144 protein-coding genes, 4 tRNA genes and 2 riboswitches (1 of these 150 running past the window's edge) are annotated in these 165,864 nt (G+C 38.1%); of the genes, 77 read left to right on the forward strand and 71 right to left on the reverse strand.

The genetic code is table 11. From position 1 onward, the window contains the following. Both DSM03_RS05320 and DSM03_RS05325 read left to right on the forward strand, forming a co-directional pair. Positions 1 to 377: the final stretch of a S41 family peptidase gene (locus DSM03_RS05320; protein WP_128759953.1), read on the forward strand. The gene continues 1,825 nt to the left of window position 1, outside the view; 377 of the gene's 2,202 nt are visible here — the last part of the coding sequence; its start codon lies beyond the left edge, outside the window; it ends in the stop codon at positions 375 to 377. 727 nt (positions 378 to 1,104) lie between these two features. Next, a complete protein-coding gene (locus DSM03_RS05325; protein ID WP_128759954.1) occupies positions 1,105 to 1,665 on the forward strand; it encodes a hypothetical protein in 561 nt (186 codons plus the stop codon). A gap of 871 nt (positions 1,666 to 2,536) precedes the next feature. On the opposite strand, the gene DSM03_RS05330 is transcribed toward DSM03_RS05325, so the two are convergent. The 14 genes from DSM03_RS05330 to mutS form a co-directional block, all read right to left on the reverse strand. After that, positions 2,537 to 3,775, reverse strand: coding sequence for a site-specific integrase (locus DSM03_RS05330; protein ID WP_128760114.1), 1,239 nt, complete (start codon positions 3,773 to 3,775; stop codon positions 2,537 to 2,539). A 253-nt stretch (positions 3,776 to 4,028) separates the two neighbouring features. Then, positions 4,029 to 4,102 (reverse strand) — tRNA-Asp (locus DSM03_RS05335). Between the two features lie 113 nt (positions 4,103 to 4,215). Continuing rightward, entirely contained in the window at positions 4,216 to 5,145 is a 930-nt protein-coding gene (locus tag DSM03_RS05340) for a DUF58 domain-containing protein (RefSeq protein ID WP_128759955.1), read from the reverse strand. 219 nt (positions 5,146 to 5,364) lie between these two features. Further along, positions 5,365 to 5,910, reverse strand: a complete 546-nt coding sequence (locus DSM03_RS05345) for a ClpP family protease (RefSeq protein WP_128759956.1) — start codon at positions 5,908 to 5,910, stop codon at positions 5,365 to 5,367. Between the two features lie 392 nt (positions 5,911 to 6,302). After that, positions 6,303 to 6,620 carry a thioredoxin gene (gene trxA, locus DSM03_RS05350; RefSeq protein WP_073098480.1) on the reverse strand — a complete coding sequence of 106 codons (318 nt, stop codon included), beginning with the start codon at positions 6,618 to 6,620 and terminating at the stop codon, positions 6,303 to 6,305. Between the two features lie 242 nt (positions 6,621 to 6,862). Continuing rightward, positions 6,863 to 8,659 carry an alpha-amylase family glycosyl hydrolase gene (locus DSM03_RS05355; protein ID WP_128759957.1) on the reverse strand — a complete coding sequence of 599 codons (1,797 nt, stop codon included), beginning with the start codon at positions 8,657 to 8,659 and terminating at the stop codon, positions 6,863 to 6,865. A 246-nt stretch (positions 8,660 to 8,905) separates the two neighbouring features. Next, positions 8,906 to 13,288 carry a DNA polymerase III subunit alpha gene (gene dnaE, locus DSM03_RS05360; protein WP_128759958.1) on the reverse strand — a complete coding sequence of 1,461 codons (4,383 nt, stop codon included), beginning with the start codon at positions 13,286 to 13,288 and terminating at the stop codon, positions 8,906 to 8,908. Between the two features lie 199 nt (positions 13,289 to 13,487). Continuing rightward, positions 13,488 to 13,934, reverse strand: coding sequence for a ferritin-like domain-containing protein (locus DSM03_RS05365; protein ID WP_128759959.1), 447 nt, complete (start codon positions 13,932 to 13,934; stop codon positions 13,488 to 13,490). Positions 13,935 to 14,092: 158 nt separating this feature from the next. Further along, a complete protein-coding gene (locus DSM03_RS05370) occupies positions 14,093 to 14,539 on the reverse strand; it encodes a ferritin-like domain-containing protein (RefSeq protein WP_128759960.1) in 447 nt (148 codons plus the stop codon). Between the two features lie 235 nt (positions 14,540 to 14,774). Further along, positions 14,775 to 17,213 (reverse strand): zinc-dependent metalloprotease, encoded by a 2,439-nt coding sequence (locus DSM03_RS05375; RefSeq protein WP_128759961.1) that lies wholly within the window; start codon positions 17,211 to 17,213, stop codon positions 14,775 to 14,777. Positions 17,214 to 17,307: 94 nt separating this feature from the next. Then, on the reverse strand, positions 17,308 to 17,919 hold the full coding sequence (locus DSM03_RS05380) for a hypothetical protein (RefSeq protein WP_128759962.1): 612 nt from the start codon (positions 17,917 to 17,919) through the stop codon (positions 17,308 to 17,310). Positions 17,920 to 18,223: 304 nt separating this feature from the next. After that, positions 18,224 to 18,307: transfer RNA gene (locus tag DSM03_RS05385), tRNA-Leu, on the reverse strand. A gap of 47 nt (positions 18,308 to 18,354) precedes the next feature. After that, positions 18,355 to 18,426: transfer RNA gene (locus DSM03_RS05390), tRNA-Gly, on the reverse strand. A gap of 91 nt (positions 18,427 to 18,517) precedes the next feature. Then, positions 18,518 to 21,145 (reverse strand): DNA mismatch repair protein MutS, encoded by a 2,628-nt coding sequence (mutS, locus tag DSM03_RS05395; protein ID WP_128759963.1) that lies wholly within the window; start codon positions 21,143 to 21,145, stop codon positions 18,518 to 18,520. Positions 21,146 to 21,323: 178 nt separating this feature from the next. Between mutS and DSM03_RS05400 the strand changes: the two genes are divergently transcribed. Then, on the forward strand, positions 21,324 to 21,878 hold the full coding sequence (locus tag DSM03_RS05400; protein ID WP_128759964.1) for an RNA methyltransferase: 555 nt from the start codon (positions 21,324 to 21,326) through the stop codon (positions 21,876 to 21,878). Between the two features lie 119 nt (positions 21,879 to 21,997). After that, a complete protein-coding gene (locus DSM03_RS19195) occupies positions 21,998 to 22,132 on the forward strand; it encodes a hypothetical protein (RefSeq protein ID WP_262707723.1) in 135 nt (44 codons plus the stop codon). On the opposite strand, the gene folK is transcribed toward DSM03_RS19195, so the two are convergent. Further along, positions 22,125 to 23,252, reverse strand: coding sequence for a 2-amino-4-hydroxy-6-hydroxymethyldihydropteridine diphosphokinase (gene folK, locus DSM03_RS05405; RefSeq protein WP_128759965.1), 1,128 nt, complete (start codon positions 23,250 to 23,252; stop codon positions 22,125 to 22,127). The two genes, DSM03_RS19195 and folK, sit on opposite strands and share 8 nt — an antisense overlap. A 109-nt stretch (positions 23,253 to 23,361) precedes the next feature. On the opposite strand from folK, the gene DSM03_RS05410 reads away from it, so the two are divergent. Next, on the forward strand, positions 23,362 to 24,081 hold the full coding sequence (locus DSM03_RS05410; protein WP_128760115.1) for a queuosine precursor transporter: 720 nt from the start codon (positions 23,362 to 23,364) through the stop codon (positions 24,079 to 24,081). Between the two features lie 8 nt (positions 24,082 to 24,089). Then, a complete protein-coding gene (locus DSM03_RS05415) occupies positions 24,090 to 26,765 on the forward strand; it encodes an AsmA-like C-terminal region-containing protein (RefSeq protein ID WP_128759966.1) in 2,676 nt (891 codons plus the stop codon). Between the two features lie 78 nt (positions 26,766 to 26,843). Here DSM03_RS05415 and DSM03_RS05420 read toward each other — a convergent pair whose 3' ends face one another. After that, complete coding sequence (locus tag DSM03_RS05420) at positions 26,844 to 28,805, reverse strand: OmpA family protein (protein ID WP_128759967.1); 1,962 nt, start codon at positions 28,803 to 28,805, stop codon at positions 26,844 to 26,846. Positions 28,806 to 29,049: 244 nt separating this feature from the next. Between DSM03_RS05420 and DSM03_RS05425 the strand changes: the two genes are divergently transcribed. Continuing rightward, positions 29,050 to 29,607, forward strand: a complete 558-nt coding sequence (locus DSM03_RS05425; protein ID WP_128759968.1) for a nitroreductase family protein — start codon at positions 29,050 to 29,052, stop codon at positions 29,605 to 29,607. 2 nt (positions 29,608 to 29,609) lie between these two features. On the opposite strand, the gene DSM03_RS05430 is transcribed toward DSM03_RS05425, so the two are convergent. Both DSM03_RS05430 and DSM03_RS05435 read right to left on the reverse strand, forming a co-directional pair. Then, positions 29,610 to 30,878, reverse strand: coding sequence for a metal-dependent hydrolase family protein (locus DSM03_RS05430; RefSeq protein ID WP_128759969.1), 1,269 nt, complete (start codon positions 30,876 to 30,878; stop codon positions 29,610 to 29,612). Between the two features lie 12 nt (positions 30,879 to 30,890). Next, positions 30,891 to 32,021: a DegT/DnrJ/EryC1/StrS family aminotransferase gene (locus DSM03_RS05435; RefSeq protein WP_128759970.1), complete on the reverse strand. Its 1,131-nt coding sequence runs from the start codon at positions 32,019 to 32,021 to the stop codon at positions 30,891 to 30,893. Positions 32,022 to 32,173: 152 nt separating this feature from the next. Here DSM03_RS05435 and DSM03_RS05440 point away from each other — a divergent pair, with 152 nt between their 5' ends. Further along, positions 32,174 to 33,418 (forward strand): 3-deoxy-D-manno-octulosonic acid transferase, encoded by a 1,245-nt coding sequence (locus tag DSM03_RS05440; protein ID WP_128759971.1) that lies wholly within the window; start codon positions 32,174 to 32,176, stop codon positions 33,416 to 33,418. On the opposite strand, the gene DSM03_RS05445 is transcribed toward DSM03_RS05440, so the two are convergent. Further along, positions 33,400 to 34,056, reverse strand: a complete 657-nt coding sequence (locus DSM03_RS05445; protein ID WP_128759972.1) for a DUF2461 domain-containing protein — start codon at positions 34,054 to 34,056, stop codon at positions 33,400 to 33,402. The two genes, DSM03_RS05440 and DSM03_RS05445, sit on opposite strands and share 19 nt — an antisense overlap. A gap of 155 nt (positions 34,057 to 34,211) precedes the next feature. On the opposite strand from DSM03_RS05445, the gene DSM03_RS05450 reads away from it, so the two are divergent. Both DSM03_RS05450 and DSM03_RS05455 read left to right on the forward strand, forming a co-directional pair. Then, positions 34,212 to 34,424 carry a hypothetical protein gene (locus DSM03_RS05450; protein WP_128759973.1) on the forward strand — a complete coding sequence of 71 codons (213 nt, stop codon included), beginning with the start codon at positions 34,212 to 34,214 and terminating at the stop codon, positions 34,422 to 34,424. Positions 34,425 to 34,434: 10 nt separating this feature from the next. After that, entirely contained in the window at positions 34,435 to 34,671 is a 237-nt protein-coding gene (locus DSM03_RS05455; RefSeq protein WP_128759974.1) for a hypothetical protein, read from the forward strand. Between the two features lie 75 nt (positions 34,672 to 34,746). Here the strand turns inward: DSM03_RS05455 and DSM03_RS05460 are convergent, their stop codons facing one another. Beyond that, on the reverse strand, positions 34,747 to 35,514 hold the full coding sequence (locus DSM03_RS05460) for a LexA family transcriptional regulator (protein WP_128759975.1): 768 nt from the start codon (positions 35,512 to 35,514) through the stop codon (positions 34,747 to 34,749). Positions 35,515 to 35,612: 98 nt separating this feature from the next. Here DSM03_RS05460 and DSM03_RS05465 point away from each other — a divergent pair, with 98 nt between their 5' ends. The 4 genes from DSM03_RS05465 to DSM03_RS05480 all read left to right on the forward strand — a co-directional run bounded on the left by DSM03_RS05465 (position 35,613) and on the right by DSM03_RS05480 (position 38,368). After that, entirely contained in the window at positions 35,613 to 36,875 is a 1,263-nt protein-coding gene (locus DSM03_RS05465) for a putative DNA modification/repair radical SAM protein (RefSeq protein ID WP_128759976.1), read from the forward strand. Next, the gene (locus DSM03_RS05470; protein WP_128759977.1) at positions 36,875 to 37,621 is read left to right on the forward strand and encodes a TIGR03915 family putative DNA repair protein; all 747 of its coding nucleotides are present in this window, start codon (positions 36,875 to 36,877) and stop codon (positions 37,619 to 37,621) included. The genes DSM03_RS05465 and DSM03_RS05470 overlap by 1 nt, the downstream gene beginning before the upstream one ends. A 44-nt stretch (positions 37,622 to 37,665) precedes the next feature. After that, positions 37,666 to 37,884 carry a hypothetical protein gene (locus DSM03_RS05475; protein ID WP_128759978.1) on the forward strand — a complete coding sequence of 73 codons (219 nt, stop codon included), beginning with the start codon at positions 37,666 to 37,668 and terminating at the stop codon, positions 37,882 to 37,884. A gap of 247 nt (positions 37,885 to 38,131) precedes the next feature. Next, complete coding sequence (locus DSM03_RS05480) at positions 38,132 to 38,368, forward strand: hypothetical protein (RefSeq protein WP_128759979.1); 237 nt, start codon at positions 38,132 to 38,134, stop codon at positions 38,366 to 38,368. Positions 38,369 to 38,441: 73 nt separating this feature from the next. Here DSM03_RS05480 and fabD read toward each other — a convergent pair whose 3' ends face one another. Continuing rightward, positions 38,442 to 39,323 carry an ACP S-malonyltransferase gene (gene fabD / locus DSM03_RS05485; protein WP_128759980.1) on the reverse strand — a complete coding sequence of 294 codons (882 nt, stop codon included), beginning with the start codon at positions 39,321 to 39,323 and terminating at the stop codon, positions 38,442 to 38,444. A 183-nt stretch (positions 39,324 to 39,506) separates the two neighbouring features. On the opposite strand from fabD, the gene DSM03_RS05490 reads away from it, so the two are divergent. Next, on the forward strand, positions 39,507 to 39,842 hold the full coding sequence (locus DSM03_RS05490; RefSeq protein ID WP_128759981.1) for a hypothetical protein: 336 nt from the start codon (positions 39,507 to 39,509) through the stop codon (positions 39,840 to 39,842). Positions 39,843 to 39,860: 18 nt separating this feature from the next. Here the strand turns inward: DSM03_RS05490 and DSM03_RS05495 are convergent, their stop codons facing one another. The 4 genes from DSM03_RS05495 to DSM03_RS05510 all read right to left on the reverse strand — a co-directional run bounded on the left by DSM03_RS05495 (position 39,861) and on the right by DSM03_RS05510 (position 42,212). Next, complete coding sequence (locus DSM03_RS05495; RefSeq protein WP_128759982.1) at positions 39,861 to 40,361, reverse strand: pyridoxamine 5'-phosphate oxidase family protein; 501 nt, start codon at positions 40,359 to 40,361, stop codon at positions 39,861 to 39,863. A 96-nt stretch (positions 40,362 to 40,457) separates the two neighbouring features. After that, a complete protein-coding gene (locus DSM03_RS05500) occupies positions 40,458 to 41,306 on the reverse strand; it encodes a fructosamine kinase family protein (protein WP_128759983.1) in 849 nt (282 codons plus the stop codon). Next, positions 41,287 to 41,784, reverse strand: coding sequence for a dihydrofolate reductase (locus tag DSM03_RS05505; protein WP_128759984.1), 498 nt, complete (start codon positions 41,782 to 41,784; stop codon positions 41,287 to 41,289). Before DSM03_RS05505 ends, DSM03_RS05500 begins: the two co-directional genes overlap by 20 nt. A gap of 2 nt (positions 41,785 to 41,786) precedes the next feature. Beyond that, positions 41,787 to 42,212 (reverse strand): 2TM domain-containing protein, encoded by a 426-nt coding sequence (locus tag DSM03_RS05510; protein ID WP_128759985.1) that lies wholly within the window; start codon positions 42,210 to 42,212, stop codon positions 41,787 to 41,789. Between the two features lie 58 nt (positions 42,213 to 42,270). On the opposite strand from DSM03_RS05510, the gene DSM03_RS05515 reads away from it, so the two are divergent. Both DSM03_RS05515 and DSM03_RS05520 read left to right on the forward strand, forming a co-directional pair. Next, the gene (locus DSM03_RS05515; protein ID WP_128759986.1) at positions 42,271 to 43,341 is read left to right on the forward strand and encodes an aminotransferase class V-fold PLP-dependent enzyme; all 1,071 of its coding nucleotides are present in this window, start codon (positions 42,271 to 42,273) and stop codon (positions 43,339 to 43,341) included. Between the two features lie 189 nt (positions 43,342 to 43,530). Beyond that, positions 43,531 to 43,821, forward strand: coding sequence for an isoamylase early set domain-containing protein (locus DSM03_RS05520; protein ID WP_128759987.1), 291 nt, complete (start codon positions 43,531 to 43,533; stop codon positions 43,819 to 43,821). Positions 43,822 to 43,855: 34 nt separating this feature from the next. On the opposite strand, the gene egtD is transcribed toward DSM03_RS05520, so the two are convergent. From egtD to DSM03_RS05540, 4 genes are all read right to left on the reverse strand, one after another. Further along, the gene (egtD, locus tag DSM03_RS05525; protein ID WP_128759988.1) at positions 43,856 to 44,827 is read right to left on the reverse strand and encodes an L-histidine N(alpha)-methyltransferase; all 972 of its coding nucleotides are present in this window, start codon (positions 44,825 to 44,827) and stop codon (positions 43,856 to 43,858) included. A 9-nt stretch (positions 44,828 to 44,836) separates the two neighbouring features. After that, positions 44,837 to 46,000 (reverse strand): ergothioneine biosynthesis protein EgtB, encoded by a 1,164-nt coding sequence (gene egtB, locus DSM03_RS05530; RefSeq protein ID WP_420813119.1) that lies wholly within the window; start codon positions 45,998 to 46,000, stop codon positions 44,837 to 44,839. An 84-nt stretch (positions 46,001 to 46,084) separates the two neighbouring features. Next, the gene (locus DSM03_RS05535; protein ID WP_128759990.1) at positions 46,085 to 46,498 is read right to left on the reverse strand and encodes an energy transducer TonB; all 414 of its coding nucleotides are present in this window, start codon (positions 46,496 to 46,498) and stop codon (positions 46,085 to 46,087) included. Positions 46,499 to 46,516: 18 nt separating this feature from the next. Then, the gene (locus DSM03_RS05540) at positions 46,517 to 47,368 is read right to left on the reverse strand and encodes a thymidylate synthase (protein ID WP_128759991.1); all 852 of its coding nucleotides are present in this window, start codon (positions 47,366 to 47,368) and stop codon (positions 46,517 to 46,519) included. 142 nt (positions 47,369 to 47,510) lie between these two features. Here DSM03_RS05540 and DSM03_RS05545 point away from each other — a divergent pair, with 142 nt between their 5' ends. Further along, positions 47,511 to 47,879, forward strand: coding sequence for a hypothetical protein (locus tag DSM03_RS05545; RefSeq protein ID WP_128759992.1), 369 nt, complete (start codon positions 47,511 to 47,513; stop codon positions 47,877 to 47,879). Between the two features lie 4 nt (positions 47,880 to 47,883). On the opposite strand, the gene DSM03_RS05550 is transcribed toward DSM03_RS05545, so the two are convergent. The 4 genes from DSM03_RS05550 to DSM03_RS05565 form a co-directional block, all read right to left on the reverse strand. After that, a complete protein-coding gene (locus DSM03_RS05550; RefSeq protein ID WP_128759993.1) occupies positions 47,884 to 49,299 on the reverse strand; it encodes a NupC/NupG family nucleoside CNT transporter in 1,416 nt (471 codons plus the stop codon). Positions 49,300 to 49,304: 5 nt separating this feature from the next. Beyond that, positions 49,305 to 49,928 (reverse strand): bifunctional nuclease family protein, encoded by a 624-nt coding sequence (locus tag DSM03_RS05555; RefSeq protein WP_128759994.1) that lies wholly within the window; start codon positions 49,926 to 49,928, stop codon positions 49,305 to 49,307. Positions 49,929 to 50,013: 85 nt separating this feature from the next. Further along, positions 50,014 to 50,982 carry an electron transfer flavoprotein subunit alpha/FixB family protein gene (locus DSM03_RS05560; RefSeq protein ID WP_128759995.1) on the reverse strand — a complete coding sequence of 323 codons (969 nt, stop codon included), beginning with the start codon at positions 50,980 to 50,982 and terminating at the stop codon, positions 50,014 to 50,016. A 65-nt stretch (positions 50,983 to 51,047) separates the two neighbouring features. Then, positions 51,048 to 51,794, reverse strand: coding sequence for an electron transfer flavoprotein subunit beta/FixA family protein (locus DSM03_RS05565; RefSeq protein WP_128759996.1), 747 nt, complete (start codon positions 51,792 to 51,794; stop codon positions 51,048 to 51,050). Between the two features lie 284 nt (positions 51,795 to 52,078). Here DSM03_RS05565 and DSM03_RS05570 point away from each other — a divergent pair, with 284 nt between their 5' ends. The 5 genes from DSM03_RS05570 to DSM03_RS05590 all read left to right on the forward strand — a co-directional run bounded on the left by DSM03_RS05570 (position 52,079) and on the right by DSM03_RS05590 (position 60,051). Beyond that, the gene (locus tag DSM03_RS05570) at positions 52,079 to 53,056 is read left to right on the forward strand and encodes a pyruvate dehydrogenase complex E1 component subunit beta (RefSeq protein WP_128759997.1); all 978 of its coding nucleotides are present in this window, start codon (positions 52,079 to 52,081) and stop codon (positions 53,054 to 53,056) included. A 170-nt stretch (positions 53,057 to 53,226) separates the two neighbouring features. After that, complete coding sequence (locus tag DSM03_RS05575) at positions 53,227 to 55,719, forward strand: DUF5686 and carboxypeptidase-like regulatory domain-containing protein (RefSeq protein WP_128759998.1); 2,493 nt, start codon at positions 53,227 to 53,229, stop codon at positions 55,717 to 55,719. A gap of 171 nt (positions 55,720 to 55,890) precedes the next feature. Beyond that, complete coding sequence (locus DSM03_RS05580) at positions 55,891 to 56,418, forward strand: inorganic diphosphatase (RefSeq protein WP_128759999.1); 528 nt, start codon at positions 55,891 to 55,893, stop codon at positions 56,416 to 56,418. 140 nt (positions 56,419 to 56,558) lie between these two features. Further along, positions 56,559 to 58,955, forward strand: coding sequence for a sodium-translocating pyrophosphatase (locus tag DSM03_RS05585; RefSeq protein WP_128760000.1), 2,397 nt, complete (start codon positions 56,559 to 56,561; stop codon positions 58,953 to 58,955). Between the two features lie 67 nt (positions 58,956 to 59,022). Beyond that, complete coding sequence (locus DSM03_RS05590) at positions 59,023 to 60,051, forward strand: App1 family protein (RefSeq protein WP_128760001.1); 1,029 nt, start codon at positions 59,023 to 59,025, stop codon at positions 60,049 to 60,051. Positions 60,052 to 60,058: 7 nt separating this feature from the next. Here the strand turns inward: DSM03_RS05590 and DSM03_RS05595 are convergent, their stop codons facing one another. The 3 genes from DSM03_RS05595 to DSM03_RS05605 are packed head-to-tail and all read right to left on the reverse strand — an operon-like array spanning position 60,059 to position 63,866. After that, positions 60,059 to 60,967 carry a M14 family metallopeptidase gene (locus DSM03_RS05595; RefSeq protein ID WP_128760002.1) on the reverse strand — a complete coding sequence of 303 codons (909 nt, stop codon included), beginning with the start codon at positions 60,965 to 60,967 and terminating at the stop codon, positions 60,059 to 60,061. 11 nt (positions 60,968 to 60,978) lie between these two features. Beyond that, on the reverse strand, positions 60,979 to 62,031 hold the full coding sequence (locus tag DSM03_RS05600; RefSeq protein ID WP_128760003.1) for an ATP-grasp domain-containing protein: 1,053 nt from the start codon (positions 62,029 to 62,031) through the stop codon (positions 60,979 to 60,981). Between the two features lie 2 nt (positions 62,032 to 62,033). Continuing rightward, on the reverse strand, positions 62,034 to 63,866 hold the full coding sequence (locus DSM03_RS05605) for a peptidase MATCAP family protein (protein ID WP_236638718.1): 1,833 nt from the start codon (positions 63,864 to 63,866) through the stop codon (positions 62,034 to 62,036). A gap of 193 nt (positions 63,867 to 64,059) precedes the next feature. Between DSM03_RS05605 and DSM03_RS05610 the strand changes: the two genes are divergently transcribed. Further along, on the forward strand, positions 64,060 to 64,380 hold the full coding sequence (locus DSM03_RS05610) for a thioredoxin family protein (RefSeq protein ID WP_128760004.1): 321 nt from the start codon (positions 64,060 to 64,062) through the stop codon (positions 64,378 to 64,380). Positions 64,381 to 64,520: 140 nt separating this feature from the next. Here DSM03_RS05610 and DSM03_RS05615 read toward each other — a convergent pair whose 3' ends face one another. From DSM03_RS05615 to DSM03_RS05630, 4 genes are all read right to left on the reverse strand, one after another. Further along, the gene (locus tag DSM03_RS05615) at positions 64,521 to 65,135 is read right to left on the reverse strand and encodes a deoxynucleoside kinase (RefSeq protein ID WP_128760005.1); all 615 of its coding nucleotides are present in this window, start codon (positions 65,133 to 65,135) and stop codon (positions 64,521 to 64,523) included. Positions 65,136 to 65,139: 4 nt separating this feature from the next. Next, complete coding sequence (locus DSM03_RS05620) at positions 65,140 to 65,913, reverse strand: hypothetical protein (protein WP_128760006.1); 774 nt, start codon at positions 65,911 to 65,913, stop codon at positions 65,140 to 65,142. Between the two features lie 107 nt (positions 65,914 to 66,020). Then, positions 66,021 to 66,704 (reverse strand): response regulator transcription factor, encoded by a 684-nt coding sequence (locus tag DSM03_RS05625; protein ID WP_128760007.1) that lies wholly within the window; start codon positions 66,702 to 66,704, stop codon positions 66,021 to 66,023. Further along, on the reverse strand, positions 66,697 to 68,283 hold the full coding sequence (locus DSM03_RS05630; protein WP_128760008.1) for a sensor histidine kinase: 1,587 nt from the start codon (positions 68,281 to 68,283) through the stop codon (positions 66,697 to 66,699). The genes DSM03_RS05625 and DSM03_RS05630 overlap by 8 nt, the downstream gene beginning before the upstream one ends. A 125-nt stretch (positions 68,284 to 68,408) precedes the next feature. Between DSM03_RS05630 and DSM03_RS05635 the strand changes: the two genes are divergently transcribed. The 3 genes from DSM03_RS05635 to DSM03_RS05645 all read left to right on the forward strand — a co-directional run bounded on the left by DSM03_RS05635 (position 68,409) and on the right by DSM03_RS05645 (position 72,868). Beyond that, on the forward strand, positions 68,409 to 69,230 hold the full coding sequence (locus DSM03_RS05635) for a GLPGLI family protein (protein ID WP_128760009.1): 822 nt from the start codon (positions 68,409 to 68,411) through the stop codon (positions 69,228 to 69,230). A 62-nt stretch (positions 69,231 to 69,292) separates the two neighbouring features. Beyond that, positions 69,293 to 70,126 (forward strand): GLPGLI family protein, encoded by an 834-nt coding sequence (locus tag DSM03_RS05640; RefSeq protein WP_128760010.1) that lies wholly within the window; start codon positions 69,293 to 69,295, stop codon positions 70,124 to 70,126. A gap of 36 nt (positions 70,127 to 70,162) precedes the next feature. After that, entirely contained in the window at positions 70,163 to 72,868 is a 2,706-nt protein-coding gene (locus DSM03_RS05645) for a carboxypeptidase-like regulatory domain-containing protein (RefSeq protein WP_128760011.1), read from the forward strand. Positions 72,869 to 72,928: 60 nt separating this feature from the next. Here DSM03_RS05645 and DSM03_RS05650 read toward each other — a convergent pair whose 3' ends face one another. Beyond that, positions 72,929 to 73,855: a 2-hydroxyacid dehydrogenase gene (locus tag DSM03_RS05650; RefSeq protein WP_128760012.1), complete on the reverse strand. Its 927-nt coding sequence runs from the start codon at positions 73,853 to 73,855 to the stop codon at positions 72,929 to 72,931. A gap of 82 nt (positions 73,856 to 73,937) precedes the next feature. After that, a complete protein-coding gene (gene metK, locus DSM03_RS05655; RefSeq protein ID WP_128760013.1) occupies positions 73,938 to 75,191 on the reverse strand; it encodes a methionine adenosyltransferase in 1,254 nt (417 codons plus the stop codon). Positions 75,192 to 75,495: 304 nt separating this feature from the next. Then, positions 75,496 to 75,603: riboswitch (SAM riboswitch) on the forward strand. Between the two features lie 120 nt (positions 75,604 to 75,723). On the opposite strand from metK, the gene DSM03_RS05660 reads away from it, so the two are divergent. The 13 genes from DSM03_RS05660 (at position 75,724) to DSM03_RS05720 (ending at position 90,755) form a co-directional block, all read left to right on the forward strand. Further along, positions 75,724 to 77,016, forward strand: a complete 1,293-nt coding sequence (locus DSM03_RS05660) for an O-acetylhomoserine aminocarboxypropyltransferase/cysteine synthase family protein (RefSeq protein ID WP_128760014.1) — start codon at positions 75,724 to 75,726, stop codon at positions 77,014 to 77,016. A 131-nt stretch (positions 77,017 to 77,147) separates the two neighbouring features. Continuing rightward, entirely contained in the window at positions 77,148 to 80,531 is a 3,384-nt protein-coding gene (gene thrA / locus DSM03_RS05665) for a bifunctional aspartate kinase/homoserine dehydrogenase I (protein ID WP_128760015.1), read from the forward strand. A 77-nt stretch (positions 80,532 to 80,608) separates the two neighbouring features. Beyond that, positions 80,609 to 81,031, forward strand: a complete 423-nt coding sequence (locus tag DSM03_RS05670; protein ID WP_128760016.1) for an OsmC family protein — start codon at positions 80,609 to 80,611, stop codon at positions 81,029 to 81,031. 216 nt (positions 81,032 to 81,247) lie between these two features. Beyond that, entirely contained in the window at positions 81,248 to 82,414 is a 1,167-nt protein-coding gene (locus DSM03_RS05675) for a trans-sulfuration enzyme family protein (RefSeq protein WP_128760017.1), read from the forward strand. Positions 82,415 to 82,443: 29 nt separating this feature from the next. Then, positions 82,444 to 82,857 (forward strand): RrF2 family transcriptional regulator, encoded by a 414-nt coding sequence (locus DSM03_RS05680; RefSeq protein ID WP_128760018.1) that lies wholly within the window; start codon positions 82,444 to 82,446, stop codon positions 82,855 to 82,857. Between the two features lie 154 nt (positions 82,858 to 83,011). Continuing rightward, on the forward strand, positions 83,012 to 83,284 hold the full coding sequence (locus DSM03_RS05685) for a DUF2061 domain-containing protein (protein ID WP_128760019.1): 273 nt from the start codon (positions 83,012 to 83,014) through the stop codon (positions 83,282 to 83,284). Continuing rightward, on the forward strand, positions 83,284 to 83,907 hold the full coding sequence (locus DSM03_RS05690) for a phosphoadenosine phosphosulfate reductase domain-containing protein (RefSeq protein ID WP_128760020.1): 624 nt from the start codon (positions 83,284 to 83,286) through the stop codon (positions 83,905 to 83,907). Before DSM03_RS05685 ends, DSM03_RS05690 begins: the two co-directional genes overlap by 1 nt. 12 nt (positions 83,908 to 83,919) lie before the next feature. After that, a complete protein-coding gene (cysD, locus tag DSM03_RS05695) occupies positions 83,920 to 84,819 on the forward strand; it encodes a sulfate adenylyltransferase subunit CysD (RefSeq protein ID WP_128760021.1) in 900 nt (299 codons plus the stop codon). A 54-nt stretch (positions 84,820 to 84,873) separates the two neighbouring features. Continuing rightward, positions 84,874 to 86,118, forward strand: coding sequence for a sulfate adenylyltransferase subunit 1 (locus DSM03_RS05700; protein WP_128760022.1), 1,245 nt, complete (start codon positions 84,874 to 84,876; stop codon positions 86,116 to 86,118). A 104-nt stretch (positions 86,119 to 86,222) separates the two neighbouring features. Further along, positions 86,223 to 88,319 (forward strand): nitrite/sulfite reductase, encoded by a 2,097-nt coding sequence (locus DSM03_RS05705; protein ID WP_128760023.1) that lies wholly within the window; start codon positions 86,223 to 86,225, stop codon positions 88,317 to 88,319. Then, positions 88,309 to 89,073 carry a uroporphyrinogen-III C-methyltransferase gene (cobA, locus tag DSM03_RS05710; protein WP_128760024.1) on the forward strand — a complete coding sequence of 255 codons (765 nt, stop codon included), beginning with the start codon at positions 88,309 to 88,311 and terminating at the stop codon, positions 89,071 to 89,073. Before DSM03_RS05705 ends, cobA begins: the two co-directional genes overlap by 11 nt. After that, positions 89,073 to 89,657 (forward strand): precorrin-2 dehydrogenase/sirohydrochlorin ferrochelatase family protein, encoded by a 585-nt coding sequence (locus tag DSM03_RS05715; protein ID WP_128760025.1) that lies wholly within the window; start codon positions 89,073 to 89,075, stop codon positions 89,655 to 89,657. The genes cobA and DSM03_RS05715 overlap by 1 nt, the downstream gene beginning before the upstream one ends. Positions 89,658 to 89,702: 45 nt before the next feature. Next, positions 89,703 to 90,755, forward strand: coding sequence for an NAD(P)/FAD-dependent oxidoreductase (locus DSM03_RS05720; RefSeq protein WP_128760026.1), 1,053 nt, complete (start codon positions 89,703 to 89,705; stop codon positions 90,753 to 90,755). Here DSM03_RS05720 and DSM03_RS05725 read toward each other — a convergent pair. Genes DSM03_RS05725 through DSM03_RS19340 form a run of 3 tightly spaced genes read right to left on the reverse strand, consistent with a single transcriptional unit; the run spans position 90,752 to position 92,584 of the window. Further along, a complete protein-coding gene (locus DSM03_RS05725; RefSeq protein WP_128760027.1) occupies positions 90,752 to 91,132 on the reverse strand; it encodes a response regulator in 381 nt (126 codons plus the stop codon). The genes DSM03_RS05720 and DSM03_RS05725 overlap by 4 nt on opposite strands. Continuing rightward, positions 91,125 to 91,985, reverse strand: coding sequence for a HAMP domain-containing histidine kinase (locus DSM03_RS05730; RefSeq protein WP_128760028.1), 861 nt, complete (start codon positions 91,983 to 91,985; stop codon positions 91,125 to 91,127). Before DSM03_RS05730 ends, DSM03_RS05725 begins: the two co-directional genes overlap by 8 nt. An 11-nt stretch (positions 91,986 to 91,996) precedes the next feature. Beyond that, a complete protein-coding gene (locus tag DSM03_RS19340) occupies positions 91,997 to 92,584 on the reverse strand; it encodes a carboxymuconolactone decarboxylase family protein (protein WP_128760029.1) in 588 nt (195 codons plus the stop codon). 254 nt (positions 92,585 to 92,838) lie between these two features. After that, positions 92,839 to 92,939: riboswitch (SAM riboswitch) on the forward strand. A 116-nt stretch (positions 92,940 to 93,055) separates the two neighbouring features. On the opposite strand from DSM03_RS19340, the gene DSM03_RS05740 reads away from it, so the two are divergent. The 4 genes from DSM03_RS05740 (at position 93,056) to DSM03_RS05755 (ending at position 98,985) form a co-directional block, all read left to right on the forward strand. Continuing rightward, positions 93,056 to 94,081 carry a homocysteine S-methyltransferase family protein gene (locus tag DSM03_RS05740; RefSeq protein WP_201740406.1) on the forward strand — a complete coding sequence of 342 codons (1,026 nt, stop codon included), beginning with the start codon at positions 93,056 to 93,058 and terminating at the stop codon, positions 94,079 to 94,081. Positions 94,082 to 94,090: 9 nt separating this feature from the next. Next, the gene (metH, locus tag DSM03_RS05745; protein ID WP_128760031.1) at positions 94,091 to 96,817 is read left to right on the forward strand and encodes a methionine synthase; all 2,727 of its coding nucleotides are present in this window, start codon (positions 94,091 to 94,093) and stop codon (positions 96,815 to 96,817) included. A 68-nt stretch (positions 96,818 to 96,885) separates the two neighbouring features. After that, positions 96,886 to 97,839 (forward strand): methylenetetrahydrofolate reductase [NAD(P)H], encoded by a 954-nt coding sequence (gene metF / locus DSM03_RS05750; protein ID WP_128760032.1) that lies wholly within the window; start codon positions 96,886 to 96,888, stop codon positions 97,837 to 97,839. A 51-nt stretch (positions 97,840 to 97,890) separates the two neighbouring features. Further along, on the forward strand, positions 97,891 to 98,985 hold the full coding sequence (locus DSM03_RS05755) for an acyloxyacyl hydrolase (RefSeq protein ID WP_128760033.1): 1,095 nt from the start codon (positions 97,891 to 97,893) through the stop codon (positions 98,983 to 98,985). Here DSM03_RS05755 and DSM03_RS05760 read toward each other — a convergent pair. Then, positions 98,982 to 100,604, reverse strand: coding sequence for an ArnT family glycosyltransferase (locus DSM03_RS05760; protein WP_128760034.1), 1,623 nt, complete (start codon positions 100,602 to 100,604; stop codon positions 98,982 to 98,984). The genes DSM03_RS05755 and DSM03_RS05760 overlap by 4 nt on opposite strands. A gap of 149 nt (positions 100,605 to 100,753) precedes the next feature. On the opposite strand from DSM03_RS05760, the gene DSM03_RS05765 reads away from it, so the two are divergent. From DSM03_RS05765 to DSM03_RS05775, 3 genes are all read left to right on the forward strand, one after another. Further along, positions 100,754 to 101,506: a head GIN domain-containing protein gene (locus DSM03_RS05765; protein WP_128760035.1), complete on the forward strand. Its 753-nt coding sequence runs from the start codon at positions 100,754 to 100,756 to the stop codon at positions 101,504 to 101,506. Between the two features lie 8 nt (positions 101,507 to 101,514). Next, on the forward strand, positions 101,515 to 102,624 hold the full coding sequence (locus DSM03_RS05770; protein ID WP_128760036.1) for an acyloxyacyl hydrolase: 1,110 nt from the start codon (positions 101,515 to 101,517) through the stop codon (positions 102,622 to 102,624). Between the two features lie 126 nt (positions 102,625 to 102,750). Further along, positions 102,751 to 103,209 carry a hypothetical protein gene (locus DSM03_RS05775; RefSeq protein WP_128760037.1) on the forward strand — a complete coding sequence of 153 codons (459 nt, stop codon included), beginning with the start codon at positions 102,751 to 102,753 and terminating at the stop codon, positions 103,207 to 103,209. On the opposite strand, the gene DSM03_RS05780 is transcribed toward DSM03_RS05775, so the two are convergent. Next, positions 103,210 to 104,238 carry a glycosyltransferase family 2 protein gene (locus DSM03_RS05780; protein WP_236638720.1) on the reverse strand — a complete coding sequence of 343 codons (1,029 nt, stop codon included), beginning with the start codon at positions 104,236 to 104,238 and terminating at the stop codon, positions 103,210 to 103,212. A 124-nt stretch (positions 104,239 to 104,362) separates the two neighbouring features. Between DSM03_RS05780 and ruvC the strand changes: the two genes are divergently transcribed. From ruvC to DSM03_RS05835, 11 genes are all read left to right on the forward strand, one after another. Then, a complete protein-coding gene (gene ruvC / locus DSM03_RS05785) occupies positions 104,363 to 104,917 on the forward strand; it encodes a crossover junction endodeoxyribonuclease RuvC (protein WP_128760039.1) in 555 nt (184 codons plus the stop codon). Between the two features lie 19 nt (positions 104,918 to 104,936). Further along, on the forward strand, positions 104,937 to 106,067 hold the full coding sequence (gene hemW, locus DSM03_RS05790; protein WP_128760040.1) for a radical SAM family heme chaperone HemW: 1,131 nt from the start codon (positions 104,937 to 104,939) through the stop codon (positions 106,065 to 106,067). Positions 106,068 to 106,135: 68 nt separating this feature from the next. Further along, a complete protein-coding gene (locus tag DSM03_RS05795) occupies positions 106,136 to 106,885 on the forward strand; it encodes a cyclase family protein (RefSeq protein ID WP_128760041.1) in 750 nt (249 codons plus the stop codon). Positions 106,886 to 106,887: 2 nt separating this feature from the next. Beyond that, on the forward strand, positions 106,888 to 107,238 hold the full coding sequence (locus DSM03_RS05800; protein WP_128760042.1) for a DUF4260 domain-containing protein: 351 nt from the start codon (positions 106,888 to 106,890) through the stop codon (positions 107,236 to 107,238). A 15-nt stretch (positions 107,239 to 107,253) separates the two neighbouring features. Continuing rightward, entirely contained in the window at positions 107,254 to 107,886 is a 633-nt protein-coding gene (locus tag DSM03_RS05805) for a DUF4230 domain-containing protein (protein WP_128760043.1), read from the forward strand. Next, positions 107,867 to 108,400: a GNAT family N-acetyltransferase gene (locus tag DSM03_RS05810; protein ID WP_128760044.1), complete on the forward strand. Its 534-nt coding sequence runs from the start codon at positions 107,867 to 107,869 to the stop codon at positions 108,398 to 108,400. Before DSM03_RS05805 ends, DSM03_RS05810 begins: the two co-directional genes overlap by 20 nt. Positions 108,401 to 108,440: 40 nt before the next feature. After that, positions 108,441 to 108,812, forward strand: a complete 372-nt coding sequence (locus DSM03_RS05815; protein WP_128760045.1) for an MmcQ/YjbR family DNA-binding protein — start codon at positions 108,441 to 108,443, stop codon at positions 108,810 to 108,812. A gap of 45 nt (positions 108,813 to 108,857) precedes the next feature. Beyond that, complete coding sequence (locus DSM03_RS05820; RefSeq protein ID WP_128760046.1) at positions 108,858 to 110,633, forward strand: MutS-related protein; 1,776 nt, start codon at positions 108,858 to 108,860, stop codon at positions 110,631 to 110,633. Beyond that, positions 110,634 to 111,638, forward strand: coding sequence for a metal-dependent hydrolase (locus tag DSM03_RS05825; RefSeq protein ID WP_128760047.1), 1,005 nt, complete (start codon positions 110,634 to 110,636; stop codon positions 111,636 to 111,638). It begins immediately after the preceding gene. 40 nt (positions 111,639 to 111,678) lie between these two features. Next, a complete protein-coding gene (locus DSM03_RS05830; RefSeq protein WP_128760048.1) occupies positions 111,679 to 111,996 on the forward strand; it encodes a cupin domain-containing protein in 318 nt (105 codons plus the stop codon). Positions 111,997 to 112,109: 113 nt separating this feature from the next. Further along, positions 112,110 to 112,895: an SDR family oxidoreductase gene (locus DSM03_RS05835; RefSeq protein ID WP_128760117.1), complete on the forward strand. Its 786-nt coding sequence runs from the start codon at positions 112,110 to 112,112 to the stop codon at positions 112,893 to 112,895. A gap of 229 nt (positions 112,896 to 113,124) precedes the next feature. Here DSM03_RS05835 and DSM03_RS05840 read toward each other — a convergent pair whose 3' ends face one another. Further along, on the reverse strand, positions 113,125 to 113,976 hold the full coding sequence (locus tag DSM03_RS05840; protein ID WP_128760049.1) for an AraC family transcriptional regulator: 852 nt from the start codon (positions 113,974 to 113,976) through the stop codon (positions 113,125 to 113,127). 134 nt (positions 113,977 to 114,110) lie between these two features. Between DSM03_RS05840 and DSM03_RS05845 the strand changes: the two genes are divergently transcribed. The 6 genes from DSM03_RS05845 (at position 114,111) to DSM03_RS05870 (ending at position 123,340) form a co-directional block, all read left to right on the forward strand. Then, a complete protein-coding gene (locus DSM03_RS05845; protein WP_128760050.1) occupies positions 114,111 to 115,040 on the forward strand; it encodes a dihydrodipicolinate synthase family protein in 930 nt (309 codons plus the stop codon). A 334-nt stretch (positions 115,041 to 115,374) separates the two neighbouring features. Then, positions 115,375 to 116,952, forward strand: coding sequence for an aldehyde dehydrogenase (NADP(+)) (locus DSM03_RS05850; protein ID WP_128760051.1), 1,578 nt, complete (start codon positions 115,375 to 115,377; stop codon positions 116,950 to 116,952). 86 nt (positions 116,953 to 117,038) lie between these two features. Then, positions 117,039 to 118,763, forward strand: a complete 1,725-nt coding sequence (locus tag DSM03_RS05855; RefSeq protein ID WP_128760052.1) for a DUF885 domain-containing protein — start codon at positions 117,039 to 117,041, stop codon at positions 118,761 to 118,763. A 24-nt stretch (positions 118,764 to 118,787) separates the two neighbouring features. Next, positions 118,788 to 119,795 carry a 4-hydroxyproline epimerase gene (locus tag DSM03_RS05860; protein WP_128760053.1) on the forward strand — a complete coding sequence of 336 codons (1,008 nt, stop codon included), beginning with the start codon at positions 118,788 to 118,790 and terminating at the stop codon, positions 119,793 to 119,795. A 13-nt stretch (positions 119,796 to 119,808) separates the two neighbouring features. Beyond that, a complete protein-coding gene (locus DSM03_RS05865; RefSeq protein WP_128760054.1) occupies positions 119,809 to 122,088 on the forward strand; it encodes a S9 family peptidase in 2,280 nt (759 codons plus the stop codon). Position 122,089: 1 nt separating this feature from the next. Next, complete coding sequence (locus DSM03_RS05870) at positions 122,090 to 123,340, forward strand: NAD(P)/FAD-dependent oxidoreductase (RefSeq protein ID WP_128760055.1); 1,251 nt, start codon at positions 122,090 to 122,092, stop codon at positions 123,338 to 123,340. Between the two features lie 112 nt (positions 123,341 to 123,452). Here DSM03_RS05870 and DSM03_RS05875 read toward each other — a convergent pair whose 3' ends face one another. From DSM03_RS05875 to DSM03_RS05890, 4 genes are all read right to left on the reverse strand, one after another. Next, positions 123,453 to 124,553, reverse strand: a complete 1,101-nt coding sequence (locus DSM03_RS05875; protein WP_128760056.1) for a DUF4407 domain-containing protein — start codon at positions 124,551 to 124,553, stop codon at positions 123,453 to 123,455. A 161-nt stretch (positions 124,554 to 124,714) separates the two neighbouring features. Continuing rightward, complete coding sequence (locus DSM03_RS05880) at positions 124,715 to 127,198, reverse strand: M56 family metallopeptidase (RefSeq protein ID WP_128760057.1); 2,484 nt, start codon at positions 127,196 to 127,198, stop codon at positions 124,715 to 124,717. A 44-nt stretch (positions 127,199 to 127,242) separates the two neighbouring features. Next, a complete protein-coding gene (locus tag DSM03_RS05885) occupies positions 127,243 to 129,330 on the reverse strand; it encodes a M56 family metallopeptidase (protein WP_128760058.1) in 2,088 nt (695 codons plus the stop codon). Next, positions 129,330 to 129,698, reverse strand: coding sequence for a BlaI/MecI/CopY family transcriptional regulator (locus DSM03_RS05890; RefSeq protein WP_128760059.1), 369 nt, complete (start codon positions 129,696 to 129,698; stop codon positions 129,330 to 129,332). Before DSM03_RS05890 ends, DSM03_RS05885 begins: the two co-directional genes overlap by 1 nt. A 292-nt stretch (positions 129,699 to 129,990) precedes the next feature. On the opposite strand from DSM03_RS05890, the gene DSM03_RS05895 reads away from it, so the two are divergent. Together DSM03_RS05895 and DSM03_RS05900 are read left to right on the forward strand one after the other, a co-directional pair. Continuing rightward, a complete protein-coding gene (locus tag DSM03_RS05895) occupies positions 129,991 to 130,572 on the forward strand; it encodes a PhnA domain-containing protein (RefSeq protein WP_128760060.1) in 582 nt (193 codons plus the stop codon). Positions 130,573 to 130,730: 158 nt separating this feature from the next. Beyond that, positions 130,731 to 131,507, forward strand: coding sequence for a DUF1206 domain-containing protein (locus DSM03_RS05900; RefSeq protein WP_128760061.1), 777 nt, complete (start codon positions 130,731 to 130,733; stop codon positions 131,505 to 131,507). A 351-nt stretch (positions 131,508 to 131,858) separates the two neighbouring features. On the opposite strand, the gene DSM03_RS05905 is transcribed toward DSM03_RS05900, so the two are convergent. Further along, a complete protein-coding gene (locus tag DSM03_RS05905) occupies positions 131,859 to 133,256 on the reverse strand; it encodes a dipeptidase (RefSeq protein WP_128760062.1) in 1,398 nt (465 codons plus the stop codon). A gap of 295 nt (positions 133,257 to 133,551) precedes the next feature. Between DSM03_RS05905 and DSM03_RS05910 the strand changes: the two genes are divergently transcribed. Both DSM03_RS05910 and DSM03_RS05915 read left to right on the forward strand, forming a co-directional pair. After that, a tRNA-Leu gene (locus DSM03_RS05910) sits at positions 133,552 to 133,633 on the forward strand. A gap of 527 nt (positions 133,634 to 134,160) precedes the next feature. Further along, on the forward strand, positions 134,161 to 135,234 hold the full coding sequence (locus DSM03_RS05915; protein ID WP_128760063.1) for a Fic family protein: 1,074 nt from the start codon (positions 134,161 to 134,163) through the stop codon (positions 135,232 to 135,234). A 1,071-nt stretch (positions 135,235 to 136,305) separates the two neighbouring features. On the opposite strand, the gene DSM03_RS05920 is transcribed toward DSM03_RS05915, so the two are convergent. The 10 genes from DSM03_RS05920 to DSM03_RS05965 all read right to left on the reverse strand — a co-directional run bounded on the left by DSM03_RS05920 (position 136,306) and on the right by DSM03_RS05965 (position 142,431). Next, a complete protein-coding gene (locus DSM03_RS05920; RefSeq protein WP_128760064.1) occupies positions 136,306 to 136,806 on the reverse strand; it encodes a hypothetical protein in 501 nt (166 codons plus the stop codon). A 10-nt stretch (positions 136,807 to 136,816) separates the two neighbouring features. Then, positions 136,817 to 137,236, reverse strand: coding sequence for a hypothetical protein (locus DSM03_RS05925; RefSeq protein WP_161567055.1), 420 nt, complete (start codon positions 137,234 to 137,236; stop codon positions 136,817 to 136,819). Further along, positions 137,202 to 137,480 carry a hypothetical protein gene (locus DSM03_RS05930; RefSeq protein WP_128760066.1) on the reverse strand — a complete coding sequence of 93 codons (279 nt, stop codon included), beginning with the start codon at positions 137,478 to 137,480 and terminating at the stop codon, positions 137,202 to 137,204. Before DSM03_RS05930 ends, DSM03_RS05925 begins: the two co-directional genes overlap by 35 nt. 183 nt (positions 137,481 to 137,663) lie before the next feature. Further along, complete coding sequence (locus DSM03_RS05935) at positions 137,664 to 138,299, reverse strand: hypothetical protein (protein WP_128760067.1); 636 nt, start codon at positions 138,297 to 138,299, stop codon at positions 137,664 to 137,666. Positions 138,300 to 138,307: 8 nt separating this feature from the next. Then, positions 138,308 to 138,742: a hypothetical protein gene (locus DSM03_RS05940; protein WP_128760068.1), complete on the reverse strand. Its 435-nt coding sequence runs from the start codon at positions 138,740 to 138,742 to the stop codon at positions 138,308 to 138,310. A gap of 152 nt (positions 138,743 to 138,894) precedes the next feature. Further along, on the reverse strand, positions 138,895 to 139,530 hold the full coding sequence (locus DSM03_RS05945) for a hypothetical protein (protein ID WP_128760069.1): 636 nt from the start codon (positions 139,528 to 139,530) through the stop codon (positions 138,895 to 138,897). Beyond that, positions 139,463 to 140,266: a hypothetical protein gene (locus DSM03_RS05950; RefSeq protein ID WP_128760070.1), complete on the reverse strand. Its 804-nt coding sequence runs from the start codon at positions 140,264 to 140,266 to the stop codon at positions 139,463 to 139,465. The genes DSM03_RS05945 and DSM03_RS05950 overlap by 68 nt, the downstream gene beginning before the upstream one ends. 259 nt (positions 140,267 to 140,525) lie before the next feature. Next, the gene (locus DSM03_RS05955; RefSeq protein WP_128760071.1) at positions 140,526 to 140,852 is read right to left on the reverse strand and encodes a hypothetical protein; all 327 of its coding nucleotides are present in this window, start codon (positions 140,850 to 140,852) and stop codon (positions 140,526 to 140,528) included. 64 nt (positions 140,853 to 140,916) lie between these two features. Then, positions 140,917 to 142,029, reverse strand: coding sequence for a hypothetical protein (locus DSM03_RS05960; protein ID WP_128763065.1), 1,113 nt, complete (start codon positions 142,027 to 142,029; stop codon positions 140,917 to 140,919). Between the two features lie 132 nt (positions 142,030 to 142,161). Continuing rightward, complete coding sequence (locus DSM03_RS05965; protein ID WP_128760073.1) at positions 142,162 to 142,431, reverse strand: hypothetical protein; 270 nt, start codon at positions 142,429 to 142,431, stop codon at positions 142,162 to 142,164. Between the two features lie 160 nt (positions 142,432 to 142,591). Here DSM03_RS05965 and DSM03_RS05970 point away from each other — a divergent pair, with 160 nt between their 5' ends. Continuing rightward, on the forward strand, positions 142,592 to 142,897 hold the full coding sequence (locus DSM03_RS05970; protein WP_128760074.1) for a hypothetical protein: 306 nt from the start codon (positions 142,592 to 142,594) through the stop codon (positions 142,895 to 142,897). A 198-nt stretch (positions 142,898 to 143,095) separates the two neighbouring features. Here the strand turns inward: DSM03_RS05970 and DSM03_RS05975 are convergent, their stop codons facing one another. The 8 genes from DSM03_RS05975 to DSM03_RS06005 all read right to left on the reverse strand — a co-directional run bounded on the left by DSM03_RS05975 (position 143,096) and on the right by DSM03_RS06005 (position 152,511). Next, complete coding sequence (locus DSM03_RS05975; RefSeq protein WP_128760075.1) at positions 143,096 to 144,310, reverse strand: site-specific integrase; 1,215 nt, start codon at positions 144,308 to 144,310, stop codon at positions 143,096 to 143,098. Between the two features lie 274 nt (positions 144,311 to 144,584). After that, complete coding sequence (locus DSM03_RS05980) at positions 144,585 to 145,247, reverse strand: aldo/keto reductase (protein ID WP_262707724.1); 663 nt, start codon at positions 145,245 to 145,247, stop codon at positions 144,585 to 144,587. A 17-nt stretch (positions 145,248 to 145,264) separates the two neighbouring features. Beyond that, the gene (locus tag DSM03_RS19200; protein ID WP_201740407.1) at positions 145,265 to 145,606 is read right to left on the reverse strand and encodes an aldo/keto reductase; all 342 of its coding nucleotides are present in this window, start codon (positions 145,604 to 145,606) and stop codon (positions 145,265 to 145,267) included. 123 nt (positions 145,607 to 145,729) lie between these two features. Then, positions 145,730 to 148,366 (reverse strand): glycoside hydrolase family 2 protein, encoded by a 2,637-nt coding sequence (locus DSM03_RS05985; RefSeq protein WP_128760076.1) that lies wholly within the window; start codon positions 148,364 to 148,366, stop codon positions 145,730 to 145,732. A 159-nt stretch (positions 148,367 to 148,525) separates the two neighbouring features. Next, on the reverse strand, positions 148,526 to 149,410 hold the full coding sequence (locus DSM03_RS05990; protein ID WP_128760077.1) for a dienelactone hydrolase family protein: 885 nt from the start codon (positions 149,408 to 149,410) through the stop codon (positions 148,526 to 148,528). Between the two features lie 17 nt (positions 149,411 to 149,427). After that, positions 149,428 to 150,609: a hypothetical protein gene (locus DSM03_RS05995; protein WP_128760078.1), complete on the reverse strand. Its 1,182-nt coding sequence runs from the start codon at positions 150,607 to 150,609 to the stop codon at positions 149,428 to 149,430. A 112-nt stretch (positions 150,610 to 150,721) separates the two neighbouring features. Beyond that, positions 150,722 to 151,429: a LytR/AlgR family response regulator transcription factor gene (locus DSM03_RS06000; RefSeq protein ID WP_128760079.1), complete on the reverse strand. Its 708-nt coding sequence runs from the start codon at positions 151,427 to 151,429 to the stop codon at positions 150,722 to 150,724. Then, positions 151,426 to 152,511, reverse strand: coding sequence for a sensor histidine kinase (locus DSM03_RS06005; protein ID WP_128760080.1), 1,086 nt, complete (start codon positions 152,509 to 152,511; stop codon positions 151,426 to 151,428). The genes DSM03_RS06000 and DSM03_RS06005 overlap by 4 nt, the downstream gene beginning before the upstream one ends. A 141-nt stretch (positions 152,512 to 152,652) precedes the next feature. Here DSM03_RS06005 and DSM03_RS06010 point away from each other — a divergent pair, with 141 nt between their 5' ends. From DSM03_RS06010 to nagB, 8 genes are all read left to right on the forward strand, one after another. Then, the gene (locus DSM03_RS06010) at positions 152,653 to 154,908 is read left to right on the forward strand and encodes a GH92 family glycosyl hydrolase (protein ID WP_128760081.1); all 2,256 of its coding nucleotides are present in this window, start codon (positions 152,653 to 152,655) and stop codon (positions 154,906 to 154,908) included. Position 154,909: 1 nt separating this feature from the next. Then, the gene (locus tag DSM03_RS06015) at positions 154,910 to 156,784 is read left to right on the forward strand and encodes a sodium:solute symporter family protein (RefSeq protein WP_128760082.1); all 1,875 of its coding nucleotides are present in this window, start codon (positions 154,910 to 154,912) and stop codon (positions 156,782 to 156,784) included. A gap of 49 nt (positions 156,785 to 156,833) precedes the next feature. Continuing rightward, complete coding sequence (locus DSM03_RS06020) at positions 156,834 to 157,805, forward strand: glycoside hydrolase family 130 protein (RefSeq protein ID WP_128760083.1); 972 nt, start codon at positions 156,834 to 156,836, stop codon at positions 157,803 to 157,805. Between the two features lie 3 nt (positions 157,806 to 157,808). Next, positions 157,809 to 158,867: a carbohydrate-binding family 9-like protein gene (locus DSM03_RS06025; protein WP_201740408.1), complete on the forward strand. Its 1,059-nt coding sequence runs from the start codon at positions 157,809 to 157,811 to the stop codon at positions 158,865 to 158,867. Between the two features lie 4 nt (positions 158,868 to 158,871). Next, positions 158,872 to 159,981, forward strand: coding sequence for a glycoside hydrolase family protein (locus tag DSM03_RS06030; RefSeq protein ID WP_128760085.1), 1,110 nt, complete (start codon positions 158,872 to 158,874; stop codon positions 159,979 to 159,981). Positions 159,982 to 160,092: 111 nt separating this feature from the next. Further along, positions 160,093 to 162,417 carry a glycoside hydrolase family 20 protein gene (locus tag DSM03_RS06035; RefSeq protein ID WP_128760086.1) on the forward strand — a complete coding sequence of 775 codons (2,325 nt, stop codon included), beginning with the start codon at positions 160,093 to 160,095 and terminating at the stop codon, positions 162,415 to 162,417. A gap of 15 nt (positions 162,418 to 162,432) precedes the next feature. After that, complete coding sequence (locus DSM03_RS06040) at positions 162,433 to 164,667, forward strand: GH92 family glycosyl hydrolase (protein WP_128760087.1); 2,235 nt, start codon at positions 162,433 to 162,435, stop codon at positions 164,665 to 164,667. Positions 164,668 to 164,858: 191 nt separating this feature from the next. Then, a partial coding sequence (gene nagB, locus DSM03_RS06045) for a glucosamine-6-phosphate deaminase (RefSeq protein WP_128760088.1) occupies positions 164,859 to 165,864 on the forward strand: 1,006 nt, incomplete at its 3' end.

Genomic DNA, 165,864 nt, shown 5'->3' on the forward strand with positions numbered 1-165,864 from the left:
ATAATCCGGGGGAATTCAATTTTACAGCCCCTTTAGAAATACCAAAAGACGCAGAAACCTATAGAGGTAAACTGGTAGTTCTGGTAAACGAAGACACACAAAGTCAGGCAGAGTATACCGCGATGGCGTTTAGAGCGGGAGCCAATACCACTATAGTAGGCAGTACAACTGCAGGAGCAGACGGCAATGTTTCTTCAATCTATTTACCCGGTGGTTTATTGACCAATATTTCAGGTAATGGAGTTTATTATCCTGATGGCACACAAACGCAACGTGTTGGAATTATCCCTGATGTTGAAGTCACACCCACCATAGAAGGTCTAAAGAAGGGAAGAGATGAGGTATTAGAAAAAGCTATTGAAGTTATAAATGAATAGAAATCAACCCTTTTGATTCCTTTATTTATTACAGATCTTTTTGAGTTTGCACATACTTGATGAAAATAAAAATATTAAGATGCGCAGCTTCTCCAAAAAGTAGTAGTTCGGCTTTTATAAGTTTATCTAAGCATTTAATTGTATGAGCTGGTTATACTCATCTAAAATATTATTAGGCAGATCCTTTAAATAAATTTTAGTCGTACTAAACTTGCTATGTGGCTATTTCGGAGTAATGGTGCCAGCTGTTTCTGGAGACATAAAGAAGTTAAACGGGTTTCAATGCCACACAGCTCGACTAATTCTTTTAGATCGTTATTGTAGCGTAAACGCTCCTGTAGTTTTTCCATTTTTTGACCTCAGACTTTAAAATTTTAAGGTTTTTTATGGGTAGTAATCACTTTTTTAAGGGAATGAGTTTCAAATGCTACCAGGGTTTTTGAGTGGGCTTTGCCTGGGGGATGATATGCTGATATGGTGAGCGATATTTTGACTAAAAAAAGCACTTCATTCGTGTATAGCAATACATTTTGGTTTCTTAATCCTGAAAGGGGTATGCACTTAAATTTGGATAAGGAATTCCGTAAGCTGGTACGTTTTGGAAAGAGTAACCTAGTCTACCAATTGATAAACAGGAATTGAAGTTCCGGTTATTCCGGAGATTTTAGGGGGATAATGGGTATATTTATCGGGAATATAACGAGTTGAGCACAATATGAGAAATGAAATGAGAAGAATATTAATTGGGCTTATTTTACTGTCGACAAGTTCTGGTATTGGACAAAACAATAGTATGGAAAATTGGACTAAAAATGATAAAGATCAATATTCCAAGCTTAAAAAATTAGCTAATTACATCTACAAAAAAGAAAAATCTGAAATTTCAAAAGATAGTTTATTTGAAAATTACATCTATTTTGACAATGTCTTAAATGATACCGTAACTAAAAGAAGAGAGAAAAGAGTTGCTGCTTTCGATACTCTTTTCTATTATTTTCGAAAAACAGTTGATAGTATTGGTGTTGCAAATATGGACGCAAAACCAGTAAGATTTTATAAAAATCATAAAATTTATGAACCTTTTGATAAAGAGAAATCTAAACATAAAACTGTTGGTGGAGAAAAAATGTATGCAAAAGATGATAATGTTTTTGCATATTATCGAAAAGAAGAACCTGAAAACCCATTAGGTGTTCTATTGTTTGAACCTAAATCTGACAAATTAGGAGCTTGGATAATGATAAACCAAGGCGGATATAAGTATTTCTTAACATTTAGTCTATTATAAAAATACTTTGCACAATAACTAGCGTTCGTGCGGCCGGTACAGCCTGTCCCGTTGCAGAACCGGAATTCAGCTTGAACGCCGTGTTTACGGAATCGGTTGAATATCGGTTAGCTCTCTGAGTTTGGCTTATATTAGTATGAGAGATTTAGGGTATTTTTTTGAGCTAGTAGATGCTCTTGCGGTCTTAATTTTCTGGCTAGTATATATGTTAGTTTAGGAGATTTTTTATTTGATATCGCATCCACCCCAGCTACTTTTAAAGCATACACAGTTGGTTTTGAGAAAAACTGCCGTTATTCACAATTATTATAGACAAGCGTGCAAATAATTTGCTGTATCCTTTAGACCAAGATATCTAAACCTATCTGAAATTTCGAATTCATCTAAGTCCGGAATTGGGTTCTATTCATATTCTTTTTCAGGATTTAAATCAATTATATTAGTTAAGAAACCATCACTAGATTTAGCGCTTAATCCAAATGAAGCCTAATACTCTTTCGGAAAATTTTTCAAATCCATTTACAAACGGAATTTTAAAGCTGATTTGGGAAACTTTTTTTTATTTCATAAGCAAGTTATGCTTTTTTCATAGATCGTCAATTCTAAGGCTTTAAAACACTGTTATTTTGGAAGAGAGACTTTTGTTTGAAATTGTTAGGACGCTGAAAATAAAAAAGTTATATTTAAAATGCCATGGCATGTTTATTTATGTTTTATACTGTTTATACATGTTTTATATAACGATTCACTACTTAGTGCGCTTGTTGGTGCAGTAGTAGGTCACTTCTAGATGCAGTACTTGGTGCATTTTGGTACATCTTCAATAATTTTCAAATACTATCAACTCGGATCAAATTTATTAGGAGCTCGACTAATTGATTTTTTCGCCTTTAGGATTGATTAATGTTCCTTGCTGTTTTAATAGTTCCATATCTGAACTGATTTTAGAATCCAAAACTTTGGCATAAAGCTGAGTGGTTTTAAGCGATGTATGTCCCAGCATTTTGCTCACGGTTTCCATTGGTACTCCACGAGATAAGGTGACGGTTGTGGCAAATGTATGTCGCGCTAAGTGCGTGGTTAAACTTTTGTTGATTCCACAAACATCTGCGATTTCTTTTAAATACGCATTTGACTTTTGATTGGTAAGTACGGGGAGTAATTTTCCCTGCTCCGTTCTACAGGAGTGCTCTTTGTATTTTTCTAAAATTTCGAATGCTGTTGGTAGTAGGGGAATGCTACTTAAAGTATTGGTCTTTTGCCGTTTTGTTTTTATCCATTGTTGACCATTAATTCCCAGAATGATATCATTTGGACTTAGCTTATTTACATCGGCGTATGCAAGACCGGTAAAGCAACAAAAGAGAAAAATATCGCGTACCTGTTCTAGACGTGTAATTGTAAATTCTTTGTGAGCGAGTTTATTCAATTCATCACTAGTTAGAAATTCCCGTTCCTTGGTTTTCCAGTTGGACTTCCAGTGAAAGAAAGGGTCTTTGTCAATATATTGATTAGCTAGCGCTATACGCATGATTTTTTTAAAGTTGACGATGTATTTTGTCGCTGTATTGTGTGCACAATTCTTTTCAGATTTTAAATAATGTTCGAAACCTGATATAAATTGGTAATCAATTTCTCTTAGCGGAATATCACCAGCTCTTTTCAGAAATAACAGATAATTTTCTAAATGCGTTCTAGCAGCCTTATAGCGTTGTAATGTGCCCTGGGAATATCCTTTGCCAACAAGGCTCTCAATGCGGTCATTGTGTTCTTGAAATAACTCAAGGAGGGATCGTTGCTCATCATCTTTGCCTTGATAAATATCTCTTATAATTTGCGCAGAAATTGGTTTGTCTTCGCGGATTAACCTGTCGTAGATCTCATAAATTTTAGTTCGTACATCGTCTAAGTGCCGGTTCACCATACGAGCTTCTGCACTGGTGCCTGTCATCTTTCCAAGTTTGGGATCCCACTTGTCTGTTGCCTTATGTTGGGTTGAAAACTCGCTGCGCTTGGAATCTACTGTGATTCTGGCATAAATAGTAGCTGCCTTTAATGATTTTTTAGCTGAAGTTTTTGGATAGAAAAGGATTGAAATAGAACTTGCCATCATTTTTGTCTTTTAAATGAGGGATTTAAAGTACAAAAGTCCTAATTAAAAAGTGTTAAAGAAATCGCGTAAGCTCTTTTATTTTAACACTTTAGGAGGCTTCGAGGTGAGTCTTTTTCGAGTTTAAAAAGACTCACCGAATCGCGCACCTTTTGGATGGAATTATTTGATATCAAACGACATTAAATAAAATAAAAAAGCCTGTAAATCATATGATTTACAGGCTTTTAGAGGAATTTGGAATAACTCCTAGCGGTCTGGACGGGACTCGAACCCGCGACCCCATGCGTGACAGGCATGTATTCTAACCAACTGAACTACCAGACCAATATTTTAAGAACTTTTCAAGATTAGAAGTGTTGACCATTTCCTTTCTTGCGGGTGCAAATATACACTCATTTTTTAAGTGTGCAAACAATTTTTTAAACTTTTTTTAAATCCTATAAAAACTGTCTGCGTTCTACTAAAAAAGTACTCAGAATAGGAGCGAAACCACGCTGTATATCTGCGCTTACATAATTAATTTTATACTGCGCACAGCGCAATTTCAAAGCGCTAAAGTATTTGTTTACAGATTGGTAATAGGCGTCTTTTAGATTTTCAGAAAAAACGTCTATACTTTTTCCGGTTTCTATATCTTCAAAACGCTTAGGTGTGCTGTCAAAATCAAAATTTAATTCCGTAGCACTATCATAAGTGTGAAACAGGACAACCTCATGTTTATTGTACTTTAAATGCTGTAACGCTTCAAAGGTTCTTTCCTGCTGAATCTCATTTTGAAACAAATCGCTAAATAAAAATACCAAAGATCTGCGCTTTAATTTTTCAGCTATAAAATGCAGATTTGCGTAGGTATCTGTTTTGTTATTTTTGTTCGGTTTGATTAAAATCTGGTTGAGCTGATCAAGTAACATATGGTGATGCCGCTCGCTTCCTTTTTCAGAAGCATAAAACTCAAAGTTTTCTGCATAGACACTCAAGCCCACTGCATCGCGTTGTTTTTTCATCAGCTGCATAATTGCAGCCGATGCCAAAACCGAAAATGCAATTTTATTGGGCTTGTTTAAAATGCTGCTTTTTAAAGCAGGATAGTGCATACTGCTGCTGTTATCTACAATAAGGTGACAACGTAGGTTTGTTTCTTCCTCATAGCGTTTGGTATACAGCTTATCGGTGCGGGCGTAGAGTCTCCAATCTATGTGTTTAGTGCTTTCGCCTGCATTATAAACCTTGTGCTCTGCAAACTCTGCAGAAAACCCGTGAAACGGACTCTTATGCATTCCGCTGATAAATCCTTCAACGATCTGACCTGCGAGGAGCTCCAGATTATTAAAACCGGTTATTGTATTAAGATGCGCTTGAAGATCCATATGTTTAGCAGGCAGTATGTAGTATCAGTTTTCAGTCTCAGTCAGCAGTGATTTTGTATTTCTAATTTTCGATTTCGTATTTCAAACCGTTCCCTTTGGTACATCGCTGCTTTGGTAGCGGTACTTAGTGATCGGTTTTCAGTTACAGTCTCTAAATCAAGAATACTAAATAACAAACAATAAATTCTGCCAACTACAAACTGAGACTGCGTACTGTTATTAAACGATCCCGTCAACTATACCATAAGCGACAGACTCATCTGCACCCATCCAATGATCACGGTTAAAATCTTTCATTACTTTATCATAATCCTGACCGCAATTTTCAGCAAGAATTTTTGCACTCAATTCTTTTGTTTTTAAGATTTCCTGAGCGGTAATTTCAATATCACTAGCTTGTCCGCGCGCACCACCGCTAGGTTGGTGAATCATCACACGCGCGTGTGGTTGAATGAAGCGACGTCCTTTTTCGCCTACAGAAAGTAAAATACTTCCCATACTAGCCGCAAGACCGGTACATATAGTAGAAACCGGGCTCTTTATTGACTTGATCGTGTCGTAAATAGAGAAGCCGGAAGTCACATAACCACCCGGGCTGTTGATGTAAAATTGAATTTCGTCATTGCTTAGCGCATCAAGATATAATAAGCGGTCCACAACGTGTTTCGCACTTTTATCATCTACTTGCCCCCATAAGAACACTTTGCGTTCTTCAAGTAATTTTGCATCTATGCTATCTTGAGGTTTTCCTTTTTTAGTTTCCATAATTTAATTTTAAATAGTTTTAATCGGTATTGAGCCTTCAGCATACTCCAACTGAAAAAGAGCACAAACCGAATAAAATTTCCTTTTTTATTGGCACCGCCAAAGGGTTTAATACCCCGAGGCTTGCCTCGAAATTGAAAATTTGTTTTTAAAGCATCCGCCATGAGCTAGCCCTTAGGAAGTTTACTTTAGGATGAGCCAAAATTTCACGTCTTGACTATCCCGTAAATTTCGGTACAATTTTTAAATCTCCCTAACAAGTATAAACAATAAACTTGTGAAATGCTTATAAAACAGTAAAGCCTTGTGAAGGGTTGTGCTCAACAGCATCCAATAAAAAAGGTCTGACGCTAAGCCAAACCTTTTTTATTTTTAAGAAACATAATATAAGACTATAATAATCCGTCTATCGCTTCTGTATATACATTTTTAGGAGCAACACCTACCTGGCGTCCTACAACTTCTCCGCCTTTAAACATTAAAACAGTAGGTATATTACGCACACCGTATTTTGCAGCAAACTCTTGATTAGCATCTACATCCAGTTTACCTATCACGGCTTTCCCTTCGTACTCTTTGCTGATCTCTTCAATTACGGGACCTACCATTCTACAAGGTCCGCACCAAGCAGCCCAAAAGTCTACTAAGACCGGTTTTTCTGATTGTAATACCGCTTCTTCAAAGTTTGCGTCTGTTATTTCTAGTGCCATTTTAATTCTGTTATTTAGGTTATTAATGCAAAATTAGTCAATTATTCTTCTAAAGCTTACAAGGAGCGAATTAGATTTGATTATGTTTTGATCAGTTTAATTGATTTTAAATATACAATCTGTCAAGTTTTGGTGTGTCCACAAGGTTCAGGCTTTCTGTTGCAAGTCCGCGCCCCTGATCCCGATTACCATCGGGGCGGGGCTGTGGGCTTTTCACGGCAATCCTTCACGCGGGTTATCAATTAATTTTTTACAGCCGTATACACGAGCGCGCCATATCCCGGGATATTGAATTTTCCTGTAAATGGACGACCATCCGTTTCTTGTTCTTCAAGTTTTAGATCGTTTACTTCAAGATCAGAAAAATCTGCGTCATAACCCTTCCAGTCAGCATTGATGCGCAATTTCCAATCATGGTTGTTATCCATGCCGATCCCATAATCTAAATATTCCTGATTTCTGAAATTCAGAATAATCAATGCCTCCTCCTCTTCACTGCCACCGCGTTTAAAAGCCAGAATTTTAGTTTCAGGATTAAAATGAATAACATCCAGATGTTGTCCATTGAGACCGTTAGCACCTCCGCTGGTACCGGTACGCAATTTAATCACATCACTCACCAGTTGTCTGATTCCGGAGAAGCGTTCTTCTTTATTCCAATCTAATTGCTCGGTATCTTGAAAGTACTCATCTTCTATAAATTCCTGCCCTTGAAAAAGCATGGGAATTCCCGGAGCGGTTAGCGTAAGTACAATTCCCAGTACCGCGCGTCTTTTTGCAAATTCACTTTCGGCATCTCCCGGCTGAATTTCTTCAGGCACACGGGCTTTACCATTAGCAACTTCGTCATGTGATTCGGTATATACTACTCGTTTGAATACATTTCCACTATAGGTATATTCCAGCGCATCTACAATTTTTTGAAGGTCCCGGCTGTCATCGTGAGTATCCTGAAGTACCTCACGTACCGGATGCACAAAGTGAGAATCCCATTGTGCACCGTAACCTACGCCACCATAGGCAATGCCGTTAGTGACGAACTCATCACCTTTTAAATCCTCAGCAATGGTGAGCACTTTGGGGTATTTAGTTTGTAATTCGAGATTGATCTCACGCATCATTTGATTGCCTTCATCTATAGCTTTGTCTTCTCCCAAACCACCACCTTCATAACGTATATATGAAGTAGCATCCAGACGCAAACCGTCACAATGGTATTTTTCTATCCACATCAAGGCGTTGTCGCGTAAATATTGACGCACTTCCTGTCTGCCGTAATCCGGTCGCGTATCTCCCCAAGGGGTTGTGCTGCGGTGATCGTTGTAGAAATAAATTCCGCCTTTGTCATTTTCACTCCAGCCGTCAAACCGCCAGAGATCTACATCAGAGGGGCCAAAATGATTGTACACCACATCCATGATGATCGCAATTCCTGCTTTGTGAGCTTCTTTAACCAGTTTGGCAAGACCTTCAGGCCCGCCGTAATCCTGCTCAATGGCAAAGGGATGTGCAGGATTATAGCCCCACGATATACCCCCGGCAAACTCAGCAACCGGTAAAAGTTCAATACAGTTAATGCCTAAATCTCTCAGGTAAGGTAATTTTTCAATCACATCTTCAAACGTACCCACCTGGTCTGCTTCTTTACGGTTAAACGTACCTACATGCAACTCATAAATAACCAGCTTGTTCCAGTCGTGCATCTCAAAAGCATCACCTTCCCAGTCAAAATCTAATGAGCGGATAATCGTATTCCCATTGCTGTTTGTCAATTCAAAAGCATAAGGATCATTGCGGAAAAATTTATGCGCTCCGTTATGAATGAGGTATTTGTATTCATGGCCTTCCTGCGCATCGCTGGTAACTCCGGACCAGTATCCGTTTTGTTCCGATTCTAGCGGAAAGTTGGTTTCGTTCCAGTCGTTAAAATCCCCGGTTACAAAAATTTTGTCAGCATTGGGAGCCCAGACTCTAAAGGTGGTAATACCGTCATTTATAACAGCACCCATCCCGGCTGATTTTTCTATTGTGGTTTGCATAGCGATTCTTGGTTTTTAAAGTGAAATTACCTCAAAACCGATATCTAATGCGCTTTTTATGAATTGCTTAACTGTGAAATAAAGTATAAAAATTAATTTGGAATTTCAGCGGGTTTAGAACGGTTTACAGAATAGTTGTCACACGACCCTGATTTAGCTCAGGGTCGAATATTGTGATTAAAAAACGGAATAGGAAGACCTTAAATCCTATTATGCTAATTTATTTTGGCTGTGGCACCTCGCCACTTAATTGAGTTTAAAGCTAAACCGTTGCGCTTTTAATTCATTCAACAACGCACTACTGATCTTGACCTTTTTCTTTCTGCTTGGCATCTGGAGTGCGATTTTTTGTTCAGATTCAAACACATAAAAATGCAGATTGTGATCTCCGCGGTGGTTGAATAAGGTTTCGCGAAGTTCTTCAATGCGATTGCTTTGCACTTCTTTTAGGTCCAGATTGATGGTGAGCTTTTTACTAAAGGTTTCCATCACGTCCTGCAGCTGCATAAAGTTGTTGAACTGTATCCGTGGGTCGCCTTTTTTGCCGGTCTCGCGATTCGTCCATCCTTCGCGTACAAACGCCCGCATATGAACAAAGGAGTTGGGAATTAAAAAATGCCTGAACTTGAGGTACTCTTCACCAAACATTCTAAACTCAAACGACTCTTCAAAATCTTCAACAGTAAATGCCGCCCAGCCTTTTCCATTTTTAGAAACCCGGTGCTGCACATCAGAAATCACCCCGCCAATGGTGAGTTCGCGGTTGAGGTGCTGATCCAAATTGTTGAAATCTTTGATTTTTCCGTTGCAGAAATTGTCCATTTCCAGTTTAAAATCATCCAGCGGGTGACCACTGATGTAAATACCTACCACTTCTTTTTCACGACGTAGTTTTTCCATCGTTCCCCATTCTTCACAAGGAGGAACTACAGGCTCCGGAATTTGTACTTCACTGGCTTCACCGAATAAACTCACCTGAGCAGAATTTTCATTTTCCTGAAACTTTGCTCCGTATTTTACGGCTTTTTCCAAGAAGGTAATGCCGTCGCCTTCATCTTTAAAATACTGTGCGCGATGTGAAGTAGGGAAGCTGTCAAAGCCACCGGCAAGCGCCAGACTTTCAAAAGCTTTTTTATTGGCTGCGCGCAGATCTATGCGTTTTGCCAGGTCAAAAACTGAGCGGTACGGAGCGTCTTTTCGGTTTTCTACAATGGTTTTTACGGCATTTGCACCAACACCTTTTACGGCTCCCATACCAAAACGTACAGCGCCTTGATCGTTTACGGTAAACTTTCTAAAGGATTCATTGACATCAGGACCCAATACTTCCAGCCCCATACGCTTACATTCTTCCATAAAAAATGTCACCTGCTTGATGTCGTTCATATTGTTAGAAAGCACAGCAGCCATGTATTCGGCAGGGTAGTGGGCCTTACAATATGCGGTTTGGTAGGCAATCCATGCGTAGCAGGTAGAGTGCGACTTGTTAAAGGCATAGGCCGCAAAAGCTTCCCAGTCTTTCCAGATCTTTTCGAGGATTTTTCGGTCGTGGCCGTTTTTTTCCCCACCGTCCAGGAACTGTGGTTTTAGTTTTTCCAGCAGGGCAAAGATCTTTTTACCCATCGCTTTTCGCAAGACATCGGCATCACCTTTACTGAAGCCTGCCAGACTCTGCGACAAGAGCATCACCTGCTCCTGATAAACCGTAATTCCGTAGGTTTCTTCCAGATACTCCTCCATCGCCGGAAGGTCATACTGAATTTCTTCATCCCCGTGTTTACGTGCGATAAAGCTCGGAATATACTCCATAGGTCCCGGGCGATAAAGGGCGTTCATCGCAATAAGGTCTTCAAAAACAGTTGGTTTTAACGCCTGCATGTGTTTTTGCATCCCCGGCGATTCATACTGAAAAATACCTACCGTATCTCCACGCTGGAACAACTCGTATGTTTTTTCATCATCTAACGGAAAACTATCCGGATCGAGATCAACACCGTGTTTATGCTTAACCAGTTTTACCGTGTCTTTAATCAGCGTCAGGGTCTTCAGACCCAGGAAGTCCATTTTTAAGAGTCCAGCTTCCTCAACCACCGAGTTGTCAAACTGGGTGACGTAGAGGTCTGAATCTTTTGCTGTGGAAACCGGAACGAAGTTGGTAATATCATCGGGTGTGATGATCACCCCACAGGCGTGAATCCCGGTATTACGCACCGAGCCCTCTAGCTGACGTGCACGACGTAGCGTTTGCCCCTCTAAATCATCGCCTTCCGCAAGATTGAGTAGTTCGTTAACCTTGACCAGATCATCAGAACGAAATTTCTTCTTGAGATCGGCTTCACTTTGCCCAAATATTTTAGCCAGCTTTGACATATTGGGGATCAGCTTGGCAATACGATCCGCATCTCCTAACGGAAGATCCAAAACCCTTGCTGTATCTCGAATGGATGATTTTGCGGCCATCGTACCGTAGGTGATAATCTGTGCTACCTGATTAGCCCCATATTTATTGATTACATAATCCATAACCCGGCTTCGGCCCTCGTCATCAAAATCGATATCAATATCGGGCATACTCACCCGATCCGGATTGAGGAAACGCTCAAAAAGCAGATCGTACTTAATCGGGTCTATATTCGTAATTCCCAAACAATACGCCACCGCACTACCGGCAGCAGAACCCCGGCCGGGACCTACCGATACATCCATATTTCGGGCTTCGCGGATGAAATCTTCCACAATGAGGAAATACCCGGGATATCCCGTGTTTTCAATAACGCTCAGCTCAAAGTTGAGGCGTTCTTCAATATCGGGTGTGATTTCCGGATAGCGTTTTTTAGCACCTTCAAAGGTGATGTGTTTCAGGTATTTGTTTTCCCCGCGTTTGCCACCATCCAGTTTATCTTCTTCAAACTGAAATTCTTCAGGAATGGTAAATGCCGGTAAGAGCACATCCCGGGCCAAAACAAACGCTTCAATTTTATCTACAACCTCGGTTACATTGCTTATTGCTTCCGGCAGGTCTGTAAACAGGGCTTTCATCTCATCTGCAGACTTGAAGTAGTATTCTTCGTTATCCAGGCCAAAGCGATAGCCGCGGCCGCGGCCCTTAGGGGTTGCTACTTTTTCACCGTCTTTTACACAGAGTAAAATATCGTGAGCCGTCGCATCTTCTTTATCAATGTAAAAGGTATTATTAGTCGCAACCAGTTTTACATCGTGTGTTTTAGAAAACTCGACCAGCGTTTGATTCACACGGTCTTCATCTTCCTGCCCGTGACGCATGATCTCGATGTACAGATCGTCTCCAAACGTTTCTTTCCACCACAATAAAGCTTCTTCGGCTTGTTTTTCACCCACATTGAGCACCTTACTGGGTACTTCCCCATACAGGTTACCGGTAAGAACGATGAGGTCTTCTTTATAGCGCTCTACAATTTTACGATCTATACGCGGCACATAATAAAAACCGTCTGTGTAGGCGAGCGATGCCATTTTTGCCAGATTGTGATAGCCTTTTTTGTTTTTGGCAATGAATACAATCTGATAGCCGTTATCTTTTTGGCTTTTGTTGGTGTGATCCTGGCAGACGTTGAGCTCTATTCCTACGATGGGTTTTATAACCGTTTCTGTGGGCTCTTCACCGGCTTCTTCAAGAGCTGTATTTTTAGCAAGAGCTGCTTTGTTATGTGCGGTTAAAGCTTTTACAAAGTGAAAAGCAGCCATCATATTCCCCATGTCACTAATGCCAACTGCGGGCATTTTGTGCTTCTTTGCGGCATTAACAATATCGTGTACACTTGAAGTAGACTGAAGGATGGAGAACTGAGAATGGTTGTGCAAATGAACAAAATCTACTTTCGCGAGTTGCTCTTTATTCTCTTTGATTTCTTCTTTAGAAATATCTGCCTGATCTGCTTTTTGCAGGGTTTTGCGTATTTCTTCAGAAGCAGCTTTAAGGTTGATGTGTTTGAGCCCTATGAATTCAATAGGCTGCGGATTGGCTTCCTGAAAATCTTCAAAATAGCCTGCAGGTACATCTAGTTCTTCCTGCGTAAAAATGCGGCGACGCACCAATTCAAAAAAGCAACGCGTAGTTGCTTCCACATCGGCAGTTGCATTGTGGGCTTCTCCAAAGGGTTTTCCGAATAAATACTGATGCAACTCAGTAAGAGTAGGCAGTTTGAATTTACCTCCACGTCCCCCGGGAATCTGACATAGTTGCGCAGTCCTCTCAGTACAGGTATCTAATACCGGAAGTTCCTGAAGCTGGTTTGTGACATCAAGGCGGTGAAATTCTGCACCCATGATGTTCACGTCAAAACCTACGTTTTGTCCCACGACAAATTTGGTTTTATCCAAAGCCGCTTTAAATTTTCCTAAAACCTCTCCCAGAGGCAGACCGTCCCGCTGGGCAAGCTCTGTAGAAATACCGTGAATACGCTCAGCATCAAACGGAATGTCAAATCCGTCAGGGCGAATTAGATAATCCTGATGTTCAATACAGTTCCCCATATCGTCATGCAGCTGCCAGGCAATTTGTATCGCTCTGGGCCAGTTGTCAGAATCGGTGATGGGAGCGTTCCAGTTCTTGGGTAAGCCGGTAGTTTCAGTATCAAATATCAGGTACATTGCTGGTTCTCTTTAGGTTGCTTTTTTCAGGGCAGGAGATGGGGAAAAGTTTAAAATTAAAGAAAAAGACAGGCTTTAAAAAGTTAAGTTTTGGAGAGTTATTAACGGTATGTACACCCATAAAAAAAGCAGTCCTAAAAGTAAAATTAGGACTGCTTTTTGACACCCAATGGTGTCGGCTAATTCAAATAGAATGGTTCTATGCCATTATTTCAAATGCTTTAACTTCCTCTAAAGCACTTTTAATAGTATCGCGTTGAACCTTTAGAATAGACTCTGTTGTTGGTGGTATATTAGGCTCTTTAAGAATATTGTTATATTCTTCGAGTGCATTTTTTTCACCACGAATCGTTTCTTCTAAAATTGATTCTTCATTATCGTTAGATAGTGTCGATTTTACATTCATCCAAAGTCTGTGGGCATCTCCAGCAAGGCTTGTGCCTTTGTCTGGGGTTTCACCATATACTTTGATCTCATTTTTAATCTGATGTCCAAAGTCGTAACGTTCTTTGGCTCTGCGATTAAAATACTCTTTGAGGGTATTATCCTTTACGTTTTCAGAAGCGAGTTTGTAACCGGCTTCAGCATCGTAATTTTTAGTTAATAATTCATTTAGCTTGTTCGAAATTTTTTCACTGTACTTCATCTTCTATCTTCTTTTTTTAATTATCGAAACAATTTTTGGCTAGTAAGACGGATGTTTCGTTAACGTCCATAAATAATATATAAGTTAAAGTGTCTGAAAACAAATCATTTAAGACTGTTTAACGTTGCTCGTGTCACTTTAACAGTATCTCTTAAATTTTAAGCTAGTACTTCTAGTCCTTTAGCGTCTTCTAAAGCATTTTTAAGACTGTTTTGCTGTTTACTAATTATAGCTTTTGTTGAGGTCGGTAATGTGCTGTTGTTTAAAATCTCCTCATACTCTTCTAAAGCAGCATGCTCGCCTCTTATGGTCTCTTCTAAAACCGCCTCATCTTTATCTGAAGAAATCGCTGTTTTTAAATCCATCCATAAACGGTGCGCGTCTCCGGCAAGGCTCGTTCCCTTTTCAGGATCCTGGCCAAAGGTTTTTAGTTCTGCTTTTAATTCGTGACCAAAATCATAACGATCCTGCGCCCGACTTAATAAGTAATTTTTGAGAGAAGCGTTTGCTACTTTTTCTGCAGCATTTTTATACCCTGCTTCAGCATCGTAATTCTTTTCTAATAAATCGTTGAGCTTTTTGCCCATTTCTTCTGAATAACTCATAGTTGTATTTTTTTTTTTTTTTTTTTGTGTCTCAATTACTAATGAAACTACTACCAAGTTATCACAGATAAGTTTTCAGTACATGTAATTAACAAGGTTTAACCTCTTTTAGGTCAAATTAACAGCCTGATTAAGAGTTTTTCTGTTAAAAAAATAACGCTCCTTCCGTTAGGAAGGAGCGTTTACTAAAAATATTTCTCACTCGGTAAATACTTTAAAAGTATGTTGAAATTATTTATTCGGTTTTAAAAGCAGCGTCTATACGAGCAATTAAATCTGAATAGTGATACCGAGTTAATGTGTCTGAAGAATTGTTCTTACGTGCCTTGATATCTCGGAGCAAGCGGCTCAATTCACCACGCATAAGGGGTAAGACATCAGAGATCAAAACCTCTTGATTTTCTCCTGCTTCCAGATTCTTGAGATAGTTTGTTGCTATATCAACATAGGTACGTTGCAAGTTTCTACGGTATGCATCAGTTTTTTGACCACGGTATAATTCACTAAAAATACCGGTTCTTAAATCGTTCATCAATGCAACTGGAGAATAAGCCCCAGCGCCATTAGTTTGAACATTTTCAATCATTCTGCTGATGCGAGAGTCGTCTAACAGGCTATTGAGAGCATAGCTCTGAATGCTTTTAACCTGATCAATAGCTCCGCTAGCTTCAATTCGGTTTAAAATCTCTGTGTCTAAAAGCCATTCTGGAGTATTGAACGCGTTCTGGTTTAAAAAGTCAACCGCTTCCTTCTGAATTTCTTTAGGGACCGGTTCATAAACAGTACCGTCTTGATCAGCAGTTTTAAGGGTTTCGTAAACTCCACCAACATTTGTGATTACATGATTCACATAACCTCTCCATAAATAATTGAGTTCGCGATAAACCTCCTGTAAATCGTCATAGCCGTAACCGTCTTTTGTGGTCCAGTCAATCAAATTAGGGATAACCTTTTTAAGGTTAGCCAAGCCGTATGTGCTTGCTTTAATATTGTCATCACCTAAGCTTTCAGTTTGAGAATGCGGGTCTATTCCTCTAGAGCTTCCAAACTCATACCAGGGATTTCCGGCTTTTTCTAAAATCCATTTATCTAGAGTTTTCTTTTCAGCTTCTGGGTTGTTAGCTTCTGGTAAGTAGCGATAACCCCAGTTTACAGCATACATATCATAAGGTCCCATCATACGAATGTAGCGAACGCCTTTATCTTCGGGTTGCGCCACATAATTAACACGAGCATAATCCATAATAGAAGGAGTGAGGCCGTATTTTTGCGTAAAAGAAGCCACGCGTAGCGAGTCTGTAGGATAGGCAGAACTAGCCTTCATATTGTGTGGTAATCCTATCGCGTGTCCCACTTCGTGAGCAATAACCATACGCATCATTTCGCCTATTTCTTCTTCAGGAGTCTCTAGTGTGCGGGCAGCAGGATTTTGAGCTCCGGCCTCAATCATAAACCGGTTTCGATACGAACGCAGGTGATTGTGATACCAAATCACATCAGACTCAAGAATTTCACCCGTTCGCGGATCAGATACTGAAGGTCCAATAGCATTACGGGTGGTGCTGGCAACATATCTAATCACAGAATAACGTACATCTTCGGGGCTGAATTCAGGGTCTTCTTCTTGAGTTGGTGGATCTTTAGCGATAATAGCATTCTTAAAACCGGCGCCTTCAAAAGCTTTATTCCAGTCTTCGATACCTTTTTTGAAGTAAGGCCGCCACTTTAAAGGAGTTGCGGGATCTAGGTAATAAACGATTGGTTTAACAGGTTCTACCAGCTCACCGCGTTTATACGCTTCCATATCTTTAGGCTCTAATCTCCAACGGCGGAGTATTCTGTAATCATCAGATTTTAAAGCTTCAGAATCATAATCGTATTTTTTGATGGTAAACCAGCCCACCCGAGCGTCTGCAATACGAGGTTGCATTTTATCTTCGGGCAGTAAAATCATCGATTGATTCATAAGAAAGGTAAGTGTTTCAGCCTGATCTCTTTCTGGTGGTTCTTCGGCATCGTAAGTCATTATATGCTTGATCTCTACATTTTGTGGATAGGCATGTGCAGATTCGATATATGTTCTGCTTCCGTCAAGACGTTTGATTTTATATTCTTTTCTTAAGCGGGGAGAAACAGCATTTATGGCTCCAATATCCTGAGTGAATAAATCAGTAGCATCTATTACAGCTGCTGTAGAATCTTTGCTGAAAGTCTTGATTTCTGCACTGAAAAGGATAGGGTAGAAGTTGTTAGCTTCTACCGATTTATGAATGGGACTTTCTTCGTCACTTTTATTTTCAAAACTGATTACTTTTACATCAATTTTATTACCGCGTCTTATCCAGCGAACTACTTGCTCATTAACTTTTGACCCTGCATTCACATAGCCTCCGCCATAGCCGGCAGGAACTTTAGCAATTCGACTTACTAACAGCATATCTTTTCCTAGAAGAGAATCGGGGATTTCAAGATATAATTTATCGTCTATACGGTGTGTTGTAAAAAGACCTGGATCGCTTTCTGCATCATCAGTTATGATCTCATTGTAAGATTTAAACTTTGATTTTTTAGCCTCGCTTTTTTCAGAATTTTTAGAAGATAAGGTGTTTTTTTGAGTTTTGCAGCCATATAGGGTAAGTGAGACTGCTAGGATTAGGGAAAATCGTTTTAGCATTTTAAAAAGTTTTAAGGGAGAATTTACTCATTAAAAATAAAAAAGGACCTCTTTAAGAAGTCCTTTTTGTGATATAATAGGATTGTAGTTTGGCTTATTTCGTTTTGTAATATCCTTCTAAACAGAAAGTATAAGATTGTGCAACTTCTCTAAACTTGCGGCTAAACTCTTTATCAAAGTCTTTTTTAATAGTAGTGTCTAATGAGCTTGAAGTAAATTGATACGATTGAATCAATTTGGTTTTAAATAATTGTAATTGATCATGAGATAATTTTGCGCGCAAATTACAAGAATAGTTCTTATTCTTTTCAGGTAATTTAGGACTGGCTTCGAGGGTGAAAGTTAGCTTATCGTCATTCTTAAAAGTGATTTCTAACGTATCACCAATTTTAAACTTAGTAAGCTCTTGGCGAGTTCCAAGTATAAGATAATTAATATCATCTATAGTGTGAAAACCTAAATGTAATTGATGCTTAGGGTCAAGATCTAGCTTGTTAGACTTGGATGTTCGTGTACGGTTAAAATACAAACCTTTGTGGCTACCGTTAATTTGTTCGATAGTAATGATGGAATGACCACCAAAAACAAACTGTTTGTTTTCGCCAGCTTTAACCTCTCTAATTAAATAATTAGGGGAGAAAAGTAGATTGCGTTCTAAGTCTTTATCTAGGTTATTGGAGTTTTTAAAAAATTTGGATAAAATCATATATTGAATTCAGGGCGCAGGGCAATTACTACAAAATTAAATTTCAAAAACCGCACTGAGTGTTAAAAACATCAATGAAGGTCTTTATATAATACAAATAATATGCCCTTATAGTCAAGATGAACATAAAATTTATATTTATTTGTAGGGGGTGTGTTTTTAAAACAAAGCTAATTTTAAATTAACACGTTAAAAACATATACAAAGATACGGAAGTAAAATGAGGAAATCATTTTAAAACAGGTAATATATTGTCAATTTCACTAAAAAACCCTTATAAACACTACGCTTATAAGGGTTTTAGTACTCGGGACGGGACTTGAACCCGTACGAACTAATGTTCATTGGATTTTAAGTCCAACGTGTCTACCAATTCCACCACCCGAGCTTGGGCTTTCAATAAAAAACCCCATTGTATAATGGAGCAATTCTTAGAGCGAAAGACGGGATTTGAACCCGCGACCCTCACCTTGGCAAGGTGATGCTCTACCCCTGAGCTACTTTCGCAATTTGCATTAGAACGTCTTGTCTAATGCGGATGCAAATTTACAAGATTTCTTTAATCTGCAAAGCAATTTCTTTAAAAAAATAAAAACAATTAAGAAACCTGATTTTTCTTACTGCGTACAAGCATTCTTTTGATCTCGTTGAGTTTCATTAATGCTTCTACTGGAGTGAGGGTATCTATGTCAGTATGAAGGATTTCGTCTTTAATTTCTTCCAGTAAAGGGTCGTCAAGATTAAAAAAGCTCAGTTGCATTTCATCATCCTGAGCTGCTTTTAAAGAATCTTTATGTTCTTCTTTTCTGTTGGATTTTTCTAATTGAGCGAGCATTTTATTAGCTCTGTGCAGAACTTGCTGGGGCATTCCGGCCATTTTAGCCACGTGTATCCCAAAACTGTGGGCGCTACCTCCCGGAATTAATTTCCGAAGAAATAAAACATTGTCTTTTAATTCTTTTACTGAAACGTTGAAGTTCTTAATTCGATTGAATGTTTCTCCCATATCATTCAATTCGTGATAATGGGTAGCAAAGAGGGTTTTAGGACGTGAGGGATGTTCATGCAAGTATTCGCTAATAGCCCATGCAATCGAAATCCCATCGTAAGTACTGGTCCCGCGGCCAATTTCATCAAGAAGGACTAAGCTTCTGTTTGAAATATTGTTTAATATGCTTGCAGTTTCATTCATCTCTACCATAAAAGTAGATTCGCCCATAGAGATATTGTCGCTTGCTCCGACGCGGGTAAAAATTCGATCAACGAGGCCAATGCGTGCAGCTTTAGCAGGGACAAAGCTACCCATCTGTGCAAGTAATACAATAAGAGCGGTTTGTCTTAATATCGCCGATTTACCAGACATGTTAGGTCCGGTGATCATGATCATTTGTTGGGTGTCACGATCTAAGAACGTATCGTTTGCAATATAAGGCTCACTGATAGGTAGCTGCTTTTCGATTACCGGATGGCGGCCTTCTGTTATTTCAAGCTCGTAGGATTCGTCAAGCTCAGGTCTACTGTAATTATTTTCGTTAGCGAGACCTGCATAGCTGCGCAAACAATCTAATTGAGCAATAATATTAGCATTGATTTGAACCGGCTCAATAAACTGCGTGATCCAGCTTACTAATTGATTAAACAATTGCTGTTCAATAGCGAGAATACGCTCTTCTGCACCTAGAATTTTAGCCTCATATTCTTTTAATTCTTCTGTTATATAGCGTTCAGCATTCACCAGTGTTTGTTTCCTGATCCATTCTGGAGGGACTTTATCCTTATGCGTATTGCGTACTTCTATGTAATACCCAAAAACATTATTTGAGGCTATTTTAAGCGAAGTGATTCCGGTACGCTCTGTTTCTCTTTCAAGCATTTTGTCTAAATAAGCTTTCCCGGAAGTAGCTAGGTTTCTGAGTTCGTCTAACTCTTCGTGAAAATCAGGAGCGATGGTGCTTCCTTTTAAGATATTTACTGGAGCATCTTCATTAAGGGTCTCTTTGATCTTAGATCGTAAATGCTCCAGATTATTCAGCTTCTCAGAAAGAATTTGCAAAGCCTGATTGTCTGCTTGCTCGCCTAAAATTTTGATAGGTACCATAGCTTCTAATGAATTTTTTAGAAGAATGATTTCACGTGGAGAAACCTTGCCGGTAGCCACTTTAGAGATGAGACGCTCTACATCACCTATTTTTTTAATATCTGCAGAAAGCCGGTTGTAAAATTCAGGATTATTGAGAATATATTCTACGATCTCGTGTCGCTCTGCGATAGTGTCAAGTGTCTTCAGTGGCAATGCGAGCCATCGTTTAAGTAGCCTGCCGCCCATTGGTGATATGGTTTTGTCAATCACGTCCAATAGGGTTATGGCTTTGGTTGAAGTGCCTTGATACAACTCCAGGTTGCGTATCGTAAAACGATCCATCCAGACATAAGCGTCTTCGGCAATACGAGCTATTCTTGAAATGTGTTGTAATTTATGATGCTGGGTTTCGCTTAGGTAATGCAGTGCGGCTCCGGCAGCAATAATGCCTTCCTCTAAATGCTCAATACCGAAACCTTTTAGAGATTTTGTATTGAAATGTTTGTTGAGGCTTTCGTGAGCAAAATCGGTTTTAAAAACCCAATCTTCCTGATAAAAAATATGAAAGTCCGTCCCGAAAGTTTCTTTAAAATCAGCTTTATTCTTTTTGCTGATGAGCAATTCACTTGGACTGAAATTTTGCAGTAATTTGTCAATATAAGCCGCATCTCCCTGAGTTGTTAAGAATTCTCCCGTAGAAACATCTAGAAAAGAAAGGCCAATGAGCCGGTTTCCAAAATGAATCGCACCTAAAAAATTATTGCTTTTAGATTGAAGTACTTCGTCATTTAGAGCTACACCTGGCGTAACCAATTCTGTCACGCCGCGTTTTACAATATTCTTAGTTTGTTTAGGGTCTTCTAACTGATCGCAAATCGCTACACGACAACCTGCTTTAACCAGTTTTGGTAAGTAGGTGTTTAATGAATGATGTGGAAAGCCAGCTAGTTCTGTACGTTCACTACCGTTGTTTCTGTTTGTTAAGATTATACCTAAAATTCCGGCAGCCTTGACAGCATCTTCACCGAAAGTCTCATAAAAGTCTCCCACTCTAAATAACAACAGCGCATCTGGGTATTTGTTTTTAATACCATTATACTGCTTCATTAAAGGTGTTATGCTTTTCTTTTTCAGTTTTTTTGCCATAATTCTTAGAGGGATGCGAGATTAAATTGGTGTCGAAACTACTGGGGATAAATTTAAAAAATCTATGCTGTAATTATCGAAATGTGTTGAGGAGTTATTTATATTTTTCAACAATAATTAAGGATTAGAAGCGACTTTTTGTTCGTTATATAGCCTGCTGAATGTGTATTTTTGCGGTATGAATAGAAAGTTGAAAAATAGCGAACTTGACCGCAAAACAGTTGAAGAATTCAAGGAGGCAAAAAAGACTCCTATAATAGTTGTTTTAGATAATATTAGAAGTCTTAATAATATAGGCTCGGTATTTAGAACGGCAGATGCGTTTCTCATAGAAGCTGTTTATTTATGCGGGATCTGTGCGCAGCCTCCTCATAAAGATATTACTAAAACAGCATTAGGAGCTACCGAAACAGTCACGTGGCGCTATTTTGAATCTACTTTAGAAGCTGTTGAAGACCTCAAACAAAAAGGTTTTAAAATTGCTGCAATTGAGCAGGCAGAAGATGCAATTATGCTGAATGACTTTGAAATAGAAACTGATCAAAAATTAGCTATTATTTTTGGTAATGAAGTAAAGGGGGTGAAGCAGCACGTAATAGATGTATCAGATTGTGTACTTGAGATACCGCAGATTGGCTCAAAACACTCGTTCAATATAGCGGTGAGTGCGGGTATCGTAATGTGGGATTGTTATTTAAAAATTGTTAAAAATAATCAACAGAAGTCTCAATGAGGGTGTATGATTATTATGAATCATAAATTTGTATTAAAGTTTTCGTAATTTCTGAGGTAATAGCAATTAAATTATGAAGTTTTACGTTGTACAAGTATAAAATAACAAAACCCAACACCATGAAACTAAATAATTTTGACTACGCTTCTTACGAGCGCGGTTCTAAAGACGGGCGTAAGTTTGGCCTGGCGATAGGAATCGTGATAGGCCTCGCGATAATGATTGTAATGTTAAGCCTTTTATATTTTAAGTAATAATCTGCTTTAGCAAATTCGAATAATCAACTCTATTATCAACAAAGTCCATTTCAGAAATGTCAAGTATTTTGATATTTTCTTGTCTTCTGTTTTTTATCATATTTAAATATCCCTGGTTGATATCTACTAGATAATTTTCAGATATGTCTTTCTCGTATGCTCTGCCGCGTTTCTTTATATTTTCTAAAAGACGCTCTGTGTTTTGATACAAATAAATATAAAGATCCGGCTTTGCAATTTCTTTATACATAATACTGTGCAGCTTTTTATACAAACTGTACTCGTCTTCACTTAAGGTTACTTTCGCAAAAATCAATGACTTTTGACTGTCATAATCTGCAATCATAAAATCTTTAAACAAATCATATTGACCAATATCATCTAATAATTGTTGATATCGATCGGCTAAAAAAGACATTTCAAGTGGAAACGCATAGCGGGATTGATCTTCGTAGAATTTTGGTAAAAATGGATTGTCTTTAAAACGTTCCAGAATGAGTTTAGCATTAAAGTCCTCACTAATCATGGTGGCTAGGGTAGTTTTACCAGCACCTATGTTTCCTTCAATAGCGATATAATTGTAGCGGCTCAAATTCAATTCTTGCTGTGGGTTTTTTAACCAGCGTTGAATTTTCTCGGGAATACCTTCATCCAGACTTTCGGCTAGAAGAGTCGAAATGGTTTTTTTAAGAATAGGATGCTCTACTGCCGAAGCAATATCATGTAATGGGTGTAATACAAAATTACGATCTTGTAAATGAGGGTGCGGAACTGTGAGATTTAACTCATTAATAACTTCGGCGTCAAAGAATAAAATATCTATATCAATAGGACGATCGCTATACCCTTTTTTATTAGAACGTGCTCTTCCTAGTTTTTTTTCAATAGATAAACAAGTAGCAAGTAGCTTTTGACAATCTAAGTGCGTATTTACAGAAACAGCACAATTGAGAAAATCTGCTCCGTCAAAACCCCAGGATTTTGTCTTGTACACCGGAGAGATCTGTTTTATAGCTCCAACTTCTTCAAAAATTGCATCAATCGCATTTTGCAGGTTTTCAAAAGGGTCACCTTGATTACTCCCTAAGGATAAGAGTATGTTTTTTAGTAGTTTAATGAGTGTATTTTGTTAAATATTTTAAGAGCAATTTAAGTAAAAGCCCTTTACATTCTTCTAATTTTGACAAGAAGAAAACAATAAGCATTCTAGTTTGACGCAAGCCACAATGAGCCAGAGAGATGCGCTGGCAGCGTATCGAATTTACTTTATTTTAGGAGCGCTTTTTATATGCTCTTTGGTTGTTTCTAACCTCATTTTCCAAAAATTCTTTTATTGGGATTTCTTCGGGTTGTATCGTTTTGAGATTTCAGTTGGGATTTTACCGTATCCCGTCACCTTTTTGATCACCGACTTAATCAGTGAGATTTATGGTAAAAAGAAGGCAAATCAGATTGTGACTGCCGGTATTTTTGCCAGTATTTTCTCATTATTAATCGTTTATACTTCGGCAGCTGTTCCAGCTACAGACTGGTCACCGGTTGATGATGTATTGTTTGATAAAGTGTTTGGAGCTACAGTCGTAGCTGTTTTAGCTTCGATGATGGCTTATTTATTTGCGCAATATATAGACATACAGCTTTTTCATTTTTGGAAAAAAATAACAAAAGGTAAGCACCTCTGGATTCGGAATAATTTCTCGACATTTTTCAGCCAATTTGTAGATACCGCAACCGTGCTTTTGTTGCTGTGTTTTTTTAATAAAATAGAGTGGAGTCTATTTGGAACCCTGCTTTTAAGCGGCTTTTTATTTAAAGTTTTAATTGCGGTTTGTGATACTCCGTTTCTCTATCTGGGTGTTTATTTGTTTAGAAAGCGCTTCAAACTTGCTCCGGGAGAAGAAATAGGAGCAGAACTTAATGCCTTCCAAAAGGAAGAGAAACTATAAAATACATTATGAAGAGGATATTTAAAATTTTTGGAATTGTACTTCTGGTACTTGTTATAGGGCTTATCGCTGCTCCGTTTTTATTTAAGGGGCATTTAGAAGATTTGCTGAAACGTTCTATTAATGAAAACCTAAATGCTACTGTTGCCTGGGAAAATTTTGACCTTACGCTGTTTAGCAGTTTCCCAGATGCAAGTGTTAAGGTCAAAAATTTTAGCGTGATCAATAATGCACCCTTTGCTGGAGATACGCTTGCCAGTGGGAGCGAATTACAGCTCGATATGGGGGTTATGCAACTCTTTAAAACCTCTTCTGGTAAACCCATCGCAGTTGATGCGATTAGTCTGGATGAGGCGTTTATAAATATAAAAGTAGACAGTCTGGGAAATGCCAATTATGATATTGCAAAAAAAACACCTGCAGCCAGTACTGCTACAGATACACTTGCCGATAATTCTGGAGGATTTCAGTTTGATGTGCAGCATTATGAGATATCTAATTCACGCATTAATTATTTAGATGAAAGCACACAGACCTTTATGCGCTTATCTGAAGTAAATCATGAAGGTGACGGTGACTTTTCTGCTGATATTTCAAATCTAAATACTACCACAGAAGCATTGGCCTCATTTGATTTTGACGGAGTCAATTATTTAAATAAAAATAAAATTTCGTTAGATGCGGTAATTGAGATGAATCTTGATGATCAGCGTTATACATTCAAAGAAAATGAAGCATTGATCAATCAATTGCCACTGGTGTTCTCAGGGTTTGTTCAGGTGAATGAAAGTAATAACGAACTGGATTTATCTTTTAAGACACCATCTAGTGATTTTAAAAACTTCTTAGGAGTGATCCCTGAAGTTTATGCTAAAAATCTTGATGGCGTAACAACTACGGGGGATTTTAGCGTAAACGGGAGAATAAATGGAGTAGTAGATGAAGAGCATATCCCGCTGATGAATATTGAAATATTGTCTAATAATGCCTCTTTTAAATATCCTGATTTGCCAAAATCGGTTCAGGATATTATAATAGATGCTAGTATTGTGAATGAAACCGGAAATCTGGATGATACCTATTTACGTTTAGGTAATCTGAATTTTAGAATTGATCAGGATGTTTTTAACGCAAAAGGTAGAATAGATCGTTTGACTACAAATCCGGTGGTTGACATGGCCTTAAAAGGAAAGCTCAATTTAGCAAATCTGGAACAAGCTTATCCGTTGGAGTTGGATCAGGATCTTAATGGAATGCTTACGGTGGATATGACTGCTAATTTTGATATGAATAGTGTAGAAAAAGAGCAGTATCAAAATATAAAAAGCTCAGGTACGGCGAGCCTGAAAGATTTTAAATATGTTTCTCCTGAACTTCCCAATCCGTTGACGATGACGCAAACGAATGTTACGTTTAATCCCGGAACTATTACATTGAATAATCTAGATGCACAAACAGGTAAAACAGATATTTCAGCAAGAGGAAGTATTGAGAATCTGATTCCTTTTGTGCTTTCTAAAGAAGATTTAAAAGGAAGATTTACTGTAACTTCAAAAGTGATTGATCTGGCAGATTTTAGCGTTGTTGAGACTACAACTCAAAAAAATACGTCAACCACTGAAAAAACAGTTGCGCAACCAACTGGAGAAACAGCTATTAAAATACCTTCTTTCTTAGATGCTGCGATAGATTTTACAGCCGGAAAAGTTATTTATGATAACATCACACTTACTAATGTGAGTGGGAACCTGAGTGTAAAAGATGAGACTGCTAGTCTTAATAATATTAAGTCTAATATTTTTGGAGGGGCAATAGGGCTTAACGGAAATGTGAGTACTAAGACGACTACGCCTACCTTTAAAATGGATCTGGATTTAAAAAGTGTTGACATCAGCCAGTCTTTTGAAGGACTTGAGATGCTTCAGCAGTTTGCGCCAATCGCCAGAGCTTTACAAGGTGCTTTAAATACAACTATTCAATTGAATGGTAATCTTTCTGATGATCTAACGCCTGTACTATCCTCTTTGGCGGGTAGCGCTTTGGCACAATTATTAACCGTTGAGGTAGATCCTGAAAAAATGAAGTTGCTCAGTGCACTAGATGCTAAACTCGACTTTATTAATCTGGATAAGTTAGACTTCAGTAATTTAAAGACACAATTGAGCTTTGATCAGGGTTTAGTGACTGTAAAGCCATTTGACTTTAATGTTAAAGGGATCAACGTAGGAGTGAGCGGTACGCACAGCTTAGAAAATACGATGAATTATACACTTAATCTTAAAATGCCTGGTTCGTATTTGGGCTCAAAACTGGGTAGCACATTAGCGGGATTAAGCAATACAGATTTAGAAAAGTACACGGTTGATTTACCGGTAACGCTTACCGGTAATTTTACAAGTCCGCAGGTTTCTTTAAATACAAAGCAAGCTGTAAATAGTTTAACACAACAGATAGTAGCCACCCAGAAAGATAAGCTCAAACAACAAGGAGAAGATAAGATTAAAGATGTTTTAGATGGAATTCTTGGGGGTAATAAAACAGCAGATACTTCAGCTGTAAAAACAACAAAAGATACAACTTCGACTTCAACTCAAAGCAACACGGCAAAAGCAGTTAAAGATGTTTTAGGAGGTCTGTTTGGAAAGAAAAAAACAGCAACTGATACTACTAAAACTAACAACTAGTTGATTTTAGAATTGTGATAAATGAAAAAGAGCGCTAATTGGCGCTCTTTTTATTTGCTATAAAATTTTATTTAAATATTAGAAACTAATCACGATAAACTCAGATCTTCTGTTTAATTGGTGTTGCTCTTCTGTGCAATCAGAACCATTCCCACAGTCATTTATAAGCTCAGTTTCTCCAAAACCTTTACCTGAAATTCGACTAGGTTCTATGCCTCTGCTTACGATCCAATCTGCAGTTGAGCGTGCTCTTTTATCAGAAAGGCTTAAGTTGTAAGCATCATTACCGCGACTGTCTGTATGTGATCTAATCTCAACGACTAAAGTTGGATTAGATTCCATTACAGCTAAAACTTTAGTGAGCTCTTCTTCTGCATCAGGTCTGATATTGAAGCGGTCAAAATCAAAGTAAATAGGTTTCAGATCAAGAAGCTTTGCAAGGTCATCACCTTCATTAATTCTTGTAATTCTTGGTTCTAAATAAAGATCAACAACCATAGAATCTCCATCTGTCGGGGCAGTAACGAGTTCTTCTGCAGAATAATACTCAGGCTCATCTGCACGTATTAAAATCTCTTCGCCACAAATAGGGTTCAAGGTATATTCACCCTTTTCATTAACTTCAGTTTTTTGCAATAAATTCCCTTCAATGTCAAGGATGCTTACTGTTGCTGTAGGTATAGGTAACTTTGTTTCCTTATCTCTAACGGTACCCGTTATTAATGACTCGCAAACAGGGATTTCTTTGGGTGTTCTTGTGAATCTGAAAATATCATCACTTCCCATCCCAAAATAACGATTAGTTGAAAAATAACCTGTATTTGTATATTCATCAACGATAAAGGCAAAATCATCCTGTGGACTGTTAATAGGTTCCCCAAGATTGATTACATAGGCTACATCTCCATTCTTTTTAGTGGCAACAACATAAATGTCAAGACCACCTAGACCAGGTCTACCATCAGATGAAAAATACAGGTTTCCCTTTTTACTTACATAAGGAAAGTTTTCTCGACCTTCGGTATTTATTATTGGCCCTAAATTTTTAGGAGTGCTATACTCATTATCACCTAATATGTCAACAACCCAAATATCTGAAAATCCAGTTGTACCCGGCATATCTGATGAAAAATACAGCTGTTTATTGTCAACACTTAAAGCAGGGTGCGAGACAGAATAGTCATCATCATTAAAAGGTAATTCAATAGGGGTACTCCAGGAATCTCCTTTCTTTGTAGATTTAAATATTTTAAGCCGTACTGTTCCGTTTTTATCTGTGCGTTTTACTCCTTGGCTAAAGTTATTACGCGTAAAGTACATAGTATTTCCATCTGCAGTAAAACTAGGTGAGGATTCGTGGTATTTTGAATTAATGCTGCCTCCAAATTTCTCTACTTTCCCTAACTCTCCGGTTTCGATATCTATAGGGGCTTGATAGAAATCTAAAAAAGGTTCATTGTTCCAGGTATGAATATATTTTTTTGTAGTCCCTGTATCTCTTGCTGAGGAGAATATGATTCGATCTTTATAGAACATGGGGCCAAAGTCTGATAATCGAGAGTTGGTTCTTCTCAGATTTTCTACTTCATACTCACTATCTGAATAGCTGATTTCTTCAAGATAATCTGGCTCTTCTGCAAAAAGCTCTGCTCTAGAATCCCCTCCTTTAAGCTTTCTAAATTCAGACATGATCTTATCTGACTTTTCATATTCTTTAATTCCTTTTAAAGACTGAGCGTATCTAAAAAGATATTCTGGAGTTAGCGTTTCAGGGTATTTTTCAACAAGTTTTTCAAACCATTGAGCGCTATCTTCATATTTTCCATTGAAATAATAAGAATCTCCCAGTTTTTGAAAAAGCTCTGCTGATTCATATCCACCTTTTGCAAGACGTAAATAGATTTTTTGAGCATCTATAAATGCATAGCTTTCAAATTTTTTGTCTGCTTTACTAAGTTCTTTTTCTTGAGCAAATGAGAAAGTAATGCATACTATAAATAATACTTTAAATAAAAGTATGCTTTTATTGACCTGCTGCATAAGTTAAAATATGTGTTTGAAATTAGGATTTAGGGGAGAGCAAATATAAATAAATAAAAACCTAAAACTTATTTATAACTTACGTAGAAGCTAAAAATATCAGGGGATTTTTCCTGTTTTTCAGAGAGTTGATGTGTTTTTTACAGGTTTTGATTAAAAATTTGACAAGAATAATTAGTAATCCGCATTGATTTTATGAATTGCTTTGTCTAAAACTCATTAAATTTGAGTAAACATAAAATTTATGCTGAAAGATGCTATTTTAAATAGGAGATCTATTTTTCCTAATCAATTTTCAGACAAGAGGATTACAAAAGATCAAATCAACGAGCTGCTTGAAGTTGCAAACTGGGCACCCACTCATCGAAAAACACAGCCCTGGAGATTTAAAGTTTTTAAGGACGATGCATTATCACTTCTTGCTGATTTTGTAACTAAAGCATATACAAAAGATACTCCTGCTGATAAATTTTCAGATTTTAAACTGAAGAAAAGTATTCAAAAAATTGAAACAAGCGGTGCTGTTATTGCAATTTGTATGCAACGTGATCTTAAATCAAGTATCCCAGAATGGGAAGAAGTTGCCGCTACCGCTATGGCAGTGCAAAACCTATGGTTAATGGCTGGAGAGCTGGGGTTTGGAGGATACTGGAGTTCTCCGGGGTATATTAAAGAAATGAATATTGATCTTAAGCTGGAAGAAGGAGAGCGTTGTCTCGGTTTTTTCTATCTGGGTGTGTATGAGGGTGAGCAGCTCATAGGAGAGCGGGATACTATAGCATCAAAAACGACGTGGTTTTAGAACTATTCTTTAATTACCACACCGTCTTTCATTACAAATAACACTTCGTTTAAGGTATTTATATTTTCAATTGGATTGTCAGAGACAGCAATAATATCTGCTTTAAATCCCGGTGCTATTTGTCCTAAATCACGTTCTGATTTTAATACCATAGCGCTTGTAATTGTAGCGCTTTGTATGGCTTGCATAGGTTTCATTCCTGCTTCGACCATATAGCCAAATTCTTTAGCGTTATCTCCATGAGGAAACACTCCTGCGTCAGTACCAAAAGCGATTTTAACTCCCTTTTTATAAGCCATTGCAAAAGTCTGTTGTAATTGTGGACCTATTTCTAATGCTTTAGGAACGATTACAGCAGGGTAGTAATCTTCTATTTTTGCTTTTTCTGCTACATATTTTCCGGCACTTAAGGTTGGAACATAATAAGCGTCATGCTCAATCATTAGTGTTGCGGTTTTTTCACTCATTAAGGTGCCATGCTCTATAGTTTTAACCCCAGCTCGAATGGCACGTTGCATCCCTTCATCTCCATGTGCGTGCGCCGCCACCTGCAAATCGTAGTCTTTGCCGGTTGTAACAATAGCATTGATTTCTTCTTCTGTAAATTGTGGATTTTGACCATTTTTCGCAACACTAAGAACACCTCCCGTAGCAGTTATTTTAATCCAGTCGGCACCATTTTTATAACGCTGTCTCACAGCTTTGCGGGCATCATCTATACTGTTGATGACTCCTTCTTTAGGTCCGGGATCTCCTATTAATTCTTTACTATTTCCATTAGTGGGATCTGCATGACCACCTGTAGTTCCAATAGCTTTTTCTGCAGTAAAAATGCGGGGACCTATTACTTTGCCTGAGTTTATAGCATTTCGCAGTGAAACATTTACACCACTTCCTCCTAAATCGCGTACCGTTGTAAAACCGGCTTTTATGGTGCGTAGTGCAATTTCCTGAGCTTTGTAAGCAACATCTGCCTCATTTAGGGTGAATTTCTCTAGATATTTATTAGGACTGGTTTCACTTTCGATATGTACGTGCATATCAATAAACCCGGGCAATACGGTTTTAGATTTCAAGTCAATGATTTCACCATTTCCACTCTGAAAACCATCAAGAATTTCCTGAATAGAATCAGCCTCAACTACTATGGTTTTTTCTTCGAGAACTCTCCCGTTTTTGGTGTCAATTAACTTACCTACTTGCAAATAGGTTTTTTGAGAAAAGGCATTTATACTGAAAACACAAACAGCCAGAAGAAGAAAGTTACGCATAGTGGTTAGTATTTAATCAATAAATTCTATGATTTTAGAAGTAATATACTCAATTTGCTCATCATCAAGCTCTGTATGCATTGGTAAAGAAATCACCTCTTTTACTAATTGATTGGTCACGGGAAAATCTTTTTCGTCATAACGCTCGTCTGCATAAGCTTTCTGTTTATGCAACGGAATAGGATAATAAACACCGCAAGGGATGTCGTGAGCATTAAGGTGCTTAACCAATGCATCACGGTCAACGTCTTTTAAGCGCAAAGTATATTGATGAAAAACGTGACAATCACAAACCTCACAGATCATAGGGGTTGTAATCTTAGGATGATTGTTTAGTTTTTCAGAATATTTTCGGGCAGAAGCTCTACGTTTTGCATTGTAATCATCAAGATGCGGAAGCTTAGCACGCAAAACAGCAGCTTGTATAGAATCTAATCTTGAGTTTACACCTACAACATCGTGATGGTATCGCTCGTACATGCCGTGGTTTACAATTCCTCTAATTGTATGAGCTAAAGCATCATCATTTGTAAAAATAGCACCGCCATCTCCATAGCAGCCTAGATTTTTAGAAGGAAAAAAAGAAGTACTCCCCACGTGTCCAATGGCACCAGTCTTTATCTTGCTTCCATCTTTACGGGTATAATTTGTACCAATTCCTTGCGCATTATCTTCAATTACAAAAAGGTTATGCTCTTCAGCAATCTCCATAATTGCATCCATTTCTGCGACTTGACCAAAAAGGTGTACAGGAACAATAGCTTTAGTTTTTGGCGTAATAGCCCGTTTTATCGCTTCAACATCTATGTTAAAACTATGTGGATTCACATCGACTAAAACAGGTGTAAGTTGCAATAAAGCAATAACTTCTACCGTTGCGGCAAAGGTGAAGTCTGCAGTAATCACTTCATCACCAGGTTTTAAACCCAGCCCCATCATTGCGATTTGTAAAGCGTCTGTGCCGTTAGCACAAGGGATGACATGTTCTACACCTAAATATTCTTCAAGTTCTTTTTGAAAACCGTGAACTTCAGGACCGTTTATGAATGCTGTGTTGTCAATTACTTCTTGAATAGAGCGATTTACCTGCTCCTTTATAGGCTCGTATTGACCTTTAAGGTCAACCATTTGTATTTTTTTCATAGGTGTTTTTTATGCCGAAAATTTAAAAAATCAAAAGTTGAGAAGTGATTTTCCTAATGAAAATCCGGTCATTTTCTGGTAAGACGAAAGTACGAAATCTAGCCGCTTCAACCAATGTCTTTTTTTACGGAAAAGGCTACTTTTGTGAGGTTATGAGGCATATCTATTCCTTTTTTATTGCACTTTTTCAGGCCTTACTTCCGGTATTGGGACTATTCAGCTCTAAACTGAAAGAATTCAGGAGTGTACGTAAACCAGTATTTTCTTATTTAGAGAGTAAAATTAATGGTTCAGATCGGTTGATCTGGGTACATGCCGCTTCTTTAGGTGAATATGAGCAAGCAGTACCCGTTCTTGAAGCTTTGAGGGTTGAATACCCAAAGCATAAAATACTACTTACTTTTTTTTCGCCTTCAGGCTATACCATAAAAAAAGACACGCCACTAGCAGATATTGTTACCTATTTGCCGCTTGACACCAAGTCTAATGCAAACACTTTTATAAACTGTTTAAGTCCTGAATTGGTGCTTTTTGTGAAGTATGAATTTTGGCCTAATTATTTAGAAAAATTAAAACGCAATAACATTCACACTATATTGATATCTGGAGTTTTTAGAGAAAGTCAACCTTTTTTTAAGTTTTACGGAAGTTGGATGAAGAAGTCCTTAAAAGCTTTTAATTACTTCTTTTTACAAAATGAATCTTCTTTGAAAAATCTCAAAAAATTAGGGTTTGCAAATGGAGAAGTTAGCGGAGATACACGTTTTGACCGTGTGAGCAGACAACTTGATTATAATAATACCTTAGAGTTTATTGCTGAATTTAAACAAGACAAGCTTTTGCTGGTTTGTGGGAGTACTTGGCCAGAAGATGAAGCAAACTTACTGGATTTTATCAATAGTAAAGCAGATGTTAAGATCGTTCTTGCACCACATAAAATAAATGCAGAAAAGATTGAAGATTTCCGCAGTAGGCTGAATAAGAAGGTGATCTTATATTCTGAATTGCAATCAAAAAACCTACAAAAAGCTGATGTTTTGATCATTGATGCCATTGGTTTTTTGACTAAAATTTATGCTTATGCAGACCTAGCATATGTGGGCGGTGCTGCTGGTAATACTGGGTTGCATAATGTATTAGAGCCGGCAACCTTTGGGCTTCCTATTTTAACCGGAACGCATATAGAGAAATTCCCAGAGGCTGGTCAACTCAATAGGTTAGCAGCATTATTTACTGTAAAGACCCCCGAAGAAACTTCAGCGGTTTTAGAAAAATTGATTTCAGATAAAAATTTTAGAGAAAAGACAGGTATAATTTCGGGTCAGTTTGTTTCTCAAAACACGGGAGCAACACGCTCAATTATAAATTATTTGAAAAATCAAACACTTACCGCCTGATTGAGGTAGTTTCTAAAAGGCAGCATTTCTTTGTAAACTTGGATTACGTGATTCTCAAAATCGTCACTAGTAACTAGCTTTTGAGTAAGATCTGTTTGTACAGCAAAACTCTTTTTACGCAATAATTCTATGTATTTATGGTCTTGAGGAAATCCTTTAGGTGCAGTTTTAAGACTATCGCCATCCTCTATCAGCCAGCCAAACATCTTTTTAAATCCGGGTTTGTTTAAAATCTCCAGTAGTTCTTCCCCGTTATAATCAATGGCTTGCCTGATACTTTTAAGTAAAGAAGATTTTGGTTTGTAAAAGCCTCCGGCAATAAAACTTTCTGAAGTGCCTAAATGTATATAAAAATCTCCCTGCTTAGGTTCTTGATCAAGACCTGCACCAACATGATCTTTATAAATAGGCTTGTTTGGGTGATAAAGTAGATTATTGTTGATGCGATTTATGGCTTTTTTACCTGGTGTATGGGTATAATCAGGGTCAATCTCAGCGAGTTTTATGTCCATTTTATTCAGCCAATCAATGTAGAAATCTCTAACCTCGTAATATCTATTTCGATTTTCGTCCATCCATTCTTTAGAATTGTTTTGCTGAAGCTCGCGTAGAAAATCATAAAGTTTATAAAAGCTCATGTTTTTAGGTTAAAGGTAATGACCGGAGATTTCAAGAGTAGTAAATAGTTGCTTTTTAACGCATTCTTTAGAATTTTTAGCAATCATTTACCAAATTAAAAATAAAAGCAGTCATTATTCTGTATAGATTTGCCCTTCAACCAAATTATGAAATTATGAAAAAAGTAATTGGAATTTTTGTTTTAAGTCTTTTAGCTTTCAACACGTTTTCTTGTAGAGAAACTAAAGAAAAGGAAACAGTGATTGTAAAAGAAGTTGAAGTAGAAGATGACCGCGAAGGTATTCTAGAGCGTACAGCAAAAAAAGTTGATAATGAAGTGAATAAAGAAATCGATCAGGAAATTGAAAATATCGGAGACGATAATTAATATTGAAATTATGAAAAAGATAAGCATATTAGCGAGTCTACTAGTAATGGTTACACTTTCTGTTACTTCTTGTCGTGAGAAGAGTGAGAAAGAAAAACTAGTAGAAGAGATGAAAGAAGAAGGTGCTGAGATCGAAACAAAAACAGACGATGACGGCAACTATAAGATGAAAATGGAATCTGACGATAAAGAAGTCAAGATCAAAGAAGATGCAGACGGCGATACTAAGATCAAAGTAGATCACTAAGCCTAAGTATCATTAGAAAACAAAAACCACTTCTTTGAGGTGGTTTTTTATTTTTTATACAATTTATAATGCTACTTATTTAAAATTGCGCATTTGATTTTTTAATTCTTCCATGCCTTGTTGTAGTTCGCGTAAAAGATTACTTTCTGACGGAGAATCTAAGTGAAAAGTAAGTTTACTATTTACTTGCCACAATTCTTGAATATCACTTACCTGAACTTCAAAGGGTAAATATTCTTGATTCAGAGAAATTAATAGAACTTTAGAAGGGTCAGGTAATTTTTGTAATTTTTTGATCACAACTGCATCTGGCATAACAACTACATAAACCCGGTTAGTTATGGCTTCGTCCATATTTGAAATGGCTTTACCTAAAACCCAGTCTTCGGGCATAAAATTAGGTAGCATGCTATCTCCTTCTATTTGAAAACCACGGTATGTAGCGTTACGATATTGTGGTAACGGGAGATCAAAAGCAGGGAGTTGTTGATACCATTCAACATCTTGTACATTATGTGGATATCCTGCAGCGGCTTTCTGATTAACCATAACCAGATTTTCATTATCATCAACATCGACGGTAACCACTTTTGGACTTACATCTCCTTTTCCAGCGTGTATAAGCTTCTGATTGCTGTAACCAAAAAGCCATAACGGGTTCACATTATAGAGGCGTAAGAGTTCGGTTACTACTTGACCAGAAAGTTTGGTCCTTCCGCGTTCAATATCTGCTGTAGAATTTTTAATTCCCAAAGCTTGAGCAAACTCAGTTTGCGTTAAACTCTGTTCCTCGCGTATTTGCTTAAATCGACGTACGTCGCCGGTTACATCATTGATTCCCATATGGTAAATATACTTTAATTCGGAATAAATCCAATTTAAATATAGGAAAAAATCCTTCAATAGGGAAAAATGCTTTAATTTCGTAAAAATTCCAGGCTATGAATTTTGAGAGAATTAGAGAAAAATTAAATATTCTTGCTGATGCAGCCAAGTATGATGTGTCGTGTTCCAGTAGTGGAAGCAAGCGTAAAAACACGACAAAGGGTCTGGGGGATAGCTCGGGTATGGGTATTTGCCATAGTTATACTGAAGATGGGCGGTGTATCTCTTTGTTGAAAATTCTATTGACCAATCATTGTATTTTTGACTGTGCCTATTGTGTCAGCCGAAAGAGTAATGACATCAAGCGCGCGGGATTTAAGATCCAGGAGGTAGTAGACCTCACTATTAATTTTTACCGTCGTAATTATATTGAAGGTTTATTTCTAAGTAGCGGAATTTTCTCAAGTCCAGATTACACGATGGAACGATTGATAGCTGTTGCTAAGAAGCTTCGGCTTGAGGAGAATTTTAATGGGTATATTCATTTGAAATCTATTCCCGGTTGTAGTGATGAGTTGATGCGGGAAGCCGGTTTGTATGCAGATCGACTTTCAATTAATATAGAGATTCCTACAGTTTCTGGTCTCAAATTACTTGCACCTGAAAAAGATCATAAAGATTTTATTAAGCCTATAGAAAAGGTTAAGAATGAAATCATACAATACCAGGCAGATAAAAAGCTTATTAAAAATACCCCGGTCTATGCACCGGCGGGCCAGAGTACTCAGATGATCGTAGGCGCTACGGGAGAGAGCGATAAAGATATTATGTATTCTGCAGTACATTATTATAGCACTTATAAGATGAAACGGGTGTATTACTCAGGTTACGTACCGGTTTTGCATGATGAGCGTTTACCGGCATTAGGAACCGAAGTGCCTATGCTTCGTGAGAACAGACTCTATCAGACAGACTGGCTGTTGCGCTTTTATGGTTTTGATGTACGTGAGCTTTTGAATAATCAGCATCCTAATCTTGATATTGATATTGATCCAAAATTGAGTTGGGCATTGCGTAATATGAATTTGTTCCCAGTTGATGTGAATAAAGCAGACAAGCGAATGCTGGCTAGAATCCCCGGGTTGGGAATGCTTTCAGTTAACAAGATTTTAAATGCCAGAAAGTATAGGAGACTCAATTGGGAAAATCTAAAGGCTATTGGTATTGCGATGAACCGTGCTAAATATTTTATAGTTTGTGATTCTAAAGACTGGGAACACAAAGATCTAGAGCCGGCTCATATAAAGAGTATGATTTTACAAAGTTCTCAAAGTAAATATCAGAAAATGTACAACAAGCAGTTGAGATTATTTAATTGATGAAAACTCAAAAGCTTAAATACGACGGTACTTTTGAAGGATTGCTTACTGCGATTTTTACCGTTTATGAAGAGCGTTTATCTTCTGCTCACATAATTGAAGAGCGCTTTTTTGAACCTGACTTTTTCTCAGAATTGATTACGGTTTTTACAGATGAGAATAAGGCTTCGCGAGTTTGGGAAGGATTGAAAAGTTTTCAGCAGTTTAGGACTTCGGTTTATCGCTCATTCCTAAGCGGACTGCCTGATAAAGAAGTACACATTCTGGATGCGATTCAATATGTATTGAAAACAAAAAATGATAAAGATTATGGGCATCCTTCGGTTTTGAAAATGGCTCAAATCACTAAACAGATCGGTCGTGAAAAACACAGAATGGAAGCTTTTGTCAGGTTTAAGCGAACAAAAGATGATATATATGTGGCGATTATAGAACCTGATTTTAATGTACTTCCTCTTATAGCAAAGCACTTTAAAAACAGGTATGCAGATCAGCAATTTGTAATTTATGACAGGTCACGCAGTTATGGTATTTTTTATGATCTAAATTCCGTTCAATTTATTGAGCTCGATTTTAACGATACTGTCTTGAAAGAAGCTCTTCACGATGAGGAAAAGCATTATGATGAGATGTGGCAAGACTATTTTATAAGTACCGGCATTAAAAGCAGAATCAATAAAAAATTGCATTTACGCAACGTTCCCAAACGGTATTGGAAGTATTTAAATGAAAAAAAACCACTTTAAAAAGAATTAGCTATTTTTAGTTTCTTAACCAAAAAATCCAAATTATGAAAAGAATTTTTTTAAGTGTATTGATGATTGCTTTTACAATATCTGTTTACTCATGTAGAGAAACCACTCAAGAAAAAACAGAGGAGGCAGTTGAAGCTATGGGAGAAGATATTGAAAATGCAGCAGAAGAAGCAGGTGATGCAATACAAGAAGGTGCAGATGAACTAAACGATGAAATTCAAGGAAATGATGATGTGATGGACGACGATGCATAAGTATCATATTTGAAGAATAAAAAAGCATTTTAAAAGTAATTTTAAGATGCTTTTTGTTTTTATATTCAGAATAGTTGTATTGAAAAATTAAAAAAATGTTTACTCTCTGTTAATCAAATTGTTGTGAAGATTGCGATATTTTTATCAAATATGTAAATCGATGAAAAATTTAATAAAATTTAAGAATAAGCGATGTTAATTTATATACATTTGACACTGATTAACGCTAATTAAAATTACATCAATTATGAAAAAATTTATGTTCAGTGCATTTGCACTATTACTAATGGTTTCTGTTTCTGCTTGTCGCGAAACTACTGAAGAAAAAACTGAAGACGCTATGGAAAGCGCTGCTGATGATATGGGTGATGCTATGGATGATGCAGGAGATGCTGTAGAAGAAGCTGCTGAAGACACAGGTGACGCTATCGAAGATGGTGCTCAGGAAGTAGAAGACGAAGTTGAAGGAAACGACGACATGTAATATTCTCTTTTGAGATAAAATAGAAAAGCCCCGAAGTGATTCGGGGCTTTTTTTATGAGTATTTTTTTACTTTTTAAATAGCAGCAATACTTGTTTGTGCTTGTCTGTCTATTTTTTTCACAAGACCTTGTAAAACTTTACCCGGACCTACTTCAATAAATTCAGTAGCTCCGTCTGCCAGCATATTTTGAACGCTTTGTGTCCATTTTACAGGGGCAGTTAATTGAAACAATAAGTTCTTCTTAATTTCCGCAGGATCTGTTACTGCAGTAGTGCTTACATTCTGATAAATAGGACATTTAGGTTCGCTAAATGTCGTTTTTTCTATAGCTGCTGCAAGTTCTTCACGAGCAGGCTCCATAAGTGGTGAGTGAAAAGCACCCCCTACCGGTAGTACAAGAGCACGTTTTGCTCCACGTTCTTTAAGTCTTTCGCAAGCTTCGTTAACAGCTTCAACAGCACCAGAAATTATAAGTTGTCCCGGGCAGTTGTAATTTGCAGCTACTACTACACCATCAACATCTGCACAGACAGCTTCAACCAGTTCGTCTTCTAGGCCTAAAATAGCAGCCATTGTAGAAGGTTTTGAATCGCAAGCTTTTTGCATCGCCTCAGCACGTTGTGACACCAGTCTTAAACCATCTTCAAAACTTAAAGCACCATTAGCCACAAGAGCTGATATTTCTCCTAATGAGTGACCGGCAACCATTTGCGGTATTGCTTCTTCACCTAAAGCTTTAAACAGCGCTACCGAGTGCAAAAAGATCGCAGGCTGAGTAACATTAGTCTCTTTAAGTTCTTCGGCGGTGCCTTCAAACATAATTTTGGTAATGTCAAAACCTAAGATTTCATTTGCTTTTTCAAATAATTCTCGAGCGGTTTCTGATGCTTCGTAAACATCTTTACCCATTCCGGTAAATTGAGCTCCCTGTCCGGGGAAGATATATGCTTTCATAATTAAATTTTTCTAAATAGTGTTGCAAAAATACACATACACAAATGGATTTAGAAATTATAAATACACGAGGGGTATTTATTCTTATAAAGTTTCTAATTTTGAGTGATATAGGAAACGATCTTAATGATGAACAACAATCAATATTTTAAAATAGTTGCTCTATTACTATGTACTTTTTCAATGACTGGTATGTTTGCGCAATACGATGCAATAAGCAATATCCCTCTCAAGCAAGATCATAGATATCAATGGTCTGATGAAAGCAAAAGAGCATTTCTAAAAGAGTCTAAAATGCAGGTTGAATATTTTTTAGAACAAAAAAATTCTGACCAGTATATTTACATCGTAGATGGCCAAGTATTAGATACTAAAGTTCTTCAAGAGTTTAAAGCCAGCATACTTAAACAGGCAAAAGCTATTCATTTTGTACGCTCAGTAGATAGTATTATGGGATATCCTTCTAAACGGAAACGTATGTTAGTCTTGATTACTACAAATATTGTTAGTGATAAATAATCTTTCTGACTAATCTATTTATACTTTTAATGAGCCGGTTTCGCCAAGATCGGTTTTATCTCCTGTAACTGCTGAATATGCCATTTTTAAAAGGCTTACAAACTTATTAGACTTGGAGTCCCAATATTGAGCTGTTTTAGGAACAAATTTTATAGCGGTAAGATTAGGGTCGTCAATTCCCTCAAACCAGGCATCATCGCTTTTGCCATATAGATCTTCAAGAATAGCGCTCTCTTTTGTGATACTAGCAGAGCCATAAACGCTCAAAAATTCCATATCAGATGGTTTTGCATAGAATAATTGCGCTTCAGGATCTTTCTGAATATTGGCATTGTGATCACTATCTGCACCACTTAAGAACCAGATGTTCCCGGCATCATCAACTTTTTTTGTTGACATTGGGATGGCATCAATTGGAGAGTGTTTTAAATCTGTAGCCAGCATTGCAAAATCTATAGAAGTGGCGAGCTCTTTTAATTTTTTAAGGGCTTCTTTATTGAAAAGGTTTCCGGTACTCATAGCTATATTTTTTATTTAAAGTTAAACCGAAAAGAATCGTTGAATTATCAAGACTTCGCCAAAATTTAGTCAGAAAGGATTAAAGTCTGTTAATAATCAGCGGTATTCTGCAAGTATCGCTTTTGCGGAAGCGTAATAGTTTCCGCCAAAAAGATTTACGTGAACTAATATATAATAGAGTTGCCAGAGCCGCATGCGCTCTTCCCATCCTTGTTGAAGTGGGAAAACGTCATTATAATGGTTGAAAATATCAGAATCAAACCCACCAAAAAGATGCATTAAAGCGATATCCATCTCACGTGGTGCGTAGCAGGTAGCAGGGTCAATAAGTATAGGCTCTCCGTTTTTACCTACCATAAAATTACCAGACCACAGGTCGCCGTGAACTAAGGCTGCCGGTTCATCTGGAATTAATTTTGAAATTTTTGTGTAGAAATCTTCAATGTTTGAAAATGAATAGCCGCGTTGATTAGCCATTTTAAACTGAGGTTGTAAGCGCTGATTGATATAAAAATCGACGGCATTCTCTTCTCTTGCATTGTATTGTGGTAAGCTGCCGATATAGTTGTCTTTTTCAAAGCCAAATGCATCAGTATTTTGATGCATTGCAGCTAACTGATGTCCGAAACTTTCTAAAAAGCTAGCAGTTTTAGTGCCAGACTCTAGATATTCAAGTAGCAAAAAACTTTGATCTTTACAGATTCCTGCTTGAATAACCTTGGGAGTTAAAAAACTATTAGAATCTGCAATATGCTTAAGCCCTAACGCTTCAAGCTCAAACATATTAGGAAATTTACTTGCTCTATTTACTTTAATGACCAGATTTTTAGCTCTGGTTGTAATTTTATAGACCTCATTAATATCTCCGCCAGAAAGCGGACTGATTTTTTCAATCTGAGTGTTGAGTATCTGAGATAAATGAGTTTTAAAGGTCTCGTTTAGCATAGGTTAAATAAGTAAATGCATAATCGTGGCGTTCATCTTTTTGATGTTCTTCAGAATTGATTAACTCCCACTTATCCTCATCAATTTTAGGGAAAAAAGCATCTGCTTCAAAAGTCTCATGAACACGTGTGAGCTCTATATGTGTAGCTTGATCTAGGGCAAGTTTGTAAATCTCTCCCCCACCAATAATAAATAGTGTTTCATCTTCTTTTTTACTGCTGTTAATGGCATCTTCAAGGCTGTTTACGACAACAATTTCGTCTGGAGCCTCATAATTTTTTTTACGGGTAATTACAATATGTTTACGATTAGGAAGCGGTTTAGGAAAGGTCTCAAATGTTTTACGCCCCATTATTATAGGATGATGCGAAGTGAGTTTTTTAAAGCGTTTAAAATCATCAGGTAGATGCCAAACCAGATCGTTGTCTTTACCCAGTGCATTATTTTCTGCGGCAGCAGCTATTAAAATAATTTTCATGATTAGGAATTTAAAGGCTTATCAGGTCTGGATATAAATGTGTTTTGTTTTGGGAGTGGGTGCTCTCTATCAACCTGCTCCTGCAGTTTTGCGATTTTAGCTTTTTGCTTATTAACCAGTTTATCAATTTGATCGTGTTCCCATTTTTTATTCATAAAACTGCCTAGTAAAAAGACATTGAGAAAATGAATTAGAAATAAGAAAAACCAAATTAAGATCGCCCATACAAACCAATCAACCTGACCCGGTCTAAAATCTGAACCGAAGTCTAAAAATTTATTCAGAATAATTAATAAAACTGCCCCGGCAAGAAACACAACAAAATGTCTAAAAAGATTCTTTTTTTGCTTGACCCGGTATTGTGCATATTCAATAAGTTCTCGCTGCTCGCGATCTATTTTTCTAGTTTCTTGCTTTTTTGAGAACATAAGAAAAGGTAAATTGTGTGAGAATCAAATTTACAAGTTTTAATCACGTTACTACCTTATGAAAAACTTAAAAAAGGAATTTCCGGTCACGGCAAATTATACGCATCTTAATACGGCTGGGACGGGATTACTTTCAGAAACCTTATTGGATTTTAGGCAAAATCATGATTTAGATTATCTCGTGATGGGAAGCCTGATGAAAGACAATCAGGATAAATTCACCACAAAAGTACGAGAAGAGGTCGGCAAGTTTTTTAACTGTAAAGCTCAGAATGTTGCCCTTGTCACAAGTTTTTCTACCGGCTTTAATGTATTCCTAGAAGCTTTGCCTGCTAAATCTAAGGTGTTGCTTCTTCAGGAAGATTATCCTTCTATAAACTGGCCTGTTGAAGCCCGTGACTTCGATATTAGTTATGCGAAGATAGATGTAAATCTTGAAGACAATATTCTTAAGGCGGTTGAAAAGGAAAAGCCAGAAGTTTTATGTATTAGTCTTGTGCAATACATCAGCGGAGTGCAAATAAATTTAGAATTTTTAAAGTCGCTCAAAGCGGAATACCCTGATCTTTTGATTTGCGCAGATGGAACTCAATATTGTGGCGTTGCTCCGTTTGATTTTGAAAACAGCGGAATAGATGTTTTAGGAGCAAGTACTTATAAATGGCTTAATGCAGGGTATGGTAATGGTTTTTTTCTATTTAAAGACGCGGTTAAAGATCGCTTAAAGCCTAAAGCTGTAGGTTTTGCATCTATTCGAGGAAAGTATAAAGAGGCAGGTGATACTTTGATAGGAAAATTTGAGCCGGGACATTTAGACACGTTAAACTCAGGAAGCTTACAAGCAGCGATACAACTTGTAAATAAGATAGGATATAGCGCGATCACGACTCAGATCGAACTTCTTAAAGAGAAAGCTCTGAATGCATTTGCTGAGCGCAATTTATTAGATGACGTTGTTATAAATAGAAAACAGCATTCTTCCATATTTAATATAAAAGGAGATCAGCAACTTTTTGAAAAATTAAAACAAAACGATATAATCTGTTCACAACGAGGAGATGGAATACGGGTAAGCTTCCATTATTTTAATACAGAAGACGATTTAGAGAAGCTTTTGAAGTTAATTTAGCATTAAAAGTGTATTTCTCTCTGTTAAATTAATAGATAATAAAAATTAGGTAACGTTTTCGTATTTCGGTATTCATTTTGAAAAGTTTTGTAACGTGATTTTTTCAAAAAAATAAGTCTAAAAACCTGATTTTTTGAGGATTGTCAATTTACAATTATAAATTTGTAAAGAACTTAAAAAGAATTTGTTATGCCTATTACTAAACAATTTTTAAAATCAAAACCAGAGTGTAAAGTTACATTCACTGTGCTAGACACTGAAGCTAATTCTATTGCTGTTGCAGGAGATTTTAATGACTGGGAAAAAGCAGAATTAAAAAAACTAAAAAATGGTTCTTTTAAAGGGGCTATGAATATACCTGTAGACTCTACGTATGAATTTAAATATTCGGTAGATGGAGAATGGGTAAACGAGCCAGAAGCTGATGGCTTTAAATGGAATGAGTTTGCAGGCGCAGAAAATAGTGTTTTAAGTCTATAATAATTAAAAGGGCAAGTTTTAAACTTGCCTTTTTTTATTTCACTTTAAAAACATAATCTGTAAAGCGATTGCGGTTGTCACTATATTGAGTTAGTGTTTCAAGCCCGGCTTCATTTGCAAGCCACTCAACGATATCGTCGTCATATTTCTGTGAAATTTCGGTATGAATACTTTCCCAAGCGGTAAAGTTGATTTCAAGATTTAGCTTTTTAATAGTTACTTTTTGATCTTGTGTGCTAACTAAAAAACTCTTTGCAGTCCCTGTTTCTGGGTCGTAGACAGGCCAATGCTTAAATTTATCTGTATTAAAATCGCTTTCTAACTCTTCATTAATGCGATGCAGTAAGTTTTTATTAAAGGCTTCTGTAATTCCCTGGCTGTCATTATAAGCACTCAAAATTAATTCTGGGTCTTTCTTTTGATCAAGCCCCATAAATAAAAGATCACCATTTCGCATTGACTTTCTGATATTGATTAAAAAATCTACGGCCTGAGGATGCGTGAGGTTTCCTATATTAGAGCCTAGAACCATAATCACCATTTTACGGTCTGTGTCTCGGTTTCCTAAGTTTTTTAAGACTTCAAAATACGTTCCCTGCTCAGGTTTGATGTCTATTTTAGGCCATTTTTGATTGATGGCATCTTTGAGTTCATCAAGCATATTCTGGCTGATGTCAATAGGCTTATATGTGAAGTTGATTTTTTTAGTAGCAAATTCTTCGAGTAGAATTTTTGTTTTTTTTCCGTCACCAGCACCTAATTCTACCAAATTGAAACCTGCTTGTTCCTGAAATAAATTTGTAATTTCTTCTTTGTGAGTGTCAATTATATCGTACTCACAGCCTGTAAGGTAATATTCAGGGAGTGCCATGATTTGTTGAAAAAGTTTGTCTCCCCTCTTATCATAGAACCATTTTGAAGAAATTTTTTTAGGAAAAGCGGTTAGGCCCTCGTAAACTTCTTGTTCAAAGGCTGTTTTAAATTGTGTTTGCTGCTCTGTTTTCATAAAACCTAATTACCTGGCCAGACGTAAACCGGTGAATTGCCATCTTAGTTGAGGATGAAAAAAATTGCGATAAGTTGCTCTTGTGTGATTTTCTGAAGTAGCTATAGAGCCACCTCTAAGTGTTTTTTGACTTACCATAAATTTGCCGTTGTACTCTCCAAGTGCTCCAGGAGCTTTTGTGTAATTGGGGTAGGGCAGGTACGCACTTTCTGTCCATTCCCAGCGTTGCCCCCAATCAAATTTACTCTGAGCGATTTCCCATTCAAATTCTGAGGGTAGTCTTAGACCTTTCCATTGCGCGTAAGCGAAAGCCTCGTAGTATGAAATATGTGTTACGGGTGCTTGTAGATCAAGTTTTTGAACTCCATTGAGGTGATAGCAAAACCATTTGCCATCTTGTTTTTGCCAGTATTGTGGTGCAGAAATATTATTGTTTTTTACCCAATCCCAACCTTCACTATGCCAAAGCAAAACTTGATCATAGCCACCATCTTCAATAAATTGAAGGTAGTCTGCATTAGTAACAAGTTCGCTTAAAATCTGGAATTCCTGTAGAAAAATTTTATGCCTTCCTAATTCATTATCATAACAAAAGCCAGAGTCATTATGACCTATTTCATAAACCCCTTCCTCGATAGAGAGCCATTCCGCATCCTTACTTATAGTTTTATATTCATTAAAATTGGGTGAATATACCGGCTGGAGAGGATTGTTTCCTAAAATATATTTAATGTCAGTAAGTAAAAGCTCTTGGTGTTGTTTTTCGTGATGTATCCCTATTTCTATAAGTTCTTCAAGTTCTTTTGAAATATCATTTTCCTGAAGTAAATTTTCTAGAGCAGAAGTCACATACTTGCGATATGCATAAACCTCTTTAACAGTTGGTCTTGATAGATTACCCCGATCTGTACGCACTACGCGAGCTCCCATGCTTTCATAATAACTATTGAATACAAAGGCAAATTGCTTATCAAACTCTTTATAATCAGATTTGTGCTTTTTGAGAATGAAATCCTCAAAAAACCAAGTCGTATGTCCTAAATGCCATTTTGGAGGGGAGACATCAACTATAGGTTGTACCACATAGTCCTCTATCTGCAAGGGTTTGCAAATGGTTTCTGTATGTGTTCTTGTTTTTAATAAAAAGTCTAAAAGAGCAGATGTGCTAACAATCATAGCAATAAATATAACTTTGAGTTATTCTCAAAGTTAAACATTTAATGCTTTGAGCCTTTTGCGTATAACGTTAAGCCCTAGTTAAAAGGTGAATGGCATTGAGTATTTTATCGCTCTTGGTTTTCCGCCTGCTTGCCCAGGAGTCATTTTAGGAATTGCTAAAATGTTGCGTTTTGCTTCTTCTTGAAGAACTTTAGTGCCGCCTTTTACGCCAAGAATTTGTGGTTTTCCTTCTTCGTTGATTACAAAATCAACCACCACCTTTTCTTTAACACTGCCTCTTTTGTAGCCTTCAGGGAATTTAAAGTTAGAAATAACGTGTTGTACCAGTTGCTTTTTAAAACAAGCTTTTTTTTCTGCAATAGAACCTTCACAACCCGGCCAAACCGGAGGGATTTCTTTGATTGAAATTGCATTACCAGATACGGTGATGCCTTCTTGTGCATACGTGATACCAGCTAAAAGAAAAGCTGCGACAAAAATAATAGGCCTCATGATGTTGAAGATTTGGGTTTAAACTGCGACAGCACCTTTAATATGTGGATGCGGATCGTAATTTTCTAATTTAAAATCATCAAACGTAAAACTGAAGATGTCTTTTACTTCAGGATTAAGTGTGATTGTCGGTAAGGTGCGTATTTCTCGGCTCAATTGCAAATTTAATTGCTCTATATGATTGTTGTAAATATGCGCATCGCCAAAAGTATGTATAAAATCTCCCGGAGCATAGTCGCATACTTGTGCCATCATAATTGTGAACAATGCATATGAAGCTATATTAAAAGGTACGCCCAAAAATACATCTGCACTGCGCTGGTAAAGCTGGCAAGAAAGCTTAGGTCTTTTGTCTTCTGCATCGGGATTTCCCGGGGCAACATAAAACTGAAAGAAAGCGTGGCAGGGAGGCAGTGCAGCTTTTCCGTTTGCGACGTTATCTGCAAAAGATTTTGAGGTGTCTGGCATAACGCTTGGATTCCAGGCGCTTACAAGCATTCTTCTGCTGTTTGGGTTATTTTTTAAAGTTTCAACAACCTCTTTGATCTGGTCAATTTCTTCGCTATTCCAGTTGCGCCATTGATGCCCGTATACCGGCCCTAAATTGCCATTTTCATCAGCCCATTCATTCCATATGCGTACACCATTCTCTTTAAGGTAATCAATATTTGTATCACCTTTTAAGAACCATAAAAGTTCATATATGATAGACTTTAAATGCAATTTCTTTGTCGTAACCATCGGGAATCCTTCACTAAGATCAAAACGCATTTGATAACCAAATACACTTAATGTTCCTGTACCTGTTCGGTCTCCTTTTTGTACTCCTTCCTCTAAAATATGTTTTACAAGGTCGTGATATTGCTTCATGATAATAGGCTTCTAAAGAATAGAATTCAAAAGTAAGGAATTACTTAATTTTAATTTGATTGTGATTTTTTTTTAACGAGATACTTATTAACTAATAATAATGATTATTTTCGCTTTCTTAAAAAAACCTTAATTTAGTTAAATGGTCTTAAAAACTATCGCTTACCCTTTCGGAGAAGTTAAGTACTACGAAGGTTTCATTCACGTGAAATTTAATGAAGATCTTGACGAGGTTAAAATTGAATATTCTAAGAAGTTATTCGAGGATATTGAAGGTTTTTATGGGTCAGAAAAATATATTCTAATTTCAGAACGTAATCTCAAAACAAGCTTTAACGCAGATTTGATGAAAAATTTGAATCTTTCTAAAATGAGAGGTTTGGCTGTCGTATCTGAAGAAGGAGTGAGTCGTCGTGAGGAACTTATAAAAGAACAAAGCTTATTTAAAGGCTCCTTTGCATATTTTACAAACTATAAAGCAGCTGAAGAGTGGGCTAGAACTTTTGATTAAGAGTTTAACCTATAATCATCCCCGCTATAGTTGCAGAGAGTAAGGAGGCTAATGTACCTCCTAAAACAGCTTTAAGGCCAAATTCTGAAAGCGTTTTTCGTTGTCCTGGAGCTAAAGATCCAATACCACCTATTTGTATACCTATCGAAGCGAAATTGGCAAAACCGCAAAGCAAATAAGTAGCCATAATAACCGATTTTTCATAAGTAAAGCTTAGCGCATTTACCGGGTTTTTTAATTCTGCTAGTTGAATGTACCCTACAAATTCACTTGCGGCTAGTTTTATTCCTAACAGTTGTCCCATTAACATCACATCTTCAGAAGCGACACCTATAAGCCACATCAGAGGAGCAAAAATGGATCCTAATACAGATTCTAAAGAGAAATTACTGTATGGTGTATTCGCGGCAAGAAAATCATTAAGCATTGTGACTTCGCCTATTTTATTAAAGCCATAATTTATCATTGCTATAAAGGCAACAAAAACAAGAAGCATTGCGCCAACATTGGCAGCGAGCTTTAAGCCTTCGGTAGTACCTGTGGCAATAGCATCTAATATATTGGAGCCTATTTTATCTGCCGAAACTTCAACTCGAGGATCTATTTTTTCTTGTTGAGGATATAATAGTTTAGAGATCACAATAGCGCCGGGAGCAGCCATTACTGAAGCAGCAAGTAAGTGTCTTGCGAATTCTAATCTTAAAGTAGCATCATCCCCACCTAAAAAACCAATATAGGCTGCGAGTACTCCACCTGCTACGGTTGCCATACCACCAATCATAACTAGCAAGATTTCTGAACGGGTCATACGCTCCAAATAAGCTTTGATCATTAAAGGAGCTTCAGTTTGACCTAAAAATATGTTGCCAGCTACAGATAAGCTTTCGGCACCAGAAATGCCCAATAACTTTGTAAGTATCCAAGCCATCCCTTTTACAATAATCTGAACTACACCTAAATAGAATAAGACTGAAGTTAGAGCAGAGAAGAATATTATTGTAGGTAATACTTGAAATATAAAAATGAAGCCGTAACTTTCTGTATCCATCATTCCACCGAGAAGAAATTCACTACCCGCTGCAGTAAAATCTAGAATCTTGACAAATATTTTTCCTACGAATTCAAAAGCTTTTTGAACAAAAGGAACTTTTAACACTCCAATGGCTAGCAATAACTGAGCGGCAAGACCAACCCCTATTGTTTTCCAGTTTATTGCTTTTCTGTTATTGCTAAATAGGTAAGCGATAAGTAACAGACAGATCATCCCCAAAACTCCTCTCCATAAACTATCAAAAGAAAAACCTGCGTTAGGTATGAGTTTTTTTGTTTCGTTTATAGGCAATACTTCCTGAACGCTTTGAGCAAATGAGGAAACTGTTGTGATTGAAGAAATGAGTAGGAAAAGAAGTAGTTTTCGCATCTATATTAATTGCGTTTAGAAATTTCGTCACGAATTTTTGCCGCAGCTTCATAATCTTCGGCAACAACAGCTTGTTCTAAAAGAGAATTGAGTTCGCTAAGTGATAGCTTTTTGTAATCTGTAGATCCAGAATTTTGTTCTTCCTCATCAACTACAAGTTGATCAACAAGAATATCATCATCTTCGTCGTCTTCACTCATTTTATCCTGCTCAGAACCTTTAAGGTAAATCCCTGCTTTATCAAGAATGTTCTTATATGTAAATATAGGGGCATCAAATCGTAAGGCTAGTGATATAGCGTCACTGGTTCGTGCATCTATAATTTCTTCAATATTATCTCTTTCACAGATAATACTGCTATAAAACACACCATCTACTAATTTATGTATGATGACCTGTTTAATAAGAATGTCAAAACGATCTGCAAAATTCTTGAAAAGGTCGTGTGTAAGCGGGCGAGGAGGTTTTATTTCTTTCTCAAGAGCAATAGCAATAGATTGCGCTTCAAAAGCACCTATAACAATAGGTAATTTACGATCACCTTCTACTTCACTTAGTATTAAAGCGTATGCACCATTCTGTGTCTGGCTGTACGATATTCCCTTGATATTCAAACGCACTAAACTCATAAGTTGCAAAAATATAAAAAGGCTGTTTAAAAGAGGACAAATATCCAAATTTAAACAGCCCTTTGAACGGTTGAAAATACTAAAATTAAGAGTTACTTGCTTTAAACTCTTTTAATTTTTCATTTAATTTAGGTACAACCTCAAAAGCATCGCCTACAATACCGTAATCTGCGGCTTTAAAAAAAGGAGCTTCCGGGTCTGTATTAATAACAACTTTTGTTTTTGAAGCGTTGATTCCTGCGAGGTGTTGTATCGCTCCAGAAATACCTATCGCGATATATAAGTTAGAAGCAACCGGCTTACCAGTTTGTCCTACGTGTTCGCTATGGGGTCTCCATCCCATATCAGAGACTGGTTTGGAGCAAGCCGTCGCTGCGCCTAGAATATCTGCCATCTCTTCGATCATACCCCAATTCTCAGGGCCTTTAAGTCCGCGACCACCACTAACAACGATTTCTGCATCTGCGATAGTAACTTTATCTTTTACTTTATCTACTGATTGTACCTCAATATTGAAATGCGAATCGTCAAGACTTGGCTCAAAATTTTCTTCAGAAGCGTCTTTCTGAACTTCTTTAAGACCGAAACTATTTTTAGAAAGTCCGATAACTTTCACATCGGTTTTGATTTCGGTGTGATTGAACGCTTTGTTGGTAAACGCGGTGCGCTTAACAGTAAACGGAGATTCGCTTTCAGGTAATGCAACAACATTAGATGCGTAACCTGCGTTGAGATCAACAGCTAAAATAGGAGCAAGGTATTTTGCATTGGCACTACTGCTCAATACAATTACTTTTGATCCTTCTTTCTGAGCAGCTTGAGTTAGTGCGCTGGCATATGCGTTTGCAGTAAATTTAGCAAGTTTGTCATTTTTTATGTGAACAACTTTGTCTGCGCCGTAAGCGCCTAGTGAAGTGGTTTCGTCTGCATTAATTGTGAGTGCAGTAACAGTGGTGTTCATCATATCTGCAATGCCACGGGCATAGCTTACTACTTCATAAGCCGTTTTTTTAAATCTTCCTTCTTCTGATTCTGTAAATACTAAAACTGACATATTTTATATTTTTTGTTTTCTGCCTAAACAGAAATAGGATTCATAAATAAATTAGATGATACGTGCTAGATAGCTTTAGCCTCGTTATGCAATAAGTTTATTAGCTCATCTAAATTGTCTGGTGAAACTAACTTTACCTCACCTTTAGGTGCTGGTTTTTCAAAAGAAACAGCTTTAGTTTCTGTTTCTGCACCTTGTGGTTCTTTTACCTCAAGAGGTTTTTTACGTGCCATCATAATGCCTCTCATATTAGGAATTCTCAAATCGCTTTCTTCAACCAAGCCTTTTTGACCACCTATTACTAATGGAAGTTTTGCACTTACAGTTTCTTTACCGCCATCTATTTCACGAATTGCAGTTGCCGTTTCACCATCAATATCAAGACTGATGCATGTGTTTACAAAACTAGCACCAATAAGGTTTGCAAGCATTCCCGGTACCATTCCTCCATTATAATCTATAGATTCACGACCAGCGATTATAAGGTCGTAATTACCTTCTTTAGCAACTGCGCTCAACTCTTTAGCAACTTGAAAACCATCTAAAGCTTCGGTGTTGATTCGTATTGCAGAATCTGCTCCTATTGCTAAGGCTTTGCGCAGAGTAGGTTCAGTTTCAGGGCCACCTACATTAATAATGTCTACAGTTGCGCCTTGTTTCTCCTTAAACCACATTGCGCGGGTAAGGCCAAACTCGTCATTAGGGTTGATTACAAACTGAACCCCATTAGTATCAAACTTAGTGTCGTTGTCTGTAAAATTGATTTTTGAAGTCGTATCAGGTACGTGACTGATGCACACTAATATTTTCATATATAAATTTTTATGTGTAACTATTTCGTTTTCGTTACGAAAATAAGCATTAAAATCGGAAATTTGCTATGCGTGCATAACAAAATTTAGTTAAAACCGATTCTTTAGGGAAGATTTAATTCCTATTTTTGCTGTCCCTGCAAAATTGGTGATTTTGCTGACTATGCGGGGTATAAAAATCAAAAATAACTAGCTTGATTTTTAAGTTTTTTTTGACAGATTATGTGGCATAGTTCACAAATTATAGATTTTGATTAATAGTATTCTTACATCCATTTTTATTTATGAAAACAATACAATTTAGGGAAGCCGTTTGTGAGGCCATGAGTGAAGAAATGCGCCGGGATGAGGCCATTTATCTTATGGGTGAAGAGGTAGCAGAATATAACGGTGCATACAAAGCATCTAAAGGTATGTTAGATGAGTTTGGTGCAGACCGTGTTATAGACACTCCAATCTCAGAACTTGGGTTTGCCGGTATCGCTATTGGGAGTGCGATGAATGGTAACCGCCCTATTGTAGAATATATGACATTCAACTTCTCACTTGTGGGAATTGACCAAATTATAAATAACGCAGCAAAAATACGCCAGATGTCTGGTGGTCAGTTTAACTGTCCTATTGTTTTTAGAGGCCCTACAGCTTCTGCCGGTCAGTTAGGTGCAACACACTCTCAGGCTTTTGAGAGCTGGTTTGCAAATACACCGGGACTTAAAGTTATCGTACCATCTAACCCTGCTGATGCAAAAGGTTTATTGAAATCTGCTATACGAGATGATGACCCGGTTATCTTTATGGAAAGTGAGCAGATGTATGGTGATAAAGGTGAGGTTCCAGAGGGAGAGTATCTGATTCCTATTGGAGTTGCAGATATTAAGCGCGAAGGTACAGATGTAACTATTGTTTCCTTTGGTAAGATTATAAAGGAAGCTTATACCGCTGCAGACGAATTAGAGAAAGAAGGTATTTCTTGCGAAATTATAGACCTACGTACGGTAAGACCTCTTGATATAGATGCAGTTATTGCATCGGTTAAAAAAACAAACCGTTTGATCATTCTAGAGGAAGCTTGGCCTTTTGGAAACGTTTCTACTGAAATTACCTATCAGGTTCAGGAAAAAGCATTTGACTACTTAGATGCTCCTATCGTAAAAATAAATACAGCAGACACACCAGCTCCATATTCACCAGTTCTTTTGAAGGAATGGATACCTAATAGCAATGATGTTGTTAAAGCTGTTAAAAAAGTACTTTACAGATAATTAGATACTACTATCTTTGAAGCTTCATTGGCCTATGGTTAATGAAGCTTTTTTTGTTAATAAAGGTTTCTTTTTGCGACAAACAGAACTTGGCAGATTAAAGAATCGTAGATAGCAATACTATTTTAGATTAATCTAAGTTCAAAAACATTCATCAGTTCAAATTTTATATGAAGCAACTTTTTATACCTCTTCTATTTCTACTGCTACCTCTTTTAACTCTGGCTCAAACTAAAGCAGGTGGACTTGTGTTTGATGAAGGCGGTAATCCGGTACCTTTTGCAAATGTGGTTTTTGCTGGTTCTACTGAAGGTACTATCACAAATGAAGACGGAAGGTTTTATTTACAGTCAGATAATACGTATGATGGCCTTAAGGTAACTTTTGTAGGCTTCCAGCCTAAAGAAATAAGTCTTCCGCAGAAAGTGAACTACAATCTTGAAATCACACTGCAAGAAGAGACCGAAAGTTTGAATGAAGTTGTAATCTATACGGGTAAACAGCCTAAAAAAAATAACCCTGCGATTGACATTTTGAGAAAAATATGGGCAAACAAGCGATCTAACGGTTTAAGCCTGGTTGATCAATATCAATATGATAAATATGAGAAGGTAGAATTTGATTTGAATACAATAGATAGTGCTTTAATAAATAGTAAGATTTTTAATAAAATGGAATTCATCTTTGATCAGATGGATACTTCTAGAATTACAGGTAAAACATACTTGCCAATTTTTATTAATGAACGCAGCAGTCAGGTTTTTGGAGATAATATATTAGGTAAGGAAAAAGAAGAGTTAGAAGGAAACCGCAACAGTGGGTTCAGTACAAATCAAACATTAATTGCATTTATTCAGGAACTATACAATGACTTTAATGTATACGATAATTACCTGAAATTTTTTGACAAAAGTTTTGTGAGTCCGTTATCTACGACAGGGATTGACACCTATAATTATGTGTTGTCAGACAGCGCATATATTGAGAATAAGTGGTGCTATAATATTATTTACTATCCCAGACGCTCTAATGAGTTGACTTTTAAAGGAGATTTTTGGGTAAATGATACCACTTGGGCAATTAAAGACATCAATCTTCAGGTTAATAAAAGTGCTAACATAAACTGGGTTAAGGAGATTTACATCGAACAGGAATTTGATGTGCTCAATGATTCATTATTCTTAATTACCCGTGATTATTTTCTTTCAGATTTCGCTCTGCGGAAAAAAGAAGGAAGCCGTGGTGTTTATGGGAAACGCACAACCTTGTACGATGATTACAAGTTTGATAAACCCATGAAGGAGAGTTTTTATGACGAGCGTGTTACGCGTTATGAAGAAGATGTGTACACCAAGCCCGATGAATTCTGGGAAGAAAAGCGTCTAGAGCCTCTGAGTAAAGACGAAAAGGGCGTTTATGTAATGCTTGATTCACTTAAAAAAGTACCGAAATTTCAGCGGTTTTACGATGTAGGTTCGGTTTTGGTGAGTGGTTATTATGAGTGGGACGATGCCAACCTAGATATAGGTCCGGTATTTTCTGCATTTGGTTTTAATGACGTAGAAGGTTTGCGCATTAGAGGAGGTGCCCGTACGTATTTTGACCAAAATGATCCCCGGCGTATAGAAGGTTTTGGAGCATATGGTTTTAGGGATAAGAAATTTAAATTCGGGTTATCTGGTAAAGCATTACTAGATCACAAAGCCCGACTGATTTTATCTGGGGGCTACCGCCAAGATGTAGAACAAATTGCGGCCAGTCTGACCACATCTACAGATGTATTAGGACGTAATCTGGCTTCATCATCATTAGTGACTGTGGGCAATAACGATCAGCTTACCAGCATTAAGTTGGCTAATTTTGCTATTGAAGCAGAATTTTTAAAGAACCTAGTGGTACGATCTGATATGTCATACCGTACACTTAAATCAGCTTCGCCTACTTTCAATTTAGATTACTATACAGATTTTACGCAAAGCGAAATTAAGTCTGAAGTTAAACAGGCAGAATTTGTATTGAGTGCAATTTATGAGCCGGGTAAACGCACTTCAGGTTATGGCGTAGAAAGAACGGTGACTAACGAGTGGTTTCCCACTATATATTTTGGCTATACAAAAGGTGTAGAGGGACTTTTAGATAGTGATTTTGATTATGAAAAGTTACAAATGTCTTACCGTCAACCCTGGCGCATGGGAGGTCTTGGGACTTTCAGTTCTACTATAGAAGCTGGTAAAACTTTTGGTGAAGTGCCTTTAGGGCTGTTGAGTGTAGTTCCGGGTAATCAGAATCTGTTTTCTATTTACGGTACATTTCCGCAGTTAAACTATTATGAGTTTATTACAGACACCTATGCGACGCTGCACTTAGAACATAACTTTGGGGGGCGTATTTTTGGTAGGATTCCATTTTTGAAAAAATTAAATCTGCGTGAAATCATAGGTTTTAGAGGAGCTTGGGGTTCTATTTCAGATGAAAACCAACTTATAAATGCGACAAATATTGAGTATATCGCACCCAATAAAAAACCATATTATGAGTATAGTGTAGGTATAGGTAATATTTTAAAAGTGCTGCGTATAGACTTTAATTTTAGAGGTAATTATTTAGATACTGCGGATGCACGCAAATTTGGTGTAACCGGAGCCTTAGAGTTTTCATTCTAAAAAACTGATAGTCAGATATCTGATTATTTTTATATTTCATAAACGAAAACGTTATAACGTCAGCTAGTTGTTTTCTTTTCAGGGTTTTTCTTGTAGTAGCTTGACTTTTAGACTATTTTTGCCTCCCTATTTTAGGTTAATAAACAATAGAAAATTAAAGCCAAAATAAATATGACAGCAGATAGTATTTCAACTTTTGATGTTCTGATCGAAATACCAAAAGGAAGCCGTAACAAATATGAATATGATTTTAAGTTGAAAAAAATACGTTACGATCGTATGATTTTCTCTTCAATGATGTATCCAGCAGACTATGGTTTCATTCCAGAAACTTTAGCATTAGACGGTGACCCTCTTGATGTTTTAGTTTTGGTTACAGAGCCTACTTTTCCAGGTTGTGTGATGGAAGTTAAGCCTATTGGAGTTTTTCATATGACTGATGAAAAAGGTCCTGATGAAAAAATCATTTGCGTACCGGTAAGTGATCCTAATGCAAGCCGTTTAGAAGATTTAAGCGATTTAAATCCACATTTAATTAAAGAGATCGGGCATTTCTTTCAGGTTTATAAAGATCTTGAAAAGAAAAAGGTTGATGTAGGTGGTTTTGGTGATGTAAATGAAGCAAAAGAAATCATCAAACAATGTATAGATCGTTATGCTGATAGCGATGTGCCTAAAGAAGAAGTAAGTATCGACTAAGTATTAAATACATTCTTGCATACACAAAAAAGACCGCTGTTTAGCGGTCTTTTTTTGTAAATTATTTTCTGTAATTTGAGTGAGAAATGATATTAACCTCAATTTTACTACATTAGTATTACTTAATCAATTCTCTTTTTATGGAATCAAATATTATTTATGTGCCAATTGCATTGGCTGTTTTAGGCCTGCTTTTTATGTTTTTCAAAATGGCTTGGGTAAAAAAACAAGCAGCAGGAAACGACAAAATGCAGAGTATTTCCAAAAGTATTAAAGAAGGAGCTTTAGCTTTTTTAGCTGCAGAATATAGGCTCTTACTTATATTCGTCATTATCGCATCTGTTCTTTTATTTATTATATCAAACGTTGTAGTTACGACAAGTTGGTTAATTGTTCCCGCTTTTATAATTGGTGCATTCTTCTCTGCACTTGCAGGAAACATAGGTATGCGTATCGCTACAGATGCAAATGCACGCACTGCTGAAGCTGCAAAAACAAGTTTACCACAAGCTTTAAAAGTAAGTTTTGGTGGCGGTACCGTGATGGGATTGGGTGTTGCTGGTCTTGCTGTTCTGGGATTGAGTTTGATCTTTTTATTCTTGATGGGAAGTTTTCTAACGGAGGGCGGAGATTTTTATAACGAGATGACTGTGGTTTTAGAAACACTCGCTGGTTTTTCTTTGGGAGCTGAATCTATCGCATTATTTGCTCGCGTAGGTGGAGGTATTTATACTAAGGCGGCAGATGTAGGTGCTGACCTTGTAGGTAAAGTAGAAGCCGGGATACCAGAAGATGATCCGCGTAACCCAGCAACTATTGCAGATAATGTAGGGGATAATGTAGGGGATGTTGCCGGGATGGGTGCAGATCTTTTTGGTAGTTATGTAGCAACGGTTTTAGCGGCAATGGTTTTGGGGAATTACCTCATACAAGATATGTCTCAAGGTGGTCAGTTTACAGATGTTTTCAATAATATGGGGCCCATCTTACTTCCTATTGTGATTGCGGGTGTAGGCATTTTAGCATCCATTATTGGAACTTTTTTAGTAAGCATTAAAAATAATGAGGCTAAAGAAACTCAAGTGCAACGTGCACTAGATATGGGAAATTGGGTTGCAATCATACTTACTTTAATCGCAAGTTATTTCTTGATAGACTGGATGTTGCCAGAGGTGATGTCGATGCAATTTTTTGGGGAAGGTTATAAAGATATTGCTTCAATAAATGTGTTTTGGTCTGCATGTATAGGTCTTGCTGTTGGTGCATTAATTTCTGTAGTTACAGCGCATTATACAAGTTTAGGTAAAGGCCCTGTTCTAGATATTGTAAAGAATTCTTCAACAGGCGCGGCTACTAATATTATCGCTGGTCTTGCGGTGGGTATGAAGTCAACGTTTCTTTCTGTTTTGCTATTTGCAGCGGCAATATACGGTTCGTACGAACTTGCAGGATTTTATGGTGTTGCTCTTGCAGCTTCAGCGATGATGGCAACTACGGCGATGCAGCTGGCCATAGATGCTTTTGGTCCCATTGCAGACAACGCAGGTGGCGTTGCAGAGATGAGCGAGCTTGAAGATCACGTACGCGAGCGTACCGATATTCTGGATTCTGTGGGGAACACCACTGCAGCTGTTGGTAAAGGTTTTGCGATTGCTTCAGCGGCCTTAACAGCTCTGGCACTTTTTGCAGCTTATGTAACTTTTACAGGTATTGACGGGATTAATATTTTTAAAGCTGATGTGCTTGCAGCGCTTTTTGTAGGAGGGATGATCCCGGTTATATTTTCGGCATTAGCAATGCAATCAGTAGGCAAGGCAGCGATGCAAATGGTACAAGAAGTGCGCCGCCAGTTTAGAGAGATTCCGGGTATTTTAGAAGGAACAGGAAAGCCAGAATACGGCAAGTGTGTTGAAATTTCAACAAAGGCTGCATTACGCGAAATGATTCTTCCCGGATTGATCACCATAATAACACCTGTCCTTATGGGGTTGATTTTTGGAGCTGAACCTTTGGGAGGTTATATGGCAGGAGTTTGTGTGTCAGGAGTTATGTGGGCGATCTTTCAGAATAATGCAGGTGGAGCTTGGGATAATGCTAAAAAGTCTTTTGAAGCCGGCGTAGAGATTGATGGTAAAATGGAATATAAAGGTAGCGAAGCACATAAAGCTGCAGTAACTGGTGACACTGTGGGTGATCCGTTTAAAGATACTTCTGGGCCTTCTATGAATATTTTGATAAAACTTACCTGTTTGGTTGGCCTAGTTATTGCTCCGATTTTGGGTAATCATTCTGATGGAATGGCTGAAAATTCTCAAGAGATGCAGGTTGAGGTGAAAATTAAAAAGGAGTCTGGAGAGCTGATGAGTGCTTTAATAACGGAAACAAAAACCATAAATGGAAAGGTTCAGATTACTGAAAAAAGAGTTACAGGCACTGAAGCTGAGATTGATAAAAAATTACGAGCTTATAACAGTAAATCAGGTGCTAGTGACGGGAAAGTATTAGGAAAAGAAGTTGAAATTCAACAAAAACAATAACGTATTCTTAAGACAACTTTACCATAAAAATCCCGGTTTCTCAATCGGGATTTTCTAATTTAAAGATATGCTGAAAGATGTTTTACAAAAATTACGATTGCATCCTCAAGATCCCTTGCAAATACATGGGTATCAGACTTATGGTACTGATGATCATTTATATTTGATAGGAAGGGCTTTAGAGGATGAGGGAGTTAACTTGGATAAAACGGGATTCGCTAATGCGTTTAAAAATGCTTATAAACAATTCCGTAGTGATGAATTGCCTAATGCAAAATTGAAAATAAGGCTTTCGGATGATCGTGTTTTTTATACTAAAACCGACCTCGAAGGCTATTTTAAAGTGGATCAGGAAGTGGATGGGTTACGAGAGTTAACAAATGATCAGGGCTGGTTGCAATTGGAGTTGGGGTATGATGATGAGAATCAAAAGCGATTGATTCAGAATGATAACCGTTTTCCCGGACAAATGCTTATTCCATCTAAAAAAGCAGAGTATGGTGTAATCAGTGATATAGACGATACCATTTTAAGAACGGGGGTTACTTCTTTATTAAAATGGCGCGTAATATTTAATACACTTTTTACAGATGTAGGAAACAGAACACCATTTAAAGGAGCTGCCTCTTTTTATAATAAATTGCATTTAGGAAAGTCTGGCGAGGCTTCAAATCCTATGTTCTATGTGAGTAACAGTCCGTGGAATTTATACCACTATCTGCAGGCATTTATCAAGAATAATAATTTTCCGAAAGGAGCGATATTGTTACGTGATTTTAGAACGCCTTTTGATCGCACTCCCAAACCGGAAAAACCACATAAACAGCACGAAATACGTAATATCTTGAATACTTATCCTGAGATGCAATTTGTGTTAATAGGGGATAGCGGTGAGCACGACGCAGATATTTATATAGAAATTGCAGAGGAATTCCCTGAGCAAATAAAAGCTATTTACTTACGCAGCGTAAATCACGAAAAGCGAGTTTTTCGCGTACGCGGTTTACTAGAACGTTTTGAAGTCACCCCTGCATTATTAGTTAAAGAGAGCGTGATGGCAGAAGATCACGCTCGAGAATTGGATTTAATTCAGTAATCAGAGTTTATTCTACTTCCCGAACTACAAAAAAACCGTCATTACCTTGGGCTTGATAAAGCGGCATAAAAATATATGCATCCCAGGTACTAATTATTTTTTTACCATTGTGAATTGCTAGCTGTTCTCCTTTTTTTATGGGTTGAAAATTTTCATAACCGGGCTCCATTTTAAACGTATCACCATTTTTAATTTCGTGACGGTGTTCTATCTCAAAAGTTTTTTGATCTGCTTTCATAGCTTCAATATAAGCAGCGGCTTCAGGATATGTTCTAAGTTCATTTAGATCTAGATTACAGGCTTTAGCCAAAGCTAGCCAGATCATTCCTTCATGATGTTTTACAGCATCAGGACTTTCGTGCTGACCGCCTTCAAAAACAAAACCAGTGACCCCAATGCGACTTAGATAATGATCTATACAACCGTAAACAATGTCAGAAAACCCTCTTATTATATATGGTGGAAATTGATGTGCCCAGTTATCGTTGTCGTTTACATCTTGCACAGAAATATAAGGTTTACTGGCTGATGAGGTTGTATGGCAATCTAAAAAATAGCGTTTCTCATACTGAGACTCGGGATAATTTTTAAGTACCTCAATGATACAAAACATCTCTTTTTTTTCATGCGTATCTGTGATTTTATTAGCGATGTTTTCTTCCGTCCAGGTACGGTTAAGATCTTCATCTATATACCGTACATTGTTTTCTAATGCTTCCCGATTTCCTGAAACGGCAATTAATCTACCGCGTATTTCAGGTTTGTTTTCAGATAGAACATTAAGTACTTTTTCTAAAGCTTGTAATCCGCTGGGTTCATTTCCGTGAATTCCGGCACTTATAAATAGTAAAGGGCCGGTTTTGTGTGAGGTGTATTCACCCAACACTCTTTTATAGGTAGTTTGTGATGTGTTCATGACTAGACTTTTTAATGCATAGAAGCCAACTCTTTGTTTGAAAAACTGTGGTTATAATACTTTTTGTAGGATACTTTTCGCTCAATAGCTTCAATCACAGGATCTGTAAATTCTGGTAAACCTATCTCTTCGCAATAATCTAAGCCACCCGGACTCAATACATTAATCTCAATAAGTTTATCGTCAACAACATCAAGACCTACAAAGAAGAATCCGTCTTTGATGAGTTTTGGGGCAGTCACTCCAACAATATGTTCCATTGCTTTGGTGAGCTTAGCTGGTTTTGCAGTAGCGCCTAGAGAAAGATTACTTCTAAACTCTGCCTTATCACTATTTACGCGGCGAATAACTGCCAGTTCTCCATTTTCTTCAAGAATACGACCGTTCACCAATATGATACGCACATCCCCTTTACTAACTTCTGGTAGAAATTCTTGAGCAATTACATAGCCCAATTCTGTTAAGCTGGTAATGATCTGGTTGAAATTTTTCTTCTCTTCATCAATAAGGTATACGTTTTGCCCACCAGAACCTTCAAGAGGTTTTAATACAATCTTTTTACCGCATTTTTTCCAGAATTTAAGAAGTTCATTTTTATCACGGGTGATCAAACTTTTAGGTTTAATAGAAGACGGTAATTCTTCAAAGTAAAGTTTGTCTATAAATGCGTTAGACATAGCATCAGCATCATTAAGTACAAGTACACCTTGTTCCTGTAGCATACGCCCAAAAGAAATCCCGGAGTGTTCTGCCCAGTGTCTTGAGCTGGTTTCTTCGGTAGGATTGTTTCTTAAGAAAACCACATCAATTTTAGACGAATCTTGTAATTTCCATTCTAATTCATCATCCTGAACTTGTTGCCAGAATTCTTGTGATGTTTTATATTTTAAATCCTTTGGAATCAATTTAGATGTAAGTTTTATGGGAGCACCCTGATAAAAATTAAATCCGCCTACATTCATAACATAAACTTCGTGACCCCGTTGATGGGCTTTTCGCATTAAAACTACAGATGTGCCTACCGGCTCGGTCGCTACATCACTTATAACAAAACATATTTTCATTTTTAGATCATTTTAGATAGTGTGATGCCTTCTTTAAAGGCATTTAGTTTGGTTGAAAAATCTTCGTTTTTAAAATAACGAGGAATAATTTTTGGCGGATTGAGCAGTTCACGTTGCGTTAAATCATTAATAATGTCCACGTGTTTTAAAGCAAATTTTCCTGCCAGTAGCGGTTGTAGATCACCGCCTTTGCCTAAGTGATCCCGAAGTTCTACGAGACCTTTTAGGTAGATAATATCTTTTAAAAAACCACCTCCCTGAAACATTCTGGAAGTGACGTTGAATGCACGTTCTTTTGTGAAACCATAATCAGTATATAGATGATGAAAAACCGATTTAAAGTCGGCACCATTCATTAGATCTTCTCCCGCAATGACACGCCCGGCGAGTATTCTAAGTCGATTCCCTGTAAGTCCGCCTCCTAAATATTCAGAAAGAACTGCAATACCTTCTTGAGTTGCATCATAATCTGCAAAGCCTGCCGAAAGCTGGCTCAACGCCTGTTGACTGCCGTTAAAATGAGTTAGTGCGTGTGTGCCTATCTCATGCTGAATCAATGCCTGAGCTTCATTTACTGTCATTTTATAATCTTCAGGCAAATACAACTCACCATTAGAAACCATAATAATATTGACATCATTTCTTATGTGAACCGTACCTTCATAATGCGGTGCTTGTTCTTTAAAGAAATCAAATTCAGTTTGCGCCATTTTTTGAAACTGATGTGCATCAATTGTTTTTTCTAAAGTTTCCTCGTGATTCTCAGAAATGGTTTCTAGAATGAGCTTTGCTTCGGCTAAAACATTTCGCGGAACACCTTGATATAAGCGAATACTACTGTAGAAGAAATTTTTAGAGCCACGCTCTTTAAGCATTGTGAGCTCTTTGTCTAATTCTTCGCGCTTTTCATTATATAAATAGGAGAGCGAAGGATCATCGATCTCATCAATTCTCAAATTATACAATTCGCGTTTGAGCAAATCAGGATCTACCGGAAGCAAGCGATAATGATACGAGTCTATTTCTTCAAAGCTGGTCTCAAAAAACTTTTTACGTAGCGCCTGAATATTTACAGGAGCGACCAACCATAAAAATTCATAGCGTGATTGAATTTCAGTGATCTGACGGTCTATTTTTAAGACCTCTTCGTGAATGCGTCTACGTCCCAACGTGTGATAGCTGTGAATGTCTGACGTGGTTTGCACTCTAATGAACTCATAGATTGTTTTCTGAATTGCTTTGGCAAACTTGTCTCTAAACATTCTAAAATAAAGCGGATACACTTTTCCCGACTTGTTGCAATAAACCGGCGGAAGTTCTAAGCCTAATAAGGTTCCTCCAGTACTTTTGAGTTCGTTAAGATTTATTAAAGACTCATCGCCCGGTTTTTGCCGGTTTTTGGTATGACTTATTTTAGCGTCTAGTTTTACTTTATATCTTCTGCTATCTATTGCAGAAAGTTCTTCAGAAAGCGTCTCTAAAGAAGCTGGTAATTTATTAGCCGGACCTTTAATAATAAAATTGGTGCTGTTTGGTTCACCTTGGTACAGTTCAACTAAAATAAACGAGCCAAAACGCTTAGCCATTTTAGCAGTAATTTTTTTAATAAAATCTCTGAAATATTCAAAATGAGAGTCTCCAATTATGAGATATGAAGCTCCCGTTCTAGCAAGGCGTAGCGTGGCTTTATCCTTAGGTTTTTTACGGTAAATAAGTAATGCAGGTACGTCATGCTCAAGCACAAGAAAGCCACCATAAGGCAGTTCGCTTATCGTGCGCTTTCCGGGTTCTAAATCTGCTAAAAGATCTATGCTTTCATTTAACATGGTACTCATTCTGCAAGGTTTGTTTAACCAAATTAGCAGAAAGAACTATCTGTAGCAAACGTTTGCGTGACAGAAGCCTCAGGTTTAAGAGAAGTTTGGCAGGAAAGGAACTTGCTTTAACACCGCCTTAGCGAAGTTGAGCAAAATCTGTCTCAAAACAGGATGTAATTTTTTTATAACTTACCTCTATAATTTTTTTTCTATGAAATTTTATTTGTCAAAAATCTGTATTCTGACGTGCATTTTATTTGTTATTACATCTAGTCAATCAATTGCTCAAAAAGCTACAGAAGAAGTCCTGAACGCTACATTTTCTAAAGCGCAACTTGAGGATAAAAAAGTTTTAGTGATCTTTCACGCCTCCTGGTGTGGCTGGTGTAAAAAAATGGAAAAACAACTGAAGGATCCTCAAATCAGTGAATCTATTGACGATACTTTTGTCATTACCTACCTTGCCGTAATGGAAGCAAAAGATAAAAAAGATCAGGAAAATTCCGGAGCTGCTCACCAATTCCTTAGATAAAAAAGGAAACAACTTAGGCTCTCCTTACTCTGTACAAGAAGTAGCTGTTTTTTCAGAAAAACTAAAGGAATATACAGATCTTTCGCCTCAGCAAATAAAAAGTATAGCCGACGTATTTATTGAAAAATAAAATGCTTGTTTTAAAATAAACCGTTGATCTCGGCGTCAATTTTATTGATGATATCACCCAGATCTTCAGGGTTGTCCACAAAATTGATGTTGTCTACATCAATGATTAGTAAGTTTCCTTTGTTGTAATCGTGAATCCAGGCCTCGTAGCGCTCATTCAGTCTACTTAGATAATCTATAGAAATCGAGTTCTCATATTCTCTACCGCGTTTGTGAATCTGGGCTACAAGATTAGGGATACTGCTGCGTAAGTAAATGAGCAAATCAGGGCCTTGTACAACGCTTTCCATCAATTCAAAAAGCGAACTGTAATTGTTAAAATCACGGTTAGTGAGTAAACCCATTGCATGCAGGTTAGGCGCAAAAATATGCGCATCTTCATAAATCGTGCGATCTTGAATAATGTCTTTACCGCTTTCCTGAATCTCAAGTAATTGTCTGAAGCGACTGTTCAAGAAATAAACCTGCAGATTAAAAGACCAGCGCTCCATCTCATTATAAAAATCATCTAGATATGGGTTGTCTACCACATCTTCAAATTGCGGTTGCCAGTTGTAATGCTTTGCAAGAAGTTTTGTGAGAGTGGTTTTTCCGGCGCCAATGTTGCCTGCAATAGCTACGTGCATGAGATTAAGATTTAGGTAGGTTTAGTTTGTAGATTGAGATTAAATCAGGACGGTAAAGATACAGGTTTCCTCCTTTCAAATAAAACTGATTACTGCCTTGCGGAAGGTTTTTTAGCAATTCCCATTGAGGATTTTTCTCAAGCTTTATAAAAAGTTTGTTGTTCTGAATACTGAATAACTTTTCATTAAATAAAAAAATATCAGAAATAGCTTTATTTTCTTGTTTGCTAAGTAAGCTCCCATACTGATTGTAATGATATAAATAGGTTTCGGTTAAAACCCAGCATGTATTAAAATCTCCTGCGATCGCAAGAGCGATATCAGGCTGAGGTGTAAAATTGCTGTCTACAGTGTTATTCTGATAATCAAAAAGTTCTAAGCGCTGCAGGTCAGTATTAAATATCCATAGTCTGCGGTCACTTGCCGTGCGCGCGTGACTTACATTTCTAAAGGGTTCTGACTCATTAAAATTAATGCGTGTAATTTCATTTAAGGTATTATCAAGAATAAGTGCGGTATTGGTTTCGGCATAAAAAACCGTGATTTTTAAAGGATTGATAAGGTCAACACTACTTATATCACCCAGACGCAAATCGCTAAATTGAATGCTTTGGTTATTACCGGCTTTAAAAAGCGCTCGTCCTTTGAGGTAATACAAGTTGTTATAAGAATCAACACCTATAAACCGGTCAGCTTTTAGCGGTGTGATGGTGTCCAGTACATGTGCTACAACGGCGGTTGTATCCTGAGCAAAGGATAATCCGGGGAGAACGAGCATTAAAAAGACCAATAACCGCATTCCGGAAAAATACGAAAAAGGGTGCTAAGCACCTCTTAAAACCAAGTGGTAAAATAAGGCCTATTAAACCCTGGCCGATCTTAAAGTTAACACGTCAATTTATACCCGTAGCCCCGTACGTTGATGATTTGAATGCTATCATCCTTAGCCAGTTTCTTGCGGAGTTTAGAAATAAAAACATCCATACTGCGGGAGGCAAAAAAGTCATCTGTATTCCAAAGTTTGTTGAGGATCAGGCTGCGGTCAAGCACCTGATTTTTGTTTTTAACCAGATGAAAAAGCAAATGCGCCTCGCGATGCGTGAGCAGAACGAGTTCGTCATCTTCATACTGTAGGGTCTGTTTCGGAAAATTTAACAGATAGCTGCCTATTGTGAGAAGTTCGGAGTTTTTTTGAAGGTTTTTGCGCTGTACCAGATTGTGAATGCGTACGATGAGCTCTTCCATACTAAAGGGCTTTTTGAGGTAATCGTTACCACCTATGCTAAAGCCTTCAACTACATCGCTGGTTTGCGATTTGGCCGTTAAGAAAATGATGGGGATGGTGTCATCCTCCTGACGGATTTCTTTAGCTAACGTAAATCCGTCTTTTTTGGGCATCATCACATCGAGCACCAGGGCATCATAGTTGTTTTGAGCAGCCAGCTTATAGGCTTTATCCCCATCTTCAGCGAGATCAACCTTAAAATCCCGGGTTTCCAGACTTTCTTTGACTATTTGCCCTAAAGCGGCCTCATCTTCTGCAAGTAGAATGTTCAGTTTTTCAGGCATAAGGCAATTCAATTTTAAAAGTGGTTTTATCATTAACAGCAACGCTGATGCTTCCGCCGTGTTTTTCAATGATTTTTTTGGTGTAGTAGAGCCCTATTCCAAAGCCTTTTACATCGTGCGTGTTTCCTTTTGGAACTCGGTAAAACTTCTCAAAAATTTGTTTTGCTTCTGCTTTGATAAGCGTTTTACCTGAATCAGAAACCTTAATTTGACAGGTGTTCTTAGTTGCAAATAAGCCTACAACTATACTATCTCCACCATATTTTACAGCATTGTCCAGCAAATTATTTAAAGCGTTTTCAAGATGAAATGCATCTGCAAAAACTTCAATAGCATCACCCGAATCTTCAAACGAAAAATGCTTTTGGGGAGCCAGCGTCTGATGTTTCGTAATCAGATTGTTGAGCAGATTATTTACAATAACGGGTTCTTTGTTTAAAGCGAGTTCGTCACCATCAAGCGTAGCGGTTTCCAGCAACTTTTCAACCATCATGGTAAGTTTATCCAGCTGATTGGTCGAGGTGTTTACGTACTTATCGGTTTTGATCGGGTCGTTTTCAGTATTAAAATTTTTAATGCCTTCCAGCGCAACACTTATTGTGGCAATTGGCGTTTTAAACTCATGTGTAATGTTGCTGATGAGGTCATTTTTGACTTCGGCAAGTTGTTTTTGCCGGTTAATTATTTTAAGCAAAAATATAAGGCAGGCGATTACTGCACTCATTAAAACAGAAGATAAAATAATACCTCCTATAATTCTTTTGAAAATAGTGGTTTTAATGTCTGTAAAATATAAATTTAGCGAACTGTCTTTAGGAAGAAAGCTACTTGTAGAATAGGTGTGCAGTCCAGAACGTCTTTTTATATCTGGACTTACTATTTGTTTTACATCTTTAGAATTTATAAACTCTAAAGATTTAGCAATATCAATGTCTCTTCTTAATAATTCCACATTCAGCAGACTATCCATTTTTTCAAGTTGAAGGGTGTCTTCGGTAATAGAAACTACAATTTTAGACGTAAAAACTGCCCATGGATTGAGGCTGTCACTCTGCGTTTTACGCCCCGAATTAATTAATTTTTGAAATTCTTTTGGGCCTATAGGATTAGATTTGAGAGAATCAAAGCCTTTGTATTGTTTTAAAAAGGATATCGGATTTACAGAACTAGATTCAGTAGAATCAGTACTCTTTAATTTTGAAGTATGTGGTATTTCATCTGATCTAAGACTATCTAAACCTTTTAAAATATGTATTGATTTAATCTTGCCGGGTTTAATAGAGTCGAGTCCTTTAAAACCCTGACTGCTTAAATCAATTCTCTTGAGAATACTATCAATTTTTTGCGTGGTAGATGCTTTTTGTGAATTGTTGTCAATCAACAAACTCAACGTATTATTCTTAGCTAATACTGTATAATAGGAGTCAACAGCATTATCCAGACTAGCTTGTAATTCATCTATAAGTCTAAGACGTTCTGTCTCATAATTTTTTATGTTCCAATAAAACTGAATGGAGAGTGTAACGAGTATTACCCCGCTGATAAAATAGATTAAGATAAGATAGTTTCTGTTTTTCATAGTTCAAATGTAAATTCAAATATCGAGAACAGATTCTTTGGTTAACACTCGTTAACGTTGGTTAACGCTTTTGTTCTAAAGACTTAGGCATCTTTGTTTCAGAATCAATCAAAAATCGAACAGTTATGAATATTAAAATGTTATCCATTCTTATTTTCTTTCTCGCTTTCGCGGAAGCTTTACAGGCTCAGGAATTTCAGGGCGTTGCCACCTATAAATCCAGACGTCAGGTCAATCTTAAAATGGAGGGTAAGAATATGACCGATGCGATGCAAAAGCAAATCGCAGATCAGCTTAAAAAACAATTTGAAAAAACGTATACGCTTACTTTTGACCGCAATCAATCGCTTTATAAGGAAAATGAAAAGTTAGCCAAGCCTGATGTGGCCAGCTCCGGAGGGTTTCAGATTAAAATCAGTCAGAGCCGGGATATTTTGTATAAAAATACGGCAGCTAAACGCTACGAACGGCAGGAAGATGTGCTGGGTAAAATCTTTTTGGTTCAGGACAGCCTTCAGAAACCCGATTGGCAATTGGAAAAAGAAACGAAATCTATTGGCGATTATACCTGTTTTAAAGCCACCCGTACCGAAGAGGTAACCAGCCAGACGTTTGAGTCTGATTCTATGAAAACCAAAGATACCACCTACACTAAAACCATCACGGCCTGGTATACCCCACAAATTCCCGTAAGTCACGGTCCGGCGATGAACTGGGGTCTGCCGGGTCTTATCCTTGAAATTCAGGATGGTAAACAAAGTATTTTATGCAGCCAGATCGTACTCAACCCGGAAGATAAAATAGAAATTGAGGCTCCTGAAGGCGGAAAAATTGTTGATGAAGCCAGTATGAAAGCCATTCAGGAAGAGAAAATGAAAGAATGGATAGAGCGCAACAGCAGCAACCGCGAAGACGGTAAAAGCTTTACGATAAAAATAGGTGGTTAAGGGTCAAAGCTGTTAAACCTATTTAGAAATTATGAGTCCAAGAGCGATAAACTTTTTGACTTATGAAAATCTACAGCATACTCCTGATCTTGACGGTATTACTCGCGTTACCCGCTCAGGCTCAAAAATTTGATGGCGGTATCGCCACCTATCAATCTAAAACCTCGTTTGATATGGACAATTTTGGCGGTCGCGAAATGAGCGAGCAGATGAAAAAGCAAATCGCCGAGCGTATGAAAAGCAGGCTTGAGAAGACGTTTACGCTTTCCTTCAACAAAGACGAGTCTATTTATGAGGAAGAGGCCAAGCTTGAAACTCCCGGCGCCGGAGGCGGAATGCGCTTTATGGGTGGCGGTTTTTCGCAGGGCGGAATTTATAAAAACATTGCAGACGATGTCTACGCGCGTCAAAATGAGTTGATGGGCAAAACATTTTTAGTCAAAGACACCCTTGCTAAGCTCGATTGGAAGCTGGAGAAAGAGAGTAAAATGATCGGGCAATATGCCGCTTTTAAAGCTACTGCAGTGCGCAAAATTGAGCAGAATCCATGGGAGGCTTTACGCCGAAACCGAAATGCGGAGGCAGACAGTACGGCTGCAGAAGCACCAAAGGAAATGGTAATCACTGCCTGGTACACCCCACAAATTCCCGTAAGTCAGGGACCCGATGAATACTGGGGATTACCCGGTTTAATCCTGGAGGTTAGTGCCGGTCCTACCGTGATTTTATGTAACAAAATTGTCATCAACCCGCAGAGTGGTCTCGATATCGAAATGCCAAAAAAAGGTGATGAAGTTACCCGTGAGGAATACGAGAAAATCCTTGCCGAGAAAACCAAAGAAATGAGCGAGCGTATGGGCGGCGGTCGTGGTGGTTTTAGAAGGGGCAGAGGCTAAGCCAAACGGGTTGCAACTACAATCAATCAAAAATCAATGAAATACATTATTCCTTTATTTTTAGTGTTTAGCCTGGCGGCGAAAGCACAAAGTGTACGCATAAGCGGTACGGTAAAAGACAGCATTGGCACCCCGCTTGAGCTGGCAAACATCATAGCAACCCTTGCAGATACGGGTGAGATGGAATCTTATGCGATCTCCAATTCAGATGGGCGGTATCAATTTAATCTGCCTTCTGGGGCGTCCTACTCATTGGTTGCAAGTTTTCTTGGGCTGGCACCCACTACAAAAGAGATTAGCATAGCAAAAGACGCCGAATATCTCAATCTGGATTTTGTGCTGATGCCTGCCGCAAACCAGCTTGATGATGTGGAGATCGTTTACGAAATGCCCGTGGTCGTACGCGGCGATACCATAGTTTACAACACAGATAGTTTTACTAACGGAACCGAGCAAAAACTGGGCGATGTGCTTAAAAAACTCCCCGGCGTAACAGTAGATGAAGACGGACAGATTCAGGTTGAAGGTCAGACTGTTTCTAAAGTGATGATTGAAGGAAAAGATTTTTTTGACGGCAGCTCTAAGCTGGCTGTTAAAAATATTCCGGCAGATGCTTTGAAAAAGGTGGAAGTATTAAAAAATTACAATGAAGTAGATCAGATGCGCGGTTTGGGTAATGACCAAAACAACGTGGCGATCAATCTTAAGCTGAAGGAAGGCAAGAAAAACTTTTGGTTTGGTGAAGTACAGGGCGGTATTGGCGATGGAGGGGAAACCCGTTATCTGGGTAGCGCCAAGCTGTTTTACTACAGTCCGAAAGGAAGCATCAACCTAATTGGTAATACCAATAATACCGGCGATGTGCCATTCACGTTTCGGGATTATTTCAACTTTACCGGAGGTTTTAGAAACTTCAATCAGCGAGGCGGGACCTCGTTCAATATTTCAGACAGCGGACTGGGCTTTTTGGTCACTCAAAATAACCGCGCGCTTGAAATCAATACTAATTTTGCCGCTGCAAACTTTAGCTATGAGGCCTCAGATGCCTGGGATTTGAGTGGTTTTACTTTATTTAGCGACAATTCTACCGATTTCTTTCAGCGTTCTCTTCGCAACTATATCGCAACTCAGGCAACGGAGGTAAATACCGAAAACAGCAATCAGGCCAATCAGCTGGCGATGGCAAAATTCAGCAGCATTTATAAACCGAATGACAAGCTGCAAATAGACTATGATGTTTTGGCTAAAAAATCGAAGCAATCTGAAATGACGGATGCGCTTTCAGTTTTTACCCGAAATGATACAATCATTAGAAACCCGATTGCCGAGCAAAAAGACAATCAGCCTTTTAGCTTAAATCAAAACCTGAACGCCTATTATACGCTTGACGATAAGAATATTTTTGCCGGGTTTGTACAGCATCTGTATCAAAATGAAGATCCGTTTTACAATGCGATCCTGGGGCAGCAGCCTTTTACAGAAATCCTTCCGCTAGATACGCTTCAAAGCAAAACGCGTTTTGACATCAATCAGGATAAGCTGATCAAAACGAATAAGCTAGACAGCAAGATTGATTATTACTACGTGATCAACGACAAGAGCAATCTTAATCTTACGGTGGGAACGACGCTGAGCAGGCAGGATTTCAATTCAGGAATTTTCCAGATTTTAGAAGACGGAACCGTCAATACCTTTGTAGGAGACAGCCTTAATAATGACGTAACTTATAAGTTTACCGATGTGTTTTTAGGCGCACACTACAAGTTTAAAACCGGAATTTTCACGTTTACTCCCGGTGTGACGCTGCACAACTACACGGTTTCTTCAGAACAGTTGGGGGCCAAAACCAGCAGTAATGAATTCAAATTGCTTCCGGATTTGTTTGCTATTGCGCAGTTTAAACAAAGCGAAAGCCTACGCCTCAATTATCAAATGACGGCAGATTATACAGACGTTAATAATTTCGCCGAAGGCTATGTTTTCAATAACTACAACCGGATGTTTTGCGGTAACCGGGATATTGAGAACGCTATTTTTCATACGGCCAGCCTCAGTTATTTCAACTTTAATATGTTCAACTTCACAAACCTGAACGGGGGCGTGAGTTATACTCGAAGAGTTGATGCGATAAAAAGTCAGACGGCTATTAACAGCATCAATCAGGCTTCATCGCCTATCAACAGTAATTTTGTAGATGAGGTATTAAGTGCCAACGGGCGTTTTCAAAAAACTTTCAGGAAGTGGAAAGCTAATTTAAGCGGAAACGTCTCGTATAGCGAACTCAATAATATTGTAAACAATCAGCCTGCTTTGTCGCAGAATTTTACGCAGAACTATCAGGGGAGTGTGGAAACCAATTTTAAGAATGCTCCCAACTTTGAGGTAGGTTACAACCGAAGCATCAATAATTATCAAAACGGAAATAGCGACCGCACCTTTTTTACAGATCGTCCTTTTGCTAACGTAGATGTGCGATTTTTAAAGGGCTTTACCTTTACCGCAGACTGGAGTTATTACAATTATTATGATAAAGACGACACCGTGCAAAACGAGTACGCCTTTTTTGAAGCCTCTTTGCGGTATCAGAAACCGGAGAGCAAGTGGGAATTCATGCTTGACGGTACTAACCTACTTAATGTAGATTCCTTAAACAATGACAATTTTAATGAAAACTTTAGCACCACAACCGAGTATTTTGTGATGCCGCGCATCGTGATGTTCTCGGTGCGATACAATTTATAGAAGGCAGTTTAGTAGCGTTTATAGGAAAACCTGGAAACTCGAATTTAGTTTCCGGGTTTTTTAATATCCTTTATCCTGAGAAACGGTATTCTTCAATTCTTCGCCCTTTTCCATTCTTCTATAATTCTCAGCAATTTGAGGTGCTACTGAAGCGGCGTTGCTCATACTGGCCACGTGCGGAGTGATTAAAATATCTTTTCTATTCCAAAATTTGTGGTCCTCGGGTAAGGGTTCGGTATGAAATACATCAAGCGCGGCACCGCTCAATTTCCCGGAATCTAAAGCTGCAATCAAATCTTCATCTACCAAATGTCCGCCACGCGCCACATTAATCAAATAGGCTCTTTTGGGAAGTTTTTCGAATAAAGCCGTATTTAAAATACCTTCGGTGTCTTCCGTCAACGGAAGCAAACAAACCAAAATTTCAGCTTGTGCTAAAAACTCATCCAGTTCGTCGTGTTTATAACTTGTGATGCCTTCAACATCTTTTCGCGAATGCGACCAGCCGCTTACCTGAAAACCGGTTTGCTGAAGCGTCTTTCCTACTGCCTGTCCCAAAGTTCCAAAACCCAGAATACCAATCTGCACATCAGGAACGCGTTTGTACTGGGTTGGCTTCCATTGGGATTGGTCCTGCAAACTGCGGTATAGCGGCAGATTTTTGATGTGATTCAGGCATAAGGTTAACACAAATTCCTGCATATCGCTGGCAAGTTCCTCGTCAACAACTCGCGTTAACGTAACATCTTTTGGTAATGAGGGATCATTAAATAAATGGTCTACTCCGGCCCCCATAGAACCAATGACTTTTAAGTTGGGATAACCTTCAAAACTTCCGTTAGGTGCTTTCCAGGTAACCGCCATGGTTACGGCACTTTTATCTTTAGCCGTTTCTGGGGTGACCAGTTCAATTTCAGGATCAGCCTTTTGTAAGGCTTTAATCCATGGTTGGTAGTCTTTGTTGTTGCGGATAAGTAAGAGTGCCATAATTCAGTTTTTAAGTTCTAAAATTAAAAAATGCCACCGTAGAGCGATGGCATTTCGTATAGGTTTATGTGTTTTTTAGGACTTACAGCCCAAATACTTCTTTTACCTGGTCAACATAATCAAGTTTTTCCCATGTAAATAATTCAACTTCTTTTTCTACACGACCGCTGTAAGGGCTTTCAAAAACTTTAGTAATGGTTTGTGGGTCTTTACCCATATGACCATAAGCTGCAGTTTCTCTATAAATAGGATTGCGCAATTTTAAACGTTCTTCAATCGCTGCAGGGCGCATATCAAACAGTTGGCGCACTTTTGCAGCGATCTCGCCGTTGCTTAAATCTACTTTTTTGGTTCCGTAGGTATCAACAAAAATGGAAGTAGGTTCTACCACACCAATCGCGTAAGATACCTGTACCAGAACTTCGTCTGCAACACCGGCTGCAACCAGATTCTTAGCGATATGTCGAGCCGCATAAGCTGCAGAACGGTCTACTTTACTCGGGTCTTTCCCTGAAAAAGCACCACCACCGTGAGCACCTTTTCCGCCGTAAGTATCTACAATAATTTTGCGACCGGTAAGGCCGGCATCTCCGTGAGGACCACCTATTACAAACTTTCCGGTTGGGTTGATGTGGTAGGTGATATCGTCGTTAAAAAGTTTAGCCAAATCATCAGTCAATGCTGCTTTTACCCGTGGAATCAATATCGAAATGATATCCTCTTTGATTTTAGCCAGCATTTTTTCGTCTTCATCAAACTCGTCGTGCTGGGTAGAAACCACGATGGCCACAATTTTCTGCGGAACGTTGTCATCAGAATACTCAATAGTTACCTGAGCTTTTGCATCAGGACGTAAGTAGGTGATTTCTTTTTCTTCGCGACGCAGCTTTGCCAGTTCGATCATAATGCGATGCGAAATGTCGAGCGCAAGCGGCATATAATTCCCGGTCTCTTTAGTCGCGTAGCCAAACATCATCCCCTGGTCACCGGCTCCCTGTTCTTCTTTTGAAGCCCGGTCAACACCCTGATTGATATCTTGCGATTGCTCGTGAATCAAAGAGATCACTCCGCAGCTGTCACCGCTAAACTGGTAAGCACCTTTGGTATACCCAATGTCATTGATCACCCCACGCGCGATGTTTTGTACGTCGATATAGGTGTCGCTTTTTACTTCGCCTGCTAGTACCACCTGACCGGTAGTGACAAGGGTTTCACAAGCCACTTTAGACTCGGGGTCAAAAGCTAAAAAATTATCAAGTAAGGTATCGCTGATTTGATCAGCGATCTTATCGGGGTGTCCTTCAGACACACTTTCTGAGGTAAATAAATAAGCCATTAAGCATTTTTTTATTCCCGTAACTGGGATTAAACGTCGAAGAACGATTTGACAAATGCAATGAAAATGGTAGTGTGTTACTGCCTTTAGCATTTTTTACACCAAAATTAATCGGCATAAGAGGTTGCAATCAGTCAAATCTTTCCTCTTTAGGCTGGCAAATGTATAAATTTAGAAGGTATTACAAAACAGGATTTAAAATCTTATGATATTTTATGACTTGATAAAAATAAACCGATTTTGTTTGCATATATTTAAAACGTTTTGCAATCTTTGTGCTCACAAAGTTCTCAAACTTACTGAAATGTTATCAAGAAAGGCGGAGGGATTAGACCCTGTGAAGCCTTAGCAACCCTTCCCCCGGGATGAAGGTGCTACATTCTACAACAGCCTGGCTGATGATAGATAACTAATGAGTCATTTTTTTCTAAAGTGACTTTATAATTCTTAATAACATTTTTCTTGTAACGAATGCCGGTCGTCGGCAGCAGACTTTGGGTTTAATTTAGTTTCAACTCAAAAAAACAGAAAAATGAGTACACAAAAATTTTCGACTCAGGCATTACACGCCGGTCACGACACCACAGTAAATGGCGGTACCCGTGCGGTGCCTATTTATCAAACTACCAGTTACGTTTTTAACGATTCAGACCATGCGGCAGGTTTATTCAACCTTTCACAGCCGGGTTACATCTACACACGCTTAAACAACCCGACTAATGATGTATTGGAGCAACGCCTTGGAGCTATTGAAGGCGGTATTGGCGCAGTGGTTACCGCTTCGGGTACGGCTGCAATTAATACAGCTTTACTTACGCTTTTAAAGCAGGGCGATCACATTGTAGCTTCCAGCAGTTTGTATGGTGGTACTTACAATTTGCTGAGCGTAACGCTTCCGCGATTTGGCATAACCACAACTTTTGTAAATCCAGATAAGGCCTCAAATTTTAAAGATGCCATTCAGGAAAATACACGCGCAGTTTTTGTAGAATCTTTAGGTAATCCTAAGCTCGACGTTCTGGATTTGGAAGCTATTTCCGCAGTCGCGAAAGAAAGCCGAATCCCACTTATCGTTGATAATACGGTGGCTTCTCCGGCTTTGCTAAATCCCATCGCACACGGAGCTAATATTGTAATTCATTCATTGACTAAATACATCAACGGTAACGGAACCTCTTTAGGAGGAGCAATCATTGACGCTGGTACTTTCGACTGGTCAAGTGGTAAGTTTCCGGAGTTTACCGAGCCTTCTGCCGGATACCATGGATTGGTATATCACGAGGCTTTGGGGCCTGCAGCATTTATTGCTAAAGTGCGGGTGGAAGGATTGCGCGATCACGGTGCAGCTTTGAGTCCGTTTAACGCGTTTCAGATCATACAGGGTTTAGAGACTTTGACTATTCGTATCAAGCAGCATAGTGAAAATGCTTTGGCTTTAGCAGAATGGTTAGAAGCACAGCCCGAAGTTACCTGGGTAAATTATCCTGGACTTGCGAGTAGTAAGTACAATGATTTAGCTAAAAAATACCTTCCAAAAGGACAGAGCGGTATTGTGACCTTTGGCCTTAAAAGCGGCTTTGAAGGTGCAAAAACCGTAGCCGATAAAACCGAAATCTTTTCGCTTTTAGCAAATATTGGCGATACAAAGTCCTTGATTATTCATCCTGCAAGTACTACACATCAGCAATTGTCTGATGAGGCTCAGGAATCTACCGGCGTGACTAAAGATTTAATTCGTCTTTCAGTGGGTCTTGAGGATATTGAAGATTTAAAAAATGATTTAAAAGCAGCATTTGCGCAGATTAAACAAACCGCAACTGCTTAAAATAACTGAAGATTGAAGTTAGTCTAATTGTCAACCTGAGCCTGTCGAAGTTTATAAATTAAAAAGTCTTCGACAAGCTCAGACTGATACTAACCTCTTAGTCTTTTTCTAATTCAGAAAGATTCCCTAAAATGTTACACAAACTTAACCTTCCCCGGTTTACGACGCAATCAGGATTTCAGCTTGACCTGTCGCTCAGTTATGAGACTTTTGGTCAGCAGCTGGGCACGGCACCGGTGATTTTAGTCAATCACGCTCTCACGGGAAATTCGCACGTAAGCGGTCCCGATGGCTGGTGGAATGAACTCATAGGTGATGATAAATGCATAGATACGCGCAAGTACAGTATTCTTTCGTTCAATATTCCGGGTAACGGCTATGACGGCTTTTTAATTGAAAACTATAAAGAATTTGTTGCGCAGGATGTCGCACGGGCTTTTTTAGAAGGATTAAAGGGACTTAAAATCTATGAGCTTTTTGCTATTATTGGCGGTTCATTGGGTGGTGGTATCGCCTGGGAAATGGTCGCTCTGCAACCTGCAATTACCCAGCATTTAATCCCCGTAGCGTCTGACTGGAAATCTACAGATTGGCTGATTGCCAACTGTCAGATTCAGGAGCAGATTTTAAAGAATTCATCGCAGCCGGTTCACGATGCACGTATGCACGCGATGTTGTGTTACCGCACGCCGGAATCGTTTAAGAATAAATTTCAGCGAAGCACTAATGAAGATCTCAATATTTTCAACGTTGAAAGTTGGTTAGATCATCACGGTCATAAATTGAAAGATCGCTTTCAGGTTTCAGCCTATAAATTGATGAACCAATTGCTTAAAACCATTGATGTTACCCGTGGTCGCGAAGGTTTTAATGAAATTTTGAGTCAGGTCGAAGCCAATATTCACATCGTGGGGGTAGATTCAGATTTATTTTTTACGCCTGTCGAAAACCGGGAGACTTACAAGCAACTGGCGCAGGTTAAGAATAATGTAACCTACGGCGAAATCAATTCGGTACACGGGCACGATGCTTTTTTAATTGAATTTGAACAGCTGGAGCAATTGCTGTATCCGGTCTTTAGAGCCGATACCGCAAAGCTGAAAATTTTAAAATTTGGCGGAAAATCACTGGCAAACGGAAACGGTCTCGATACCGTCTTAAATATCATTAAGACTAAAGTCGAAAATGGCGAGCGCATCGCGGTGGTGCTTTCGGCACGCGGTGGTGCGACTGATGAGCTGGAAGCAATCCTGGAAGCTGCAGCTTCAGGCCGTGAGTTTCAGCATCAGTTTGAAGCGTTTAAAAAGTATCAGCAAAATGATTTTGACGTAGATCTTTCCGAAGAATTCACAGAGCTCAAGCGACTTTTTGATGGGGTCGCTTTACTTGGTGATTACAGCAAGAAAGTAAAAGATGAAATCTTGTCTTTTGGTGAATTGATTTCAGTAAAAACCGTAACCCATCTGTTGCAAAAGCAAGGGGTGAAAGCCCAGTTTACAGATTCGCGTAAGCTTATAAAAACCAATGGAACCTTTGGCAACGCGCAACCCAATGACAAGCTTTCCAAAGAGCAGGTAGTTAAGCATTTTACAAAGTATAATGGTGAGACGGTAAACATCGTGACCGGTTTTATCGCTAGTGATGATAACAACCATACCACGACTTTAGGTCGTAACGGAAGTAATTATACGGCTTCACTTTTAGCCAATTATCTGGATGCCGGCGAATTGCAAAATTATACGCACGTAGACGGAATTTTCACGGCGAATCCAGACCTGGTTCCCGATTCGCAAAAGATTGAACGCCTGACGTATAGCGAGGCAAATGAACTTGCGAATTTTGGGACTTCGGTGTTGCACGCCAAGACGATTATTCCGCTAATTGAAAAGAATATTCCGTTACGAATTCTCAATACGTTTAAGGCTGATGATGCAGGTACATTGATCACGGCACAGACCGAGCAGGAAGGCATCAAATCGCTTTCGGTATTGAGCGAAATGGCCTTGATCAATCTGGAAGGCCGTGGTTTGCTAGGAAAAGTAGGAGTAGATGCTCGTATTTTCAGGGCTTTGGGCAACAGCGGTGTGAATGTGAGCATCATCGCTCAGGGTTCTTCAGAGCGGGGTATTGGTTTGGTGGTTGAGGCCAAGCAGGCACAACAAGCCATTTCGGCCCTTCGGTTTGAGTTTGAAGCCGATTTCCAAAGTCAGGATGTCAATCGCATCGAGATTATTGATGAGGTTGCGGTGATTTCGATAATTGGTCAGGATTTGAGCAGTTTCCATAAACCTTATAGCGAACTCATCAAAAACGGGATTGTTCCGTTGTTGTTCAACAATACGATCACGGGTAAAAACGTGAGTGTGGTGGTGCGCAAACCGCAACTGACTAAGGCTCTTAATGTAGTACACGGGGAGATTTTTGGCATTGCCAAAAAAATAAATATTGCCATTTTCGGTCACGGATTGGTGGGTGGAACACTAATCGATCAGATCGTGGCATCGGCTGAAACCATACAGGAGCGTAAAGGAATTGCGCTGAATATTTTCGCGGTAGCAAATTCTAAAAAAGTTCTGTTTGATAAAAACGGCGTTTCAGAAAGTTGGAAAACCGATTTTGAAAGTCAGGCAAAAGAAGCCGGTGTAAAACAAGTTATCGCTTTCGCGAAAGCCAATCACCTTGCAAACCTGATTGCGATTGACAATACCGCAAGTGGGGTGTTTATTGAGAATTACATCGAACTGGCGCAATACGGATTTGATCTGGTTTCTTCCAATAAAATAGCCAACACAGTAGGTTTTGATTTTTACCGAAAACTGCGTCGGGTTTTAGATGAAAACAACAAGCGTTATTTGTATGAAACCAATGTGGGAGCAGGATTGCCGTTGATAGATACCATACGCTTGTTGCACCTTTCGGGCGATAATATTACCCGAATAAAGGGTGTTTTCAGCGGTTCGTTGAGTTATTTGTTCAATACTTTTTCGGTAGAGGATCGCAATTTTTCTGAAGTTTTGCAAGATGCGATTGATAAAGGTTTTACAGAACCAGATCCGCGTGAAGATCTGGGCGGAAATGACGTAGGCCGGAAATTATTAATTCTGGCCCGAGAACTCGACTTACACAAAGAGTTCAGTGATGTCCAGATAGAAAGCCTCATTCCTGAAAATTTACGGGAAGGAGCCGCATCAGACTTTTTAGGAAGATTGAAAGAGCTCGATTCGGTTTTTGAAGCGCGTAAAAAAGCCTTAAAAGAAGATGAAGTTCTGCGTTATGTTGGCGACCTTTACGGTGATTTATCTCAGGAAGATGGAGGGACTTTAGAAGTGAAATTAGTTACTGTTTCTAAAAGTTCGGCATTGGGTCAGGTAAAAGGCAGTGACAGTATTTTTGAAATTTACACCGAATCCTACGGAGAGAATCCGTTAGTGATTCAGGGTGCCGGGGCAGGAGCAGCGGTGACTGCTCGGGGTGTTTTTGGAGATATACTGAAACTCGCAGAGCGGAATAATTAATTTATTCTTTATGGTTATTATCATTAGTATTCTATGCCAATAGTAATAACAATAATAATAGCAATAACAATAATAAGATGAAAGTAACACTTGAACGTAAAAACAAGGACTACCTGTTTGAAGCCAAAGGAGCTTCGGGAAATCCTGTAATGATAGATAATAAAACCGGAGATGTGGTTCAGGGCAGCAGCCCAATGGAATTAGTGTTAATGGGCGTGGGAGGTTGTAGCGCGATTGATATCATTTCGATCTTAAAAAAGCAAAAGTTAGAAATTGATTCGTATCACGTAGAAGTTGAGGGCGACCGCAAAGAAGTAGGCGGTGCCAAACCTTTTGAAGCGATGCGCGTACACGTGTATCTGGAAGGCGATATTCCTCCTGCAAAAGCATTGCGAGCTGCACAATTAAGTTTTGAAAAATACTGTTCAGTTTCCATCACTTTGCAAGCTGGAGTAGACATTTCGTACAAAGTGTTTTTAAATGGAGAAGAGGTTGAGTAAGTCTGTAATCTAAGAAGTGAGATTTAAGAACAAAGAACACCGAATAAAGGAAAAGAGAAAAAGGTATGTGGTGATTAACGATTCCACAATTAAACAATTGAACGCTTCAACCTTTTAAACACCTTAAGAAAACCGAAACAGGATTTTAGACATCTGATTAGATAACCAAAACGAGTATCTCAAATCTAGCGTCTAAAGTCTAACATCTAAATAACAATGAGTAAACATTTTGAAACCGAAGCCATACGCACCCAATTAAACCGAAGCGAATTCCTGGAGCACTCTGTTCCCATGTATTTAACTTCGAGTTTTGTTTTTGAAGATGCCGAAGATATGCGGGCTTCGTTTACCGAAGAAAAAGAACGCAATATTTACAGCCGGTTTACCAATCCAAATACCAGCGAGTTTATAGAGAAGATTTGCAAAATGGAAGGTGCCGAAAGTGGTTATGCTTTTGCAACCGGAATGGCAGCTGTGTTTTCAACCTTTGCAGCCTTGTTAGATAGCGGAGATCATATTGTGTCGGCGCGTTCGGTTTTTGGTTCTACACACAGCTTGTTTACCAAATTCCTCCCAAAATGGAATATTGAAACTTCGTATTTTAATGTTGATGAGGTCGATAAAGCAGAAAGCCTGATTAAGCCCGAAACTAAAATTCTTTACGTAGAATCTCCTACCAATCCCGGTTGTGATGTTTTGGATTTAGAATATCTGGGTAATCTGGCCAAAAAACACAATCTGATTTTTGTGGTTGATAATTGTTTTGCAACGCCTTATTTACAGCAACCCATTAAGTTTGGTGCAGATATCGTGATTCACAGTGCTACGAAGATGATTGACGGCCAGGGTCGTGTGTTGGGCGGTGTAAGTGTAGGCCGTGCCGACTTGATACGTGAGATTTATCTTTTTTCTCGAAATACTGGGCCGGCGTTATCGCCATTTAACGCCTGGGTGCTTTCAAAAAGTTTAGAAACCCTACATGTACGTGCAGACCGGCATTGTGAAAATGCTTTAAAAGTAGCCGAGTTTTTAGAGGGTCACGAGAAGGTGAATCTTGTGAAATATCCATTTCTGAAATCGCATCCGCAGTATGAAGTGGCTAAAAAACAGATGAAACACGGTGGCAACATCGTCGCTTTTGAAGTGAAAGGAGGAATAGATGCCGGACGTAAATTTTTGAATTCTATTAAAATGTGTTCGCTATCTGCAAATTTGGGAGATACGCGTACGATTGTAACGCATCCCGCTTCTACCACCCACAGCAAACTGGCTGAAGAAGATCGTCTTGAAGTAGGAATCACAGATGGTTTGGTGCGTTGTTCTGTAGGTCTGGAACATACAGATGATATTATCGCAGATCTGGATCAGGCGTTAAAAGCATAGAATTCTAACTTTTTGCATACATTTAGACCGTGTTATCAAAAAAAACAAAATACGGTCTAAAAGCTTTGGCTTACATAGCCAAGCACAAAGGAGAGGATCCTGTGCAAATAGGCGCTATTGCCAAAAGTGAAAATATCTCTCAAAAATTTCTGGAAAGTATTATGCTTACCCTGCGTAAGGCTGGTTTTCTCGGAAGCAAAAAAGGCAAAGGGGGTGGTTATTACCTGCGCAGACAACCCGAAGAGATTAAAATGGTTGAGGTGATGCGTATTTTGGAAGGCCCTGTGTCTATGGTGCCTTGTGTAAGTCTTAATTTCTACGAAAAATGTGACGATTGCCCGGATGAGACTGCTTGTTCAGTACATAGTCTTATGGTTCAATTACGAGATAGCAACCTTGCGGTATTGAATAAAAACACGTTGGCAGACCTAATTGCCGAATAATTCAGAATATTTGGCTTAAATGCTGAAAATCACCTAAAAGTTTTAAAAATTTACTGCAAAGATTTGGTCAATACGATTATGGGGTATACTTTTGCTTCATAATCCTACTATTCCGATAGGATTTAAATAAAATATAGAATTCAGTATTTCAGATATGATTTTAGATCAAGTATATAACGAAGCTCAAACAGATAAGTCCCAAAAAGTGACTTATAAAAAAGATGCTTCAACAGAAAAGCCTTTAAGAAGTGTTGTTAAGTCTGTTAGTTGGAGAATTGTTGGTACGATTGATACTATACTTATTTCTTGGTTTATAACAGGTACATTGTCTTTGGCGTTCTCCATAGGAGCTGTAGAGTTGGTAACCAAAATGGTGCTTTACTTTTTTCACGAGCGTATTTGGAATACTATAAAATGGGGGAGATAATGGGTTATTCGGCAGAACAGTTAATAGGGCTTAATAAAAAGTTAAAGTTAAAGACTCCGGTTGAAATCGCACAGTGGGCAGTACAAAATGCTAAAAATGCAATTGTTACTACTAATTTTCGACCTTATGAGTCGGCAATTTTATTTGCAGCGACTCAAGCTAAAAGTGATATTCCCGTTGTTTGGTGTGATACCGGTTATAATACACCTAACACCTATAGACATGCAGAAGAGGTAATCAAACTTCTTGATTTAAAAGTTGATTTATACGTGCCTCAACAAACTGCAGCACATCGTGATGTAGTTTTGGGAATTCCGCAAATAGACGATCCTAGACATAAAATCTTTACCGAGCAGGTGAAACTAGAGCCATTTAAACGGGCTATGGCAAATCATAAACCAGATTTATGGTTTACAAACCTTAGAAAGGGACAGACTGCACACCGGGATAACCTTGATATTTTGAGTCTCGGAGCAGACGGAGTTTTAAAAGTAAGTCCGTTTTACTATTGGAGCGATGCAGAATTAGATACCTATTTGGCTGAAAATAAGTTGCCAAACGAACATAAATATTTTGATCCAACTAAAGTGTTGGAGAACCGGGAGTGTGGATTACACGCCTAAAACGATTAGAGCATGAGCAAGATTTTAAAAACAAATGCATTAGAGAGCGAGGCGATTTACATCTTTAGAGAGGTAGTTGCTCAGTTTGAAAATCCCGTATTGCTTTTTTCGGGAGGGAAAGACAGTATTACGTTGGTGCGTTTGGCGCAAAAAGCGTTTTATCCGGGTAAGATTCCCTTTCCGTTATTGCATGTGGATACCGGTCATAATTTTCCGGAGACCATTGAGTTTAGAGATAAATTGGTAGAAGAATTGGGGTTGAATTTAATCGTGCGTCACGTGCAGGATGCAATTGATGAAGGAAAAGTGACTGAGGAAACCGGTAAATATTCTAGCCGAAACATGCTTCAGACTACAACGCTTTTAGATGCCATCGAAGAATTTAAATTCGATGCATGTATCGGTGGTGCACGTCGTGATGAGGAAAAAGCACGAGCCAAAGAACGTATTTTTTCTGTGCGTGACGATTTTGGTCAATGGGATGAAAAAAACCAGCGTCCGGAACTTTTCGATCTTTTAAATGGTAAGATTGAAATAGGTCAAAATGTTCGTGTTTTTCCAATTTCAAATTGGACGGAACTGGATGTCTGGAGTTATATAGAGCAGGAGCAAATAGAAATTCCATCTATATACTTTTCGCATAAGCGCAAAACCTTTGTGCGTGATGGATTGATCTGGAGTGCTTCAAAATATGTTTATCGGGAGGAAAATGAAGAAGTCCTGGAGCGTATTGTACGTTTTAGAACGGTAGGTGATATGACGTGTACCGCAGCAGTGGAATCTGAAGCAGACACCATTGCTAGAATAGTAAGCGAGATAAAAACTTCTACTATTTCAGAACGTGGAGCCCGTATAGACGATAAGCGTTCTGAAGCAGCAATGGAAAAGCGCAAGCAACAAGGGTACTTTTAAGAATCATGTATTCAGTGATCAGAAAACAATAGTAACAGCAATAGGAATAACAACGTGGAAGTTTTAAAGATAGCAACAGCAGGTAGTGTAGATGATGGTAAAAGTACCTTGATAGGTCGTTTGCTTTACGATACAAAATCACTCACAGACGATAAATTAGAGGCTATTGAACGCAATAGTAAGAAGAAAGGATACGATTATCTTGATTTTTCTTTAGCGACAGATGGTCTTGTTGCAGAACGCGAACAGGGGATTACCATAGACGTAGCACATATTTATTTTTCGACTAAAAAGAAGAGCTACATCATCGCAGACACCCCGGGTCACGTAGAGTATACCCGAAATATGGTAACCGGTGCTTCACAGGCACAAGCGTCAATCATATTAATTGATGCGCGTAAAGGGGTGATTGAGCAAACGTATCGTCATTTCTTTATCAATAATTTATTGCGTGTTAAACACGTGATTGTTGCCGTGAATAAAATGGATCTGGTCAATTATGATCAGCAGGTATTTGAGGATATCAAAGCCGACTTTGAAAAATTAAATTCACAAAGCAGTTATGAAGAACAAGAAGTAACATTCATTCCTATTAGTGCTTTAAAAGGAGATAATGTTGCTCAAAAGACTGATGCTATGTCCTGGTATACGGGTGATAGTGTGCTTGATTTTCTTGAGACTTTAAAGCCTGAACAAGAAGAGTTGACGGCTGCACGTTTTCCTGTACAAACAGTTGTCAGACCTAAAAAAGACGAGTTTCATGATTACCGCGGATATGCAGGTAAAATTTACGGAAACAGCTTAAAAGTGGGCGATGCCATTACGGTTCTTCCTTCTTTAACTTCATCTAAAATTAAATCTATAGAGTTCTTTGATGAGCAGTATGATGAAGCGGTAGCAGGCAGCTCTGTGACAATTACTTTAGAAAATGATATCAATGTTACGCGTGGTGATATCTTGGTCAAGTCAGACGAAGTACCACATTCTGCAAAAACTTTAACGGCGTCTGTTTGTTGGATGGATGGAAAAGCTTTGGTGCCAGGAGCTAAATATGAAATTCAACACAATACGAATAGAGTTTTAGCAAAAATAGACAGTATTGAGAATGTAATTTCTACTGATTACTCGGGAGAGGATGCTAGTGCCACACAATTAACATTAAATGAGATAGGTAAGGTTAACTTTAAGTTGAGTAAAAACCTTTTTTACGACAATTATGCTGATAATAAGGCAGGAGGGTCTTTTATACTTATAGACACGCAAAGCAACACTACTGCTGGAGTAGGCTTTATCGGATAAAAATATAGAAAGAATGAATTGAAATAATTTTAATTCATTCTTTTATCAAAATCCTATTTTTCCTATAGGATTAAAATGAAAATAAAATAAAAAAGAAATAAGCTATGCAAAGCTTCAGAACAGAAATAGAGAATCCGGTTGTAGAACGCGACATTATAGAGCTTGAGAAAAAAATCAAACTCTTTAAGGATGGGAAGATAGATGAGGAACGTTTTAGAAGTCTTCGTCTGGCAAGAGGTGTCTACGGGCAACGTCAGGAAGGTGTGCAAATGATACGTATTAAATTGCCTTATGGTAAGGTGACCAGCGATCAGTTATTGCGTATTTCTGATGTTTCTGATGAATATTCACGAGGAAAATTGCATATCACCACGCGTCAGGATATTCAGATTCACTATGTGAGTCTTGACCGTACTCCTGAGTTATGGGCAGAGCTTGAGAAAAGCGATGTAACCCTTCGTGAAGCTTGTGGGAATACTGTGCGTAACGTAACCTCAAGTCCAGATTCAGGGATCAACCCTAACGAAGCTTTTGATGCGACACCTTATGCGCATGCTACGTTTCAGTTTTTTCTACGGAATCCGATTTGTCAGGAAATGGGTAGGAAGTTTAAAATGTCATTTTCTTCAACAGATGATGATTCGGCTTTAGCCTTTATTCATGATTTAGGTTTTATACCGAAACTAAAAGATGGTGAACGTGGCTTCAAAGTAATGCTTGGTGGTGGTTTAGGTTCTCAGCCTAGACATGCAGATACCTTACATGAATTCCTACCGGCAAACCAATTGATTCCACTTATAGAAGGGGTGTTGCGAGTTTTTGATCGTCACGGGGAGCGTTCCAGACGTTTAAAAGCACGTATGAAATTTCTAATCAAGGATATAGGTTTAGAAGGTTTTATGGATTTGGTAGCTGAGGAACGCAAAGCCCTTTCGTATAAAACCTACGAGATAGATGCCACAGCGTTCGAAGGTGAACCTACGTTTCCTTTAGCTGAAGCTCCTGAAACAGAAATCAAGGATCAAAAAGCTTATGATGCATGGAAAGCGACTAATGTCTTTAAACAAAAACAAGAAGGTCTGTATGCTATTGGTATCAAAGTAAGACTGGGTGATTTTTCTACAGAGAAGGCACGTGCATTAGCGGGTTTAATTAAAAAATATGGTGGGGACGAGTTAAGACTTACTCTACGTCAAAATATATTGTTAAGACATATACCGGAAAGGGCATTACCATTTTTCTTTTCACAACTAGCCAACCTAGGTTTTGCCCGCCCGGGATATGAAACAACAACAGATATTACTGCGTGTCCCGGTACAGACACTTGTAACTTAGGGATTGCAAGTAGTACCGGTATCGCAGATAAATTAGAAGATGTCCTAATTGCAGAATACCCTGAATATCTCAATAATAAAGAGATTACCATTAAGATTAGTGGTTGTATGAATGCATGTGGTCAGCATAATATGGCTCATATTGGTTTTCAGGGAATGTCTGTACGTACACCAGAAAAATTGGTTGCTCCAGCATTACAGGTTCTTTTAGGGGGAGGTGTTTTAGGAGACGGTCAAGGCCGTTTTGCAGATAAGGTAATCAAGATACCTAGTAAAAGAGGGCCTCAGGCATTACGTGCAATTCTTGATGATTTTAAAGAGAATGCAGGAGAGCTTGATTTCTTGAGTTATTACGATGAAAAAGGGCAGCGTTATTTTTACGATTTCCTCAAACCACTTTCAGAAACAAATAATTTAGTAGAATCTGATTTTGTGGACTGGGGTAACGATGAGAAATATATTCAAGAAGTAGGAGTAGGTGAGTGTGCAGGTGTTGTAATTGATTTGGTTCAGACTCTATTACTTGAAGCTAAAGATAAATTGGGTAATGCAATTGAAGCTTTTGAAGCAAATCGTTTTGCAGATAGTGTTTATCACACTTATGCAGGATTAGTAAATGGAGCTAAGGCGATATTACTTTCAGAAAATGTAAAAACCAATACTCAGGCAAATATCATTGCTGAGTTTGATAATACTTTTGGAGATCATGATGCACTAAAAGCTGAAACTTCATTTGCCGATCTTGTATACCAGATTCAAAATAATGAGCCTACTAAAGAATTTGCTGAGGCGTATCTTGAAGATGCAAACGCATTTTTTGATCGAGTAGATGCATTCAGAAAAAATCAACTAACACATGCCAATTAACAATCCAAAATTAACAGTAGTAGGAGCAGGGCCGGGAGATGTAGAACTGTTTACATTAAAAGGTATTCGTGCTTTAGAAAATGCAGATGTCGTGTTGTATGATGCTTTGGTTAACCCCGAGTTGTTGGAATATGCCAAACATGCCGAATTGATTTTTGTCGGAAAGCGTAAAGGTTGTTATGCTTACCAGCAGGAACAAATCAACGATTTGATCGTATCACGAGCTCAAAGCCACGGTCACGTGGTACGTTTAAAAGGCGGGGATCCGTTTATTTTTGGACGTGGTGCAGAAGAAATGGAAATCGCTGCCGCAGCCGGACTTGAAGTTGCTGTGGTTCCGGGGATTTCTTCTTCACTTGCAGTGCCCGCGTATCAAAATATACCATTGACCAAACGCGGGAGTTCAGAAAGTTTTTGGGTAATTACCGGTACTACAAAAGAACATAAGTTGTCTAATGATATAAAGCTTGCAGCAAAATCTTCAGCCACTGTAGTAATACTAATGGGGATGAGTAAGCTGGGACAGATTACAAAACTCTTCCGCGAAAGCGGAAAAAAAGATACTCCGGTGGCTATTATACAAAATGGAACAACACCAGAAGAACGCGTTGGTATTGGAACAATAGCCACTATTGAAGATGTCGTTCAAGAGTTAAAACTTACCAACCCATCAATTATTGTGATAGGTGAAGTTGTAAGACATCGCGAGCAATTGCTTAATTTGCAATCAGAAATAGCGCAAAACGCACATTAATGTCTAAAGAAAAAAATACACTTTATCCGATTTTTTTAAAAGTTCGTAACCTGCAAGTTCTAATTGTAGGTGGCGGTAACGTAGCTTTAGAAAAATTGACTTTTTTGACAAAGTCTAGTCCGGATGCTGTTGTAGAAATGGTAGCGCCATTTTTTAGGCCAGAAACATTAGAGTTGGCTAAAAAGTTTAATGTGAAAATTACTAAGAAACGGTTTACGCGTAAAATGCTTAAAAAACGTCACGTAGTTATAGCTACGACAGATAGCCCGGCAGTAAACAAGCGTGTTTATCGAGCCGCCAGAAAGCGCTTTTTACTTTGTAATATAGCTGATGTTCCTGATCTTTGCGATTTTTATATGGGAGGAATTGTCACAAAAGGAAATGTAAAGATTGCTATTTCGACTAATGGAAAATCACCTACTACAGCAAAACGCTTGAGACAATTTTTTGAAGAGGTAATACCTGAAAATATAGACGATCTGGTACAAAACCTTAATGAATATAGAAAGACCATAAAAGGTGATTTTGAAGAAAAAGTTGAAACGCTAAACGAGTTTACAAAAGGATTGATTTCCAAAAGTTAAAATGAAAGTAGAAATGAGCTTTAATCAGCTCAAAGCATAAAGAAGATGATAAAGACAGATATACTCATTATTGGAGCAGGACCTACGGGATTATTTACTGTATTTGAAGCAGGATTGTTAAAGTTGAAATGTCATATTATTGATGCTCTGGCACAGCCTGGCGGACAGTTAGCAGAGATTTATCCGAAAAAGCCTATTTATGATATCCCCGGTTTTCCTGAAGTAGGCGCTGGTGAGTTAGTAGATAATCTATTAGAACAAGGAAAGCAATTTCAACCTGGTTTTACCTTAGGGGAACGTGCGGAAACTATTGAGAAGCAAGAAGACGGAAGTTTTATTGTGACCACTAATAAAGGTACACAGCATCATGCACCGGTAGTTGCAATCGCCGGTGGTTTGGGTAGTTTTGAGCCTCGTAAACCTGTGATCCCTAATATTCACGAGTTTGAAGATAAGGGAGTGGCTTATATGATAAAAGATCCTGAAGTTTACCGTGATAAGAAAGTGGTTATCGCCGGTGGAGGGGATTCTGCTCTAGACTGGAGTATTTATCTAGCTGATATCGCAAAAGAGGTAACACTTATTCACCGTAGAAATGAATTTAGAGGTGCTTTAGATTCTGTTGAAAAAGTGCGTGAATTGAAAATGCTAGGTAAGATCAATTTGGTGACACCAGCAGAAGTTGTGGGGCTTGGAGGCGTAGAAGAGCTTAAAGAAGTTGTCGTTGAGAGAAATGAAGAGCAATTTTCTATTGAAGCTGATGCATTTATTCCATTATTTGGTCTTTCACCTAAATTAGGTCCTATTTCAAACTGGGGACTTGAGATAGAAAAGAATGCTATTAAAGTAGATAATGCTTTAGATTATCAGACTAATATTCCTGGAGTGTTTGCTATAGGTGATGTTAACACATACCCCGGGAAATTAAAATTAATACTTTGTGGTTTTCACGAAGCTACAATGATGTGTCAATCAGCTTATAAAATCATCAATCCCGGTAAACGTTATGTGATGAAATATACGACTGTAAGTGGTATTGACGGCTTTGACGGATCGCGTAAAGAAGCAGAGAAAGCAGTAGTACAAGCTATAGACTAGCTTGCTGTTTTTAGCTTATTTTTTAAGCTCAGAATTGTATTTCGGTTTAATGGCTTGATTAAAAAATCTACAACCTGAGTGTAATTCTGAGCTTTTTCTTTGTCAATAGAACTGGTGCTTGAGGTTACGATTACAACTTGTGTAGAATTTTTATTCTCTTGTAAATTATCTAGAAAAGTCCACCCGTCAATGATGGGCATATTAAGGTCTAAAAATATTATGTCTGGCTTTTGTGCCTCAACATCTAGTAGTGCTGCTTCAGGAAGTGTGTAGTCTACAATATTGTGTGCAAAGTCTGTAACTTCAATCAATTTTTTATTGATGAAATTTGCCATTTTCTGGTCATCTACCAGCATTACTTTTAGAGGCTTATTCATAACCGCCGTCTTTATTAATTGTGATTTTTGCCTCTTCTTCACTTTGTTGCACAACTTTTCTAAAGATAGTGTCTAACTCTAAAGCAGAGATTTTTATTTCGGGCAGCATGGTTTCTTTTAATTCACTGTTATCAAGATGATCAGCAACTTCAATTAAACCTAAAATTCGGGTAAGCGGTTCTCTAAGATTATGTGAGTTAAGTCTGGAGAGATCTAAGAGTTTTTTGTTCTTATTAAGGAGTTCTTCAGTGCGATTATTAATGACGTTCTGTTGATTACTATTTATAGCTTCGATCTCTCTATTCTTCAATTCTATCTGAGCAATAGCATCCTGAAGCGTTTCATTTTTACATTTGAGTTCTTCACTAAGACAGATTTGTCTATACTTTGATGTTATACTGTCTACAAGCATATGCATAATGTCAGAATCCGTGTGATTGAATTTTACATTGTCATCAGAAAGTAGCGATACGCAAATACGATAATCAGGGTATGAGATATACCAACCCCAAAGCACGCCATTTTGCAGATCCAACTCTGACAAATATTCAGGTAGCGAATCTGGCTTTACGGGTTCCGAAAAAGGCGTATGCTTTTCTAAAAGCTCCTTTTCATAATCCAGTATATTCTCAGAATTATTGTGTGCATATATTTTTCCTTTAGAGAAAGTATACCCACTAATAGAATCTTTGTCGAGTAATAAGATTCTAAATGCTCTGAAGTTGAAGAGATACTTGAGGTGTCTATTGGTTATCTCACCCAGCATTTCAATAGAATCTACCTTCCCTAGACTTCCTGAAAATTTAGAAAATGCTTCATAAGTAATACGATATTTTGCTCCGGCTAAATTCAAGAACAAAACTATTAAGCGTGAGCTTCCAGAAGCTCATTGTCTATCCTTATACCAGAAACATCAGCCAGTGTATTGAGCATATTTACAAGGTCTGCTTGAGCCATAAGTTCTTGAATTTCTAGATTGTCAAAGCCTACATCCTTAAGCTTTTCAAAATCAGCATCTGTAATCTGATCTGGTTGTAGCGCGGCTTTTGATACCACTTTAATAGCAGTTCTAAAACTTTCAGGAATAAGGGGGCTTTCCAGATTTTCGGTAACCTTAAAATTAGGGTTATCATTAATCATAGCGCTCATGCTATCTGCGAAAATTCCGTGAGCGTGTGCACAATATTGACAATCTCGTTCTTTCGAAACATTGTAAATGATGAGTTGTTTTAAAACGTTAGGAATACTTCCCATCATTAACGTTGATTTTAATTTTGCCCAGTTACCACCTAATAGTGTGGCGTTAGATCCTTGGCACTTAAACCAATTTAGGACAAACGGTATCTGTAAAGTACGTTTTGTGTCGTCGTAAATCTCCTGAACTTCGGAGGAAGCTTCATTATAATTTACAATTTGAAATCGGGTAGTGTTACTAAAAGTAGAGTTTTGCATATATAGAAGTTTGGGACTGTTAAAATAATAAAATTAATAATTAAAGTTACTTTAAATTTACATATATAAAATTCTGTAAATCAAGTATTTAGATTTGTTTGAAATTTTTAGGTATTTCAAACAAGTATTTTTAACGATAAAACAGTGTCCTATGTCTTATTATTTTAAGAGATAAAATTGGAATATTAGTGCTTTAAATGTTTCATATTTAGACAAGGTTTTGCAATATTTGCAGTTCAGTTCATTCTTTAATGCGGTTATCAAGAAAGGCAGAGGGATTAGACCCGTTGAAGCCTTAGCAACCCTCCTCTTGGAGAAGGTGCTACATTCTACTCGATTTTGAGATAGATAACATAAAAACAAGTCTTTGCGACTTTTCTTTTGCCTTCTTAATAACGTATTTTTGCATACTATTCTCAGAGATATGAGCATGTTTTGCAAGCGTTAAAATGCTGTTTTTAGATAAAGATTATGAGTGAAAATAAAATACATACAGCTTTAAGAAAGCGTATTCTTGTTTTAGATGGTGCAATGGGAACAATGTTGCAACGCTATAAATTTACAGAAGAAGATTTTAGAGGAGAGCGCTTTAAAGATTGGTCAATTCCTGTGCAGGGTAATAACGATATGTTGAGTATTACGCAACCTGAAGCTATTGCAGATGTTCATACTAAATATTTTGCTGCGGGAGCAGATATCGTAGAGACAAATACTTTTAGTGGTACAACCATCGCTATGGCAGATTATGGGATGGAGGAGTTTGTTTACGAGCTTAATTATGAGTCTGCTAAAATAGCAAAAAAGGTAGCCCAAGAATTTACAAAAAAAGAACCCGAAAAGCCACGTTTTGTAGCTGGCGCAATGGGGCCTACTAACAAAACTGCCAGTATGTCTCCAGATGTAAATGATCCTGGTTTTAGAGCGGTTTCTTTTGATGAGTTACGAGCAGCTTACAAGCAACAAGCAGAAGCCTTAATTGATGGTGGTGTAGACATGCTTTTAGTGGAAACTGTTTTTGATACATTGAATGCAAAAGCGGCACTTTTTGCTATTGAAGAACTAAAAGAAGAACGCAATATAGACATCCCTGTGATGGTGAGCGGTACCATTACTGATGCTTCGGGAAGAACCTTATCTGGTCAGACAGCTGAGGCATTTTTGATCTCTGTGGGGCATATGCCTTTACTTTCTGTAGGTTTTAATTGTGCTTTGGGAGCAGAGCAACTAACTCCCTATTTAGAAGTTGTTTCCAGTAGATCAAACTTTGCAGTTTCGGCTTATCCTAACGCAGGATTGCCTAACGCATTTGGTGAATATGATGAGACTGCAGAAGAGATGGCAGCTCAGATAAAAACCTATTTAGATAAAAAGCTGATCAACATCATTGGTGGCTGTTGTGGTACAACTCCAGAACACATCCACGCCATTGCAGAATTAGTGAAAGATTACGAACCAAGGCCATTGCCTGAGCTTAATGAAGCTGAAACAGCGATATAAATCAGAACGATGAGTGTAGAAGCAATAGCTAAAGCAAAAAAAATAAGACCGCTAAAATTGAGTGGCTTAGAGCCGTTAGTAGTTACGCCAGAAAGCAATTTTGTAAACGTAGGAGAACGTACTAATGTGGCTGGATCGCGTAAATTTTTAAGACTCATTAATGAAGAGAAATTTGATGAAGCCTTAGACATTGCACGGGATCAGGTAGAGGGCGGTGCCCAGATCATAGATATTAATATGGACGATGGTCTTATTGATGGTAAAGAGGCGATGGTTACTTTTCTCAATCTCATTGCTGCAGAGCCAGATATTTCTAGAGTACCTATTATGATAGACAGCTCTAAATGGGATATCATAGAGGCAGGTTTGCAGGTTGTACAGGGTAAATGTGTGGTGAACTCCATTAGTTTAAAAGAAGGCGAAGCCGAATTTATTGACCACGCTAAAAAGATAAAACGATACGGAGCTGCTGTTATCGTTATGGCATTTGATGAGGTTGGTCAGGCTGATAATTATGAGCGTCGTCTGGAGATTACAAAACGCAGTTATGATATTCTCGTAAATCAGGTGAAATTCCCACCGGAGGATATCATTTTTGACTTGAATATTTTTCCGGTTGCTACCGGTATGGAAGAGCATCGTCTCAATGCTATAGATTTTATTAGAGCTACAAAATGGGTGAAAGAGAATTTACCCTACGCACATGTAAGTGGCGGAGTAAGTAATGTTTCTTTTAGCTTCCGAGGAAATAATGTGGTGCGTGAAGCGATGCACTCCGTATTTTTATACCACGCTATTAAAGCTGGGATGAATATTGGTATTGTTAACCCAACAATGCTTGAGGTTTATGATGATATTCCTAAAGATTTATTAGAGCACGTAGAAGACGTTATTCTTGATCGTCGCGATGATGCAACAGAGCGATTACTGGATTTTGCCGAAAGTGTAAAAGGTAATGCAAAAGAAAGAACAGTTGACCTGTCTTGGCGAGAAGAACCTTTACAAGATAGAATTACACGAGCTTTAGTTAAAGGTATTGATGCTTATATTTTAGAAGATGTAGAAGAGGCAAGATTAGCTTCAGAAAAGCCATTACACGTGATTGAAGGTCATCTAATGACTGGGATGAACGTGGTGGGTGATCTTTTTGGAGATGGAAAAATGTTCCTTCCACAGGTTGTAAAATCGGCACGGGTGATGAAAAAAGCAGTTGCTTATTTATTGCCATATATAGAAGAAGAAAAACTGAAAAACCCACCGCCGGCGTCGGAAAAGGCAAAATCCAATCTTGTCCTAATGGCTACCGTAAAAGGAGATGTACACGATATTGGTAAAAATATTGTGAGTGTGGTTTTGGCGTGTAACAACTATGAGATCATAGATATGGGAGTTATGGTTCCTCCAGAAAAAATTATCGCCACCGCCAAAGAACGCAACGTTGATATTATAGGTCTCAGCGGGCTCATAACTCCTTCTCTTGATGAGATGGTTTTTCTAGCTAAAGAAATGAAGCGTCAAGATTTCACCGTTCCATTGCTTATAGGCGGTGCAACCACGAGTAAGGCACATACAGCAGTTAAAATTGATCCTGAATATCCGGAAGCAGTTGTTCATGTAAATGATGCATCTAGGGCGGTAACGGTTGTTGGAGACCTTCTCAATCCTGATTCAAGATTAAAATATAAAGCAGATATTAAAGAAGATTATGCTTTGTTTAGAGAACGCTTTTTAACACGAGGAAAGAAACGTGATTTCTTAACTGTGGCTCAAGCACGTGAGAATAAATGGAAGTTAGATTGGGATAATTTTGAAGCGTTTAAACCTAAAGAATTAGGAGTTCAGGTTATTGAAGAATTTGATCTGAATAAACTTGTTGATTATATAGATTGGTCACCGTTTTTCCGCAGTTGGGATTTACACGGTAAGTATCCAGATATATTAGAGGATGATGTAGTAGGCGAGCAAGCACGTGAATTATTTGCTGATGCTAAAGAGATTTTGAAAAAGATTTTAGATGAAAAATTATTGACCGCAAAAGCGATTTTTGGACTCTTTGAAGCCAATACAGTAAACGACGATGACATCGAGATCATTACTTCAGGTTTAGAAAATAAAACTGAAAAGTTCATTTTTAGAACGCTGCGTCAACAAAGCAAAAAAGCATCGGGAAAGCCCAATATTGCATTAGCAGATTTTATAGCTCCTAAAGAAAGTGGGAAGCAAGATTATATGGGGTGCTTCTGTGTGACAGCAGGTTTTGGTACCCAAGAGTTAGCAGCAAAATATGAAGCAGATCACGACGATTACAACAGCATTATGGTTAAAGCACTCGCAGATCGTTTTGCAGAAGCATTTGCTGAGTATTTACACGAGCTTGTTAGAAAAGAATACTGGGGCTATGCAAACGATGAATCGCTAAGTAATCTAGAATTGATCAAAGAAGAATATAAGGGAATAAGGCCTGCACCGGGATATCCTGCGTGTCCAGACCATTTAGAAAAAATAACCATTTGGGATGTACTTGACGTTGAGGGAAAAATAGGTGTAAAGCTTACCGAAAGTTTAGCCATGTGGCCGGCCGCTTCGGTAAGTGGGTATTATTTTGCTAATCCTGATGCGCGTTATTTCGGCCTCGGAAAAATCAAAATGGATCAGGTGATCGATTTTGCAGATCGTAAAGGAATAGAAGTACGCATGGCTGAAAAATGGTTGAATCCTAATATTTCTGACCAATAAAAGTAAACCACTAAGACAACCAAAAATTAAAATCTGCAAGAGCAGTTAGCTAAGCAGGTAACCTACTTATGAAAATTACAGATCACATAAAACAAGCAAACGGTAAGACTTTATTTTCTTTTGAACTGATTCCGCCTAGAAAAGGGAAAAGTATTCAGGAGTTGTATAACAATATTGACCCTTTGATGGAATTTAAACCTCCGTTTATTGATGTTACTACATCGCGAGAGGAATTTGTTTACATAGAAAAAGATGGGTTGTTAGATAAAAAAGTAACCCGGATGAGACCAGGAACTATAGGTATTTGTGCTTCTATAAAGCATAAGTATGATGTAGATACGGTTCCTCACGTATTGTGTGGTGGTTTTACTAAGGAAGAAACCGAATATATGCTTGTAGACTGCCATTATTTGGGTATTCATAATCTGATGGCTTTGAGAGGTGATGCTATGCGAGAAGAGCAGTACTTTAAGCCTACTCCCGGAGGTCACGAATATGCTTTAGGTCTTGTAGAACAGGTGGTTGAGATGAATAAAGGGCATTATTTAAATGGTATGGTAGAGACCTCAGATTGTTCAGATTTTTGTATAGGTGTTGCCGGCTATCCTGAAAAACATTTAGAAGCTCCATCTTTAAAAACAGACTTAAAACGCCTGATTCAAAAAGTTGAGGCTGGTGCAGACTATGTTGTAACTCAAATGTTTTTTGACAATAAAAAGTATTTTGAGTTTGTTGATTTAGTCCGTGCAGAAGGGATTGATATTCCTATTATTCCGGGAATAAAGCCTATTGCTGTTAAGCGCCATTTACAATTGTTACCACAGGTTTTTAAAATAGATCTTCCGCAAGAACTGATAGAATCTGTAGAGTCGTGTAAAAGTAATGCAGATGTTCGTCAGGTCGGGATCGAGTGGGCAATTCAACAATCTAAAGAACTTATGGAAGGCGGTGCGCCGGTATTGCATTATTATTCTATGGGCAAAAGTGATAATGTAAAAGCAATAGCATCTGAGCTTTTTTAACAAGTCTATTACTGATAATATTTGATACATTTGCCGGACACCCTATTTTGAATGAAGTATAGAATTCTTATTGCCCTGTTTACTGTAGGTTTTGCTTATGGTCAGGAGACCGAGGTTAAGCCTTATAGCTTTGATGTTAATTATACTTACGGAAGTATTCTGGAGCATAATAAAGATATCTCCCACCTTATTACGGGACATCCCACAGGAGTGATTCTATCTTATAATCGAATGACTTATGGTTTTAATGATTGGGAAGCACGCTATAATTATCCGGATTACGGATTTTCATTCGTAACTCAAAACCAGAAAAACCCAAACTTAGGTGAGAATTATGGGCTGTATGGGCATTTTAACTTTTATGCGCTCAACAGGCATTTGATGGTGCGCATTGCTCAAGGTGTTGCGTTTACAACAAAACCTTTTGATCTAGATAAGAACTTTAGGAACAACGCTTATGGCTCTACTTTATTGAGCTCTACCTATATAATGGTAAATTATAAGCAGCCTAATATAATAGATAAAATAGGTTTGCAGGCAGGGATTTCTTTAGTGCATTATTCTAATGCAAATGTGCGAGCCCCCAATGCCAGTACAAACTCGTTTACCTTCAATTTAGGGTTGAATTATCAACTGGATGATGAGGAGTTTCCCGAATACATCCCAAAGGTTAAAAGCCGATATACAGAACCTATCAAATGGAATCTCGTTTTAAGAACAGGAGTTAATGAAAGTGATTTTATAGGTTTAGGACAAAAAACATTTTTAATAGTTTCTTCATTTTTAGACAAGCGCATTTCCCATAAAAGCAGCCTGCAGGTAGGAGCTGATTTATTTTTAAGTCCGTTTTTAAAAGATCAGATCGAATATGAATCTATTGCATTTGCCAATCAGTACGGTACTACTGGAGATGAAGATTGGAAACGGGCCGGTGTATTCGTGGGACACGAGCTACACTTCAATAAAAATGCTTTTGTAACCCAATTTGGGTATTACGCATATTACGACTATGATTTTGAAGGTCGTGTGTATTTTAGAGGTGGTTTAAAACGTTATTTTTCAGAAAGTATTTTCGGTGCTATTACCCTAAAATCTCACGGGGCAAAAGCCGAAGCAGTAGAGTTTGGTATAGGTATTAGGCTTTAATAATAGACAGTCCATTTTTTAAATTCTTTTGATTTAAAGCCTTCTAGTAAATGGGTGAACTCCTTTGGGAGAGCCTTTTTAGTCTTAATAAGCAAAATATTATTCTTATCACGGAGCAAGCTTTTTAAACGCTGTGCTTGACCTTCTTCATTAAGGGGTAAATAACTTTTTTTCCACGCATCTGTTTTCTCAAAACGAGTATCCCGTTTCGCTTCAAAATTAGTGTCATAAATTGTGATGACGCGCTCGTTGAGATAGAATGGTGCAGATGATAATAGGTTGTCGTAAATAAGTACTTTATAATCAGCATCACCGCGTTCTGCTTTTATAAACTCATATTGAGGTTTAGGCGAATTAATTGCAAAACTATTTGCTGCACTAAAAGATGAATGAATTATAACCACAAAACAGTATGCCAGCGTGCTCAGCAAAAGTATTTTCCATCTAAATTCTATAATAGATTTGTAAAATAAATAATAAGCTATGCCTATGGCTGATATCAATAGGATCAGGGCAAGCCAAATGTTGAATGTGACTATTGGTATCGCAATTAATGCAATTATTATAAAAAACAGTAAAACATAGGCAACTTTAAAAGCATTCAAGTAAATCTTCTCTGAAGTTTGAGAATACTGTATAAATACACTACCAAAAAATACCGCTAATACCGGAAATACTGGTAAAATATAAAGGATGAGTTTTGATGAAAAAAGTGAGAAAGCAACTAAAATAGCTAAGGCTGCATACCCACAAGTTTTGGTAGCCCGATCAAAAGAAATACTATTTTTCTGCTTAACTAAATTCAGTATTATAGGTACAAACCACGGTAAGCAAAGTAGCGGGGCAAAAACCAAATAAAACCAGAACGGCTTTGCCCGGTGAAAGGTTTCTGCATGAACGCTACGAGCTATAATTTGTTCCTGAATAAAATAATCCCACAAAGCTGGTTTTTCAGCAACGATCGCTGCGAACCAAGATCCCGAAATAGCTAATAACAAGATCAAGCCAAGAATGCTATGAGTATCCAATTTTGGTTTTTCTCTATAAATAATTTTATAGCATAAAATGAATAGCGCTGTTGGTAAAAAAGCAACCGGACCTTTAGTAAGAAATCCTAGTCCGAGTGCTATATAGAAAAGGTATAAGTATGCTTTTTTATTATTGATCTTAACCTGAAGCCACAAATAAATACTCCAGATGATAAAGGTTACTAAATAAGCATCTGTGGTTAAATTTCGGGCTGCTATTAGTGCGATAGGGAATGAAAAGTAGATGAGTGCAGCAGCGATAGCGATCTTCTCATCTTTAAACCAAAGTTTGCCAATTTTAAAAATCAGTAATAATTGCAGCATGAGAGCCAAACTCATAAAAAAGCGTGCGCCAAACTCATTAAAACCAAAAATCTTATACCCAATAGCTGTAATTGCATAGGTGATTGGTGGTTTGTGATAATGACCAATATCTAGCAAAGAAGGATGAATAAAATCATTACTAAGGGCCATCTCGCGACCTATTTCGGCATAGCGTGCCTCGCTGCTTTCGGTTAGTCCCCAACTGCCTTGTCCCAGATTTAAAATCGTAAAAAGGAAGAGAAGAACTAGGTAGAATTTTTTTGTCAAAGCTTGATTTTAAAAATGACAAAGTTCTAACTTAAAATACGTATCCTAAAAATTATCTGCTCAATTTCATTTAATATTAATAGCAAGTCATATATACAGTGGTCATTCTGTTTCTTTTTGCCGTAATTTGCCTAAAAATTATTGCTTTCATGCGTAGCCTTGTTTTAGTACTCTTTGTCATCTTTATTTCATGTAATTCAGAAAATGCACCAGACTGTTTTCAAACTTCTGGTGATACCGTTGAGGTAGAATATCAATTAGAAGAGTTTACTAAACTTCGTGCAGAGACCGATGTGATTGTCTATATCAAGCAAGGTGATGAATATAAGGCTACATTGCGCACTGGTGAGAATTTGCTTTCAGAAGCCTTGATCGAAGTTCAGGATGGGGTTTTAGTGCTTCGTAATGATACACGTTGTAACCTCTTGAGAGAATATGGCAACTTTGAAGTTTTTGTTACCGTGCCTAACCTTACTGAGATTCGTCACAATTCTGCTCGCGAGATCTACAGTGATGGCACTTTGGTTTTTCCCGATTTGTATTTAGTGAGTAATACTTCAATTAATCTAGATGTCATTCTTAGAAAAACAGGAGAATTTCATTTGGATCTTGATACCGAAAACCTCAGGATAGATGCCAATGGTAAAAGTGTTTTTTATATGACTGGTGAAGCAGAAAATATGAAGCTTGGCTTTCAGAATGAGAATCCCCGCTTTGAAGGAAGGGATTTTGTAGTTCAAAATATTGATATATATCACAGAGCTCCTAACAAAATGATTATAAATCCACAGCAGAGTTTAACGGGGGTAATTACCGGTACCGGAGATGTTATTGCAGTAAATCGGCCTCCGGTGGTTGATGTAGAAGAGCGTTATACCGGTCGTCTAATTTTTGAGGAATAAAAAGACTTATGAAGCACTTTTTACCCGTATTACTAATTTTATCTTTTTTAAATCTTACAGCTCAGGAAACTGATTTTACTGAAGAAAAAAAGCCAATTTCTTTAGATGCCTCTTTTTTCTACGGAAGCATCCTTGAGCATAACCCGGATATTAATCATTTAATAACAGGCCACCCTACCGGATTCTTGTTGAGTTACAACCGCAAAACTTATGGATTTAATGAGTGGGAGCGACGTTATAATTATCCTGATTGGGGTTTTTCGATGGCTTATCAAAATTTGCATAACGAGTATCTAGGTGAAAATATAAGTTTCTACGGGCATTTTAATTTTTACTTTTTAAACCGAAATGCTTACTTCCGGATTGGTCAAGGTTTTGCAGTTGCTGGTAGTCCGTATGATGCAGAAACCAATTACCAGAACAATGCTTACGGTACAAAATTGTTAAGTTCTACATACATTGCTTTGCAATACAACAAGCAAAATCTTTATAAAGGTTTTGGCCTTAATGCCGGTTTTACGATCATACATTACAGTAATGCAAACCTTCGGGCTCCTAACAACAGTACCAATACGTTTGCATTTAATGTGGGAGCTAATTACAATCTGGATTATAAAGACATGCCAGATTTTATTCCGGAAGGAGAACGCACAAAATACACGGAGCCTATTCATTATAATCTGGTTCTGCGAGGAGGTGTTAATGAGAGTGATATCGTTGGTCAGGGGCAGTTTCCCTTTCTTGTAGTTTCTGCTTTTGCAGACAAGCGTATCAATCACAAGAGCACCTTAGTTGCCGGTACAGATGTGTTTTTTGCTTACTTCTTTAAAGAATTGATTAAGCTTCAGGCAGCTTCTTTTCCAGAGTTAGGGGTTAGCGGAGATGAAGATTGGAAACGTGTGGGGCTTTTTATAGGTCACGAGTTGCGGTTTAATAAGATTGCTTTTGTTTCTCATTTAGGGTATTATATATATTATCCCTATGAATTTGAAAACCGACTCTATAATCGCCTGGGTTTAAAGCGCTATTTTACAGATGATATCTTTGCTTCGGTAACGGTAAAAGCCCACGGAGCTAAGGCAGAAGGCGTAGAGTTTAGTGTGGGATATCGTTTTTAGGCAATTCTAAAAAGCAAAAAATCAGCGGCGGAAAATGCAACTATTCCTTTTAAAGATATAGTTTAGTTTTATTCCGCACGTTTTCACATCTTTGTAGCTGTTTTTATGGTAAGAAATCTAGTTCTTTTGGCGTTTGCCGTTTGGGTTACCGGTTGCAAAGATATTGAGACTAAGAAAGTGTCTTCTGATACTTTCCTAAAGGAAGAACTCAAGAATCTCAATATGAATGAAGTTGAAGAATATCCATCTTTTGCTTCGTGCGATTCAATTAAGGGACAAGATGCGATATACGAATGCTTCAAAACCGAACTCGCACTTAATTTTCAGCGCCAGCTTTCTACGAAAACGATTATTGTAGAATCTGAATTGAACGACACGATCTGGTTGTATCTGAGTATTTCTGACTTGGGTGACCTCAAGATCGAGCAAGCAGAAATCCCTGACACAATCGCTAAACAATTACCACAGTTAGAAGGTTGGCTAAAAGATAGTTTAGATTCTTTGCCAAAAATCTACCCGGCACACAAACGTGGGATTCCTGTAAAAACAATGTTTAAAATGCCAGTGGTTATTAAGGTAGATTAGCTATTTGTTAAACACTCTGCCTTTCCATTCAAATTTACCAAACTGACTTGCTAGCGCTATATATACAGTAAAAATAGGGTAGGTCACAGCTACAAGAGGAAAGTAAATCAAACTCTTTTTTTGGTTAAAAAGTGATGCAGTTTGCCATATTAATAGAAAATCAACAGCTATTTTTAGTAGTATTAGCGGCCATATTTCGGGATAAAAAATAACTAAAAATAGAGAAGCATTGCCTAGTAAAACTAATAACGAGATAAGTACTGCAAACCAACTTGTATATGCAGATGCTTTTGCAGCCCAGCGTTTGCGTTGCTCTATCAGGCTTTTCCAGTTAGGCTGTGTTTGAGTGAGTACAAGTGCTTCAGATGTTTTGAGATAGTGTACTTTTTCAGGTATTTCTTTTATGAATTTTTGCATTAAAAAGACATCATCACCACTGGCTAAATGATCCGTTTGCGCGTATCCATTCAATATTAAAAATTCTGTTTTAGAGAAAGCAAGATTAGCACCATTACACATAAATGCTTGCAGGAGTCCGAAACTTCCTATTGTAGCTCCCTGTAAACTTAAAAAGTCAAGTTGCTGAAATCTATCCAGGAATCCTGCAGATGTAAAAAATGAAACCGGGCCGGCGATAAATTTACTATCCTCGGCTCTAATTTTTTGATCGTAATGCTGTAACCACAAATCCGGTAGTTTACAATCTGCATCTGTTGTGATTATCCACTCAAATTGTGCAGTGTTGATTCCTTTAGTTAATGCATCTTTTTTGGGAGAGGCCGAAAAGCGTTCGTTTTCTAAAACTATAATAGATACTTCGGCTTGCTGTTTAAACGCTTCAATTAGAGCCACAGATGCATCGGTTGAAGCATCGTCAATGAGTATGATTTCAAAATACGACTTTGGATAATTTAAATTTGAAAGTGATTCGAGTAACGTGTTGAGGTTCTCAGCTTCGTTTCTAAACGGAATAATTATCGAAAATGAAGTAAGATGAGTAGAAGCAGATTTAAGTTTATCAGTTTTCAAACGTTTAAAGCCAAAGCACAAAAACACAATAAGAAGAGCGTAGAGTATTAAGATGGCAGAGATGAGGATCACGCTTATTATGTTTAGCTTTGTGGCAGCTTCAAAGATGTAAAAAAAATAGCGCTTGAAATCAGAAAAAATCATTTTAGGGATCGACCCGGGAACCACAATTATGGGGTTTGGCCTCATTAAAGTGGTGAATAAGAATATGGAGTTTATTCAGATGAATGAACTGCTGCTCAAAAAATATGATGATCCTTACGTAAAACTGAAACTTATTTTTGAACGCACTATAGAACTTATAGATACCTATCATCCCGATGAGATGGCGCTCGAAGCACCTTTTTTTGGTAAAAATGTACAATCTATGCTTAAGTTAGGAAGGGCGCAGGGTGTGGCGATGGCTGCAGGTTTATCCCGACAAATTCCTGTGACGGAGTATCTTCCTAAAAAAATAAAAATGGCAATTACCGGAAACGGTAACGCCAGTAAAGAGCAGGTCGCAAAAATGCTACAAAGTCTTCTCGGCCTTAAAACGCTTCCTAAAAATCTGGATAGTACAGATGGTCTCGCAGCTGCGGTTTGTCATCACTTCAATGCCGGTCGTGTTGAAACCGGTAAAAGCTATACCGGCTGGGATGCTTTTGTAAAGCAGAACGAGAAACGCGTAAAAAAATAGCTTTTTCAATTTAAAAATAATGTCTGGACTCTATATTCACATTCCTTTTTGCAAGCAGGCATGTCATTATTGTGACTTTCATTTTTCAACATCGTTGAAGAAAAAGAGCACATTGGTTGATGCATTATGCCAGGAAATGATTCTGCGTAAAGATGAAATCCCCGGTTCATTACAAACCATTTATTTTGGAGGAGGAACTCCCAGTTTATTAGAAGCTGAAGAGTTGGAGCATATTTTTAAAACTATTGATGCTCATTTTAAAATAAACGCTAATGCTGAAATCACGCTTGAAGCTAACCCAGATGATTTAAATGAAGCTAAACTGAAAATGCTTGCAGCATCTCGAATCAATAGGTTGAGTATAGGTGTGCAGTCTTTTTTTGAAGAAGACCTAAAGTTGATGAACCGCGCACATAATGCAACAGAAGCAGTGCAATGTTTAGAGTTGGCTAAACGCTATTTTGATAATATCTCTATTGATATGATCTATGGGATGCCCGATATGAGTGATGCACGCTGGCATGAAAACTTAGATAAAGCGCTGGCACTTAATATTCCACATATATCGAGTTACGCCTTGACGGTAGAGCCCAATACTGCTTTGCAGAAATTTATTGAAAAGGGTGTGGTGAAACCTGTTGATGATGCAGTGGCACAACGTCATTTTGAGATATTGATAGAACGGATGCAAAAAGCCGGTTTTGAGAATTATGAGTTTTCAAACTTTGGCAAACCGGGCTATTATTCACAAAACAATACAGCTTATTGGACGGGCAGATCTTATTTAGGAATTGGTCCTTCAGCGCACAGTTATGACGGTGCTACTCGCAGTTGGAACATCAATAACAATCCTAAGTATATTAAAGCGATACAATCTGGAGAACTACCCATTGAGCGTGAAACACTTTCAGTAACGGACAAATACAATGAATATGTGATGACTGGGCTACGCACGATCTGGGGGATCTCACTAATAAAGATCGAAGAGTCTTTCGGTTTAAAATATAAAGAATATGTACTACAACAGGCTCAGAAACATATTCAAGCGCATTTGTTGTATTTAGATCAAGACCGGATTTTGGTCACTCAAAAAGGTAAGTTTTTAAGCGACGGCCTTGCAAGCGATTTATTTTTAATCAATCTTTCGTGATATTTCTGCTGTAACATTTTGGCGAATTTCTTAACTTATCAAAGTAGATAACCAGCCAGAACCAAAGCATGCGAGCAAAAATAACGATCAATTCTCAAGACTATACAGTAGATTTTACAAAACCATTAGATATAAGTATTCCCATCGTTAGCAGTGCTAAAAACCCTGTGGCGTGGTATCTAGATGCTCCTAATATAGAACCCGTGAAAGTAGGTAGATGGGTGGCAGCTGTAGCGCAGGGTTCTGTGGTAAATTTTAATAATGTACAGTTTAATCCGCACGCTCACGGTACACATACTGAATGCGCCGGTCATATTACCGAAAAAATTTATAGTGTCAATGAGCATCTCAAAACCTTTATGTTTTCTGCGGAAGTGATCACGTTGGTACCAGAGTCGTATGCTGATGATTTAGTCTTTACTAAAAAGCAGGCGCAGAAAGCATTGGGAGCCAAACGCCCTGAAGCCATAGTAATACGTACCCTTCCTAATACAACAAGTAAAAAAAGTAGAAATTGGTCACACACAAACTGGCCGTATTTACTTGAAGAAGTTGCTGTATTTTTTCGCGAATGCGGTATTAAACATTTGCTTATAGACCTCCCCAGCGTAGATCGTGAGAGTGATGATGGTGTTTTAGCCAGTCATAATGCCTTTTGGGATACCAAGGGTAAATTGCGATTAGATGCCACTATAACCGAAATGATTTTTGTACCACACACTGTAAAAGATGGGTCGTATTTACTGAATTTGCAAATCGCTTCTTTTGAAAATGATGCGAGCCCTAGTAAGCCAGTACTTTATGCTTTAGAAAGTTAAGAATGAAAACACTACTCAAATTAGAAGAATTCGGTTCGCTTCTTTTAGGAATTTATCTTTTTAGTACCCTAGATTTAAGCTGGTGGTGGTTTATAGGTTTTTTTTTAGTTCCAGATATTAGTGCTTTGGGGTATTTGGCAGGCCCCAAAATAGGTGCCTGGTGTTATAATTTTCTGCATTTAAAAAGCTTAGGAATACTCTGCTACCTATTAGGTGCCGCGTTTAGTCTTATAGAATTTCAAGTTGCGGGATTAATTATTTTTTCTCACGCTGCGTTTGATCGTTTGTTGGGTTATGGGTTGAAATATGAAACCGGTTTTAAAGACACGCATTTAGGGAAAATAGGCAACTAACCTTATCTTTGATTTATGGAATATCTATTCATAGGTTTAGCAGTAGGCAGCGTGGTTGCTTACTTTATTTTCAATAGGTTTAATAAAAGCAAGCGCCAGCAAAATGCGCAGCAGCAGTCTGTTGTTTTGATGGAAAAAATACGTAGCGTTTGTAAGTTTATAACAGTAGAAGGAGATTTTTCTGAAATTTACCATTATCAGAATGTAAAAGATAAATGGCTCAATCTGTTTTTAGGAAGTAAGAAAGCATTGGTGCTCATTGATGCTAAAGCTTATGTAGGTTTTGATCTTACCAAGATTAAAATGCACCCTGATGTAAAGAATAGGATCATTATTTTAACCGATTTTCCACAGCCGGAATTACTCAGTATAGAAACTGATTTTAAATATTACGATAAAAAAGAGGGTTGGGCAAACCCCTTTACTTCAACAGATCTTACCGAAATAAACAGAGAGGCTAAGCAGCACATTGTAGACAAAGTGCCGCAAAGTGGTTTGTATGATGAAGCTTCAAAGCAAGCATTAAGTACAGTATCTCTTATGGAAAATTTAGTGCAGACGATTGGCTGGAAATTAGATTACCAGGCATTAGAAAAAGCAGCTGAAGCACCCCGATTAAAAGATAAGAATGAGTCAAAAGCAGTTTAGCATTAAAGAGGTTCAGAAAGAAGATTGGTCACTCTTAAAACAGTTGGTTGATGAGGTCTGGCCAGCAACCTTTAAAGATATTCTCTCTGAAGCCCAGATTAGCTATATGATGGAGATGATGTACAGCATTACTTCATTAAAGAAACAAACAGAAACCGGAAGCGTATTTTATTTGCTTTATGATTCAGAAGTCGCTGTGGGGTATTTAGCGATCATTCCGCATTATTCAGATAAACGTTTAAATGCCAAAGCGGCGCTTACCAAGGTTGATAAAATTTATGTGTTGCCCGAAACACAAGGAACAGGAGCAGGTCGTTTTCTAATGGATTTTGCTTTCGCGGAAGCAAAAAAGGCAGGAGATGGCGGCGTTATGCTTAACGTGAATCGGGGCAATAATGCTGTGTCTTTTTATGAATATTACGGCTTTAAGAATAGCTATTCCGCAGATTTTGATATTGGTAACGGCTATTTGATGGAAGATTATATTATGTATTATCCGTTTAAAAATTCATAATAAGCCTCTTCTTTTACAATCACTAATTAAATAGAGCGCTATGAACATCGACAACTTTAGAGAATACTGTTTGAGAAAACCCGGTACAATCGAAGAATTTCCATTTGATAATGAGACCTTGGTTTTTAAGGTAATGGGTAAGATGTATGCTTTAAGTGGACTCAAATCCTGGGAGGGAGGAGAACCGCGTATCAATTTAAAATGCAATCCAGAATATGCTCAGGAATTGCGCGGCGAGTATCCTGAAAGTATTTTGCCTGGCTGGCATATGAATAAACACCACTGGAATACTATTGTACTCAACGGTGAAATTTCGTTTAATCAACTGCAGGGATTTATTGATCACAGCTACGATTTGATCGTAAACAGTCTTACGAAAAAACTAAAAGAACAATTAAAAAGTCTGGATTGATTCTGAATATCTAGCTTTACAAAAATCATTTCTTCAATCAAACGCATGCAGAATCCAAAAGAGTATTACAGCTCAAAAATAGCAACGTATCAAGAGCAGCTAAAAAAAATCCAAACGCTATTATTTTCAAGCAGCATGATTCGGCTTGGCGTTTTTTTAATAGGTGTTGCGGCTATTTATTTTTTATGGGAAAACACGCGTATAATTATCGCCGTAATTGTGGTGGAAATCATTTTGTTTCTGGCTTTAGTTTCCAGACATTCCCGTTTAAAATATAAGCGAGATTTTATACAAGAAATGATCTCGATTAATGAGACCGAAATCAAAGTGCTCAACCGGGATTATTACGATTTGCCAGATGGCGAAAGCTTCAATAATCCGTTGCACGAGTATAGTCAGGATATTGATCTTTTTGGAAGGGGGTCTTTCTTTCAATATTTAAATAGAACCGGACTGGAGAGCGGGAAGCAAAAGTTGGCAGCTTTACTTACCTCAAACAGCATAAATGGAATCCCTGAAAAGCAAGAAGCTGCAAAAGAACTTTCAGATCAGCCAGATTGGCGTCAGCAATTTAGAGCTACTGCAGCGCTGGTAGAAGCAGATTACAGCGCGAGTTCAATAATAAATTGGTTGAACGGTTATAAAAGTTTTATTCCGAAAATAATGCGGTGGTTACCCAATGCGTTTTCGGTGGCCTCTGTGACGCTTTTTGTTCTGGCTTATCTGGATTTTATAAGTAGCAATTTGATCATTTGGTGGTTTTTTATCGGGCTGGGAGTTTCAGCTATTTACGTCAAAAAAATCACAGATCTTTGGGCAAAATCGAGCAAAACCCAAACAACTTTTGAGCAATATTATAGGCTGATGTTGTTGCTGGAGGAGCAAGAATTCACTTCGGTTTATTTAAAGCGAGAACAGGATAAAATTAAATCTCAAAAGGCAAAAGCTTCAACAATTATTGAGCAGTTTTCAAAAATGCTGGGAATTCTCGACCAGCGCTCTAATATGTTTGTTGGTGTGTTTATCAATGCGTTTTTTCTTTCCGATTTGAGACAATGTTTCCGCATAGAAAAATGGATTGCTACACATGCAGATGAGGTTGCAAACTGGTTTGAGGTCATTGCCTTTTTTGATGCGCAAAACAGTCTGGGTAATTTCAGATTCAATCATCCTAATTATGCTTTCGCAGCAATCAAATCAGGAAATCATACTTTAAAAGCGACTGATCTCGCGCACCCATTACTCGATCCTAAAAAGGCGATCGCAAATGATTTTAATATTGACAGTGAGCAGTTTTTTATCATTACCGGAGCTAATATGGCTGGAAAAAGTACGTTCTTACGTACCGTTTCTTTGAGTATTGTCATGAGTAATGCCGGTTTGCCTATTTGTGCGAAAGAAGCGATTTACTGTCCTATAAAATTGATTACGAGTATGCGCACCAGCGACTCGCTTACTGATGATGAATCCTATTTCTTTTCAGAATTAAAACGGTTACAGTTTATTGTTAATGCAATTAAAACCGACACCTATTTTATCATTCTTGATGAGATTTTAAAAGGAACTAACAGTACCGATAAAGCAATTGGTTCACGCAAGTTTATTGAAAAACTGGTAGCCTCAAATTCTACTGGCATTATCGCTACTCACGATTTGAGTCTTTGTGAAGCGGCAGACATTCTGGATGACGTTAAAAACTATTATTTTGACGCGCAGATTAAAAACGACGAACTCTTTTTTGACTATACTTTTAAAAAGGGAATCTGTCAAAATATGAATGCGTCTTTCCTGTTGCGGAAGATGAATATTATTGATTCTTAGATGGATTCACTAACGCAAATCGTTCTGGGTGCGGCAGTAGGTGAAGCCGTTTTAGGAAAGAAAGTAGGCAATAAAGCAATGCTTTACGGAGCGATAGCTGGTACGATACCAGACTTGGATACGATCGTTGGCAAATTTTTAGATCCGTTGACGGCGATAGAAATTCATCGTGGGTTGAGTCATTCTATTGTTTTTAGCATTGTGATGGCTCCGCTTCTAGGCTGGCTGGTTTCTAAAATTCATAAAAGAGCAGCAGCAACCTGGAAAGACTGGTCCTGGCTTTTCTTTTGGGGATTGATAACACATCCTCTACTCGATGCTCATACTACTTGGGGGACACAGCTTTTTTGGCCTTTTGACCTTCGGTTGGCATATCAAAATATATTTGTGATAGATCCTCTATATACACTGCCTTTTCTGGTGTTTTTGATTTTAGCAATACGGTTGCCTAAAACTTCAGCAAAGCGAAATAAATACAATCGCTTAGGTTTAAGTGTAAGTTCAGGATATATGATGCTGACGTTGATTTTAAAGGGCATCAGTTATCAAAAATTCACCGATGCTCTAGATGCTCAACATATCGAATATACCGCGATAGATACACGACCGGCAGCTTTCAATACCATTCTATGGTATGCGAATGTAGATATAGGAGATGCTTATTTACTTGGGGATTATTCCTTTTTTGATACCAAACCGATTTCGTTTAAAAAAGTGGAGAAAAACAAAGCGGCTTTAGCTAATTATAAAAATTCTGAAACTGTAAAGCGTCTCGCTCAAATTGCTGAAGGTTGGTATGCGATTGAAAAAAGTAATCAGGATTTGTTTTTTAACGATTTACGTTTTGGTGTTTATGACTTAGAAGCGGAAAATTTAAAGTTTGTATTCAGTTATCAGCTTGTCCCAGATCAATATGATAAGTTAACTATAGTTGAAGCCAAACGTGATCCCGAAGCAATGAAGCAGGTTTTAAGTAGTTTGTGGAGCAGGGTTTGGGGGAATTAGATTTTATCATAGGAAAGAAAATATTTAAAGAAATACACTTATGCAGTATAAACTTTCAGAAATAACACCTCAAGAAATTATTCCGGGTTATCATGGTAAATTGGTGCATACTCAAAACACTTCGTTAGCCTTTTGGGAAGTTGCAGAAGGAGCAGAAGTGCCCGAGCACAGCCATATGAACGAGCAAATCATGCATGTAATTGAAGGTGAATTTGAGTTCACTTTAGATGGAAAAACAAAAGTATACTATCCCGGCGATATTGTAGTGATTGCTCCCCACCTACCGCATAGTGGCAAAGCACTTATGCCGTGTAAATTACTAGATGTGTTTAGTCCTACTCGAGAGGAATATCGATAGAAAAAGGGAGATCATGGCTCATAAATTCTATTTGGGTTTCTAAATAAACTGACATTGTGAAAACAGAGTCAAATTATACTGAAGCACCTAATAACAAAGTAAAATCAACAAAAATGGAAATAAAGCTGAGCGGAAAAAAGGCATTGGTAGGAGCGAGTACTTCAGGAATTGGTAAAGCGATTGCTATACAATTGGCAGCCAGCGGAGCTACTGTTACTTTAATGTCGCGTTCTCTTGATAAGTTGGAAGCGGTGAAGTATGTTTTGTCAACTAGCGAAGGTCAGCAGCATCAGGTCCTTCAGGTAGACTTTACTGATTTTGAAGCCTACCAAGTTTTGATTTCCGAATATTTTGAAAACAATTCCGTAGATATTTTGGTAAACAATACACAAGGTCCTGCTACCGGTACTGCGTTAGATAAGAGTGTTACAGATTATCAGCAGGCTTTTGATCTGTTGTTTAAAACTGTAGTTTTTACAACGGAATTAGCTCTAAAATCTATGCAAAAAAATAAGTGGGGTCGTATTATCAATGTAGCTTCGGTTACGGTAAAAGAACCTTTATCCTATTTGGTTTTGTCTAATTCTATTAGAGCAGCTTTGGTAACTTGGGCAAAAAGTCTGGCAACCAAAGTCGGTAAAGATGGAATAACCGTAAACAGCATTCTTACCGGATATTTTAATACAGAACGTATAAAAGCTTTAAATGCTAAAAAAGCAAAAGAACAGAATATTTCTGAAGAAGAAGTGCTCAAACAACTCGAAGCAACTGTTCCTGTAAAACGTATTGGAGATCCTGCGGAATATGGTTGTTTAGTTGCATTTTTAGCTTCACAACAAGCTGCATTTATTACCGGGACTCAAATACCTATTGATGGAGGGGCATTGTGTAGTGTGTAGACTTTATGATTTAGACTTACTGCTTTTACGTATCTTAACGAGACTTATAAATAGCAGACCTATACCAATTCCCATCAAAAAACCTGATAGACTATCATTTAAATGAACGTAAAATGAGTTGATTAAACTAGCCGAAACGAATAGACTTCCAACGGCTATAAGGATCTGTGTTTTATTCATGTTTTTGGTTTTTATATAAGTAGGAGATTTACCTGGATTGTTACAAAAACTAACCCGTTTCTGCGGTAATATATTCCCGTGGGCTCATGCCTTTTTGTTTTTTAAAGTATCGATTAAAATTAGAAACCGAATTAAAACCACTCGAGAACGCAATACTTGCGATTGACTCTTGGTTTTCTGGAGTGCGTAGTAACTGGCAGGCATGTTCAGTGCGCAGCTCTAATAAAAATTGATAGAAGGTTTTATTGGTTCGCTCTTTAAAAAAGCGGCAAAACGCAGTAGGACTCATCACAGCAACTTCGGCGATCTCATCTAGTGTTATGCGTTCTTGAAAGTTGCTCAGGCAATAATCAAAAACATTACTCATACGCTGGCCTTCAGTATCTGTATATTTAGTGTTTTTTGTGAAATTAGAGAGTAATTCTTTAGGAGCAGTATAAACAGCATAAAGCAGTTTTATAAAACTCATAAAGCGTTCTAGGTTCGGCAAGCTTTTCAGGGTAATAAATTCTCTTTTTAAATTTTTGCTTTTGTCCTGAATCCTAAAACCTGAAGCTGCCTGCTTGAAGAACAGTTCAAAATCTTTTAATTCTTCAGTTTCAAAAAAAGAGGAGCCAAAACTTTCCCTGTTAAAGAATATGGTGAGCATATGTGAAAGACCTTCATCTTGGGTATCACTTCTAAAAACATGCGGAAGATTTCCGCCAAAAACCAATAAGTCTCCAGGACCAAAGCGACTTACCGTATCACCTACCAGTAGTGTTCCTGTTCCGGTTAAGATATAGCTCATCTGTATCTCAGGATGCTGGTGGAGCTTGTCATAAAACAGCGGCTCCAGATCTTCTTGCAAGATGAGGGCGTTGTTGCCAGACTTCGGTATTTTAAAAGGTAAAATTTTCAATAGTTAGAATTTGACGTTCTTTTGGTTCAAAATTCTCTAATTATGCTAATATATGCAAACTTTCGGCTAACTGGTACAAAAAGAAAGCTTTAAAACCCTACTACATTTGTAACATCAATAAAAGATAAGAAACTATGCAAATCAATTGGGAAGGCGTTATGCCGGCAGTTACAACAAAATTCACAGCAGATGATCAGTTAGATCTTGATCTGTTTGAGGTAAACATAAAAGCACAGCTTGATGCTGGCGTTCACGGTATCGTATTAGGTGGCACGTTAGGGGAAGCAAGTACGCTTACCGATGAAGAAAAAACGATATTAACTCGTAAAACAGTTGAAATTGTTGCAGGTTCTGTACCGGTTATGATGAACATTGCAGAGCAAACTACAAAAGGAGCTATCGCTGCAGCAAAACAAGCTGAAGAAGATGGTGCTGCAGGATTGATGATGTTGCCTCCTATGCGTTATAAAGCAAGTGATCGTGAGGTTGTAGCATTTTTTAAAGCAGTTGCACAAAGCACTTCTTTACCTATTATGGTATATAACAACCCGGTCGATTATAAAATTGAAGTGACTTTAGATATGTTTGAAGAGTTGCTTGAAGAGCCAAATATTCAGGCGGTAAAAGAGTCTACTCGTGATATTTCTAATGTAACACGTATCAAAAACCGTTTTGGAGATCGTTTAAAAATTATGACAGGTGTAGATACGCTTGCCTTAGAAAGCTTATTAATGGGCGCAGATGGTTGGGTTGCTGGTTTAGTTTGTGCTTTTCCTGCAGAGACTGTAGCAATTTACGAGTTGCAAAAAGCAGGTCGTATTGCTGAAGCATTAGAGATCTACCGCTGGTTCTTACCACTTTTAGAGTTGGATATAGATGCTCAATTGGTACAAAACATAAAGCTTGCAGAAGTTCATACTAAAATAGGTTCTGAGCACGTGCGTGCACCGCGTTTACCATTAGCTGGTGATCGACGTGAAGAAGTGTTGCAAATCATAAAAGACGGTTTAGCAAGCAGACCTACATTGCCTGAGTATAAAGGAATCAATGCTCAAATGGCTTAATTGATTTTCGCTAAAGCGGAAGTTTAAAAGATGGAATAATTGGTGAAAAATTGAGCCTGAAGCGGTTCGTTTAATATTAGATTTTAAGTTTAGCTGTTTGCTGTTTGGAAATTTTCAGGCTAAAAATTATGCTGAAGGCTCATTTTTAATCAGTCTATAATAGATTGAAAACCAAAATATAAATCATAGATTCAAAAGCACCGCACTCGTGGTGCTTTTGGCGTAAACTACCTCAAGATTAGTTCTAGAGCTGGTTTTGATATTGAATTTTGATTTTCGGGAGAAACCCGATGAAAACGAATCTCACTTTGGTGAGCAAAAGAAATTGATACCCATGATTACAGGAAAAAATTATATAGGAAGTGAACTTTCTTCTAAAGGGAAAGTGACTTACAAGACCATTAATCCTAAATTAAATACTGAGAATGAATGGCAATTTACAGAGGCTATAGAAGCTGAAGTAGATGCTGCTGCACAAAAAGCAACTGAAGCTTTTGCTATATACAAGCAAAAATCTGATAAAGAGCGTGCTGCTTTTTTAAAAGCAATAGGTGAGGAAATAGAAGCTTTAGGTCAGCCTCTTATTGATGCTTATACTTCAGAATCTGGCCTGCCAGAAGGTAGAGCAATGGGTGAGCGTGGTAGAACCATTGGTCAGTTAAATGCTTTTGCTTCTTTATTAGAGCAAGGTGACTGGGTAGATGCTACCATAGATCACGGTAATCCTGAGCGCACTCCGGCACCTAAGCCAGACTTGCGTAAAATGCAAATTGCTACTGGGCCCGTAGCGGTTTTTGGAGCGAGTAATTTCCCATTTGCGTTTTCGACAGCAGGGGGAGATACGGCGAGTGCATTAGCTGCAGGTTGCCCGGTGATTGTAAAAAGTCACCCTATGCACGCAGCAACAGGTGAGTTGGTTTCTTCTGCAGTTATAAAAGCAGCAGAAAAAACAGGAATGCCAGATGGTGTTTTTTCTAACCTAAACAGTAAAGGTATTTCAGTAGGGGAGCAGTTGGTTAAGCATCCAGCTATTAAAGGTGTTGGTTTTACCGGAAGTATAAAAGCCGGTAAAGCATTAGTTCAGTTGGGAGCAAATCGTGAAGAACCTATTCCTGTTTATGCTGAGATGGGAAGTATTAATCCTGTTGTTATTCTTCCAGAAGCTTTAAAAGCGAATGGAGAATCCTGGGCGCAGAAATATGCAGGAAGCATCAATATGGGAGCTGGGCAATTTTGTACCAATCCCGGGTTAATTCTAGGTATTGCCGGTGCTGAATTAGAAACCTTCGGTAAACATCTTGCAGCAAATCTGGGAGAGCAGCCTGCAAACTGTATGCTACACCCTAATATTCATTCGGCATACGAGAGTGGAAAGCAGCAAATGCTAGACGCTGAAGGAACCGAGGTACTTGCAGTAGCCTTAGAAGCAGAAGGAGCTAATGACGGAAAACCAGCTCTTGTAAAAGTAACAGGTGATGATTTTTTAGCAAATGGTAACTTACATACAGAGGTTTTTGGACCGTTTTCTATGCTAGTAGAGTGTACTTCTAAAGCGCAATTACTAGAAGTTTTAAACAAATTAGAAGGGCAATTAACAGGTTCTTTGATTGCAGAAACTACAGAAGTTGCAGCTTATGAAGATGTGATTGATGCCTTGCGTTCTCGAGTGGGAAGAATTTTGTTTAATGGTGTGCCAACAGGTGTTGAGGTTTGTCCTGCAATGCACCATGGGGGACCATTTCCATCAACTTCTGATGCTAAATTCACATCAGTAGGTAATGATGCGATTTACCGCTGGGTACGCCCGGTTTCGTATCAGGACTGGCCTCAGGAATTGCTTCCAGATGCGTTGAAAGATGGTAACCCATTAGGAATTCTTCGTAAAGTAGATGGAGCATATATCAAAGCTTAAGCTTTATTTAAAAGTCCATCTCTCAATGATTTGGGAGATGGATATATTCTTGCTATTCGGTTATAATAATTAAACATTTTCAGCTTATGAAATACTGTGTACTACTTCTTATAGTCCTTTTGAGTATGACAACTGCAAAGGCTCAACAAACAGTTTCTTTAGACAGTATAATTAGCGAATATCAACAGCATCGAGATTACGACTGGCAAGACTATCCTCTAGGTAGACACGATGAAGAGTTGCCTAAAGAACGTGCTCAATTTGCTAAAAGTCTTTTGAATCAATTAGAAGAAATTAATTTGAAGGAATTGAACAAGAGCGAGACGATTTCGTTTAAATTACTACGTTTCATTTTACAGGATCAGATTGATGAGTACACATATAAAATGCATCTCAACCCCATTCAGGCAGATCAGGGATTTCATCTCAATTTGAATTATCAGGTGCGGCCTATTCGTAGTTACGATCAGGCTGTAGGATATTTAAACAGGCTTAAGGCAATTCCCTATTTTACAGAAAGTCATTTTGATTTGATGCGTAAAGGTTTTGAAGAAGGTATCATTCAACCTCGTATTATTTTTGACGGATATGAGTCTACTTATGAAACACATATCGTTGACAATCCTACTGAAAGTTATTTTTATTCTCCCTTTTTAGATCTACCGGAAACAATTCCGCAAAAGCGAAAAGATTCCTTGTTAAAAGCTGCAAAGCAGGTGGTTGCAGATAGTGTGATACCTAGCTTTCAAAAAATAAAGACATTTTTTGAAACTGAGTATATGGTCAATAGCCGTGATGCGATTGGCGTTTCTGCACAACCGGGAGGAGCAGATTTCTATCAAAACCGAATTAATTATTATACCACTTCAAAAGAATATACAGCAAAAAGCATCCATGAATTAGGACTAAGTGAAGTCGCTCGCATAAAGTCTCAAATGCAAGAAATTATTGAGGAAGTAGGTTTTGAAGGAAGCTTTTCAGATTTCTTGAAGTTTTTGCGTACAGATGATCAGTTTTATGTGAAAACTGGTGATGCGCTCTTGATGCACGCCAGAGATATTGCAAAGCGTATAGACAATGAGTTACCTGCTTTTTTCTCCAGATTACCAAGACAGCCTTACGGTGTTGTAAAAGTACCTGATGCGATTGCTCCTAAATATACCGGTGGTCGCTATTCGGGGAGTAATATTAACGGTACCCAGGCCGGGCATTATTTGGTTAACACGTATCAACTAGAGAGCAGGCCTCTTTATACATTACCTTCTCTTACGGCTCATGAAGCAGTGCCGGGGCATCACCTACAGGGCGCTTTAAATCAGGAAATCAGTGATGATATTCCGCAGTTTAGAAAAAACTTATACCTGTCTGCTTATGGTGAAGGTTGGGGCTTGTACTCAGAATACCTTGCTGATGAGATGGGTATTTACAGAACACCTTATGAAAAGTTTGGTCAGTTGACTTATGAGATGTGGCGTGCCTGCCGTCTTGTGGTTGATACCGGTATCCACGCAATGGGATGGACAAGACAGGAAGTTGTAGACTATATGTCTGAAAATACAGCACTTTCTATTCACGAAGTGAATACCGAAACTGACCGATATATCGCTTGGCCGGGACAAGCATTAAGCTATAAAATAGGCGAATTAAAAATACGCGAACTAAGAGAGCGTGCTAAAAAAGCATTGGGCGAAGATTTTGATATTCGTGCATTTCACAACGTGATTTTAGAAGAGGGAACTGTAACCCTCCCTATTCTTGAAGAGCGCGTGGATGAATATATAGCTATGGCTAAGGCCGAAACTAAAAAATAAACAAATCAATACGTGAATTAAAAAATGGCTGTACACACTTTTGAATGTATAGATGCGCACACCTGTGGAAACCCTGTGCGTGTGGTAAAAGCCGGAGGTCCTGCTTTAGAAGGTAAAACGATGAGTGAGAAACGTCAACACTTTTTAAGAGAGTACGACTGGATTCGCACGGGTTTAATGTTTGAACCTCGGGGACACGATATGATGAGCGGGAGTATTTTATTTCCACCTCACGACCCGGAAAATGATTTTGCAATTTTATTTATAGAAACCAGCGGTTGCCTGCCAATGTGCGGCCACGGTACTATCGGGACAATTACCATTGCTATAGAAGAAGGCCTTATCACTCCTAAAATTCCCGGTAAGATCAGAATGGAAGCACCGGCAGGACTCGTTGAGATAGAATATCAGCAAACCGGTAAAAAAGTTGACTGGGTAAAGCTAACCAACGTGAAAAGTTACCTCGCAGCACGTGATTTGACGATAGATTGTGATGATTTGGGCGAACTTCATTTTGATGTTTCTTATGGTGGTAACTATTATGCCATCGTAGATCCTCAGCAAAACTTTAGCGGAGTGCACGATTTTAATGCTTCAAAAATTGTTAGCTTGAGTAAAATTCTCAGAGAAAAAATCAACGAGAAATATAAAGACTGTTTTGTACATCCTGAGAATGATACCATTAGAGATGTAAGCCATATGTTATGGACGGGAAATCCACTTGACCCTTCTTCTTCAGGGCGTAATGCGGTATTTTATGGCGATAAAGCGATAGATCGTTCTCCCTGTGGTACGGGTACTTCAGCACGTATAGCGCAATTACACGCAAAAGGCATCATTCAACCCCATACCGATTTTATTCACGAAAGTTTCATAGGCTCTAAGTTTACGGGTCGTGTAGAAGAAGTAACAAAAATAGGCAATTTTGAAGCTGTAGTTCCCAGTATTAAAGGTTGGGCGCGTATATACGGCTACAATACGATGACCATAGATACTGACGATCCTTATGCATTTGGGTTTCAGGTTTTATAATAAAAAATAACGTATGAAGGTTTTAAATACTAGAGCAGTTTTTTTTCTGGCAAGCTTATGCTGCAGTTTAGTGGTTTTTGCTCAGGAGCAAATGACTATGGCAGAGTATCAAGTAGCCATAGATTATACCTACGGAAACCTGATGAACAAAAAGGTATTTAATTTAGATACCGATGTTTATGAGTTTGAAGATCATTCCGGAATTTGGTTTGTTGATTACGCTAAAGATCAAAAAACCTATAAAACTCTTTCGTTTAAAAGCGGAAGGGTAAAACCGCTGTTTGATCAGGAAAAACTTGCAGCAGCATTATCTGAAAAGGTAGAGAACCAAGTGGAAGCTAATAAACTTTCAATTTCTAAAATAAATAGGAGAAAAGAGGGATACCATTTTGAGTTTGATGCTAAAAGCTACATCTGGAATACAAAAACAGGAGTTCTAGATGATGCTGATAAAAAGGAAGAAAGAAAACGTAAATGGGACAATCAATACGAATCAAAATCACCTGACGGAAAGTGGGTGGCCTTTGTTAAAGAGCATAACTTATTTATAAAAAATACAGAGTCAGATACTGAATTCTCACTAACCACAGATGGAGAAAAGGGTTACGATTATGCGAGTAGTATTGGCTGGTTTGACATCATTGAAGGAGAAGGTACAGAGCGTCCTAAACATTTTAATGTGCAATGGTCACCAGACTCAAAATATTTGGTTACTCAGGTCGTAGATACCCGTAATGCCGAAAAAATGTATTTGCTGGATTACAGCATAGACAGTTTGTATAAACCTAAATTATTAAGTTATTACCGTGGTTCTCCTGGAGACTCTACTATGGTAACGTATAAACCGGTGTTTTTTGACGTGCCTGCAAGAAAGCAGTTGGATATTGACTTGCCAACAAAAATTCACGTTAACGGGATTTGGCTAAGATGGCTTGAGCAAGAGCCTCATAAAATGATTACTTCATATCGTAGCAGAGGCTATAAAGACCAATATATAAAGACTGTTGATTTAGACGCAGAACGTGTTGAGACGTTGTATGAAGAGTCTGTAAAAACCAGTATCGATAATTTTGAATATCGTGAAATTGAAGGTTGGCAGGATCTCGTAGTGCTTTCTGAGCGTAGCGGTTGGAAACAATTGTATTTGCTAAACAAAGATAGCAGAGCTTTAAAAGCATTGACTGATGGTGATTTTGTAGTAAGTGACATCATTTACATTGATGAAAAGAAAAAAGAGATTTATTATACCGCTTCAGGAGTAAAAGCTGATGCAAACCCTTATCATCAGAAACTTTATCGTATTTCTTTGAATGGAAAAATCACTGAACTAACACCGGAAAATACGAATCACGATATTCAGTTTTTAGAAGGTTCGGATTATTTTGTAGATGTTATTTCTGCAGTAGATCAAGCTTCAAAAACCGTTTTAAGAAGCAAAAAGAACGGAAAAATAATTCAAACTCTTACCGAAGCTGATTTTGCAGCAGTTGAGGTAGAAGGCTGGGAAGCTCCAGAGGTTTTTACACTTACTGGTAAAGATGGTAAAACGCCTATCTACGGTGCACTTTGGAAACCCATAAATTTTGATGCATCTAAAAGTTATCCTGTGATTGATGCTACCTATACCGGTCCGCATACGCAGCGTTTTCCACGCTCGTTTGGTCAGGCATTTAGCAATCAGGCAATGGCGAATTTAGGTTTTATAGTTGTTGCTGTAGACGGCTTGGGAACGGCAGGTCGCTCTAAAGCATTTAGAGATGTTTCCTATATGAATATGGGCGATAACTTGAGAGATCATGTGAATGCGATTAAGTTTTTAGGTGAAAAATATGACTGGATAGATGCAGACCGCGTGGGGATCTTTGGGCATTCAGCAGGTGGTTTTGATGCCGGTCATGCAGTGTTAGCATTTCCTGATTTTTATAAAGTAGCTGTTGCCAGTAGTGGCGATCACGATTTTAGAATGGAAAAAGCCTGGTGGCCTGAGATGTATATGGGATACCCGATAGATTCTCGTTACGAAGAAGTTTCTAACATAACGATGGCTCCCAACCTAAAGGGAAAATTACTATTGGTTCACGGCGGTATTGATGATAATGTGAATCCTTCGGCAACTTTTAAATTCGCTGAAGCATTAATCAAAGCAGATAAAGAATTTGATATGCTCATTATACCGAGTCAACGTCACGGGTATACCGGAAAGCATAATGCATATTTTCAGAAAAAACGCTGGAATTATTTTATAGAAAACTTACTCAATAAAAAGTCTCTTTGGGACTACAACATCTACTAATATGGGAAAGAATTGCGTAATTATTGGCGGTGGAATCATAGGTTTATCTAGTGCCTATTATCTTCAAAAAGCAGGTCATCAAGTAACCGTAATTGATCAGGGAAGCATGGATAGCGGCGCATCATATGTGAATGCCGGTTATCTAACCCCAAGCCATATTATTCCGCTTGCAGCGCCAGGAGTGATGAAGCAAGGTATCAAGTGGATGTTTAGCAGTAAGAGTCCGTTGTACATAAAACCGCGTATAAATGCTGATTTTTTAAAATGGACAATGGCGTTTAATAATTCGTGTTCTGAGAAGAATGTAGCTAAAGCCATTCCGGCAATTCGCGATATCAATTTGCTTTCCCGCGATTTATATTCTGATATAAAAGCCACTGAAAATTTCAGTTTTCAACTGGAAAAGAAAGGTTTGCTGATGCTTTGTCAAAGTGAGCATATGCTTGAAGAAGAAGGTCACGTGTTAGCATTGGCTACTAAAGAAGGCTTGCCTGCGCACCTGCTTTCTGCAGCAGAAGTGCAGCAAAAAATGCCTGATGCTAAGCTAAATATAAAAGGTGCAGCTTTCTACGAGTGTGATCAGCATACCACACCGGGAGAATTTATGGGAGAACTCAAAACACTCTTGCAGCAAAAAGGAGTAACGTTATTAAAGCAAGAACAAGTAGTTGATTTTGATTTCAGCGGAGAGAATATACGTGTTGTAAAAACAGCTTCTGGAAAAACCATTGATGCAGATGAGGTTATTTTGGCTACAGGTGCCTGGGCAGGATCTTTAAATAAGAAACTGAAGCTAAATATTTTAATGCAAGCCGGAAAAGGCTACCGCATCAATTCTGAAACTGAAACCGGAATCACATTGCCATCTATTTTGTGCGAGGCTAAAGTCGCTGTAACTCCTATGAACGGTTTTACAAGATATGCCGGTACTATGGAAATCGCAGGGATCAATCACGACATTAATAAAGCCCGGGTAGATGCAATTGCCGAAGCGGTGCCAAAATATTTCCCTGAGGTTTCGATTTCAGAACAGGAAAAAGCAGATGCACAATGCGGACTAAGACCGGTAACTCCTGATGGATTGCCGTATATTGGCCGCACTTCAAAATGGAAAAATCTAACCATCGCTGCCGGCCACGCCATGATGGGCTGGAGCCTGGGGCCCGCAACAGGTCTTTTGGTTTCTGAAGTTATTAATGGTAAAAAGCCTTCCTTAGATTTGGGAGTCTACAATCCCGATCGTAAGTTTTAAGGCTTACAACCTCATCCTCAGCCCTTCTCCAGAAGGAGAAGGGAATTTTACGTCCTGTTGTCTCGAGAATTCGGGAGTTTCAGCATCCCACAAGTATGGGGTTTTCGAAAACCTATAATAACTTACTCTGCCGTTTGTAGAAGGAGTCCTGCTGTTTTTGCATCAGCTCGCGGGCCATTTTCTTTTTGTAGTTGTAAAGTTCTTCCTCTTGCGTTAAATCGCCGTAAACCTTGTCATTGATTATGTTGTCCGCATCGATGAGGTTTCTACGTTGATTGGCCTTTTGTGTCGCCCAGGATTTGAGCTCGCCTTCGGCATCAGCCAGTTTAAGATCATATTCTCCTCGGGGTGAAATCAGTTTTGCGAAAATCGGTGTCGTTTCAATGGCTAAAAACAGCAGAAAAATAAAGAACGAAGGCAGCCAGGGTAATTCGTCCAAAGCTTCAATACGCGCCATCAAACCGTCAAAATTATCTATGATGGGCTGGGTTTCAGCAACGCGGGTTTCGTAATTTGCAGCGAGTTCGTTTTTCTCGAGTTCGAGAGCGGCAATTTTTTCTGCGTTGGTTTGCTTCAGTTGTTGCAACTCGGCTAAAGCAGCATCATGCTTTTCTCGTTTTTCTTTATAAACAGGACCTTTACCCAACTTATTGGTTCCTGCGGTACCTTCCGCTTCTGCGATATAGGTGTCGTAAAGGGCGTTGACTTCGGCATCTTTAGTCGAAATTTCATTTTTTAAACCATCTATTTCAGCATCTAAGGCGGCCGCAGCAGGTGTAAACTGGTCTGCAATCTGGTTTTGATTGGCTAGTGTCAGGTCGTTTTTTTGTTCAAGAAGTACCCGATCAATTTCTTTCTCAAAAATCTTTAATTCCAGTGGCTTAGAAATCACTACTGCGATTATAACAGCCAGAATCAAACGCGGAACGGCCTGCAGGAATTCATCCATTGAGTTGTCCCGTTTCTTGAAAGTGGATACAATAAAGCGGTCGAGATTAAAAATGAGTAATCCCCATAAAAACCCAAAACCTACGGCGATAGCTACATTATCAAATACGGTATACAAAGCATATCCCGAAGCGATAAATGCCATTAAAGCAGTGAAAAAAACCGTGGCACCAATACCGGCATATTTGTTTTGCTCTCCGGGAGCACAGGTGTCTAGTAAAGCGTGATCAGCGCCCGAGCACAGAATAAAGAATTTCTTAAGCATAATGATGATTGATGAATAACTTTTGAGCTAAAATGCAACACAAAGGCGCATGTAATATAAGTAATTAGAACGCTGAACCTATGGGATTTGTTGTAGATGTTATAAAAATAAATCTTTCATTTATTCAATCATTAAAGATATAATGTTATTTCACGGTCAGGTCAATTTTCTTTTTCTGACTTTTTTTTGAGTTCAAGTATATCTTTTTCACTTAGCTCATTGCCAAAACGATCGTAGTACACGAACTGATTCTGTTTGTTTTTATTGTAGTAATACTTGTACGCACCAATTTTAAATGTCCCTGCATTTCTCTTCTTTTGCTGAGGGGTTAAAACAGATGAGTTTTGATCTGGTGTATGTGCCGGAATCAAAGCCTCTTCCTGCGAGTCACCAGCGATAACGACTTTTAAACTTTTGACGCCATATTCGCGAAGCGCGGACTTTACATCGGTCAATATTGCCATTTCAATTACAGGGTCAACGGTAATCTTTACAGGAAGCATTGCCTCACGTTCTGACTTAGTTGTCCAGCTGTTGTATTCCATCAATTCCTGCTCAAGATGATGTGGGTCTGCGCGTTTATTATTGATATAAACCTGGTGGGTTTTATCGATTTCGATATGAATATCTTCAACAACGCGATTTTGTTGAGTTTCCTCATCAGTTGATTTATCCGCCGATTGCTGTTGATTTGAGATTGCCGGTTTGGGAATTTCTGCAGGACTTACTTTGATTTGTGCTATCCCGTATTGTTGAAGTTTTTGCTGAACCGCTTCAACCGTTTTTGATTTGGTTAAAACATAAGGATCTATGCGCGCACTTATTTTTTTACGTCTCTCTTGAGAGGAGTAGGGTTTGTAAAACGCGTCAAGTGCTGATTCTAAATTGGCAAGATCGGTTAGTGTATAGCCGTTTAAGAGCAGGGACCCGTCTTTCAATATTTTAAGGCTCAGACCAATTTTTTTATTTTCGGCCGGTACGGGTTTTGATGATTCTTCTGCATCACCTTGTGTTAACAGGTCTTGCGACGAATTGATCCTGTAGAGCTGCGTCTTTTTAAACTCGGTATTCAGTTCTTTTACAAAGGCCTCCATACCTTCCTGAGTTCCCACATCAAGGATATAGTTTTTATAGTTTTCGGCCGACCAGTTTGCGGTTATTTCATTTATATGCGCTACAAATTTTTCAGAGGAAATTGAGTATGCGTTTATACCTATATAATTCTTAGTCACGATTATCCAAATAAGCTTTGGTGCTTCCTTAATCTTTTTATAGGTATGACCTTCTGAACTGGTCATCGTATCCCCATTGACTTTAAAATACACGTCACGATTGTTTAGGGTAAAATAAAAACCATCATCATATAAAACCGGAAAATAGGTATTTGTACCAAACTGATCTTTTATCTCCCAGCCGATTCCTCCATTATTGGAGCGAATAAAGAATTGCTGCTCTACATCAACTCCCTCCCAGTCCCCGGCAAATAGCTTTCCATACGTGTTTTCAGGCCGAATAAAGCTTTTTTCATTTAAAAAGAGTTCGTTGTTATTAGGATTATAGCGTAGTGAAACCTTTTTGTTAGTTGTAGAAAGCGGCTTGTTCTTCCAAACCATCTCATATTGGTTTTCACCTTCTTGCTCCAGTTTAAAGGTGTCTTTCGCAAACTTCATCCAAAGCTGTTTACCCTCTTTGTAGATCGTGAACTGAGCAAATTCTTTTTTTCGATCAACCCATTTTCCCAATAGAGAAGTAGACTCTTTTTGTACCGGTTTTGCCACAATCTCCTGATTAAAGAAATAAATACATAAAGCGAGCACGGGTACAAAAAGTGAGAGACGGGTGGCCAGTTTTTTGACCGAACGGGTTTTTGATAGCATAAGGATTCGCTTTTTGGTTAATGAATAATTAATGGGGCTTGATAACGCGGTGTGATGAGCACCACCCGAATAGGTAAATAAAAGATGGGTATAGTTTTCTACAGAATTTTCATTTTTCAGTGCAGCCTGGTCTGCCAGAAATTCGTGATTGAGCGCAATTTCCTTTTTAACAAACGACAAAAGTGGATTAAACCAAAACACAACCTGTAAAAACTCGATAAACAGAATGTCCCAACTGTGTTTTTGAGCGACGTGGGCATGTTCGTGCGCTAAAACTTCAGGAGCGATGCTATTGTTCTTGAACTCTTTTTTTGGCATAAATATAAACCGAAGAAATGAATGTGGAATCACTTTCCCAAGCAGTAATACGTTGATATGTCCTTTTGCCTGTACTTTCTCATTATTAGTTATTTTTCTCCGAAGCCGAATCAAATTCCTCAAAAACCGAAATCCAAAAAGCAAGACGCCTGCAGCGTAAAGAACTCCTAAACTGATTGCCAGCCAGTTTGTAGGTTCTTCGACAGGAGTAGCTACCGTGGTCTCGGTAAGAACTGTCGGCTCAAAAACAGCGGACTCAGCAATCACCGTTTGCGGTTCAACTTCAACCGTATAGCTGAATGTAAGCAAGGGTAAAGTCAAAGCTATGACCATACTGCCCAACAAGTAAAACCGTTTAAAGTGATGCGCAGCCGTTTGTTCTAAAGCAATTTTATAAAAGCCCCAGAGCACCAGCAGGCACAGGATCGATTTGATGAGGTAGGCGGTCATACCTGTTTATTTTTATTTTATAGCTATACTGATAATGAAGTTTGTTATTCTTTGTCATTAATAATTAATGCCTTTTTACCTTTAAAACTAGTCATTAGGATATTATAGTTATCACTCTCTTTCATTAACGATTTGGCTTTGGCGGGAGAGATCTTTTTCACGTTATAATAAATGTTATCCTTTGCCATGTCTACCATTTCCTGAGTTGACGGTGCCGGTGGCGGAGGAGGCGGGGTTCCTGCATTTGGTGCAGCAGGAACTGGTGGAGGAGCGGGTAGATCGGTTTCATTCCCTTCCTTTTTTAAGGTAAAACTATTGATTTTAAAATCTTGAATTTCTTTAAAAGCTTTGTGTGCCTGACCCTCGGAAACACCTTCAGGTAAATGAAAAATTACAGCACGAGGTTTCTCTGGATTATCTTTTGTCCAATATTTAAAATGCTTTTTAATAAACTTTTTTACATTGGAAATTGTGGTCTGCTGGCCTTCAATTTCAATAGCATCGGTTTTTGAAAGTTTTATATTCAAAAGCGTGTAGTTCTCTTCATTAAAAGATGCCGGACTTACAGGAGCAGGTGGTGGCGGTGGAGTGCCTGCATCAGGTGCAGCCGGTACAGGTGGTGGCGGAGGGGGAATTAAACCTTTTGGGTTTGCTTTATATAAATCAGTGGTCTCAAAAGCGGTTTGTAGTTTTAGCCAAAGCTTTTCGGTGGGATCTGTGGTTCTCACATGAATACTGTAGTTACGTTTTTCGCTAGAAGTCCAATCTTTGCTTATTGCATCCAGATCCTTTGCAAAATTTTCAACAGAGGTTTCCGTTCCATTAAGCCAAATCTGTGATTCGATTACTATTAGGTTGAGTACTTTTTCATTTTGTGCGAGATATGCTTTGACTTCCTCGCCTGAAGGCGGGTTTTGCATCCTTTTATGACTTTGATAGTATTCGTTAGTCACCAAATTAACAAATGCATTTACCATTTTCCCAGATACCGTGTCAGTAGTTTTGACTCCGTTATATATTGCGAAATCAGTTGGTTTAAACTCCGCTAATTTTTTTGCTATAATATTTTTAGAATCAACCTGTATCTTAAAACTTTCCTCCGTCCATTTTTTAAGTTGCTCTTTAGAAGGATGTTCTCCATTAAACGTTTGACTTTTAAATCTCTTTGTAATTTCTGCTCGTTTAAGCGAATCTAATTCGTCATCATATTCAATAGTATAAACATTGGGAGTTTCATTTTCAATAACCTTATAGTGAGGCTTCGCCACAATCTCCTGATTGAAAAAATAAATACATAAAGCAAGCACAGGTACAAAAAGTGCGAGACGGGTGGCCAGTTTTTTGACCGAACGGGTTTTTGATAACATAAGAATTCGTTTTTTAGTTAATGAATAATTAATCGGGCTTGATAACGCGGTGTGATGAGCACCTCCCGAATAGATAAATAAAAGATTGGTATAGTTTTCTATTGTGTTTTCAGCTTCGAGTGCCGACTGATCTGCCAGGAATTCGTGATTTAAAGCAATGCTTCTTTTCAAAAAAACGAGCAGCGGATTAAACCAGAAAATTACTTGCAAAAATTCGACGGCCAGGATATCCCAACTGTGCTTTTGGGTGACGTGTGCCTGCTCGTGTGCAAGAATTTCCGGAGCTATGGCATCTTGTTTAAATGCTTTTCGAGGCAGAAAAATATACTGAAGAAACGAGTGTGGAATTACCTTTCCAGCCAGTAGTACGTTAATGTGTGATTTTGCCTGCACGTTCTCATTAGTATTTATTTTCTTCCGAAGCTGAATCAAATTCCGCAAAAACCGAAATCCAAAAAGCACGACGCCTGCAGCATAAATGATTCCTAAACTTATGGCTAGCCAATTTGTAGGTTCGTCGACAGGAGTAGTTACCGGAACTTCCGTCAAAGCAGTCGGGTTCAAATACATTTCTGCTACCACAGGCTGGGGTTTAACTTCAACCGTATAGCTGAATGTAAGCAAGGGTAAAGTCAAAGCAATGACCAAACTCCCCAGCAGGTAAAAGCGATTGAATTGATGTGCAGCGGTTTGCTCTAAAGCGATTTTATAGAAACCCCAGAGAACCAGCAGGCACAGGATAGATTTGATGAGGTAGGCGAGCATTATTTCTTGGATTTTAAGCGTTCGTCAATCAGTTTTTTTAGGTCCTCCAGTTCCTTTTGAGACAGATCAGTTTCTTTGGTAAAAAAGGAAGCGAATTGCGCAGCCGAGTCGTTAAAGAAATTTTTAATCATCCCGTTTACCTGCTTTGAGAAGTAATCTTTCTTACGTACTAGTGGAAAATACTCCCGCGATCTGCCATATTGCACATAGTTTACAAAATTCTTGTCCTGCATGCGTTTCAATAATGTGGCGATGGTAGTTGTAGCAGGTCGCGGTTCGGGATACGCCTCTATCAAGTCTTTCATAAAGGCTTTTTCCTGTTTCCACAAGATTTGCATCAATTGTTCTTCGGCATTAGAAAGGCTCATTACGCTATAGTTTTTAGGATATGTTCTACAAATGTAGAAATAAATTTTAATTCTACAAGTGTAGAGTAAATTAATTTTGAGATTTATGGCGATCCTGTTCCGGTTTAAAAAAACCAGAACTGTCAGGCTTTCGGCAGTCGCTTTTTTGTACCCGCGGTTGCGGAGTGATTTTACTGAAAGAAAAATAGTCTTGAACCACCGCGGGACAAAAAGAGCTCCAACAAGGCCTCAATCCCTATCGCAAATTTTTAACATTAACCCTACCTTTACTACCTTAACTAACAAAGAAATCATGAGCCTGGAACAAGACTTAAGAGACCGCAGCGGTAATGTATGCGAACTGTGTGGTAGTACCGAAGATTTAGACATCTATGCCATACCCGAATCCCCATCAACCACAACAGCAGACACCCATATTTTTGCCTGTGGAACCTGCAGAATCCAATTAGAAAATCCCGAGGCAGTAGAGCCTAATCATTGGCGTTGTTTGAATGATAGTATGTGGAGCCCTGTACCGGCAGTGCAGGTGGTAGCTTTTCGGATGCTGCATCAGCTTAGAGCCGAAGGCTGGCCTCAGGATCTGCTCGATATGATGTATATGGAAGAGGATACTCGAGAGTGGGCTAAAGCCGGAGTTGCTCAGGAAACTTCGGCAAATGCACTTGTGCATCGCGACAGCAATGGGGTGATTTTAGAAGCGGGAGATTCTGTTGTATTGATTAAAGATCTTAAGGTAAAAGGCAGTAGTATGGTTGCTAAACAGGGCACCGCTGTGCGTCGTATTTCGTTGGATCATGAAAATGAAAAATACATTGAAGGTAAAGTTGACGGGCAACAAATTGTTTTGGTGACTGATTACGTGAAGAAAATCTAGGACTCATTAAGGCATTTTAAATTTTACGTTCATAAACAGAAGTTTAGTGTTCAATTTCCTGACTTTTAGCACTTTATTTGGTTTATTATAACATCAGATTGGGAGAACAGTAGGCTGGCAATGAATAGATTGTAAACAACTAACCAAAATGATGAAAAATGAGCAATAAAAAAGAAAAATTCGCCCGGGCAGGAATGGTAGCCAAGGGTGCAGTGTATGCAATTATAGGTGTACTTACTGCAATGGCGGCCTTTAATCTGGGCGGTTCAAAAAGCGGAAGCGATAATGTGTTACAATTTCTAGCACAACAATCGTATGGGAAAGTACTGCTGGGTGCGCTTGCCATTGGATTATTTGGCTACACATTTTACCGTATATATGAAGCGATAAATGGTCCCGGGGACAGCTGGAGTGAACCCAAAGGTTTTGTAAAACGTGCGGGATATATCGTAAGTGGAATTTTTTACGGGATACTGGGGTTTACCGCCGCCAAGATGGTATTGGGCAATAGTTCAGGTTCTGGTGGAGGTGACTCTATGATTGCTACTTTGATGTCAAAACCCTACGGCCCTTATCTGGTAGGGTTTGTGGCTTTATGTCTTGCCGGTAAAGCTATTTTTCAATTGTATAAAGCCTACAGCGGAAAATTTAGAGACGATGTTCAGGAAACTAATTTAAGCTCTAAGGAGCAAAAAACCTTAATTCGTGCCGGTAAAATAGGGTTTACCGCCCGTGGAATCGTTTCGGGTATTGTGGCTTTTTTATTCTTTAAAGTTGCCTTAGGCGAAGGAGGAGATACCGGAGGGAAAGTTGCAGCTTTTGAATTTCTTCAAAATAACTTTGGCGCAACCGTAATGGGAATTGTCGCTCTAGGTCTTGTGGCTTATGCCGTCTTTATGTTTATTCAGGCGAAATATGCGCAGATACGCCTGTAACATTCAAGTTTTGAAATTGAACTAAAATTAAAAAACCCGTCGATCGAAAGTCGTACGGGTTTTTTAATGAGTTAATTTTATTTTTAAACCGCATACAGCTTCGATACAAATTCCGCCTCTCTCTCGTTTGTCAAAATTCACTCATTCACCAAATTCTTTATCTAAATACTGTTAACTGAGACTGTTCACTTATCATTTAAACCCTGCGTGAGGGATTGAAGCGGCATCCTTTTTAAATGATCTCCGAGTGATTTGCTTGATAAAGCAAATGGTATCGAGGTTCCAGATTAAAAAGATAGAGCGTAAAAGCCCGACCTCGCCTTTTGCGGGGTCACGCCCAAACTCTTAAAATTAGTTTTCTTCAGATTTTAGCCTAGTGAACTCGTGATAAAAATGCGGAATGGTTTCGATTCCTTTTAAGAAATTCCAAACGCCAAAATGCTCATTCGGGGAGTGAATGGCGTCGCTGTCCAGACCAAAGCCCATCAAAATGGTTTTACTGTTGAGTTCTTTTTCAAAGAGTGCAACAATGGGAATACTGCCGCCACTACGTTGTGGGATTGGTGTTTTACCAAAGGTTTTTTCGTAAGCTGCTTCGGCTGCCTGATACCCTATATTGTCAATGGGAGTTACATAAGGTTCACCACCGTGATGGGGTTTTACCTTAACTCGTATGCCCTCAGGAGCGATGCTCTCAAAATGTTTTTTAAAGAGCTGGGTGATCTCTTTCCAGTCCTGATCGGGTACGAGCCGCATACTTATTTTTGCATAGGCCTTGCTGGCAATCACGGTTTTTGCACCTTCGCCAATGTAGCCACCCCAAATACCGTTTACGTCAAGAGTAGGGCGTATGCTGTTGCGCTCGTTTGTGCTATAACCGGCTTCGCCATACACCGCGTCAATATCCAGGGCTTTTTGATAGTTTTCTAGCGAGAAAGGAGCTTCGGCCATTTTTTCCCGTTCTGCTGCGGTGAGTTCATCAACCTGATCGTAAAATCCGGGAATAGTGATGTGATTGTTTTCGTCGTGGAGCGAAGCAATCATTTTGGTCAGCACATTAATGGGATTGGCCACCGCACCGCCATAAAGTCCGCTGTGAAGGTCTCGGTTGGGACCGGTAACTTCAACTTCCACGTAGCTGAGTCCGCGCAGACCTGTGGTGATGCTGGGTACATCTTTTGCGATCATCCCGGTGTCTGAAATCAGGATCACATCGTTAGCCAGTTTCTCCTGGTTTCTGGAGATAAACCAACCCAGATTTTCGCTGCCTACTTCTTCCTCACCTTCAATCATAAACTTCACGTTGCACGGCAGATCGTCATTTTGGGTCATATACTCCAGCGCTTTGACGTGCATATACATTTGCCCTTTGTCGTCACAAGCCCCGCGAGCAAAAATGGCTCCTTCCGGGTGCAATTCGGTTTTTTTGATCACCGGTTCAAAAGGCGCGCTATCCCACAAATCCATGGGGTCTGGCGGTTGCACATCATAATGCCCGTAAACTAAGATGGTAGGCAGGTTTTTATCTTTTATAAGTTCGCCATAAACAATTGGGTAGCCCGGGGTTTCACAGATTTCTACTTTAGCACAGCCGGCTTCCTTAAGGCGTTCTGCAACAGCATCTGCGGTGTTGAACACGTCGTCTTTATAGGCTTTATCGGCACTGATTGACGGAATTTTTAAAAGCTCAATGAGTTCGTCTAGAAAGCGTTTTTGATGCATATCTATATATTTTTTAATGTCTTTCATCTGGTTATTTTTTTATAGTTAAAAATAGGACAGAGCTCATTTTATAAAGTCAATTTCCAATTCCCGCAAAAATACGGATTGGAACCTAAATGGCTTTGAAAGCAGCCTACAAAGCATAAAATATTAACCGTAATGCTGAGGTAAAAGATTTGGCCGAATTAAATTTTAGGAAGTGCTTAAAATTTCTATCAAAAAATATTCTCAATATGAAAATCTTTCCTATATTTGCACTCGCATTTTTAGAGATAAAGATGCAGATTTTTAACGGATGTCCTAAGTACGTTGAAAGTAGCATGCAGGCGTGGTGGAATTGGTAGACACGCTAGACTTAGGATCTAGTGCCGCAAGGTGTGAGAGTTCGAGTCTCTCCGCCTGTACAAAGGGATAAGCCGACTTTAACGAGTCGGCTTTTTTATTTTGGTACAACAATGGTACAACAAATCATCTTCTTCAAAATTTCCTAAACTTTAACATTATTTGCTGTTTTTTGAGATCAATAGCTATTGACCTTAAATGCTGCTAGGATTTTAAAGACTAAAAATTTGATGAGACGATGACAGATGAAGATGAACCCACTGTTACAGGGGCTCAAGCTGTCATCATTTTATCATCAAACTGTCATCAAAAAATAAGTGATGACAAAAAGAAGATTTAAAAAATCAAAAATGATGAAACGATGAATTTTTGATGACTTGGGAAGGTTGGTTTCTATAAGGTCTAAGAGGATTTGTCATCAAATCATCAAAAAATACACCCAAGTAGTGTGCTCGTGAAAAAGGAAGGAATTCTCTTTTTTTCTTTTCATCAGCAGTGTTTTTTAATATGTCGAAAAATTAATGATATTTCAACATATATTTACAGTGTGTCGATGCCTTCGACATAGTTACTTTTAAATGTCGATATCATGTACAGTCCTGAACAAGCCTATAACGATCTTCCTTTATTACCTCCAACTGTTGAGGTTGAAACCAAGAAAATTTTAAAGCAGGCTATTATATCCAATAAAGTATTAGCAGAACTCAAGGGTCGAGCGGATGAAATTCCGAATCAGTCTATGCTTTTAAATGCCATTACATTACAGGAAGCAAAGGATAGCTCTGAAATAGAAAATATAGTGACGACACAGGACAGCTTATACAAAGCTTTTTCTTCCAACATTTCGACTACAGATGCCCAGACAAAGGAAGTTTTAAGATATCGTCAGGCCTTGTGGGAAGGGTATACTGATTTAAGTAAACGTCCATTATCTACAAACTCTTTTGTTCAAATCGTACAGACTATAAAAGAGAACAACTCTGGGATACGAAATGCGCCCGGAACTAAAATTACGAGTAATGGTAAGACCATCTACACACCACCTGAAGGCGAAGCCGTGATTCGAAATTTACTCAAGAATCTGGAAGATTATATACACGGCGAAGAGGATGTGGATCTTCTCATAAAGTTGGCGATTATGCACTATCAGTTTGAAGCGATACATCCCTTTTTTGATGGAAATGGAAGAACGGGTAGGGTAATCAATATGCTCTTTATGGTTGAGAATGGACTTTTAGAAACTCCAATACTTTATCTAAGTAAATACATCATTGAGCATAAGAATGCGTATTATACTAATCTTAGAGGAGTAACCGAAAAATCAGAATGGGAAGCCTGGATTCTTTTTATTTTAAAAGGTATAGAAGAAACGGCGTTATATACTGTAGAAAAGATCAACTCCATTAACAGTTTGATGCAGGAAACCATTGTTTTGGCTAAAGAAAAACTTCCTGCGCGCGTATATTCTAAAGAACTAATCGAATTGCTATTTGAGCAGCCCTATTGTAAAGTCAAATATCTGGTTGATAAAGGTATTGCCAAACGTCAGACTGCAGCTGAATACCTCAGTGAGCTTGAAGCAATCGGAATCTTAAGATCGCAAAAAGTAGGCGTAGAAAACCTGTATTTGAATGTCAAACTGGTTGAGGTTTTAAAGCAATAAAAAAATTAAGATGTTTTTGTTTGAGTGTAAGTTTGATCCTTAATTTGATTTAAATGTATTAGGTATCATTTTCAAAATAAAGAGGATATTTTCGTTAATCCTACAGTAAAAACATAGCATTTTTTAAGAGCAAAGCGGAGAAAAATGTGTAGCAAGAGGGTAACACGCTGCGCGATGTTACAGTACACATTTTTCATTTTAAATCACTGATATTCAGCATCTAATTTATCTCTCTTGGTGGTTTTTAGGTTTGAATTTGCGACAAATGCGTTTTTAAGCCCTGTAAATAGGTAGATTTTTGCGACAAATCCTGTTTAAAGATAGGTGCAAGGGAGGATAATTCAGGTAGTCCTCACCACATTCTCCTACACTAGGTTTCGGGGAAAAAGGTTCGTCTAGAAGTCTTGAACACAGGCCAAAAAAATCAATTAGTATCTTATTGAATGGGTAGGACTTTTTTGACCTGAGTTCGCCGGTCATTCTATCTTGAAATGGCCCTATCTTTTACTTTCGTGATTTATTTTCTTTTTGATCCGCTCCAGACAGCATACCTTTTTTGATCGGAAAGATACAGGATTCTAAATTAGTCGGGCGCATAAACCGGTCGGCTGCGCCTCCCTATTTATAGCCCTCTTCTAATTTAAAACCCTGAAAAGATGGCCTATCAAAAGGTAATGCGACGGCTCTGGAGGAAGTAAATGAGACAACCAGAACCCGTATGCGTATTGATCTACACTACTATTTCAGCGGAGCAAAAAAGGACTTGCTCAGGATGAAATAAGTAAATGTTTTCGTTTAAGACATTTGATTGTGAGCCGTATTTTTAATGAAATCAGGATGGTTTTTTACAATTTTCCAGAAATTCTATTCGGTGAAATTTACTAATTCTGATGGTCTGTATTCAAGTAGTATAGCTCAACACATTGTTTTAAATTCTAAAAAACAAACTACTTTTATAGAGTAACACATTCTAAAAGCTGCTTTCTAATCAAATGGAACATATTAGTCGAAATTCAACCCAGTATAATGATCAGACTTAAATATTATGAAATTTGAAGCTGCTTTTCAAAATTATTGTTTTACCGGCCTTGAAAATTTCACTTCCCGTAACGTGAGAGTGTCATTTTTAATCTCGTCCTCATCTATCATAAAAATCACAACATCCTGCTCGTGGCTGTCTTCTTCTTCAAATGTTTTACAAATCTGAGGATAAGGTGTAGTCCTAAAAAAATTGATGTCAAGTACTTGCTTATCTTTAAGATACGATTTAGACTTTTTTAAAATTAGAGGAGGCTTACCACCGAAAGTTTTATAGGTTAAAGAGTCTCTTTGAGCGTGAGAAAAGTGAAAATGGGTATCAGACCAAGCATCTTTTTCCATTTGTCTAATAAAATAACCATAGGATTTTGGTATGTGTTCTGGATTAAATTCTCTCCTTGAAAATTGATATTCGGTTTTGTCCATCACTTTGAATTTTTGATTAAACTGAATATAGACGGTATCTCTTGCCTGTCCTAAAGAAATAGTACTGTATAAAATAATAGAGAATAGAAATAAAATTTTACTGGCCATATTTACTTTATTAATTGCAGTTAGAAGCTTTTGTTGAACCTGCTTCCGTATCAGAAGAATATTTTGATATATCTAACTGGTTATTATTGTAGTATTCAGATCCTTTAGTAGTTCTATGCAGACCAAAATACGATAGTGACTCGTAGAACTTATCCCAATCCCAATAAGGTTCAGCAATGGAATTCCTATCATCAATAAAATTCTGGTCATCTAGATTTTGATGCACATCCTTTAGGGCTTCCTGCATTAGGCCTGTATAATGATCAGCCATAAATTCATGTTGCCAGCCTTTTTTACCTCTGTAGTTTTCGTAAAGTGCTTCAAAACCAGTATCAGCAGGAACTGTACCATTATTTAGTTTTATCACCGTGGCAAAAAGATTTGCATGTATGGCTTCATGAAGTAAAGTCTGCATCGATATCAATAGCATACGAATTATTACCTAAGGGCGTAGTACAGCCAACAGCATCCGTGCCACCATTGCATTCAAAATTTTCTTGAAGGTTAAAAACTACATCAAAAGCATCTTCCCCAAAGAAATCTTTCAATAAATCTATAATTTTATGCTGTTTGACTAATTGATTATAGGTGCAATTTATTTTTTCATTATTTAGAAAATTTGGGGATCTATTGATTTTAAAAACCTCCTCTTCAATCAAATCTCCATTTTTCATCAATTATAGGGTCACCGTCAAAACCACCAGAGGGGATTGCTATAATTTTTACCTGTCTAATTCCAAACTCGGTAATAAAAGCAGCAATTAGTGTAGTTGGTAATAAACTACGTTAAAATATTTTAGATATAATTGATATTAAGAAAATTACACTAGTCGAGAAACTTTACAAAATGAAATATTTTAAGATATAGCTATTGCTTTTTTATCATCTATGATCCAAACACCATTTTCTTTTCTAAGGTAATAGCGTATTCCAACCCCATCTAGTTTACCTTGTGAAAAACCGCAGGTTATAATAGCTTTGTTAGCTTTAGTATTTACTACAAAATCAGAAAATGTTAAAATACCATTAGTGGCTTTGGTTTCCCAGTAAAAATTTTTGTTTTCATCGAATAATGTTTGATTGAAGTAGAAATGATGATCAGTTGGAACTCTATCAATAAGTTCTAAATTAATCATAACGCCCTTCTTTAGGCGATTTGAGTCAAAATCTTGAATAAATTGCGAGTCAAATTCCTTAAATTTTTTGAGGTTGGTGTTTTGAACTTTTTTATTAATCGCAAAATTTCTCGATTTTCCGGCTTTATATTTTTTCCGCTCTGACTGTGGTAGGTGTGGTTCAGTATTTATTTTCAGGTTCTTTGAATTCAAAGGTTTTGGAGGTGGAGGAGGACTTTTGAATTCTTTAGTAATATCCAAATAGACAACGGTGATTATATTCTCTATTTTATAATCTACTATTTGTCTCTTGGGCTGCTCAGCGCAAGAAAAAATAATGATACCTAAAATTAAGAAAATGGGATATTTACGAATCATAATTACATTTAATTAAGAGAAATACAATCTGAACCAAAATCGGTTGTGTTATTAACTTGTTTCTTATTTTCATAGCATTGGGAGTTTTCTTCCTTAGTTAGTGATTTCCATTCACCGTTATCATAATATCCATCATAGCCATATTTTATAAGCCCTTCCCAAGCAAACGCTAAATAAAATTCAAGATCATAGCGATTATTATCTAATAGTCTGATTGTTTTTGCTATTGGTATAATATAATTGTCCGCCATATATTGATGTTGAGCATATATTGTTTCAAGACTATTTGAGTTATCTGACTTGTAATAAAAATAGTAATATAATAGGTTAGTTCTGTCTTCTGGATCTATATCACCTTGATGATCATTAACATATTTAAATATTTCAGCATGAATCCCTTCGTGCAATAAAGTCGTCGCCATTTCACTCACAAATTCAGCCATTAATTCGTGATGAGCTCTGCCATAGTTACTTGGTTTGTGTTATTATTTTAAATATTTTACTTGTTGTTGACTTAATTTATCTGACCTCTATATTACTTTTCATTAAACATCAGATTAGTTACTATACTTATAGGATAATTACCTATTGGGTCTTAGCCTAGGGTAAGTTCTCTTACTTTTGAAATTTTCCATTTTTTATTTTTTAACTCATATAGGCACATCACACTATAGCCTTCACCCATTGTGGTTTTGCTATACCATATAAGTGCATATTTTCCATCTTTTGAAATTATGGGATTTGTTAAATAAATCCGAGGTGTTGTATGATACAAATAGTTTTCATTTGAAGATTTATTTATTTCATTTTTACTATCAAAATTCTGAAGCAGCTCTTTCTTTTCATTTGGGAATAGCTTTTTCAAAGATGTTTTAGGATATTCTAACTGATTCAGCAGGTAATCTTTTTGAGATAATTTAAACAAAGAAGTTGCTTCGTTATTAGTAAAAAAAGAATGAGGACTTGAAAGTCTCACTTCTTCTTGGAAAAACTTCGACTCAAGATTTTTCTTGAATTCTAATCCGTTCGAGAAAGAGGAGTTTATTTTAAAATCAGAATATTGCTCCTCTAAAAAAGCTATTTGAATTACAAGTAACTCTTTTATGTCTTTAGTATTTGAAAATTTGCTTGTTGAAGCACAACTTATTGCCAGAGCTAATAAACTAATAACAAGGACTATTTGCCGAATTGATCGCTTTACCTTTAGGCGTTGCAGTATATGATGTTCCATCTGGATAATTATATATTTCTGTTTCATTATTTTGCTCGCTTAAAATATCATAAATAATCTTAATATGCTCTGGATTTCTATTTGACGGATTATTGATAGCATCTAAATTATTTAAATATTCAGGATAAGAATTTTTGAAAGTTTGGGAATTTAAAATTCCTCCAGAATATGAGAGATTTCTATAGTACGAAAATGGTAAATTATAGCCTGCTACATTTCCATAAGCAGATAATGATGTAGCCATCTCGTTAATGAAATTATTCATCAGTTCGTGTTGAGTTTTATTGAGATTGACGGTAAAAGAAGTCCTATTGTATTCTATAAAAGCATCAAATAGTTCTGAAAAATCAGGATCAGCTTGTCCCGTTATTGTTGAAAGTTTGCCTTCTTCAAACATATATACCAAAATCGCGTGAACAGACTCATGTATTGTACTTCTAGTAATAGATAAATCTGTTACATTATTTAAATAACTAGCTCTAAAGGATATATTTACATCCATAGTTTTAGTGATAGGGTAGAAATAGAATTGAGGGTCTGTACTGGCGTTACCATTTAAATTTTGATCTACACTAAATGTAAGATTAACTTTATCGTTGGCTTCAAAAATATCAAGCAATAGTTCATTCAATATTGTGCAACTTCCATAAGCAGATTGAACGATTTGTTGTGCACAAGGATACTGTGAGAATGTGGAGTCTATTACTATCCTGTCCTCTATCTCCTCTTCAATCAAATCTCCATTTTATCAATAATAGGGTCACTTTTGGCTGCTACTATTTACTCCACAGGAACAGGTGTAGATAAACTACGTTGTTATACCCATATACTCTTGGTAGAGGTATTTGACATAAACAATGACGCCTAACAATAAAAAGGTGATTTACATTATTTGTTAAAGGCTCTGTTAGAGCACTCCGCTTACTTAATATTAAATAAACCCTATTCTGTATTAGGTAACTAAATTAAAGTTTCATTAGTATTATTAAAGTTCATTAATAATCTATCCACCAAACCCGGGTTCTTTTGAATTTATCGTTTTGAAGCTTTTCAATAACATAGATGTGTTCAAATAATTGATTATACGTTTCAATTACTTTTAAGCTCTTTTTTTTAACCCCCTCATTAATAATAGAATTGTGTAATTTTTCACCTTCCACCCATAGTTTATTTATCGTAGTGAATTCGATATTTTTAAGCCATTTACCAGAGATCGTATCAACTTGTTGATATCTGCTTATTTCAAAAAGATTATCGTCAATATTATAATATTTCATATCTCCACTAGTAAAAATACTATCATTACAAATGTCGAAGAGCAAATATTGATTTTTTTGACCGTATGAAAAAAAAGGTGTGGTCAAAAAAAACATTAAAAGGATTATCTTATTCACACAGCTTGCTTCCACTTGCTTTCTCATAGGTTATAATTTCTAGGATTTGTTGTTGCTCTTTATCTTTCAGTTCTTCCCACGTTTGAGTATATATTAACTCATGATTATTATTTGCATCTTTAATTTCAGATAACCCCTCCCAAGCTAAGGCATCATAATAGTCGTCAGAATGTTGTCCATTATCAAAATGTTTTAAACCTGTAGCTATAGTTTCCCTGTAATAGGCAGCCATTTGCTCATGATCCCAGTTTTTCCCGTGTATTCTCATGTATTCATATAATCCCGGGAAATCGCTTTGACTTACATTTCCACCATTGCGATAGACAAACTCCCAAAGCCTTGCGTGAATACTTTCGTGTATAATGGTTCTCGCAATAGTTAAGGTAGTATTTCTATTTTCCGCACGATTTTGATTTATACTTATTACAAAAGTATTTGAGATACCACTTTGCAAAGGTGTTGCTGTAGAAGCATTTGTTTCATTGCCAAGCGTTGTGGACATTTTAAAAACAAGGTCAAACTGTGACGGCTGATCCCCATCCTTGAAGTTTTCAAGAATCCAATTAATATTATTGTTATTGTCTACCATTTTTTGGTAAACACAATCAGCCTTTCCGGTCAGTTGATTATCGATTTTGTAAACAATCTCCTCCTCAATCAAATCTCCATTTTCATCAATTATAGGGTCACCGCCAAAACCACCAGAGCCTCCATTGCCATCGCCCGGCTCACCTGGCCCACTGGGTCCCCCAGGACCTCCACCACCTGGGTTGCCCCCATCACCAAAGCCCCCGTCACCACCAGTACCAGTGCCGGGTCCACTCGGACCACCAGAGGAGCAATTACGTTGCTTTACAAAATAATAAGTGCATTTATAGCCATCATATCCTCCCGTACATATAAAATGATCAAATTTGAAAGTGGTGACACAACTACTTTTAGAGTTATGCATACTTTTTTTAAAATTGTAGCCCTTGAATTCACCATTCTCCAATATACTTGTACCCATCGTTTTCCCCTCGAGGTTTAAAACTTCTATCGATCCCGAATACAGAGAAAGTTCACGCGCACTCTTCAACCAATTTTGAGTGGGTCTATAGCGCAAAATGTGACTTTCTATACTACTGTCGTAATCAACAAAAGTAACCAGGTTATCAAAATGCCTTACAGTTTTTGAGGCTTTGTTTTCTTTTGTTAATCGCTTATTTTGAAGGGCGATAGTGTATATTACACCATTTTATTCCTGATTTTCAATTGCAGGTATATCGGTACCTGGAGATCCAAAAATGCTGGAGGAGAAATTGTTTGATTTGGTCGCATGTAATTGAGTTAGTTCTTTATGAACTTCAATCGGCAAATCATCAAATGCAACATATTGCTTATCGGCTGTCGCATTCAAAACCCGGTCATCTTTTAGTTCTTCATCACTTTGACAGCTGATCATTAAAAGCAAGCAAAGTGCATTTAAAAAAACAAATGTGAATAAGGAGGAGTTGTGTTTAATCATTTATAAAGGTATTTAAGGCAATATCTTCATAAATATTTAAAGTAAATCTTAAAAAAGTTAAAATATGATTTTTTCTATTTCTGCTTTTGAATTTATATTGTTCTAAATAAGCGAGAAACACTTTTGAAGTGAAATATTATTTGACAATTAAATTAAAATTATGGATAAATCATTTGTATTAGATTTGGGTCAAAACTCTATTGGTTGGGTAATTATTGATAATAATACTGTTGAGGAAATAGGAGTATGTTTGTTTCCAAGTAAAAAAATAATAACAAATAATATAGAGTCAAGTGCAACTAAATTATCGACTTTCATTAATAAGAATATACGGTTAATTTCATTGATTATATTAACTGTGATTTTATTTATGATGGGGGTTCTAATAACTAAATTTTGGCAGTTTTGGATAAATCTTGCAATTGCTGGGATTTATTCTGTCTTAACAGTTGAAATAAAAAAATAGTAGAAATTATGAATTGCTTTCATATTCCCATAGGAACTTGTAGGAATGATTCAGATATAGTATTTGTAGCTTATTTTCATAATATGAATTTAGTATGAAAGTAACGAGCATTTGGAGTTGGGGGTTGACTGGATCGGTCTTGTATACCTGTAAATTCTTTTGCAAGTCAAAAAACACCAAAAAAATAGAATTCAACACTTAAAAATTAACCACACTATTTAAAGCTTTATCGGTAGCGGCACTGGCAAAATAGGATTGATACATCATAGTCGTAGTAACGGAGGAATGCCTGTATAACTGCTGTAGCATTTGAACCGGGATTTTATCTCCTGCGATATTGCCAAAACTGTGTCGGGAGATGTGCATGGTTAGTTTTTTGGTAATGCCTGCCTTTTCTGCAATCGTTTTGAGTTGTTTATTGAGGTGCTTGTTCTCGTTCTTTGACTTAGCGTAGATGGTTTTGTCGTCCGCTCTATCAATTTCTTTTAACTCCGGGAATACATAATCATGAGGGCTTCTTTTATCTGCCAGATAAGCGTTTAAAATGGGCTTTACTTTTTCGGGCAATTCCAGAGAGACCAGTTTTGAGTTTTTATTCATGGTGTAATGAATCCGGTTGTCGTAGATATCACTCCAGCGTACTTTTAAGACATCACCCACACGGATACCGGCTAAATAGAAACTAAATAACCAAACGTTTTTTGCGTGCGTTTCTTTCTCGGTCAAGCCTCGAAGCTTCTCCAAATTTTGAATTTCCTGAACAGATAAGCCCACCTTATGCGATTCCGGAAATTTGATTTTAATCTTACCGGTGCCAAATGGGTAGAATTTTCGGTCAATCATTCCCTTGCGAATGGCTTTGTTGAAAATCAACCTTATATAGACTAGAACATTGGCAATCGTACGATCTGACAGCTTAGGTTTTTTTTTAAGATAAATCATAAAGTTTTTGAGAAAGTCCTCATTAATATCTTGGAAAGGGAGATCCTCGGTTTTAGCAAAACTGGCAATGTGATTTTTATACGCTTTATCAACTGCGACCCGGGAAAACTGCTTGGTGTTAACGATCTCTTCCTGATGCTCGTTAGCAAAATCAAAGAAGTTTTTGTTGCTTTTTATAAAGGCAATGTCGTTTTTGATTTGAAGCGGGGTAAAGTCTTTGTTTTCGGATTGAAGGTCGATTAAATATTTATTGATCTCCGTAAGTTTAATTAGTAAGAGGTTATTTAAACGGGTGGCATTTGGGTGCGCTGTTTTGACACAGCATTTTTTGGAATCCCAATATTTCAAGTCGATATGATGCCCTAAATAGATGTAACTAGATTTTCGATTCTTGGTTATGCGAATGGCTAGTGGAAATTCTCCTTTTTGATTTGCCTTTCTACGTAGCGTTATGGCTGCTTTTGAATTCATACTGCAGATTTAAATACTTACTAAAGGTACTTAAAATTTGGTACAACATAGGTACAACAAAATTTGAAATGCCTTGATATCAAATGATTACATAAAATAGCAAATTTTATTTAACTCATTAAATTTCAATTGATTAAGTGTATTTTGTAGGGCTTTACTGGCAACTTAGGATCTAGTGCCGCAAGGTGTGAGAGTTCGAGTCTCTCCGCCTGTACAACGACAAAAGCCGACTTTAACGAGTCGGCTTTTTTTATGGTTTGATTTTAACCCTTTTTTACTTTCGATATTTAGATTGACGTTCTACCATCCAGCCCGGGTACAGATCCGGTTTGCTGCTTACAGCATCTATTTTATTGAGATCTTCTTTACTTAAATCAATCTCCGTTGATTTTATATTCGAGTGCAATTGTTTGAGCGTTTTTGCTCCTATAATGGTGCTGGTCACTCCTTTTTGATGACGCACCCACGCCAGCGCGATTTCTGCTACAGAAACATTGTGATTTTTAGCTAAATCCTGCATCACATCTACCAGGTCAAAAGCCTTGTCTTTGTCTATGGTAGGAAAGTCAAAATCTGCTCGGCGCGATCCTTTTTCACTACTTCCTTCTCGGGAATATTTTCCTGTAAGGAAACCACCCGCAAGCGGACTCCACGGGAAAATGCTCAGATTATGATCTGCTGCCATAGGCACCAATTCGGTTTCTATATCGCGGGTGACCGCAGAATAAAAATATTGTAGACCTATAAACCTTTGCCAGTTGTTGTGTTTTGCAATGGCCTGTGCTTTTGCAACCATCCACGCCGGCCAGTTGCAAATCGCAATGTAACGTACTTTACCGGTTGCAACAATGTCATTTAAGCTGCGTAAAATTTCTTGTACCGGAACTTTAGGGTCTACCCCGTGTACGTATAAAATATCAATATGATCTAATTGCAAACGCTGTAAACTGGCATCTACCGAATTGAAGATATGATAGCGTGAAAGCCTACATCATTTGGTTTTTCACTCATGGGTCCCAACACTTTAGTCGCAATGACGACATCGTCTCTTTTGGTTCCTAAATCTTTCAGTCCCTGACCCAAAAGCTGTTCAGACTGCCCGAAAGAATACACGTTTGCGGTATCTATAAAATTGATTCCGCTATCCAGCACGGCTTTCAACATTTCATTAACTCCTTTCTGATCTACAGATGCGATCTTGCTCCACATTCCTGCATCTTCGCCGCCAAAGGTCATGGTGCCAAAACACAACTCAGATACCATGAGTCCGGTATCGCCTACATAATTAAATTTCATGATGTTTGTTTTTTCTTAAAGTTAGGCAGCGTGGGTTTTTTCTGTTTTAAATTGAGGTTAAAATTTGGATGTAAAAAAAACCGACGTTCTGCCGGCTTTTAAAAGTTACTGTAGTTTTTAAAATCAGTTTATGTCTAGCATCTGTTTCGGCACATTCCAACCTTCAATCTCTATTTGTGAGCTTGTAGTTTTTAGTTTATCATAACTCAGCGTGATTTTCTTTTTGCCACCCGGTGTTACTGAAACATAATTGTCACTGAAAAATGTAGGCAACAATCGTTCACCGGTTTTAGTGTCAATTAATGATATTCTGTTAAAAAAGGCAACTGTGTTTTCTTCAGGAGCAGTAAGTGTAAGTTCAATTTGGGTAGCAGAAGTCTTTTTTGCCTCAGCCGTGAGGCTTGTTTTCTTCAGGCTCTGCAAACCCGAATAATTTCCGGTAGCATCGGGTAACCAGTAAAAGTTATCACTCACTAATTCTTGATTAACATCGAGTAATTGTACCGATAAAAACATCCCGTCTTCTGTGCCTAATGCTTCAATAGATCTCTCAACAGACATAATCTGGCGCACACTTGAAGGTTCGATATAATTAAAAACCTGAGTGATCAATTTACTATTACCTTCCATATCATAAGCGGTAATGCGTAACATCAGATCGTGTTGTTGTTCAAACGAGTTGTTGACGATCATAATGTTATGTTTTACAGGATCGTACATAGCGTGTACCGGTTCGCTGCCACTGCGTAAACCGTATAAACACGCATTAGGGTCTAGATAATAATCATACATCTGGCCACGTAATGCGGTCCAGGGATTTTGTGTTTTCCAGATGATCACACCCGTGTACCAGTCCCACATATGTGAAGAAAAACCTTCTATCAAACCGCGGTATTGATTGTAGTTTACTAATTGTGCTTTGGTCGCGAAATCTTCCATGTCTGTAGGAGTACCATAGGGGTCTAAAAAATTAGCGTAGTCAATGTATTTATGGTAGCTCCATACCTCGTCTTCTACTTTTTCGGTGCCTTCTAATTCTTGCGGGATTACCTGATTTTCTTTTGGTAAAAAGCGTTTTAAAGAAACCGCATCACCGGTTCCTACCGAGCCAATTTCAGAATTAAAAGGCCAAGTACGCTCTTCCCAAAAGGTGTTTGTATTTTGTATACCATAAGGGCCGTCACCGTTTCCGCCTTTAAAATTATACGACATTTCATCGGAATTAGAATAGTCTATAAACCATCGGGTATTGTCGTATTTAGGCAAAATAGAATCTTTTAAAGCGCTTAGAATATCTGCCGGCGGAGTGATCTCGTTACCACCGCACCAAATGGCAAGAGAAGCATAGTTGCGTAACATTTTAACGGCATCTGTTGCAGACTGTATAAAGAGCTCATGATCATCAGGATACTGCCTTCGCGTCCACTGATCTTCTTTTTTCATCGGGTCTACCCAGCGCCCGTTGCAATCACCAGACATCCAGAAATCCTGAATAACGAGCAACCCATATTTGTCGCAAGCTTCATAAAACTCAGGTCTCTCGGGTAAGGCGCCGCCCCAAATACGGATCAGGTTGAGGTTCATATCTCTATGGAAACGAATCTCTGCATCGTAACGCGCTTGAGAGAATCGAAGCATAGCGTCAGAAATAATCCAGTTTCCGCCTTTTATAAATAATTTTTGACCATTTACAGCTATTTGCTTGCTTCGGGTATGTTCGTTCCAACTGGTTTGTATTTCACGCACACCGATGCTCACTTTTTCACTATCGGAAACCGTTCCATTTATAGAAAATTTCATGTCAAGATCATACAGGTTTTGTTCTCCATAACCATTGGGCCACCATAATTTGGGATTCTCTAAAGTGAAATCAGGTAAGGAAATTTCTTTGATCTCATTTGCGGAAAGTGTAACCGGGCTGCTTATAGTTTTTCCATCTAATTCATATTGAAGGATTCCGCTAATTGGGGTTGCCTTTGTGTTTTGCAATTCTGCTGAAACTTGAATAGTAGCTGGTTTTTGTTCTGTTCCGGGAGTACGTTTTCCGGGGACCAATGTCACTATATGTGGATTTTTTAAATTAACGGCCTGCGTTTTTTCAATAAAAACTTTATCCCAAATACCAGTATTGCGGTCGCGTACAGGCTGTATCCAATCCCAGCCTGCGGTATATTGTAAGGCCACACCCTTGGCGATGGTGCCGTCACCACCCTGACCACCGTTAGGATTACCCACGGCGTCCGCCGGATGTACCAAAACAGCTAAGCGGTTCTCTCCATTAGCAGCCAATAATTTTGTGATGTTGAACTGCTTCCGTAGGTACATTCCTTTAAAAGGCAGTTTGTTTACTTTTTTTCCGTTTATAAAAACATCAACGCTATAATTAATTCCTCTAAAATTCAGCCAAACCTGTTCTCCGGATTTAGCAGTTTCTTTAAAGTCATTAACAAACCAATAGGTATAATATTCCCGACCGGTGTCATAGATATCTTTAATTTTCTCATTATTCATCCCGTAAAAAGGGTCGGGTATCTCTTCGTTGTTTAAAAGTGTTGTAAGCACTGTTCCGGGCACGGTAGCTGGCATCCACTTTTTTAGTTTATAGGAAGTTTTAGAAAGTTGATGACCGTTTGCTTTGGTTTCTTTTATAGGGTTGCAAAACCAATCTGAATTCAATTCATACCGGTTTTGAGCTTGTGTAATGTGAATACTAAAAAGCAGATAGATACAGATTTTTACAACTAGAAGTTTTAGACTCATGAGATGGTTGTTTTATAGCGTTCTATAAATATGATAAAGCATCTTAAAACATGAGAACTAATTCGACTAATAGCGCTTTCTGACTAATAAATGAAAGTAAATCGCTCGCTGTATTGCGATTTTTAAATTGAATGTTAAGTATGAGATATGCTAAGTAAATTACCCCAAGTGCTCCTTGAAAAACGCTATGGTGCGTTCCCAGGCAAGTTCTGCGGCTTCTGCGTCGTAGCGAGGAGTCGTGGTATTGTGAAACCCATGGTTTACGTCGGGATACATAAACATCCCATACTCTTTGTTGAATTCTTTTAGCTTGGCTTCATAAGCCGGCCAGCCGCTGTTAATGCGCTCGTCAAGACCGGCATATTGTAATAAAAGCGGAGCTTGAATCTGATCAATATCTTCAGTGGGTTGCCCACCATAAAAAGGTACTGAAGCCGAAAGGTCAGGAACTTTGACTGCCATCATATTGGAGATGGAACCGCCAAAGCAAAAACCAACCACACCTACTTTTCCGTTACACTCAGGATGGCTTTTAAGTAATTCGTATCCTGCAATAAAATCTTCCAGCATTTCTGCACCATCCCGTTTGCGTTGCATCGCACGACCTTCATCATCATTGCCGGGATAACCTCCTAACGGACTCAAAGCGTCTGGCGCAAGGGTAATAAAACCATCAAGTGCTGCTCTTCGTGCAGTGTCTTCTATGTATGGGTTGAGTCCGCGGTTTTCGTGAACCACGACTATACCACCCAGTTTTTCGGTGGCATCTTTGGGTTTTGAAAGTAAAGCTTTAATCTCCCCGCCTCCTTTTGGGGAATCGTAGGTGATAAACTTAGAATCCAGATTGGGGTCTTGCGGATCTACCAGCATCGTGTTTTTATAATCGGGCATCAGAAAACTCAATAAAGCTGGTACGGTCACACTACCTGTGGCAAATAGAGATAGCTTTTCTACAAACTCCCGGCGCTCCAGCTTGTTGTGGGCATAAGCGTCATATAAATCAAAAACTTCCTGCTTGATGTCTTCTTTTTTAAGCCTTCTCATAACTGAACTTTTTTAGATTATTGTGTAATATACATCACAGCAGAGTCTTCTATATATTTTGAAGGATTAAAAACCGCATCAAAATTGGCGTCAACCTGATCGATACTGCTTTGTAATTCTTTAAGTTTGGTGCGGAATTCATCAGCAAAATTGTCGTTTTTAGAAAACTGAGTAATTAACTCTTTGTATTTTGCAATATTGCTTTTCATACGTAAGGTAAGTTGCCCAAAACGTTGACGCAGCGATTGTGTTTTTACCATAAAGCGCTCTACTTCGGTAAGCCAGTTTTTATTATGCTGTGCCTCCCAGGCGGCAATTTTGTCGTTAATCGCTTTTCTGAATTTGTTTTTTATGAGCTCCCGCTCACTGTCTAACGTAGCATTTTGATATTGCTTTACAGCACTCAGAGAAAGTCCGTAATAATTAGCTTGTTCCTCTAGCAGTCTGTTATATTCGTTTTCTAGCTTATTGAGTTCTTCGTTGATGCTTTTCCATTCATTATCTATAATACTCTGTTGTTGACTAAATTGACTCGCAGTGTTTAGAACATTGAGCATTTGAGGCGTTTTATCTCGTAAGTCTCTGCCAGCACCACCTACGATCTCTAATGCCGAAGTAATTCCGGTAGAAAAGGTTTGATATAACGAACCGTAAAGCGGTACGTTGCTTGCGGGCTCATTCAATAATGTGATGCTTTTATTTATGAGATCCATCCAGTTGTCTTTACCTTTTTTGCGTTCGTACCAGTCTTGATATTCTTTAAACCAACTTTCGTAAGCCGGGTAATTCATAGGATTATTAATCGCAGCAATTTTGCTGAAGAACTCTTGAGATGAAAGAAGCAGGTTGCTGGGTTTGATATCGCGGTGAATACTCATCAACTCTGTAAAAGCAAGTTGACCGTTTAATTTAAGCTGAATTTTTCTTGAATTCTCAAGTAGTGTGATTCGGTTTTCTTGTTTAGAAATGATACTGTCTAAACTTCCCAGTCGCTGACTTGTACGGTTGGGGTTTAGATCTGAGAACTCTCCCTGAAGTGATTTTAGTTTTACAGCATTATCCTCGAGTTGTTTGTTGAGGTTGAGTAAAAGAGAGTCGCGCTCCTTTATAATTTGTGCCGAAACCTGATCCTGAGCATGTACACTAAGTGCTATTAGTGAGCAGCATATAACTAAGTATATGCGTTGAATGTAATTCATACAATTATAGTTTTAACCAAAAATAGCAAAATAAGTTTTGGAAAACTGTTAACTCTTTAGGTCTACTATATTTGTTAAAATGAGTCTTTTTAAGTTTGGGTAATTAACTTTTTTAATTATTGGATTGGTTTTTAAGAATTGCATTTTTAGCATCTTCAAGATAGTTACGCCCTATAGTATATCGCTTATTTGCAATCTCAACACTATTACCTTCTACAGCATCAACTCGTTTAATATTTGCAGTATAAGAGCGGTGAATACGCACAAATTGAGAGCTCGGTAATTCATCTGTGAAACTACCTAAAGTCTGGTGCACAACATAGTTGACGCTTGTGGTGATGATTTTGATATAGTCTTTGAGGCTTTCCACAAGAAGAATATCATCCAGATAGATTTTCTTCATTTTTTTCTTGTCAACTTTTACAAATATGCTGTTATTTTCAACAGTTGGTTTAGGGCTTTCCTGCGTTTTAGCCAGTGCCTTGTTTGTTGCTTTTAAAAAACGAGGCAGTGAGATGGGTTTAACCAAATAATCTAATACTTCAAGGTCAAAACCTTGTACGGCATATTCTTCATGGGCAGTGGTGAGAATAACCATAGGTTTTTGATCAAGGCTTTTTAAAAAGCTCAATCCGTCTAAAACAGGCATGTTGATGTCTAGGAAAAGTAAGTCTACTTCAGTACTTCTGATGAATTCTAGACTGTCTATAGCATTGTCAAAAGTTTGAATGATTTCGAGACCTTTTAGCTGTGCAATATGATTTTTAATCACATTGATGGCTAGGGGTTCATCGTCTATGATTACACATCTTAGGTTCATAATAATTTTAATTTTAAATGTACATTATATGCGCCGTCGGCTTCAAAAATCCTGAGGTCATATTCTTCGGGTTTATAGCCCAATTTAAGCCGTTTTTCAACATTCTCAAGACCTATTCCTCCGGCTTCATTTAGGTTGTTTTGTGAAATTTTCTGAGGCAACGTGTTACTCATTTTAAAATAGAGAAACTCCTCCTCAATCTTAAGCTTTATGTTGATCTTTACATTACCAATGTTTTTACTAGCCCCATGTTTAAACCCATTTTCAATAAAATGAATTAAAAGCATCGGGGCTATTTTTTTTCCTTTTGTGTTTCCTTTTACGTCAAAATTAAGATCTAGCTTTTTGTTATACCTGATGCGCTCCAGGTCCAGATAGTTCTTGATGAACTTAATTTCCTTATTGAGTGATTGTCGTTTTTCTTTAGTTTCATAAAGTAAATACCGCATCAGATCAGAAAGTTTTAAGATCGTTTCCGGGGTGTTTTCAGACTTTTCTAAGCTAAGAGAGTAAATATTATTTAAGGTGTTAAAGAAAAAATGAGGAGAGATCTGAGAGCGTAAAAAGCGTAACTCAGTCTCAAGATTTGACTTAGCCAAATTTGCGGCAAGTTGTCGTTCTCTAAGCCAGTCTATCGTGATCTTAATGGCTACTCCAAATGAGATTACATACAATTCTCCAAGCATCATAACGATCACATAATTGGTGTTTAAGCTAGTGGTTTCCTCGGGTCCTTCGGGCCACACATTATTGCTTATTAAAAAATAGGTGAGCTCATATTTTATAATCACCATAACAAAAATAGTAGCTATAAGGCTTATTGAAAAAAGGATGTATTTCCGCTTATAAATAAAAGTGGGAATGAGCACATACACCGTAAAATAGGTGAGAGACATGTGTATGGGAAAACCCAGTAGGTTAGCTTTAAACGAGTAGAGGTAGTCGTTGTAATAACTGCCCCAACGTAAAAAGTTAAACAGAAAATAAACCAACCAGAAAATAGCGTGATGAGTCACGTTTACTTTGTAGCCGGTATTAGCATTAAGCAGAAAATTATTTTTAAATGAAGCACTTATAGGCATAGATCTAAAGATGGGTTTTGAGCCGTTTAGCTTTTCAGAACTGTTGTTTGTCTAATAAAAAACAAAGACCGCGATAATATATCACATATTTATTAAAAATCTTAACATATTATGCCGTTAGGGGCTAAAATAAGCGTACAAATGTTAAATAAAACAATTTTTTTACTGGCTTTAATTACACTTTTTTCGTGTAAAGAAAATCAGGAACCTTCTTCTAACGAAAAAGAAGACTTAAATCTTACAGCTTTTGTAGATCCTTTTATCGGTACCGGTGGTCACGGCCATACTTATCCGGGAGCAACAGTACCTTTTGGAATGGTTCAGGTAAGTCCTGATAACGGGAGAAACGGGTGGGACTGGTGCTCAGGTTATCACTATTCAGATTCTATAGTGTCTGGTTTTAGCAATTTACATTTGAGCGGCACAGGTATTGGTGATCTTGCTGATATCTTATTTATGCCGGTAGCAGAAGAATTAGACCTTACCGGAACGTATGAAAATCCTCAGGATCGTCCCTACGCATCAAAATATTCTCATAAGCGTGAGCAAGCAGAACCAGGTTATTATTCGGTTTATTTAGAAGATCCACAAATTAAAGTAGGACTTACCGCTACAAAGAGAACCGGTTATCAGAAATACAATTATGAGGGTGCAGGTGAAGCATCAGTAGTACTTGATCTGGGCTTTGCCATTAATTGGGATGCGCCTACAGAAACAGCTATCAAAATAGAAAATGAAACCACAATAAGCGGATATCGCCACAGTACCGGCTGGGCAAAAAATCAAAAAGTGTTTTTTGTTGCAGAGTTCTCTAAGCCTATTGCTCGTCACAATTTGGTTCAAGATAAAAAAGTTGTTACTGCAGATAGTGTTGCCGGAAAAACTACCGCAGCGCAATTCTTTTTCAATATTGATGGAAGCCGCGATGTGATCGTGAAAGTTTCGGTTTCTTCGGTAAGCTTAGCAAATGCTAAAGAAAATTTTGCGGTTTCTGAAGCTACAGATTTTGAAACTGCAAAAAAGGATGCAAAGAAACTTTGGGAAGATCAATTAGAGCATGTCGTTGTAGAGACTCCTACAGATTCTTTAAAAACCATTTTTTATTCGGCATTGTATCACACACAGATTGCTCCGGTAACGTTTAGTGATGTTAATGGAGAGTTTCGTCAGGAGAATGATAGCATTGTAAAAGCAGATTTTACAGCATACTCTACACTTTCTCTTTGGGATACCTTTCGTGCAGAAAACCCGCTACTAACTCTTTTAGAGCCTGAAAAAGTAAGCGACATTGTAAATTCGATGTTGATGTATTATCAAGTACACAAAAGTTTACCGGTATGGACACTCTACGGAAATGAAACCAATACAATGACCGGTAATCACGCAATACCTGTGATTGCTGAAGCCTATTTTAAGGGAATAAAAGGTTTTGATGCGGAGCAAGCATTTGAAGCGATGAAAAACACGCAAATGCGTGATGAGCGTGGACTTAAATTCTTAAAAGAGTATGGCTATATTCCTTTTGATAAAATTGACGAAAGCGTCACTTTTAACCTGGAATACGCTTACAACGACTGGTGTGTGGCACAAATGGCTAAAGCATTGGGTCACGATAAAGATTATGAGTATTTCGCTGAGCGCTCCAGATCTTATGAGAAATTGTACGATCGAGAAACCGGTTTTATGCGTGGTAAATCTTCTACAGGATCTTGGCATGAGCCTTTTGACCCTAAGTTTTCAAGGCACCGTGAAAACACAGATTATACCGAAGGAAATGCGTGGCAACACAGTTGGTTTGTACTTCATGATACTGATAATTTTATAAAGCTTCACGGCGGTTCAGAACCATTTACAGCAATGCTTGAGCAATTGTTTACAGAGAGTTCTGAGATCACTGGGGATCATATTTCTAATGATATTTCTGGCTTAATTGGTCAATATGCTCATGGTAATGAGCCTAGTCATCATATAGCTTATTTATTTAACCGTGCAGGCAAGCCCTGGAGAACACAATACTGGATAAATCAGATTTTAAAAACACAATACAACACAACGCCTAATGGCTTGAGTGGTAATGAAGATGCGGGGCAGATGTCTGCCTGGTATGTATGGAGTTCTATGGGGCTTTACTCGTTTAATCCGGCAAGTGCGGCATATGAAATAGGGAGTCCGGTTTATGAGAAATCTACAATTAACCTTCCTTCTGGAAAAACCTTTACCATAGTTGCTGAGGGGGTTTCTCAAGAGAATTTTTACATACAATCAGCAACTCTTAACGGGAAAGATTTTAATCAAACGAGTATCACCCACAAGCAAATTATCGCCGGAGGTGAACTTAAATTAGTAATGGGAGCGAGGCCTAACAAAAGTTGGGGTGTAGTCACGCAGGCAGAATAATATGGATAGTATTGATGTTATAATTATTGCGCTTTATCTACTGCTTACCATTGCGATTGGTGTATATGTGGCTAAAAAAGCTTCAAAGGGTTTAGATTCTTACTTTTTAGGTGGTAAAAGCATCAAGTGGTATTACTTGGGGCTGAGTAATGGTTCTGGGATGTTTGATGTGTCTGGGACTGCCTGGATGGTGGGGATTCTCTTTCTCTACGGAGTAAAGAGTTTTATGTTTATGTGGATGTGGCCCATTTTCAATCAGGTCTTTGTGATGATGTTTCTTGCAGTCTGGATCAGAAGATCTAACGTAATGACCGGTTCTGAGTGGATTTTATCTCGTTTTGGAGATGATAAAGCCGGGCGTGCTTCTCACCTGATTGTTGCCATTTTTGCAGTTGTTGCCTCGGTAGGATTTATAGCTTATTTCTTTGAAGGAGTAGGTAAATTTATGACTGTTATTCTTCCTTGGGATGTGAGCCTTGTTATCAATGATTTTATATTGTTAAATTCTGAACAGGTATATGCGCTTATAATTATCTTATTAACTACGATTTATACCATTAAGGGTGGAATGTTCTCTGTGGTTTCTACCGAAGTTTTACAGTTTGGAATTATGGTTCTCGCAGGTGTACTTGTTGCAGGTTATACCTTTTTTAAGTTTACCGATGCAGAGATCACAGCTTTGATTCCTGATGAATGGACGAGTATAACTTTTGGTACAGAGCTTACGGGATTTTGGGCCGGAGACTTTGAAAGCTTTAATAAACTGATAGATACACAAGGCTATAAGATGTTTGGCGCTTTTGTGGGGATGAGCCTTTTTAAAGGATTTTTTGCAAGTATCGCCGGTCCTACGCCTAGTTATGATATGCAACGTATTTTATCGACCAAAACGGCAAAAGATGCTGCTTATATGAGTGGTTTTACAAATTTGGTTTTGTTCATTCCAAGATATTTAATGATTGCGGCAATCGTGATTTTAGGGTTGGTCTATATCGCTCCAGAATTAGTAAAAGCAGGAGGAATTAGCAGTGATGACTTAGAGGTGATTCTTCCGCAGGTTATTAATAATCACGTACCCGTAGGAATAAAAGGACTTTTGTTAGCGGGGCTTCTTGCAGCCTTTATGTCTACCTTCTCGGCCTTTGTAAATGCAGGACCTGCGTATATTGTTAACGATATTTATAAAAAATATTTCAAGCCGGCAGCAACTGACAAGCACTATGTTAAAGCAAGCCATGTCGCTTCTTTTGCCGTGGTTACTTTAGGTGTGATAATGGGCTTTTTTGCAGAGTCTATTAATGCGATTACCTTATGGATCACGAGTTCGCTTTACGGTGGTTATGTGGCTGCTAACTTTTTAAAATGGATCTGGTGGCGTTTTAACGGCTGGGGATATTTCTGGGGAATGTTGAGCGGGTTGATCATTGCCTCGCTTCAGTTTTTGATAGATCAGGGCGCATCGAGTTATGTAGAAGGTAGTTTCTTGTACTGGTATTCGCATATTCCGGCAATTTATTTATTTCCAGTGATCTTAGTATTCTCACTTGTAGGTTCGTTTTTAGGAACTTGGTTAACTCCGCCTACAGCTTTAAAAACTTTGAAAAGTTTTTACACTTCTGTGCATCCGTGGGGATGGTGGAAACCGGTGCGGGAGCAATTAACATCAGAAGAGCAAGTGGGGAAAAACAAAGATTTTGGGCTGGATATGTTTAACTGTTTGGTGGGAATCGTCTGGCAATCTAGTATGATCGTACTGCCTATTTTCCTGATAGTTCGTGATTATGAAAAAACAGCAGTTAGTTTATTAGCTTTTGGATTAACCAGCCTTATTCTAAAATTCACATGGCTTGATAAAGTCAAAAAACTAGAAAATTAAATAACATAAATAAACGCCTTTTTAGGCTAAAAAAATAGAATCATATTTTATGAGTACAACTCAAATTCCTTGGCAAGAGAGACCTGCAAACAGCACAGATGTAATGTGGCGTTATGATGCAAATCCTATTATAGATCGATACGCAATACCAAGTTCTAATAGTATTTTTAATTCTGCCGTAGTGCCATTTGAAGGCGGTTTTGCAGGAGTGTTTAGATGCGATAATAAAGCAGTGCAGATGAATATCTTTGCCGGTTTTAGTAAAGATGGAATCAACTGGGATATCAATCACGATCCTATTGAGTTTGGTGCCGGAAATACAGAAATGATCGAATCTGATTATAAATACGATCCAAGGGTGTGCTTTATTGAAGACCGCTACTGGATTACCTGGTGCAATGGATATCACGGGCCAACTATAGGAATTGGCTATACGTTTGACTTTAAAGAATTTTTTCAGTGTGAGAATGCCTTTCTTCCCTTTAACCGTAATGGTGTTTTACTTCCGCAGAAAATAGACGGAAAATACGCCATGTTGAGCCGCCCAAGTGATAATGGGCACACGCCTTTTGGAGATATTTACATCAGCTATAGTCCAGATATGAAATATTGGGGAGAACACCGTTGTGTGATGAAGGTAGCTCCTTTTACAGAGAGTGCCTGGCAGTGTACTAAGATCGGCGCAGGGCCAGTACCTATTTTGACTGATGAAGGTTGGTTGTTGTTCTATCACGGGGTGATCAACACCTGTAATGGATTCAGGTATTCGGTGGGAGCTGCAATTTTAGATAAAAACAGTCCTGATAAAGTATTATACCGCAGTCAGCCTTATTTATTAGGGCCTGCAGCACCCTATGAGTTGGTAGGAGATGTGCCTAATGTATTGTTTCCGTGTGCGACCTTACATTCTCTAGAAGAAGATAAAGTCGCTTTATACTATGGAGCTGCAGATACGGTGACTTCGGTGGCTTTTGGTAAATTGAGCGAGATACTAGATTTCATAAAAAATAACAGTTTATAAGTGATGAAAAACAGGATTACTCTTTTACTTCTTTTGATTGGATTTTTTGGCTTTGCCCAAAAAATCTCACCGCGTTCTTATGTAGCGCATCACATAGATACGCCGCTTGAAATTGATGGCAAGGCTGATGAGGAAGTGTGGAAAGAGGCTCCGTTTTCAGAATCATTTATAGACATAGAAGGCGTTAAAATTCCAAAGTATCAAACGCATGTAAAAATGCTTTGGGATGATGAAAACCTGTATTTCTATGCAGAGTTAAAAGAGCCGCACATCTGGGCGACTTTAAAGCAACGTGATACCGTTATTTTTTACAATAACGATTTTGAAATCTTTATAGATCCTGATGGGGATACCCATAATTACTATGAGTTTGAGATGAATGCGCTCAACACGGTATGGGATTTACTGTTGGTGAAACCCTATCGGGAATCAGCTCCGGTTCTAGACAGCTGGGATATACAGGGGTTAAAAACAGCGGTTTCTATAAATGGAACGTTGAATGATGCTTCTGATATAGATAAAAGCTGGAGTGTAGAGATCGCGATGCCGTGGGAAGTTTTAAAAGAAGCTAGTGGTAGTAATGAATTGCCGGTAGAGAAGTTTTGGCGTATTAACTTCTCTCGGGTTAACTGGGATTATGAGTTGGATAACGGAGTTTACAGCCGTAAAAAAGATAAATCGAGTAATTTTTTACCAGAATACAACTGGGTTTGGTCTCCACAAGGAGTCATCAATATGCATGAGCCTGAGCATTGGGGGTATGTGTATTTCTCATCAAAACCTGTTTCAGAAAAAGTAAGCTTTATTATTCCGCAGGATGAGCAAATCCGTTGGAAATTATACGAATTCTACAGAGCTCAAAAAACGTATTTGTCAACTCATAAATCTTGGGCAACAGATTTAAAAGCAATTGGTACAACCCGTTTTGACCTTGAAGGAAAAGAACTTATCCCATCTCTAGAAAACTACCGTCAAGGTTGGGTGATAACCGTAAAAAGTCCATTTTCGGGTAAGCTGTATAGCATTAGAGAAGACGGGAAATATTCAGAAATAAATCAATAATACTATGAAATTTAAACACTTATTTTTAATACTTGTAGCAGTAGTGGCTACAACTTCTTGCATAGATAATATACATCCTGCAGGTAGTAAAAAAGAGAGCAAAAAAACAGCTGAAGTCTCTGAAGATTTTAAATTTTGGACGTGGATGACCGCTGATGCTTCAAGAACTGATGAATCGTATACTGAAGAATTTAAAAAATATGCAGCTAACGGTCTTGATGCGGTGTTGATTAATACCAATGCAGATGCAGATCTGTTAGCGCGTTTAACGCCTCTAGCAACTGCCGAAGGTCTTGAAGTTCACGCCTGGATGTTTACGATGAATCGCCCAGGGGATTCTGTTGCATTACAACACCCGGAGTGGTATGCAGTAAGTAAAGAAGGAAAATCTACTTTTGATCACCGTCCTTATGTAGACTATTACCAGTTTTTATGCCCTACTCGAGAAGGATCTCGCACACATATTCTAGGGCTTATCGATAAGCTAACTCAAGTAGAAGGTGTGAGCAGTTTTCATTTGGATTACATTCGCTATCCTGATGTTTATTTGCCCATAGGTTTATTGCCTAAATATGATTTGGTACAAGATACAGAGCTTCCTGAATATGATTTCTGTTATTGCGATGCGTGTATTGATAAATTTGAGAAAGAGCATCATAAAAACCCATTAAAGTCACACAATACTGCGATTGATATGGAGTGGAAACAATTCCGTTTAAATCAGATAAAAGCGGTGGTTGACGATGCTTATGAAGTGGCGCATAAAAACGGAAAGCTGTTAACGGGAGCGGTTTTTCCATATCCGGAAATGGCAGACCATATGGTGCGTCAGCGTTGGGATAAATGGAATATAGATGTGGTCTTACCAATGATCTACCACAATTTTTATAATGAAGAAGTAGACTGGATTGGATTTGCAACTGGTCAGGGTGTAAAGGACCTTCAAGGAACTGACACCGAGTTGCACACTGGTATTTATGTTCCGGAAATGAGTCCGGAAGATCTTGCAAAAGCAATTCAACTGGCAAAAGATAATGGAGCAAAAGGAGCAGCATTTTTTGACGGAAATGCGCTTACTGATGCACAACTTGCGGTAATCAAAGCAGCAAACTAAAAAAGCTTACTGGCTTTAATTTTAAGCCCGGGCAAATGTCTGGGCTTTTCTATTTAAAAATAAGAGCAAGGTTCTTTAAAAGTAAAGGATTAAAAAAAGATTTCAAAAGGTATGAAATGGATTAAACTAGTGGTTGTCGTTATAGCTTCATTCTTAATAAGCTGTACCGAAAAAGAGAATCCTTCGTTTACACAAAACGATCTGGTTTTGATTCCGCAGCCTAAATCTTTAATGTTAAATTCAGGTAGTTTTAAGATAGATGCGCAAACACAATTTGTAGTTGCTCACGATAGTTTAGAAGTTATCACGGGTATTTTAAATGATCTTTTTGAAAAGTCAGCGGGATTCAAATTAGATGTAACGACTTCGGGTACTAAAAATATTATTCAGTTAGCACAAAATACAAAGCTTGCGGAAGAAGCTTACAAACTTGATGTAACCCGTGAAAAAGTTATGTTGGAAGCCAATTCTAAACTGGGTTTCGTCTACGGTTTAGAGACCATTCGCCAGTTGCTTCCTGCGGCGATTGAAAGCAGTTCTAAAGTTTCAGATCTTAAACTTTATATTCCTAATGTGAGTATTGCCGATGCTCCGCAATACCTCTATCGTGGAAGTCACTTAGATGTTTCCCGTCATTTCTTTGGGAAAGAATACATCAAAAAGCATTTAGATCGAATGGCTTTTTTAAAACTGAATACCTTCCATTTTCATCTGGTAGATGATCAAGGTTGGAGAATTGAAATTAAAAAATACCCCAAACTTACTGAAGTTGGTGCTTTTCGTGTAGATCAGGAAAATAAACATTGGAATGCGCGAACCCAAAATGATTTAAAAGCCGAAACAACTTACGGTGGCTTTTATACCCAAGAAGATATTAAAGAAATTGTGTCTTATGCTGGAGAGAAAGGTATTCGTGTAATCCCGGAGATCGAAATGCCGGCACACGTGATGAGTGCGATTGCTGCATACCCGTGGCTGTCTTGTAAAGAAGAGCCTATTGCGGTTCCATCTGGCGGTGTGTGGCCTATAACCGATATTTATTGCGCCGGAAAAGAATCTACTTTTGAATTTCTAGAAGATGTTTTAACCGAGGTAATGGCATTATTTCCCGATGAATACATTCACGCGGGTGGAGATGAAGCTACCAAAACCAATTGGGAAACGTGTCCACATTGTCAGCGGCGTATTCGAGAAGAAGGTCTTGCTGATACCGGCGAATTGCAGAGCTATTTTATGAAGCGTATGGAGCGCTTTTTAAGCGAGCATGACAAAACGTTGATTGGTTGGGACGAGATCTTAGAGGGTGGTTTACCCGAAAAAGCAACCGTGATGAGTTGGAGGGGTTTTCAAGGCGGATGGGAAGCCACAAAGGCTGGTCACGATGTGATCATGACACCGGTGAGTCACATGTATTTTGATTATTATCAGGGGAATCCTGACAACGAGCCGGTGGCGTTTAATGCCTTTCTTCCGTTAGAAAAAGTGTATGAATTCCGCCCTGCGGCAGACTCTATGAGTATAGAACAGAAAAAGCACGTTTTAGGCGGTCAGGCCAATTTGTGGTCTGAATATGTGCCAGAAGAATCACACTCCGAATATATGTTGTTTCCGCGTCTTTTTGCAGCTTCTGAAGTACTATGGAGTCCTGAAGAAAAATTGGATTGGAATGCTTTTTCTATTCGCGTTCGTAAACTGATGCAGCGGTTTGATGTGATGGGGATCAATTATGCAAAAAGTGCCTTTGCGGTTCAGCCAGAATCAGAGATTAATTTAGAGACCGGTAAAATTACAATCGCGTTGCAATCTGAATTTCCGAATACTCAAATTAGATACGCTCTGGGAGATTTAGAGTTGAATGCTGACTCAGAAGTTTACAGCAACCCTATATCTTTTGATAGTACGACTTCGGTTAGTGCAGCAGTTTTTGAAGACGGGAAGCTTATGGGTTCTAAAATGCAAAAATATTTTGACTTTCATGAAGCGGTTGCAAAGCCTGTTACCTATAAATTTGAATACAATGCGAGTTATCCGTCAACTGGTAAAACCGCACTTGTAGATGTATTGCGCGGAAGTAAATATTTTAAAGACGGTCGCTGGCAGGGGTGGGTCGGTGAACCTGCGGTAATTACTATTGATCTTGAGGAAGTGAAAAACATTGATCAGATAACTGTAGGAAGTCTTGAAGAGCAAGGGACTGGTATTTATTTCCCGCAGCTTATAAAAGTTGAAGTTTCTCGGGATGGTAAAACTTTTGATGAGGTATCGCAAATGGAACGTGCTTTTGAACCCAATCCAGGAGCTAAGATTGAGAATTTTAAACTGAAATTTGAGACCAGAAAAGGCATTCAATTTATCCTGGTTACTGTAGAGCCCTTGTCAAAAACCCCAAATGGAGGCGGAGCCTGGTTATTTTTAGATGAAATTCTGGTTAACTAAGAGAAATACAACAGTATGATTTTACATAAAAAAGCAACTCTTTTTATAGGATTGTTAATTGGCTTTTTCGCGAAAGCGCAAACACAAGATTTCACACACTATGTGAATCCATTTATCGGGACTTCAAATTTTGGAGCGACTAATCCTGGAGCGATTGCTCCACGAGGTATGGCGAGTGTTTCGCCATTTAATGTGGCAGGAAGGGAAAATGTTCTAGAAAAAGACAGTCGCTGGTTGTCTAACCCCTATGTGAATGAAAATACCTTTTTAACCGGTTTTAGTCACGTAAATATGAGTGGAGTTGGTTGCCCAGATCTTGGGGTGATCCTAAGTATGCCTACTACCGGAGAACTTCAAACAGATCATTTAGTATACGGAACCACCTACACCAATGAAGTTGCAAAACCCGGTTATTATTCGGTTGAATTAGATAAGTACAACGTAAAAACCGAATTAACGGCCAGCACCCGCGTAGGTGTAAGTCGTTATAGTTTTCCTGCCGGGAAAGCAAATGTATTACTCAATCTTGGGCTGGGTTTAACTAACGAGCAAGGCGCTGTACTTAAGTTTAATTCACCTACGGAAGTAGAAGGTTATCGTATGGTAGGTTCATTTTGTTATAACAATGCCGAGAGTGCATATCCTATTTATTTTGTAGCACGCATTTCTGAAACACCGTCTAATTACGGGGTTTGGGATAAACCTGCAAAATACGGCGGGCTAGAAGCACAATGGATGGGCTATAACGGCAAAACACGTCTTAAAGAGCAATTTATGCGCGAGGTGGTAGGTGATAGTATAGGAGCTTATTTTAAGTATGATTTTGATAAGCCTACACAGGTTGATATGAAGATTGGTATCTCGTATGTGAGTGTTTCTAATGCACGTGAAAACCTGAATGAAGAAGTAGGTGACGCTTCTTTTGATGCGGTTTATAAGCAAACAAAACAGGCTTGGAATGATAAATTAAGCGTTGTTGAAGTTGAAGGCGGAAGTGTAGATGATAAAACTATTTTCTACACGGGTTTATATCATACTCAAATTGCACCTAATATTTTAAATGACAGCAATGGCGAATACCCCGCTATGAAAACTCGTGCGGTAAAACATACCGAAGGAACACGCTATACCGTTTTTTCACTTTGGGATACGTATCGTAATTACCATCAATTGATGAGTTTATTGTATCCACAGGAGCAATTAGATATGGTAAATTCAATGTTAGATATTTACGATCAAAATGCTTGGTTGCCTAAATGGGAGCTTAATGCAACGGAGACTTTTACAATGGTAGGTGATCCGGCTGCAGTGGTTTTAGCAGATACCTATGCTCGCGGAATTACAGATTTTGATGTTGATAAAGCTTATAAAGCAATGCTGAAAAGTGCTGATACCCGCGAAGGAAATCCATTGAGACCGGGATTGGCAGAATACATTGATAATGGATATGTAAGTGTTGACTCTGATGTTGCAGGTCCTGTTTCTACGACGCAGGAATACAATATTGCAGATTATGCGATAGCTCAATTAGCGGAAATATTAGGCAAGAAACAGGATGCAAAGCGGTTTACAAAACGCGCACTTTCTTATAGAAAAATGTACAATAAAGATTCGGGTTTTTTACAGCCTAAAATGAGTGATGGCAGTTGGTACGAACCTTTTGATCCATTAGCCGGTGCAAACTTTACAGAAAACCCTGGTTTTATAGAAGGTAATGCGTGGCAATATTTATTTATGCAACCCCACGATATTAAGGGGATGATTAAGTTAATGAATGGTAACAAGAAGTTCGAAGAAAAACTAGACGCTCTTTTTGCCGAAGATCAGTTTGATATGGCAAACGAACCTGATATTTCATACCCGTTTTTGTACAATTATCTACCGGGAAAAAGTTATAAGACTCATGAGAAAGTTGCAGAACTAATCGATACGTATTTTACCAATAAACCTGCAGGTTTGCCCGGGAACGATGATACGGGAACTATGAGTGCTTGGCTTGTTTATGCGATGATGGGCTTTTATCCAATGACTCCGGGAGAAGCGACTTATACTTTGTCTGAACCGCAATTTGATACGGTGAGAATTCATTTAAACCCTGATTTTTACAGTAACAAAACGCTAACTATTAAAAACCAATCAACAAGAGGTAACTATAAAACAACAGCTTTTAAAGTAAACGGTAAAACGTTGAGCACTAGTCAGGTGATGCATAAAAACTGGGTGGAAGCCGGGGAGGTTATTTTTGAGTAACTCCTATAAGTACACACTTTAAGGTGTTATTTAGCTTCTTAGAGCCGTTGTCTATCGAATCTTTTTTGAAATAGTTAAGAAAATTGGGAATTTCATCTTCAGAAAGCCTGATACTTTCGTTAGAAGATGTGAAATTTTGAAAAACATTAGGTTTTCTGGGTATTAAAAGATTGAAAAGATATTCAATAGATATGGAACTAAAGGTTAAAGATTCGACGTTGATCACCTACGAACCCGCAGGTAAGTTTGAAGAGACCCGTTTTGAGAAGATACACAACATCAGTTTTGAACAATCAACACAGGCTTCGGCTATTGTAGCTCAGGAAATCGCTGATTTGATCCGCAGTAAAGAAGCTGCTGGTGAAAAATGCGTTTTGGGCTTGGCCACAGGCTCTTCCCCTATCAATGTGTATGCAGAACTGGTACGTATGCATAAGGAAGAAGGATTAAGTTTTAAAAATGTGATCACCTTCAATCTAGATGAATATTGGCCGATGGATAAGTCTGACGTGCAGAGTTACCATTATTTTATGCACGAGCATTTATTCAACCACGTAGATATTCCGGCAGATCAGGTAAATATCCCTGATGGCACGGTAGATCAGGAAGAGATCAAACCGTTTTGTATCGCTTACGAAGCCAAGATTAAAGCTGCCGGCGGATTGGATTTTCAACTTTTGGGAATTGGTCGTACCGGACATATTGGTTTTAATGAACCCGGTTCACATTTCAACTCGGGTACCCGTATGATCACCCTGGATTACCTGACCCGCGCCGATGCAGCGGGATCATTTAGAGGGCTCTCTAATGTGCCTAAAAAAGCGATCACGATGGGGATCAATACGGTGTTGAACGCCAAACGTATTGTGCTTTTAGGTTGGGGGCAAAACAAAGCCGAAATTTTAAAAGAAACCATAGAAGGAGAAATTTCTTCAATCGTTCCGGCAACCTATTTGCAGGAACACGAGAATACCACCTTTGTACTTGACGATGCAGCTGCATCAGAATTGACCCGCGTTAAAACACCCTGGTTGGTAGGCACCTGTGACTGGACCAAAGAATTGACTGCAAAGGCTGTTTTCTGGTTGTGTGAAAAGACCGGCAAGACCATTTTAAGTCTTACCGATAAAGATTATAATGACCACGGAATGTCTGACCTGCTTGCCTTGCAAGGTTCAGCTTACAATCTCAATATTG

This window comes from Leeuwenhoekiella aestuarii (assembly GCF_004104055.1).
GTDB lineage: Bacteria > Bacteroidota > Bacteroidia > Flavobacteriales > Flavobacteriaceae > Leeuwenhoekiella > Leeuwenhoekiella aestuarii.

Bases quoted from the DNA above. Each gene is read 5' to 3' on its own strand.
- DSM03_RS05825 (WP_128760047.1), top strand. From the start codon at position 110,634: ATGGATTCACTAACGCAAATCGTTCTGGGTGCGGCAGTAGGTGAAGCC.
- DSM03_RS05725 (WP_128760027.1), bottom strand. From the start codon at position 91,132: ATGAATAAGCCTCTAAAAGTAATGCTGGTAGATGACCAGAAAATGGCA.
- DSM03_RS05580 (WP_128759999.1), top strand. From the start codon at position 55,891: ATGACAGCAGATAGTATTTCAACTTTTGATGTTCTGATCGAAATACCA.
- DSM03_RS05875 (WP_128760056.1), bottom strand. From the start codon at position 124,553: ATGCTTAAGAAATTCTTTATTCTGTGCTCGGGCGCTGATCACGCTTTA.
- cysD (WP_128760021.1), top strand. From the start codon at position 83,920: ATGAGCAAGATTTTAAAAACAAATGCATTAGAGAGCGAGGCGATTTAC.
- DSM03_RS05610 (WP_128760004.1), top strand. From the start codon at position 64,060: ATGAAATTTTATTTGTCAAAAATCTGTATTCTGACGTGCATTTTATTT.
- DSM03_RS05945 (WP_128760069.1), bottom strand. From the start codon at position 139,530: ATGGAACATCATATACTGCAACGCCTAAAGGTAAAGCGATCAATTCGG.
- DSM03_RS05635 (WP_128760009.1), top strand. From the start codon at position 68,409: ATGAATATTAAAATGTTATCCATTCTTATTTTCTTTCTCGCTTTCGCG.
- DSM03_RS05890 (WP_128760059.1), bottom strand. From the start codon at position 129,698: ATGAGCCTTTCTAATGCCGAAGAACAATTGATGCAAATCTTGTGGAAA.
- DSM03_RS06030 (WP_128760085.1), top strand. From the start codon at position 158,872: ATGAAATTTAAACACTTATTTTTAATACTTGTAGCAGTAGTGGCTACA.
- DSM03_RS05520 (WP_128759987.1), top strand. From the start codon at position 43,531: ATGCCTATTACTAAACAATTTTTAAAATCAAAACCAGAGTGTAAAGTT.
- DSM03_RS05935 (WP_128760067.1), bottom strand. From the start codon at position 138,299: ATGATTCGTAAATATCCCATTTTCTTAATTTTAGGTATCATTATTTTT.
- DSM03_RS05370 (WP_128759960.1), bottom strand. From the start codon at position 14,539: ATGAGTTATTCAGAAGAAATGGGCAAAAAGCTCAACGATTTATTAGAA.
- DSM03_RS05505 (WP_128759984.1), bottom strand. From the start codon at position 41,784: ATGAAAATTATTTTAATAGCTGCTGCCGCAGAAAATAATGCACTGGGT.
- DSM03_RS06015 (WP_128760082.1), top strand. From the start codon at position 154,910: ATGGATAGTATTGATGTTATAATTATTGCGCTTTATCTACTGCTTACC.
- DSM03_RS05380 (WP_128759962.1), bottom strand. From the start codon at position 17,919: ATGATTTTATCCAAATTTTTTAAAAACTCCAATAACCTAGATAAAGAC.
- DSM03_RS05490 (WP_128759981.1), top strand. From the start codon at position 39,507: ATGACTGGTATGTTTGCGCAATACGATGCAATAAGCAATATCCCTCTC.
- DSM03_RS05640 (WP_128760010.1), top strand. From the start codon at position 69,293: ATGAAAATCTACAGCATACTCCTGATCTTGACGGTATTACTCGCGTTA.
- DSM03_RS05510 (WP_128759985.1), bottom strand. From the start codon at position 42,212: ATGTTCTCAAAAAAGCAAGAAACTAGAAAAATAGATCGCGAGCAGCGA.
- DSM03_RS05930 (WP_128760066.1), bottom strand. From the start codon at position 137,480: ATGAAAAATGGAGATTTGATTGAAGAGGAGGTTTTTAAAATCAATAGA.
- DSM03_RS05880 (WP_128760057.1), bottom strand. From the start codon at position 127,198: ATGACCGCCTACCTCATCAAATCGATCCTGTGCCTGCTGGTGCTCTGG.
- DSM03_RS05450 (WP_128759973.1), top strand. From the start codon at position 34,212: ATGAAAAAAGTAATTGGAATTTTTGTTTTAAGTCTTTTAGCTTTCAAC.
- DSM03_RS05560 (WP_128759995.1), bottom strand. From the start codon at position 50,982: ATGTCAGTTTTAGTATTTACAGAATCAGAAGAAGGAAGATTTAAAAAA.
- DSM03_RS05620 (WP_128760006.1), bottom strand. From the start codon at position 65,913: ATGCTCGTTCTCCCCGGATTATCCTTTGCTCAGGATACAACCGCCGTT.
- DSM03_RS05465 (WP_128759976.1), top strand. From the start codon at position 35,613: ATGAATTTTGAGAGAATTAGAGAAAAATTAAATATTCTTGCTGATGCA.
- DSM03_RS05625 (WP_128760007.1), bottom strand. From the start codon at position 66,704: ATGCCTGAAAAACTGAACATTCTACTTGCAGAAGATGAGGCCGCTTTA.
- DSM03_RS05810 (WP_128760044.1), top strand. From the start codon at position 107,867: ATGAGTCAAAAGCAGTTTAGCATTAAAGAGGTTCAGAAAGAAGATTGG.
- DSM03_RS05690 (WP_128760020.1), top strand. From the start codon at position 83,284: ATGGGTTATTCGGCAGAACAGTTAATAGGGCTTAATAAAAAGTTAAAG.
- DSM03_RS05670 (WP_128760016.1), top strand. From the start codon at position 80,609: ATGAAAGTAACACTTGAACGTAAAAACAAGGACTACCTGTTTGAAGCC.
- DSM03_RS19195 (WP_262707723.1), top strand. From the start codon at position 21,998: ATGAAACTAAATAATTTTGACTACGCTTCTTACGAGCGCGGTTCTAAA.
- DSM03_RS05475 (WP_128759978.1), top strand. From the start codon at position 37,666: ATGAAAAGAATTTTTTTAAGTGTATTGATGATTGCTTTTACAATATCT.
- DSM03_RS05805 (WP_128760043.1), top strand. From the start codon at position 107,254: ATGGAATATCTATTCATAGGTTTAGCAGTAGGCAGCGTGGTTGCTTAC.
- DSM03_RS06040 (WP_128760087.1), top strand. From the start codon at position 162,433: ATGATTTTACATAAAAAAGCAACTCTTTTTATAGGATTGTTAATTGGC.
- DSM03_RS05425 (WP_128759968.1), top strand. From the start codon at position 29,050: ATGCTGAAAGATGCTATTTTAAATAGGAGATCTATTTTTCCTAATCAA.
- metH (WP_128760031.1), top strand. From the start codon at position 94,091: ATGAGTGTAGAAGCAATAGCTAAAGCAAAAAAAATAAGACCGCTAAAA.
- DSM03_RS05420 (WP_128759967.1), bottom strand. From the start codon at position 28,805: ATGCAGCAGGTCAATAAAAGCATACTTTTATTTAAAGTATTATTTATA.
- DSM03_RS05375 (WP_128759961.1), bottom strand. From the start codon at position 17,213: ATGCTAAAACGATTTTCCCTAATCCTAGCAGTCTCACTTACCCTATAT.
- DSM03_RS05355 (WP_128759957.1), bottom strand. From the start codon at position 8,659: ATGCAAACCACAATAGAAAAATCAGCCGGGATGGGTGCTGTTATAAAT.
- DSM03_RS05715 (WP_128760025.1), top strand. From the start codon at position 89,073: ATGTCTAAAGAAAAAAATACACTTTATCCGATTTTTTTAAAAGTTCGT.
- DSM03_RS05830 (WP_128760048.1), top strand. From the start codon at position 111,679: ATGCAGTATAAACTTTCAGAAATAACACCTCAAGAAATTATTCCGGGT.
- DSM03_RS05470 (WP_128759977.1), top strand. From the start codon at position 36,875: ATGAAAACTCAAAAGCTTAAATACGACGGTACTTTTGAAGGATTGCTT.
- mutS (WP_128759963.1), bottom strand. From the start codon at position 21,145: ATGGCAAAAAAACTGAAAAAGAAAAGCATAACACCTTTAATGAAGCAG.
- fabD (WP_128759980.1), bottom strand. From the start codon at position 39,323: ATGAAAGCATATATCTTCCCCGGACAGGGAGCTCAATTTACCGGAATG.
- DSM03_RS05940 (WP_128760068.1), bottom strand. From the start codon at position 138,742: ATGGCTGAATTTGTGAGTGAAATGGCGACGACTTTATTGCACGAAGGG.
- DSM03_RS05920 (WP_128760064.1), bottom strand. From the start codon at position 136,806: ATGGCCAGTAAAATTTTATTTCTATTCTCTATTATTTTATACAGTACT.
- DSM03_RS05860 (WP_128760053.1), top strand. From the start codon at position 118,788: ATGGCTGTACACACTTTTGAATGTATAGATGCGCACACCTGTGGAAAC.
- DSM03_RS05915 (WP_128760063.1), top strand. From the start codon at position 134,161: ATGTACAGTCCTGAACAAGCCTATAACGATCTTCCTTTATTACCTCCA.
- DSM03_RS05540 (WP_128759991.1), bottom strand. From the start codon at position 47,368: ATGAAGCAATATCACGACCTTGTAAAACATATTTTAGAGGAAGGAGTA.
- DSM03_RS05440 (WP_128759971.1), top strand. From the start codon at position 32,174: ATGAGGCATATCTATTCCTTTTTTATTGCACTTTTTCAGGCCTTACTT.
- DSM03_RS05870 (WP_128760055.1), top strand. From the start codon at position 122,090: ATGGGAAAGAATTGCGTAATTATTGGCGGTGGAATCATAGGTTTATCT.
- DSM03_RS05455 (WP_128759974.1), top strand. From the start codon at position 34,435: ATGAAAAAGATAAGCATATTAGCGAGTCTACTAGTAATGGTTACACTT.
- DSM03_RS05400 (WP_128759964.1), top strand. From the start codon at position 21,324: ATGAATAGAAAGTTGAAAAATAGCGAACTTGACCGCAAAACAGTTGAA.
- DSM03_RS05755 (WP_128760033.1), top strand. From the start codon at position 97,891: ATGAAGTATAGAATTCTTATTGCCCTGTTTACTGTAGGTTTTGCTTAT.
- DSM03_RS05685 (WP_128760019.1), top strand. From the start codon at position 83,012: ATGATTTTAGATCAAGTATATAACGAAGCTCAAACAGATAAGTCCCAA.
- DSM03_RS05500 (WP_128759983.1), bottom strand. From the start codon at position 41,306: ATGCTAAACGAGACCTTTAAAACTCATTTATCTCAGATACTCAACACT.
- DSM03_RS05970 (WP_128760074.1), top strand. From the start codon at position 142,592: ATGGATAAATCATTTGTATTAGATTTGGGTCAAAACTCTATTGGTTGG.
- DSM03_RS05340 (WP_128759955.1), bottom strand. From the start codon at position 5,145: ATGGATCTTCAAGCGCATCTTAATACAATAACCGGTTTTAATAATCTG.
- DSM03_RS05600 (WP_128760003.1), bottom strand. From the start codon at position 62,031: ATGAAAATATGTTTTGTTATAAGTGATGTAGCGACCGAGCCGGTAGGC.
- DSM03_RS05330 (WP_128760114.1), bottom strand. From the start codon at position 3,775: ATGGCAAGTTCTATTTCAATCCTTTTCTATCCAAAAACTTCAGCTAAA.
- DSM03_RS05605 (WP_236638718.1), bottom strand. From the start codon at position 63,866: ATGAGTACCATGTTAAATGAAAGCATAGATCTTTTAGCAGATTTAGAA.
- DSM03_RS06000 (WP_128760079.1), bottom strand. From the start codon at position 151,429: ATGAACCTAAGATGTGTAATCATAGACGATGAACCCCTAGCCATCAAT.
- DSM03_RS05800 (WP_128760042.1), top strand. From the start codon at position 106,888: ATGAAAACACTACTCAAATTAGAAGAATTCGGTTCGCTTCTTTTAGGA.
- egtD (WP_128759988.1), bottom strand. From the start codon at position 44,827: ATGAAAACAGAGCAGCAAACACAATTTAAAACAGCCTTTGAACAAGAA.
- DSM03_RS05345 (WP_128759956.1), bottom strand. From the start codon at position 5,910: ATGGAAACTAAAAAAGGAAAACCTCAAGATAGCATAGATGCAAAATTA.
- thrA (WP_128760015.1), top strand. From the start codon at position 77,148: ATGTTACACAAACTTAACCTTCCCCGGTTTACGACGCAATCAGGATTT.
- DSM03_RS05460 (WP_128759975.1), bottom strand. From the start codon at position 35,514: ATGGGAATCAATGATGTAACCGGCGACGTACGTCGATTTAAGCAAATA.
- DSM03_RS05995 (WP_128760078.1), bottom strand. From the start codon at position 150,609: ATGAATTACATTCAACGCATATACTTAGTTATATGCTGCTCACTAATA.
- DSM03_RS05615 (WP_128760005.1), bottom strand. From the start codon at position 65,135: ATGCACGTAGCTATTGCAGGCAACATTGGCGCCGGAAAAACCACTCTC.
- DSM03_RS05820 (WP_128760046.1), top strand. From the start codon at position 108,858: ATGCAGAATCCAAAAGAGTATTACAGCTCAAAAATAGCAACGTATCAA.
- DSM03_RS05365 (WP_128759959.1), bottom strand. From the start codon at position 13,934: ATGAAGTACAGTGAAAAAATTTCGAACAAGCTAAATGAATTATTAACT.
- DSM03_RS05905 (WP_128760062.1), bottom strand. From the start codon at position 133,256: ATGAAAGACATTAAAAAATATATAGATATGCATCAAAAACGCTTTCTA.
- DSM03_RS05765 (WP_128760035.1), top strand. From the start codon at position 100,754: ATGCGTAGCCTTGTTTTAGTACTCTTTGTCATCTTTATTTCATGTAAT.
- DSM03_RS05585 (WP_128760000.1), top strand. From the start codon at position 56,559: ATGGAATCAAATATTATTTATGTGCCAATTGCATTGGCTGTTTTAGGC.
- DSM03_RS05480 (WP_128759979.1), top strand. From the start codon at position 38,132: ATGAAAAAATTTATGTTCAGTGCATTTGCACTATTACTAATGGTTTCT.
- DSM03_RS05565 (WP_128759996.1), bottom strand. From the start codon at position 51,794: ATGAAAATATTAGTGTGCATCAGTCACGTACCTGATACGACTTCAAAA.
- DSM03_RS05770 (WP_128760036.1), top strand. From the start codon at position 101,515: ATGAAGCACTTTTTACCCGTATTACTAATTTTATCTTTTTTAAATCTT.
- DSM03_RS05990 (WP_128760077.1), bottom strand. From the start codon at position 149,410: ATGAGAAGGCTTAAAAAAGAAGACATCAAGCAGGAAGTTTTTGATTTA.
- DSM03_RS05415 (WP_128759966.1), top strand. From the start codon at position 24,090: ATGAAGAGGATATTTAAAATTTTTGGAATTGTACTTCTGGTACTTGTT.
- DSM03_RS06035 (WP_128760086.1), top strand. From the start codon at position 160,093: ATGAAATGGATTAAACTAGTGGTTGTCGTTATAGCTTCATTCTTAATA.
- DSM03_RS05720 (WP_128760026.1), top strand. From the start codon at position 89,703: ATGATAAAGACAGATATACTCATTATTGGAGCAGGACCTACGGGATTA.
- metK (WP_128760013.1), bottom strand. From the start codon at position 75,191: ATGGCTTATTTATTTACCTCAGAAAGTGTGTCTGAAGGACACCCCGAT.
- DSM03_RS05570 (WP_128759997.1), top strand. From the start codon at position 52,079: ATGAAAACAATACAATTTAGGGAAGCCGTTTGTGAGGCCATGAGTGAA.
- trxA (WP_073098480.1), bottom strand. From the start codon at position 6,620: ATGGCACTAGAAATAACAGACGCAAACTTTGAAGAAGCGGTATTACAA.
- DSM03_RS19200 (WP_201740407.1), bottom strand. From the start codon at position 145,606: ATGAAATTTAATTATGTAGGCGATACCGGACTCATGGTATCTGAGTTG.
- metF (WP_128760032.1), top strand. From the start codon at position 96,886: ATGAAAATTACAGATCACATAAAACAAGCAAACGGTAAGACTTTATTT.
- DSM03_RS06020 (WP_128760083.1), top strand. From the start codon at position 156,834: ATGAGTACAACTCAAATTCCTTGGCAAGAGAGACCTGCAAACAGCACA.
- DSM03_RS05865 (WP_128760054.1), top strand. From the start codon at position 119,809: ATGAAGGTTTTAAATACTAGAGCAGTTTTTTTTCTGGCAAGCTTATGC.
- DSM03_RS05645 (WP_128760011.1), top strand. From the start codon at position 70,163: ATGAAATACATTATTCCTTTATTTTTAGTGTTTAGCCTGGCGGCGAAA.
- DSM03_RS05555 (WP_128759994.1), bottom strand. From the start codon at position 49,928: ATGAGTTTAGTGCGTTTGAATATCAAGGGAATATCGTACAGCCAGACA.
- DSM03_RS05895 (WP_128760060.1), top strand. From the start codon at position 129,991: ATGAGCCTGGAACAAGACTTAAGAGACCGCAGCGGTAATGTATGCGAA.
- DSM03_RS05650 (WP_128760012.1), bottom strand. From the start codon at position 73,855: ATGGCACTCTTACTTATCCGCAACAACAAAGACTACCAACCATGGATT.
- DSM03_RS05630 (WP_128760008.1), bottom strand. From the start codon at position 68,283: ATGAAAAACAGAAACTATCTTATCTTAATCTATTTTATCAGCGGGGTA.
- DSM03_RS05855 (WP_128760052.1), top strand. From the start codon at position 117,039: ATGAAATACTGTGTACTACTTCTTATAGTCCTTTTGAGTATGACAACT.
- DSM03_RS06025 (WP_201740408.1), top strand. From the start codon at position 157,809: ATGAAAAACAGGATTACTCTTTTACTTCTTTTGATTGGATTTTTTGGC.
- DSM03_RS05885 (WP_128760058.1), bottom strand. From the start codon at position 129,330: ATGCTCGCCTACCTCATCAAATCTATCCTGTGCCTGCTGGTTCTCTGG.
- DSM03_RS05435 (WP_128759970.1), bottom strand. From the start codon at position 32,021: ATGAAAAAAATACAAATGGTTGACCTTAAAGGTCAATACGAGCCTATA.
- hemW (WP_128760040.1), top strand. From the start codon at position 104,937: ATGTCTGGACTCTATATTCACATTCCTTTTTGCAAGCAGGCATGTCAT.
- dnaE (WP_128759958.1), bottom strand. From the start codon at position 13,288: ATGTACCTGATATTTGATACTGAAACTACCGGCTTACCCAAGAACTGG.
- DSM03_RS05985 (WP_128760076.1), bottom strand. From the start codon at position 148,366: ATGAGTCTAAAACTTCTAGTTGTAAAAATCTGTATCTATCTGCTTTTT.
- DSM03_RS19340 (WP_128760029.1), bottom strand. From the start codon at position 92,584: ATGCAAAACTCTACTTTTAGTAACACTACCCGATTTCAAATTGTAAAT.
- DSM03_RS05675 (WP_128760017.1), top strand. From the start codon at position 81,248: ATGAGTAAACATTTTGAAACCGAAGCCATACGCACCCAATTAAACCGA.
- DSM03_RS05575 (WP_128759998.1), top strand. From the start codon at position 53,227: ATGAAGCAACTTTTTATACCTCTTCTATTTCTACTGCTACCTCTTTTA.
- DSM03_RS05965 (WP_128760073.1), bottom strand. From the start codon at position 142,431: ATGATTAAACACAACTCCTCCTTATTCACATTTGTTTTTTTAAATGCA.
- DSM03_RS05850 (WP_128760051.1), top strand. From the start codon at position 115,375: ATGATTACAGGAAAAAATTATATAGGAAGTGAACTTTCTTCTAAAGGG.
- DSM03_RS05835 (WP_128760117.1), top strand. From the start codon at position 112,110: ATGGAAATAAAGCTGAGCGGAAAAAAGGCATTGGTAGGAGCGAGTACT.
- DSM03_RS06010 (WP_128760081.1), top strand. From the start codon at position 152,653: ATGTTAAATAAAACAATTTTTTTACTGGCTTTAATTACACTTTTTTCG.
- DSM03_RS05410 (WP_128760115.1), top strand. From the start codon at position 23,362: ATGAGCCAGAGAGATGCGCTGGCAGCGTATCGAATTTACTTTATTTTA.
- DSM03_RS05550 (WP_128759993.1), bottom strand. From the start codon at position 49,299: ATGCGAAAACTACTTCTTTTCCTACTCATTTCTTCAATCACAACAGTT.
- DSM03_RS05325 (WP_128759954.1), top strand. From the start codon at position 1,105: ATGAGAAGAATATTAATTGGGCTTATTTTACTGTCGACAAGTTCTGGT.
- DSM03_RS05705 (WP_128760023.1), top strand. From the start codon at position 86,223: ATGCAAAGCTTCAGAACAGAAATAGAGAATCCGGTTGTAGAACGCGAC.
- DSM03_RS05815 (WP_128760045.1), top strand. From the start codon at position 108,441: ATGAACATCGACAACTTTAGAGAATACTGTTTGAGAAAACCCGGTACA.
- DSM03_RS05900 (WP_128760061.1), top strand. From the start codon at position 130,731: ATGAGCAATAAAAAAGAAAAATTCGCCCGGGCAGGAATGGTAGCCAAG.
- DSM03_RS05660 (WP_128760014.1), top strand. From the start codon at position 75,724: ATGAGTACACAAAAATTTTCGACTCAGGCATTACACGCCGGTCACGAC.
- DSM03_RS05545 (WP_128759992.1), top strand. From the start codon at position 47,511: ATGGTCTTAAAAACTATCGCTTACCCTTTCGGAGAAGTTAAGTACTAC.
- DSM03_RS05740 (WP_201740406.1), top strand. From the start codon at position 93,056: ATGAGTGAAAATAAAATACATACAGCTTTAAGAAAGCGTATTCTTGTT.
- DSM03_RS05975 (WP_128760075.1), bottom strand. From the start codon at position 144,310: ATGAATTCAAAAGCAGCCATAACGCTACGTAGAAAGGCAAATCAAAAA.
- DSM03_RS05430 (WP_128759969.1), bottom strand. From the start codon at position 30,878: ATGCGTAACTTTCTTCTTCTGGCTGTTTGTGTTTTCAGTATAAATGCC.
- DSM03_RS05495 (WP_128759982.1), bottom strand. From the start codon at position 40,361: ATGAGTACCGGAAACCTTTTCAATAAAGAAGCCCTTAAAAAATTAAAA.
- DSM03_RS05925 (WP_161567055.1), bottom strand. From the start codon at position 137,236: ATGCTATTGATATCGATGCAGACTTTACTTCATGAAGCCATACATGCA.
- DSM03_RS05535 (WP_128759990.1), bottom strand. From the start codon at position 46,498: ATGAGGCCTATTATTTTTGTCGCAGCTTTTCTTTTAGCTGGTATCACG.
- DSM03_RS05795 (WP_128760041.1), top strand. From the start codon at position 106,136: ATGCGAGCAAAAATAACGATCAATTCTCAAGACTATACAGTAGATTTT.
- DSM03_RS05515 (WP_128759986.1), top strand. From the start codon at position 42,271: ATGAAAAACTTAAAAAAGGAATTTCCGGTCACGGCAAATTATACGCAT.
- DSM03_RS05595 (WP_128760002.1), bottom strand. From the start codon at position 60,967: ATGAACACATCACAAACTACCTATAAAAGAGTGTTGGGTGAATACACC.
- cobA (WP_128760024.1), top strand. From the start codon at position 88,309: ATGCCAATTAACAATCCAAAATTAACAGTAGTAGGAGCAGGGCCGGGA.
- DSM03_RS06005 (WP_128760080.1), bottom strand. From the start codon at position 152,511: ATGCCTATAAGTGCTTCATTTAAAAATAATTTTCTGCTTAATGCTAAT.
- DSM03_RS05590 (WP_128760001.1), top strand. From the start codon at position 59,023: ATGCTGAAAGATGTTTTACAAAAATTACGATTGCATCCTCAAGATCCC.
- DSM03_RS05845 (WP_128760050.1), top strand. From the start codon at position 114,111: ATGCAAATCAATTGGGAAGGCGTTATGCCGGCAGTTACAACAAAATTC.
- DSM03_RS05445 (WP_128759972.1), bottom strand. From the start codon at position 34,056: ATGAGCTTTTATAAACTTTATGATTTTCTACGCGAGCTTCAGCAAAAC.